General features: G+C 43.0%; 237 protein-coding genes and 2 pseudogenes (1 of these 239 cut by a window edge). 228 read left to right on the forward strand and 11 right to left on the reverse strand.

What is annotated here, in order from left to right; genetic code table 11:
* Positions 1-1,041: pseudogene (locus L6I86_RS10650) on the forward strand (hypothetical protein); the annotation flags it as partial.
* Between the two features lie 118 nt (positions 1,042-1,159).
* On the opposite strand, the gene L6I86_RS10655 reads toward L6I86_RS10650, so the two are convergent.
* Entirely contained in the window at positions 1,160-1,540 is a 381-nt protein-coding gene (locus tag L6I86_RS10655; protein WP_236286962.1) for a helix-turn-helix domain-containing protein, read from the reverse strand.
* A 156-nt stretch (positions 1,541-1,696) separates the two neighbouring features.
* Between L6I86_RS10655 and L6I86_RS10660 the strand changes: the two genes are divergently transcribed.
* The 15 genes from L6I86_RS10660 to L6I86_RS10730 all read left to right on the forward strand — a co-directional run bounded on the left by L6I86_RS10660 (position 1,697) and on the right by L6I86_RS10730 (position 12,641).
* On the forward strand, positions 1,697-1,963 hold the full coding sequence (locus L6I86_RS10660) for a hypothetical protein (protein WP_236286964.1): 267 nt from the start codon (positions 1,697-1,699) through the stop codon (positions 1,961-1,963).
* A gap of 13 nt (positions 1,964-1,976) precedes the next feature.
* Complete coding sequence (locus L6I86_RS10665; RefSeq protein ID WP_236286966.1) at positions 1,977-2,180, forward strand: helix-turn-helix domain-containing protein; 204 nt, start codon at positions 1,977-1,979, stop codon at positions 2,178-2,180.
* 142 nt (positions 2,181-2,322) lie between these two features.
* Positions 2,323-2,829 (forward strand): helix-turn-helix domain-containing protein, encoded by a 507-nt coding sequence (locus L6I86_RS10670; protein ID WP_236286968.1) that lies wholly within the window; start codon positions 2,323-2,325, stop codon positions 2,827-2,829.
* A gap of 355 nt (positions 2,830-3,184) precedes the next feature.
* Positions 3,185-3,433, forward strand: coding sequence for an AbrB/MazE/SpoVT family DNA-binding domain-containing protein (locus tag L6I86_RS10675; protein WP_276574837.1), 249 nt, complete (start codon positions 3,185-3,187; stop codon positions 3,431-3,433).
* Positions 3,434-3,452: 19 nt separating this feature from the next.
* Positions 3,453-3,800 (forward strand): hypothetical protein, encoded by a 348-nt coding sequence (locus tag L6I86_RS10680; protein WP_236286970.1) that lies wholly within the window; start codon positions 3,453-3,455, stop codon positions 3,798-3,800.
* A 1-nt stretch (position 3,801) separates the two neighbouring features.
* Entirely contained in the window at positions 3,802-4,803 is a 1,002-nt protein-coding gene (locus tag L6I86_RS10685) for a hypothetical protein (RefSeq protein WP_236286972.1), read from the forward strand.
* An 11-nt stretch (positions 4,804-4,814) separates the two neighbouring features.
* Positions 4,815-5,987: a metallophosphoesterase family protein gene (locus L6I86_RS10690; RefSeq protein ID WP_236286974.1), complete on the forward strand. Its 1,173-nt coding sequence runs from the start codon at positions 4,815-4,817 to the stop codon at positions 5,985-5,987.
* The gene (locus L6I86_RS10695) at positions 5,984-8,530 is read left to right on the forward strand and encodes an AAA family ATPase (protein WP_236286976.1); all 2,547 of its coding nucleotides are present in this window, start codon (positions 5,984-5,986) and stop codon (positions 8,528-8,530) included. Before L6I86_RS10690 ends, L6I86_RS10695 begins: the two co-directional genes overlap by 4 nt.
* Complete coding sequence (locus L6I86_RS10700) at positions 8,527-8,724, forward strand: hypothetical protein (RefSeq protein WP_236286978.1); 198 nt, start codon at positions 8,527-8,529, stop codon at positions 8,722-8,724. Before L6I86_RS10695 ends, L6I86_RS10700 begins: the two co-directional genes overlap by 4 nt.
* The gene (locus L6I86_RS10705) at positions 8,721-8,873 is read left to right on the forward strand and encodes a DUF6906 family protein (protein WP_236286980.1); all 153 of its coding nucleotides are present in this window, start codon (positions 8,721-8,723) and stop codon (positions 8,871-8,873) included. Before L6I86_RS10700 ends, L6I86_RS10705 begins: the two co-directional genes overlap by 4 nt.
* A 61-nt stretch (positions 8,874-8,934) precedes the next feature.
* Complete coding sequence (locus L6I86_RS10710; RefSeq protein WP_236286982.1) at positions 8,935-9,876, forward strand: helix-turn-helix domain-containing protein; 942 nt, start codon at positions 8,935-8,937, stop codon at positions 9,874-9,876.
* Positions 9,836-10,237, forward strand: a complete 402-nt coding sequence (locus tag L6I86_RS10715; RefSeq protein ID WP_236286984.1) for a replicative helicase loader/inhibitor — start codon at positions 9,836-9,838, stop codon at positions 10,235-10,237. The genes L6I86_RS10710 and L6I86_RS10715 overlap by 41 nt, the downstream gene beginning before the upstream one ends.
* A complete protein-coding gene (gene dnaB, locus L6I86_RS10720; RefSeq protein ID WP_236286986.1) occupies positions 10,215-11,612 on the forward strand; it encodes a replicative DNA helicase in 1,398 nt (465 codons plus the stop codon). The genes L6I86_RS10715 and dnaB overlap by 23 nt, the downstream gene beginning before the upstream one ends.
* An 18-nt stretch (positions 11,613-11,630) precedes the next feature.
* Positions 11,631-11,981 carry a hypothetical protein gene (locus tag L6I86_RS10725; RefSeq protein ID WP_236286988.1) on the forward strand — a complete coding sequence of 117 codons (351 nt, stop codon included), beginning with the start codon at positions 11,631-11,633 and terminating at the stop codon, positions 11,979-11,981.
* 93 nt (positions 11,982-12,074) lie between these two features.
* On the forward strand, positions 12,075-12,641 hold the full coding sequence (locus tag L6I86_RS10730; RefSeq protein WP_236286990.1) for a sigma-70 family RNA polymerase sigma factor: 567 nt from the start codon (positions 12,075-12,077) through the stop codon (positions 12,639-12,641).
* Between the two features lie 128 nt (positions 12,642-12,769).
* On the opposite strand, the gene L6I86_RS10735 is transcribed toward L6I86_RS10730, so the two are convergent.
* Positions 12,770-14,305: a collagen-like triple helix repeat-containing protein gene (locus L6I86_RS10735; protein WP_420851872.1), complete on the reverse strand. Its 1,536-nt coding sequence runs from the start codon at positions 14,303-14,305 to the stop codon at positions 12,770-12,772.
* A gap of 404 nt (positions 14,306-14,709) precedes the next feature.
* Between L6I86_RS10735 and L6I86_RS10740 the strand changes: the two genes are divergently transcribed.
* The 38 genes from L6I86_RS10740 (at position 14,710) to L6I86_RS10925 (ending at position 46,028) form a co-directional block, all read left to right on the forward strand.
* Positions 14,710-15,468 carry a hypothetical protein gene (locus L6I86_RS10740; protein WP_236286992.1) on the forward strand — a complete coding sequence of 253 codons (759 nt, stop codon included), beginning with the start codon at positions 14,710-14,712 and terminating at the stop codon, positions 15,466-15,468.
* A gap of 67 nt (positions 15,469-15,535) precedes the next feature.
* Positions 15,536-16,405, forward strand: a complete 870-nt coding sequence (locus L6I86_RS10745) for a PIN domain-containing protein (protein WP_236286994.1) — start codon at positions 15,536-15,538, stop codon at positions 16,403-16,405.
* Positions 16,406-16,556: 151 nt separating this feature from the next.
* On the forward strand, positions 16,557-17,855 hold the full coding sequence (locus tag L6I86_RS10750) for a DNA modification methylase (protein ID WP_236286996.1): 1,299 nt from the start codon (positions 16,557-16,559) through the stop codon (positions 17,853-17,855).
* Between the two features lie 748 nt (positions 17,856-18,603).
* Positions 18,604-18,834 (forward strand): hypothetical protein, encoded by a 231-nt coding sequence (locus L6I86_RS10755; RefSeq protein WP_236287419.1) that lies wholly within the window; start codon positions 18,604-18,606, stop codon positions 18,832-18,834.
* Between the two features lie 71 nt (positions 18,835-18,905).
* The gene (locus L6I86_RS10760; RefSeq protein ID WP_236286998.1) at positions 18,906-19,700 is read left to right on the forward strand and encodes a stalk domain-containing protein; all 795 of its coding nucleotides are present in this window, start codon (positions 18,906-18,908) and stop codon (positions 19,698-19,700) included.
* Positions 19,701-19,776: 76 nt separating this feature from the next.
* The gene (terS, locus tag L6I86_RS10765; protein ID WP_236287001.1) at positions 19,777-20,616 is read left to right on the forward strand and encodes a phage terminase small subunit; all 840 of its coding nucleotides are present in this window, start codon (positions 19,777-19,779) and stop codon (positions 20,614-20,616) included.
* Positions 20,609-21,850 carry a PBSX family phage terminase large subunit gene (locus L6I86_RS10770; protein WP_236287003.1) on the forward strand — a complete coding sequence of 414 codons (1,242 nt, stop codon included), beginning with the start codon at positions 20,609-20,611 and terminating at the stop codon, positions 21,848-21,850. Before terS ends, L6I86_RS10770 begins: the two co-directional genes overlap by 8 nt.
* A gap of 23 nt (positions 21,851-21,873) precedes the next feature.
* Positions 21,874-23,316 carry a phage portal protein gene (locus tag L6I86_RS10775; RefSeq protein WP_236287005.1) on the forward strand — a complete coding sequence of 481 codons (1,443 nt, stop codon included), beginning with the start codon at positions 21,874-21,876 and terminating at the stop codon, positions 23,314-23,316.
* Positions 23,313-24,998, forward strand: a complete 1,686-nt coding sequence (locus L6I86_RS10780) for a minor capsid protein (protein WP_236287007.1) — start codon at positions 23,313-23,315, stop codon at positions 24,996-24,998. Before L6I86_RS10775 ends, L6I86_RS10780 begins: the two co-directional genes overlap by 4 nt.
* Positions 24,952-25,101 (forward strand): hypothetical protein, encoded by a 150-nt coding sequence (locus tag L6I86_RS10785; protein WP_236287009.1) that lies wholly within the window; start codon positions 24,952-24,954, stop codon positions 25,099-25,101. Before L6I86_RS10780 ends, L6I86_RS10785 begins: the two co-directional genes overlap by 47 nt.
* A 209-nt stretch (positions 25,102-25,310) precedes the next feature.
* Positions 25,311-25,802 (forward strand): GNAT family N-acetyltransferase, encoded by a 492-nt coding sequence (locus L6I86_RS10790; RefSeq protein ID WP_236287011.1) that lies wholly within the window; start codon positions 25,311-25,313, stop codon positions 25,800-25,802.
* Positions 25,803-25,916: 114 nt separating this feature from the next.
* The gene (locus L6I86_RS10795; protein WP_236287013.1) at positions 25,917-26,555 is read left to right on the forward strand and encodes a phage scaffolding protein; all 639 of its coding nucleotides are present in this window, start codon (positions 25,917-25,919) and stop codon (positions 26,553-26,555) included.
* Positions 26,556-26,576: 21 nt separating this feature from the next.
* Positions 26,577-26,948 (forward strand): hypothetical protein, encoded by a 372-nt coding sequence (locus L6I86_RS10800; protein WP_236287015.1) that lies wholly within the window; start codon positions 26,577-26,579, stop codon positions 26,946-26,948.
* Positions 26,949-26,966: 18 nt separating this feature from the next.
* Entirely contained in the window at positions 26,967-28,010 is a 1,044-nt protein-coding gene (locus L6I86_RS10805; RefSeq protein WP_236287017.1) for a major capsid protein, read from the forward strand.
* A gap of 19 nt (positions 28,011-28,029) precedes the next feature.
* Positions 28,030-28,215, forward strand: coding sequence for a DUF7210 family protein (locus L6I86_RS10810; RefSeq protein ID WP_236287019.1), 186 nt, complete (start codon positions 28,030-28,032; stop codon positions 28,213-28,215).
* On the forward strand, positions 28,199-28,567 hold the full coding sequence (locus L6I86_RS10815; RefSeq protein ID WP_236287021.1) for a head-tail connector protein: 369 nt from the start codon (positions 28,199-28,201) through the stop codon (positions 28,565-28,567). Before L6I86_RS10810 ends, L6I86_RS10815 begins: the two co-directional genes overlap by 17 nt.
* Before the next feature lie 3 nt (positions 28,568-28,570).
* Positions 28,571-28,942 carry a hypothetical protein gene (locus tag L6I86_RS10820; protein ID WP_236287023.1) on the forward strand — a complete coding sequence of 124 codons (372 nt, stop codon included), beginning with the start codon at positions 28,571-28,573 and terminating at the stop codon, positions 28,940-28,942.
* On the forward strand, positions 28,939-29,343 hold the full coding sequence (locus tag L6I86_RS10825) for an HK97 gp10 family phage protein (RefSeq protein WP_236287025.1): 405 nt from the start codon (positions 28,939-28,941) through the stop codon (positions 29,341-29,343). The genes L6I86_RS10820 and L6I86_RS10825 overlap by 4 nt, the downstream gene beginning before the upstream one ends.
* A gap of 1 nt (position 29,344) precedes the next feature.
* Positions 29,345-29,767: a phage tail terminator family protein gene (locus L6I86_RS10830; RefSeq protein WP_236287027.1), complete on the forward strand. Its 423-nt coding sequence runs from the start codon at positions 29,345-29,347 to the stop codon at positions 29,765-29,767.
* Positions 29,764-29,940, forward strand: a complete 177-nt coding sequence (locus L6I86_RS10835; RefSeq protein WP_236287029.1) for a hypothetical protein — start codon at positions 29,764-29,766, stop codon at positions 29,938-29,940. Before L6I86_RS10830 ends, L6I86_RS10835 begins: the two co-directional genes overlap by 4 nt.
* Positions 29,940-31,253, forward strand: a complete 1,314-nt coding sequence (locus L6I86_RS10840; protein WP_236287031.1) for a phage tail sheath family protein — start codon at positions 29,940-29,942, stop codon at positions 31,251-31,253. Before L6I86_RS10835 ends, L6I86_RS10840 begins: the two co-directional genes overlap by 1 nt.
* 1 nt (position 31,254) lies before the next feature.
* Positions 31,255-31,719: a phage tail tube protein gene (locus L6I86_RS10845; protein WP_236287033.1), complete on the forward strand. Its 465-nt coding sequence runs from the start codon at positions 31,255-31,257 to the stop codon at positions 31,717-31,719.
* A 21-nt stretch (positions 31,720-31,740) separates the two neighbouring features.
* Entirely contained in the window at positions 31,741-32,163 is a 423-nt protein-coding gene (locus L6I86_RS10850; RefSeq protein ID WP_236287034.1) for a phage tail assembly chaperone, read from the forward strand.
* 358 nt (positions 32,164-32,521) lie between these two features.
* Entirely contained in the window at positions 32,522-34,558 is a 2,037-nt protein-coding gene (locus L6I86_RS10855) for a hypothetical protein (RefSeq protein WP_236287037.1), read from the forward strand.
* Complete coding sequence (locus tag L6I86_RS10860) at positions 34,555-35,301, forward strand: LysM peptidoglycan-binding domain-containing protein (protein WP_236287039.1); 747 nt, start codon at positions 34,555-34,557, stop codon at positions 35,299-35,301. Before L6I86_RS10855 ends, L6I86_RS10860 begins: the two co-directional genes overlap by 4 nt.
* Before the next feature lie 65 nt (positions 35,302-35,366).
* Positions 35,367-36,278, forward strand: coding sequence for an XkdQ/YqbQ family protein (locus L6I86_RS10865; RefSeq protein ID WP_236287041.1), 912 nt, complete (start codon positions 35,367-35,369; stop codon positions 36,276-36,278).
* Positions 36,275-36,586, forward strand: coding sequence for a DUF2577 domain-containing protein (locus L6I86_RS10870; protein WP_236287043.1), 312 nt, complete (start codon positions 36,275-36,277; stop codon positions 36,584-36,586). Before L6I86_RS10865 ends, L6I86_RS10870 begins: the two co-directional genes overlap by 4 nt.
* On the forward strand, positions 36,583-36,975 hold the full coding sequence (locus L6I86_RS10875) for a DUF2634 domain-containing protein (protein WP_236287045.1): 393 nt from the start codon (positions 36,583-36,585) through the stop codon (positions 36,973-36,975). The genes L6I86_RS10870 and L6I86_RS10875 overlap by 4 nt, the downstream gene beginning before the upstream one ends.
* Before the next feature lie 5 nt (positions 36,976-36,980).
* On the forward strand, positions 36,981-38,042 hold the full coding sequence (locus tag L6I86_RS10880) for a baseplate J/gp47 family protein (RefSeq protein WP_236287047.1): 1,062 nt from the start codon (positions 36,981-36,983) through the stop codon (positions 38,040-38,042).
* Positions 38,035-38,604 (forward strand): putative phage tail protein, encoded by a 570-nt coding sequence (locus L6I86_RS10885; RefSeq protein ID WP_236287049.1) that lies wholly within the window; start codon positions 38,035-38,037, stop codon positions 38,602-38,604. Before L6I86_RS10880 ends, L6I86_RS10885 begins: the two co-directional genes overlap by 8 nt.
* A 15-nt stretch (positions 38,605-38,619) precedes the next feature.
* A complete protein-coding gene (locus L6I86_RS10890; protein WP_236287051.1) occupies positions 38,620-39,822 on the forward strand; it encodes a hypothetical protein in 1,203 nt (400 codons plus the stop codon).
* Positions 39,822-40,787: a hypothetical protein gene (locus L6I86_RS10895; RefSeq protein ID WP_236287052.1), complete on the forward strand. Its 966-nt coding sequence runs from the start codon at positions 39,822-39,824 to the stop codon at positions 40,785-40,787. Before L6I86_RS10890 ends, L6I86_RS10895 begins: the two co-directional genes overlap by 1 nt.
* Entirely contained in the window at positions 40,787-41,338 is a 552-nt protein-coding gene (locus L6I86_RS10900; protein WP_236287054.1) for a DUF4376 domain-containing protein, read from the forward strand. Before L6I86_RS10895 ends, L6I86_RS10900 begins: the two co-directional genes overlap by 1 nt.
* Positions 41,339-41,918: 580 nt before the next feature.
* Positions 41,919-42,221 carry a hypothetical protein gene (locus L6I86_RS10905; protein WP_236287055.1) on the forward strand — a complete coding sequence of 101 codons (303 nt, stop codon included), beginning with the start codon at positions 41,919-41,921 and terminating at the stop codon, positions 42,219-42,221.
* 138 nt (positions 42,222-42,359) lie between these two features.
* Positions 42,360-42,818, forward strand: coding sequence for a phage holin family protein (locus L6I86_RS10910; protein ID WP_236287057.1), 459 nt, complete (start codon positions 42,360-42,362; stop codon positions 42,816-42,818).
* On the forward strand, positions 42,815-43,480 hold the full coding sequence (locus tag L6I86_RS10915; RefSeq protein ID WP_236287059.1) for a glucosaminidase domain-containing protein: 666 nt from the start codon (positions 42,815-42,817) through the stop codon (positions 43,478-43,480). Before L6I86_RS10910 ends, L6I86_RS10915 begins: the two co-directional genes overlap by 4 nt.
* A gap of 264 nt (positions 43,481-43,744) precedes the next feature.
* Entirely contained in the window at positions 43,745-45,499 is a 1,755-nt protein-coding gene (locus tag L6I86_RS10920; RefSeq protein ID WP_236287061.1) for a hypothetical protein, read from the forward strand.
* Between the two features lie 79 nt (positions 45,500-45,578).
* Positions 45,579-46,028: a DUF4362 domain-containing protein gene (locus L6I86_RS10925; protein WP_236287063.1), complete on the forward strand. Its 450-nt coding sequence runs from the start codon at positions 45,579-45,581 to the stop codon at positions 46,026-46,028.
* Positions 46,029-46,275: 247 nt separating this feature from the next.
* Here the strand turns inward: L6I86_RS10925 and sda are convergent, their stop codons facing one another.
* On the reverse strand, positions 46,276-46,422 hold the full coding sequence (gene sda, locus L6I86_RS35650; RefSeq protein WP_276574838.1) for a sporulation histidine kinase inhibitor Sda: 147 nt from the start codon (positions 46,420-46,422) through the stop codon (positions 46,276-46,278).
* Positions 46,423-46,694: 272 nt separating this feature from the next.
* Between sda and L6I86_RS10935 the strand changes: the two genes are divergently transcribed.
* The 4 genes and pseudogenes from L6I86_RS10935 to coaD all read left to right on the forward strand — a co-directional run bounded on the left by L6I86_RS10935 (position 46,695) and on the right by coaD (position 49,533).
* Positions 46,695-47,543, forward strand: coding sequence for an HNH endonuclease (locus L6I86_RS10935; RefSeq protein ID WP_236287065.1), 849 nt, complete (start codon positions 46,695-46,697; stop codon positions 47,541-47,543).
* Positions 47,544-47,942, forward strand: a complete 399-nt coding sequence (locus L6I86_RS10940) for a (deoxy)nucleoside triphosphate pyrophosphohydrolase (protein ID WP_236287067.1) — start codon at positions 47,544-47,546, stop codon at positions 47,940-47,942. It begins immediately after the preceding gene.
* Positions 47,943-48,433: 491 nt separating this feature from the next.
* A pseudogene (gene rsmD, locus L6I86_RS10945) lies at positions 48,434-49,015 on the forward strand (16S rRNA (guanine(966)-N(2))-methyltransferase RsmD); the annotation flags it as partial.
* Between the two features lie 5 nt (positions 49,016-49,020).
* Positions 49,021-49,533, forward strand: a complete 513-nt coding sequence (gene coaD, locus L6I86_RS10950) for a pantetheine-phosphate adenylyltransferase (protein WP_376769541.1) — start codon at positions 49,021-49,023, stop codon at positions 49,531-49,533.
* A gap of 36 nt (positions 49,534-49,569) precedes the next feature.
* Here coaD and L6I86_RS10955 read toward each other — a convergent pair whose 3' ends face one another.
* A complete protein-coding gene (locus L6I86_RS10955; RefSeq protein WP_236287069.1) occupies positions 49,570-50,841 on the reverse strand; it encodes a nucleoside recognition domain-containing protein in 1,272 nt (423 codons plus the stop codon).
* A 122-nt stretch (positions 50,842-50,963) separates the two neighbouring features.
* Between L6I86_RS10955 and L6I86_RS10960 the strand changes: the two genes are divergently transcribed.
* From L6I86_RS10960 to L6I86_RS11085, 26 genes are all read left to right on the forward strand, one after another.
* Positions 50,964-52,085: a SepM family pheromone-processing serine protease gene (locus L6I86_RS10960; RefSeq protein ID WP_236287071.1), complete on the forward strand. Its 1,122-nt coding sequence runs from the start codon at positions 50,964-50,966 to the stop codon at positions 52,083-52,085.
* Positions 52,086-52,172: 87 nt separating this feature from the next.
* Positions 52,173-52,682 carry a YceD family protein gene (locus L6I86_RS10965; RefSeq protein ID WP_236287073.1) on the forward strand — a complete coding sequence of 170 codons (510 nt, stop codon included), beginning with the start codon at positions 52,173-52,175 and terminating at the stop codon, positions 52,680-52,682.
* Between the two features lie 37 nt (positions 52,683-52,719).
* Positions 52,720-52,893 carry a 50S ribosomal protein L32 gene (rpmF, locus tag L6I86_RS10970; protein WP_056624823.1) on the forward strand — a complete coding sequence of 58 codons (174 nt, stop codon included), beginning with the start codon at positions 52,720-52,722 and terminating at the stop codon, positions 52,891-52,893.
* A gap of 118 nt (positions 52,894-53,011) precedes the next feature.
* Complete coding sequence (gene fapR, locus L6I86_RS10975; protein ID WP_164483581.1) at positions 53,012-53,626, forward strand: transcription factor FapR; 615 nt, start codon at positions 53,012-53,014, stop codon at positions 53,624-53,626.
* Positions 53,610-54,614, forward strand: a complete 1,005-nt coding sequence (plsX, locus tag L6I86_RS10980) for a phosphate acyltransferase PlsX (protein ID WP_236287075.1) — start codon at positions 53,610-53,612, stop codon at positions 54,612-54,614. The genes fapR and plsX overlap by 17 nt, the downstream gene beginning before the upstream one ends.
* Positions 54,611-55,597, forward strand: a complete 987-nt coding sequence (locus tag L6I86_RS10985; RefSeq protein ID WP_276574840.1) for a beta-ketoacyl-ACP synthase III — start codon at positions 54,611-54,613, stop codon at positions 55,595-55,597. The genes plsX and L6I86_RS10985 overlap by 4 nt, the downstream gene beginning before the upstream one ends.
* A 70-nt stretch (positions 55,598-55,667) precedes the next feature.
* Positions 55,668-56,618, forward strand: coding sequence for an ACP S-malonyltransferase (fabD, locus tag L6I86_RS10990; protein ID WP_236287077.1), 951 nt, complete (start codon positions 55,668-55,670; stop codon positions 56,616-56,618).
* A complete protein-coding gene (fabG, locus tag L6I86_RS10995; protein ID WP_056625525.1) occupies positions 56,605-57,345 on the forward strand; it encodes a 3-oxoacyl-[acyl-carrier-protein] reductase in 741 nt (246 codons plus the stop codon). The genes fabD and fabG overlap by 14 nt, the downstream gene beginning before the upstream one ends.
* An 85-nt stretch (positions 57,346-57,430) precedes the next feature.
* Positions 57,431-57,664 (forward strand): acyl carrier protein, encoded by a 234-nt coding sequence (acpP, locus tag L6I86_RS11000; protein ID WP_028558238.1) that lies wholly within the window; start codon positions 57,431-57,433, stop codon positions 57,662-57,664.
* 91 nt (positions 57,665-57,755) lie between these two features.
* Positions 57,756-58,991, forward strand: a complete 1,236-nt coding sequence (gene fabF / locus L6I86_RS11005; RefSeq protein ID WP_056624832.1) for a beta-ketoacyl-ACP synthase II — start codon at positions 57,756-57,758, stop codon at positions 58,989-58,991.
* Positions 58,992-59,051: 60 nt separating this feature from the next.
* Positions 59,052-59,753, forward strand: coding sequence for a ribonuclease III (gene rnc, locus L6I86_RS11010; RefSeq protein ID WP_276574841.1), 702 nt, complete (start codon positions 59,052-59,054; stop codon positions 59,751-59,753).
* Positions 59,754-59,847: 94 nt separating this feature from the next.
* Entirely contained in the window at positions 59,848-63,423 is a 3,576-nt protein-coding gene (smc, locus tag L6I86_RS11015; protein WP_236287079.1) for a chromosome segregation protein SMC, read from the forward strand.
* Between the two features lie 33 nt (positions 63,424-63,456).
* Positions 63,457-64,446, forward strand: coding sequence for a signal recognition particle-docking protein FtsY (gene ftsY, locus L6I86_RS11020; protein WP_057315728.1), 990 nt, complete (start codon positions 63,457-63,459; stop codon positions 64,444-64,446).
* Positions 64,447-64,527: 81 nt separating this feature from the next.
* Positions 64,528-64,878 carry a putative DNA-binding protein gene (locus L6I86_RS11025; protein WP_236287081.1) on the forward strand — a complete coding sequence of 117 codons (351 nt, stop codon included), beginning with the start codon at positions 64,528-64,530 and terminating at the stop codon, positions 64,876-64,878.
* A gap of 30 nt (positions 64,879-64,908) precedes the next feature.
* Positions 64,909-66,267 carry a signal recognition particle protein gene (gene ffh / locus L6I86_RS11030; protein ID WP_057315726.1) on the forward strand — a complete coding sequence of 453 codons (1,359 nt, stop codon included), beginning with the start codon at positions 64,909-64,911 and terminating at the stop codon, positions 66,265-66,267.
* A 37-nt stretch (positions 66,268-66,304) separates the two neighbouring features.
* Complete coding sequence (gene rpsP / locus L6I86_RS11035) at positions 66,305-66,577, forward strand: 30S ribosomal protein S16 (RefSeq protein WP_028558245.1); 273 nt, start codon at positions 66,305-66,307, stop codon at positions 66,575-66,577.
* 26 nt (positions 66,578-66,603) lie between these two features.
* Positions 66,604-66,834 (forward strand): KH domain-containing protein, encoded by a 231-nt coding sequence (locus L6I86_RS11040; protein WP_028558246.1) that lies wholly within the window; start codon positions 66,604-66,606, stop codon positions 66,832-66,834.
* A gap of 82 nt (positions 66,835-66,916) precedes the next feature.
* Positions 66,917-67,432, forward strand: coding sequence for a ribosome maturation factor RimM (gene rimM / locus L6I86_RS11045; protein ID WP_056625528.1), 516 nt, complete (start codon positions 66,917-66,919; stop codon positions 67,430-67,432).
* Positions 67,429-68,193 carry a tRNA (guanosine(37)-N1)-methyltransferase TrmD gene (gene trmD, locus L6I86_RS11050; RefSeq protein ID WP_236287083.1) on the forward strand — a complete coding sequence of 255 codons (765 nt, stop codon included), beginning with the start codon at positions 67,429-67,431 and terminating at the stop codon, positions 68,191-68,193. Before rimM ends, trmD begins: the two co-directional genes overlap by 4 nt.
* Before the next feature lie 162 nt (positions 68,194-68,355).
* Positions 68,356-68,697, forward strand: a complete 342-nt coding sequence (rplS, locus tag L6I86_RS11055; protein ID WP_028558249.1) for a 50S ribosomal protein L19 — start codon at positions 68,356-68,358, stop codon at positions 68,695-68,697.
* 101 nt (positions 68,698-68,798) lie between these two features.
* Positions 68,799-69,410: a signal peptidase I gene (lepB, locus tag L6I86_RS11060; protein ID WP_420851873.1), complete on the forward strand. Its 612-nt coding sequence runs from the start codon at positions 68,799-68,801 to the stop codon at positions 69,408-69,410.
* A gap of 11 nt (positions 69,411-69,421) precedes the next feature.
* Entirely contained in the window at positions 69,422-70,285 is an 864-nt protein-coding gene (gene ylqF, locus L6I86_RS11065) for a ribosome biogenesis GTPase YlqF (RefSeq protein WP_056624869.1), read from the forward strand.
* Between the two features lie 137 nt (positions 70,286-70,422).
* Positions 70,423-71,070, forward strand: coding sequence for a ribonuclease HII (locus L6I86_RS11070; RefSeq protein ID WP_236287085.1), 648 nt, complete (start codon positions 70,423-70,425; stop codon positions 71,068-71,070).
* Between the two features lie 74 nt (positions 71,071-71,144).
* Positions 71,145-72,992 carry a hypothetical protein gene (locus tag L6I86_RS11075; RefSeq protein ID WP_236287088.1) on the forward strand — a complete coding sequence of 616 codons (1,848 nt, stop codon included), beginning with the start codon at positions 71,145-71,147 and terminating at the stop codon, positions 72,990-72,992.
* A complete protein-coding gene (locus L6I86_RS11080; RefSeq protein ID WP_236287090.1) occupies positions 72,989-73,306 on the forward strand; it encodes an EscU/YscU/HrcU family type III secretion system export apparatus switch protein in 318 nt (105 codons plus the stop codon). Before L6I86_RS11075 ends, L6I86_RS11080 begins: the two co-directional genes overlap by 4 nt.
* On the forward strand, positions 73,306-73,683 hold the full coding sequence (locus L6I86_RS11085) for a YraN family protein (RefSeq protein ID WP_236287092.1): 378 nt from the start codon (positions 73,306-73,308) through the stop codon (positions 73,681-73,683). Before L6I86_RS11080 ends, L6I86_RS11085 begins: the two co-directional genes overlap by 1 nt.
* Before the next feature lie 65 nt (positions 73,684-73,748).
* Here the strand turns inward: L6I86_RS11085 and L6I86_RS11090 are convergent, their stop codons facing one another.
* Positions 73,749-75,320, reverse strand: a complete 1,572-nt coding sequence (locus L6I86_RS11090; RefSeq protein ID WP_236287094.1) for a YifB family Mg chelatase-like AAA ATPase — start codon at positions 75,318-75,320, stop codon at positions 73,749-73,751.
* A 194-nt stretch (positions 75,321-75,514) separates the two neighbouring features.
* On the opposite strand from L6I86_RS11090, the gene L6I86_RS11095 reads away from it, so the two are divergent.
* The 105 genes from L6I86_RS11095 to L6I86_RS11615 all read left to right on the forward strand — a co-directional run bounded on the left by L6I86_RS11095 (position 75,515) and on the right by L6I86_RS11615 (position 182,966).
* Positions 75,515-75,772, forward strand: a complete 258-nt coding sequence (locus tag L6I86_RS11095) for a hypothetical protein (RefSeq protein WP_056624884.1) — start codon at positions 75,515-75,517, stop codon at positions 75,770-75,772.
* A gap of 292 nt (positions 75,773-76,064) precedes the next feature.
* Entirely contained in the window at positions 76,065-77,225 is a 1,161-nt protein-coding gene (gene sucC / locus L6I86_RS11100) for an ADP-forming succinate--CoA ligase subunit beta (protein ID WP_056624886.1), read from the forward strand.
* 50 nt (positions 77,226-77,275) lie between these two features.
* The gene (gene sucD, locus L6I86_RS11105; RefSeq protein WP_056624890.1) at positions 77,276-78,208 is read left to right on the forward strand and encodes a succinate--CoA ligase subunit alpha; all 933 of its coding nucleotides are present in this window, start codon (positions 77,276-77,278) and stop codon (positions 78,206-78,208) included.
* Between the two features lie 115 nt (positions 78,209-78,323).
* Positions 78,324-79,415: a DNA-processing protein DprA gene (dprA, locus tag L6I86_RS11110; RefSeq protein ID WP_236287096.1), complete on the forward strand. Its 1,092-nt coding sequence runs from the start codon at positions 78,324-78,326 to the stop codon at positions 79,413-79,415.
* A 70-nt stretch (positions 79,416-79,485) separates the two neighbouring features.
* A complete protein-coding gene (topA, locus tag L6I86_RS11115) occupies positions 79,486-81,594 on the forward strand; it encodes a type I DNA topoisomerase (RefSeq protein WP_236287098.1) in 2,109 nt (702 codons plus the stop codon).
* Positions 81,595-81,606: 12 nt separating this feature from the next.
* Positions 81,607-82,923: an FADH(2)-oxidizing methylenetetrahydrofolate--tRNA-(uracil(54)-C(5))-methyltransferase TrmFO gene (gene trmFO, locus L6I86_RS11120; RefSeq protein ID WP_056624898.1), complete on the forward strand. Its 1,317-nt coding sequence runs from the start codon at positions 81,607-81,609 to the stop codon at positions 82,921-82,923.
* A gap of 196 nt (positions 82,924-83,119) precedes the next feature.
* Complete coding sequence (hslV, locus tag L6I86_RS11125) at positions 83,120-83,674, forward strand: ATP-dependent protease subunit HslV (RefSeq protein ID WP_056624901.1); 555 nt, start codon at positions 83,120-83,122, stop codon at positions 83,672-83,674.
* An 87-nt stretch (positions 83,675-83,761) separates the two neighbouring features.
* Positions 83,762-85,159, forward strand: coding sequence for an ATP-dependent protease ATPase subunit HslU (gene hslU, locus L6I86_RS11130; protein WP_056624904.1), 1,398 nt, complete (start codon positions 83,762-83,764; stop codon positions 85,157-85,159).
* A 36-nt stretch (positions 85,160-85,195) separates the two neighbouring features.
* Complete coding sequence (gene codY / locus L6I86_RS11135; protein ID WP_056624907.1) at positions 85,196-85,981, forward strand: GTP-sensing pleiotropic transcriptional regulator CodY; 786 nt, start codon at positions 85,196-85,198, stop codon at positions 85,979-85,981.
* Positions 85,982-86,206: 225 nt separating this feature from the next.
* Positions 86,207-86,614 carry a flagellar basal body rod protein FlgB gene (flgB, locus tag L6I86_RS11140; RefSeq protein ID WP_236287100.1) on the forward strand — a complete coding sequence of 136 codons (408 nt, stop codon included), beginning with the start codon at positions 86,207-86,209 and terminating at the stop codon, positions 86,612-86,614.
* Between the two features lie 6 nt (positions 86,615-86,620).
* Positions 86,621-87,070 carry a flagellar basal body rod protein FlgC gene (gene flgC / locus L6I86_RS11145; protein ID WP_236287102.1) on the forward strand — a complete coding sequence of 150 codons (450 nt, stop codon included), beginning with the start codon at positions 86,621-86,623 and terminating at the stop codon, positions 87,068-87,070.
* 11 nt (positions 87,071-87,081) lie between these two features.
* Positions 87,082-87,390 carry a flagellar hook-basal body complex protein FliE gene (gene fliE / locus L6I86_RS11150; RefSeq protein ID WP_236287104.1) on the forward strand — a complete coding sequence of 103 codons (309 nt, stop codon included), beginning with the start codon at positions 87,082-87,084 and terminating at the stop codon, positions 87,388-87,390.
* 41 nt (positions 87,391-87,431) lie between these two features.
* The gene (gene fliF / locus L6I86_RS11155) at positions 87,432-89,003 is read left to right on the forward strand and encodes a flagellar basal-body MS-ring/collar protein FliF (protein ID WP_276574842.1); all 1,572 of its coding nucleotides are present in this window, start codon (positions 87,432-87,434) and stop codon (positions 89,001-89,003) included.
* Positions 89,004-89,015: 12 nt separating this feature from the next.
* Positions 89,016-90,032: a flagellar motor switch protein FliG gene (fliG, locus tag L6I86_RS11160; protein WP_236287108.1), complete on the forward strand. Its 1,017-nt coding sequence runs from the start codon at positions 89,016-89,018 to the stop codon at positions 90,030-90,032.
* Positions 90,016-90,849: a FliH/SctL family protein gene (locus tag L6I86_RS11165; protein WP_236287110.1), complete on the forward strand. Its 834-nt coding sequence runs from the start codon at positions 90,016-90,018 to the stop codon at positions 90,847-90,849. The genes fliG and L6I86_RS11165 overlap by 17 nt, the downstream gene beginning before the upstream one ends.
* Positions 90,849-92,177: a flagellar protein export ATPase FliI gene (fliI, locus tag L6I86_RS11170; RefSeq protein WP_171635803.1), complete on the forward strand. Its 1,329-nt coding sequence runs from the start codon at positions 90,849-90,851 to the stop codon at positions 92,175-92,177. The genes L6I86_RS11165 and fliI overlap by 1 nt, the downstream gene beginning before the upstream one ends.
* Positions 92,178-92,186: 9 nt before the next feature.
* Positions 92,187-92,630, forward strand: a complete 444-nt coding sequence (gene fliJ / locus L6I86_RS11175) for a flagellar export protein FliJ (RefSeq protein ID WP_056624932.1) — start codon at positions 92,187-92,189, stop codon at positions 92,628-92,630.
* Positions 92,631-92,653: 23 nt separating this feature from the next.
* Entirely contained in the window at positions 92,654-93,571 is a 918-nt protein-coding gene (locus tag L6I86_RS11180; protein WP_236287111.1) for a MotE family protein, read from the forward strand.
* A gap of 33 nt (positions 93,572-93,604) precedes the next feature.
* Positions 93,605-95,038 (forward strand): flagellar hook-length control protein FliK, encoded by a 1,434-nt coding sequence (locus tag L6I86_RS11185; protein WP_236287113.1) that lies wholly within the window; start codon positions 93,605-93,607, stop codon positions 95,036-95,038.
* Between the two features lie 33 nt (positions 95,039-95,071).
* Complete coding sequence (locus L6I86_RS11190) at positions 95,072-95,515, forward strand: flagellar hook capping FlgD N-terminal domain-containing protein (RefSeq protein WP_236287115.1); 444 nt, start codon at positions 95,072-95,074, stop codon at positions 95,513-95,515.
* Entirely contained in the window at positions 95,512-95,904 is a 393-nt protein-coding gene (locus L6I86_RS11195) for a TIGR02530 family flagellar biosynthesis protein (protein ID WP_236287117.1), read from the forward strand. The genes L6I86_RS11190 and L6I86_RS11195 overlap by 4 nt, the downstream gene beginning before the upstream one ends.
* 98 nt (positions 95,905-96,002) lie before the next feature.
* Positions 96,003-96,824, forward strand: a complete 822-nt coding sequence (flgG, locus tag L6I86_RS11200; RefSeq protein ID WP_236287119.1) for a flagellar basal body rod protein FlgG — start codon at positions 96,003-96,005, stop codon at positions 96,822-96,824.
* A 63-nt stretch (positions 96,825-96,887) separates the two neighbouring features.
* Positions 96,888-97,109 carry a flagellar FlbD family protein gene (locus L6I86_RS11205; protein WP_236287121.1) on the forward strand — a complete coding sequence of 74 codons (222 nt, stop codon included), beginning with the start codon at positions 96,888-96,890 and terminating at the stop codon, positions 97,107-97,109.
* A complete protein-coding gene (locus L6I86_RS11210) occupies positions 97,110-97,595 on the forward strand; it encodes a flagellar basal body-associated FliL family protein (protein WP_056624955.1) in 486 nt (161 codons plus the stop codon).
* Positions 97,596-97,630: 35 nt separating this feature from the next.
* Positions 97,631-98,629 carry a flagellar motor switch protein FliM gene (gene fliM, locus L6I86_RS11215; protein ID WP_056624958.1) on the forward strand — a complete coding sequence of 333 codons (999 nt, stop codon included), beginning with the start codon at positions 97,631-97,633 and terminating at the stop codon, positions 98,627-98,629.
* The gene (gene fliY, locus L6I86_RS11220) at positions 98,622-99,890 is read left to right on the forward strand and encodes a flagellar motor switch phosphatase FliY (RefSeq protein WP_236287407.1); all 1,269 of its coding nucleotides are present in this window, start codon (positions 98,622-98,624) and stop codon (positions 99,888-99,890) included. Before fliM ends, fliY begins: the two co-directional genes overlap by 8 nt.
* 24 nt (positions 99,891-99,914) lie before the next feature.
* Positions 99,915-100,277 (forward strand): response regulator, encoded by a 363-nt coding sequence (locus L6I86_RS11225; RefSeq protein WP_028558282.1) that lies wholly within the window; start codon positions 99,915-99,917, stop codon positions 100,275-100,277.
* A gap of 48 nt (positions 100,278-100,325) precedes the next feature.
* The gene (locus L6I86_RS11230) at positions 100,326-100,958 is read left to right on the forward strand and encodes a flagellar biosynthetic protein FliO (protein WP_236287123.1); all 633 of its coding nucleotides are present in this window, start codon (positions 100,326-100,328) and stop codon (positions 100,956-100,958) included.
* On the forward strand, positions 100,955-101,728 hold the full coding sequence (fliP, locus tag L6I86_RS11235; protein ID WP_173108382.1) for a flagellar type III secretion system pore protein FliP: 774 nt from the start codon (positions 100,955-100,957) through the stop codon (positions 101,726-101,728). The genes L6I86_RS11230 and fliP overlap by 4 nt, the downstream gene beginning before the upstream one ends.
* A 25-nt stretch (positions 101,729-101,753) precedes the next feature.
* A complete protein-coding gene (gene fliQ / locus L6I86_RS11240) occupies positions 101,754-102,023 on the forward strand; it encodes a flagellar biosynthesis protein FliQ (protein WP_028558285.1) in 270 nt (89 codons plus the stop codon).
* 12 nt (positions 102,024-102,035) lie between these two features.
* On the forward strand, positions 102,036-102,836 hold the full coding sequence (fliR, locus tag L6I86_RS11245) for a flagellar biosynthetic protein FliR (RefSeq protein WP_236287126.1): 801 nt from the start codon (positions 102,036-102,038) through the stop codon (positions 102,834-102,836).
* A 10-nt stretch (positions 102,837-102,846) separates the two neighbouring features.
* Positions 102,847-103,941 (forward strand): flagellar biosynthesis protein FlhB, encoded by a 1,095-nt coding sequence (gene flhB / locus L6I86_RS11250; RefSeq protein ID WP_236287127.1) that lies wholly within the window; start codon positions 102,847-102,849, stop codon positions 103,939-103,941.
* A gap of 21 nt (positions 103,942-103,962) precedes the next feature.
* Positions 103,963-105,996 carry a flagellar biosynthesis protein FlhA gene (gene flhA, locus L6I86_RS11255; RefSeq protein WP_056624971.1) on the forward strand — a complete coding sequence of 678 codons (2,034 nt, stop codon included), beginning with the start codon at positions 103,963-103,965 and terminating at the stop codon, positions 105,994-105,996.
* Positions 105,993-107,297 (forward strand): flagellar biosynthesis GTPase FlhF, encoded by a 1,305-nt coding sequence (flhF, locus tag L6I86_RS11260; protein ID WP_236287129.1) that lies wholly within the window; start codon positions 105,993-105,995, stop codon positions 107,295-107,297. Before flhA ends, flhF begins: the two co-directional genes overlap by 4 nt.
* Positions 107,294-108,163 (forward strand): MinD/ParA family protein, encoded by an 870-nt coding sequence (locus tag L6I86_RS11265; RefSeq protein WP_236287131.1) that lies wholly within the window; start codon positions 107,294-107,296, stop codon positions 108,161-108,163. The genes flhF and L6I86_RS11265 overlap by 4 nt, the downstream gene beginning before the upstream one ends.
* Before the next feature lie 47 nt (positions 108,164-108,210).
* Positions 108,211-109,335, forward strand: a complete 1,125-nt coding sequence (locus tag L6I86_RS11270) for a protein-glutamate methylesterase/protein-glutamine glutaminase (protein ID WP_236287133.1) — start codon at positions 108,211-108,213, stop codon at positions 109,333-109,335.
* A gap of 44 nt (positions 109,336-109,379) precedes the next feature.
* A complete protein-coding gene (locus L6I86_RS11275) occupies positions 109,380-111,452 on the forward strand; it encodes a chemotaxis protein CheA (RefSeq protein ID WP_236287135.1) in 2,073 nt (690 codons plus the stop codon).
* Between the two features lie 69 nt (positions 111,453-111,521).
* Positions 111,522-111,983: a chemotaxis protein CheW gene (locus tag L6I86_RS11280; RefSeq protein WP_056624986.1), complete on the forward strand. Its 462-nt coding sequence runs from the start codon at positions 111,522-111,524 to the stop codon at positions 111,981-111,983.
* A 3-nt stretch (positions 111,984-111,986) separates the two neighbouring features.
* Positions 111,987-112,607 carry a chemotaxis protein CheC gene (locus L6I86_RS11285; RefSeq protein ID WP_056624989.1) on the forward strand — a complete coding sequence of 207 codons (621 nt, stop codon included), beginning with the start codon at positions 111,987-111,989 and terminating at the stop codon, positions 112,605-112,607.
* On the forward strand, positions 112,604-113,098 hold the full coding sequence (locus L6I86_RS11290) for a chemotaxis protein CheD (protein ID WP_171635822.1): 495 nt from the start codon (positions 112,604-112,606) through the stop codon (positions 113,096-113,098). Before L6I86_RS11285 ends, L6I86_RS11290 begins: the two co-directional genes overlap by 4 nt.
* A 2-nt stretch (positions 113,099-113,100) precedes the next feature.
* The gene (locus L6I86_RS11295) at positions 113,101-113,529 is read left to right on the forward strand and encodes a hypothetical protein (protein WP_236287137.1); all 429 of its coding nucleotides are present in this window, start codon (positions 113,101-113,103) and stop codon (positions 113,527-113,529) included.
* Between the two features lie 19 nt (positions 113,530-113,548).
* A complete protein-coding gene (locus tag L6I86_RS11300; protein WP_171635824.1) occupies positions 113,549-114,337 on the forward strand; it encodes a FliA/WhiG family RNA polymerase sigma factor in 789 nt (262 codons plus the stop codon).
* A 28-nt stretch (positions 114,338-114,365) separates the two neighbouring features.
* On the forward strand, positions 114,366-115,781 hold the full coding sequence (locus L6I86_RS11305) for a DUF342 domain-containing protein (protein ID WP_236287138.1): 1,416 nt from the start codon (positions 114,366-114,368) through the stop codon (positions 115,779-115,781).
* A 19-nt stretch (positions 115,782-115,800) separates the two neighbouring features.
* The gene (locus L6I86_RS11310) at positions 115,801-116,121 is read left to right on the forward strand and encodes a hypothetical protein (RefSeq protein WP_236287140.1); all 321 of its coding nucleotides are present in this window, start codon (positions 115,801-115,803) and stop codon (positions 116,119-116,121) included.
* A 31-nt stretch (positions 116,122-116,152) separates the two neighbouring features.
* A complete protein-coding gene (locus L6I86_RS11315; protein WP_236287142.1) occupies positions 116,153-116,728 on the forward strand; it encodes a hypothetical protein in 576 nt (191 codons plus the stop codon).
* Positions 116,721-117,236, forward strand: coding sequence for an endolytic transglycosylase MltG (locus L6I86_RS11320; RefSeq protein WP_236287144.1), 516 nt, complete (start codon positions 116,721-116,723; stop codon positions 117,234-117,236). Before L6I86_RS11315 ends, L6I86_RS11320 begins: the two co-directional genes overlap by 8 nt.
* 249 nt (positions 117,237-117,485) lie before the next feature.
* Positions 117,486-118,184, forward strand: coding sequence for a 30S ribosomal protein S2 (rpsB, locus tag L6I86_RS11325; protein WP_056625008.1), 699 nt, complete (start codon positions 117,486-117,488; stop codon positions 118,182-118,184).
* Positions 118,185-118,301: 117 nt separating this feature from the next.
* Entirely contained in the window at positions 118,302-118,952 is a 651-nt protein-coding gene (gene tsf / locus L6I86_RS11330; protein ID WP_057315674.1) for a translation elongation factor Ts, read from the forward strand.
* Positions 118,953-119,043: 91 nt separating this feature from the next.
* Positions 119,044-119,769, forward strand: coding sequence for a UMP kinase (gene pyrH / locus L6I86_RS11335; protein WP_056625013.1), 726 nt, complete (start codon positions 119,044-119,046; stop codon positions 119,767-119,769).
* A 3-nt stretch (positions 119,770-119,772) separates the two neighbouring features.
* Entirely contained in the window at positions 119,773-120,327 is a 555-nt protein-coding gene (gene frr / locus L6I86_RS11340; RefSeq protein ID WP_056625017.1) for a ribosome recycling factor, read from the forward strand.
* A gap of 68 nt (positions 120,328-120,395) precedes the next feature.
* The gene (locus tag L6I86_RS11345) at positions 120,396-121,169 is read left to right on the forward strand and encodes an isoprenyl transferase (protein ID WP_276574843.1); all 774 of its coding nucleotides are present in this window, start codon (positions 120,396-120,398) and stop codon (positions 121,167-121,169) included.
* Positions 121,170-121,244: 75 nt separating this feature from the next.
* The gene (locus tag L6I86_RS11350; RefSeq protein WP_236287147.1) at positions 121,245-122,039 is read left to right on the forward strand and encodes a phosphatidate cytidylyltransferase; all 795 of its coding nucleotides are present in this window, start codon (positions 121,245-121,247) and stop codon (positions 122,037-122,039) included.
* Positions 122,040-122,062: 23 nt separating this feature from the next.
* Entirely contained in the window at positions 122,063-123,208 is a 1,146-nt protein-coding gene (locus tag L6I86_RS11355; protein ID WP_236287149.1) for a 1-deoxy-D-xylulose-5-phosphate reductoisomerase, read from the forward strand.
* 273 nt (positions 123,209-123,481) lie between these two features.
* On the forward strand, positions 123,482-124,741 hold the full coding sequence (gene rseP / locus L6I86_RS11360) for an RIP metalloprotease RseP (RefSeq protein WP_236287151.1): 1,260 nt from the start codon (positions 123,482-123,484) through the stop codon (positions 124,739-124,741).
* Positions 124,742-124,762: 21 nt separating this feature from the next.
* A complete protein-coding gene (gene proS, locus L6I86_RS11365; protein ID WP_236287153.1) occupies positions 124,763-126,211 on the forward strand; it encodes a proline--tRNA ligase in 1,449 nt (482 codons plus the stop codon).
* 66 nt (positions 126,212-126,277) lie between these two features.
* Positions 126,278-130,588 (forward strand): PolC-type DNA polymerase III, encoded by a 4,311-nt coding sequence (locus L6I86_RS11370; RefSeq protein WP_236287155.1) that lies wholly within the window; start codon positions 126,278-126,280, stop codon positions 130,586-130,588.
* A gap of 194 nt (positions 130,589-130,782) precedes the next feature.
* Positions 130,783-131,247, forward strand: coding sequence for a ribosome maturation factor RimP (gene rimP, locus L6I86_RS11375; protein ID WP_268796259.1), 465 nt, complete (start codon positions 130,783-130,785; stop codon positions 131,245-131,247).
* 36 nt (positions 131,248-131,283) lie between these two features.
* Positions 131,284-132,381, forward strand: coding sequence for a transcription termination factor NusA (gene nusA / locus L6I86_RS11380; protein WP_028558311.1), 1,098 nt, complete (start codon positions 131,284-131,286; stop codon positions 132,379-132,381).
* Between the two features lie 29 nt (positions 132,382-132,410).
* Positions 132,411-132,728, forward strand: a complete 318-nt coding sequence (gene rnpM / locus L6I86_RS11385) for an RNase P modulator RnpM (protein WP_056625035.1) — start codon at positions 132,411-132,413, stop codon at positions 132,726-132,728.
* Positions 132,718-133,047, forward strand: a complete 330-nt coding sequence (locus L6I86_RS11390; RefSeq protein WP_235550652.1) for a L7Ae/L30e/S12e/Gadd45 family ribosomal protein — start codon at positions 132,718-132,720, stop codon at positions 133,045-133,047. The genes rnpM and L6I86_RS11390 overlap by 11 nt, the downstream gene beginning before the upstream one ends.
* A complete protein-coding gene (infB, locus tag L6I86_RS11395) occupies positions 133,037-135,961 on the forward strand; it encodes a translation initiation factor IF-2 (protein ID WP_236287158.1) in 2,925 nt (974 codons plus the stop codon). The genes L6I86_RS11390 and infB overlap by 11 nt, the downstream gene beginning before the upstream one ends.
* 6 nt (positions 135,962-135,967) lie before the next feature.
* Positions 135,968-136,327 carry a 30S ribosome-binding factor RbfA gene (gene rbfA, locus L6I86_RS11400; protein WP_236287160.1) on the forward strand — a complete coding sequence of 120 codons (360 nt, stop codon included), beginning with the start codon at positions 135,968-135,970 and terminating at the stop codon, positions 136,325-136,327.
* The gene (locus L6I86_RS11405) at positions 136,324-137,325 is read left to right on the forward strand and encodes a DHH family phosphoesterase (protein WP_236287162.1); all 1,002 of its coding nucleotides are present in this window, start codon (positions 136,324-136,326) and stop codon (positions 137,323-137,325) included. The genes rbfA and L6I86_RS11405 overlap by 4 nt, the downstream gene beginning before the upstream one ends.
* Positions 137,322-138,236, forward strand: a complete 915-nt coding sequence (gene truB / locus L6I86_RS11410) for a tRNA pseudouridine(55) synthase TruB (protein WP_236287163.1) — start codon at positions 137,322-137,324, stop codon at positions 138,234-138,236. The genes L6I86_RS11405 and truB overlap by 4 nt, the downstream gene beginning before the upstream one ends.
* 48 nt (positions 138,237-138,284) lie before the next feature.
* Positions 138,285-139,232: a bifunctional riboflavin kinase/FAD synthetase gene (locus L6I86_RS11415; RefSeq protein WP_236287165.1), complete on the forward strand. Its 948-nt coding sequence runs from the start codon at positions 138,285-138,287 to the stop codon at positions 139,230-139,232.
* Positions 139,233-139,386: 154 nt separating this feature from the next.
* Positions 139,387-139,656 (forward strand): 30S ribosomal protein S15, encoded by a 270-nt coding sequence (gene rpsO, locus L6I86_RS11420; protein ID WP_028558319.1) that lies wholly within the window; start codon positions 139,387-139,389, stop codon positions 139,654-139,656.
* A gap of 267 nt (positions 139,657-139,923) precedes the next feature.
* Entirely contained in the window at positions 139,924-142,026 is a 2,103-nt protein-coding gene (gene pnp / locus L6I86_RS11425; RefSeq protein ID WP_236287167.1) for a polyribonucleotide nucleotidyltransferase, read from the forward strand.
* A gap of 157 nt (positions 142,027-142,183) precedes the next feature.
* Positions 142,184-143,203, forward strand: coding sequence for a polysaccharide deacetylase family protein (locus tag L6I86_RS11430; protein WP_236287169.1), 1,020 nt, complete (start codon positions 142,184-142,186; stop codon positions 143,201-143,203).
* A 108-nt stretch (positions 143,204-143,311) separates the two neighbouring features.
* A complete protein-coding gene (locus L6I86_RS11435) occupies positions 143,312-144,568 on the forward strand; it encodes a M16 family metallopeptidase (protein ID WP_236287171.1) in 1,257 nt (418 codons plus the stop codon).
* Positions 144,569-144,581: 13 nt separating this feature from the next.
* Positions 144,582-145,010 (forward strand): dUTP diphosphatase, encoded by a 429-nt coding sequence (gene dut / locus L6I86_RS11440; protein WP_236287411.1) that lies wholly within the window; start codon positions 144,582-144,584, stop codon positions 145,008-145,010.
* A 153-nt stretch (positions 145,011-145,163) separates the two neighbouring features.
* Positions 145,164-146,063 carry a dipicolinate synthase subunit DpsA gene (gene dpsA / locus L6I86_RS11445; RefSeq protein ID WP_236287173.1) on the forward strand — a complete coding sequence of 300 codons (900 nt, stop codon included), beginning with the start codon at positions 145,164-145,166 and terminating at the stop codon, positions 146,061-146,063.
* Positions 146,060-146,653 (forward strand): dipicolinate synthase subunit B, encoded by a 594-nt coding sequence (locus tag L6I86_RS11450; RefSeq protein ID WP_056625070.1) that lies wholly within the window; start codon positions 146,060-146,062, stop codon positions 146,651-146,653. Before dpsA ends, L6I86_RS11450 begins: the two co-directional genes overlap by 4 nt.
* 36 nt (positions 146,654-146,689) lie before the next feature.
* On the forward strand, positions 146,690-147,730 hold the full coding sequence (locus L6I86_RS11455; RefSeq protein WP_236287175.1) for an aspartate-semialdehyde dehydrogenase: 1,041 nt from the start codon (positions 146,690-146,692) through the stop codon (positions 147,728-147,730).
* Positions 147,731-147,772: 42 nt separating this feature from the next.
* Entirely contained in the window at positions 147,773-148,990 is a 1,218-nt protein-coding gene (gene dapG, locus L6I86_RS11460) for an aspartate kinase (protein ID WP_236287177.1), read from the forward strand.
* A 26-nt stretch (positions 148,991-149,016) separates the two neighbouring features.
* Positions 149,017-149,880: a 4-hydroxy-tetrahydrodipicolinate synthase gene (dapA, locus tag L6I86_RS11465; protein ID WP_236287179.1), complete on the forward strand. Its 864-nt coding sequence runs from the start codon at positions 149,017-149,019 to the stop codon at positions 149,878-149,880.
* A gap of 171 nt (positions 149,881-150,051) precedes the next feature.
* Positions 150,052-151,728 carry a ribonuclease J gene (locus L6I86_RS11470; RefSeq protein WP_056625086.1) on the forward strand — a complete coding sequence of 559 codons (1,677 nt, stop codon included), beginning with the start codon at positions 150,052-150,054 and terminating at the stop codon, positions 151,726-151,728.
* Positions 151,729-151,901: 173 nt separating this feature from the next.
* A complete protein-coding gene (locus tag L6I86_RS11475; RefSeq protein ID WP_236287181.1) occupies positions 151,902-152,642 on the forward strand; it encodes a ClpP family protease in 741 nt (246 codons plus the stop codon).
* Complete coding sequence (locus tag L6I86_RS11480) at positions 152,639-152,878, forward strand: YlzJ-like family protein (RefSeq protein ID WP_236287183.1); 240 nt, start codon at positions 152,639-152,641, stop codon at positions 152,876-152,878. Before L6I86_RS11475 ends, L6I86_RS11480 begins: the two co-directional genes overlap by 4 nt.
* A gap of 63 nt (positions 152,879-152,941) precedes the next feature.
* Entirely contained in the window at positions 152,942-155,494 is a 2,553-nt protein-coding gene (locus tag L6I86_RS11485) for a DNA translocase FtsK (RefSeq protein ID WP_420851874.1), read from the forward strand.
* 116 nt (positions 155,495-155,610) lie between these two features.
* Complete coding sequence (sleB, locus tag L6I86_RS11490; RefSeq protein WP_236287188.1) at positions 155,611-156,396, forward strand: spore cortex-lytic enzyme; 786 nt, start codon at positions 155,611-155,613, stop codon at positions 156,394-156,396.
* A gap of 94 nt (positions 156,397-156,490) precedes the next feature.
* Entirely contained in the window at positions 156,491-157,771 is a 1,281-nt protein-coding gene (gene yfmF, locus L6I86_RS11495; protein ID WP_236287190.1) for an EF-P 5-aminopentanol modification-associated protein YfmF, read from the forward strand.
* A gap of 3 nt (positions 157,772-157,774) precedes the next feature.
* The gene (gene yfmH, locus L6I86_RS11500) at positions 157,775-159,064 is read left to right on the forward strand and encodes an EF-P 5-aminopentanol modification-associated protein YfmH (RefSeq protein WP_236287192.1); all 1,290 of its coding nucleotides are present in this window, start codon (positions 157,775-157,777) and stop codon (positions 159,062-159,064) included.
* Positions 159,061-159,816 (forward strand): elongation factor P 5-aminopentanone reductase, encoded by a 756-nt coding sequence (gene ymfI, locus L6I86_RS11505; protein WP_236287194.1) that lies wholly within the window; start codon positions 159,061-159,063, stop codon positions 159,814-159,816. Before yfmH ends, ymfI begins: the two co-directional genes overlap by 4 nt.
* A gap of 104 nt (positions 159,817-159,920) precedes the next feature.
* Positions 159,921-160,172: a DUF3243 domain-containing protein gene (locus tag L6I86_RS11510; protein WP_028558337.1), complete on the forward strand. Its 252-nt coding sequence runs from the start codon at positions 159,921-159,923 to the stop codon at positions 160,170-160,172.
* A gap of 60 nt (positions 160,173-160,232) precedes the next feature.
* Positions 160,233-161,117 carry a hypothetical protein gene (locus tag L6I86_RS11515; protein ID WP_236287196.1) on the forward strand — a complete coding sequence of 295 codons (885 nt, stop codon included), beginning with the start codon at positions 160,233-160,235 and terminating at the stop codon, positions 161,115-161,117.
* 90 nt (positions 161,118-161,207) lie between these two features.
* Positions 161,208-162,005, forward strand: a complete 798-nt coding sequence (locus L6I86_RS11520; RefSeq protein WP_420851876.1) for a DUF3388 domain-containing protein — start codon at positions 161,208-161,210, stop codon at positions 162,003-162,005.
* A gap of 51 nt (positions 162,006-162,056) precedes the next feature.
* Positions 162,057-162,932, forward strand: a complete 876-nt coding sequence (locus L6I86_RS11525; protein WP_236287198.1) for a helix-turn-helix domain-containing protein — start codon at positions 162,057-162,059, stop codon at positions 162,930-162,932.
* 145 nt (positions 162,933-163,077) lie between these two features.
* On the forward strand, positions 163,078-163,569 hold the full coding sequence (locus L6I86_RS11530; protein ID WP_056625112.1) for a YajQ family cyclic di-GMP-binding protein: 492 nt from the start codon (positions 163,078-163,080) through the stop codon (positions 163,567-163,569).
* Between the two features lie 128 nt (positions 163,570-163,697).
* Positions 163,698-165,026, forward strand: a complete 1,329-nt coding sequence (rimO, locus tag L6I86_RS11535; protein WP_056625115.1) for a 30S ribosomal protein S12 methylthiotransferase RimO — start codon at positions 163,698-163,700, stop codon at positions 165,024-165,026.
* The gene (gene pgsA, locus L6I86_RS11540) at positions 165,023-165,607 is read left to right on the forward strand and encodes a CDP-diacylglycerol--glycerol-3-phosphate 3-phosphatidyltransferase (protein WP_056625118.1); all 585 of its coding nucleotides are present in this window, start codon (positions 165,023-165,025) and stop codon (positions 165,605-165,607) included. The genes rimO and pgsA overlap by 4 nt, the downstream gene beginning before the upstream one ends.
* 84 nt (positions 165,608-165,691) lie before the next feature.
* Entirely contained in the window at positions 165,692-166,942 is a 1,251-nt protein-coding gene (locus tag L6I86_RS11545; protein ID WP_236287200.1) for a competence/damage-inducible protein A, read from the forward strand.
* Between the two features lie 170 nt (positions 166,943-167,112).
* On the forward strand, positions 167,113-168,153 hold the full coding sequence (gene recA / locus L6I86_RS11550; protein WP_236287202.1) for a recombinase RecA: 1,041 nt from the start codon (positions 167,113-167,115) through the stop codon (positions 168,151-168,153).
* 76 nt (positions 168,154-168,229) lie between these two features.
* The gene (locus L6I86_RS11555) at positions 168,230-168,922 is read left to right on the forward strand and encodes a regulatory protein RecX (protein ID WP_236287204.1); all 693 of its coding nucleotides are present in this window, start codon (positions 168,230-168,232) and stop codon (positions 168,920-168,922) included.
* Between the two features lie 380 nt (positions 168,923-169,302).
* Complete coding sequence (rny, locus tag L6I86_RS11560) at positions 169,303-170,844, forward strand: ribonuclease Y (RefSeq protein WP_056625130.1); 1,542 nt, start codon at positions 169,303-169,305, stop codon at positions 170,842-170,844.
* Positions 170,845-170,936: 92 nt separating this feature from the next.
* A complete protein-coding gene (locus L6I86_RS11565) occupies positions 170,937-171,731 on the forward strand; it encodes a TIGR00282 family metallophosphoesterase (RefSeq protein ID WP_236287206.1) in 795 nt (264 codons plus the stop codon).
* Positions 171,732-171,844: 113 nt separating this feature from the next.
* Complete coding sequence (locus L6I86_RS11570) at positions 171,845-172,105, forward strand: stage V sporulation protein S (RefSeq protein ID WP_028558349.1); 261 nt, start codon at positions 171,845-171,847, stop codon at positions 172,103-172,105.
* A gap of 142 nt (positions 172,106-172,247) precedes the next feature.
* A complete protein-coding gene (locus tag L6I86_RS11575; RefSeq protein WP_236287208.1) occupies positions 172,248-173,189 on the forward strand; it encodes a dipeptidase in 942 nt (313 codons plus the stop codon).
* A 209-nt stretch (positions 173,190-173,398) separates the two neighbouring features.
* On the forward strand, positions 173,399-175,147 hold the full coding sequence (locus tag L6I86_RS11580; protein ID WP_056625139.1) for a 2-oxoacid:acceptor oxidoreductase subunit alpha: 1,749 nt from the start codon (positions 173,399-173,401) through the stop codon (positions 175,145-175,147).
* Complete coding sequence (locus L6I86_RS11585; protein ID WP_056625142.1) at positions 175,135-176,001, forward strand: 2-oxoacid:ferredoxin oxidoreductase subunit beta; 867 nt, start codon at positions 175,135-175,137, stop codon at positions 175,999-176,001. The genes L6I86_RS11580 and L6I86_RS11585 overlap by 13 nt, the downstream gene beginning before the upstream one ends.
* Positions 176,002-176,098: 97 nt before the next feature.
* The gene (gene pduL, locus L6I86_RS11590) at positions 176,099-176,668 is read left to right on the forward strand and encodes a phosphate propanoyltransferase (protein ID WP_236287210.1); all 570 of its coding nucleotides are present in this window, start codon (positions 176,099-176,101) and stop codon (positions 176,666-176,668) included.
* A gap of 287 nt (positions 176,669-176,955) precedes the next feature.
* Positions 176,956-179,388 carry a bifunctional diguanylate cyclase/phosphodiesterase gene (locus L6I86_RS11595; protein WP_236287211.1) on the forward strand — a complete coding sequence of 811 codons (2,433 nt, stop codon included), beginning with the start codon at positions 176,956-176,958 and terminating at the stop codon, positions 179,386-179,388.
* 154 nt (positions 179,389-179,542) lie between these two features.
* Positions 179,543-181,129, forward strand: coding sequence for a tRNA (N6-isopentenyl adenosine(37)-C2)-methylthiotransferase MiaB (gene miaB / locus L6I86_RS11600; protein ID WP_236287213.1), 1,587 nt, complete (start codon positions 179,543-179,545; stop codon positions 181,127-181,129).
* Between the two features lie 35 nt (positions 181,130-181,164).
* Positions 181,165-181,629, forward strand: coding sequence for a YlbF/YmcA family competence regulator (locus L6I86_RS11605; RefSeq protein ID WP_056625149.1), 465 nt, complete (start codon positions 181,165-181,167; stop codon positions 181,627-181,629).
* Between the two features lie 117 nt (positions 181,630-181,746).
* Complete coding sequence (locus L6I86_RS11610; protein WP_236287215.1) at positions 181,747-182,481, forward strand: phosphonate ABC transporter ATP-binding protein; 735 nt, start codon at positions 181,747-181,749, stop codon at positions 182,479-182,481.
* On the forward strand, positions 182,478-182,966 hold the full coding sequence (locus L6I86_RS11615) for a low molecular weight protein-tyrosine-phosphatase (protein ID WP_236287217.1): 489 nt from the start codon (positions 182,478-182,480) through the stop codon (positions 182,964-182,966). The genes L6I86_RS11610 and L6I86_RS11615 overlap by 4 nt, the downstream gene beginning before the upstream one ends.
* 72 nt (positions 182,967-183,038) lie before the next feature.
* On the opposite strand, the gene L6I86_RS11620 is transcribed toward L6I86_RS11615, so the two are convergent.
* A complete protein-coding gene (locus L6I86_RS11620) occupies positions 183,039-184,286 on the reverse strand; it encodes a sensor histidine kinase (protein WP_236287219.1) in 1,248 nt (415 codons plus the stop codon).
* 213 nt (positions 184,287-184,499) lie between these two features.
* Between L6I86_RS11620 and L6I86_RS11625 the strand changes: the two genes are divergently transcribed.
* From L6I86_RS11625 to L6I86_RS11670, 10 genes are all read left to right on the forward strand, one after another.
* A complete protein-coding gene (locus L6I86_RS11625; RefSeq protein ID WP_236287221.1) occupies positions 184,500-184,667 on the forward strand; it encodes a hypothetical protein in 168 nt (55 codons plus the stop codon).
* 113 nt (positions 184,668-184,780) lie between these two features.
* On the forward strand, positions 184,781-185,791 hold the full coding sequence (locus tag L6I86_RS11630; RefSeq protein ID WP_056625160.1) for a 2-oxoacid:acceptor oxidoreductase family protein: 1,011 nt from the start codon (positions 184,781-184,783) through the stop codon (positions 185,789-185,791).
* A gap of 34 nt (positions 185,792-185,825) precedes the next feature.
* The gene (locus L6I86_RS11635; protein WP_236287223.1) at positions 185,826-188,129 is read left to right on the forward strand and encodes a thiamine pyrophosphate-dependent enzyme; all 2,304 of its coding nucleotides are present in this window, start codon (positions 185,826-185,828) and stop codon (positions 188,127-188,129) included.
* Between the two features lie 91 nt (positions 188,130-188,220).
* Positions 188,221-188,517: a hypothetical protein gene (locus tag L6I86_RS11640; RefSeq protein WP_236287225.1), complete on the forward strand. Its 297-nt coding sequence runs from the start codon at positions 188,221-188,223 to the stop codon at positions 188,515-188,517.
* Between the two features lie 140 nt (positions 188,518-188,657).
* Complete coding sequence (locus L6I86_RS11645) at positions 188,658-189,617, forward strand: C40 family peptidase (RefSeq protein WP_236287227.1); 960 nt, start codon at positions 188,658-188,660, stop codon at positions 189,615-189,617.
* 112 nt (positions 189,618-189,729) lie between these two features.
* A complete protein-coding gene (locus L6I86_RS11650) occupies positions 189,730-190,323 on the forward strand; it encodes a ribonuclease H-like YkuK family protein (protein WP_236287229.1) in 594 nt (197 codons plus the stop codon).
* 162 nt (positions 190,324-190,485) lie between these two features.
* A complete protein-coding gene (locus tag L6I86_RS11655) occupies positions 190,486-190,992 on the forward strand; it encodes a hypothetical protein (protein WP_056625174.1) in 507 nt (168 codons plus the stop codon).
* 24 nt (positions 190,993-191,016) lie between these two features.
* Positions 191,017-192,045 carry a phosphotransferase gene (locus L6I86_RS11660; protein WP_236287230.1) on the forward strand — a complete coding sequence of 343 codons (1,029 nt, stop codon included), beginning with the start codon at positions 191,017-191,019 and terminating at the stop codon, positions 192,043-192,045.
* A gap of 181 nt (positions 192,046-192,226) precedes the next feature.
* Complete coding sequence (mgrA, locus tag L6I86_RS11665; RefSeq protein WP_236287232.1) at positions 192,227-193,216, forward strand: L-glyceraldehyde 3-phosphate reductase; 990 nt, start codon at positions 192,227-192,229, stop codon at positions 193,214-193,216.
* A gap of 186 nt (positions 193,217-193,402) precedes the next feature.
* Positions 193,403-194,068 carry a YjgB family protein gene (locus L6I86_RS11670; protein ID WP_236287234.1) on the forward strand — a complete coding sequence of 222 codons (666 nt, stop codon included), beginning with the start codon at positions 193,403-193,405 and terminating at the stop codon, positions 194,066-194,068.
* Positions 194,069-194,110: 42 nt separating this feature from the next.
* Here L6I86_RS11670 and xerS read toward each other — a convergent pair whose 3' ends face one another.
* On the reverse strand, positions 194,111-195,193 hold the full coding sequence (xerS, locus tag L6I86_RS11675) for a tyrosine recombinase XerS (protein ID WP_056625189.1): 1,083 nt from the start codon (positions 195,191-195,193) through the stop codon (positions 194,111-194,113).
* Positions 195,194-195,348: 155 nt separating this feature from the next.
* Between xerS and L6I86_RS11680 the strand changes: the two genes are divergently transcribed.
* The 4 genes from L6I86_RS11680 to L6I86_RS11695 all read left to right on the forward strand — a co-directional run bounded on the left by L6I86_RS11680 (position 195,349) and on the right by L6I86_RS11695 (position 197,385).
* Entirely contained in the window at positions 195,349-195,858 is a 510-nt protein-coding gene (locus L6I86_RS11680) for an RNA polymerase sigma factor (RefSeq protein ID WP_236287236.1), read from the forward strand.
* A gap of 2 nt (positions 195,859-195,860) precedes the next feature.
* Positions 195,861-196,745, forward strand: a complete 885-nt coding sequence (rsiV, locus tag L6I86_RS11685; RefSeq protein WP_236287238.1) for an anti-sigma-V factor RsiV — start codon at positions 195,861-195,863, stop codon at positions 196,743-196,745.
* A gap of 59 nt (positions 196,746-196,804) precedes the next feature.
* Complete coding sequence (locus L6I86_RS11690) at positions 196,805-197,044, forward strand: hypothetical protein (RefSeq protein WP_056625198.1); 240 nt, start codon at positions 196,805-196,807, stop codon at positions 197,042-197,044.
* A 77-nt stretch (positions 197,045-197,121) separates the two neighbouring features.
* Complete coding sequence (locus L6I86_RS11695; RefSeq protein ID WP_235550656.1) at positions 197,122-197,385, forward strand: DUF3892 domain-containing protein; 264 nt, start codon at positions 197,122-197,124, stop codon at positions 197,383-197,385.
* A gap of 104 nt (positions 197,386-197,489) precedes the next feature.
* On the opposite strand, the gene L6I86_RS11700 is transcribed toward L6I86_RS11695, so the two are convergent.
* A complete protein-coding gene (locus L6I86_RS11700; RefSeq protein WP_236287239.1) occupies positions 197,490-197,774 on the reverse strand; it encodes a hypothetical protein in 285 nt (94 codons plus the stop codon).
* A gap of 92 nt (positions 197,775-197,866) precedes the next feature.
* Positions 197,867-198,718 carry an AraC family transcriptional regulator gene (locus tag L6I86_RS11705; protein ID WP_236287241.1) on the reverse strand — a complete coding sequence of 284 codons (852 nt, stop codon included), beginning with the start codon at positions 198,716-198,718 and terminating at the stop codon, positions 197,867-197,869.
* Positions 198,719-198,870: 152 nt separating this feature from the next.
* Here L6I86_RS11705 and L6I86_RS11710 point away from each other — a divergent pair, with 152 nt between their 5' ends.
* The 5 genes from L6I86_RS11710 (at position 198,871) to L6I86_RS11730 (ending at position 202,822) form a co-directional block, all read left to right on the forward strand.
* Positions 198,871-200,070, forward strand: a complete 1,200-nt coding sequence (locus L6I86_RS11710; RefSeq protein ID WP_236287243.1) for a hypothetical protein — start codon at positions 198,871-198,873, stop codon at positions 200,068-200,070.
* A gap of 159 nt (positions 200,071-200,229) precedes the next feature.
* The gene (locus L6I86_RS11715; RefSeq protein ID WP_056625563.1) at positions 200,230-200,433 is read left to right on the forward strand and encodes a YwbE family protein; all 204 of its coding nucleotides are present in this window, start codon (positions 200,230-200,232) and stop codon (positions 200,431-200,433) included.
* Between the two features lie 23 nt (positions 200,434-200,456).
* Positions 200,457-200,708 (forward strand): YolD-like family protein, encoded by a 252-nt coding sequence (locus L6I86_RS11720; RefSeq protein WP_056625207.1) that lies wholly within the window; start codon positions 200,457-200,459, stop codon positions 200,706-200,708.
* Between the two features lie 171 nt (positions 200,709-200,879).
* Entirely contained in the window at positions 200,880-201,803 is a 924-nt protein-coding gene (locus tag L6I86_RS11725; protein ID WP_236287245.1) for a tyrosine-type recombinase/integrase, read from the forward strand.
* Positions 201,804-201,898: 95 nt separating this feature from the next.
* Positions 201,899-202,822 (forward strand): S66 peptidase family protein, encoded by a 924-nt coding sequence (locus L6I86_RS11730; RefSeq protein WP_236287247.1) that lies wholly within the window; start codon positions 201,899-201,901, stop codon positions 202,820-202,822.
* A gap of 72 nt (positions 202,823-202,894) precedes the next feature.
* Here the strand turns inward: L6I86_RS11730 and L6I86_RS11735 are convergent, their stop codons facing one another.
* Entirely contained in the window at positions 202,895-203,521 is a 627-nt protein-coding gene (locus tag L6I86_RS11735) for a C40 family peptidase (protein WP_236287249.1), read from the reverse strand.
* 331 nt (positions 203,522-203,852) lie between these two features.
* On the opposite strand from L6I86_RS11735, the gene L6I86_RS11740 reads away from it, so the two are divergent.
* From L6I86_RS11740 to L6I86_RS11775, 8 genes are all read left to right on the forward strand, one after another.
* A complete protein-coding gene (locus L6I86_RS11740) occupies positions 203,853-204,656 on the forward strand; it encodes an ABC transporter ATP-binding protein (protein WP_236287251.1) in 804 nt (267 codons plus the stop codon).
* 164 nt (positions 204,657-204,820) lie between these two features.
* Positions 204,821-206,194, forward strand: coding sequence for an aspartate aminotransferase family protein (locus L6I86_RS11745; RefSeq protein ID WP_236287253.1), 1,374 nt, complete (start codon positions 204,821-204,823; stop codon positions 206,192-206,194).
* Between the two features lie 15 nt (positions 206,195-206,209).
* Complete coding sequence (locus tag L6I86_RS11750; RefSeq protein ID WP_236287413.1) at positions 206,210-207,472, forward strand: M20 family metallo-hydrolase; 1,263 nt, start codon at positions 206,210-206,212, stop codon at positions 207,470-207,472.
* A complete protein-coding gene (locus L6I86_RS11755; protein WP_236287255.1) occupies positions 207,469-208,350 on the forward strand; it encodes a nitrilase-related carbon-nitrogen hydrolase in 882 nt (293 codons plus the stop codon). Before L6I86_RS11750 ends, L6I86_RS11755 begins: the two co-directional genes overlap by 4 nt.
* Before the next feature lie 19 nt (positions 208,351-208,369).
* The gene (locus L6I86_RS11760) at positions 208,370-209,737 is read left to right on the forward strand and encodes an NAD(P)-dependent oxidoreductase (RefSeq protein WP_236287257.1); all 1,368 of its coding nucleotides are present in this window, start codon (positions 208,370-208,372) and stop codon (positions 209,735-209,737) included.
* A 33-nt stretch (positions 209,738-209,770) separates the two neighbouring features.
* On the forward strand, positions 209,771-211,066 hold the full coding sequence (gene preA / locus L6I86_RS11765) for an NAD-dependent dihydropyrimidine dehydrogenase subunit PreA (protein WP_236287258.1): 1,296 nt from the start codon (positions 209,771-209,773) through the stop codon (positions 211,064-211,066).
* Positions 211,067-211,068: 2 nt separating this feature from the next.
* Entirely contained in the window at positions 211,069-212,511 is a 1,443-nt protein-coding gene (gene hydA / locus L6I86_RS11770) for a dihydropyrimidinase (protein ID WP_236287260.1), read from the forward strand.
* On the forward strand, positions 212,504-212,719 hold the full coding sequence (locus tag L6I86_RS11775; protein ID WP_056625238.1) for a hypothetical protein: 216 nt from the start codon (positions 212,504-212,506) through the stop codon (positions 212,717-212,719). The genes hydA and L6I86_RS11775 overlap by 8 nt, the downstream gene beginning before the upstream one ends.
* On the opposite strand, the gene L6I86_RS11780 is transcribed toward L6I86_RS11775, so the two are convergent.
* Positions 212,716-214,341: a PucR family transcriptional regulator gene (locus tag L6I86_RS11780; RefSeq protein ID WP_236287262.1), complete on the reverse strand. Its 1,626-nt coding sequence runs from the start codon at positions 214,339-214,341 to the stop codon at positions 212,716-212,718. The two genes, L6I86_RS11775 and L6I86_RS11780, sit on opposite strands and share 4 nt — an antisense overlap.
* A 105-nt stretch (positions 214,342-214,446) precedes the next feature.
* On the opposite strand from L6I86_RS11780, the gene L6I86_RS11785 reads away from it, so the two are divergent.
* The 12 genes from L6I86_RS11785 to L6I86_RS11840 form a co-directional block, all read left to right on the forward strand.
* On the forward strand, positions 214,447-215,889 hold the full coding sequence (locus tag L6I86_RS11785) for a CoA-acylating methylmalonate-semialdehyde dehydrogenase (protein WP_236287264.1): 1,443 nt from the start codon (positions 214,447-214,449) through the stop codon (positions 215,887-215,889).
* Between the two features lie 164 nt (positions 215,890-216,053).
* Complete coding sequence (locus L6I86_RS11790; RefSeq protein ID WP_236287265.1) at positions 216,054-217,817, forward strand: ABC transporter ATP-binding protein; 1,764 nt, start codon at positions 216,054-216,056, stop codon at positions 217,815-217,817.
* Positions 217,814-219,613, forward strand: a complete 1,800-nt coding sequence (locus L6I86_RS11795; RefSeq protein ID WP_236287267.1) for an ABC transporter ATP-binding protein — start codon at positions 217,814-217,816, stop codon at positions 219,611-219,613. Before L6I86_RS11790 ends, L6I86_RS11795 begins: the two co-directional genes overlap by 4 nt.
* A gap of 347 nt (positions 219,614-219,960) precedes the next feature.
* Positions 219,961-220,755, forward strand: coding sequence for a lipid II flippase Amj family protein (locus L6I86_RS11800; RefSeq protein ID WP_056625255.1), 795 nt, complete (start codon positions 219,961-219,963; stop codon positions 220,753-220,755).
* Between the two features lie 86 nt (positions 220,756-220,841).
* Positions 220,842-221,720 (forward strand): radical SAM/SPASM domain-containing protein, encoded by an 879-nt coding sequence (locus L6I86_RS11805; protein ID WP_236287268.1) that lies wholly within the window; start codon positions 220,842-220,844, stop codon positions 221,718-221,720.
* Between the two features lie 156 nt (positions 221,721-221,876).
* Complete coding sequence (locus tag L6I86_RS11810; RefSeq protein WP_236287270.1) at positions 221,877-223,823, forward strand: ATP-dependent DNA helicase; 1,947 nt, start codon at positions 221,877-221,879, stop codon at positions 223,821-223,823.
* A 287-nt stretch (positions 223,824-224,110) separates the two neighbouring features.
* The gene (locus L6I86_RS11815) at positions 224,111-225,244 is read left to right on the forward strand and encodes an acyl-CoA dehydrogenase family protein (RefSeq protein WP_236287272.1); all 1,134 of its coding nucleotides are present in this window, start codon (positions 224,111-224,113) and stop codon (positions 225,242-225,244) included.
* 17 nt (positions 225,245-225,261) lie between these two features.
* Positions 225,262-226,413, forward strand: a complete 1,152-nt coding sequence (mmgD, locus tag L6I86_RS11820; RefSeq protein ID WP_236287274.1) for a citrate synthase — start codon at positions 225,262-225,264, stop codon at positions 226,411-226,413.
* Positions 226,410-227,858, forward strand: coding sequence for a bifunctional 2-methylcitrate dehydratase/aconitate hydratase (locus L6I86_RS11825; RefSeq protein WP_236287276.1), 1,449 nt, complete (start codon positions 226,410-226,412; stop codon positions 227,856-227,858). Before mmgD ends, L6I86_RS11825 begins: the two co-directional genes overlap by 4 nt.
* 38 nt (positions 227,859-227,896) lie before the next feature.
* Positions 227,897-228,805 carry a methylisocitrate lyase gene (gene prpB / locus L6I86_RS11830; protein ID WP_236287278.1) on the forward strand — a complete coding sequence of 303 codons (909 nt, stop codon included), beginning with the start codon at positions 227,897-227,899 and terminating at the stop codon, positions 228,803-228,805.
* Between the two features lie 30 nt (positions 228,806-228,835).
* Positions 228,836-229,975, forward strand: coding sequence for an acyl-CoA dehydrogenase family protein (locus tag L6I86_RS11835; RefSeq protein ID WP_236287280.1), 1,140 nt, complete (start codon positions 228,836-228,838; stop codon positions 229,973-229,975).
* A gap of 23 nt (positions 229,976-229,998) precedes the next feature.
* A protein-coding gene (locus L6I86_RS11840; protein WP_236287281.1) for an acetyl-CoA C-acetyltransferase crosses the window boundary here: on the forward strand, positions 229,999-230,686 show its 5' portion. The gene runs 479 nt beyond the window's last position; 688 of the gene's 1,167 nt are visible here — the first part of the coding sequence; it begins with the start codon at positions 229,999-230,001; the stop codon falls past the right edge of the window.

A 230,686-nucleotide genomic window follows, 5' to 3' on the forward strand; every position in this document is an offset into this window, starting at 1 on the left:
CTATTAAGTAATCAATACTCAAGTGAAATTGAAAAATATGATTTTTTAATAGAAGGTGCATCATCATTAAAACGATATAAATTTGAAATCTGTCCTTCATGTTTGAAAGAAATTTCTATTTCAATAAACCCGTCCGCTTGTGAGTTATGCGGTCATGATGATGAGGATTTAATGGAAGAAGAAATTAAACTATACAAAAGTGAGGCCAGAAAGTTAAAAATTAAACGAACAAAATTATATGAGTTTATAGAGATGCAAGAAGAGAAAAAAAATAGCATCGATATATCTTATTCAAACAAGTTTAATGTACTCCAAAAAGATGAGACGAAGTTAGATCATCTAAGGAAAGAATTTGTAAGTCCATTTGTGTTACAAATTGAGCAATTGAATTATGAAATAGGTGAATTAAATAATCAAATATCTGATATTGAAAAAAATATTCAAATTCATCAACAATACCTAAAAATAGTCGATGAGTTAACACGAGAAGAGGGGCATTTAGATAAAATAAAACAACGAATTAGTGAAATTGAGTCAAATAGTAATGATAAGTCCTCCGTAATTACAAATCTATCTACATGTTTTAATTGGATATTGGAAAACTTTAACTTTCCAAAACTGCAAGATGCATATATTAAACCTAAAGATTATCTTCCGTACATCCGGGGGAGAAAATATAATGAGCTTGGAAGTTTAGGCGCTGTTACAATGATCACTATGGCTTACTATTTATCAATACTAATCTGCGGAACAAAGGAAGATAATAATCATCCAGGTTTTTTAATTATTGATTCCCCCAGAAAGAATTTAGGAGCAGATTCTAAAATTGAAGATGAAGAATTCAAAGATGAGGCAATATTTAATTCTATAATTAAGTTTTTTTTATTACTTGATAAAGAGTATAAGAATGATTTCCAAATAATTGTGATTAACAATGGCTATCCAGATTTTGTGAGTAAGGATTTAATAATAAAGGAATTCGACGGAAAAGGGACTAAAGGTTTACCGTATGGATTAATTGATGATATTCATAACATATGATTTTCTAAATATTAATTCTTATAGTCACTTGAATATAAAAACTAGGAACTTTTATTAATCATCCATTAGACAAGTAGAAGAACAAATAAAAAGGACACCAAATTTTCTGGTGTCCTTTTTATTTGTTCTTATTTAACCCTTTCCGATATGCCTCTACAGCAGCTTGTGCTGCGGCGCGAGCTATTTCCAGTTCATCCTCTGTGTATTGATCGGCTCCTCCGAAGAAAGCGCGGCCAATGTTCGATTCTGTTGTTGCAATTTTGCCCCCTGAAGAGGCCGGGATGTAATTTAATTTTTCAAGTAAATCTGGGTAGGTTACATCTTTAAGGTGTTTAGCAAGTATTTGAAGAGTTTCAGGAGAAGCTTTATGGGCACCTGATTCAATTCTGTTTATTGTTGAGTGGCTTACTCCTGACTTGTCGGCTAACTCTCGTTGACTCCTGAACCCACTTTGCTCACGGATCGACGAGAAATAAATAGCAAATTCTTTTAAATCCATAGTATCAACTCCATAAATACATAATAACAGAAATCTGTTGCATAGTTGAAACATATAGCGTCTCAATCGTGAAATTTATTGTTGCAAGCTTGTTACAACAATGTTATATTAGTTTTGTAACAAGCGTGAGACATTAAAGGGGAGGAGCTGAAGTAGTTGAAAGTTATTCTGAAACCAGGAGTTCTTGAAAATCTACAAAAAGAATTGAACATGAATGATCAAGAATTTGCCGATCATATAGGCGTTTCAAGAAGTCATTTGTGGAGAGCTAAGATGCCAATAAGTGATAAGCGTTTTTCTTTAGGACAAGATTTTATTGCTAGAGTTTTAAATACTTTTTCTGGATTCACATTTGAGGAGATATTTTTTTTGAATCAGTTGTCTCAAGATTGTGACAGTTCGGATTCAAATAAAGCTATATAAAGGAGGTGATCATATGGAACAACAAGTCGAACGAAAAACCTTAACTGTTGACGAAATCGCATCATATCTAGGAGTGCATCGCGATTCTGTATATACAATGGTACGTAAAAAAGAAATCCCACACTTCAAAGTAGGAGCCCGCATCCTTTTTCGAATGGAGACAATCGAGACCTGGATGAAACAACAAGAAAGTCAAAACCATCGGTTAGCACAATAAAACAAAGCCCGCTGACGGAGAAAGTTGTCAGCGGCTGCGGGGAGGGGAGATGAAACGATCATCTGTAGCTCCATCTTAAATTGCTTCAATGTCACGAAGCTACATGGTTCTAGTGCTAATTTGTCACATTATTTGAAAGGTGGTGAAAAAAATCGCAATTGGAAAAGCCATTCAAGCGTTCCGAAGAGAAAAAAACTTAACTCAAGAAGAACTAGCAAATCGAATTCCAATTGATCGTTCTGTACTTGCCCGAATTGAAAGCGGAGAGCGTCCATTACCTAGCGGTTATGACACGGTGGTATCCGGACTCTCCTGGAAACTCGCTCTCGAAATAGCTGATGAAAGGACTGGAGGCTACATATCAAACATCCTAGAGGATGTTCCAAATCTGGATTTACATCCAGCAGCACTTAAAGATGTACTACTTAAACAACTTGCAGAAGCAGGGAAAGCATTGGAGAGGCTGTCTATGGCAAAACACATTTCCCCTGAGAAACGAAGAGAAAGCGCAGAGACAGTTTGGCATGAGATGAGGGTTGTCATTGAAACAGCAAATGTCATGCAAGGTGTTCTGGAGGAAGAGTTCTGTTTAGACAGAAAACGAATGATCCAGAAACATGAATTTGAAATTAAAAAATGTGATCGTTGAGAGGAGGTGAAAATATCTGCCGCTGATTCTTGTTAGCAAAGACGTTGGTACATATGCACATTTGAGTAAGTTGTATTCCTATTTAGAGGCTTTGCGGACTCACCCAGGCTACTTTCATAAGGAGGTGAGACCTGCAGCAGAGGATTGGCTTCGAGGGGCAATTACTACCTTGGAGAAAGAATTATATGGAGCAGAAAAAGAAGCAGCCACCGGCCAGGGTGACTACTTTAAGATTACGAATTTTGAAAATAACATCGCTTCCAGTATACCGACAGAACGACAGCAATTCAAGGACTCATTTTTTTTGCCTATAAATCTATGAATATATCAAATCAAAATAAGAGGAGAAGCAAACATGTTGAAAGCAACTGGAATCGTAAGAAAAATAGACGACCTAGGTCGTGTAGTTATACCAATTGAGCTGCGGAGAACTCTTGGGGTTGAAATTAAAGATTCCATTGAGATTTTTACGAACGGCGACAGCATTGTTTTAAAGAAGTATGCTCCGGGTTGTGTGCTTTGTACCAATATCGAAAACATAAAGCCAGGTCCCGGTGGGAAATTAATTTGTAAGAGCTGCATTAGCCAAATTCAATCTATTTAAAATTCGGGAGGTCGTTTAAATGAATAAACAAACAATTATCGCACGGTTAATGGAATTACCAGAACTTATCGCAAATGCTGAGATTGCCCTAATCAATGCACAAAACAATTTCAATATTGCTCGCTCTCAGCTAACTCATAGGGAGGATGGACTATATCTTGGGGTTTTTGAAGATGAAGGAATGGTCATCGACGGCAAAAACGCTGAAATTCGAAGTGCGCAGCTTCGTAAGTTTTCGGCAATTGAACGAAACGAGGTAGCTCGCACAGAACACCTTACTATGGAGTCTCGGTACAAACTGGACAAGTTGAAGACGGAACTTAAGGCGTTGCAGTCTATTGTGGATCTGCTTAAGGGGGCGGCGTAATTTGAACGAAGTCACTGTTATTCATCCTCAAGCTTCTAGCGGACAAGCTGGCTGCGGAACAATCATCGATTACGAATTCGGCAGTGCAACAGATTTACGTAAGAAGTTGGCCGATATGAAGCAAAAGCTAAATTTAACGAAGGAGTTTTTCCGCGAAGTTATGCAAGAGGGTGTTGACTACGGAATTATTCCAGGAACAGATAAACCCACTTTGCTAAAACCAGGCGCCGAAGGGCTGTGTGAATTTTACAATTTTGCTCCAACGATTGCAAGCAAGGTCGAAGATAAAAACTTCGAAACAGGTTATTACGGAGTGGATATCACAATTCGATTAATCCACCGCGGATCAGGCGCCATCATTGGTGAAGGCGTAGGGCATGCGAATACATTTGAAAGTCGGTACCGCTGGAGATGGGTATCAGATAAAGATCTTCCTAAAGGTGTTGAAAAAGAGGACCTCGTTAGTAAAGAACGTTCTGGTAAATATGGCAAGTATCAATCTTATCGTATGGAAAATGACGATATGCATTCCATTTGGAATACGGTTCTAAAGATGGCTAAGAAGCGTGCGCTTGTTGATGCTACCCTGGCTGCTACTAGGTCCAGTGGAATCTTCACACAAACTGAGCAGGAGTTAGAGGCTTATCTGGCTGGTGAGGATCCGGATGGAGAAGGAGAGAATCCGACGCAATCCAAAGCTCAACAGCAAAACACCCAGAACCGGCAGACTAGTAATCGCAGCACGGGTACAGGTAATTCTGGTCAATCAGGAAAGGTGGTTCAAAAGAATCGAGTTTTGGATCTCATGAAAAAAGCTGCTTTAGATTGGAATTCTCTCGCAAAAGAAGCCACGATTGCTTTGAATCGTGATATTAAAAAGGTCGTTTCAGATATTCAAACGGATGCAGATTGGAAGACAGTCGGAGATCATCTTGAATTCCTAATCGCAGCAAGCCAGTCCGATCAAAAAGAAATGAAATTCGATATCCCAGAAAACTTGTGAGGTGAACAACTTTGAAAATAGCTCATGTTGCAGATAGTCACTGGGGACTTGGTTACCCGGGGCCAAATCCATATTCGCGGTTTGAAGACATAACAAGAGCAATGGATTGGGTCGCTGATCGGATTATTGAAGAAGGATGCGAGGTTGTACTCTTTGCGGGGGACGCCTTCAAGGATGCCAGGGTATTCATTGATCGCGCCACTATTGAGATTGCGGCGTTTACGCAGTGGTTGCGGCGGTTAAGCGGTGCCGGGTGTAAGGTCGTTGTGATTAGTGGAACACCTTCACACGATGCCGTTTCCGCCTACGAGATCATCAAAGAAATGTCCATACCTAATGTCACGATCTTTACTTCCCCAGGCGGTCTCGTATTAGGTACACCGGATAATGAATTATCCATAAGCTGCCTCCCCGGTATGAATCGTAGTCAGTTTGCCACTCAAGAAGAGTTTAAAGATTTATCTCCTAATGAGTTTCATCAAAAGATGACGGCATGGATTTATGAAAAGTGTTCTGAACTGGTATTTCATGGCAAGGGGACCAACATACTCATGTCTCATCTAACGTTTGACCTGGCTGATACAGGCTTTGAAGACGTGCTTTTGATGAACGAACCGATTCTTACCGATGAGGCTGCACAGCTGTTCGATCTAGTCGCTCTTGGCCATATTCACCGGCCACAGCAAGCTGGGAGAAATGTCTTTTACAGTGGTGCTCCTGAACGTCATAACTTCGGAGATGAACGCACGAAACCGGGTTTTTGGATTCATAAATTAACAGCAAAGCAAACCTTTGCATCTTCCTTTATAGAAACGCCTGCTCGCCGATTTAAAACTATTGATTGGTGCGATATGGATATTGAAGCTTGGCTGGATGGGCAAGTGGATGAGTTTGCCGCTGTAAAGGACGCTATCGTCCGGGTCCGGTACACCTGCAGCGAAGATCTACAGAAGCGATTCGATCGTAGGACGTTGGAAAAGTCTTTATATGATGCTGGCGCATTCTATGTACATGAAATCAAAGCAGACTTTGAACGCTCGGATCGCGTTCGTGACGTTGAGGTTACTGAGAGCCTTGGTCCGCAAGTTGCACTAGCTAAATGGTGTGAGAACCAAGGCATTAAAACAGCGGAAATAAGCGAGCTGCAGGCACTCACCGCTGAACTAATGGAGGCGATCTCATGAATCCATTAACGTTAGAAATAGTTAACTTCCGCGCAATTCCTTTTGCACACATAGATCTAACAGACGTTACGATTGCTGCAATATGCGGAAGAAATGGTGCAGGGAAGAGCTCAGGTTTCACCATGGCACCAAGATTTGCATTATTCGGTGATGTAATCGAAGGCGTCAGTATGGATGATCTCGTAAGGCGGGGCACGCAAGACATGGCCGTTACTTTTACATTTGAACATCAGGGCAGTACCTACCGAACGATCAGGACACGCTCAATTAAAGGTAATGGTAAGAGCACTTTGGAGTTTCAGCAGCAAATTAATGACCGGTGGGAGAGTAAGTCAGCTGAGAAAATCAAAGACACGGAGGCAGTAATCCGCAGTCTCTTGAATCTTGATGATGAAACCTTCACAGCATCGAGCATGATTATGCAGGGGAAAGCAAATGAGTTTACGGCTAAGTCAGCCGGTAAGCGGAAAGAGATCCTGCAGCAGATTCTCGGGCTAAATGTTTATGATCGTCTCCAGGACGCGGCCAGGCAGAAGGCGGCGGTGCTCCATTTGGAGATTGAGAAAGCTAAAGATAAGTTAGCCGAGATTGATGAACGTCTGAAACTAAAACAATCCAAAGAGGAGTTATTGGAAAGTTTGAATCAAGATGCCGACGCCATGAAATCATTCATACATGTTAAAGACAATGAGCTGAGACAACTGGAAGAGAAGATTCACATGCTTCAGGCCAAGGTTGAGAAAGCATTTGAGCTAAGCAAACAATTAAATTTAATTTCCAAGGAAATCGCGCCGTTCGACATTGAGAAAGAAGGTCTTGTCGCAAAGTTAGGGAGAGCGGAGAAAATCTTATCTAAAGAAACAGAGATTCTTAAAAACACAGATGAATATTACCGTGTTAAAGACCAAATAACGGTGCTTGAGGCACGTAGGCCAGAGCAGGAACGATTAATTGCTGAGCTCGAGAGAATAGAAGTGTCTACTTCAAAAATCAATAATGATATTATTCCACTCGATCACAGAATTAGAAACCTGCAGCAGCTGCTACAGAGCCGGGAGTTATTTATGGCGAAGGCGGAAGAATATACGGCCGCAACTTTACAACTTAAGCATATGGAGGATCTTGCTGAACAATGGGATGCAACCGAGAAGGAAATGTTGGATGTTCGTGCTCAATTCAACTCGGAGCAGGCACGGGTCAATACGTTAAAGAGCTTATTAGAATCTGAAATTCGCATGCTTGATGCCAAGACATCAATGCTAGAAGATTCAAATTGCTTTGATGTCACCAAGGCAGCTTGCTTGTTTCTGTCAGATGCACAGAAAGCGAAACAAACGTTAACCCGAAAAAATGAGGAATTGAACAGCATCGACTTATCAAAATTAACGACATTAAATAAATCAATGAACAGTATGAGTGAGAAGCAACAAGAGATTGGTTATGATTTTGCAGCTCACCGGTCATTAAAAGTACGTATTGAGGAACTAAGACCACTGGCAGAAGAAGCAAGTCAGATTCAAGCGAAGGAAGAGCTACTTGATAGCTTGCAGGATCAAAATAAAGGGCTAATAAATCAATTGGATGAGCTTGCTCAGAAGCAGCTGAATGTTAATAGCGAGCTTAACTCATTGCGAGAAGCACTAGCGCCCTTACCTGCGCTTCGTAGCAGTTTGGATAACCTGCAAGCTTGGGCAAATTTGAAAGAACAAATTGGGGCTGCGTTTGAGGCCAAAAAGAATGCAGTAGCTCGTATCGCAGCCATTGATCTTGAGTTACAAACAAGGGCTTTACGAATTATTGCAATAGAGGAAGAGAGAGCGTTGCTTGTAGTAGAAGCTCAGTGTCTAGATGCTGCCTTAACTGAGTTTCCCATCATCAAACGTGAGCTGCAGCAATTGCGAGATCGAGAACATATTCTTACCGAACAGATAGGCGGCTTGAAGAACGAGCTAGCTGCTCTGGCTAAGGATGAGCTGCTTCGGCAGCAACTTGCTGATGAGTTGGAGCCAAAGTCGAGAAAGTGGAGTAGATATCAAACACTAATCCGAGCATTTGGCCGTGATGGTATCCCAGCTTTAATTATTGAGAATGCAGTTCCACAGCTCGAGCGTATCGCTAATGAGATTTTAAGCAAAATGTCCAAAGGAAAGCATTTCATCCGATTTGAGACACAACGAGAGCTGAAAAGCCGGGACGGTGTCCAAGAAACACTAGACATTATCATTGGAGATTGGACGTCTGAGCGGCCATATGAAACGTTCTCTGGTGGTGAGCAGCTTCGTATCGACTACGCTATACGGTTTGCCCTAGCGGAGTTACTGGCGCAGCGTGCTGGCAGTAAAGTGGAATGGCTGACGATTGATGAGGGACTAGGGTCCCAAGATGCTGAGCACCGCGGACTAGTTCTAGAATCCATTAAGGCAGTAGCAGATCGATTCAAGAAAGTACTTGTTATCACACATATTGAAGAGGCGCAGGCTGTGTTTGAACAACAGATATACTTTGAAAATACAGAAGCTGCGGTACGTGTAAATGTGGCATGAGCCAACTCGAGGGCGGAGCACCACTCACGAGGTCTGGTGTAGGGAAACGTATTTGGGATTTGTTTGAGACGGATCCTGGTCAATTTAAGAAAGAGGTTATCGCCTATTTTGCTACTGCTTATCCGGGATTTACGGTTGTGAGAGCAAAATACCCAGACATTTATTTGAGAGACGATCGGAGGCAGTCACTTTGAAAAACGGAAAAAAACCAACCCGGCAGCAGCAGGTTGCGATTATCGCAGCCAACTTGGATCCAAAGGATTGGCTCATTATGAAGAACTTATCCAGTGAACTACATATCCTGCACCGCGTTAAAAAGGACTCAAAAGTTATACCTGCTTAACGGTTACTGCATCGTAAAGCGTTAATTAACAGAGGAGCCCGCGGGAGGGGATGACACATGAATGCCTGAAAACCACATAATTCCTGTCTCCAGCGGGCTTTTTGAACATCGTGATCGCATTGGCTCGGCAATCTGGGAATTCCTCTGGTGCATTGATGCCACAACTGGTGAAGAAACAGATGGGGACGGAGCTCGATGGGGGCTTGTACATGGCGGCGTCCCGGTGAAGCATGAGAGGATAGCTCAAGAAATTGGTTCCAGTCAGGTCACGGTTCAAAGAAATTTGGCTAATTTGAAGAGTCGAGGTTACATAAATTCAGTCAGAACAGCACGAGGCGAAATCATAAAAGTTGCCAAAAATAAGAAGGAAATGGATCAAAAGAGATACATCAAATTTGATAGATCACTCGAAAGTGATACATCAAAAATGATAGATCACAGAGAAAGTGATCTATCAAAAATGATAGATCATAGCGAGAGATACATCAAAAATGATAGATCAGATGCGAGTGATCTATCAAAAATGATAGATCTAAAAGACTTTAAAGATCTTAATACTATTACTACTACTATTATTTATCCAGAATTCGAACCTGAAAAGAAAAGCCCGTTATTACAACTGCTGGATGCGTATTGCCAGCTTAACCAAAAGTTTGACATTCACGTTAAAGCAAAAGAGCGCGAAGCCATGGGTAAGATGGTCGCCGGAGGTATGCCTAACCCTTTTACCATCCGAACTATGGAGCTCCTCCTTGAGGACAAGCGCAAACGTGAAGGGAATAGCTTCAAGCTTCCAACCAGTTTTCTTTATTACGAGAACGGGATTTGGGAGGCTTGGAGAAATGAGAATGCCCAAACTATCCCTGTGTCGTCAGGTGAAGTCGCCCCGGGTAAGGCTCATAAAACCAAGCAAGAACAAGCTTTTAACATGCTTGATCAGATCGCAAGGGAGGAAAGGGAGCGTGAACAGAGCGGAAGTCACCCAGTTGCTCAAGAAAATTAAGGGGAAATACCCTGGCTTTCAAATCCCTAATGATTTGCCGTCGCTGCAAACCATGGTGGATGAATGGCTGGAAGATCTGGAGAGCACCCCTTTTGAGGTGGCAGCAGAAAACTTACGTCGGCATTCAGACAGCGCTGAACAATGGCCACCAAGTATTGGCAAGCTCAAGCAGCCCTTAAAGACCGAAGAAGAGCTGTATCACGAATCCATGAAGCGATCAGCTCAAGAATTCTTGTCAAAACGAGATGAATGGTTGAAGACTTCGGTCGGTCTTCCTGATCACATCAAATCCATAATGAGTTTGCCATACGAGCAGAGGCTGGAGGCGATCCGAACATATGCAGCAGCAAATGAACGATGACTTGAGCGCTGAGCAGGCTGTTCTTGGTGCCATTTTCATTGAAAATGAAACGATGACTGTCGTTTCTGAACGGCTGTTACCAGGTGACTTCTTTGAACCTAAGCACCGAATCATATACGAGTCCATGATTGAGCTCTACGATGCTGCAGAGACGGAAACACCTGTTGATCTTTTGACCGTCACGAAGCATCTGCAAAGGCGACAGCAACTTGAGCATGTCGGCGGTGTCGAGTACCTCGTGGATCTGACAAGTGCAGTACCTACAGTGGCTAACGTGGATTATTACGCCAAGATCGTACTAGAATCTTCACTTGAGCGAAAGACTCGCTCAGGAATGCAAAAGATTTACCAAAACAATGATCTAACGGCCGGGGAAATGGCAGCTCAAGCGCAGGCTATGGCTGAAGAAGTTGCGGAACGATCTGCTAACAAGAAGGCTGGATTCAAACGGATCGATCAAGTCAGTATGCAGGTGTTCGAGCAGATTGAAAAGAACAATGCGAATCCAAATCCCGGAGGCATCACTGGTATTTCATCTGGGTTTGTTGACCTGGATAAACAGACCTCAGGTTTTCAAAGGCAGGATTTAATCATCATCGGAGCAAGGCCGTCAGTCGGTAAGACAGCCTTAGCATTGAACGTAGCGCAGAGCGCTGGCACGACAAGCGGGGAGACAATTGCAGTTTTCAGCCTGGAGATGGGCGCTACGCAATTGGTTCAGCGAATGCTCTCCTCGGAAGGCCGGATTGATGCTAGTCGAATGCGCAGCGGAATCATGGAAGGCGATGATTGGGAAAAGCTGACCATGGCGATCGGAGAGTTATCCAGGTCTAATGTCTACATCGACGACAGTGCTTCGATCACGGTAAACGAGATTCGAACTCGTTGCAGACAGCTTAAGAAAGACACGGGATCCCTCGGACTCATACTCATTGATTACCTTCAGCTAATCAGCGGATCCGGTCGTAGTGAGAATCGGCAGCAGGAAATCTCCAAGATCTCACGTACGCTCAAGCAAATTGCAAGGGAACTGGACGTGCCGATCATTGCGCTTTCCCAGCTCAGTCGTGGCGTAGAGCAGCGCCAGGACAAGCGACCGATGATGTCAGACCTTCGGGAGTCAGGATCCATCGAGCAGGATGCCGATATCGTTGCCTTCTTATACAGGGATGATTATTACGACAAGGAATCCGAGAAGAAAAATATTATTGAAATCATCATAGCTAAGCAGCGAAATGGTCCGGTTGGTACGGTAGAGCTTGCTTTCCAGAAGAATTATAACAAGTTCGTTAATCTGGATCGTACCTTTGAGCCAACAATTGAAAAGCCAAAGAGGTACCCGACGCAGGGGAATGAAAAGCGTCGTTGGGCATAAACAAGGAGGGAATTGTATATGAAATGGAAGCAAGAGCTATTGTGGGTGAAGCGTAATGAACATGGTGTGGCTTTGAGAGTTGAGGAAGAGCGTCCTCCGGGTGTGCCGGCCGATCAGTTTGAGGATGAAGAAGAAGTTGGTCTGGTAAACACTTCAACTGAGAAATTTGCGATATTCGCTTCGCTGAATCGCTATTTCGAACTAATTCAAATTATTAGACCAACTTTGCAGCAAGCAGAAGAGGCGATCATATTGCTGTGCCAATTGTATGGTGCTTCAGATGAAGATGATTTGTTAGAACGTGGAGAGCCACAACTAATTGAAACTTACACGGAATTGAAATCTAAAATTTTACAAGTAGCTATATAGACATAAAAAGATCCCCCGGCTCCTAGCAAGACCACGGGGGTTCAAACGTATGTTCCCGTCACCTATATTAACACACTGCGGGGGTGTGAGGGAATGGGAAAGAACGATTTATCTGATGGATACAAGCAAACGGCGGCCATTTTGAGAAAGCTGGCTGACGGTAAAACAAGTAAGATAAAAGAAATCGAGCAGCAGGAAAATGATAAGTGTTTGGATAGTATTCTTGGTAAACATGATGAGCTCTCAGTACTGCAGGCGGATCGTCGGATCATTAATGAAATGATAGCAGACTGTGATTGGACGGTTGAATGGCTGGACAGTGGGCGCCGGCCCGGGAACAAGAGGGGGATTGAGCGGAGGGCAGCATATCAGCGAGAGAAGTTAATGGATCCGGTTCGTATGCAGGCTTATATTACACAGAGCTCGGCAGGGAGTCCAGCGAACCTTTCTGATTGGCAAAGGTTTCAGATTGAAGATGCGTTATCCAGACTTAGTGATCGAGAGCGAGAGTGTTATGTCATGGCACATGGTGAGTGTTTTTCGTTCAGCGAGATTGCTGAGATGCTTGGGATTAGCAAAGGAAGCGTTGAGGTTTACGTGACGCGGGCTCACAAGAAAATATCGGATGATTTGCAGAATAGCCTATTCCTTGTGGGATAGGTTTTTTTATTTTTTCATCTCCATGTCGAGCGCATTTTATGCATCATAAAAAAAAAGGGAGCAGGCCAGCAAGAAACGGTCCGATCCCTAGTAATTTTACCCGGTTTGATTAACTGTTAATGAAGAAGTTATGAAGGGAATCTAGCTGCTTCAAAGTGCGTTCCAGCAGAAGATGCTATAATAGTAGAATTGATTTGAGTATCTACGAAGACTTCGACATTATCTCCACTTTGTAATCGCAAAATTCCACTAACAGAAATAAATGGACTTACAACACCTGGGTTTACTATTTCAGTGTCGAGAATTAATTGTGTACCACCATTTACTCTTATTTGAATAACACCATATTGATCACTAATTGTACTATTCTGGAAACGCACAGCTGCCCAAAGAGCATATACACCGGATTGTTTTGGTGTAAAAGTTGATGTAACTGGATCGTATTCATTATTTAAGTCAAACTCTTCAAATCCATATAATACTTTTGTTTGACCACTAGTCGCCTGATCTACAGTAGGTGAAGCTCTAAATGCTGATTTTGGATCAGTGGCTCCTGTAGCTCCAGTTACTCCTCTCGCACCTGTAGCACCAGTAACACCTGTGGCACCTGTCGCACCTGTAGCACCTGTAGCACCTGTAGCACCTGTAGCACCTGTAGCACCTGTAATTCCAGTCGCACCTGTAACACCCGTAACTCCTGTTGCCCCGGATTCTCCTGTCGCACCTGTCGCACCTGTCGCACCTGTTGCACCTGTTGCACCTGTTGCTCCCGTTGCTCCCGTTTCACCTATTGCTCCGGTAGCCCCAGTTGCGCCTGTTTCACCAGTAACACCTGTCGCACCTGTTGCACCTGTTGCACCTGTTGATCCCGTTTCACCTATTGCTCCGGTAGCCCCAGTTGCGCCTGTTTCACCAGTAGCACCTGTGGCGCCGGTTGGTCCAATTAGACCCGTAATTCCTGTCGGCCCTGTAGCACCAGTCGCCCCAGTAGCTCCAGTAGCTCCAGTCGCACCAGAAGCACCAGTAACACCAGTCGCACCTGTTGTGCCTGTAGCTCCAGTTGCACCATCTGCTCCGGTGGCACCAGTGTTTCCTGTTGCACCAGTTGCCCCTGTGGATCCAGCTTCACCAGTCGGACCGGCAAGGCCTGTTGCGCCTTGTAGACCTGTCGCACCTGTTGCTCCAACAGCTCCTATAGAACCCGTAGCTCCGGTTTCACCAGTAGCCCCAGTAGCACCCGTAGCACCTGTTACTCCTGTAGCCCCAGCAGGTCCTATAGATCCAATTTCACCTGTCGCACCAGTTGCCCCAATAACACCAGTGGCTCCAGTAGCGCCAGTGACACCCGTAGAGCCTGTTGCTCCAGTCGGACCTGTCACTCCAGTAGCACCAGTAGCTCCTGTTGCTCCAGTCGGAGTTGGACCTTCAGGAAATTCGATTTCTATTTTCCCACCATTGTACAGTTCAATTTCAATTTCCTTAACCTGAATCCAATCAATGAGTGCTAAAAAATTCTCAAGTTCAGACATTCTTTGAATGGGCCCATCGCCTTTATCGAATTTCAATTTGTATTCAGTACCATTAAAATACTCGATTTCAATTTTTTTAATGTTCATAATTCCTATGATTCCAATTAAATCCATTAACTGAGCAAGTTTACTCAAAAGCCTCACACCTCCTTATTCCTTGTACAAGCGCTCTCTGTTTAATGGGAACTTTTTCTAGTTCCGTACATTATATGTGTACAAACTTTCATTGCATGGACGAATCAATAGACTTGGAGATTGTTTTTCTAACGAGGGGAATCAATAGTTAATAACCACCTTAAAATATAAGGTGGAGGGGAGTACTGTTCTTCTATGAGATAGTTGGAATGCTCGGGGTGAGTAAAGGGAGTGTAGAGGTTTACGTGACTCAGGCTCAGAAGAAAATATCGGATGATTTGCAGAGTAGCCTATTCCTTTTGGGATAGGTTTCTTTATGTAAATTTTATATTACCAACTTAATATTGTGGTATAATTTGATAGGTTCATTGCTGTGTATAGATTTTAAAAGCAGAAATATCCATGTGAAAGATATAGAAAATATAGGTGATTTTATGAGTGATATAGAACATGAAAAAAGTAAAAGTAATAATATTTTAAAATTACCAAATTATTTTGAAAGAGTTTCTAATTTGCTTAACTTTAAAAAGGTTGAAATGCCTAAAATACAAATTGACCCACAAAGATATTATTTAGCAGCCGAGAATTTAGGTAAAAGGGGATGGACAATTCCGTTTTCATTTACACCAAGACAAATCGCTTTTTTTGAAGAGCCAACATTAACAAGCGAAGAAATAGACAACTTTTTTCATGCTTACTATTCTGATGAAGACAACTTTAATAAGCTATTTCAAATGATATATAGTATATCTTCTTTAAAACAGTGGCATTTAGCGATTCGGCAATGCGAGATTGCACATAGAAAAGAACTATTTATACTTTCAATTAGTACACTATTGCCAGTTTTGGAGGGTATATTATCTAAATTTGAAAATGACAAGAATAATATTAGAATGATTAAGGTCTGTAAACAAATGCTGGATGATTCACTAACCAAAGAGTCCTGGGTTTTTTCCACTATTTGGAATTCCTGTTTTCATTTTATAACTACACTTTATGCTAAATCAAACTTTTCAGAGGAAGAACCTATATTGATAAATAGACACTGGATTCTTCATGGAAGAACAGAATTTAACAATTCTGAACTAGACTCAATTAAACTATTCAATGCATTGGAGACAATAGCCAACATTATTAAATTCAATTTCAGAAATAATTCTTAGAATTTTTGATATATATTTTCTAAGTTTCATTATTACAAAACAATAGAAGGAGATAGATGGATTTAAAATGAAAAAAATAATTTTAGACACAAATATAATTTTCAAGTTTCCTGAGGTACTGTCATTTGAAGAAAGAAATGTAGAGTTTATTATTCCAAACAATGTATTAATTGAGTTGAAGGCAAGCACGAAAAGAAGAAACAGTGATTTCCAAAGAATATCAGATCTCGTTGATGAAGCAATAGAAAGAAAATTTGTAAGAGTAGTAGATAGTTCTACGATTCCAATTGATCAGAGCATTTTAAAATTTATTAATAAGGGAATTGATTACAGTGATGCATTAACTCTTAATTTATTAAAGAGTTTTACTGAAAAAAGCCCGAAAAATGAAAAAGTAATATTATCAACCGAAGATAAAAAAATGGTAGAAGTAGCAGAATCACAAAATCTTCAAGCAGTAAATATTAATAATCTAAAAATAGAGTTAGAAGAGACCCAAAAAAATCAAGAATTAGAGAATAAAGCGACCAAAATTAGTAAGATCTCTAAAAAATTCTTCATCTTAAATGTTTTTATAGGTATCGTTATATCTTTTTCCGCTAGTATTGTAATAGACAATATTGATTTTTTTATTTCGAAAATGTACATCTGGGTGACTTTAACCTGTTTACTTATTTCTTCGGTGATTTTGTATTCTTTTAGAAGTAAACTCAGATTAGGATATGGAATTGCTGAATTCTTAGTTGGTTTTTACATTGGATCAAGAGTATTCTATCCGGATTTTGATCTTAGTAAACTAACTCAAGACTCTTATCTTCAAATTCTAGGAGCAGTATTTATAATGATAAGAGGACTCGACAGTATTAATGCAGGATTAGGAGAAAGTAGTTTTTTCAAAGGTTCGAAATTTGAAAAAATTTGGAGGTTTTTATTTTAACTTTTATCTTATTTTTTACTTCATGGCTCTTTATGCCTTACAGATGCCATTAATAAGTAGATTGACAAATTGAAAGATCAATCTCATTAAGCACCTTAACCGGTGCTTTTTCTTTTTCCCGAAATCCGACATAACTTAAGGGGGAACTAAATTGAGAATAGAAACTTTAAAAATACAACAAGTAAAACCCAACGGGTGGAACCCAAATGAAATGGATGATCACATCTATAGATCGTTGGTGGAGAGCATTCGGAAACATGGGGTGCTGCAGCCGATCCTGATCCGAAGCGATATGACAATCGTTAAGGGTGAGAAGCGTTGGAGAGCAGCAAAAGAGGCAGGGCTAACAGAACTTATTTGTGTAATTGTGGAGTCAACCGATGAGGAAGCCAAGCTTTTAACAATCAGCCTTAGCCATCTGAGGGGCCGCACCAACGAGGAACTGCTTGCATCGCTTCTGGAGGAGCTGTCAGCATTTTTTACGATCGAGGAGATATCGTTACAGACTGGTTTTCAAATGGACGAGCTAAATACATTAATACCTGGGTTAAACGCGGATACTGAGCTTATCACTCCGGTCCAGGAAGATGAGTTCGATGTCCAGCGTGCATTGGACGAGATCAAGGAGCCTGAGACTCGTTACGGCGATGTATGGCAGCTGGGTAGGCATGTCCTGGTGTGTGGTGATGCTACTAAGCTTGAAGACGTACAAAAGCTCATGGCGGGGGTTAAAGCAGCCCTTGTTGTAACAGACCCTCCTTATAATGTAGCTGTAGAGAGCGATTCAGTCCGGCTGGCCGCAGACGGTCGCGGGACAATAATGAACGACGATATGCCCGCAGAGGAGTTTGCGGGCTTTTTGAATTCTGTTTTTTCTTGTTATGCAGAAGTTATGGATCCGAAGGCAGCCATTTATGTGTTTCATCCTTCTTCGTATCAACGGGAGTTTGAGGATGCAATGAATGCTGCTAGCATCGTAGTTAGGTCACAATGTATTTGGTCAAAGAATGCTGCTTCCTTTGGTTGGTCCCAGTATCGATACAAGCATGAGCCAGTGTTCTATGCGCATTTGAAGGGTAAGTCGCCGGCATGGTATGGGGATCGGAAGCAGACAACGATTTGGAAGGCTGGCTTACCACTGGAGCAGCTGGAGCCCGAGACTATTTGGGAAGTTTCCCGAGGTGATGTTACTAAGTATGTTCATCCGACACAGAAGCCGCTGGATCTCCTGCAGATTCCGATTGGGAACAGCAGTCAGCGGGAGGATATCGTTTTGGACTTCTTTGGTGGTAGTGGTTCAACGATGATGACATGTGAGCAGATGGATAGGACTTGTAGGACATTGGAGTTGGATCCGGTGTTTTGTGATGTTATTAAGAAAAGGTTCTATGAGTGGACCGGGGTTGAACCGTTTCTAATTGACCAAACTGTATTAGGACGAACTACCTAAAACATATGGTAAAGATGTATTAGTATTATCATGGGGGTGGCATAGAAATGATAGGTATGGCGGTAGTTGGGTGTAGCATGACTGTTTGGGCTTTATTTAGGTTATACAATGAAGCTGTTACGTGGGAAAGGCGTGCTTTCGATGCTTATCCTAGACTGAGCGAAATTCAAAATGGAAATTCCGCCCCACCGAAACAACCGCCACCAACGGATCCAATAGGCCCAACGAACCCAATTACTCCTAAGAATCCAATGAGTCCAATGGGCCCATCAAATTCCATTTCTGTTCAAAATCCAATGAATCCAACGGGACCTTCAAATTCTATTTCTCCCCAGAATCGAATGAGTCCAACAGGCTCATCAATTTCAACTAAGAATCAAACGCGGCCATCAAATTCAAAAGGCGGGGTTACAGTTTATGAAAATGATAAATCGCCACGAGAAATCAGAATCAGGTTTTGATCTGAAATTTATGATACTTAAAGGATAAGGATTTTAGTTGAGCAAGAAGCGCTGAAATTGGGATACATATTAGATAAAACTTTAGTCCTAAATAAGATATTAAAATACATAATAAATTGAACCGCCTTAAAAAAAATGGCGGTTTTTTTATTGAAATAAAAAAGAAGGACGCGTTAACGTCCTCCTCAAGCACCGGACACTCCCGGTGAGATCATGTTTGCCGTGGCCACGGTTATACGAACACATGATCTCACAACTATTCTAACTGATGTTGGGAGTGTTCGCAATTGAAAGATGAAAATACGAACAAAGATAACGAAGAGCTGCTGTTGAAACACGAGCTTGCATTGATCGAAGGGATGCTAGAATCCAAGTCGAAATATCGTAAAATCATCCAAGCCGGCATTGCTCGATGGGTGAAGGACTTTCAAGATGGGCGTATCGAGATCAAGTCGGTTGAGGATCTGAAGAAGCTGATTGAGATTGATCTGGAGCTGCAGAAGGATGAATTAAAATGAACAAAAGAGGAGATCTGATATAGATGCAGAATTTGTCATAAGGAAATAATAACCATATAAGGGGAAATACAATGAAAACATTTTTGAAAAGTAAAAAAGCTATGTTTCTAGGAGCGTTAGCCATTTTTACACTCGGTAATGTATCAGGAGTGTCGGCAAGCACAACTCTTAAGGAAATTACGGCCTATTTAGACGGAGGCATTCGTCTTGTTGTAAATGGACTTCCATTCACTGCAAAAGATTCAGACGGCAAAGTACTCGCTCCAATTAATTACGAGGGTAACACATATTTGCCTTTAAGAAGTGTAGCTGAAGCAACAGGGATGAATGTTAAATGGGATGAAGCAACGAGAACTGCAACTTTAGGCCCGCTAAATCAAACGAATGGTGAGGATTTTGTCTTAAAAGCTATTGATAATAGTTTTCAAGTTACTTTTCCATCAACTTGGACTAGAAATGATACTCTTTTAAAAAGGATTAATCCATTATTCGAAGTGGGTGCGGTTAACAATTCAAAAAATCCAGCTCAATTTTTTGCTGTAACTAGTGAAGACAAAAGTGGATTTTCGGATGAGCTTCATGTAAATGGCTATGGTAAATTAATACTTGATCAAATGAAAGAAATTGCTATTGTGAAAAATGTAAAAATCATTTCTGAAAAAGATATAGAAATTAATGGACTACCTTCTAAACAATTTGAAGTTACTGGAATTGTAAATGATAGTTTAAATGCTGCATATTTAATAACATTTGTTGAATCAAAGTCATATTTTTATCAGTTAATGTTTTGGTCAGCAGCAAAAAATATTGAAGACCTAGAGTCCTTAACAAAAATAGCAAGTACATTCAAAGAACTTTCTAAATAAGTTTAAAGCACTGGGGGGGGGCTGCCTCAGTGCTTTTCTATTTCCAACGTAACGATCCGGAGGTGGGTGATATGTAATGCCAAGAGAACGCAGTCCCGACAGAGACAAAGCCAGACAAATTTGGCTAGGCAGCAACGGCAAACTGAAACTAAAGGACCTTGCTGCAGAGCTCGGCCTTGGTGAAACTCAGATACGAAAATGGAAGAGTCAAGATGAGTGGGAGGCTTCAATGAAAAGTAACGTTACTAATGAATTGAAAGGTAACGTTACTAAACGAATTGGTGCGCCGAAAGGTAATAAAAATGCTGTCGGTAATAAAGGCGGGGCTCCTAAAGGGAGTAAGAACGCTCTTGGCAATCGTGGTGGAACTGGTGGCCCAATCGGAAACAAGAAAGCAGTATCTACCGGAGAATTCGAATCTATCTGGATGGATACGCTCGAAGATGATGAGCAGGAGCTAGCCCGCCAGGTTGAAACGGATCCGATTCGGCAAGCAGATGAAGCAATTACTCTTCTATCAATAAGAGAAAGACGCATGCTTCAGCGCATCCAGAATCTACGAAACGCTCTCACTGAAAAGCAGCGAAAGGTCATTCAAGAGCGAATTGTAGTAAAAGATGTCCAGACCATTCACGATGAGAAGACAGGCATTTCTAAGAGTGTTGTTGTTCCTATGGAGAAGCTGGTAACCACGAAGATAGAGGAATCAGATATCAGAGTCATTGATGATCTGCTTCGCCTGGAGGAAGCATTGACAAGGGTACAGGATAAGAAGCTGAAAGCAATTGATTTGAAGAATAGATTTGTTGATGCTGAGCGTGACCTTCGCATTCAAAAGCTGCAGGCTGAGGTCAATACGCTAACTAACAATACCGTTGTGGATCCAGTCGTCTTTAAGGATGATTTGCATGAGTGAGGTTAGCCTGCAGCAGACCATTGGTAAAGGGTATGTGGACTTCTGGCGCTTCCGCGGTCGTTATCGTGTCGTGAAGGGTGGCCGTGGGTCCAAGAAGAGTGTGACAGCGGCGCTTTGGCACATCTATCACATGATGAAGATGCCTAAGGCGAACACGCTTGTTATCCGGAAGACGTTCAATGCGCATAAGGATTCAACGTTTGCTCAGCTGAAATGGGCCACTCATCGACTGGGTGTAGCTCATCTATGGCAATTTAAGAAAAGCCCACTCGAGGCTACATATAAACCAACCGGCCAGAAGATCATGTTTCGTGGACTAGATGACCCGATGTCCATTACCTCTATTACGGTGGATACGGGGTATTTGTGCTGGGCCTGGTTTGAAGAGGCCTATCAAGTATTAAACGAAGATGATTTCGATAAGATCGACATGTCCATCCGTGGTGAGTTGCCGGAGGGCTATTTTAAACAATTGACGCTGACTTTTAACCCGTGGAATGAACGCCATTGGTTGAAGCAGCGTTTTTTTGATGTATCCAATCCTAATATATTAGCGCTAACGACTACTTTTAAGAGTAACGAGTTCCTGGGAGACGACGACCGGGAATTGTTCGAATGGATGCGGAAGCATAAGCCCAAGCGTTACCGGGTGGAAGGCGAGGGTAACTGGGGGATTGCGGAAGGCGCTATCTTTGAGAACTGGTGTGAAGAGGAATTCGAATGGCGGGACATCGCCAAGCTGCCAGGCTACAAGGCCATTTTCGGTTTAGATTTCGGTTATACAAATGACCCGAGTGCTTTCATTGCAGCTCTTGTTAATAAGGACCTGAAGAAGATCTACATCTTCGATGAACACTACGAGGGGGCACTGACCAATGACAAAATTGCAGAGATCATTAAGAAGAAGAGCTATGCGAAGGAAAAGATTGTTGCAGATTCTTCGGAGCCTAAGTCCATCGATGAGATCCGGGGATATGGGATAAATCGGATACGTGCTGCTGAGAAGGGGCCGGACAGCGTGATAAACGGCATCCAGTATCTGCAGCAGTATGAAATCATCGTTCATAAGTTCCGTTGCCCAAACGTTAGCATGGAGCTCTCTAGCTACGTGTGGGACCAGGATAAGACAGGGCGGTTTCTTAATAGACCGATCGATGATTTCAACCATGCGATGGATGCGCTGCGTTACGCCATGGAGCAGATACGAAAAGGCTCTGGCGTTTCATTTGATTAATAAGGATTGGAGGTAAACCTACGGTGACACCAGAAATGCAAAACATTGCAGCTATTCTAAGGGCCGGAGCTGCTTCGGCTATGGGTATTGAAGAAATCATCCAACAGGAGATCAGTGATTGGAAGAGAGATCCACTCAGGAAGCTGATGCTAATTGGTGAGCAGTACTATGGATTAGACCATGATGTCTTAAAACATAAGCGTATGACTATTGGTGAAGGCGGTATCCCTATCGAAGCCATTCATTTGGCTAACAACAAGCTTCCACATGGATTTGTGCGTAAGCTAGTTGATCAGAAAGTTGGCTATCTGCTCAGTAAGCCACTGAGTATTCAAACGGAGAATATAAGCTATGAAGACTTACTGAAGGATTTTTTCAGCAAGTCTTTTTTACGCTTATTACAGTCCGTTGGCCGTGAAGCGATTAATAAAGGCAAAGCGTGGGTCCATGTTTATTACAACCCAGAAGGCGTACTATCACTGAAACGAATCCCATCTGAGGAGTGTATTCCATTGTGGCGAGATGCGGCTCACACTGAACTGGATGCACTTATTCGTGTATATGAGGTTGAAGTGTACGAAGGAAAAATGAAAAAGACGATCAAGAAGATCGAGTTTTGGGATACCACTGGGGTGTATCGGTATGTCCTTGATGGTGTGGGTATGAGCCCAGATATTGAAGCCGGTGATCGTGGTACTCATTTCACTTTTGTTGAAGGAGATAACGAGCTCCCGATGAACTGGCAGCGTGTTCCCTTCGTTTGCTTCAAATATCATGAAGATGAGCTTCCTCTTGTTAAATTCGTACAAGCGCTGGTGGATGATTACGATCGCAAGAAAAGTGATAACTCCAACAACCTAGATGACCTGCCCAATAGCATCTATGTAATCAAGAATTACGATGGACAGGACCTTGGGGAATTTCGGCGGAATCTCTCAGTGTTCCGTGCTGTGAAAGTCATGGATGATGGAGGCGTGGATACACTTTCCCTTGATATAGACACAGAAGCATATAAAACCCACCAAGATATGAATCGTAAAGATATTTACGAATTTGGGCGCGGCGTCGATACGCAGTCCGACAAGTTCGGAAACAGCCCGAGTGGTATTGCCTTAAAGTTTCTGTATCAAGACCTGGACTTAGACGCCAATGACATTGAGACAGAATTTCAGGCTAGTCTCGAGCAACTGCGCTGGTTCATTGATACGCACCTTGCCAACAGTGGGTTAGGGGATTATTCGGGGGAAACCGTCGACTTCATCTTAAACCGAGATATTCTTATAAATGAAATGGATACCATCACAAACGCCAAGAACAGTGTAGGAGTCATATCGGATGAGACGATCGTCGCTAACCATCCATGGGTGACAAATACACAAGATGAGATGAAAAGGCTCGAGTCCGATCGGAAGAAAGCATTCGAGGATGAGGCTTATATGAATCAACTTAATGGGACAACAGCATGAGATCTGCAGAATACTGGGCAGGACGGATGGAGCTACTGAATGAGGCGCAGCTCGCTAAGGGTGAGGCATATGTCCAGAATATGAACCGCGAATACGGTAAAGCGATGGCATCGATTCAAAAAGACTTGGATGTGTTTTATCAACGGTTTGCTAAAAATAATAGCGTGGATTTAGCTACAGCACGTCAGATGCTGAAAGCTGGAGAATTAAAAGAATTTAAATGGTCCGTTGAGGATTACATGAAGGCCGGCCGTGAGAATGCAATTGATCAACGATGGATGAAGGAATTAGAGAATGCGAGTATCCGCGTTCGAATGAGCCGGTTAGAGTCACTGCAGCTTCAAATGAAGCAGCATATCGAATTACTTGCAGCAAAGCGTCAAACAGGAGCTTCTGACTTGTTAAGTGGCGTATATAAGGATAATTACTATCAAAGCATATTTGAGCTGCAGAAGGGTGTAGGGCTGGGGGCAAGTTTCGCTAAACTGAACACACGCCAGCTAAATGACATGCTTGTGACACCTTGGGCACCGGATGGTAGCAACTTCAGTCAGCGGATTTGGGCCGATCGATCTAAGTTAGTCCATGAGCTTCAAACGACTTTAACTCAAGGGTTGATTCGAGGAGACTCTTCCGAGATTATGATTAGCAGGTTATCTGAGCGAATGGGCGTGTCACGTGCGCGTGCTGAAACCTTAGTCCTAACGGAATCAGCTTATTTCTCTGGGGCTTCTCGTAGGGCTTCGTATGGAGAGCTGAATGTTGAAAGGTATAAGAATGTAGCCACATTAGATAAGAAAACGTCAGATAAGTGTCGCACAATGGATGGCACTATTTTCTTGGTATCAGAAGCGCAGCCAGGGCTGAATTGCGCGCCGTTCCATGCTAGGTGCCGTACAGTTGATATCCCGCACTTTGAAGATAATGTTAAAGAGAGGGCAGCCCGCAACCCCGAAGGAAAGACTTACGATGTTCCTGGCGACATGACTTATAAAGACTGGGAGAAGCAGCATGTCGAGGCTACAGTAAGTCAGCCAAAAATGCCGCAGGTAGGAGAAGTAGAGGAACCACCTGGGACTTCTAATCGTCGTTTTAACCCAAAGGCGAGCTTTCAAATTGATCTTAAGAAGGTGCCGGAGGATACGTTGGAAAGATTGGCCGAGGTGAATCGCAGCATTGCTAGGGAAGGTCATCAGCAAGCAAAGGAGATTGCCGTACTTATTGATAATAGAACTGGAGCTCAGTTAGGTCGCACTGCAGGGACAATCAATCAGGCTAAGTTTAGTATGGAAATGGACCTTGTGCTGCACGAGGCGCCAAATGACTCCATTATCTTGACTCACAATCATCCTCAAGGGACGAGAATCAATATTAAGGATGCTCGCAATCTGGCACTTTACCCATCGCTAGCACATATTGTTGCTGTAGGTCATGATGGCGGTATCAGTAGCATTTCTACACAGGGAAAAACAGTTGATATACTGGTTTTTAATGAAGTCATGGCAACGATGGCAGTAAAGATAAACGGACAGTTAAAATCTTCATCTAAGTATGCTACAATGTCGGTATCAGAGCAAAAGGCATACTTTTCGCATGTGGTGATGTTAGCCGTTATTGAGGAATTGGGGTGGTTATATGGCGAAGACTTCGAAACATCAAGAGCAAGAGATTGGGGGATTTGACGAGACCTATATGGATGAGCTCAACCCCGGAGATCCGGATTTTGTTGAGAAGTTCATCGAGGCTGTTAAGCAACCGATCAAGAATGTAAAAGAAGATAACTAGAGGCACTCACGCATTTTGCGAGGGTGCTTTTTTGTTTAGGATTCTAAAACTTGATGATTTTAAACAGGCCCACACATTTCTGTGTAATGGATATGTAGTTTATTAAATAAAATAACTATATACAATTGGTTGGCTCAAACCAATTGAAGATACACTGGATGTGTGGTGTAATTTGGAATTTCTAAAAAGAAGATGGGGTGGTGGTTATAATGAGCTGGAGTATGCTGAAAGAAACAGGTGAATTACTGAAACAAAAAAACGATGAGAAAATACTTTGTAATCTCGTTCATCTGTTCTCTGAAATAACCGGTTCAGAAATAAGGATAAACAATGGGTATGGAATTAATTTGAATAATAAATGGTCACAGGTAAATTTCATGGGGAAGGGAATCCAACTAAATATATGGTTTGATAAGAAGTATCACTATGCAAATGAGTATTACATTGAGCAACGAGTAATTAAAATATGTTATTTTAGCGTTTATCCCCAAGGTGTAGGACTAGGCACTAAAATAATCCATACATTTTTACAAGAAATGAATAAAACGTCTTTCGAAAAAATAATACTAGACTCCAAAGAAAGCGCAGTGGAGTTTTGGAGAAAGATGGGATTTGATTTCATTCAGGATTCTCATTTTATGTCAATTTCCCTTCCATACATAAAAACAAATTTTAAATTAACTTTTAATAATAAAAAATAGAGTTTGACGAAGCATTTAGGATTCCTACACTTTTAGGAGTCCTTTTTATGTTGCCCTACCAAATGGCTTTAAACTGGGGATTTCATACACCGGTTACAACCGGAGAAAGTGAGAGTGATAAAAGTGGACTGGTTGAAAGAGTTATTGAAAGCTCAAGGGCTCTCGGATACACAAATTGCTGCAATTGTTGGAGGTGTTGAAACGAATTATAAGGGCTGGGTTCCTGAGCATCGATTCAAGGATGTTTCTGATGCGAAAAAGAAAGCAGAAGATGATTTAAAGGAACGAGATAAGCAACTTGAAACACTTAGTAAAGCAACAGGCGACAACAAGGTGCTGCAGGATCAGATCACTCAGCTGCAAACAGATAATAAGGCTGCTTCAGATAAGTATGAATCAGAGTTGAAAGAACTTCGATTAAATACTGCCCTTAAGCTGGCTTTATCGGGTAAAGTGCATGATCCTGAAATCGTAACGGGTTTACTGGACAAAAGTAAGGTAGAACTAGATGATACCGGAAATGTGAAAAGTGGACTTGATGATCAAGTGAAAGCTTTGCAAACGAGCAAGGCTTTTTTGTTTGTTCCAGATAAGTCTACGCAGCAACAGTTTAGGGGCATCACACCTGGGGATGGTAAGACACCAGGGGCCGGCGGAGTCGATGATCAGAACAATATGGGTAAACGTTTAGCCGAGCAAGCTGCTAAGCAATCTGAAGGGTTAGATAAAGCTAGGGAATCTTATTTTCAATAATGAAGAGGAGGTAACGATCGTATGAAATATACAGAAACCATCTATACGAACAATAGGAAGGAAATCTTAAAGTTTCCGGATCATTATGTGAACTTGGCGGTGACCGTTGATGACACAGGAATTGTTGCGAATGCTGAGGGTAAGAAGATAGTTCCAGCAGGGACGATCGTTGGTAACGGCATTTTAACCGACATCACGAAGAAAGCAAAAAAAGCAGTAACTACTGCAGGCGTCTCCAATGCCGAGGGTGTATTGTTCACTGATGTTGATGTAACTTACGGTCCTGCTGCAGGTGCAATGCTTGTTCATGGTTTTATTGATATCACTAAACTGCCTACTGTACCAACCCCAGAAGAAGTAGCTGCACTAAATCAAATAGCGTTTTTGAAATAAGAAGGAGGAATCAATTAAATGCCAACAATTTTCGATCTCGTTAATGCTAAGAACATTGCAACCTATTACGACACAAATACTTCAAATGCAATACCATACCTCGGGGCCACTTTATTCCCGGCAAAGAAACAACTAGGCCTGGATCTCAAGTGGATCAAAGGCTCCAAAGGACTACCGGTTGCTTTGCTACCATCGGCTTTCGATGCAAAGGCTACACTTCGTGATCGCATTGGCTTTAAAAAGGTAGAAACGGAAATGCCGTTCTTCCGAGAAGCGATGCGGATCGGTGAAAAAGATCGTCAAGAATTAAATCGTTTAGCTGCCAGCGATAATGAAAGTTATTTAATGCCGTTAATAAATAATATTTACGACGATGTATCAGCTCTTGTTGGTGGTGCTATGGTTAATCCCGAGCGGATGATTATGCAGCTGCTTTCAACAGGTAAGATCAGCATCGTAGCCAATCGTTTGAACTATGATTACGACTACATGATGCCTGCTACGCATAAGGTCACACTTACGGGTACGGACAAATGGAGCGATCCAACAGCGGACATTGTGGGTGATATCAAAACTTGGCAGGATACGGTTGAGGATGACACCGGTGTTCGACCGTTAAATGGGATTTGCACGCGGAAGACATGGAACTATATTCTCTCCAACACGGCTATTCGTTTAGATATGAATCCCCTTGGTGGCCAAAACATCATTATGACGGATGCGCTTATGAAGCAGTATCTACAAAATAAATTAGGGGTTTCAATTGCAGTTTATAACAAGAAATTCGCTCTTCAGGACGGCAGCAGCAACTTATTCTATCCAGATGATTACTTCACCCTTATTCCTGAGGGTTCACTTGGAAATACGTATTACGGTACCACTCCTGAAGAATCGGATCTGATGTCGGGTAGCACCGCTGCAGATGTTTCCATTGTGAATACTGGTGTCGCAATTACAACCATTAAAGAGCCGCACCCAGTCAATGTGGAGACGATCGTTTCCGCGATTACGCTGCCTTCCTTCGAGCGCATCGATCAGATTTATATTTCTAAAATTAATTAATTAGGAAGGGTGAACGTAGATGACAACAAAGGCACAAGAAGAAAAGACAAAGAATGTCAAAGTGAAGTTTATTCAAAACGTTAAATACCGCGGTAATTACTACCCTGCGGGGACTGAATTAGAAATTTCTGTTGATGATAAAGCCTCCCTTATTAAAGATGGTGTTATTGATTCAGGTGATAGCGACGATGACGACGACAAATGATTACTATAGCAAGCTTAAGGACCTGCTAGCTATTCCTGTTGAAGATAATAGCAAAGATGGCCGGCTTATCTTTACGGTTGAGACGGTCATCTTTGCTATATGCACTTGGTGTAACATTCCAATTGTTCCGGAAGAGCTGGATAATGTGGTTTTACAAATCGCTGAGGATCAGTATAGGACGAAGTATGCTTCAGAGTTTCCGGAAACTCAGCAGGCCATTCAGAGCGTTAAACGCGGGGATGTTACAACCACATTCGGTTCATCTAAGTCAATGGTTAAAGCTGGCCCAGGAGCGTCATTTTTGCAGAGATATGAAAGTCAGCTTATTGCTTATAGGAAGTTGAGGTGGTAGTCTTTGGGCTTCGGAAACGTAGCAGCCGAAAGGGCAGCTATAGAAATGACTTATGAAGGTCGTTGTACGGTCACTGAATTGCAGTTAGTAAAGGATCCGGTGACTAAGGTGACAGGCCAACAACGGGTAATCGCCCTACTGGACGAGCCATGCGCTGTTTCACAAACCGCACTTAGGGGAGTGACGAGTACGGATACTGATAACACGATTGATTATGATGCGAAGCTCTTTATCTCTCCAGATGTAAGCATCAGAGCGGGCAGCGAGATAAACGTCATTCAAGATGGAATGGATATTAGGTTTCAGCAAGTTGGAAAGCCGTTTCGGTATACAACACATCAAGAGATTATGTTGAATGAAGTTGGCCGTGCATGAGCCGCTTAGGTGACTTTAGTTTTTCAGATTTGCAGGATTTTAAGAAAGGTCTAGATCAGCTCCAAGAGCATGCTCATACTCTCCTGGAAGAGTGTATTAAAGAATTGGCTGCGCGGCTTTACGCAAAAACCGTTGCCCGCACTCCTGTGCTTTCTGGAGATTTGCGTCGAGGGTGGAGTATTGGAGCCATTCAACGAGTCGGATCTGACATTCAAATCGAGATAATAAATCCAGTAGAATACGCTATGTATGTTGAGCATGGTCATCGGACTCGAGATCATCGAGGGTGGGTGGAGGGACGTTTTATGTTGACTGTATCCATTTCGGAGCTTGAGCAGGAGCTGCCTGCTATATTGGAACAAAAGCTGCAGCAATTCATGAAGCGGCATTTGGGGTGGTAGTATGATTGATCAGGATATCCTTAACGGGATATTAGGTAAGCTGGATGAGCTGGATCCAAACCTTCCTATATATACGGAACAAGTAAAGCAGGGCTTTATGCAGCCTGCTTTTTTTGTCATGCAACTGAATAGCGGCCAGAATAGAGAAATGAATAATCGCTTCTTCCGTTCGCTACTCTTTAATGTACATTTCTTCCCTGATGCAGACAGTCTTACGAAAAAAGCAGATTGTAGGGGAATAGCTGAACGTCTTTATGAAGCGTTACAGTTTATCAATATCAGCGGTCCAGTAAGGGCAAACGATTTAAAGTACGAAATTATTGATGATGTGCTCCATTTCTTTCTAAGTTTTAGGGTGCATCTTCTGAAAGAAAAGCCTGCAGAAGCAAAAATGATGCAATCAGAACAGGAGGTTCATCTATGAGTACAAAAAAAGAGCAGGAGCCAACATACTCTAAAGAACAGTTCTTAGCTTCTAATCGATTTACCGGGGCTCAAAAGGACGTTTTAAATGCTCTGTTGGTCGATGGCGAGGGCTACACGAATTCAAAAGTTATTGAGATGATTAATGAGTTTCTTGAAATGGAGGTCAAGTAATGGCAGGTGGAACATTTACAACACAAAATAAAGTTCGACCAGGCGCGTACTTTAACTTCTCAAGTAGTGCATCACTTGGCACATTGGGTGATCGAGGCATTGCAACAATGGCCTTGAAACTTGGTTGGGGAGCAGCGAAACAGGTCCTAACGATTCATGCAGGTGATAATGTAAAGTCGTTACTTGGATACGATATCACTGATTCAAAGTTGTTACTCATTAAAGAAGCACTTAAACGAGCAGGTACGCTGCTTTTGTATCGCTTAAATGCGGGGACGAAGGCTACTGTAACAGTAGGGAGTTTGACGGCAACTGCAAAGTATGGCGGCATCAGGGGTAATGATTTAAAGGTTATCATTCAGGTAAATGTTGATGATGCAGCTAAATTCGATGTGAAGACGCTCCTTGGAACTGAGGAGATGGACAAGCAGACAGTACCGAACATCGCGGGCCTTGTTGCAAATGCCTGGATTGATTGGAGTGGTACCGGTGCACTTACAGCAAGTGCTGGCGCTTCACTTATTAATGGAGCGGACGGTACTACTACAAATAGTGACCACACGGATTACTTAGCTGCTATTGAAGTCTACGATTTTCAAACGGTTGCCCTTCCTTCAAATGACAGCACTCTGAAAGCAGTTTATGTTGCTTTTACTAAGCGTCTCAGAGACGATGAAGGTCGAAAAATTCAAACCGTACTTGAGAACTATCCGACTGCAAATTATGAAGGTGTTGTGAGTGTCAAAAACGGTGTCGTTCTTTCGGATGGTACGATCCTGGATGCTATTTCAGCAACAGCTTGGGTGGCAGGAGCGACGGCCGCAGCGCAGGTTAATGAGTCGCTTACGTATCAGGCGTACGACGATGCGATTGATGCAAATCCGCGGTATACCAATAGCCAAATCGAGACGGCTTTGAAAGCTGGAGAGTTCTTATTTACTCAGAATCAGGGTAGGGCAATCGTTGAACAGGATATTAATTCTCTCACAACGTTTAGTGTAACGAAGGGGAAAGTGTTTAGTAAAAATCGAGTTGTCCGTGTCTTGGACGCTGTGAATAACGATTTACGAAGAGCATTCGAGTCCTTCTATATTGGTAAATTAGACAATAACCCAGATGGACGGAATTTGTTAAAGAACGAGTATGTGAAGTACCTAGAAACTCTGCAATCTATAGGAGCTATTCAAAATTTTGATTCTCAAACGGACATTACGGTTATCCAAGGAGAGTCATCCGACAGTGTCTATACGGAAGTGTCCATTCAACCTGTGGATGCAGTTGAGAAAATCTATACCAAAGTGAAGGTGAGATAGAATGACCTTTCTACAAGCTAGAGATACGATTTCCGGACAATCCGCAAAAGCCTATGCCATCATAAATGGTCAAGTCGAGGAAATGTTCTATGCCAAGAAGTTTGAGGCTAAAGTAAAAAAGAATAAGAAAGAAATTAAGACCCTAGGCAAACTGGGTACACAAAATAAAGCTAATGGGTTCACCGGTACGGGAACAATGACGATTTATTATGTTACTTCTGCCTTTAGGGAATTGATGCTGAATTATACGAAGAACGGCATCGATTCTTACTTCGATGTCCAAGTGGTAAATAATGATCCTAGCTCATCGATTGGTGATCAGACGACAGTAGTCAAGAACGTTAATCTAGATGAGCTTACAATTGCTTCTTTTGATGTTGAGTCAGAAGCTCTAGAAGAAGAGGTAAGCTTCACTTTTGATGATTGGGATATGCCAACGCATTTCGTAAAACCGACATTAGGCTAGGGGCCGAGGAGGATAATTTTAATGAGTGATATTAGTGCATTTTTAGCTGGAAACGTAGCCACGGAGACAACGGAGGATTTTGTTGTATCTGAGAGATTTAAGGATAAAGAGGGGGCTGCGGTTGCTTGGCAGCTTCGTTCGCTTACAGAAGAAGAGAATGATGCACTGCGTAAAGCTTCAACTAAACGAACAAGAGGCAAGCATGGACAAATGCTATCTGAAATTGACCAGACTGAGTATTTATCCAAGATGGCTGTCGCAAGCGTTGCCTTTCCAAACTTGAAGGATGCAGAACTTCAAAAATCGTACGGGGTGCTTGGAGCAGAGGTGCTTATTCGTAAGATGCTTCTTGCTGGTGAATACTCAAATTTGCTACTGAAAGTACAGGAGATTAATGGTTTCGATAGAGACATGAACGATCTGGTGGAAGAAGCAAAAAACTAATTGACGGCGGTTGGGATATGAATGGACAGAACCAGGATCCAGATCCAACCGCTGTACTTCTTCATTATGCTCTACATCGACTGAGGAAGCTTCCACATGAAATACTGGAACTTCCATTAAGCGAGAGAGCATTTATTTATGCTTCCATTTCATTGTACTCAAAGAAAGAAGCTGATGCGGCAAAAACGAAATGACATAGAAACGAGGTTTTAAGATGGCTACCGTTGGAGCTAGTCTAAAACTGTTTGACCAATTTTCTAATACGCTGAATCGTGCACAGCAATCCATGAATTCAACAATAATTATCGCAGATCGGCTGAGACATTCTTTAAATGGAACAATCGAGCTGCGATTTGTCATGAATTCCAATATGATTTTAACCCAGGTGACTCAGTTACGATCTCGTTTAGAGAGAAGCTTGGGTGTAATTAGAGCGCGAATTCGTGTTGATCTACCTGTGCAACTCACATCTATGTTCCAAAACCTGCAAAGTTTGGTGATGCGGCTTATTGGTGCTGTTAGGCAACTTCGTATTGCAAGTGGTAGTAACGCTCAGCAACTTCAGGATGCCTTGCAGCGGATCGCACGTTTAGAACAACAGATTCTAGAGTTGCAGGGAGGATTAAATAACCGAATACGAGAAGGCACCAATAGCTCAGGAGGGTTATTAGGGAATCTTAAAGGAATCGCTTCAGCTTATCTTTCTATAGCCGCTGCTAAGAAACTTTGGGAGGCTACCGTAGGTGGCGCTATGGAGCAGCAAAAGATGCAGGATATGTTTAAAGCTAGAACAGGCGATGACCAAGTCGGAGCAGCTATGTTCCAGAAATTCAAGCAAGACGCTTTGAAAACAGGTGCTGAGGTAAAAGCATCATTGACTGGAGCTCTATCTTTCTTTTCGATGACAAGGGACACGAATCAAATTACTCAACTGAACAATATAGCACAGCGTTTAGCTGCGTTTGATACAACCGGCCAAGGTCTAGATGGTGGTGTGTTCTCGGTTAAAGAAGCTATGAGTGGTGATATCATTTCACTTGCTGAGCGTTTCAATATGAGTAAAGCACAGATTCGTTCAGTCAAACTAGATGAGCTTGGGAAGAGTGGAGATATTGAGGGTTTCATTAAGGCTTTTAATAAACTACTTGAGATGCAAAGCATGGGACAAGCTGCTTTCGATAAGATGTTGTCGAGCCCTGCTAAGCAATCGGAGATTTTAAGAAACAACTTGAAGTCAATGTTTGCTGACGCTGGTCAAAAGTCAGTTGAAGCTTTACTACCAGTAATCCTCTTGTTGAATCAAGCTTTTCAGGAGGGCAAATTCAATTCATTCTTTATTGGATTAAGTTCTGGGTTAGCATGGGTAGTGAATCAAGCAATTTATCTTTTCAATGTTGCTACAGATATATACGAATTCATTTCAGGCAATTGGGGGAACATCGAACCAATAATTTGGGGGATCGTAGCCGCGTTCGTAGCATGGAGGGCTATTACATTGGCGCTATCAATTGCTCAAGCTATTCAAGCTGCCACAACCGGCACGGGAACGTTAGCGATATTCATTCAGACCCTTGCAGTATCCGGACTGGCAGCAGCGTGGGGGACATTGAATGCGGTAATGAAAGCGAATGTGATTATTCTAATTATTTCAATCATAATCGGACTAATCGTATGGGTAATAAAATTATGGAAAACTAATGATGATTTCGCAGCTGGGCTCATTCGAGCATGGAACTCCATACTTAACTTTTTCGATAGAATACCAGTGTACTTTTGGCAGCTAGCCGAAGCGATGCTACAACCTTTTGTTTCTTGGGCGAAGTCCATTGGCGGTATCTATGATGAAACGATTAATGGAATTATTGGTGGTATCAATAAGGTACTTGGTCTCGTCAACAAACTTACGGGTTCACAGTTTGAAATCGGTACGAAGTTTAATATGGAGGATTTCGCAAACAAAGCACTAGATTTTGCATCTGGTAAAAAAGAACTTGCTTTTGCTGCTGCAGAAACAAATGCCTTTTCTCGTGAGCAGAAAGTATTGGATATGCTGAATAATCGATCTGCTATGAGAGCAGCCAATGATGCAATCGGTCCCATAACTCCAGGATCTGAAATTTTAGATAGATGGAATCAGAATGCAAATATTGACCGCGTTAATGAGGTTGGTAAGATAGATGATACCGTGGATATTTCTAATGAGGATTTGAAGGTTATGCGTGAGCTGGCAGAGATGAAGAGTATTCAAAATTTCATTACTTTAACACCTACGGTTCAACTTACCGGTGATATTCACAATCATGAAGCTAGTGATGTTGAGGACATGGTTGGGCAACTAGTGGAATCGTTAAGAACTCAAATGGCTGTTTCTGTTGATGGGGTGATTTCCCCGTGAGTTATGAAATCCATTTGAGTTATAACAACAATGCTGAAGGATTTCAGTTCCCTGTTAATCCGGAATCTATAGAAGTAACTGGAGGCGGAAATGGAAAGACTTATGACATTATCGGTGCTAGCGGTGGGACGGGGGAAACGCGTGCTGGTGAGATTAATGTTATAAAGAGCCCGAAGTTAAGAGAAGTATCATTTAGCGGGTTATTCCCAGGACAATTCTATCCTTTCTTGGCAACAGAGACATTGTTTGAGCCGATGTATTATATTCGATTGATTGAGAAGTGGATGGGGACCAAGAGGCCTGTGCGCTTTATTTATGCTGCGCATTACGAGCAACATCTGGCCGCGCAGCTATTTCGAGGCAAAGATATTAACATGCCTGTTTCGATAGAAAAGTTTGTTTGGAATGAATCCGCTGGTTCTTCTGGGGATATCGAATATAGCCTCTCATTGAAAGAGTATGTATTTTATTCAGCTCGCAGAGTTGTACTCAAAACGGATTCAAATGGTAATCAAGTCGCCATTCAGCAGTATTCAAGAAGACCTGATGATAGGATAAGGCCCGACACGTACACATTTAAAGATGGTGACAACTTAAGTAAAGTTGCAATGAAATTCTATACCGATGCAGCTGGGTTCCCGGATAGCACTAGGTTTAAAGACATTCAGCTAATTAATTCTTTATCGGATACTGATGTAAAAAAGTTATCGGTTGGCTCTGTCATCAAACTACCGGCATTGTGAGGTGAACATTTGTGTTAGTCCTGGAGATTGATAATCGTAACGGAGCCATATGGGAGCCTCCACTGGTGAATGTAACTCTAAAGACTAGTCGCGTAGGTAAAGCGGGTATCCTTGAGTTTACAATTTTAAAGGGTGGGATCTATGAAGACGTAACTTTTCAGTATAACTCTGGCGATGTGGTTCGAGTGAGATTGGATGAAAAGCCTGTATTCTACGGATACATCTTTACGATTAACGATGGACGTGATGAATCCGTTAAGATCATAGCCTACGATCAGCTTCGTTACTTAATGAGCAGTGATACTTATGTATTTAAAAACATAAGCGCATCCGAGATCATTCAGAAGATTGCGATCGACACTGGTTTAGAAGTTGGAAATTTGACAGATACAGTCTATAAAATACCAACCATGATCGAAGACGGAACTAAATTACTGGAGATTGTTAATAATGCTTTGACGAAAACGGTTCTCGTTACGGGCCGGACCTATGTGTTTCATGATGATTTTGGAAAACTTTCTTTGACTGACATAGCTGACTGGAAACTGGATCTTTCCCTGGGTGATGTCAGCTTGGCTTATGATTACAAGTTGTCTCGATCAATTGACACCGATACCTATAACCGAGTCAAAATTGTCCAGGATAACAAAGAGTCAGGAAAACGTGACGTGTACATCGCTCAGGATAGTTCCAATATTGCGAAATGGGGCAGGCTGCAGTTATATCAAAAAGCAGAAGACAAAATGAATCCAGCTCAAATTAATGAAACATTGAACAATTTGATTTCGCTAAAAAATCGTGAGACGAGAACCTTTAGTCTAGATGCAATTGGTGATATCCGGGTACGTGCTGGATGCTCGGTTTCTATTAATATAGCTGAGATAGGGATCAATCAATATTTCTTAGTTGAAGAATGCAGTCACAAGTTCGAAGGAGCTGATCATACCATGTCACTTGATTTGAAGGTTTACGCATGAGAAATATTACAGCTTTAGTTGAGCTTATGAAACAAGCTGGTTCTGGAGCTACAGAAGCAAGCAAGCCAGTTAATATACTTTTTGGAGAAGTAACAAATATAAATCCTCTTGAAGTGACCGTGGATCAGCGGTTTGCACTTGACGAGGATTTTTTGGTTATTCCGGAGCAGTTAACACCATATTCTGTCGAAATAAGCTCACAGACAATTGTCATTAGACGTGGTCTTGATGTTGGGGAGTCACTTATCCTTCTTCGAATCCAGGGAGGCCAACAGTACATTATCTTAGATCGAGTGGTGAACGAATGATTCCTCAAGGCGGTTCAATCAATCAGCAAATACATCCTCTTTCTCAGCCAAGTAGAACTTACAGGCTGGATCCAGTGAGTAACCGAATAATTGGGTATGTAGATGATTTGGAAGCAGTTCAACAGGCTGTTTATAAAATTATGCAAACAGAACGCTTCGAGCATTTCATCTATGGTACTGATTACGGAAGCGAGATAACCACATTGATTGGGAGGAGTAAATTATATATTCAATCTGAGGTAAGCAGAAGAATCCAGGAGGCGTTGCTTCAAGATGATCGCATCAGATCAGTAGGAGATTTCAGTGTAGAGGTGAGTGGTGATACAGCTTTAGTTAATTTCACTGTTGTCTCTACATTTGGGAGTTTTCAAACCCAGAAGGAGGTGTAGATCTATTGTATGAATCTCAAAGCTATTCAGTAATTTTGCAGCGGATGCTTGATCGTGTCCCAGATGATGTTGATAAGAGGCAAGGCAGCATTATTTATGATGCTTTGGCTCCAGCAGCTTCAGAAATTGCGGAGATGTATGTCGCGCTAGATTCTAGCTTAAGGGCAGTCTTTCCTAATACAGCAACAGATGTGTATCTTGATGCAATCACGGCTCCATTCGGTCAGGCGAGGCGTACGGGAACGTATGCTGTTCGTAAAGGAGTTTTTACTGGAGCTGGGGGTTCTCCTTTTGATGTCCCTATCGGAAGTAGATTCTCAATATCGGGAAACAATTTTGTAGTTCAGCTCAGAATTGCTGCAGGTGAATTCGAGTTAAAGTGTGAGACATTGGGCCAGGTTGGAAATCAAAATTTTGGTACCATGTTGCCATTAGATTATATTGCTGGGCTTGTATCTGCAAGTCTAAATGATGTGCTGATTCCTGGTGAAGATCAAGAATCGGATGCTCAGTATAGAGCGAGATTTCTTCAGCAAGTTAGATTGCCTTCAACTTCGGGGAATAAAGCGGATTACATGAAATGGGCACTAGAAGTTGAAGGAATCGGTGGTGTACAAATCATTCCACTATGGAATGGAGCTGGTACGGTAAAGGTAGTTATTATTGATACTGATAAGAAGCCTGCGAGCACACAACTTGTCCAAAACGTTCAAGCATATATCTCGCCTACTCCTGGCACTGGCGATGGTGCTGCGCCTGTTGGGGCTACGGTATCTGTCGTAGCAGCTACATTAGTTAGTATTAATGTGGCTGCTACCATTGTGAGGGACGGTTCTCGAACACTTGCACAAATCAAAGCAGATTTTGAGGCAGATCTTACTTCTCATCTGGCAGGAATTGCATTTGGAACAGATCCATCTGTCAAATACGCTAAGATCGGCGCTATCCTTTTGAGTGTCTCGGGAGTGCAAGATTACACAGCCCTGCAGCTTAACGGAACAAATGGCAATATCTCGATTGGACAAGGGGCCGTAGCGGTTAAGGGGACGGTGACCCTGAGTGGGTGATTTTGCTCTTACTAGTCCTGTAGGACAGAACTTGCTTGATGCGTTACCCGATTTGTACGAGGAAATTTACGAAACTCGCGTGCTATTTAATACAGAAGGTCAAGAGATTGATGAGCTCACAGCAAACATTGGAGATTCCTTTAATCAGGCTTTTGTTGATCTTGCTACATGGGGATTAGCTAATTGGGAAGAATTTCTCGGCATTCCGATAGATATTGCGAAGCCTTATGATCAGCGAAGATCAGTTATTAAAGCGAAAATGCGGGGTACAGGGACAGTAACTGTCAAGCTACTTCAAAGCGTTGTCTCTTCCTTCGAACATGGGACAATTGAAGTCACTGAACAACCAGCAATTTATCAAATCACGGTCAAGTTCATAGATACACTTGGACTTCCTCCAAACCTAGATGACATTAAATCTACAATAGATGAAACAAAGCCAGCGCATCTTGCGGTGGTTTATTCGTTTAGATATTTAGCTTTGAGCGAAGTAGAGTTGATGAAGCTCGAACAACTCGAAATACATCAAATGTCCGATTTTGCTCCATTTTTGGATGCTTAAGAAAGGAGAAAAAACATGCCGGCATTTACAACGATTTTGAATCTCCTTAAGAAGATCATGCCTGGGGATAAAAACGATACTTTCAACATTCAAACGATGCTCAATGACAATTGGGATAAAATCGATGCAGCTGTCGGATTGAAAAATGGAAATGCAGATGTGAGAGTTGCAACCACGGCGAACATCACGCTTTCTGGTTTGCAAACAATTGATGGCGTGTCAGTTGCAGTAAATGATCGAGTTTTAGTCAAGAACCAAACGACAGCAAGTCAGAATGGACCTTATGTTGTGCAAAGTACTGCCTGGATTCGTTCGGCTGATGCTGATACTAGCGCTAAGATAGCAAGTGGTATTTCTGTATTTGTAAAAGAAGGTACCGTGAACCAAAAGACAGAATGGCGCATGACAAATATAGGGGTAGTGACACTAGGGACAACTGCACTGACATTCCAAGTACCTAGTCAACCTGGTATGGCTCCACTAGCCTCTCCTGCACTCACGGGTGTACCAACTGCACCAACTGCAGCAATTGGCACAAATACAACACAAGTGTCGACCACAGCTTTCGTACAAGCCGCGCTTGCTGCGCTGGTAAACTCTTCACCAGCTGCACTAGACACTTTAAATGAACTTGCAGCGGCTTTGGGAAATGATGCGAACTTCGCAACGACAATGACAAATGCATTGGCATTAAAGGCGCCACTGGCTTCACCTACATTTACTGGGGTACCAGCTGTCCCAACTGCTACGGCCGGGACGAATACCACACAAGCTGCATCGACGGCATTTGTTGAAGCAGTGCGCGTTGCATTAGCTGCTGCTGATGCATTAAAAGCGCCGCTAGCTTCACCAGCACTTACAGGAATTCCAACTGTACCAACGGCGGCAGTCGGTACCAATACAGCTCAAGTGGCGTCGACATCTTTTGTTCAATCGGCCACTAAGAACATTGGAGCCAACAATACAGAAGTTGTGAAAAATAGAGCAGTATGGTTGGACAAAGATACGAGAACAACTACTACAACGTATTCAGCTGGGAAACTAACTAGGGTAGAAGAAAAGGATGCTTCTACTGTCGTTAAATCAACGGATTTAAATTATGACGGGAGTAGCCGGTTATCCACTGTAATTGAAACAGCAGGTGGGGAAACAGTAACCTATACAATTACATACGACGGCAGTGATAATATTTCAACGATAACTAAGGCGGTGACTTAATGACCATTGATCCGGCTACTCTTTCACAGGTAATAGATTTGAAAAATAAAATTGGTACTAATGCGGATGCAGCTGGTACAAGTACTTTATTTTCAAGACTGGCACAAATAGCAAACTATGTTGATCAGGTAGAAGGATATACAGACATATTGGAAACACTTCTCGGCTTGACGGGTGATACAGCCAGTGGAACGGGATCTGTAATGGCTAGGTTGGCACAACTTATTGCCTACACGGACACGATTGAAACCGTCTTGGCGACATTGGCCACGAGTTCGGCGCTATCAACTGTAAACACAACCGTAAACACGATCAATACAAACGTGGGAACAAAAATTGGCGCAGCAGCAGACGCGCCGGGCGTTGGTACGTTATTTGGTAAAATTGCCACGGTTGCCAGTTTCGTTGGCGCTAATACGGATAATTCATCCGCGCAAACGTTGTTTGGTAAAATTGCGGCAGTAGACGCGAAGGCAGCGGCAGCAGCGGCCCCGCAAAAGTCGTTATGTACTAATTATGTAGGTACCGAAGCGCACCAAGGAATGACATTAACAACATCTTTCCAAAACATACTCAGCATAACGGGAAAGGGCTATCTTGAATTTGCATATATGTTCATGAGTAACAACTTCAAGAATAATACCTATCAAATAATAATTGATGGTGTTACCGTCTTGGATGTAACTTTGGACACTCAATCACCTTATAATGTTATAGTTTTAGATAGGCATCTATGGAATATGACTGACGCAGGTTATTATCTTCCTTTTAATAATGGGTTTTCATTGTATCAAAACATAGGTGGTACTCTGCCTGTACCATACGTAAACGCCGCTGCTCGCAATCAAAGTGTAACTCAATACTGGCCTGATGCAATTTGGTTCAGGAGCAGCATCGTCATTAGGGCGAAAACAAACACGGGTACGGACTCCGTGTCTTATGGTTACGGGGGTGCGTACTACTAATGAGTATGCAATTTTATATCGATGGTCCAAACGTCTTTAAAACGGATGGAGTCTCTACTTTTGCAGTAGGAACTATTGAGAAGCTCGAAACGGTCAGATTAAACTACGAAACCGTTTGTGATATCTCTTACTCCTTCGACCTTGAACAAGGTGAGTACGTAGAAGAAATTAGGACAACCAGGACAGAACTTGATCCCAATGCCATCTCCCCAGTTGACGCTAAAATCGCAGAACTAAACAAAGCATGTAATGAAGCTATTCTCTCGGGGTTCACCTCAGACGCACTCGGCACTGATAACTCATATGATTTCGATTATGACGCTCAAATCAATCTAGGTGGCATGCTAAACGCGATTACTGCAGGAATGATATCTGGAAGCTTTCCTTGGAAGGCATCTGGCATTCCACAATTGCACACGATCAATCAATTTAAAGCCGTGTTTGCTGCTGGACTCACGCATAAAAATTCGAATATCGGTAAGTACTGGACGCTTAAGGAGCTAGCTATCACCGCTACCACTCCTGAGGAGATCGAGGTGATTATATGGTAAATCTCCAACCCTGCGACGTTATTTTCGTGAAACGTCGTCGAGATCCAACGTTTAAAGATCGAATCATAGGCAAGTTAGTCAAATGGGCTACGAGGAGTGAATACTCTCACGTAGCCTATTTTGTTGCAGAGACTACCACATTCGAAGCTAACGCCTTTAGATTTGCTGGTTATGGATCTTTAGATGAGTACTAGGACTTCATTGTAAAACGGCTTAGGTTCGCATCGGAAGTGCGTCTTAGAATTCTCAATCAGATTCGAAAAACAGAAGGATCTCGATATGGTTGGGGAGAGGTGATTGCTTTGTTTTTCCGAAAAAGGTTCGGTATTTTGATAACCCAGATGCAGTGGAATGTGCCGAGTTATTAGTAAAAGCCGTACATGAGGTGACAGGAGTTAGGATAACAGAACAAACAACCGGTGATATAAGTCCACAAGATTTATGGGTGTCACCTTGGTTGAAAGAATTTCTTCATTCAATTAAGTAATTGATATTGAGAATGTTTACCCTTGCTAGATTTCTATTTAATCTGGTAATATGTTCCTGTTGCATTTATTTTACAATTAGGGGGATTCGTATCATGAGTAATGATCAATTAAGAGTTCTTAGTGAATGGGTGAAAAAAAACGCTGACGACATTTTTACAGCAATTGAAGAGGGGAACGTTGTAATTCTCAGTTCTAGTAATGCTGAAAATCAAACGGCAGTATATAAGAAGGACGGTCTGTATAAATCTCGTCAAGCTTTTCCTCTGACAGGGAGAGGAACAACAATTGATTTGAGTGAACATCAATTGGTTGAATTTATTTATTCCCAAGTCAGTTCTGTATCAAAGTCAGGTGTCGCTATTTATCCTGATTTAGATCCTGAAACAATTCTATAGTTGTTACAAAGGCAGCCTGCAAGGGCTGCCTTTTAGTTAACTTGCGAAATTCGTATATATAGTATTGATAAGTTCTAGCTCCGATACGATCGGGGTTATTTTTTTATTTCTGGTTAATAGAAGAAAGGTTGTGTATAAATGCATTTAAAAGGATTGGGTTCATTGTTGTTCGCGTCAGCAATTGGAGAAAATCGAGTAGAGGTTTCAATCAGTACAGTTATTGGTTTTTTTGGGCTCATTGTATCCGATTTTCTTGGCGGTTGGGACATAGCTTTGAAAATACTGATTTACCTTATGGTGGCTGACTACATTACAGGTGTTTTAGGTGCTATTAAAAATAAAAACGTGAATTCAGAAACTATGTTCTGGGGTGGAATTCGCAAAGGAATTGTGCTGGCAGTGATCGTAATAGCAGTTCTGCTTGATCAACTTGTAGGGAATGGGTCACCGATTTTCCGGACAATAACAATATACTTTTATGCAAGCCGTGAAGGTCTGTCATTGATAGAAAACTTTGGTGTGTTAGGTGTGTCATGGCCACCAGCAATAAAAAACGTCTTAGAGCAATTGAAACAGAAAGGAGAGGGGGAGAAATGAACTTAGATTACTGGTGGGGAAAGGCAAAGGAGGCCAGCTCAATTATTGGCTGGTTTCCTACAGTGATTTTCGCGCAATGGCAGCATGAGACTGGTCACTTTACGAGTTCAAATTTTACGAAGAATAACAACATTGCCGGCCAAACATGGCAGAGTTATATGCCATTGTCCATGAAAGGGTCAGCACGGCCATCAGCTGAAGGTGGATATTACATCCGGTACGATGATCCAGTGACCGGTTATGTAGATTTCATACAAAAGAACGGCAGATATGCCAATGTGAAACAGCTGGGAACTGAAGAAGAACAGATTTGTGAAATTGCAGCGTGCGGCTGGGCAGCGGATAAGAATTATGCTCTAAAGCTTATTAATCGGTTAAATGAAAATAAACAGCAAGGGTATGTATTTGAGGAGGATGACGAGATGTTAAAAGAAGAAGTCGAGTTACTAAAGGGACAGATCCAAACACTATTAAACACAGCAGATGCACATATTGAGAAAATTAACGCGTTGGAAAGACAAAATAGTATGCCTGTTCCTGAATGGGCAAAAGGAGCTGTTGACGCTGCTGTTTCATGTGGTTTAATAGAGTCGCCTGAGGATCGTAGTTATGATTTCTATAGCTTAATCACGGTTTTACAACGTATAGGAATTATTCACTAGATATTTCAAGAAAAAGATCAAAATGGGATTAAAAGAGCTCGAATATTATGATTAAATTATACAAAAAAAGACATTGTTGTGATTTGTATGATCTGTAAAACCATTTTAGGTATGAAATTTCGGCTAATTTGTCGAACGTTGCAATTGTGACTAATGAACCATATAGTTCAATATATAGTAATATTTAACTATTAACATTTAATTGCATTAATTGTATGATATTGGAGAATTTTAATATAATTTACTTATTGGGAGGCTGTTTTTTTGAAAAAGAAAGTATTAATTTCTATGATTGCTTTGGGTTTAGCTATTCCGTTTAATGTAATGAATGCAGCATCTTATTCTGTATTTTACCTGAATGGTGATCCAGCTCCTCCAAATGAAGATGGGGATGCGGTCAATTTTGCTAGCGGAATGAATAGTCTTGGATATTCTTTGAATTCTTTTAATTCTACTCTTGGAAGTTATACTAGACCGACTGTTTCCAATATCTTAAATGCAAAAAATAGCACCTTTATGTATATATCCGGACATGGGATGCCAGATACGGAAATGTTCGTAGGACCGTTGACAAATCCAACTGATTCTTTTGCAGCCTCTTTTGATTTTAATAAGTCGTGGAATTATTGGAATACCACTAGAGATGATCTTTATAATTACGTTGGAAGCAGCGAAATTGGTAAAGATTATATTGATGGCACGGGAACAATGACAAATTCTAGATGGGATGGAGAAATGAAATGGCTATTCTTAGGCGCATGTAGCCAGCTTGATTATAAGGCATCTGATACTTCAGATTCCTATCCCAGCAAACCTGATGCAGTATATAATGGTTTGTACGCTGCGAGCATATGGGGAAGAACAATGTTAGGATATAAAAGTGTCTATGATTCATACTACGGTATATATAGAAACGTACCAAAAAGATTGCATGGAATTGCAGGATATTATGGAAGTGCACCTGCAGGTACAGCTGATAATACAGCGATAAGTTCTTTTTTCCAATACATGGATGCATCTATTATTCGTAACATTAGAACCGCGTGGCAAGATGCCAACTACAATTCTAATTGGGGAGTTTTAGTACATAGATCAAATGCCGATGATTTTGTGCCTGGCAGGCAAAGTGGTTTAACTGCCGACACAACAGGGACCCCGGTAATTGATTTGTATAGGAAAGATTCAAGTAATTATAACGTTCCGATGTTAAGTTCGTACGCCAGTACTGTGAACAGTTCTGATATTAAGGCTGAAGTTTTTGAAAGCCAGGGGGTAACATTTAAAATTGCAACAAATATCCCTTCAAGTCAGGAGAGTGTAATCAGTAATTTATATGCTGAACAGGTTATTCCGGATTTCGTAAAATTAGGAAACAAATTGGTTGGGTCGAAGAATCAAATCGTAGAAAATAAAGATGGGAAAGCAATTTTATCAGATAAAAAGATAGTGGCTCTCTCCCAAGAAGGTAAATTAGAATATCGTAATTTAGAAATTCCAGATAAAAATAAGCAACCAGACGATTTTAAGGAAGAACAGGCAATACAAAAAGCGAAGAAATTTTTAGAAGATCAAAATTTGCTACCGGAAGATACTTATGTTGATAACGTATACAAAACGGTCAGAGTTAATGATATATTAAATGAGACTCAGAATCCGTCTACAGATGTTCTTGAATATCATGTTAGCTTGAAACATAAATTTGACGGTAAAACATTAAACGGAGACGAAATTTGGGTTTCTATTAATACAAGTGGTGTAAGCGCGATGAAATATAAATGGCATAATGTTTCGGTGAAAGAGAAGAGTGGTAATACTAATAAATTAATTACTCCAAATGAAGCTCTAATCAAGTTTAAAGATGAGATTCATAAGCAGTGGAAAGTTTCACCAGAGTCGGATATTACTGAAATCGATCAACAATTTATCTTTGATGAAAAATTAGGTGAATTTAAACCAGCATGGAAAATTGTAGCGAATTATGATGCTCCTGTATTCATTGACGCAAGAAGAGGAAAATAATTTCAAATAAGAGTATCCTGCCAGTGTGAGTTGGCAGGATTTCTTGTTACAAACAGGATAACAAAGGAGGGAATAAATATTGAAAAAAACTATAATCGTTGTACTTGTCATTCTCAGCATTTTGTGTGTGATTTTTAATAAGAATATAGCGTTAGTTATTAAAAATTATGATAAAGAATTTTATTACATGTCCTCGAAAATGACAGAAAATATTTCTGTGAGTTTATACTATAAGAAAGAATCGAGTAATCCAGAAAGGTATAAAAAATTTATTGAGAATGTGAAGATAGGAAAGAGTGATTCACTTACTTTAATTTCTTTTGATGAAAAAAATGTTAATAAATTCACTTTTTTAATCTATGATGGGAAAACAATAAAATACTCCCAAAGTTTAAAATACAATGAAGAGACTTCAGGAGCACTGTATGTTTGTAAGGAATTAAAAGAAAAAAAGATGAGTGAGCAAACTGTATACTCCTTATCTGGGTGTGACGACAATAATGAATACGATGTTTTGTGGTCTAAATAAAAATGAGTTGTACTAATAAATCTAAAATTATTTAAATGCCGAATTATTCGGAACTCTTGCCCCAATTAACTTGTTTGCAATTTTTACTCATTTATATTTATGAAGTATATCAGCCTGAGGGAGCATCCCTTGGGCTTTTTTTATTTCTGCTATAACCCTGCTAGCGAAAAACTAGCAGGGCTTTTTCTGGTGAAGGGTTAGATCCCATTCGCCCATCATTTTAACTAGCTATTAGTCTTCGTTCTCTTCATTTGAATGGCCGTATAAAAACAATGCCTCTGTTAATCAACTCTTTTTCAAGTAATTCAATAAACTCTTCACTTAGATCCATTATAAGAGCATCTTTGTACGCCGAAAGTAAAGCGTCGTCACTCAGATTCCAGTTGTATCTCAATATTACATCTCCCTGTAGCGAATGGGATTCAAACCCTCACCTTAGGTATTATGGACTATTTGGAATATATTGGGTTACATTTTTCGACAAAAAGCATTAAATCATTTGAAATGAGTAAAAGTTAGAAGATTTGTGTTAGTGCTAGAATCCTGTGGGTAAAGGTTCTTTCGTTCATAGAAAAGAAATTTAACTAGTTTAGAGGATTAATGGAATAGATATAGAAATTTGTAGAATAGTGTAAAATCATGGGTAAACATAGAGGAGTGAATTGCTTGGCCTTTCAACATAATCTAAAACTAGGTGAATCTATAAACAATAATCAATTAACATCAATTTTTCTTTGCTCTCCTCAGGGGGGGATGAGGAGATCTCATAAGACGAATACTTTGGTGATTGTTTCAGATCATACCAATTTATTATACGAGGATCGTTGGGAAGGCAAAGTATTTCACTATACAGGTATGGGTCAAAACGGAGATCAGGATATTAATTATATGCAAAATAGAACTTTGGCCGAGAGTAGGACAAATGGAGTAGAAATACATTTATTCGAAGTTTTTCGGGAGTCCGAATATATTTACATGGGCGAAGTGTCACTTTCTGCAGCTCCTTATGAAGAACAACAGTTGGATAAAGGTGATAAGCTACGAAAAGTCGTTGTTTTTCCTGTTACATTAAAGTCTGCCAAAAATCCAATTGCTGTTCCGGAGAAGTTAGTGCAAGAGAAAAATGCTCTTAAGGAAAAAAATGCAGCGAAGTTAACAAATGAACAAGTTTTGAATAGAGCACTAAATGCAAGTAGGAAAGCAGCCACACGTAAAACAGTTGCTAAAACTTTCGATCGTGATCCGAACGTTATGGAATATGCTAAGAGATGGGCAAGTGGAATTTGCCAGCTATGCGAAAAGTCGGCACCATATTTTAATAAAAAGAATAAACCGCATCTACACACTCATCACATAAAATGGCTTTCAAAAGGTGGAGAGGATACAATTGAGAATACAGTTGCACTCTGCCCAAATTGTCACGATAAGATGCACATTTTGGACTTACAGGAAGACGTACATAAGTTGAAACAAAAAGTAAAAAATCATAACTTTAAGTTATTGATGGAGGTATAGATGAAAAAAGTGGCCGCGGCCTTATTAATGAAAGAAAATAAAATTCTAATTGCACAACGGAAGTCTACTGATAAGCTTGCGGGCAAGTGGGAGTTTCCAGGAGGGAAGCAAGAGGACGGGGAAACATTAGAAGAATGCTTGAAGCGTGAGATGAACGAAGAGTTTGGAATTGAAGTGAATGTTGGAGATTTCTTTGGAGAAAGTACCTTTCATTATATGGCAGGTACAATTGTTCTCTATGCTTACTGGTGCACATGGACTTCCGGTGAATTGGTTGCTGTAGATCATGACGATTATAGATGGGTATCTGTTGAAGAAATGAGTCAGTTTGATTTCGCTCCTGCGGATGTACCTTTCATCAACACTCTAGTGAGTTTGAGTTACGGGCACCAAAAATAAATCTTAAGTGGTTTGATGTGAGCTAGGGGGAATATCCTCAGACTTTTCTGCTTTATAATAGAAGCTAAAAAAGCCCGAAAGAGAGATCCACTCTTGGGCTTTTTTCGTTAATTTAATGTAGATTTAGATCGATTATATTTCATTTGGTACCCTACTGGTACCTTGATCATTAAAAACAGTAACTGTACTATAGGAAAATTAGTTGCTGTTACACATAGTAAACCCTTATAGAATAAGGATTTATGAAAACTGTTATATAAAATAATAACGACGGCCTTTTTCAAGGCCGTCTCATGGGAGAGGAGAAACCGGATGAAGAGCTTATGGGGAAACGTAAGCCTTCTCCGCGGTTGTCTACGACATTCTCTGATGTCGATAGTTCAAGGATGACCGCTTTACGGTAAATTTATACATCGCAGGGATAAATTTTTTGTGTCAGATTAGTGCTTGTGGTACGATAGCAAAAGAATGAACCAGCATGGAAGGGAAACGTACAGATGAGAGTGATTTCAGGCACGGCCAAAGGTAGGTCGTTAAAGGCTGTACCCGGTACGAGTACACGACCAACAACTGATAAAGTGAAAGAAGCGATTTTCAGTATGATCGGACCTTATTTCGATGGTGGGCAGGTGCTCGATCTGTTCGCCGGCACGGGTGGGCTAGGGATTGAGGCGCTGAGCCGTGGGATGGATAAGGCAGTATTTATTGATATCGAGAAGAAAAGCATCGACACCATCGGACACAATGTTGAAGTCGCCAAAGTGAAGGATCAAGTGGAGATTTATCGGACAGATGCAGCGAGAGCGTTGAAGGTGCTTGCGAAGCGGGCAGAGAAGTTCCAACTGGTATTTCTAGATCCACCCTACCGGATGAAAGGGATCGCGGAGCTGATGACGACGATGGAGGAACAAGCCATTGTGGAATCGGACGCCACGATCGTAGTCGAGCACGATGCGAAGGATGTACTGCTAGATACGATAGGCGGCTTCAAGCAGCTACGTAGAGCAGACTATGGAGATACGGCGGTTACCATATTTAAACGCGACAACGCGTCCATAGGATTCAGTAATTGAAGGAGATGAACAGCATGATGAGGCAAGAACACGGTATTACAGTAGCGGTATATCCAGGTAGCTTTGACCCAGTTACCTACGGTCATCTTGATATTATACATAGAGCAGCAAAAGTATTTGATAAACTAATTGTGGCGGTCCTGAACAATACATCCAAAAATGCGTTATTCACCCTGGAAGAGCGCATGGAACTGCTTCGCAAAGTAACCGCGGATCTTCCCAATGTGGAGATCGATGGTTTTCGGGATCTGATGGTCAATTATATGAAACAACGTAATGTCAGACTTATCGTTCGTGGACTTCGGGCCGTATCTGATTTTGAATATGAATTGCAAATGGCGTCGACCAATCACAAGCTGAACCCAGATGTGGAAACGTTCTTTATGACGTCAAAGCCACAGTTTTCGTACTTGAGCTCAAGCATTGTGAAAGAGATTGCTAAATTCCATGGACCTGTCGAGGATTTGGTGCCAGCAGAAGTGGAAGAGGAACTACGCAAAAAATTCCCTCAGACCTAGAAGCTAGATCGAAAGGAATTTCAAGTTGCGATTTGGTTAATTCACCAATTTCCGCTGAAACAAGCGTAGACCAATCGAAACGAGCAGCATAAGGGTGAAAATGAAAAGGAATTGCATCAGCATTGGTCCCCATAGGCCCCATGCCGTTTCGCCGTTCAAGGGGAACGGTACCGCGGCTGCTGAATTGCTCGCTAAGTCTAAGCGAAGAAAGCTGGGCTCTGTGTCTAACAAGAGCAACTGCAATGGTTTCCAGAGCAGGATTGTAGTGAAAAGAGCGAGTACAGCATGCAGCGCACGGGACTGTAAGAAAAACGCATATCTAGCGTCAGTTTTCTGATGGAAGCCAGCAACCTGTGCGTGGGCGGACAAACCTCCCCAACCGAGGAATGCACTGAGCAGCGCCATTTGCGGCAGAAGTGAGAGTTCATTTGATTGGCTAAAAGCATAGGCACCAAGGTGAATCTCCATTAATCCTTTGATCCATTGCGGTGTTGTGTCCGTGAAAATACCCATGAAGCTAAGAAGGAATTGCGTGACGGGGCGAAGAACATCGGCAAAATGAGTGATCGAGATGACGTTGATGAGCACGGAAAATATCATCATGTATCCGCCAATCAACATTAGCGTTTGTACGGCGGAGGTTACTGCATCTCCGAGAAGCTTACCGAAAGTACGCCCATCTTCCCAATAAGCTTGACGCATGGCTATAAGGGCAGATCTCCCGATAGAAATTGTTTCTTTCGGTTTCGTTACTAATGTTTTGGCTTCAAGTGGGGTGATGGCTTGCTTGCTATGCCGCATCAAGAATCCGGTTGCGAAAGCAGAAATATAATGAATAATCGCAAGTAGGATCCCTAGCTTGGCGTTATGAAGGAATCCAATCCCGATAACCATGATTAGGAATAACGGACTGCACAAATGTGAAAGGGCCGTTAACCGCTCTGTTTCTGTACGTGTAAGAAGTTTTTTTTCGCGCAGTGATGAAGTAATTCTAGCTCCCGCAGGAAATCCTACAACAAAGCCTGATGCCAATGCCCAGCCACTAACGCCGGGAAGGCGGAAAAAGACGCGCATTAGCGGTTCTAGGAGCACGCCTGTACCTTGAATGACACCGAAACCAATCAACAGCTCGGTCATAATAAGGAACGGCATCAAGGCAGGAAAGACGAGCTTCCACCAAATAGTCAGCCCTTCGAGAGAAGACTGAAAAGCTTTGTCGGGAAATAGAATGACAGATATAACGACCAGTCCAGCCAGAGCTCCCAACACCAAAGTGGTGAATTTGGCATGGAATCTTACATTAGGCATAGCATCACCTCGTCCATCGAACATGCTTCATTGTACGCAAGTAGATAGGCGATTAGACCAAGCTTTCATCGAGAATAGGTAGGTCAAACAACAAGTGAAAGCAACAGGAAAGGGGAACCTGTATGGATAAGGAAGAAGAAAGCACGATTCGTACGTGGTCGAATGATTCATATCGATATCCGAGAAGCTCGGCGACGAGACGTTACCTAGTTTCTGCGCTCGTAGGAATTATCATTGTATATTTGTTATTTTTTGTGCGGTTGCCTTTTTTTGTTTTTATGCCGGGGACTGCTGAAGACATCAAGCCGATGGTGTCGATATCCAAGAGCACTGGCCAAGAAAAAGGGAAGCTCATGCTGACTACGGTGCGTGTAGCTGACGCTAACGTGGTGAACTATTTGGTAGGACTCGTTCATCCGTATGAAGAAATCCAGCCCAAAACGGCTGTACTCAAGCAAGGAGAGTCCGAGCAAGAGTACTCACAGCGTCAGGAATACGTCATGTTAACCTCTCAGGCTAGTGCGATTCAAGCAGCTTATACGGAGGCCAAGGTCCCTTTTCATATTGATCATGAGGGTGTAATGGTTCTTCAAACAGTCCCAGGTTTATCGGGTGAGAAGGTACTGAAACCAGGTGATGTGCTTTTGAAGGCTGGGGACAAAGAGGTGAAAGTAGCGCAGGATCTACTAGACTCTCTTACGGGCAAAAAAGCAGGCGACACCATCTCCATTACGTATGCTAGGAAGAAAACTGAAATGCAGACGACGCTGACATTGGGTGCGCTGCCGCTTCAAGAGGGAGAAACGGCACCGCGGGCTGGGATTGGTGTCGTTCCAGCAGGGATGCAATCGGTAAAAGCCGATCTGGAAGATCAGCAGGTGACGATTAAGGCTGGTGATATTGGAGGACCGTCAGCTGGCCTCATGTTTTCATTAGAAATATTCAATCAGCTTGTACCTGAGGATATTACGAAGGGGTATCGTATTGCAGGAACAGGAACAATTGAAGCAGATGGCACCGTGGGACCGATTGGCGGAATTCAACATAAGATTATTGCTGCGGATCGGGAAAAGGCGGAAATTTTCTTTGCACCCAAAAATATGACCTACAAAGACGGGACCAAGGTCGAGAATTATGCCGATGCGGTCAAAAGAGCAAAGCAAATCAATACGAAGATGAAAATCGTCGAGATTGGCACGATGGAAGATGCCTTGAATTATCTAGCAGCTTTGCCTCCGAAATAAGTCATAACTAGCTTAAATAATATTATTTAAATTGACAAAAGGTATGCATAATGGATATAATAATCTTTGTTTGTTTGGGGTGATATCATGCAAATTCGTTTTAGAGAGCTATCTCTGCAAGGGCAATCGGTACCAATGAGCGAAGTTATGAATTTGACGGAGCCTTTCGAAGGTCGTCAAGACATACTTAACCATGGACCTGTTCATGCGAATCTTCATGCAAAGTATGAAGATGGAGTAGTTAAAGTTAACGGTTCGTTAACGCTAGACTTGGAGTTAAGCTGTTCCCGATGCTTAACGCACACTAACCAAACTATTAAGCTTCCATTCAAGGAAGTTTTCATGCAAAAGCCGGAAGAAGAAGATCCAGAGCTAGACGAGGATATTCATCTGGTGGTTGGGGATAAAGTAGATTTGGAGCCTTACGTTGTAGAGAATGTAGTGGTCGGTTTACCGTACATACCACTTTGTGACGAAGCGTGCAAAGGTCTGTGTCCCGTGTGCGGAGAAAATCGCAATGAACGTGATTGCGGCTGTAAGCAGGACAAGATTGATCCTAGACTTGCAGGTCTCGCGGACTTTTTTAACAAAGAATAAGGCAAGGCCGAAATTCGTATAAGGAGGTGTTTTGAAGATGGCAGTACCTCAAAGAAGAACGTCCAAAACTCGTCGCGACAAGCGCCGTACTCACTTTAAATTGGAAGTTCCAGGCATGGTGAAATGTGAACAATGTGCAGAACTGAAGCTAGCACACCACGTGTGCAAGTCTTGCGGAACGTACAAAAGCAGAGAGATCGTAAAAGCATAAGATTGGACATAGTACTTCATCCTAGGTGAGGTGCTATTTTTTTTGCTTTCTTTTTGGTTGTAAATTTAATATACTACAGTTTAGTATCTGGTAATAAGATGAGATCTCACGAGATAAGGTGGTGCTTACCATCGAACGCCTTCCTAAACGACAAAGGCAGCAGCAACTGTTGCAGGCCATTGAAGCGAACCCATTTATGACGGATGAGGAATTGATGCGAACGTTTGGGGTTAGTATCCAAACTGTCCGCTTGGATCGATTAGAGCTCGGTATTCCTGAATTACGGGAACGTATGAAACATATGGCCGTCAAGACGTATGATCCTGTACGTTCACTTCCAATTGATGAAGTTATTGGAGAAGTCATTGACTTACAGTTGGATCAGAGCGGTATTTCGATTTTTGAAATTAAAGAAGACCATATTTTTTCCAGAACCAAAATTGCCAGAGGACATCACATTTTCTCACAAGCCAACTCATTGGCTGTTGCTGTCATCGACGATCCGATTGCCTTAACAGCTTCGGCTGATATTCGATTTGTTCGGTCAGTAAAGCTGGGAGAGAAGTGTGTCGCCAAAGCCTATGTGCGATCTGTTTCCAAAGGAAAAGCACGTGTGGAGGTGTTCACTTATGTGGGCGAAGAGACGGTGTTTCGAGGCAACTTTGTCATCTTTCATTCGAAGAAAGAGCAACATCTAGATAGGGAGGACAAGCTCCATGCGGATCGCGATTGATGCAATGGGCGGAGATCATGCGCCTAAGATCGTAGTTGAGGGTGCTCTCGCAGCGGCGAAAGAGTGGAAGGATGTACATATCATTCTAGTCGGTAACAGCGCAGCGATAGAAGCTCACCTCACAGAGAGGCCGGATAACCTAACGATTCGTCACGCGGAAGAAGTTATTGAAGCCGAAGATGAGCCGGTTAAAGCCGTTCGTCGGAAGAAAGACGCTTCCATGGTTGTGGCAGGAAGACTAGTTCGAGAGAAAGAAGCAGAAGCTATGATTTCTGCTGGCAATACTGGTGCATTAATGACAACTGGATTGCTTGTTGTAGGAAGAATTCCTGGTATTGAACGACCAGCATTAGCACCAATGATTCCGACGATGGACGGTCATGGCGTGCTTGCCTTGGATTTAGGAGCGAATATGGATGCAACCCCAGAACAATTGATCCAATATGCGATTATGGGCAGCATTTATCGTTCCAAAGTGCATGGTGTTGACAAACCACGCGTAGGATTGTTGAATGTAGGGACGGAATCGACCAAAGGGAATGAATTAACCAAATCAGCATATCCTTTATTGGAACAAGCTCCGATTTATTTTGTAGGTAATGTCGAGTCTTCGCAGGTACTGCGCGCGCAATGTGACGTCATTGTTTGCGATGGATTTGCTGGAAATATTATGTTGAAAACATTGGAGGGCGCTGCGTCCACCATTTTCTCAGCTTTAAAGCAGGAATTTACGAAATCCATCTTCACCAAGCTTGCAGCAGCCGTGTTGAAGCCCGGGTTGACGCAATTCCGTAAGAAATTGGATTATAATGAGCATGGAGCTGCACCTTTTCTAGGTATTGATGGACTAGTCCTCAAAAGTCATGGTTCATCCGATGCAAATGCCATTAAGAATGCCGTACGTCAAGCAAGAATCGCGTTACAAAATGATTTGGTTGGCACCATATCTGCCGAAATTAGCCGCGGGAAGCGAGATATAACAACATGAACTTAATACCAGTTGGGGTACTCGGAACGGGTAAATATGTACCAGAACGTATTTTAACAAATCAAGAGCTAGAGACCATGGTGGAAACGAATGATGAGTGGATTGTATCCAGAACAGGTATCCGTGAAAGAAGAATCGCAGCAGAAGGACAAGCTACGTCTGATCTCTGCTTTGAAGCTTCCCAAGTAGCGCTGTCAAATGCAGGGATCACTGCAGATCAACTCGATTTGATCATTGTAGCAACGATTACACCAGATATGTCTTTCCCTTCAACAGCATGTATTCTTCAAGAGAAACTGGGAGCGAAGAAAGCAGCGGCGTTCGACTTATCTGCAGCTTGTTCAGGTTTCGTCTATGGACTAGCGAATGCTGCTAATTTCATTGCTACAGGTACATATAAATACGCGCTTGTCATTGGCGCAGATTGTTTGTCCAAAATTACCGATTACACGGACCGCAATACCTGCATTTTATTTGGAGATGGAGCGGGCGCAGTTGTCATTGGCGAAGTGCCGGAAGAAAGAGGCTTCAAATCCTTCGAATTAGGCGCTGACGGTACTGGAGGTCCTCTTCTGAAAATTGAGGGCGGCGGTTCCCGTAATCCTGCTTCACAGAACTCTCTTGACCAACGTTTGCATTACATCTATATGGCGGGCGCTGAGGTATTCAAGTTTGCTGTTCGCATTATGGGAAATGCTGCGGATGAAGCTCTTCGCAAAGCGGGCTGGGAAAAAACCGATATTGATCTGCTTGTACCTCACCAAGCCAATATGAGAATTATTCAATCCTCACTGAATCGCTTGGAATTGTCCGAAGACAAATGTATGATTAACTTGGATAAGTACGGTAATATGTCAGCTGCTTCCATTCCAGTTGCATTGGCAGAAGCTTCCGAACAAGGCAGATTAAACGAAGGTGATCGACTTATCTTAGTTGGATTTGGCGGCGGACTCACTTGGGGTGCGACAGCTTTAGTATGGTAAGAAGCTAGATGAACTTATTTTAATGTGAAAAAATGACTGAATATATCGTGGAAGGGGATCCTTTTCTCGTATGGGTAAAATAGCATTTGTATTTCCGGGCCAAGGCTCACAATCCGTTGGTATGGGAGCTGACCTATATGGCGCGTTGCCAGCTGCCAAGGACTATTTCGACCGCGCGAATGAAGCGCTAGATTTTTCTTTGTCTGATCTGATCTTCCAAGGTCCAGAGGACCAGCTGAAGATCACGTACCACACGCAGCCAGCGCTGCTCACGACAAGCATAGCTTGTCTGGAGGCGTTCAAGGCTGCTGGCATCACCCCCGACTATGTCGCAGGACATAGTCTGGGTGAGTACAGTGCGCTCGTCGCAGCCGGCGTGCTCGCGTTCGAAGACGCGGTCCGCACGGTGCGGGCCCGCGGTGAGTTCATGGAGCAGGCCGTCCCAGGCGGCCTGGGCGCCATGGCAGCCGTGCTGGGAGCCGAGCGCGGCGCGCTGACGGAGCTTTGCACGGCAATCACAAGCGGCGGCTCCGTCGTGGAGCTCGCCAATGTGAACTGCCCGGGACAGATTGTCGTCTCGGGCAGTAAGGAAGGCGTTGCAGCGGTTGTTGAGCGCTGCAAGGAAGCTGGCGCGAAGCGTGCCATCCCGCTTGAAGTGAGCGGGCCGTTTCACTCGTCCCTCATGAAGCCAGCCTCGGAGCGCCTCGCAGAGGTGCTCGCGTCCATTGAGATGAAGGATGCAGCCGTGCCCGTTGTGGCCAACGTAACGGCTCGTCCTGTGACCCAGCCGAACGATATTCGCGGCTTGCTGGTGGAGCAGGTGTATTCCCCTGTACTCTGGGAAGACACGATCACGTACTTGATCAGCCAAGGTGTAGATACGTTCATCGAGCTAGGGTCGGGAACGGTGCTTGCTGGCTTAATCAAGAAAGTCGACAAAACGGTGAAAACCGTGTCAATCGGCAGCCTGGAAGCGCTGGACAAGTACAAGCAGGAGGTGCACAATCATGTTAACGGGTAAAGTGGCGCTAGTCACAGGAGCTTCACGTGGCATTGGGCGGGCAATTGCTTTGCATTTGGCCGAGCATGGGGCTGATGTCGTGGTCAACTACGCAGGTAGTGAAGCCGCTGCTGGTGAGGTTGTAGCTGCGATTGAAGCAATGGGCCGCAAAGCAATTAAATTGCGCGCAGACGTGAGCAGCTATCAAGAATCTGACGATCTTGTGAAGCAAACGTTAGAAGTTTTTGGTAAAATTGATATTCTCGTGAATAATGCGGGTATAACAAGAGACAATTTAATCATGCGAATGAAAGAAGAAGAATTCGATCAAGTGATCGCTACTAATCTCAAAGGCGTATTCAACTGTGTCAAAGCTGTTACACGTCCGATGATGAAGCAGCGTTTCGGTCGAATTATCAATATATCTTCTGTAGTTGGTGTGCTCGGTAACCCCGGTCAAGCCAACTATGTAGCAGCAAAAGCAGGTGTAATCGGACTAACGAAAGCTACAGCGAGAGAGCTATCCTCGCGTGGCATTACCGTGAACGCCGTTGCGCCAGGCTTTATTGAAACCGATATGACAGACAAATTGTCTGCTGAGATGCGTGAACACATGCTGAAGCAAATTCCGCTGGAACGCCTAGGGCAACCTGAGGAAATTGCGAAGGTAGTTCGCTTCTTAGCTTCTGACGATGCCTCTTACATGACAGGGCAAACGCTCCATGTAGATGGCGGAATGTACATGTAAGTTTCTGTAAAATGAGAATCTCAAAATTGTCTACTGGCAATCTGTCAAAGATTCTCGTATAATACCAAATGAGGAGGTGAACCGGATGTCCGACGTATTGGATCGTGTTAAACGAATTGTAGTCGATCGTCTAGGGGTTGATGAAGCTGAAGTCACCCTCGAAGCATCTTTCAAAGAAGACCTAGGTGCTGATTCTCTCGATGTAGTTGAATTAGTAATGGAATTAGAAGATGAGTTCGATTTAGAAATTTCAGATGAAGATGCTGAGAAGATTACGACAGTAGGAGAAGTTACGAATTACATAAAATCTCATACGTAATAGTCTACAGAGTCCCGTTTCTAATAAAGACGGGACTTCTCTCCATTCTCACTAATAAAAAATATGAATGACTACATAGAAGGTGGTACAAATGAACAGAGTTGTAATTACAGGTATGGGCGTAGTTACTGCCCTTGGTCAAGATCTAGAAACATTCTGGGGAAACCTTTCCTCAGGTAAATCTGGAGTAGGTTTGATTGAGAATTTTGATGTAAGCGAATACCCAACACAGATAGCCGCTGAGATCAAAGATTTCAATATTGAGAACTATGTGGATCGCAAGGAATCTCGCCGGATGGACCGTTTCGTTCAATTCGCAGTTGCAGGCGCATTAAATGCACTCAAGGATGCGAATTTGAATGTGAAGGAAGATACGGATCCGGAGCGCGTAGGTGTTTCAGTTGGATCAGGCATTGGCGGTTTGAATACATGGGAAGAGCAACATCGTATTTTGTTAGAAAAGGGTCCTAAACGTGTTTCTCCTTTCTTTATCCCGATGATGATTGCAAACATGGCATCTGGTCATGTATCGATGGTCACGGGTGCGAAAGGACCGAATTCCACAGCTGTAACGGCTTGTGCAACCGGCACGCACTCCATTGGTGACTCTTTCAAAATGATACAACGTGGCGATGCAGACGTGATGATTTGTGGTGGTGCTGAAGCGACGATTACTCCGATTGGTGTAGCAGGTTTCTGCGCACTGCGTGCAATGTCAACGCGCAATGAAGAGCCGCATTTGGCAAGTCGTCCTTTCGATACAGGTCGCGATGGCTTTGTTATGGGTGAAGGCGCTGGTGTACTCATTCTGGAGTCACTCGAGCATGCTCAGAAGCGTGGCGCACGCATCTATGCAGAAGTTATCGGCTATGGCATGAGCGGCGATGCTTATCATATGACAGATCCAGATCCAGATGGCGCTGCACGTTGTATGGTGAAAGCAATTAAGGACGCAGGGATTACACCTGATGCGATTTCTTACATCAACGCACACGGTACTTCAACACCTGTAGGAGATAAGTCAGAGACGATTGCCATCAAGAAAGCACTAGGCGAGCATGCCTACAAGGTTGCAGTTAGCTCGACGAAGTCCATGACAGGTCATTTACTTGGCGCTGCTGGTGGTGTGGAAGCTGTTATTTGTGGATTAACAATTGCGAATAGTCTTATTGCTCCAACAATCAACTTAGACAATCAAGATCCAGAATGTGATCTGGATTATGTGCCTAATAAAGCGCGTGAAGCGGACGTAGCTATTGCGATGTCGAACTCCTTCGGTTTCGGTGGTCATAATGCAACGATCATCATGAAAAAATTTCAAGCATAATTACCATGCCTGCGACGAAAGATAACGGAATATCATTCTCTCCGGGTGGTGAAGTACGACGTGAACCGTGAAATTAAAGATTTACAGAAGCAGTTAGGTGTTTCTTTTCGCAAAATGGAGCTGTTGAAGCAAGCTTTCACACACTCTTCCTATGTGAATGAGCACCGGATTGCTGGACATAAAGATAACGAACGGCTTGAGTTTCTTGGAGATGCCGTACTAGAATTAACAGTTTCGGAATTTTTATATGAATCTTATCCTGGGCGTTCAGAAGGTGAATTAACGAAGCTGAGGGCATCCATAGTCTGCGAGCCATCGCTCGTGACATTTGCCGAAGATTTGGATTTTGGATCTTTTGTCTTACTAGGCAAAGGGGAAGAGTTGACGGGAGGACGCTCTCGGCCAGCCTTGTTGGCAGATGTGTTTGAATCCTTTGTTGGCGCTTTATATCTAGACCAAGGATTGGATACGGTTAAGGCGTTTCTACAGAAGCATGTTTTCGCCAAAATCTCAAGTGAGGGCAAGCTGCTTGTGATTGACTACAAGACACAATTGCAAGAGCATACCCAACATCATAATATGGGTTCCTTGGAATACCGGATTGTGAATGAACGTGGGCCTGCACATGAGCGAGAGTTCGTTGCAGAAGTGCACATGGATGGCGAGCTTCTGGGAACCGGTGCAGGTCGTTCTAAGAAAGAGGCGGAACAGCAGGCTGCTGCTGGTGCACTGTCCAAATTAAACGTAACCGTACTACGATAGTGGAATATCCAGAAGAGGCGGCAGCTGCTGCCTTTTTTGTTTTTTTCTCTTATTTTGATAGGCGATATGTTACAATACTTTTTGAGGTGAGACCATGTTTTTGAAACGGATCGAATTATCCGGATTTAAATCATTCGCGGATCGGACGGAACTCGAATTTGTACGAGGCATAACCGCGGTTGTAGGTCCTAACGGGAGTGGGAAGAGTAATATCTCGGACGGGATCCGTTGGGTGTTAGGAGAACAGAGCGCGAAATCTTTGCGTGGCGGTAAAATGGAAGATGTCATTTTCGCTGGCAGTGATGCACGTCGTGCAGTGAATTATGGGGAAGTCTCGCTCACACTGGATAATTCTTCGCAATCGCTTCCGCTCGACTTTAACGAAGTGACAGTGACGCGTAGAGTACATCGCAATGGTGATAGTGAATATTTGATCAATAAACAACCTTGTCGCTTGAAGGATATCACGGAGTTGTTCATGGACACCGGTATCGGGAAAGAAGCGTATTCCATTATTGGACAAGGGCGAATTGAAGAAATTTTGAGTACGAAATCCGAAGATCGTCGAGGCATCTTTGAAGAAGCTTCGGGGATTGTTAAATATAAATCACGTAAGCGCGAAGCGGAGAAGAAATTAAACGATACCGAGCAGAATTTGCTGCGGATTCATGATTTAGTTTCAGAGCTCGAGGATCAAGTTGAGCCACTTCGTGATCAGGCTGAGAAAGCGATTCGTTTTAAAGAATTGAAGGAAACGCTCAAGAGCAGTGAGATCTCGATGTATGTCCATCAGATCGATCAGATCTATGTGGCTTGGAATGATGCTACGCAGCTGCTGGAGAAGTTAACGAAAGAGCAAACAGAGCTGTCTACAATTGTGAACCAACATGATGCGCATTTGGAAAAGCATCGTTGGGAAACGCGCAGACTGGAAGAGGAATTAGAAACACTGCAAGAGAGTCTGTTAGGTTTAAGTGAAGAATTCGAGAAGTGTGAGGGTCATGGTGAGGTTCTCAAAGAACGGAAGAAGAACTATGTGACGAATCATCAGCAACTAAGCACCACAATCGCTATGCAAGAGCAACGTAAATTAGATAAAGAAGCAGATTTGAGCGAACAACGTGATAAAATCATCCAAATCGGTGCGCAACTTTTCGAATTCCAAGCCAAACTAACCGCGGAGGAACAGCGCTTACAAGGGGTAAGCGGAGGCATCAGTTCATCGCCTGAAGATCAGTTGAAGGGTGAATTGTTGGAAACGCTCAACCGTATGGCACAGTCTCGCAATGAAATTCGCTACGCCGAGCAGCAAATCGAAAGCATCGGACGCCGTTTGGATAGACTTGATGAGGAACGTCAGAAGTGGGCGGACCAGCGTGAGAGTATATCGCGTCGCAAGCAGGAGCTTTCAGCTAAACTGCAAGAAACAGTAGGGGACATAGAAAAAGCTAGGCAAGATTATGTCCAATTTACCCAAGCCTTGAAGAGTAAGCAAGGGTTGCTCGACGAAGCCCAGACAATGGTGCGGAAATGGGAGCAAAAGATGGATAGCTTAATTTCCCGCCGCGACACCATGAAAGAAATGGCCAATGATTACGATGGGTTCCAACAAGGTGTTAAGGAAGTACTTAAGGCGAAAACGCGTAAAGATCTGCGCGGCATTCGCGGTGCGGTGGCTGAGCTTGTCAAAGTGCCTGCTAATGTGGAAATTGCGATTGAAACAGCACTAGGTGGTGCCCTTCAAAATATTATCGTAGAGACAGAAGCAGATGGTCGCGAGGCTATTGCCTTCTTGAAGCGTCGTCAAATGGGACGAGCTACATTTTTGCCGATGAATGTCATTCGTGGACGCTCGATATCCGATCATGAGAGTCAGACGTTGAAAGCCTCAAAGGGCTTTGTTGGGATAGCGGTTGACCTCGTTTCTTTCGATTCGACGTATACGAATATATTCTCTAGTTTATTAGGGAATGTCGTCGTAGCTGAGAGTCTAGAAGATGCCAACCATATCGCTGCCAAAGCGCAATATCGTTACCGTGTCGTGACGCTCGAAGGAGATGTTGTTAATCCAGGTGGTTCCATGACGGGCGGAAGCTTGCAAAAGAAATCGACGAATTTGTTGGGGCGTCAACGTCAAATCGAAGAACTGGATGCAGAGATCGCAACATCGGAGGGGCAGCTTAGTGGGCTGCGAAGTCAATCCAGCTCATTAAAGCGAGAAATTACCGATGAAATGCTGAAGGTTGAACAGCTTCGACAATTGGGTGAACAGCAGCGCATTACGGAGCAGCAAATTCGCGCGGAATTGAATCCGCTGGAATCTGAAAGCCGCACAGTCGAGGAGCAGCTGACGCTGGATAGCCAAGACAGAAACGCGCTAATGGGTGAACGAACTGATTTCGGCCGTAAAAAAGTCGAAAGCGAAGCGACCCTCGCACAGCTGCAAGAAGAGGAAGCTTCTCTTCAACAAGCGATTCGTGATGCCGAGAGCTCACGTAAAGCAAGCGAATCAGAAAAAGAAGAGCTGCAAAGCCAATTAACGGATTTGAAAGTGAAAGTGGCATCAACTTCACAAGAGAAGCAATCCCTTCAAGATCAACAAAGGCGCTTACAACAGGATCTAAGTGATGTGGAGCGTGAGATTGAAGTCAATCGCGGTCTGTTAACTCAGTTAGAAAGCGATATGGCAACACTTGAACAAGAAACCGTTCTACAAATTGAGCTCTTAAATGATTTGAAGCTTAAGAAGCAGCAATGTTCTGAAAGTATCGAGTTCAAGCGTGCAGAGCGTATGGATTGGTTACAGAAGCTTGAGCATGGGGAAAATGAGACGCGTACACAGCGTGTCCAGTTGAAGCAAGTGGAAGAAAATCTCCATCAAACCGAAGTTCGCGTAACGCGTCTTGATGTGGAGCTTGAGAACTTGCTCAAAAAGCTTGCTGAAGAATACGAACTTAGCTACGAGCTGGCGAAAATGCGTTACCCCGTACCTGAGGATATTCAGGGGACACAGAGTAAAGTGCGCGAGTTGAAACGCGAAATAGCTTCACTAGGTGATGTGAACCTCGGTGCGATAGAAGAATATGCACGTGTATCTGAACGCTTCGAGTTCTTGAGTTCTCAGAAGGATGACTTGATCGAAGCGAAAACAACCTTGTACCAAGTCATTCGTGAAATGGATCTAGAGATGTCTAAACGCTTTAAAACGACGTTCGATGCGATTCGCTCCCATTTTGGAGTCGTATTTGCAAAACTATTCGGCGGTGGTCGCGCAGATTTGATTCTGTCGGAGCCTGAGAACATGCTTGACACGGGCATTGAGATTGTGGCTCAGCCACCAGGCAAAAAGCTGCAAAACCTGCAATTGCTATCCGGTGGCGAGCGTGCATTGACTGCGATTGCGCTCTTGTTCTCCATTATTCGTGTAAAACCAGTGCCATTCTGCGTACTGGATGAGGTAGAAGCCGCGTTAGACGAGGCGAACGTATCTCGTTTTGCCGAGTATTTACGAGAGTTTTCGGAAATGACGCAATTTATCGTTGTTACACACCGTAAAGGAACGATGGAAGAAGCAGATGTGTTATATGGCGTCACCATGCAAGAAGGCGGCGTCTCTAAGCTTGTATCGGTTCGACTAGAAGACGAGGAAGCTACGATGACGGCATCATAAGAATAGAAATAGGGGATATATTTAGGAGGAACTATGAGTTTTTTTAAACGATTGAAAGAAAGTATTTCGGGTAAGGCTGAGGCGGTAACCAATAAATTTAAGGAAGGTTTAACGAAAACGCGTGATGCGTTCGTGAACCGTGTCGATGATTTATTTAGCCGACGTAAGAAGATTGATGAAGATTTCTATGAAGAACTGGAAGAAATTCTAATTGGCGCAGACGTTGGCGTGAATACGGTTCTGAAGTTGATTGATGAGCTTCGTGCTGAGGTGAAAAAACGTAAAATTGAAGATCCAGCGGAACTTCAACCGATCCTTTCGGAAAAACTGATTGAGTTGCTAAAAGGGGATGCGGATGCTGGACTGAACATTAATCCCAATGGCTTAACAGTAATCTTGTTCGTTGGCGTTAATGGTGTAGGTAAGACGACGACGATTGGCAAAATGGCTCACATGTTCAAATCCCAAGGGAAGAAAGTGTTGATGGCCGCCGGTGATACGTTCCGTGCTGGTGCCATTGAGCAGCTTGAAACTTGGGGAGAGCGCGTAGGTGTTGATGTGATTAAGCAACAATCTGGTGCAGATCCTGCAGCGGTTATGTACGATGCTGTACAAGCAGCCAAAACACGCGGTGTAGACATTCTTTTATGCGATACGGCGGGACGTTTGCAGAACAAAGTGAATTTGATGGAGGAGCTTAACAAGATTTATCGTGTAATCCAGCGTGAAGTGCCGGATGCCCCCCACGAAGTTATTCTTGTTCTGGACGCTACGACTGGTCAAAATGCACTTAGCCAAGCTAAGCTGTTCGGTGATAAAACAGGTCTGACGGGCTTGGTTTTGTCCAAATTAGATGGAACGGCGAAGGGTGGAATCGTCGTGGCGATCCGTCAAGAACTCTCTCTGCCGGTTAAATTTGTGGGGCTTGGTGAGAAAATGGATGACCTCCAAGCGTTCGATTCCGAGCAGTTTGTGCATGCGCTTTTTGGTAAATGGATAGGTGAAAATACTGACAAGGTATAATGCTTGACAATCATCTTGGAATTCAGTATGATAGGTTCTGTTGTGCTGGTGTCAAGTGTGCAACCTTTACGGAGGTAGATTATGACTGTCGATCCTATGTTAGAGAAAACGAATCGCATTAACCTGCTGTTTGATTTCTATGAAGCATTGTTGACCGATAAACAGCGAACGTTTCTTGAACTGTACTTCCATGATGATTACTCCCTCGGGGAGATTGCTGAGAACTTTACGATCAGCCGCCAAGCGGTCTATGAGCATATCAAACGTGCGGAATTGACACTCCAGGAATATGAGAGTAAGTTAAAGCTGTTACATAAACACGAACAACGCATGAAGCTGCGTCAAGATTTAGATGTTGGATTGAGTAATTGTGATCCGGAGCTAAAGAGGAAAGTGACAGAGCTTTTTGATACAATAGTAGGGATGGATTGAAACCTTAGTTAGAAGCAGGAGGTGAAGCGCATGGCATTTGAAGGATTAGCAAACCGATTGCAGAATGTGTTCGGCAAGCTGAGAAGCAAAGGTAAGCTGACGGAAGAAGATGTAGGCGAAGCGCTTCGCGAGGTACGATTGGCACTGCTTGAAGCGGACGTTAATTTTAAAGTTGTGAAAGACTTTATTGCGAAGGTGAAAGAGCAAGCGATCGGACAAGAAGTTCTGAAATCTTTCACGCCGGGCATGGTGGTTATCGATATCGTGAACAAAGAGCTTACAGCCCTTATGGGTGGTACACAAAGTAAGCTAGCGCGTTCGAATCGACCGCCGACGGTTATTATGATGGCTGGTTTGCAAGGGGCTGGTAAAACAACGACCTCAGGTAAATTGGCTAAAATGTTGATGAAACAGAATCACAGACCGCTTCTTGTTGCGTGTGACATTTATCGTCCCGCGGCGATTAAGCAGTTGGAAGTACTGGGTGAACAACTGAAGGTTCCGGTTTTCTCACTAGGTGATAAAGTAAACCCTGTCGAGATTGCCAAAGCGGGTCTTCAACATGCGAAGGATAACGGTAATGACTACGTAATTATCGATACAGCTGGTCGCTTGCACATTGATGAAAACCTCATGGACGAGCTCAAGAATGTACGTGAAGCTACGAGCCCAGATGAGATTTTGTTAGTTGTCGATGCGATGACAGGGCAAGATGCAGTTAATGTTGCAGAAAGCTTCCATCAACAGCTTGAATTATCCGGTGTTGTGTTAACCAAACTAGATGGAGATACGCGCGGTGGTGCTGCGTTATCCGTCAAGGCAGTAACTGGTTGTCCGATCAAGTTCGTTGCTAGCGGCGAGAAAATGGATGCATTAGAGCCATTTTATCCTGACCGTATGGCATCAAGAATTCTCGGAATGGGCGATATGCTCTCCTTAATTGAGAAGGCGCAAGCTGGTATCGATATGGATAAGGCGAAAGAGATGGAGCGCAAAATGCGCAACGCCGAATTCACCTTTGAGGACTTCATTGAGCAGATGGAGCAAGTGAAGAAGATGGGGCCACTTGACCAAATTCTTGATATGCTGCCTGGTGCGAACAAGATTAAAGGCATGAAAGATATGAAGGTTGACGAGAAACAAATGGCTCGTGTTGAAGCTATTGTAAAGTCAATGACAACCGAAGAGAAGCGTAAGCCTGAGCTGTTGAATGCAAATCGTCGCAAGCGGATTGCAGCAGGGAGCGGGAATACGGTGCAGGAAGTCAATCGTTTCATCAAGCAATTCGATGATATGCGTAAGATGATGAAGCAATTCTCGGGAATGATGGGGCCGAAAGGTGCCAAAGGCATGAAGAAGTTAGGCAAGGGATTTAAATTCCCCTTTTAAATAATGGTGTTTATTCTAAGTAGGAGGTGATTTTTCAATGGCAGTACGTATTCGTCTTAAACGTGTAGGCGCTCATAAAGCTCCTTTCTACCGTGTCGTGGTTTCGGATTCCCGTTCCCCGCGTGATGGTCGTTTTATCGAAGAAATCGGTACTTATAATCCAATTGCTGAACCAGCAGCTGTGGTTCTTGATGAGGAAAAAGCGCTTAAATGGCTTCAAACTGGCGCTCAACCGTCCGATACAGTTCGCAGCCTGTTCTCAAAAGCAGGTTTGATGACTAAGTTTCACGAGCTGAAATTACAGAAGTAATCTGTTATCTTTCGGAGGGTGGGTTCATGAAGGATCTTATCACCGTTATTGCTAAGGCTCTTGTCGATCATCCGGAAGAAGTACGTGTCGCTGTGGTGGAGAAAGAGGACAAGATCGAGTACAGGCTTTCTGTTCATCCCGACGATGTCGGTAAAGTGATTGGCAAGCAAGGCAAGATTGCGAAATCGCTCCGTACAGTTGTCACGTCGGCAGCTGTGAAAGAAACGAAGCGGGTAGCCGTAGAAATCGTTTCATAAGAAATGAGGTTAGGATTTAATTCCTAGCCTTTTTTCGCATATGAAAAGAAGGTAATTTAATGTGGAGGTTGGGCAAGCACATATGACGGAAAAATTAGTGACGGTTGGTAAAGTCGTAAATAGCCATGGGATACGTGGAGAGCTAAAAATCGTACCTGAAACAGATTTTCCAGAACGGTTCGATGTGGGAAATTCATTAATCATTGTAGACTCTCAAAATAAGCAAACGCCGGTGACGGTGAAAACGTCCCGCTTACATAAAAACGTATTTATTGTCCTGTTCAGTCAATTCTCGAATATTAATGATGTTGAGAAATTTAAAGGCTCCTTGCTTAAGATTGAGGCTAAGGATCAAAAGCCGCTGGAAGAGGGAGAGTATTATTATCACGAAATCATCGGCTGTAAAGTCGTTACAGAAGATGAGCAAGAGCTGGGACTGATCTCTGAAATACTAACACCAGGAGCAAATGATGTCTGGGTGGTTTCTTTACCTAAGGGTAAGCAGCTATTACTTCCCGTGATAGATGATGTCATTCTAAAAGTTGATATTCCGAACAAAACAATTCGGATCCATCTGATGGAAGGGTTATTGGAATGAGAGTTGATGTCTTAACTTTATTCCCAGAAATGTTTGAAGGCGTGTTCGCTTCCAGTATTTTAGGGAAAGCGCGTGATAAAGGAATCGTTTCGCTCAGCACGGTTAATTTTCGGGATTATTCAACGAACAAGCATAATACAGTTGACGATTACCCTTATGGCGGTGGTGGGGGCATGGTGCTGAAGCCAGAACCAATTTTTGGTGCTGTCGAAGATTTGCCAACGCATCAAACAGCTGAAGGAGTAGCTATAAAGCCGCGGGTCATCCTGTTATGTCCGCAAGGGGAGACTTTCACCCAGAAGAAAGCGGAAGAGCTAGCTGGTGAAGAACATCTTGTGTTTATTTGTGGTCACTATGAGGGCTATGATGAGCGGATTAGGCAGTACCTAGTGACGGACGAGCTGTCTGTTGGTGATTATGTACTAACCGGTGGTGAAATACCCGCTATGGTCATTATAGACAGCGTAGTGAGGCTTCTACCTGGGGTACTAGGGAATGAGATGTCTGCTGTGACGGATTCTTTCTCAACGGGACTTCTGGAGTATCCTCATTATACACGCCCTGCCAAATTCAGAGATTGGGAAGTTCCCGAAATGCTTTTATCTGGACACCATGCCAATGTGAAAAAATGGCGAAACAAAGAGTCACTCATCCGCACCTTAGAGCGCCGGCCTGATTTGCTTGAGGGCAGAGTGTTGTCCAAAGAGGAGAAACTATGGTTGGCGGAGTGGAAAAAGCAAAAGCAAGAACAAAATATATAGTCCTCGGAATCTTCTCTATTGAATTAATCTTGGGACTATGATATTATATATTCTGTTGTGATTTTTTCAACAGTTCGAGTCTGGTGGTCCTCTACGCATAACAACTTAGATATTACTAACTATTAGCGGAATGAACACCTGTGTGGAAGGAGGGAGTCAACTATGAATCTTATTCAAGAGATTACGAAAGAGCAACTCCGTACGGATATTCCTAATTTCCGTCCAGGAGACACACTTAAAGTACACGTAAAAGTTATCGAGGGTACACGTGAGCGTATTCAGCTGTTCGAAGGTGTTGTTATTAAACGCCACGGCGGTGGAATCAGCGAAACGTTTACAGTTCGTAAAATTTCTTACGGTGTGGGTGTGGAAAGAACTTTCCCATTCCATTCTCCGAAGATTGACAAGATTGAAGTGGCTCGCCGTGGTAAAGTTCGTCGTGCGAAACTTTATTATCTGCGTGGTCTTCGTGGTAAAGCAGCAAGAATTAAAGAAATTCGATAGTAAAATGGGGGGCTTGTTCAGTCAAGTCTCCTTTTCATTTTTTCTGTACATAATAGGATATAATAGAGATCATACCAAAACTGGAAGAGAGGCCGTCAGTGATGGAACATAACGATCAAATGCAACCCAATCAGCCGATCAGTGCTACTCCAGCAAAGACCGTGCAAACAAAAAGTGAAACGTGGGAATGGATTAAAGCGTTAGTAATCGCAGGTGTGCTTGTTATTATTATTCGTTGGTTCCTCTTCTCCCCATTTATTGTTGATGGAGATTCCATGCATCCGAATTTCTTCACGGGAGAGCGATTGATCGTCAATAAAATTGTGTACGATATTCGTGATCCAAAGCGAGGCGAAGTCATCGTTTTCCACGCACCTGAAGGCAAAGATTATATTAAGCGTGTCATCGCCCTACCTGGAGAAACTGTGAAGGTAGTTGGGGACAAGGTGTACATTAACGGTGAAGAACTGGCCCAACCTTTTATTCAATCTGCCATTGATCAAGCGGTTAAAGAAGGCCATCCTTACAATACATTACTGGATTTCCCGGAAACGAAAGTGCCGGAAGGCGAGATTTTTGCCATGGGGGATAATCGGCCGAATTCCAAAGATAGTCGTACGAAAAGTGTTGGCTTTGTGCCTTACAATAAAATCGTAGGCCGTGCAGAAGTGATTTTCTGGCCGGTGAAGAAAATTAGTTTCATACATTTTTGAGGTGAAGAGAAATGACCATTCAATGGTTTCCCGGTCACATGACCAAGGCTCGCAGACAGATCGAGGAAAAGCTTAAACTAATTGACGTCGTGATTGAGCTCTTGGATGCCCGAATCCCGCTTTCCAGCCGGAACCCGATGGTTGATGAGATTTTGAAAGGCAAGCCACGTCTCGTATTGCTCAATAAGAACGATCTGGCTGACCCACAAGTGACGGCAGAATGGGTGAAATATTTTGCTGATCAAGGCTTACCCGCCTTGCCAATTGACGCTGCGAACGGAACGCATGTCAAGGAGATTTTGCCTCGCGTCAAACAGCTATGGGCTCATAAAATTGAGACGATGCTGCGTAAAGGGATTAATCCCCGTGCGATTAGAGCGCTCATTGTTGGGATTCCGAATGTCGGTAAGTCCACACTGATTAATCAGTTAGCAGGAAAGAAAATTGCTGCTACCGGCGATAAGCCAGGTGTGACCAAAGGTCAGCAATGGATCAAGGTAGGCACCGAGATGGATCTATTGGATACACCGGGGATTTTGTGGCCTAAATTTGAAGACCAGATGGTTGGCATGCGTTTGGCTGCAACTGGGGCCATCAAGGAAGAGCTTCTGCATTTAGATGACGTAGCTTTGTTTACCATTAAATATATGGTTCAGCATTATGGCGCTGGTATCCAGGAACGCTTTGGTGTTCAGGAACTACCGGAAGATATGGATAACATTCAAGAAATGGTGAAGGTCATGGAAGCGATTGGGCGTAAGCGCGGCGCTATTGTGAGCGGGGGGAAAGTCGATTTGGACAAAGCTTCCCTCATTATTATTCGTGATCTGAGGGCTGGGAAAATGGGCCGTATTTCATTGGAACGACCATTTTAATAATGATGAATCAGGAAGAACCTGGGGCTGAGCCTTGGGTTTTTCTTTTTTTTGTGGATACAAAGTTGAAAAAAATGGGTGTGGCTTGACGAAGTGACGATCCTATATAATGAAGGCATAGGAAAGGGGCATAATACGTGCTAGAACATGAAAAAGACATATGGCAACAAGGTTTCACGGCGATAGCAGGTATTGATGAGGTTGGTCGCGGGTGCTTATTTGGGGATGTTGTGGCTGCTGCGGTTATTCTTCCGATGGGACATGTGCTTGAAGGTGTAAATGATTCCAAGAAGCTGTCAGAAAAGAAGCGCGAACTGCTTTTTGATCAGATAATGAATGAGGCTATATCGGTTGGTATTGGCATTGTCAGCGTGGATGACATAGAAGTATTGAATATCAAACAAGCATCAAGACTAGCGATGAAGCAAGCGGTAGAGAAACTGGATCAATTACCGGATTATTTACTCGTTGATGCCGAAAATGTGGACATAGAGCTACCTCAATCGGCCATCATTCATGGCGATGCGTTAAGTCAATCTATTGCTGCTGCTTCTATCATCGCCAAAGTGACGAGAGATCGTATGTGTGCAGAATGGGAGGAGCAATATCCAGAATACGGAATAGCCGTACATAAAGGTTATGCGACAAAACACCATCGAGAGATGCTCTTGAGATACGGGCCTACGCCGCTACATAGGAAATTATTTATTCGTAAAATTATGGCTCAGCTTGAAGCGCTTGAAAATGAACCGCAAACGGAACAGCTCTTATTCGATTTCATTTAAATATTAAGATGTAACGAAAACGGCAACTGACGCCGATAATATACATACGTGTAATCAGATTTGAGGTGAGCTGTATGAATATAAGTGGATTAATTCGTAACTTAATCGGGGATTTAACGGCAGCTGATCCGAAGACGCTCGAATTAAAGGTAGGACAAATTGTCAAAGGTGTAGTGCTTCAGCTCCTAAGTGATCAAGAAGCACTAGTGAATATAGGTGGCACGCAAGTTCGTGCAAAGCTAGAAACCCCTCTTAAGCAGGGGGATGTTACCATGCTGCAAGTGCAGCCAGAATCTAAGGGCGGTCAGATTATTTTAAAGCCGCTTGTTGCTTCCGATGTGCAGATCGCGGATGACTCGCTCGGGGAACTTTTGAAGGCTTTTGAGATAAAAGATACGGCAAGCAATCGTCAAATGGTTCAGCAGATACAGCAAGAAGGCATTCCCGTGTCCAAGGAAAATGTTAAGGCATTTGAGTCTGTGTTGCGTGAGATGCCGCAGGGGGTGGGTAAGGAAGAGTGGCTGCAAGCGGCTGTATTAGCCTCGAAAAGGGGGCTGCCGCTTACACCTGCGACAGTAGATGCCATAAGGCAAGTGACGACCGGCCCTCCGGCGGGCCAGGTGTTAGAGAAGCTCGAGCAGCAGGCGAACGCGCTGCTTGAGCAAGACCCGACACACCCTGCGGCGGAAACCGCCAAGCAGGTTGTGTCGCTGCTCAAGGAGCTGCGCGCTACCGCCGCAGCTGTGCGTCCTGCGGAGCCGGCTGCGCCAGCCTCCGCCGCGGAAGTGCCTGCGGCTGTGCCGCCGCAGGCGGGCAGTGCACCACCAGCTGCTACGCAGGCTGGTGGCACTACCGCGGCTGCGCCGCGTGGCAGCGAGCCTACAGCCGCTGCTGGTGCAGCCCCGCCCGCCGCATCAGCAGCGGGCGAAGAAGCCCCTCCAGCGCCGCAAGCTGCTGGCGCGGCGACATTGGCCGCCTCGGCGAAGCCGGCGGCCGACGTGCACGTGGCTCAGGCGCGCAGCGCTGAGCCTGTACGGCAAGGCGAACCGCTGCAAGCGGGTTCGCCAGCGCCAGTCCAAGCCCCGCCTGCGAAGCAGGAGGGCGGGCTTGCCCCTAGAGAGGCGCAAGTTAGTGCGCCTCAAGAGACGCCCAAGGCTGATCAAGAGACCAACTGGATCAGCAAGATGCTCAAAGCCGTTGGCGTTGAGCATGAATCACATGTTGCCGCCAAGCTTGACGAGCGCGGCAATCCTGTCCCAGTGCGCCAACAAGCGACGGATGACTCCTTTTCGCTAATTAGCACCCACTCTTCTAACGATCAACAAGGTGATAGCGCGAAGCCAGCCACCGAAACGTTGAAAAGCCTTTTACTTCAACTCACAGCATCAGACGATACACCAGCGCCGCTGAAAGAAGCGGCACAACAAGCGGTTAGTCAAATAACGGGGCAGCAACTTATGCTGACGAATGACAAGAATGCCATGTTTACGCAAATGACAATGTTCGTGCCCTTCCTGGACAACACGGGTCAACAAACAGCAGCTATTCATATTCAATCCCGCAAAGGAAGTCGTGGCGAGGTAGATGCGAGTAACTGTCGTCTTTTGTTTGATCTTCAGATGAAGGTAATGGGTAACACATTACTCGATGTTCAAGTAGTGAACAAAATTGTTTCTTTAACTATTCACAATGATCATCCGGCTCTAGCTGGTTTGATGGAGTCATCCAAAGATGAGATTGCTACTGCCATGAATCGTGTGGGTTATCAGTTTATTTCGTTAAAATGTTCGCCATACCCTAAGCCTCCTGACATTCAAGAAGGTAAGGAAGAGGGAACTAAAATAGGATCTTTGGATGGTCGCGTGGATTTAAGTGAGCTTTACCGCCCGAGAACGTATAAAGGGGTTGATGTTCGCGCATGAGTCCCCCCAATAAAACGCCCGAGGAATCACAGCTTACCCCGATCAAGAAGGCAGTAGCGCTGCGCTATTCACCAGAGGCACAGAAAGCCCCAACCCTCATTGCCAAAGGGAAAGGGCATATGGCTGAAGCTATTTTGCAAAAGGCGAAGGAAAGCGGTATTCCGATTCAAGAGGATAAATCGTTAGTTGAAGTGCTATCCAAACTTGATTTGGATCAAGAAATACCTCCAGAGCTTTATCAATTAGTAGCTGAAGTGCTAAGTTTTATTTATCGATCTGATCAGCGTATGAAACCATCGCGAGACCTAGATTGATGAACAAATTTTATAAAGATGATCGCAAAATGTTGGGAAAACAAGGTGAGGAACTGGCGTTCAATTATCTCCTAGAGCAGGAGTATCAGATTGTTGAGAGGAATTGGCGCTGTCGTTCTGGCGAGATCGATATCATTGCAGAGAAGTCGAATAAGCTCATTTTTATTGAGGTGAGAACAAGACGTCCGTCTAATAGATTCGGTACGGCCAAAGAATCGGTGGACTACCGCAAGCAGGCGAAGGTTCGTGAAATTGCACAATTTTATATGCATCGCTTTCATAAATATGAGCAATCGATCCAATTCGATGTTATCGCAGTTGAAATGTCGGAAAGTAACACGGATTCGAAAATCATACATATACAACAAGCCTTTTGACAGTCAGTTAGCTATTGACGAGTCAAAGGGCTTTTAGTATTCAACGTCCTGTATAAAAATTTTTCTTAGATCACAATTTCATCAATGCGGTGGTTTTTATCTAAATTCCGATATTGAATAGCTTCTGCAAGATGAGCGGGAAGAATGCGATCACAACTGTCAAGATCCGAAATCGTGAGCGCAAGCCGTAAAATTCGATCATGCGCGCGTGCACTTAAGCCCAATGCGTCAAATGAAGTACGCAGTAGCTGATCGCATTCAGGTGTTAATTGACAAATTTCCCGCATTAGTCTTCCACTCAATTCATTATTATGCTGAATCTCTGTTCCAGCATAACGCTGCAGCTGTCGCATATGGGCCTGCATGACTCTAGCTCGCATTTCACTTGACGACAAATTAGAAACGTTGTCTTTCAGTTGGACATAGCTGGGTTTTGGAACTTCAACATGGAGATCAATGCGATCGAGAAGCGGACCAGAAATTTTGGAGCGATAGTGAACGATTTTAGCGGGACTGCAAATGCAAGCATTAGCTTCTGTTTCGGCACCATAATAGCCACACGGGCAAGGGTTCATTGCTGCGGCTAATATAAAATGGGAAGGAAATGTGTACACAGCTCTTGCTCTGGCAATCATGACGTAGCGATCTTCAAGGGGCTGCCTGAGTACCTCAAGTGCATTTCGTGTAAATTCCGGAAGCTCGTCTAAGAAGAGAATACCTCGATGAGATAAACTCACCTCACCAGGTTTAGGGATAGTTCCACCACCGACGAGTCCTGCAGCTGAGATGGAGTGGTGTGGGGCGCGGAACGATCTTGCACGCATCAATGTGCTACGGTCTATCAGCTTGCCAGAAGCGCTATAAATCTTCGTAACTTCGAGTGCTTCCCGGTCTGTTAAAGGCGGCAGTATGGAAGGCAGACGTTTGATAAGCATCGTTTTTCCAGTACCTGGAGGTCCAAGGAGAAGTAAATTGTGCATGCCAGCGGCAGCGATCATCATGGCGCGCTTTACCTGGTGTTGTCCATTAACGTCAGCATAATCTTCAACATATCCAGGGGGACTTGTAGCTAATTTAGAAAGCTCAATTGATTCATGCTCAGGGGCTTGATAAATAAATTCGAAGCGAGAACGTTTGTTCCAATTTTTGAAATCAGATAGATTCGTAATGATACAAACCTCAACGCCTTCGATTAAAGCAGCTTCTTGCGCGTTCGCTGTTGATAGACAAACTCGCTTAATCCCCATCTGCTTGGCTGCATGGACCATAGATAGAACACCGGGAATAGGACGAAGTGAACCGTCTAGCGCTAGTTCACCTAGAAATAAGGTGGAAGCGGAGTCTTCAACATGCACTTGGACTGTCGTAATGAGAATACCAACAGCAATCGCAAGATCGAAAGACGATCCTTCCTTGCGTAAGTCAGCTGGAGCGAGATTTACCGTAATTCGGTCCATAGGGAAAGTGAAACCACAATTTTTAATCGATGAACGTACGCGTTCCACGGACTCACGAATCGCTGAATCAGGAAGTCCAACTAGGTTGATCTGAGGTAATCCGCTCGAAATATCGACTTCTACTTCGATCGTACGCCCTTCAATTCCTTGTAAACAAGCACTCATAACTTTGCCATACATAAAAAACACCTTCTTCTCCATGAAATTCACAGTCGCAAGAACTGAGTTTCGAATTGGACAAAAGGTGCTTCCTCATTGATCCGATTAATTTCTTTTATTATAATCGCAATTGGTAAAATTAAGCAAATGTTGTCGATCGATGATCACGTTTTAAAAATGTGCGACATGCACATACTGGAAGATGAGGTGATGATATGCAGGAAAAACCATATTTTTGTCCCAATTGCCGTTCAAATCGCATTAAATTTAATGTAATCACGAGCTATTCGCAGTCTTTTCTAAAGGATGCACTTTCTGGGAATATTACTGAATTCCATGATCCTGGCGTTATTCCAGAGCCTGAGCCAACGATTCAGTGCTTAATCTGTAACTTTTCAGCGAATGAGATGCGTTTTATTAAGCAAGCAGAGCGTGAACCACGGGTAAATACAACACCAACATCGTTCTATTAATCAAGTTGAAGCAAGACGTATTTTTCAGTACATGAGAAATACGTTTTTTTATTTGTAATTATTTGTGACGTGATAGTTAAATTTTTTCAGTGTGAAAGGAAAATTTGAAGGGATTCACGAAAAAAATAAAGAAACTGTCGAAAATAATGTGATACAATGGTTAGGGCTTGCGAAGAAGTGTGATACTAATTCCGGTAGCAAGATAGTTTCTCGTGCACAACGTCAATTGGAAATTACACTTTTCCCTGTATAGCACGTATAGAAAGTCCATACTGATAGGAGGATTTAGGAAATGAATATCCATGAGTATCAAGGCAAAGAAGTCCTGAGACAGTACGGAGTCAGCGTTCCTAACGGAAAGGTTGCATTTACTGTTGATGAGGCAGTTGAAGCAGCAAAAGAACTTGGAACATCCGTTGTCGTTGTAAAGGCACAAATTCATGCCGGTGGTCGCGGTAAAGCAGGCGGCGTAAAGGTAGCCAAAAGCCTCGATGAAGTTCGTACATATGCTAGCGAAATTCTAGGTAAAGTACTTGTCACTCACCAAACAGGTCCAGAAGGTAAAGAAGTTAAACGCCTTTTGATCGAAGAGGGCTGTGACATTAAGAAAGAATATTACGTAGGTGTTGTTGTTGACCGTGCAACGGGCAGCGTCGTTTTGATGGCTTCCGAAGAAGGCGGTACAGAAATTGAAGAAGTAGCTGAGCACTCTCCTGAGAAAATTTTCAAAGAAGTGGTTGACCCAGCAATAGGTCTTCAATCTTTCCAAGCACGTAGACTTGCTTATGCAATCAACATCCCGAATGAACTTGTAAACAAAGCAGTTAAGTTCATGCTTGCTCTTTACAAAGCATTCGTTGAGAAAGACGCTTCCATTGCTGAAATCAACCCATTGGTTGTAACTGGCTCTGGCGACGTTATGGCACTTGATGCGAAATTAAACTTTGATTCTAACGCTCTTTTCCGTCACAAAGACATCGTTGAACTTCGTGACCTTGAAGAAGAAGATGCGAAAGAAATCCAAGCTTCCAAATATGACCTAAGCTACATCGCTCTTGATGGAAACATCGGTTGTATGGTTAACGGCGCAGGACTTGCTATGGCCACTATGGACATTATCAAGCACTACGGCGGAGACCCTGCTAACTTCCTAGACGTAGGGGGCGGTGCTACGAAAGAGAAAGTTACTGAAGCTTTCAAAATCATTCTTTCCGATGAACAAGTTAAAGGGATTTTCGTTAACATTTTCGGTGGTATCATGCGTTGTGACGTTATCGCTGAAGGTGTTGTAGCTGCTGCAAGAGAGCTAGGACTTTCGCGTCCACTCGTAGTTCGTCTTGAAGGAACTAACGTGGAGCTTGGTAAAAAGCTTCTTAACGAATCCGGCTTGAACATTGTTGCTGCTGATTCCATGGCGGATGGCGCGCAAAAAATCGTTGCACTTGTTAAATAAATCAAACCTGAGCGGTTTGGAAAATATATAAGGGATGTGAACAATCGATCATGAGTATTTTGGTCAATAAAGATACTAAAGTCATTACTCAAGGGATTACCGGCGCTACGGGTTTGTTTCATACCAAAGGCGGTCTGGACTACGGCACGCAAATGGTGGGTGGCGTAACTCCTGGTAAAGGCGGCACAACAGTAGATATTACTTTGGAAAATGGTGAGCTTGTTAAGCTGCCAGTTTTCAACTCCGTTGTAGAAGCTAAAAACGCAACAGGTGCAACTGCATCCGTTATTTATGTACCACCAGCATTCGCAGCAGAATCCATCATCGAAGCGATTGAAGCTGAGCTTGAATTGGTTATCTGTATCACAGAAGGTATTCCTGTACTTGACATGGTACGCGTTAAGCGTTACCTAGAAGGTAAAAATACCGTTCTTATCGGACCAAACTGCCCAGGTGTTATTACACCAGGCGAGTGCAAAATTGGTATTATGCCAGGATACATTCATACACCAGGTCACGTAGGTGTTGTTTCGCGTTCCGGAACATTGACTTACGAGGCTGTTCACCAATTGACAACTCGTGGAATTGGACAATCCTCCGCAGTTGGTATCGGTGGAGATCCAGTTAAAGGATCCGAGTTTATCGACATCCTTAAACGTTTTAACGAAGATCCAGATACGTACGCTGTTATCATGATCGGTGAAATCGGCGGAACGGCTGAAGAAGAAGCAGCGGAGTGGGTTGCGGCAAACATGACAAAACCTGTCGTTGGTTTCATCGGCGGTAAAACAGCTCCTCCAGGAAAACGTATGGGCCATGCTGGTGCCATCATTTCTGGTGGTAAAGGTACGGCGGCAGAGAAAGTTGCAACTATGGAAAGATGCGGTATTCGCGTAGCGGCTACACCATCCGAAATGGGTTCAACACTTGTTAGCGTACTTGAAGAAAAAGGTATGCTTGATAAAGTTATCACAAAAAAATAAGCTTCGTTTCACGAAGGTAAGCAACCTTCCATTTCCCTTATTTGGGATTTGGGAGGTTTTTTTATTTTCAGCAAGATGCATAGATTTGTCATTCATGGAAGGAGTGTATATACTAATGGATAATCGAAACTGTTTAATTGGCTTGCACGAGCTTGAGGGGATAGGGTGGAAAACGATTCACCAACTCTTAAGCCGTTTCCCTGAACTAAGTGTATTAACCGGGCTGACAGCAGGTGAGATCGCCTCATGTGGAATCCGGAGGACGATAGCAGAATCCATTGCGACACGATTAACACCTGCGTTTGTTGAACAAAAGATACACCAATATAAAAGTCAAGCCATTCGAATCATGACTCGTTTCGATGAGGATTATCCGTCAATCCTGCAAGAAATTGCACAACCACCATGGATCTTATATGTGAAAGGCGATCCCTCGATCTTACATGGTCGTTTGCTTGGTATTGTGGGTACCCGAACACCTACGCTGTATGGGAAGAAAATTGCTGAAGAGTGGGCAGCTTCACTTTCGAGAGCAGGATTTGGGATTGTAAGCGGGTTAGCAAGAGGAATAGACAGTAAGGCGCATATTGGTGCGCTGCAAGGGAAATCGAAGACGGTGGCCGTGCTTGGATGTGCGATCAATGCGATCTATCCACGAGAGAATGCTTTGTTATTTCGCCACATTGAGCAGCAAGGTGTGATTATTTCAGAATATCCAATTGGTACAGGGATGAGGCCAGGCATGTTTCCGCAGAGGAATCGAATTATCGCTGGATTATCATTGGGTGTTACGGTTGTAGAGGCAGCAGAAGACAGTGGGTCATTAATCACAGTTGAATGTGCATTAGATGCTTCACGGGATGTTTTCGCGGTCCCGGGTCCAATTAACTCACGACAAAGCAGCGGAGTTCACAAGCTTTTGAAGGATGGCGCGAAATTAGTCACCTGTGTGGAAGAGATTGTCGAAGAGTATAAACACATTATAAATGTAGATGAAATAAATGTTGCTTTACAGCAAAAAGCGACTTTCATTTTCACTGAAGATGAGGTCGAAATTGTACGAAAGCTGTCAGATGATCCAGTCTCAATTGACACTCTATTAGAAGAGACGCAATTTACGTTTGGACATTTGCATGGAGTTCTGTTATCTTTGGTATTGAAAAAGGCGATTAAACAGCTTCCGGGTTCAACATACATTCGAGCATAGGCTAATCACGAAGTTTTGCTTCTCGCCAAGTAAACTTACCTTGAAACCAAGAGGGGAGGAAGGACGAACCATGGCAGATTCGTTAGTCATTGTAGAGTCACCAGCAAAAGCCAAAACCATCGGCAAATATTTAGGCAGTAAGTTCATCGTGAAAGCATCGATGGGTCATATTCGCGACCTTCCGAAAAGCCAAATTGGCGTAGAAGTCGATCGTAACTTTGAGCCTAAATACATAACGATTCGTGGAAAGGGTTCTATCCTTAAAGAACTCAAAGACGCAAGCAAAAAAGTGAAAAAAATATATCTAGCGGCGGATCCGGATCGCGAAGGTGAAGCGATTGCTTGGCATTTAGCTCATTATCTCGACGTGGGTCCAGATGAACTTTGTCGTGTTGTATTTAATGAGATTACGAAAGAAGCCGTTAAGGATGCCTTTAAAACGCCTAGACGTATTAATCAAGATTTAGTAAATGCCCAGCAAGCACGTCGAATTTTGGATCGACTTGTTGGCTACAAAATCAGTCCTTTACTTTGGAAAAAAGTGAAGAAAGGACTTTCAGCAGGCCGTGTGCAATCGGTAGCGGTTAAGTTAATTCAAGACCGAGAGAATGAAATTAAAGCATTTGAGCCAGAAGAGTACTGGTCGATTACAGCAGTTCTTGATGCAGGTAAAACGGTATTTGAGGCTAAGTATCATAGTCATAATGGTGAGAAAAAAGAACTGCACTCACAAGAAGATGTCGATTTGATTCTTGCTGCTATGGGTAATGAAGCGTTTATTGTGAAAGAAGTGAAAGAGAAAGAACGCCAACGTAACCCTTCCCCGCCTTTTATAACAAGCTCGATGCAACAGGAAGCGGCGCGTAAACTGAATTTCCGTGCTTCCAAGACGATGTCTGTGGCGCAGCAATTATATGAAGGTATCGATTTAGGCAAAGAAGGTACCGTCGGTTTAATTACCTATATGCGTACGGATTCTACGCGGATTTCTCCGATTGCCCAAGAAGAAGCCAAAGACTTTATTATGACGAAATACGGTCCAACTTTTTACCCTGAAACGCCTCGTCAGTATTTGAAAAAAAATGCGAATGCACAGGATGCGCATGAAGGGATTCGACCAACTTCTGTACTGCGTGAACCTGAGCAAATGAAAACGTTCTTGAGTAAAGATCAGTACCGTTTGTACAAGCTCGTGTGGGATCGCTTTGTTGCAAGCCAAATGGCGTCCGCAATCTTGGATACAATGACGATTGATTTAAACGCAGGAGAGACCGTATTTAGAGCGAACGGATCCAAAATGAAATTCGCTGGGTTCATGAAAGTATACGTAGAAAGCAATGATGACGGAACGACAGAAGAAGATAAATTGCTGCCTCCTCTGTCAAAAGGCGATTCATTGCCGAAGCAAAGTGTAGAACCGAAGCAGCACTTTACGCAACCACCTCCAAGGTATACAGAGGCACGTTTAGTACGCGCTCTTGAAGAAATGGGGATAGGGAGACCAAGTACTTACGCACCTACACTAGAAACGATACAGAAGCGCGGCTATGTGGCAATCGAAGAGAAGAAATTCGTGCCGACGGAGCTAGGCGAGCTCGTGATCCAATTAATGCAAGAGTTTTTCCCGGAAATTCTAGATATTGAGTTCACTGCTCATATGGAAGAAGAGTTGGACTTTGTCGAGGAAGGGAAAGAGGATTGGGTTCGAGTACTTGATACTTTCTATACTTCCTTTGAAAAGCGTTTAGAGTTTGCAGAAGAAGAAATGAAAGAAATTGAGATTCAAGATGAAGTTTCGGATGAAATATGTGAGAAATGCGGAAAGCATCTTGTTTATAAAATGGGACGCTTCGGTAAATTCCTAGCATGTTCAGGTTTTCCTGACTGCCGGAATACGAAGCCGATCATTAAGGATATCGGCGTTACTTGCCCAACTTGTCACACAGGTAAAATAGTTGAGCGCAGAAGCAAGAAAGGTCGCGTATTCTACGGCTGTGATCAATATCCAACCTGTGATTTCGTTTCCTGGGATAAACCAGTTAATCGACCATGCCCAGCGTGCAGCTCAATGATGATTGAGAAGAGAAGCAAGAACGGGATTATGATTCAATGTACACAATGTGATCATAAGGAAGAAGCATTTGACGAATCCGATCACACAGATGATATGAAAGATTAGAGGTGTCTGATTTTGCCAGAAAATCAAAGAGTAACAGTCATCGGCGCAGGATTGGCAGGCAGTGAAGCCGCATGGCAAATTGCCCGTCAAGGCGTGCCTGTTACTTTATATGAAATGCGTAATGTAAGGAAAACTCCTGCTCATATAACGGATCAGTTCGCTGAACTTGTATGCAGCAACTCTCTACGCTCCAATGGTCTAACGAATGCAGTAGGTGTTCTAAAAGAAGAGATGAGACGTATGGACTCTCTCATTCTTGCTTGTGCTGACGAGCATGCAGTACCTGCTGGAGGCGCTTTAGCGGTTGACCGCGATGGATTCTCTCAAGCAGTAACTAACACATTACGTAATCACCCATTGATTGAGGTTCGTAATGAAGAACTTCAAACACTCCCTGAGGGAATCACAGTAGTTGCCACGGGGCCACTGACATCTCCAGATTTAGCTGCAGAACTCAAAGCATTAATGGGTGAAGAGTATTTATACTTTTATGATGCTGCAGCACCAATTGTTGAGAAAGATTCAATCGATATGAATAAGGTGTACTTGGCTTCTCGTTATGATAAAGGGGAAGCGGCATACTTGAACTGTCCGATGACGGAAGAAGAGTTCAATGTGTTCTACGAGGCTCTAATTACAGCTGAAGTAGCAGAATTAAAGGAATTTGAGAAAGAAATTTATTTTGAAGGCTGTATGCCTTTAGAAGTAATGGCGAAACGCGGTAAACAAACTGTGTTGTTCGGACCTATGAAGCCTGTTGGGCTAATCAATCCGCACACGGGTAAAATGCCACATGCAGTTGTGCAGCTTCGTCAAGATAATGCAGCGGGTACCTTATACAACCTGGTAGGTTTCCAAACGCATTTGAAATGGGGGGAGCAGAAACGTGTCCTTCAGCTTATCCCTGGTCTAGAGCAAGCAGAGTTCGTCCGTTATGGCGTTATGCATCGCAATACGTTCATTAACTCACCGAAGCTGCTAGAACCTACTTATCAATACAAACGTCGTGAGAATCTATTCTTTGCAGGTCAAATGACAGGTGTGGAGGGGTATGTGGAATCGGCTGCTTCTGGCTTGATTGCTGGACTGAATGCAGGTCGAATGGCGAAAGGACAAGACTGTGTTGTCTTGCCAGCTGAAACGACATTAGGAAGCATGGCACAGTATATTACAACTGCAGACTTCAAACATTTCCAGCCGATGAATGCTAATTTTGGTTTACTTCCTGCACTGCCAGAGCGTATTCGGAACAAAAAAGAAAAATACGAAAAGCTGGCAAACCGCGCACTAGAGAGTATTCAGAATTTTGAGAAAACAATCGCTGAATAAGTTGTCATGTGATGATCCACTGTGTTACTATAAATTAATGTTTTATTGCATTTTTCATTCGTTTGATCATACATTTACCTCTAGATGCGGTCTACTCAACCTTTAGACCTCGCTAGAGGTTTCTCTCATTTTTGCGACCCATAGACAATGGAGAGGTCTCTTAACGGAATTGATTCTTATAGAGGGGTGAATCGAAATGGAACCCAATCAAGCAACGTTTCATGCGACAACGATATTTGCAATTCGTCATCAAGGTAAGGGAGCTATTGCCGGTGACGGGCAAGTGACATTCGGCAATAGTATGATCATGAAGAGCACAGCCAAAAAAGTACGGCGTTTACATAGAGGGAAAGTCATTGCTGGTTTCGCCGGTTCCGTTGCTGATGCGATAACGCTTTTTGAGAAGTTTGAAGGCAAGCTGGAAGAACACCATGGTAATCTTCAACGTGCTGCAGTTGAGCTAACGAAGGATTGGCGTCAAGATCGTGTGCTGCGGAGACTGGAAGCTATGATGATCGTCATGGATGCTTCAGGACTTTTACTGCTGTCCGGTAATGGAGAAGTCATTGAACCCGATGATGGCATTTTGGCTATTGGTTCTGGCGGGAGCTTTGCACTCGCGGCAGGTAGAGCGCTGCATCGACATGCACCTCAGCTTAGTGCGAAGGAAATTGCCCACGCGGCGTTGACGACAGCAGCTGAAATTTGTGTGTTTACCAACCATAATATTATTGTTGAAGAGATTGAATAGACTAGAACGTATGTTTCTTAAGCGGAATTAGCACACGCTCTCAATTGATCAATTAACTTTAGCCTACATTTAAGGAGGGTATCACATATGGCAAACAGCTCTCTTACCCCTAAACAAATTGTCCAGGAACTGGATCGGTACATTGTGGGGCAGAAAAAAGCGAAGAAATCCGTTGCGATCGCACTGCGAAATCGATATCGGAGAAATTTGGTTGACGAAAGCATGAGAGATGAAATTGTACCGAAAAACATCCTCATGATTGGACCTACTGGTGTTGGGAAAACAGAAATTGCGCGGAGACTTGCGAAGCTGGTTGGCGCACCTTTTATTAAAGTTGAAGCGACGAAATTTACTGAAGTGGGTTACGTGGGCCGTGATGTAGAATCGATGGTACGTGACTTGGTTGAGACATCAGTACGTATGGTCAAAGCTGAACGTATGGAAAAGGTCAAGGATCGTGCTGAGAAGCTCGCTAATGAGCGATTAGTTACTTTGCTTGCTCCGAGTCCTACCCGTGCCAAAACGCAGCGCAACCCGCTTGAGATGTTGTTTGGTGGGCAAAATAAAGATGAGCAAGATGAGACGCCGCCTGATTCAAATCTGGCTTCTAAAAGAGCTCAAGTCGCCGAACAATTATCCAATGGTAAATTAGAAAACGATCATGTAGAAATTGAAGTGGAAGACGCAACGCCTTCCATGCTTGATATGCTTGGTGGTCAAGGTAATGAACAAGCAGGGATGAATATGCAAGAAATGTTCGGGAGTTTGCTGCCCAAAAAGATGAAAAAACGGAAATTGCTTGTGAAAGAAGCTAGAAAAGTTCTAACACAAGAAGAAGCACAGAAATTAATTGATATGGACGATGTGATCCAGGAATCGATCAACCGTGCAGAGCAAAGTGGAATTATTTTTATAGATGAAATTGATAAAATAGCAAGCAGCAGCCGCGGTGGAAGTGGACCGGATATTTCGCGTGAGGGTGTTCAAAGAGATATCTTACCTATTGTAGAGGGTTCTACCGTTGTAACTAAGTACGGTTCTGTTAAAACAGATTATGTGTTATTTATTGGGGCAGGAGCTTTTCATATTGCCAAGCCATCTGATCTCATTCCAGAACTGCAAGGCCGTTTCCCAATTCGAGTTGAACTAAGCGATTTAACATTAGAAGACTTCGTTTCAATTTTAACGGAGCCTAAGAATGCTTTGACTAAACAATATACAGCTTTGTTGCAAACGGAAGGTATAACGATTGAATTTGCAGAGGAAGCTATTCATGAAATTGCTCGTATTGCCGTTGAAGTAAATCAACAAACAGAAAATATTGGAGCTCGTCGTTTACATACAATTTTAGAAAAATTGTTGGAAGATTTATCTTTTGAAGCACCCGAAATCACATTAGAGTCACTGGTGATCAATCCAGCTTATGTACGCGAGAAACTAAGCAGTATTGTTCAAAATAGAGATTTAAGTCAGTATATCTTATAAGAAATAAGCAGGTTGCAGTTAGTAGGAGGCAGTTACATGAGTTTATTAAATAAAACAAGAAGGCTGAATCGTTTGCTCCAAAAAGAAGCGGGCAATGCGGTTAGCTTTATGGATATGGCAGAAGTACTAAGAGATGTCGTCATCGCGAATATTTATGTGGTTAGCCGTAAAGGGAAGATTTTAGGCTACGCGGTTACGAATGATCCTGTGTCTCCTGAAATGAATCAAACGATTCTAATCGAACGAAGGTTCCCGATTGAATCTAACAATTTATTGTTAAAAATCGAAGAGACCTCATCTACATCGGAGCCAGACAGTCCGTATTTTTATTATACAGATCAGATGAAGGATATGTTTCCAGCGACGCATACAACTTTAGTGCCAATTATTGGTGGTGGCGATCGTTTGGGCACCTTGATTTTAAGTCGAAGCGAAGGTCACTTTATTGATGATGATTTGGTTCTTGCCGAATATGGTTCAACGGTTATCGCGATGGAAATATTGCGAGAGCGCGCGGAAGAGATTGAAGAGGAAGCCCGGAGCAAAGCGGTTGTTCAAGTTGCAATTGGCTCATTGTCTTTCAGTGAAATGGAAGCTGTTGAACATATTTTTGAGGAGCTGGACGGCAAGGAAGGATTGTTGGTGGCGAGTAAAATTGCAGATCGTGTGGGTATAACTCGTTCTGTGATTGTAAATGCGCTGCGTAAACTGGAAAGTGCTGGCGTGATTGAAACGCGATCACTAGGAATGAAAGGCACTTATATCCGTATCTTAAATGAACAACTGATGCAGAGCATTGAACAGATGAAGTCTAAATTATAATAATAAATGGTAAAGCCCTATCTGGTAAAAAGATAGGGCTTTTTTCTTATTGTAACTTATCGTAATATCTTAGATGATAAAGAGTATAAGTCAAAGGTTTACAAAATTCTACATATAGAACTATTTTGTATCGGAAATCGAGAATAATGTCGAAATAAGAAGGAATCATTTCTGCCGATGTTGAAATAGTAACTGAATATTATTGAGAGTGAAGGGGAATCGTTTATGTCTTTATTAGACAAGCCTAGTTGGAATATGATGGAGCGTTCGCTGGATGCATCGACGCTAAGGCAAAAAGTGGTAGCGAATAACATTGCCAATGTGGATACCCCTAACTTTAAACGGGCCGATGTTGTGTTTGAAGAGCTATTGCAGAACCAGATGAATGCGGGAACCCCTGCTATTGAAGGATATCGCACAGACCCCAGACATTTCGTTATAGGTAATTCATCAAAGCTACCGTATTCCGAGGTGAAAACAGACAAATCGACAGCAATCAACACGAACTTGAATAATGTCGATATGGACTATGAAATGTCATTAATGGCTAAAAACCAGCTTAAATACAATGCAATGATTCAACAGTTGAACAGCGACTTCAAAAAAATGCACACAGTCTTAGGGGGTAAGTGATAAGGAATGAGACTTACTAACGGATTTGATATAAGTTCATCAGCATTAACTGCACAACGACTACGTATGGACGTAATATCCTCCAATATAGCCAATGCCGATACTACCAGAGCGAAATTTGTAGATGGTAAATGGGTGCCTTATACGAGAAAGTTAGTTTCATTTGAAACAAAGTCCCAACCTAGCTTCGCACAATCACTTAACACAGCTATGGCGGATGGAACGGGCGAGGGTGTCAGAGTAAACAAAATATTTGAAGATAACTCTCCATTAAAGCAGGTTTATAATCCTTCACATCCTGATGCAGATACGAATGGGTTTTTGTATATGCCTAACGTAGATATTGCAAAAGAAATGGTCGACATGATCTCGGCAACGCGATCTTATGAAGCCAATGTAACCGCATTAAATGCAAGTAAATCAATGATTACTAAAGCATTGGAAATTGGTAGATAGGAGGTTACAGGATGATTGACAAAATTAGTTATAGCCCGATAAATATAATGAGTTCCATTCAACCCAAGGATAATACGGGTGAGGGAGCAGATGATCTTGGCAAGAAATTTGGTTCATTTCTGAATGATGCCATAACTAATTTGAATACACAACAAAAGCAAGTCGATCAGTTGAACGAAAGCTTCATTAAAGGGGAACTTTCAGATGTACATCAATTGACAATTGCCTCGGAGAAAGCTTCATTAGGACTCGAACTGACTGTTCAAGTCAGAAATAAAGTGCTCGAGGCGTACCAAGAAATCATGAGAATGCAGCTTTAAGTATAGAGATGCTGCTAAATTTGGGTCAATGAGGTGACAGAGTGAACGAGAACCTGCTCCAGTACTGGGAAAAGGTGAAGCAATACTGGAATCGATATAATCGAACAACGAAAATTATTTTTATAGCAACTGTATTCTTATTGGTTTTAACAGCTGCCATTATAAGTGTTAATTTATCGAAGACAGAGTATTCATTGGCATATACAGAATTGCAACCTAGTGATGCTGCAAATATTAAATCATATCTGGATACAGCGAAAATACCTTATCATCTGAGTGCAGATGGAAAAAGCATAGAAGTACCGACAAGTGAAGTAGCCAATGTCAAACTAGCAGTTGAGTCGCAAGGATTGAATAAAAACGGCTCCTTGGGCTTTGAAGTTTTTAGCGGTAGCAGTTCATTCGGAATCACGGATAATGAATTTAAAGTGAAGTACTTAAGTGCGATTCAAGGAGAGCTTCAACAACTTATTAATGCGAACCAAGCCATCTCAAGCTCTAAGGTTAATATTTCACTTCCAGAGGAAGGTCCTTTTTTACAACAACAAGCAGAGAAAGCGACTGCATCAGTTGTCCTGCAAATAAAGCAGGGATATTCATTGGATCAACCTAAAGTAGATACGATTTATAATTTGGTCTCACACAGTATTAAGAATCTTCCTATTGAGAACATTTCCATTTCAGATCAAAATTTACTCTCCTATAAGTTTAGCGGAGAATCTAATAATGCTCAGTTGGGAAATACAGATATTAATACGCAGTTTCGAAATGATTTGCAGAAGAATATTAACTCCATGCTTGGCACAATGTTTGGTCGAGATAAAGTCAGTGTAAGCGTGTTTACAACTATGAATTTTGATCAGAAGAAGACGAAGGAACAACTTGTTCGAGCTCCTAATCAAGTTGATCAAAAAGGAATAGAAATCTCTCTGCAAGAAGCGAATGAGTCTTATCAAAATAAAGGTGCGGATACTGGCGGTGTACCTGGTACAGGTGAAACGGACGTTCCTGGCTATCCGGGAGCATCTAACACAGGAAATTCCAATTCGGAGAAAAATAGTAAAACCGTCAATTATGAAGTGGATCGCATCACAAATGACATTATTTCAACTCCTTACGTAGTGAAGGATGTAAGTATTAATGTCGGTATCGAGCCTCCAGTAAGAGATGATCCGAACTCGTTAACAACAGAAACGAAAACAGCCATTCAGAATGCACTTGTGAATATCGTTAGAACTGCACTTGCTGATAATAAGACTACTTATACAGACGATGAATTACAGAAAAAAGTTACGGTTTTTGCACATTCTTTTGCAAGAACTTCGGATACAAGTGCGACTAAGACATCTTCGTACTTGACCTATGGGGCTTTAGCACTAGCAGCGTTAGCTATAGGAGCATTTATTGGGTTAGCAATTAGAAAACGTAAAAAAGCGGCACAACAACTAATTGAGCAAGAATTAAACGTTGCCTCCCAAAAGGCAGAGCTTCCAACTATCGATATTGAAAATGTAACGAATGACAATCAAGTGCGTAAGCAGCTCGAAACACTTGCGAGAAAACGGCCAGAAGAATTTGTTAATCTGCTGCGCACTTGGTTAGTAGATGAATAGAGGTGCACTTGTATGGCCAGAGCCGCTTTACAAGGGTTGACCGGACGACAAAAGGCAGCTATTCTTTTGATCAGTTTAGGCCCTGAGGTATCTGCACAAATTTTCAAACATTTGCGTGAAGAAGAAATAGAACATTTAACCCTTGAGATCGCGAACGTGCGGAAAGTAGACACGCTAGAGAAAGATGCGATTTTAGCGGAGTTTCATCAAATTTGTTTGGCGCAAGAATTTATTTCTCAAGGTGGTATTGCCTATGCCAAAGACATTTTGGAGAAGGCACTAGGTTCACAAAAAGCACTTGATATTATCAATCGCTTGACAGCTACACTTCAAGTAAGACCTTTTGATTTTGCACGAAAAGCAGATCCGGCGCAAATTCTCAACTTCATTCAAAATGAGAATTCACAGACGATTGCACTCGTTTTGTCCTATCTGCAAGCTGAACAAGCATCTATCATTTTGTCTTCACTCCCACAGGAGAAACAAGCTGATGTTGCTAAACGGATTGCACTCATGGATAGTACATCACCAGAAGTGATTTCACAGGTTGAACGCGTGTTAGAACAGAAGCTGTCCTCGACTGTTACACAGGATTATACAAATGCTGGTGGTATCGCATCTATCGTTCAAATATTGAATGGTGTTGATCGAGGAACGGAACGTACGATTCTCGACTCTTTAGAAATTCAAGATCCAGATCTTGCTGAAGAAATCAAAAAACGGATGTTCGTATTCGAGGATATCGTCAATATCGACAATCGTTCAATTCAACGTATTATCCGCGATATTGAAAATGCTGATTTGCAACTTGCTCTTAAAGTTGCGAGTGAAGAGGTTCGTGATGTGTTATTCAAAAACATGTCCAAGCGTATGGCGGAGACTTTCAAAGAAGAAATGGAATTTATGGGGCCTGTTCGATTACGTGATGTGGAAGAAGCACAAACCCGTATCGTGGCAACGATTCGTCGTTTAGAAGAGTCGGGTGAAATCATCATCGCACGTGGCGGAGGGGATGATATTATTGTCTAATGTCATTAAATCATTCGCATATTATCCGATGGAAAATAAAAAGATTTTTGAATCGCATATTACTCAAAAAAAAGTTGTTCCAGAATCTTCGATTGATGAAAATAGTATGTCAGAGGAAATGCAAATTGAGATTAACGATGCAACCTCATTGAAAAAACAAATTTTGGATGATGCTGAAGCTTTCGCCAGTGATCAAATTGAACAAGCTAAGCGAGAATGTGCACTAATCCGCGAAGAAACTGAAACCGACATTGCGAGTTGGTGGGAAAGTAAGCGAGCTGAAGATGTAGAGCTAGCGAACGCATCGAAGCAAGTAGGATTTGATGAAGGGTATCGACAAGGTGTAGCTCAAGCGGAGAGTGCTCTTCGAAAAGATTATGATGACATGTTGGCTGAAGCTCGATCCATTCTTGAATTATCGTACAAGCTGAAGCAACAAATTATCCAAGAGTCAGAACCTTTTCTAATCGAGTTAAGCACTTCCATCGCAGAAAAAATTATTGTTCGTCAACTTTCGCTCGAGCCTGGTTGGGTAATTGAGTTCATTCAGAAAATACTCTCTCGTCGACGTGAAAAGGGAATTATTACGCTATGTGTGGCTCCTTCACAGTTCGCTTATATCCAGGATGCAAGAGAAGAATTGATCACATCCATTGATTCGCAAGCCGAACTCGAAATCATACCGGACTCTTCTGTGCAAGATCAGGGTTGCGTAATTCGCTCATCGTATGGAAGCATAGACGCGAGAATTGATACTCAGCTGAAAGAGATTAAGTCAACGCTCCAGCAACTGGCCTTACAAAGTGAGGAATCATAATGACACAGACATCGATCCCGAAGGTGGATAAATACAAAGAAGTTTTACAAACGATTGATCCAATTAGGGTAAACGGTAAAGTGACGCAAGTTATTGGACTTACGGTGGAATCTGAAGGTCCTGATGTCAGTATTGGCGATCTTTGTTATATCTATCCGCATAAATCCAATAAACCATTAAAAGCGGAAGTGGTCGGTTTTCGAAGCAATAAAGTTATTCTAATGCCGCTTGGTGATCTCGATGCCATTGGACCTGGTTGCGATGTTGTTGGCACAGGTAAACCATTAACAGTTCAGGTTGGACATGAGCTTTTGGGAAAAGTTTTAGACGGTCTAGGTCAACCCTTGGATGGTTCCTATCTGCCTTCAAGGATGGCGCAGTATTCGACAAATAATTTACCTAGTAATCCTCTAACGCGCCCACGTGTGCTCAATCCAATATCTGTTGGTGTTCGTTGTATCGATGGGTTATTAACAATTGGCAAAGGGCAACGTGTTGGTATTTTTGCAGGGTCTGGCGTTGGGAAAAGTACTTTAATGGGCATGATAGCCCGCAATACGTCAGCCGATGTCAATGTTATTGCTCTCATCGGAGAGCGTGGCAGAGAAGTGTTGGACTTTATTGAGCGTGATCTTGGTCCAGAAGGTTTGGCAAGATCGGTTGTCATTGTGGCGACATCCGACCAACCCGCATTAATACGGATTAAAGGCGCGATGATTGCAACAAGTATTGCTGAGTATTTTAGAGATCGCGGATTAAATGTCATGATGATGATGGATTCCGTAACACGATTTGCTATGGCGCAACGTGAGGTGGGACTGGCCGTTGGTGAACCTCCAGCCACGCGTGGATACACACCATCCGTATTCGCTATGCTGCCTAGGCTTTTAGAACGGTCAGGTACAGGTGCGAAGGGCTCCATTACAGCATTTTACACAGTGCTTGTCGATGGTGATGATATGAACGAGCCTATCGCAGATGCGGTCCGAGGAATCTTGGATGGTCATATCGTCCTGAATCGAAGTATTGCGAACAAGGGCCATTATCCGGCGATCGATGTCTTATCAAGTGTAAGTCGAGTAATGAAAGAAATTGTGCCGTCAGAACACATGGAAGCTGCCGATCAACTTAAGCGTCTTCTCTCTATATATAAAGATTCGGAAGATCTAATCAATATCGGGGCGTACCAGAAAGGTTCTAATCCAAATATTGATATAGCGATGGATAACATTGAAGCCATTTGGAATTTCACGAAACAACGAACAAGTGAAAAGTTAACATACGAAGAAGCTCAAGAACGTTTAATCCAAGAATTTTATAAGGGATGAGGGTCCTAGATGAGTTTTCGCTACTCTTTCCAGCAAATTGTCGATTTGAAGAATAATGAACGAACGCAAGCAGAATGGATTTTATCTGAGGCAATGGGGCAGTTAAGGAATGAAGAAACGAGCTTAAACGGATTGTTCGAGCAAAAGGAAAACTTACACAATGAAATGATTCAAGCAACTAGCCATTCCGTGTCGATATCGAACATGCTTCTCATGCAAAGCTATATGAATCATGTGGACAAACAAATTGCTCGCAAGCATCAGGATGTTAAACAAGCTAAACATATCGTAACTGAGAAGCAAGAACATTTGTCTGTGAAAATGATTGATGAAAAAGTATGGACCAAAGCAAGAGAAAAAGCACATAATCAATTCCAATTCATGGTCGCTAAAAAAGAGCAGGATGCTCTTGATGAAATGGCTACGAATCGTTTTAGGCGTTTATCGTATTAAGCTAGAAAAGGAGGGACGAAGAGATGGCCGATACAAGCGTAGAGGGTGCATCTTATAGTGCACTGGAGCGATTTTTGATATGGTTTGTCATCCCCTTTGTGTTTACGGCGGTTTTACTCTTCGTGCTGCTTTCCATTTTTGATTATGATATCAAAAGTAGTATTCAAAAAGCATTGCACAACACGCCTGTCGTTGGATTAATAGTCCCAGCACCCAAAGATACTGCACCCGTGACAGCTGAAGGTAAAGCGGTATCATCTGAGCAAAGTGTAAAACTTAAGGAAGATGAGATAGCGAAGCTGAATGCCCGTGTTAATGAATTGACAGCAGCATTGCAAAAAGCAGATTCAACGACTGAGAATAAAGACGTATCCCTAAAAGCAGCAGTTGCGAAGGTTGCCGAACTTGAGGAAAAGTTAAAAGATAAAACGCAATCTGAAGAAGAATACACGAATCAAATCACACAGCTTGCCAATATGTACGCCAAAATGACGCCGAGCAAAGTTGCACCTATCATTGAGGCACTGACCCCAAGTGAAATGGTACTGGTGTTCTCTATGATGAAAGCAGATAACCGAGGAGCGATTCTTGAGAAAATGGATGCTGCAAAAGCAGCCGCTGCTTCCATCGGTTTGAAAGATATCGTGCCAGTTCGTGACAAAGAAATAGCTGCTTTACAAGAAAGACTAGCCACGAATAACACGAAGGATGCCAAGGCAGCGACTAGCACGGTGAGTACTTCGGATCTTGGACAAACTTTTGCCAATATGACACCAAAAAGCGCTTCGAACGTTCTGCTCGAGATGAATAAATCAAATCCAGCAAAAGTTTTATCCATTTTAAGTGGAATGGATAATTCATCACGTTCTAAGGTTATGTCTGCCCTCTCAGATGCGAATAAGGAAATTGCAGCATCGATTGCTGCAAAGCTTGTTCCCTAACTTGCAGGTAAATTTAGAAGGGAGGTGAAAAAAATGGACGTACAAATGACTTCAGCACCGGTCGCTCAACCAGGAGCAACAACAGCAACGACTGCGGGAAAAGCGAGTTCAAAAGGAAGTGGAACGACAGATAGCTTTTCAGCGCTTCTTTCTGACCAAACCGCACAAGAGAATGTACCAACGGTTGAAGGCCAATCAACAGAGACTGAGCTTTCAATGAGTATGATGTTGCAAATGCTACACGGATTGGTAATGCCGATTCAAACTGAAGTGGCTCAAGAAGCAAATTTGACTTCGTCGGATGGCACATTGCCAGAATTGCTTATAGAAGCAATGAATAGCAATCCTGAACTTGCTGATAAATTATTGCAAGATCCTAAGGTGAAAAAGTGGTTTGATGATGCAGAAGATTTGCTAGCTGCGCTTAGTAACACGACAAACCCACTCGCATCTGGAAATCTTGCAATGTTGCAACAGCCAACGACACATTCAATGAGTCTGAAAGCGCAGAATACATTGTTAACACTGTCAGCTTTATCCAAGCAGCAGCCAGACAATCCGATTCTAAACTTCTTAAATTCAGAACTCGCGAGTACTATTCAACCGTTGCTTCCAGAGATTTTAGCAGGAGTTGGAAGTACCCAGAAGATAACCGGCAATGATGTATCCTCTAGTTTAATTGAGTCTAATCTGCCTGTCACTGGAGTTAAGGACACTTCATCGAATGGTAGAATTGCTTCCAACAAGTACATAAACAAAACGCTAGATAACAGTCTTTCCGAAAATCTTCAATCGCTTCAGCCAAAACAAGAGAAATTTGCAATTAAGCATATTCCATTCGTTGTAGCTGAACAGTCAAAAGATATATCGGAATCGACAATTCTACCACTCGTTGATCTGCCACTTGAGACATCTACGGGAACAAATTCAATCGTTACGATTGGTGATTTACAGAAATCTCAGCAAGTGACGATTGTAGCTGATAAAACGCCAGTACCAGTGTTAACAGCCGCAAATTTCACAGATGAGATGACTACACATGTATTGAAAAACATGAAAATTACAATGTCCGAAGGATTCTCTGAGGCTAAACTATCTTTGTTTCCTAAAAATTTAGGACATGTAGATGTGAAAATTTCCATGCATGATGGACAACTATTTGCCCAGTTTGCAGCTGATACCTTAGCAGGGAAACAAATGCTAGAAAGCCAGTTGCCTCAATTACGTCAAGCGCTACTTACGCAGGGCTTACAAGTTGAGAAATTAGAAGTTACGCAAAGTCAAAACATGTCTTCTAACATGTTCCAAGAACAACGTCAACCGCAAACCTTTAATCAATCACAACGACAACCCAAAAATCGCTCGGGTGAAATTGAAGTAGATGCCATTGAGTTTAAAGAAGATATGGAGCAAATCGCACAGCTTCGCAATAATGCAAACGGTAATTCCTTCGATGTCATTGCCTAAACTGAAGTAGAATGAATTGTTGGAGGTGAACGTATGGCTACAAATCCAATCGTTGGTAATGTTACAGACCTGATTAATAAAGGGACTAACGCGAAAACCAAAGATAAGGATAGTACAACCCTAGGTAAGGATGATTTCCTGAAAATTTTAATTACACAACTTCAGAATCAGGATCCTACGCAGCCTTTACAGGACAAAGAATTTATCGCTCAAATGGCTCAATTTACTTCTGTTGAGCAATTAACGAATATGGCTAGTGAAATGAAACTGATGAGACAATCATTAGGCTTCGTGTCCGGATTAATTGGTAAGTCAATTTCATGGACTGGAACAGATGCATCAGGTGTTACAACTGAGATGTCTGGCGTAGTAGATTCGATAACTTTTAAAGATGGGAATCAATTTGCCACTGTGAATGGTGTGGAAGTTTCCCTTGATAAGTTAAAGAAAATTGAAAACGCTGGAGAAACAGAATGACAGAGCGAATATCCATAGGTCAACTTTATCCTAGCGCGGTTTCTCCTACTTCAACGAGAAGAACACCATCGCAGCAAACAATACCTAATGGGAATAACGGAAATCCTGCTTTTCAGAAAATTTTCCAAGATCAATTTGTAAGGTTTAGTCATCATGCTGAGGTCAGGTTAAAAGAACGCGGCATTCAGCTAAAACCAGATCAAATTGAGAAAATGAACAATGCGATTGATAAAGCTGCATCCAAAGGTGCCAAAGACGCACTACTGATCTTAGCAGGGAATGGTTATATCGTAAATGTACCCAATCGAACTGTTGTGACTGCGCTAGATGGCCAAGCTATGAATGATCATGTGTTTACACAGATCGATAGCGCCATGATAATTTCATAGGTTTACAGGGCTCGACCGTTTAGGAAGCCTGGGGTTGTGGATCGAAAGAAGCAACTCAAATTTTTATATACTTACATCCGATTTAGGAGGCCTATTTCATGTTAAGATCTTTGTACTCAGGCGTTTCAGGTATGCGTGGCTTTCAAACAAAGCTAGACGTTATTGGTAATAATATCGCTAACGTAAATACCATCGGATTTAAAGGCAGCCGTGTTATGTTTAAAGATATTCTTAGCCAAACGGTTTCAGGCGTAAGTGCACCTGATGAAAACCGAGGTGGGGTGAATGCACAGCAAGTTGGTTTAGGTGTTAGTTTGGCTGCTATTGATACTGTGCATACAGCTGGTAGCGCAATGACAACAAATGTTGTAACAGATTTGCGTGTGAATGGCGATGGCTTTTTCGCAGTTGGAACTATTGATCAAGCAGATGCACCTTTTTTGACAAGAGCTGGTAACTTTACAGTGGATCCGAATAGGAACCTTGTCAATGCTGAGGGGCTTCATGTTATGGGTGCTGAGAATGCAGGTCCCATTGTCATTCCAGATGAAATCGTATCATTCTCGATTGCTCAAAATGGTGATATTATTGGCGTAAATCAAGATGGTGAAACGGTCAATACGGGGCAAAGAGTTGGCGTCGTGAAAGTAACCAATCCATCTGGTCTTGAAAAAATCGGTGGTAACTTGTATCAAATGACTGCTAACGCAAATCCAGAGCCTGAGATTGTAGTTGGTTCTCCTGGTAATCCAGAAACGGGAACGGGTACGCTCGTCTCTGGGCAACTTGAAATGTCTAATGTTGATTTAACTGGTGAATTCACGGAGATGATTATTGCTCAGCGTGGTTTCCAAGCGAATTCTAGAATTATTACAACATCCGATGAAGTGCTTCAAGAAGTTGTTAATCTGAAGCGTTAATCACTAGTTGAATGAATAGATGGGGGAGCTAAGCTCCCCTTACCCTGATTCAGGAGGAGAACGATGATTTCTCTCACTCGTTTAAATGGCAGGACACTTATCTTGAATGCAATTCTAATTGAGCTTATCGAAGAAACTCCGGATACGATGATTACGTTGACGACAGGCAAGAAAATCACAGTTCTCGAAAAGGCAGAGGTTGTGGTAAGCTTAGTGCGGACCTACATGCAAGAAATTGGTTCCGTCCGAGCGACAATACAGTCCAGGGATACGGAGGGTTCATAAGTGTTTAAGAACAAAATATTTATACTCATTGTTTCCATCCTTATCGCTATCACACTAATTCTTACTGCAGCGTTCGTGTTGTGGAACTTTATGGAGAAGAATAATGAGTCCACAGATCCTGCTGTGAAGGCTCAGGATGCTGTTGCGAGTGTGAAACCAACGAAAGCACCATCAGCGGAGACCGTTAAGGCGAATACTTCAATCATTAAGGATATTTTAACGAACTTATCAGGCAGTCAGAATTTCATTAAAATAAGCTTTGCGTTTGAAATGGAAAATTCAAAGGCTAAAGCTGAATTCGATAGTTTGCTCGACTCTGCTGTTAAGGGAACGATTGTCCAGATTCTTGGCGATATGACGAAAGAGCAAATTGAAGGAAGCAAAGGTTCTGATAGTTTAACTTCTACAATAATGAACAAACTAAACCCATTATTGCATGAAGGTAAAATCAAACAAATTTGGATAACTGATAAAGTGCTGCAGTAACTCATAAATGATTTTGCTTAAAGGAGGTGACTCGAATGGTTGATGTTTTATCGCAAAATGAGATCGATGCCTTACTGGCTGCGTTGTCCTCTGGGGAAATGGATGCCGATGAACTTAAGAAGGAGGATACTCAGAAGAAGGTAAGGGCTTATGATTTTAAGAGAGCAGTGCGCTTCTCTAAAGACCATATTCGTAGCTTAACTCGGATTCATGAAAATTTCGCGCGTTTTTTAACGACATACTTTTCAGCGCAGCTGCGTACTTTCGTGCAAATCAGTGTAGTTCAGGTTGAACAATTGCCCTATGATGAATTTATTCGTTCGATCCCGAAAATGACCATTTTGAACATCTTTGAAGCAGAGCCTTTAGAGGGTCGAATGGTACTTGAGGTACACCCCAATGTTGCCTTTGCTATGTTGGATCGATTACTAGGTGGAGCAGGTACGACGCCAACCAAAATTAATGCATTAACTGAGATTGAAACGATCGTTATGGAGCGCATTTTCAGTCGAGCATTTGATAGCTTGCAAGAAGCATGGAAGACCGTTATTGATATTCAACCTCGTTTAGAGGCACTAGAAACGAATCCGCAGTTTATGCAAATTGTTTCTCCTAATGAAACGATTGCATTAATATCGCTGAGCACCAAAATCGGGGACACAACAGGTATGATCAACTTATGTATTCCTCATGTTGTTATTGAACCTATCATGCCTCGGCTTTCTGTACATCACTGGTTTGTTTCCCAGAAGAAAACGAGAGCACCTGAAGAAGTGGAAGCACTTCAATCACGCTTGGAGAAAACCAAGCTACCTCTCATTGCAGAATTGGGATCGTCTGAGATTTCTATCCAAGATTTTTTAGGTTTAACAATAGGCGATGTAATCCCTCTGCATAAATCCGTCGAAGATTCGCTTCAAGTCAAAGTGGGCGAGAAGCTGAAATATCTCGGAAGCCCTGGTACCGTAAAAGGGAAGATGGCTGTACAAATTACAGAAATCGTGAATGAAGGAGAAGAAGAATATGATGAATAACAGAGATTATTTGTCGCAGGAAGAGATCGACGCTTTATTGAGACAATCATCTGAAGAAAGTTCAGTCTCTTCATTTCATGGGCCTCCGCAAGTAGAAGATTTTTTATCCCCGCTCGAACAGGATGCGCTTGGGGAAATTGGTAACATTACGTTCGGCAGCGCGGCGACAGCGTTATCGACGTTACTGGGCAAAAAAGTAGATATTACGACACCTAAGGTGTCTGTTATCGGTAAAGAAGAATTGGAAGAGCAGTTTCCAAGACCTCATGTAGCCGTACATGTGAACTATGTTGATGGTTTCGATGGAATTAACTTACTTGTTATTCAAACCAAAGATGCACAAGTTATCGCCGATCTTATGATGGGTGGAGACGGCACAGGCGGTGATGAAAACCTAAGTGAAATTCATATCAGCGCAGTGCAAGAAGCCATGAATCAGATGATGGGTTCATCAGCTACATCCATGTCTACGATCTTTAATCGATTTGTCAATATCTCTCCACCAGGAATCGACATATTAAATTTGTCGAAAGGAGAAGGAAAACTGCCTGACGAGGACGTATTTATAAAGATATCGTTCCGACTTGCCATTGGCGATCTTATTGATTCCAATATTATGCAGTTATTGCCTGTTCCTTTTGCCAAAGAAATGGTATCGATCTTAATGGGTGGTGGTGATACTGAATCAGCAATGGAAGCTGCACCGGCGGCGCAAGCACCACCAGTAGTAGCTCCACCTGTACAAGAAGCTCCTATATCGCAACCGGCACCAGTGTATGAGCAACCTGTTTACCAACAACCGATGTATGAGCAGCCGATGTATCAGCAGCCTCCTATGGGTCAGCCGATGTATGCACCACAACAACCGATGTATCCACCGCAGCAGCCAATGTATCAACAACAGCCGCCAGCTGCGTTTGGTGGTATGCCTAATCGTAATGTGAATGTTCAGCCTGTCCAGTTTGGTAATTTGCAATCAGGCTCTTACACGCAAGCGGATGATACAAACCTGAATTTACTACTCGATATACCACTTAAGGTAACCGTAGAGTTGGGCAGAACGAATAAGGTGATTAAAGACATCTTAGAACTGTCTCAAGGGTCAATCATTGAATTGGACAAGCTTGCTGGTGAACCGGTAGACATTTTGGTGAATAATAAGTTGATTGCCAAAGGTGAAGTTGTAGTTATCGATGAGAATTTTGGGGTTCGTGTAACTGACATTGTCAATCAATGGGAACGAATTCAAAAATTACAATAATTTAATTTTAGGGGGATATTTTCAATGGCTAACCGTATTCTAATTGTGGATGATGCAGCTTTTATGAGAATGATGATTCGTGATATTTTATCTAAAAATGGGTATGAAGTATGTGGCGAAGCGAATGATGGTGCACAAGCTATCGAAAAATATAAAGAATTGAAACCAGATCTAATTACAATGGATATCACGATGCCTGAAATGGATGGTATTCAAGCTTTGAAAGAAATTAAGAAAATTGAACCAAACGCAAAAGTAATTATGTGTTCTGCGATGGGTCAACAAGCCATGGTTATTGATGCCATTCAAGCCGGCGCGAAAGATTTCATTGTTAAACCATTCCAAGCTGACCGTGTAATCGAAGCTATCAAAAAGACTCTAGGTTAAACCGTCCGGATTCGGTTGAGTCTTACATAAACCGAAAGGGTTGTTCTTATGAAAAGACTTCAATCGAATAAAGCATACTTAACGATTCTCAGTTTTATGGCCATGCTCTACACAAGTAAAGTCGTACATGCTGAAACTGAACCGAATAAAGTTGATCCAATTACTGACTATCCAGGTTCATTGGGCTCAGGGGACTCACTTTTAATGGTTGTTAAGGTGATTCTAGTACTTGCATTTATTATTATTCTTTTTTATGTACTGATGAGATATGTGGCAAAGAAAAACAAAGGTACAATGTTTGGGAACTCGATTCGCTCTTTAGGTGGAGTTCCCCTTGGCCAAAACAAATCCATACAAATTGTAGAGATCGGGCATTCCCTCTTCGTTGTTGGCGTCGGTGAGAACATTCAATTATTGGATAAAATCATGGACGCCGATGAAGTGGCTTATATCTCAGAGCTCTTACAATCCTCACAGGATGATCGAATGGGCTTTAGTACAATAAGCAAGTGGATCAACAAGATACCACGAAAGAAGAACGATATAGAAGAGGAAGTAGAGATTACTTCTTCGTTTCAACAAGTATTTCATGATAAACTAAAGCGTGTTACAGATCGAAATAAACATGTAGAAGAATGGTTGTCTGATCAAAAACAAACAGATCGGTTGAATGAAGAATGAAAAGAAATAAATTAATTGGCTTATTACTGCTTACTGTGATATCCATGTTCCTACTGTCATTAACTGCTTCTGCTGCCGAAACTGATCTTACGAATCCGATTCCGGGATTAAACGTTAATATCGGGACGAGCACGGCAACGGGGGGCTCTTCGAATACGGTTACACTCCTTTTGTTGCTAACGGTATTAAGTCTAGCTCCTTCAATTCTTATTTTAATGACGAGTTTTACACGCATTGTTATTGTATTGGGTTTTGTTCGAACGTCATTAGGAACTCAACAAATGCCACCTAATCAGGTTTTAATCGGACTCGCTCTGTTTTTAACCTTTTTTATTATGTCTCCAACTTTAGGGGAAGTTAATCAAACAGCACTTCAACCGTACTTAAAAGGAGAAATCAATCAAACGCAGGCTTTTCAGACGGCATCATTGCCCATGAAGAAGTTTATGTTTAAGCATACGCGTCAGAAAGATTTGAAGCTGTTTCTCGACTATTCCAAAGCTAAAGCGCCGACTGGTGTTGAAGACATACCTCTCACTTCACTAGTACCTGCCTATGCCATCAGTGAATTAAAATCTGCATTCCAAATGGGATTCATGATATTTATTCCTTTTTTGGTTATAGATATGGTTGTATCCAGTACATTAATGGCGATGGGGATGATGATGCTCCCGCCCGTGATGATTTCACTTCCATTCAAAATCCTTCTTTTTATTCTTGTAGATGGTTGGTATCTTGTGGTGAGATCGTTACTCTTAAGCTACGGTTAATACCAAGATATCGGAGGTAATCTAGATGGGTTCGGAATTTGTAATACGAATTGCTGGCGAGGCTGTATATACCGTTCTTAAGGCTAGTGCGCCAATGCTGCTTATTGGATTAATCGTTGGTTTGGCTATTAGTATTTTTCAAGCAACGACACAGATTCAAGAGCAAACACTTGCCTTTGTTCCGAAAATTGTTGCTGTATTGCTTTCCATCCTTATTTTTGGATCATGGATTATGAATACATTAGTTGATTTTACATTTAATCTACTCAACAATCTTTACAAATTCGTTGGTTAGGTTGTGAGTGAAATGCCAACAATTATTCAAGCTATCCCTATTTTTCTGCTTATTTTTTGTCGAATTACATCATTTTTTGTCGTGGTACCAATTCTTTCTTCCAGAAATATTCCAATGATGTTCAAAGTAGGACTCTCTGTATTTATATCCTTGATTATTTTTGCGACATTGGGGATGGAGAAGTCCATGCCGATTGATGGTGTATACGTACTGCTGATTATTCGTGAGATGCTCATAGGTATCATTTTAGGTTTTCTCGCCTATCTGTTTTTCACTGTTGTCCAAACGGCGGGTTCATTTATGGATATGCAAATTGGATTCAGTATGGCAAGCGTTATCGATCCTTTATCAGGTGCGTCAACACCGATGCTAGGTAATTTGAAATATATGATTGCGGTCCTGTTGTTTCTATCTTTTGACGGTCATCATTACTTGATCAGAGCGATCATTGACAGTTACAAATGGGTGCCAATTGATAACGCATTATTTAGCCGCATATACGACGGACAAATCTCTGACTTTTTATTTAAATCGCTCTCCAAGATGTTTTACCTGTCATTCCAACTCGCTGCTCCCATAGTAGCAGCATTATTTCTAACAGATTTAGGTTTAGGTCTTTTGACAAGGGTTGCACCGCAATTCAATATTTTTGTAATCGGGGCGCCTCTTAAAATGATTCTTGGGTTTTTCTTGCTTGTTATTGTATTCCCAGAGTTAATTTCACAATTTCAGCAATTGTTTGGAACTATGTTTGACTATATGGAACAAATGCTACATATTATGGGCGGTTCGCCGCAGACAACACCTAAGTAGGAGGAGAACCGTGTCCCAACAACTACGTTTAAAGCTTGATTTACAATGGTTTGCTGGGGAAAAAACGGAGCCTGCTACTGCGAAGAAAAGACAGGATGCCAGAAAAAAGGGTCAAGTTGCTAAAAGTATGGACTTGCCCGCGGCTTCCATTTTACTGTTTTCATTCGTGGCTTTTCTAATGTTTGGTTCTTTTATGAAAGGTAGGATTATTCATATCTTTCGAGATGTATATGAGAATCAATTAGGCATGGATTTAACTGTAGGAAACGTAAAAGTGTTATTCACGGATTTAACGGTGCAAGGCTTGGTCATTGTAGCTCCAATCTTTCTACTGGTAGTTCTGATCGCTTTTATAGCGAACTACGCGCAAATTGGTTTTATGTTTATCGGTGAGCCCTTGATGATGAAGTTTGACAAGATTAATCCGATCAGTGGTTTTAAACGGATTTTTTCGATGCGAACAGTGGTGGACTTTCTAAAATCGACTTTGAAAATGTTGATCATCGGTTATGCGGTTTATACTACGTTGATGGGGCAAAAAGCAAGGTTGTTGGGTCTAGGCCACACACCATTGGAGAGTACATTTTCATTTATTGCTTCGGTTACGCTAAGTTTGGGAATAAAAATCGGTGCTATTCTGATTGTACTTGCTATTTTTGATTTTATTTATCAGAAATACGAACATGAGAAAAGTCTTAAAATGTCTAAACAGGATATTAAGGATGAGTATAAGAAAAGTGAAGGCGATCCTCTCATCAAAGGGAAGATCCGTGCCAAACAACGTCAAATGGCCATGCAGCGCATGATGCAGGAAGTTCCTAAAGCCGATGTTATTATTACCAACCCAACTCACTTCGCAGTTGCCCTGAAATATGATGCCAAAAATATGCAGGCTCCTACAGTAATTGCAAAAGGGGCAGATTATGTTGCATTAAAAATTAAGGAAGTCGCCAAACAGAATGGCGTCATGACGATGGAAAATAAGCCGCTTGCTCGAGCGATTTTTGCACAGGTGGAAATTGGTGATGCCATTCCAGCAGATCTATTCCAAGCTGTAGCAGAAGTACTAGCGTATGTATATAAGATGAAGGGTAAGACGAATTAACGTAGAGGGAGGTGCAATCTGATGAAAATCAAGGATTTATTAGTTTTAGTCGGTATTATTGGCATCGTGTTGATGATGATTGTACCTGTTCCTATCCCTTTGCTGGACTTTTTACTTATTATTAATATTTCCATAGCACTTATGATTATCTTGGTTGCTATGAATACACAAGAAGCGCTCCAGTTTTCGATTTTCCCTTCTTTGCTATTGATTACAACACTCTTTCGATTAGCGTTAAACGTATCAACAACTCGTAACATTTTAGCGCATGCTGAAGCAGGCGACGTGGTCAGAACTTTTGGTTCATTTGTTGCACAGGGCAATATTGTTGTGGGATTCGTTGTGTTTCTCATCCTTGTATTAGTGCAATTCATTGTTATTACCAAAGGTTCTGAGCGCGTGGCCGAGGTAGCGGCAAGGTTTACCTTAGACGCAATGCCCGGCAAGCAAATGAGTATTGATGCCGATTTGAATGCTGGACTAATCAATGAGGTTCAAGCAAGAGAAAGACGACAAAAGATTGAGCGTGAGGCAGATTTCTATGGAGCCATGGATGGTGCCAGTAAATTTGTCAAAGGTGATGCAATTGCTGGGATTATTATCCTTGTGATCAATCTAATTGGTGGATTTATCATTGGGATGACCATGAAGGGGATGGATTTTCAAGAGGCACTGCAAACTTTCTCGATCCTAACAATTGGTGACGGATTGGTCAGCCAAATCCCAGCATTATTAATTTCAACTGCTGCAGGTATCATTGTTACTCGGGCATCATCTGAGGGTAATTTAGGTCATGATATAACCAAACAATTAACGGCTCAACCTAAATTGTTGTATATCGTTGCTGGTACACTAGTTGTATTAGGTACTTTTACTCCGATCCATTGGTTTACCACATATCCGATAGCTGGCTTATTGGTGTATGCCGCATTTAAAATGCAAAAGAATTTGGAACGTGAAGCAATTAAAGAAGAACAATTGGTTGAAGAGCAGCAGATTGAGGAAGTACGAAGTCCAGAAAGTGTTATTTCGTTACTACAAGTTGATCCGATCGAGTTTGAGTTTGGCTATGGACTAATCCCACTTGCAGATACGCAGCAGGGTGGTGATTTATTAGATCGAATTATTCTCATACGTCGTCAATGTGCATTGGAGCTAGGAGTCGTAGTTCCTGTCATTCGTATTCGCGATAATATCCAACTAAGACCCAATGAGTATATCATCAAAATTAAAGGCAATACGGTTGCACGCGGCGAACTACTTTTAAATCACTATCTGGCCATGAGTCCAGGTTTTGATGATGATTCGATATCAGGTATTGAAACTACGGAACCTGCATTCGGTTTACCAGCAATTTGGATAGATGAAGTAAACAAAGAGCGAGCAGAGCTATCCGGCTATACAGTCGTAGATCCGCCTTCTGTTGTAGCAACGCATCTAACTGAAATTATTAAGAAACATATTCATGAGCTACTAGGTCGTCAGGAAACGAAGGCGCTTATCGAAAATGTAAGAGAATCGTATCCTGCGCTTGTTGATGATTTAATCCCTTCCGTACTAGCTGTTGGAGATATTCAGAAAGTTCTATCCAAACTATTACGTGAGAAAATATCTGTTCGTGACTTGGTTACAATTTTAGAAACACTTGCGGATTATGGTACGTACACCAAAGATCCTGAGATTTTAACTGAATATGTGAGGCAGTCACTATCACGACAAATCACACAGCAGTTTACTTCACACGGAGATTCACTCAAAGTAATTACGGTAGGCCCTTCGGTGGAGAAGAAAATCGCAGATTCTGTGCAACAATCAGATCAAGGCAGCTATTTGGCCTTAGATCCTTCATCATCACAAATTATTTATCATCGTGTAACGGAGCAAGTTACGAAATTAATCCAATCAGGACAGCAACCTGTCATTTTAACTTCACCAACGATTCGGATGTATGTAAGACAACTTTTAGAACGAACACTGCAAGATATACCGGTACTTTCGTATAGCGAATTAGAGCCTAGCGTTGAAATCCAAAGCATGGGGGTAGTCAATTTATGAGAGTAAAAAGATATGTTGTTGATTCCATGCCAGATGCTTTGCAAAAAATTCGCACGGATCTTGGCAAGGATGCGGTGATTCTGAATACGAAAGAAATTCGGACTGGCGGTTTTCTTGGTATGTTTGGGAAGAAGAAAATAGAAGTTATTGCTGCAATTGACGCTGCTAATGCGAAACCTGTGCCTACTCCCCAACGAGTAGCACCTCAAATGACACCGCAATCAAAGGTGAATAGTCAGGTAGCTCCTATTAAAACTAATTTTCAGTCTGATTTTCCGGATGTACCTGATGTATTAGCACCTGTGGCAATGAAGAGCGAGCCAGTAGCTGTAAGTGCCGTTCCTCAAACAGAGAGAGTAATGAATCCTGCCGGGCATCAAGCTTATTCACCTTCTTCTGTTCATTCAGCAGCGAAGGCATCGATTAAAGATGATCAAGTAATGGATGAACTTAAACAAATGAAAGAAATGATGAAGAAGCTTACACAAGTGACAGATGGGGATAAACTACCTGAGCCGTTGCAAAAACTTGAGCAAAGACTCTATGACCATGAAGTGAATCCAACGCTTGTGCGACAGATCATGGATGAGGTTATGGCAGATTTTCAACTTGCAGATGAACCAGTTACTGAAGAAACAGCTCATCAACTTGTTCGCTCGAAATTAGGTGGGATTTTACAAACGGATCACAGTAAGCATATATCTACACAAACTCGTGTAGTTCATTTCGTTGGCCCCACTGGTGTTGGTAAAACGACTACGATAGCGAAATTAGCCGCGGAGCAAGTATTGAAATACCATCGTAAAGTTGGGTTCATTACTTCAGACACGTATCGAATTGCTGCGATTGAGCAGCTGAAAACATATGCAACCATTTTAAATGTGCCACTTGAAGTTGTATTTTCACCGCAGGATTTGACGAAAGCATTTCAAAATCTAGCAGAATGCGACATTATTTTCATGGATACGGCTGGACGTAACTTCCGTAACGAAATGTATGTTTCAGAATTGAATTCATTACTGAAGACGCAAGGGAATAGTGAAACGATACTCGTATTAAGCTTAACGACCAAATATCGTGATCTACGTGCGATTACGAATAATTTCAGTAAATTCAAATTGGACAAAGTACTCTTTACCAAAATGGATGAAACGGATTCCTATGGCGCCATTTTGAATGTTGTTCATGAGTTTTCTCTCAAGCTTTCGTATGTGACAACTGGTCAAAGTGTACCCGATGATATTGCGGAAATGAACGAGTGGCAAATCATTGATTTGTTATTGGAGGAGCCTAGAACATGAAGGATCAAGCAGAAGGGTTGCGGAATCTGGTTCAAACACAAGGTGATAAAGGCACAAGAACAACCAGGATTATTACCGTAACCAGTGGAAAAGGTGGTGTTGGTAAATCCAATTTTACGCTAAACTTCGCTTTATCACTGCAGTCTTTGGGTTACAAGGTGCTTGTATTCGATGCAGATATAGGACTCGCAAACATTGATGTATTAATGGGTGTATCTTCAACTTATAGTCTATATCACCTTTTAAAAAAGGATAAGACGATTTGGGAAATCATCCAAAAAGGATCGAATGATTTGGAGTTCATCGCTGGTGGATCCGGTTTTAATGACCTACTGCGATTAACGGAAGAAGAATTAGATTATTTTGCGGAACAAGTTATGCAACTGAACGGATATGTAGATTTTATTATTTTCGATACAGGTGCAGGCTTATCCAAAGAAACATTAAAATTCATTCTTGCGGCCGAAGAAGCCATCGTGGTTACGACTCCTGAGCCAACATCCATTACAGATGCCTATGCCATCATTAAAATGGTGAATTCAATGGGCCACGACGTTTCATTTAAACTAGTTATTAATCGTGTTACAGATGCGCGAGAAGGCAAGCAGACAGCTGACAAAATTTCTTTAGTAGCTAAACAATTTCTGAATATTCATATTCCAACCTTAGGGTTTGTTGATGATGATCCAGTTGTTTCTAAAGCAGTGAAAAGGCAAATTCCTTTCTCAATCGCATTTCCATATTCAACGGCAACTAAGAGCATCAAAACGCTTACCGACAATTATATTAAGGGATATCGTGTTATTGAAACGCCTTCAACGGGTGTCAAGAGCTTTTTAAATAAAATGTTGAAACTTTTGAAATAGGAATTTTGAAAAACGTGTCGAATAAGCAGATAGAGGGGGGAAGCAGCTTGGCATTATATAACATTCTTGTCGTAGATGACTCCGTCTTTATGCGAAAAATAGTAAGTGATTTAATTTCAGAGAATCCGCAATTTAAAGTCATTGGTACTGCTAAGAATGGTCAAGAAGCAATTGAACAAGTTAAGCTGCTTCGACCGGATGCTGTTACAATGGATATCGAAATGCCTGTTATGAATGGATTGGATGCGCTTAAACACATCATGGAAGAGCAGCCAACTCCCGTTATCATGCTGAGCTCCTTAACGCAAGAGGGTGCTTCTGAGACGATTCGAGCATTGGAGTTGGGGGCAGTAGATTTTATTCGAAAGCCATCCGGTTCCATCTCTCTGGATTTGTATAAAGTTAAGCTGTTGCTGCATGAGAAACTACTCATGGCAGTACGTTCGAAAATGAGTGTCAATCAACCAGCAAGCGTACAATCACATGTAGTAAAGGTTAATCCCTTGTCTTTGAGATCCAAGATGATGAAAGACAATTTGAAACAATCGGATTCAGTTGCTCAGACTATTCCAACTACAACACATTTTAGTCATGTAGTAGCCATAGGGACTTCAACCGGTGGTCCGAGAGCATTACATCAAGTTATCTCCAATATTCCTGCAGGATTTCCAGCACCAATTTTAATTGTTCAACATATGCCGCCTAACTTCACCAAATCATTAGCTCAACGATTGAATGATATTTCTCAAATTAGGGTTGTTGAAGCTGCTGATGGAGAAGTCCTTCAAACGGCGACTGCATATGTGGCCCCTGGTGGATGGCATATGGTTATTCACAAAGATCCAAACCGAACGTACAAAATTCGATTAACCAAAGATGAACCTGTTTCAGGTCATCGCCCCTCAGTAGATGTGATGTTTGAATCCTTACTAAGCATGAATGAGTTAAAACGACATGTCGTTTTGATGACAGGAATGGGAAGTGATGGAGCCAAAGGAATGCTTTCCTTGAAACAATCGGGGGCAACCACAACGATTGCTGAAGCGGAAGAAACTTGTGTCGTATATGGGATGCCAAGAGCCGCTGTAGAAAATCAAGCTGCAATGTATGTATTACCTCAGCAGGAAATTGCGGTTCGTTTATCTAGGTGTGTACAGAGTGAAATGAATTGAAGCAAACATGGGGTACTGGATGATTCTATTGGAGGTGTGTGGTAGTGGAACTTAGTCAATATTTATCGATGTTTATCGATGAATCAAAAGAGCATTTGCAATCATTGAACGAAAATCTTCTTAATTTAGAAAGTAATCCGAAAGATATAAGTATTGTACATAACATTTTTCGTTCAGCTCATACGTTAAAAGGGATGTCTGCAACGATGGGGTTTGAGGACATCGCAGCACTTACCCATGACATGGAGAATGTGCTTGACCTTGTCCGTAATAGTAAACTTGATATGGACCCTTACATATTTGATTGTATTTTTAAAAGTTTGGATTCCTTGGAATCTATGGTTGAAGATATCATTCAAGGTGGGACAGGTAAAGCCGATGTAAGTCCAATCGTTACCTCTCTAAGATCCATCGTGACAGGCGACTACAAAAAGGGCCTAGCTATTACAACTACAGTTGCAGTCAAAGAACCAGCCAAAGGCATAGAAGTAGATGAGTTTCAATACTCAATTCTGCAACAGTCGATCGATTCAGGCTTTCTAGTTTTCTATATCGAAGTTAGTGTCAATGAAAACTGTGTGTTAAAAGCTGCACGTGCTTACATGGTATTCGATGCTATGGAGAGAATGGGCGAAATTATCAAGTCGACGCCTTCCGTTCAAGAAATTGAGCAAGAGAAGTTTGATCGCTCGTTCTCCTTGTACTTTATCTCCAAAGTTGATCAAGCAACGCTTGAGAAAGAAATTCTAAATGTTTCTGAAATTGCTTCTGCTGTTATTATAACCGTCGATACAGAATCTCTTGCAGAATTATCCCGACCGATTGCAGAGATTGAAACAGCTCGTCAAGAAATCGCTGCTGCAGTTGTAACTGCGGTACCTACACTTGAAGTAGCTGCACCCAAAGCTTCAGAACCAGCCGTGAATACAGGTGCTGCTAAACCAGCCGCAGGCGGAGCTCCAGTTGCAAGCCGCACGATTCGTGTAGATATTGAGCGTTTAGATACATTGATGAATTTATTCAGTGAGCTGTTGATCGATCGTGTTCGACTCGAACAATTAGCTAGTGAAGTGAAACGGAATGATTTGACTGAGACAGTAGAACATATGTCCCGTGTCAGCAGTGATTTGCAAAATATCGTTCTGAAGCTTCGCATGGTTCCTGTAGATTCGGTATTCAATAGATTCCCTCGTATGATCAGAGATCTTGCCAAATCCTTAGACAAAAAAGTAGATCTAGTGATTACTGGTGCTGATACTGAATTAGATCGAACTGTTATTGATGAAATTGGTGATCCGTTAGTCCATTTATTGCGAAATGCAGTTGATCATGGTATTGAATCGATCAGTGAGCGTGTAGCTGTTGGTAAACCTGAGCAAGGTACAATTCAACTTCGTGCATTCCACAGCGGGAATCACGTATTTATTGAAATCGAAGAAGATGGTAAAGGGATTTACCGAGATAAAGTTTTGAAAACTGCTTTGAAAAATGGTCTCGTTACAGCAGAACAAGCTGCTAAACTAACAGATCATGAAGTGTATAACTTGCTCTTCGCATCAGGGTTCAGTACGGCGGAGAAAATTTCAGATATATCTGGTCGTGGTGTAGGCTTAGATGTCGTGAAGACTAAGATTCAGATGCTTGGCGGACATGTTCAAGTAGATTCTAAACCAGGCTTTGGAAGTAAATTTTCCGTTCAGCTGCCACTGACACTTTCCATTATCTCGGCGATGTTAGTACGTTTGGGTAGTGAGAAGTATGCGATTCCTTTATCCTCAATTGTGGAAACGTCAGCCATTCAGAAGTCGCAAATTCGGAACATCCAAGGTACTAAAATGATCGATTATCGCAAAACGGTTATCCCATTATTGTCCCTGAGCACACTATTTCAAGTTCCTGATTTTAACGAGGATTTGGAAGAAGAAACAGAAATCGTTGTTGTTCGCAAAGGCGATAAGCAAGTAGCACTTATGGTGGACGAATTTATTGGTCAACAAGAAATCGTGTTGAAAACACTAGGTAAATATTTAACCGGAATTTTTGCAATTTCAGGAGCAACCATCCTGGGGGATGGACAAGTTGCTTTGATCATTGATCCTAATGCATTGATTAAATAAACCATATTCGATTAAAGCTGATGCTTACGAAGTCAGTTTTCTAACGAAAACTTTGAGGAGGATTTGACAATGGGAGAAGAAAAGAAAGTAATTGTCTTCGCACTTGGATCGGAAGAGTACGGTGTAGAAGTAGAAAAGGTTAGAACGATCGAAAGAATGCAACCCATGACACGCGTACCTAAAGCACCTGAATTTATTAAAGGTGTTATTAATTTGCGTGGTGTCGTAATTCCAATTATTGATCTCCGCGCTAGATTTGGGCTTGAAGAGGTTGCAAGTACGGATGCAACTCGTATTATTATCGTTTCTGCGGCTGAATTTGAAGTAGGTTTGATTGTTGACTCGGCTAATGATGTCATTGATGTGGATACAGATAATATAAATACACCGCCAGAAGTAGTAGGTGGCATTAAAGCGAAATACTTAGATGGAATCGCTCGTGTAGGCGAGAGTCGATTATTAGTTCTTCTAAACCTAGAGCAAGTATTGAATCGCAGTGAAATTCAGCAGCTAGAAAGATTTGAGGAATAGCTTGTGGACGTTTTTAGCCAATTAGAGGATTTTCAATTAGATGTGCTTAAGGAAGTAGGTAATATTGGCGCAGGGCATGCAGCGACTGCGCTTTCTACCTTACTGGATAAGCCGATCGATATGTTGGTACCAAAAGTAAGAATGTTGCCTTTCGAAGAAATTTGCGAAAGCGTCGGCGGGGCTGAGACAGTCGTACTAGCCATCTTCTTACGTGTAGAAGGGGATGCGCCGGGAAATATGTTTTTCATTCTTGACTTGGATGCTGCCAAAAACATGCTTCATGATTTGGTTGGTTTATCCATAACGGATCAAGAAGAATATTCAGAGTTAGAATTATCAGCACTGAATGAAATTGGAAACATCCTTGCCGGTTCTTATTTATCCTCGCTTGCTGATTTTACGAATTTAAATATGCAGCCGACGGTTCCAGCGCTGGCGATCGACATGGCTGGTGCAATTTTAAGCTATGGTTTATTGCAATTTGGTCAAATGGGAGACCAGGCTCTTCTCATTGATACTAAATTCTTGGAAGGGGAGAATGAAGTGCAAGGGCACTTTTTCTTAATCCCTGATCCGGAATCGTTTGGTAAAATCTTTTCGGCATTAGGGGTAGTCTCTCCATGACGCTAGAAAACTTAATTAAAGTAGGTATGGCTGACTTGAATGTTGCTCATCAAATTGGCGTTTTGAAGACAACAGGATTGGGTTCATGTGTAGGTGTTACCCTATACGACAGCCGATCAAAAGTAGCAGGAATGGCTCACGTCATGCTGCCTTCATCTGAAATAGCGCGAGAAGGTTCATTGAACATAGCGAAGTATGCAGATACAGCTATTCCAGAGCTAATTTCGAGAATGGAAAAGCTAGGAGCCAATATAAGTAAGCTTGAAGCCAAGCTAGCTGGTGGTGCTCAAATGTTTGCATTTGCCGGAAATAATGATACGATGAGAATTGGACCGAGGAATGTAGAATCTTGTAAAGAAATGTTGAATCGTTACAAGATTCCTATTCTGGCAGAGGATACAGGAGCTAATTATGGTCGTACGATTGAGTTCTTTAGTGCGACAGGGATCCTCCAGATTCGTAGTGTTCAATTAGGAGTAAAGGAAATTTAATGATGATTGGTACTATTCGAATTAATCTCATCGTAGCTTTGTTAGCTGGAATTTTTACGTTTGCCTTATCGATAGGCAATAATCTATTTTTATCATCTTGTATTAAAGCAGGATACAGCTTTCTCATTTTATTCGTTGTCACATTTGGATTTAGATGGGTATTAGGGTTATTAATTGGACCTGTTTCTTCACTGGAGGATTCATTACTCGAGAACTCCTCATCCGCGGTTGGTCAGAACTTAGATCTAAGCACACCCGATGAGGATGAAGAAACACGTCAATTAATGAAGTCGAACCACACGAATCAGACAAAAGATGCACAATCTAATGATATGCAATTTTCACCATTGAATCCACCTAAGCTAGTCACCAAGAATAATTTGGACCCTGAACAACTGGCGGGTGCCTTGAGGCGAATGTCTGAAGATTAAGGATGGTGTATCATTAATCATGATTGATCAAAAGCAAGTTCAACTTGCAAATATTGATTTATGGAAACAGTGGAAAGAACAAGGTGTTATTGCGGCTAGACAAGCTCTAATAGAGAACTACTTACCCTTAGTGGAGTATGTCTCAGGCAGGTTAGCCATTGGTCTTCCCAAAAGTGTATCCAAAGATGACTTATCTAGCTTTGGAGTTATGGGATTAATTGATGCTATTGAGAAGTTTGATTATGCAAGAGGCTTACAGTTTGAAACCTATGCTTCATGGAGAATTCGCGGGTCAATCATTGATGGCTTACGTCAAGGGGATTGGGTTCCAAGGTCAGTTAGAGAAAAAGCTAAAAAAGTAGAAGACGCTTATCAAAAGCTCGAACAACAATATCTACGATCAGTTACAGATTCGGAGATAAGCACTTTTTTGCAAATTAGTGAACAAGATTTCCAACAAATGTTACAGGATATTTCTGTTACTACGATTTGTTCGATTGATGATCCCATACGCGAAGAAGAGTCAGAGACTAGATTATCCCTTATCGTAGATGAGAAAGCCAAGAACCCAGAGTCTCAAGTAAACGAGTTTTATTTGAAAGAATCATTGGCGAAAGCAATAGATCGTTTGACAGAAAAAGAAAGAACCGTTGTATCACTATTTTACTTCGAAGAGTTATCATTAAGTGAAATTGCTGAGGTCATGTGTTTATCACCATCTCGCATTTCTCAATTGCATTCTAAAGCGATCTTAAGACTTAAAGGTGTACTCGGAAGATTTAAAAATCAACTTTTTCAAGATAATTAAACTTATTCTGAAAGTATGGAAAGGTGGTATGTCCGTGAGTGAAGGGAACATGCCTTTGGATTTCTTCATAAGTATTACTGTGTCAGATGACAAGTTATCTGCTCATTTACTTATCAGTAATACTGAAGATACGTTTAAAGTCTCAATTGGGCAATTATTAGACCTGGTTCAAAAAAATCGTATTATTCATGGAGTAAATCAAGTAGTGCTTGCAGAAATTGCAGCTAATCCTAAATCATTTTCTCTTAAAAAGACACTAATTGCCACGGGAACTAAACAGGTAGATGGTCAAAATGGATATATTAAATTATCTTTTGACTTCGATGACAACGAAAAAAAACCTTTGGAGCTGGAAGACGGCCGGGTCAATTATAAAGAAGTTGTATCCATTCATAATGTTAGAAAAGGGCAATTGATTGGTCAACGCTTTTTAGCTACAGCCGGTACACCTGGTCGTGCAGTTACTGGCGAAACGCTCTTTTCAAAGTCAGGTAAAGAAGCTAGATTCAAAGTAGGTAAAAATGTTGTAACTGATGCGGAGCAGATGGGGCTATACGCAACGATTGATGGCATGGTAGTCCGAACGGATCGGGATAAAATAAACGTATTCCCTGTGTACGAGATTAATGGGGATGTCGATTATAATATTGGTAACATTGACTTCATCGGTACAGTTGTTGTTAGAGGGAATGTTCTACCTGGGTTCAAGATTCGAGCAGCTGGAGACATTCGTGTGACCGGTGGTGTTGAAGCCGCGGAGCTTGAAGCAGAAGGATCGATTGAAATCTCGGCAGGTATTGTAGGGCAAAATAAAGCTTTGATCAAAGCTGGAAAGAATGTGAAGAGTTCTTTCATCCAAGATGCCACGATTGAAGTTTCTGGTGATCTAAACGTTTCCCAAAGTATCATGCATTCGACGGTGAGAGCGGGCAGAAGTGTCAACTGTGTGGGTGCAAAAGGTTTAATCGTAGGCGGGACAATTCAAGCTGGAGAACGCGTTGCGGCTCGAACAATTGGGAATTCAATGTCTACTGCAACTGTTATTGAAGTAGGTGTTTTGCCAGAATTGCGTAATGAAATGATTCAACTTCGTAATCAACTGAGAACACTAAGTGAGAATATGGAGAAGACTAGTAAAGCGCTTACTTTGTTGGATCAATTAGCTGCAGCGGGCCAGCTCAGTCCTGATAAACTTGCCATGCGTATCAAACTTAATAATACGAAGAAGCAGTCGGTGGATGAACAAGTATCGATCAAAGAACGGATTTTGGAAATTGAGAAATCTCTAGAGGATTCTGAGAATGCAAAGGTTCAAGTTATTTCGACGATTTATGGTGGTACCAAAATTGTTATTGGTCGTTACACGAAATTTATTAAAGATCCAACGAACCGAATGACTTTCCGACTAAGTGAAGGCGATATTGTCATGAGTGCAAATGTGTAAGTGTGGGAGGGAGTAGACGATGAGTTTCAAAGCCATCGATTTACAATTCGCTGTACACAAGAACGATGAGGCTGGTATAAAGCAGAATCAATTGATGCAGAAGCCGCGGCAAGATGGAACAATTCTAGAAAATCAAGCTATACAATCAACGGAACGTGATCGAGGGCGGTCAAGCAAACTTGAAGAGAGTGGACGCGCTGATATCTTAGATCGTCGTGAACAGAAAAAAACGCAAATAGGTAAAGGTAAGACAAGAGGGCAATTAAATAATCTTTCTACGGATCCGGAACACCAACCGGACCATCCCTATAAAGGTCATCATATTGACTTCTCCCTCTAACTTGCTATAGGAAAAGGTGAACTATATGGTTATGCAGCCGGTGCTCTATGTCATCCTTCTCGGTCTTGTGATGATTGTTTATGCGAGATTTATACCGAAGGAACAAACGACGGCTTCATCCGCAAATGCTACGGTTGTGCAGGAAATCGAAGATACGATAGAACATTTCGCCGCTGAGATGGATGAACAGAATCAAGCGATGCTTGATCTATTTTCAAAGACAAAACAAGATTATGAAGTGGAGCTTGCTAAGTTAGCTGGCCGATTGGAAACCTTGGAGCGTCAAAAGCACGAGTTGTCCAAAGAGCTAACGACTCTTCATGTGAATCAACCGCCAGTTCTTTCTCCTACGGAGATGCTTAGTGCTCTGAATACACCCAAGCATGGTATTCCTGCTTCTGTAAATGTAATCGAAATTGCTCCTGATCTTCTTCCTGATGAGCCAGTCTATGTGGGTTTAAGTATGAAGAGCAGATATTCTGAATTGTTTACTTTACATGATCAAGGGAAAAGCGTGGAGGCTATTGCCAAAAAGCTTAGTATGAATAAAGGCGAGGTCAGTTTGATCCTTCAACTTTCAAGACAGGAGGAAAGGACCCGTGTTTAAAAATAGAGCCTTAGTTACTGGTATTGGGGTAGGTATACTTGTTGGCGCTATTCTTCTTCAAGTGATGCTGATTCGTCCAAGTAACCCGAGCAAGTCAGGTATATCGTTGGAGGAGATGGATCCTCAGAAGCTCAAGGAAGAGGCCTCTAAATACTATTTAGTACTTGAGAAAAATGTGAAAATGTATACCCAAGCCGAATTAGATTCAGCCGTCCAGAAGAAGCTAAAAGAAGAAACGGATAAATTATCAGCAAGTAAACCACAAGATCAGCCTAAAGCATCCCCGCCTGCAGTTTCTTCTAAGATTGTCGTTTATGTTCAGCAAAACTTAGATGCTTCGACAGTAGCTGATTTATTATTTAGAGCAGGTGTAATTTCGGATCGTAAGGCATTCATTACTGAGCTTGATAAACAAGGTGGCAACACCAAAATTCAAGTTGGATACCATGAGTTTGAAGGTAAAATGGATATGCCAACACTTGTAACGAGTCTTATTACAGTTCAATAATCATTGTAGCAAAAGGATCTTTATATAGAGATCTTTTTTTTGTTTGCTTATACATAAACTATCCAATTCAAGGGAAGAATGACATTCAGGATAAAAGGTTGCACCTTGTTTTCAGTTGTGGTATATTTATTCACGGTGTTAAAAACTCACGCCCGTCAATTTGCATAATGGTGCTTACTTCGGTAGGTTTTATGCAAAGATGCGAGGGGCGGCGGATACCAAATAAACCATTTAGAGGAGGGATTGGGGATGGCAGTTATCTCCATGAAACAGCTTTTAGAAGCTGGCGTACATTTCGGTCACCAAACACGTCGTTGGAACCCGAAAATGGACAAGTATATCTTTACTGAAAGAAACGGTATTTACATCATCGATCTTCAAAAAACGGTTAAAAAAGTTGAGGAAGCTTACAACTTTGTTAAATCCGTATCCGAAGATAATGGTACAATCCTTTTCGTAGGAACTAAGAAACAAGCCCAAGATTCCGTTGCTGAAGAAGCAGAACGTTGTGGCATGTACTTCATCAACCAACGTTGGTTGGGTGGTACATTGACTAACTTCCAAACAATTCAAAAACGTATCGATCGCTTGAAAACTCTTGAAAGATGGGAAGAGGATGGCACTTTCGAAGTTCTTCCTAAGAAAGAAGTTATCATTCTTCGCAAAGAGAAAGAGCGTCTTGAAAAATTCCTAGGCGGAATCAAGAACATGAAAGGTTTGCCAAGTGCACTTTTCATTATCGATCCTCGCAAAGAGCGTATTGCTGTAGCAGAAGCTCGTAAATTGGGTATCCCAATCGTTGGTATCGTTGATACAAACTGCGATCCAGACGAGATTGATTACGTGATTCCAGGTAACGATGATGCGATTCGCGCAGTTAAATTGTTAACAGCGAAAATTGCTGATGCAGTTATCGAAGCACACCAAGGCGAGCAAACAACAGCTTAAATTATAGCAATGTGAAAAGGGTGGTTGGAAGGTGTAACAGCCTGTCACCACCCTTTTTTTAAAGAATAAACTAGTGTTACATATAAACAATAAACATTTAACAGGAGGTTTCTTCTAATGGCAGTTACAGCAGCACAAGTAAAAGAGTTACGTGAAAAAACAGGTGCAGGTATGTTAGATTGCAAGAAAGCACTTGAAGAAGCAAACGGTGATATCACTAAAGCAGGAGAACTTCTTCGTGAGAAAGGTCTTTCTGCAGCAGCTAACAAAGCTGGACGTATTGCTACAGAAGGCGCTGTAGAATCTTACATCCACGCTGGTGGTAAAGTTGGCGTTCTTGTTGAGATCAACTGTGAAACTGACTTCGTTGGTAAAACAGAGCAATTCAGAACGTTCTGCAGAGACATTGCTATGCACATCGCTGCAGCAAACCCATCGTATGTTCGTCGTGAAGAAGTTCCAACAGAAGCTTTGGAAAAAGAAAAAGAAATTCTTCGTAACCAAGCTTTAAACGAAGGTAAACCAGAGAAAATCATCGACAAAATGGTTGAAGGCCGTATTGGTAAATATTATGAAGAGTTCTGCTTAATGGAGCAAGCATTCATTAAAGATCCAGACAAAACTATCGACCAATTGTTGAACGAGAAAATTGCTGCAATCGGTGAGAACATCTCCATTCGTCGTTTCGTTCGTTTCGGACTTGGTGAAGGTCTTGAGAAAAAACAAGAAAACTTTGCGGAAGAAGTTATGTCCCAAGTTAAACTATAATAGGCATTCAAAAAAGATGGAACACTTGGTGTTCCTTCTTTTTTAGCCCTTAAAGACATGGAGTTACGCATGGAAACGGAGGTCATACAAGTTGGGTCAACCTTTTTATAAAAGAATAGTGCTTAAATTGAGCGGCGAAGCTTTAGCCGGACAGCAGGGATATGGCATTGATTCAGAAGTGATTACTTCCATTGCTCAACAAGTGAAAGATGTCGTAGAGTTAAATGTTGAAGTTGCTATCGTTGTTGGCGGCGGGAATATCTGGCGCGGAATCGCGGGTAGTGAGAAAGGAATGGATCGTGCAACAGCGGATTACATGGGGATGCTGGCTACTGTCATGAATTCACTTGCTTTGCAGGATGCATTGGAAAACCTAGAGGTGCCAACAAGAGTCCAGTCCTCCATTACTATGCAACAAGTTGCAGAACCTTACATACGTAGGAGAGCTATGCGCCATCTTGAAAAGGGTAGAGTAGTTATTTTCGCCGCGGGAACAGGTAATCCTTATTTTTCGACGGATACGACGGCTGCCTTGAGAGCTGCAGAGATTGAAGCAGAAGTTATTCTTATGGCCAAAAATAAAGTGGATGGCGTCTATTCAGCTGATCCATTCAAAGATCCAACAGCGAAGAAATTCGAAACGTTGACCTATATGGAAGTTATAAGCAACAACCTTGGTGTCATGGACTCCACTGCATCTTCCCTTTGTATGGATAACAACATTCCGTTGGTTGTATTTAATATCACGGAAAAAGGGAATATCAAACGAGTGGTCCTTGGCGATAAAATTGGGACTACAGTTAAAGGGAGCGTATAAACCATGCCTCAATCAGTGAAGAAGAACGCAGAAGATCGGATGGACAAAGCAATTGGAGCACTAAGAAGAGATTTGACTTCACTTCGTGCGGGACGTGCAACACCATCATTATTAGATCGTATTCAAGTGGAATACTATGGCGCAATGACGCCTGTTAATCAATTAGCTAATTTGACAACACCAGATTCACGTACTCTTCTCATTCAACCATGGGATAAGAGCTCTATGTCTTCTATTGAGAAGGCAATTATGAAGTCCGATTTAGGTTTAACACCATCGAATGATGGAATCGTTATTCGTATTGTTATTCCTGCATTAACTGAAGAGCGTCGTAGTGACTTGGTGAAAATGACGAAGAAATTTGGCGAAGAAGCCAAAATTGCAATTCGTAATATTCGCCGTGATGCGAATGACGAAATTAAAAAGCTTGAGAAAGCAGGTATTTCTGAGGATGAGTCCCGTAAACATCAAGAGGACATTCAGAAATTTACTGATAAATTCGTAGCTGAAGTTGAGAAAGTTTTGGCTGCTAAAGAAAAAGAAATCATGGAAGTATAAGATAGATATGCCCCCGGGTATTCATTTGCTGGGGGTTTTTCATCTTTCCCTAGTTGGGAGGAACAACTGTGCTCAAGTTATTTAAGAAATGGTTAAATCCAACACGTAGGCCAGCGAATGCAACAGCAGGGGATATAGAGCTGGACAAAGTACCTGCGCACGTTGCGATAATAATGGATGGAAATGGTCGATGGGCCAAACAAAGAGGCTTGCCTCGCGTAGCAGGTCATCATTCGGGCATGAAAAATGTAAAGAAGATTACAATGGCAGCCAATGATATTGGTGTCAAAGTACTAACCATGTATGCTTTTTCAACTGAAAATTGGAAACGCCCCAAAGAAGAAGTCGAGTTTCTAATGAAGCTTCCTCAGGAGTTTTTCCCTTTAGAAATTGAAGAATTAATTCAGAACAATGTGCGTATTCGAATGACTGGTTGGAAAGATGGTCTACCTGACTATACGCTGAAAGCTATAGAAGGTGCGATCGAGCGTACGAAAGATAACACGGGTCTTATTTTGAATTTTGCTTTAAATTACGGCGGACGTAAGGAAATCATTGCAGGTGTCCAAGATATGATGAAGGATCTGCAAAACGGAAACTTGAACCCGGATGAGTTGAATGAATCACTCTTTTCATCCTATATGTTAACGTCAGATTTACCTGACCCCGATTTGTTGATTCGTACAAGTGGAGAATTGCGATTGAGCAACTTTTTACTATGGCAATTAGCTTATTCGGAATTATGGTTCACAGATGCCTATTGGCCAGAATTCACAGAGGACTTATTTATGCAAGCCATTGCTGAATATCAGCGCCGCGCAAGAAGATACGGTGGTATTTAACATCTGATTGTGTAATCGTTTTTCACTAAAAAGGAAGTCTTAGAGATAAACGTTGTTCATCTAGGGGGATTCAACTTGAAACAAAGAATCATAACAGGCGTTATAGCGGGTCTTGCATTTATTACTCTTCTAGTTCTTGGTGATTTGTGGTATGCAGGCTTGATTGTTCTCGTTTCGATTATTGGATATCGCGAGTACTTACAAATGAATGGGTATATGCCATTTAAACTCACAGCTGTTGCTGGGCTTTTAGCACTTTTATGTTTAACGATCCCATGGGGGTTACTAGGTATTACATGGACATTTTCGTTTACAGCCGTTATTTGGTTTGCCATGTTTTTGCTGCTTTTCATAACAGTTGCTTCCAAGAACAAAATAACGATTGATCAAGTATCTGTGATATTACTAGGTGTCGTTTACATTGGATTTGGCTTTAACTATATGATCGAGGCTCGCTTGGCGGATAATGGATTGTTTTGGACGATCATGGTGTTTGTTTGTATCTGGGCATCGGATGCAGGCGCATATTTTGTCGGTTCGAAGTTAGGTAAACATCCTTTATGGCCACAAATAAGTCCTAAGAAGTCGATTGAAGGAGCACTTGGCGGAGTAGTTATTGCGATGATATTGGCCTTATGCTTTGCATTGTACGCACCGGATCTCTTAAGTGTAGGGAAATCACTCTTATTAGGATTTGTTATTGCAGTAGTAGGACAAATTGGTGATTTAATTCAATCCGCTTATAAGCGTGTTAAAGGAATTAAAGACACGGGAACTTTGCTGCCAGGTCATGGTGGAGTACTCGATCGGATGGATAGTTGGTTAATTGTTTTCCCCTTTATCTATCTGCTCAATTTGATTCCTAACTAATTCTCATGAGCGGGGTTGAGCATATGAAAAAAATTGCCATCTTGGGTTCGACAGGATCCATTGGAACTCAAACCTTGGATCTTGTACAGCATTCGCCAGAAAAGTTTCAGGTTGAGGCGATATCAGCGGGGTACAACAGTGATCTTGTCATTGAGCAGGTTAATCTATTTCGACCTAAGCTCGTTTCTGTTGCTACGAAGGAATTAGCTGAAACTGTTGCTAGGCAAATACCATCAAGTATTAAAGTTCTTTATGGTGAAGCTGGATTGTTGGAGGTCGCAGCTGCCACTGATGCAGATTTGCTTGTAAGCGCATTGGTTGGGAGTCAAGGATTAAGACCAACTTTAGCCGCCATTGAAGCAGGAAAAGATATTGGACTAGCCAACAAGGAGACCTTAGTCAGTGCGGGTCACATTGTAACTGAAGCCGTTTCTCGTAAAGGTGTTGCCTTATTACCTATTGATAGCGAACATTCAGCAATCTTTCAATGTTTAAATGGTGAGAAGCGTTCTCAAATTGCCAAAATCACGATTACGGCTTCAGGTGGCTCATTCCGAGATCGTACGCGTGAACAACTAGTCGGTGTTACCGTGGAGGATGCACTAAAGCATCCGAATTGGTCGATGGGCGCCAAAATTACGATTGATTCTGCGACAATGGTGAATAAAGGTCTTGAAGTAATGGAAGCACACTGGCTTTTCGGATTAGCTTATGAGGATATCAAAGTGTTGCTTCATCCGGAAAGTGTCATCCACTCTTACGTTGAATTTGTAGATCATAGTGTCATCGCTCAGTTAGGTAATCCGGATATGAGGGTTCCTATTCAGTATGCGTTAACGTATCCAGATCGCTATGCAACACCAACAACAAGATTAGACTTAGCTGCAATTGGTAAACTTCATTTCCGTGAGATGGATTATACACGATTCCCTTGCTTGCGAATGGCCTTTGAAAGTGGTAAGCAAGGTGGAATAACGCCCACTGTGTATAATGCTGCTAATGAAATTGCGGTGGCGCGTTTCCTTAAGGGTGACATTTCATTTCTACAAATTGAGGATATTATCGAAGCTTCTTTGCAAAAACATGAATCATATGCAAATCCTACAATTGAAGTTATTCACGAACAAGATCAATGGGCTAGATCGTTTGCAGCGTCTATCCGTTTTTAAATGTCAGGAAGAGATGAGGTCAGCTTGCATGGCTCAGCTCTTCTTTTCAATTTCCGACACCGAGGTTGTTAAGCAAAGTCTATATATTTCACTTAGTTCGTATAATGACCTGTACGGGCATAGCTTGTATTCAGCCGTTCAATAGTGGTAATCTAAGAACAAGAACAGCTGATCTGAAGTAGATGCTTAGAAGGTAGACTCATTTACCGAAAGCGTCGGGTCATTGTTACATAAGGTAGTTTTCTGAAGAAAACCCGAAGGAGGAAATACGACTTGTCGGCTATTGAAGTTGGGTTAAAGGTTATTCTGCTGTTTTTCGTTCTTGTTACGATTCATGAATGGGGTCATTTTTACTTTGCAAAACGTGCAGGTATTTTAGTTCGTGAATTTGCGATTGGCTTCGGTCCCAAAATATTTTCATATAAAAAAGGGGAGACCCGGTATACGTTACGGATTTTACCGATTGGTGGATTCGTTCGCATGGCAGGAGAAGACCCGGAAATCGTTCAAGTTAATCCTGGACAAACGGTTGCAATTAAATTAAACAAACAGAATGAGGTTGCATTTTTGTATCTAGATCAATTAGATCGTCGTTCTAACGTCATCATCGGTGTCGTAGAACAAATTGATTTAGAGCGAGCACTACGCTTATCCCTGGATGTCGACGGCGAGAAAGTGACGTATCCGATTGATCCGCAAGCCATGATGGTGACGAAGGGAACAGAAACCCAAATAGCTCCATATGATCGTCAATTCGGCTCGAAATCCGTAGGGAAACGTGCCATTGCTATCGTTATGGGACCCGTTATGAATTTTATTCTGGCGATTGTTTTGTTCTTCATTGTGGTGATTATGTCTGGTGTGTTCACGAATGTGAAGCTGGATTCTGTTCTTGCAGGTAAAGCAGGTGAGAAGTCAGGCCTTCAGAAAGGCGACATCATCATGTCCATTGATAAGCAGCCTATTGGGGATGATCGGGAGAAACTAGTTACCTCGATACAATCTTCTGCTGGGAAGCCAATGACATGGGTGATCGATCGCGCAGGGAATCCAATTACACTTCAAGTAACACCAGAAATGGAAGCAGGAGCTGGGAAGCTTGGTGTTGTCATTAGCGGTGACCGGAGAAGTGCAACATTGGGTGAAGTATTTACAGGAACCTATGATCAGGTAGTGGGTACTACCATTGGAATCGTGACTGGTTTGCAAAAACTAGTTATGCTTCAATTCAAATTAGATGATCTTGGTGGACCAGTGAGAACTGCTCAAGTATCTGCTGAGTTTGCAAAAATGGGACTGACATACTTAATTTCTTGGGCTGCCACATTAAGTTTATATCTAGGTATTTTTAATTTATTGCCTATCCCTGCTCTAGACGGTAGTCGTCTGCTTTTCATGGGTTTAGAAGCATTGAGAGGTAAACCGATAGACCCGAACCGAGAGAGTATGGTTCATTTTGTTGGATTTGCACTCCTGATGCTATTGATGGTAGCTGTTACATACAATGATATTTTACGATTGATTAAGGGGTAGTCCTAATCTGTGGGAGGGTTTATGTCAAACGATAAGCAATTTGTTAAAGAAATTACACCGCAAGGAGAAGATTTCTCCCGATGGTATATAGATGTTATTAAGAAAGCAGATTTAATGAGCTACTCCCCGGTTCGTGGGTGTATCGTGTTTAAACCGGATGGTTATGAAATTTGGGAAAATATTCAACGTGAGTTGGATAGTAAGTTTAAAGAAACTGGTCATCGCAACGCGTACTTCCCGTTGTTTATCCCAGAAAGCTTTTTCCAGAAGGAAAAAGAACATGTTGAGGGCTTTAATCCAGAACTTCCTTGGGTCACTGAGGCAGGTGGGGAGAAGCTAGAAGAGCGTTTGGCTATCCGTCCTACATCTGAAACGATGATTGGGCATATGTACGCCGAATGGATTAACTCCTACCGTGATCTACCATTGTTAATCAACCAATGGGCAAACGTAGTTCGTTGGGAGAAACGCACGTTGCCATTCCTCCGTACAACTGAGTTTTTGTGGCAGGAGGGTCATACTGCGCATGAAGATGAGCAAGATGCTCGCCGCGAAACGATGCAAATGCTTGATGTCTATCGTCAATTTGCGGAGGATTTCCTGGCGATCCCAGTAATTGTAGGTCAAAAAACGCCTTCAGAGAAGTTTGCTGGTGCCATTGATACTTTTTCCATTGAAGCCATGATGAAGGATGGCAAAGCTGTTCAAGCAGGCACTTCTCATTACCTTGGAACGAATTTCGCTGTTGCCTTTGATATCAAATTCCTAGATCGTGAGAATCAACACCAATTTGCACATACAACTTCATGGGGAGTTAGTACACGTTTAATTGGCGCACTTATTATGGTTCACGGGGATGATCGCGGATTAGTGTTACCACCAAAGGTTGCACCTACGCAAGTTATCATGATTCCAATTGGACCTCCAAAAACGCGTGAACAAGTAATTGGGCGGGTTGACGAGTTGTTCGCGGATCTGAAAAAAGCTGGCGTTCGCGTTAAAGTGGATGATCGTGCTGATCAAAGCCCAGGTTGGAAATTTAACGAGTACGAAATGCGCGGCGTACCAATTCGCGTAGAGTTAGGTCCTCGCGACATGGAAAATGGCGTAGTTGTTCTTGTTTCTCGCGTTAGTGGAGAGAAGAAAATTGTTCAACAGTCTGACTTTGTGCAAGAAGTTCAAAATTTACTTGCTGAGATTCATCAGCAGATGTATGATAAAGCGAAGCAATTCCGTGACGAGCACTATATTGCGGTAGATACGATCGATGAGTTTAAGACATTTTTGGAGACGAAACGCGGATTTGCCTTGGCTGGCTGGTGTGGATCTAACGCTTGTGAATCGCAAGTGAAGGAAGAAACAGGAGCAACAAGTCGTAATATCCCGTTCACACCATCTGAAACCAAATCTACTTGTCTTGTGTGCGGCGATCCTGCCAAGCATACAGTTGTCTTTGGTCGAAGCTATTAATTACAATCAAGGGCATATGGAGGTCTAACTCCATTGCCCTTGGTATGTTTTATGGGGAGGCTGTTCATGAGTAATTTGGCTGATAAACGGAATCGCTTTGAGCTTTTGATGCAGCAAGCCGAGATTCCAGCCGATGTTGTACGGTCATATTTTAAAGAGGGCTACATTGATCAAGTAGAGATTAGTCGAAAAAATCGCGACTGGACGTTCTATTTGGTGAAAAATGACCTTGTGCCTCTGAATATTTATCGTTCATTCTGTAAAATGATTCAAGAGAAGTTCGCGCAGATTGCAAAAATTAGGTTTATTTGGAAATATGAACAAGCAGAACCTGCTGCTCTTGTTGAGGAGTATTGGGGATTATTTATGGAATGGTTACAGCGGGAAGTTCCCTCTGTCAATGGTTGGATGTCAAAAGCTAGGTTCGAAGTACAAGGAAATGCCCTATCGTTGATTATGTTAGATGCTATAGGCCTAGAATTAGCGAAGAAAAAGAATATCGATATGTTTATTCGGAATTTTTTCCATAATTTTTTTCAAACCGAACTATCTGTCAAGTATGCAATAAGTGACACTACGGAAATCGTTGCAGAATATGAGAAGTTTGCAAAGCAACGAGAACAAGGTGAAAAATCATATACACAAGAAATCATGATGTCCATCGATATGGAGGAAGAAGAATCATCTTTACCAGAAGGTGATCTGAAGCTAGTCATGGGCATTGATATAAAAGAAGTTCCTACGCCACTTAAAGACATCCAAGAAGAAGAGAAGAAAATTACAGTACAAGGTACCGTATTTGGCTTGGATGTCAAAGAATTAAGAAATGGTAATACGTTATTTACTTTCAATATTACGGATTTCAGTGATTCATTAGCTATGAAGGTTTTTGCGAAGACCAAAGACGATGTGAAGATCATGAGTCTACTTGCCAATGGTACGTGGATTCGGGCCAGAGGAAAAGTAGAGTATGACCGGTTCATGCAAATCCCTGAGCTTGTTATGATTCCAAATGATCTATACGAAGTGATGGCACCAAGGGATCGTATGGATGATGCTGCTGAGAAGCGAGTAGAGTTTCATTTGCACACAACCATGAGCACAATGGATGCATTGACACCGATAGATCAATATGTGAAAATGGCGGCCAAATGGGGACATAAAGCAATCGCTGTTACCGATCATAGTAATATTCAATGTTTTCCTGACGCTGGGAAAGCTGCCAAAAAGCATGGCATCAAAGTCATATACGGTGTTGAAGCGAATGTCGTGAATGATTCTGTCCCCATTGTTATGAATGGTCGAGATCTCGATTTAAAGCAAGCGACTTATGTTATTTTCGACGTGGAGACGACAGGACTTTCTGTTATTAATAATCGAATTATTGAGCTTGCAGGCGTGAAAATGCAAGATGGCAAAGAGATTGATCGTTTTGCCACATTCATTAATCCGCACGAGAAAATTCCTTATAACATCCAGCAGTTAACGAATATTAATGATGACATGGTGAAGGATGCTCCAGATATTGAGGACGAGCTTCCTAAGTTTATAGAGTTTATTGGGGATTGCGTGCTAGTAGCACATAACGCGCGTTTCGATATGGGCTTTCTTCAAGCGAATTTAAAACGCATGAACCTACCTGAGGTTACGAATGCGGTACTTGATACATTAGAGCTTGCGAGATTTCTCTTCCCATCTATGAAAAATCATCGATTAAATACGTTGTCTGATAAATTTAAAGTAGGTCTCGATAATCATCACCGAGCGATTGATGACTCGATCGCGCTGGGATATGTGCTTTATCATTTAATTAACGAGGCTAATGATCGTCAGATTACGAGCCTAGCGAAATTGAATGACTACGTTGGTAAAGATTTATCCAATCAACGTCCATTTCATTGCTGTATATACGCATTAAACCCAGTTGGTAAGAAAAATCTATTTAAACTGATTTCGCTATCTCATACCACTTATTTGCAGCGAGCTGCGACGATTCCCAAGAGTGTGTTAGTTGAGCACAGAGAGGGACTTTTGGTCACCTCTGGTTGTGAAAAAGGTGAATTTTTCGAAGCTGTATTGAACAAATCAATTGAAGAAGCTGAGCAAGTTTCAGAGTTTTATGACATTCTCGAAATTCAACCCGTTAGCTATAATATGCATCTCGTCGAAAAAGGCTTGGTTGGGTCTAAAGAAGATCTAGAGGATGCTGTTCGGCGCGTATGTGAAATCGGTTATAAAACGGGTAAGCCGGTCATCGCGACAGGTAACGTTCATTATCTGAATCCACGTGAGAAGGTATGTCGGGATATTACAATCAATGGGATTACAGGCTTTAGTCCGCTGAAAGCGATAAAGAAGCCTGACGCACATTTCCGTACAACGAAAGAGATGCTCGAAGAGTTTAAGTTTTTGGGTGAAGAGAAAGCAATTGAAGTTGTCATTCGCAGTACGAATGATCTTGCAGATCGGTTTGAATCTATTGAACTTTTCCCAGACAAGCTATTCACACCTATTATAGAAGGTGCAGACGAAGAAATTCGTACGACTTGTTATGAAACGGCGAAAAGTATGTATGGGGAAGAGCTGCCCGAAGTCATTATTGCTCGGTTAGAGAAAGAGCTAGTTCCGATCATTAAATTCGGATTCTCTGCCAACTATTTGATTTCGGAACGTCTCGTAAAAAAATCGAATGCAGATGGCTACCTGGTAGGTTCTCGGGGATCCGTTGGTTCATCTGTCGTTGCCATGATGTTGGGAATTTCAGAGGTTAACCCATTGCCACCTCACTATATATGTCTTTCCTGCAGGCACAGCGAATGGTTCCTTGACGGTAGTGTACCGAGTGGTTTTGATTTGCCGAACAAAGTATGTCCTTCCTGCGGCGGGGATTTAAAAGGGGATGGGCATGACATTCCGTTTGAAACATTCTTAGGATTTAAAGGGGACAAAGTTCCCGATATCGATTTGAACTTCTCAGGGGTTTATCAGCCGGTTGCGCATAACTTCACGAAGGAGATCTTTGGACCTAAGAATGTATTCCGGGCAGGGACAATCGGTACTGTTGCAGAGAAAACGGCTTTCGGATTCGTCAAGAAATATGAAGAAGAACAAGGCCAGAAATGGCGCGGGGCTGAAATTGCTCGATTAGCTTCAGGCTGTACTGGGGTAAAAAGAAGTACAGGGCAGCATCCAGGCGGTATTGTCGTTGTGCCAGATTATATTGAGGTCGATGATATCACACCGGTTCAATTCCCTGCCGATGATAAAAACTCGGAATGGATGACGACTCATTTTGACTACCATGCCTTCGATGCGAACTTGCTTAAACTAGATATTCTAGGACACGACGACCCGACGATGATGAGGATGCTACAGGACTTGACGGGCGTAGATCCAACAACGATTCCAATGAATGATGCGAAAGCGATGAGTATTTTCAATTCAACGGAAGCGCTAGGCGTTAGACCAGATCAGATTCGTTCGCCTGTTGCAACGTATGGGGTTCCCGAAATGGGGACGAAATTCGTTCGTCAAATGCTTCAAGAAACACAACCATCATCTTTCGCCGATTTACTTCAAATTTCGGGGTTGTCACACGGAACGGGTGTTTGGTTAGGTAATGCACAGGAACTGATCAAAAAAGGGATTTGTAACATTAAGACGGTTATTGGTTGTCGGGATGATATCATGCTCTATTTGATCTATAAAGCGGGGATGGATGCAGGTCTTGCTTTTAAAATTACGGAGAGTGTGCGTAAAGGGAAGGGCCTTACCGATGAATGGAAAGATGAGATGAAGCGCTGTAATGTGCCAGCTTGGTATATTGAATCCTGCGAACGGATTGAGTATATGTTTCCAAAAGCGCATGCTGCAGCTTACGTTATCTCCGCCGTTCGTACGGCTTACTTCAAGGTGTATCACCCGATCGCTTACTATGCGACATACTTTAGTGTGCGTGCAGCGGATTTTGATCTTGAATTGCTTTGCCAAGGCTATGATGCGATTCTCAAAGTATTAATTGAGATTGAAGCGAAAGGTTTCCAAGCTCTGCCGAAAGAGAAAGCCATGGTTTCAATTCTTGAAATGTCACTGGAAATGACGTCACGCGGCTTTAGTTTTAAGCCGATTGATATCTACCGTTCCGATGCAACGAAGTTTATCATCGATGGCAATTCTTTAATTCCACCGTTTGCAGCGATGTCAGGAATTGGTGAAAATGCTGCTAAGAATATTGCAGCTGCCAAAGAAGAAGGCGATTTCCTATCAATTGAGGATTTCCAGAATAAATCTAAGGCTTCTAAAACCGTCATAGAGCTGCTGACTTCTATGGGGTGCTTCCGTGGTATGCCTGAATCCAATCAGCTTTCCTTGTTCTAAAAATCAGCTGTCAAGTGAAAATGATTAACAAGTTTGCTATTGTAATGCAAAGAATGGTTATGGTATAATTTTTATTGGCAATAATGAGGATATCATCTTGTGATTAAAGAGTGGGGAAACCCACTCTTTACATTTTGATATAGGACTTTTCGGGATACGACAAGGAGAAGTCAATTTAGGAGGTACACATATCTGTGGCTACACAAGAACAAATCAAATCCATCATTGAGGACATGCTGAAGGATTTTGTTGAACAAAATGGATTTGAAATCGTGGATATTGAATACGTCAAAGAAGGCAGCAATTGGTTCCTTCGCGTCTATGCTGACAAAGAAGGCGGAATTGATATAGATGATTGCGGCCGCATCAGTGAATATTTAAGTGTTCAATTGGATGAGAAAGATCCGATTACTGATGCTTATTTCTTGGAAGTTTCTTCTCCTGGAGCAGAACGTCCGCTTAAGAAGACTCAAGATTTTTATAAAGCCGTGAATAGTCACGTATTTGTTACTTCGTATGAACCGATCGACGGTTCTAAGGAATTTGAAGGGTTGTTGCAGTCTTATGACGAGGAAGTACTCGTGATTGAGATTGGTAAAAAGAAAATCAGCATTCCGGTTGCCAAAGTAGCTAGTGCACGTCTTGCTATCGTATTTTAGTAATCGTTACTTATTGAAGGGGGGGACTCAGTTCAAATGAACACGGATTTTATCGAAGCGCTGTCGGAAATTGAACGAGAGAAGGGTATCTCCAAGGAGCTACTCATTGATGCTATTGAAGCGGCGATGATTTCAAGTTATAAACGTAATTTCAACACGGCACAGAACGTACGTGTAGATATCAATCGACATACGGGTCTTATTAAGGTTTATGCACGGAAGACCGTAACAGAGGAAGTATTGGATCCAAGATTGGAAATTTCTGTTCATGCATCGCGTGAAATTAATCCGAACTACCAATTGGAAGATATTGTTGAAATTGAAGTGACGCCTCGTGATTTTGGACGTATTGCAGCACAAACCGCTAAACAGGTTGTAACGCAAAGAATCCGCGAAGCCGAGCGTGGCTTAATTTATAATGCGTTTATCGATAAAGAAGAAGATATCGTAACCGGTATCCTGCAACGACAAGACCAACGTAATATTTATGTTGACCTTGGTAAAGTAGAAGCTGTTCTTCCACTTACGGAGCTTATGCCTACGGATAAGTTCAAACAGGGAGACCGTATCAAAGCTTATATTACGAAAGTCGAGAACACGACAAAGGGGCCTCAAATTATTTTATCGAGAACACATCCAGGGTTGTTGAAGCGTCTATTTGAGCTTGAAGTACCTGAAATTTTCGATGGCGTAGTAGAGATCCGTTCCGTTGCACGTGAAGCAGGCTTCCGTTCGAAGATTGCTGTTCATTCTCGTAACCCAGAGGTTGATCCAGTCGGATCATGCGTAGGTCCTAAAGGGCTTCGCGTACAAACGATTGTAACCGAGCTGCGCGGAGAGAAAATTGATATCGTTCGCTGGATGGAGAGTGTAGAAGAGTACGTAGCGAATGCGCTAAGCCCTTCTAAAGTGCTTGAAGTTCAAATTCATGAAAATGAAAAAATGGCACGAGTCATTGTACCTGATTATCAGCTTTCTCTGGCAATTGGGATTAAAGGACAGAACGCCCGTTTAGCTGCTAAGTTAACTGGCTGGAAAATCGATATCAAGAGCGAAACACAAGCAGAACAAGAATATGGCAGAGTGAAAACTTACTCGGAAGAGATGCACCAAGATTCGATTAGCATCGATTAAGTTTTTGTTTGGAACAAGGGGTGATCGGAATGAAGCAGAGAAAAATCCCTCTGAGAAAATGCGTTGCCTGTCAGGAAATGATGCCGAAGAGGGAATTGATCCGCGTCGTCAAAACGCCTGAGGATGACATTCTCATTGATCTTAAGGGAAAGAAGTCTGGGCGCGGTGCCTACCTGTGCGGTAAAGTTTCTTGTTTTAAATTGGCAAAGAAAAGCAAAGCCCTGGATAGAGCTCTGAAGCATGCTGTAGGCGCAGACATTTATGACCAACTGGAACAAGATTTCATTCGTGTAGAAGATGAATTCCTTTCTTCGAAAGAGGAGGAGGAATCAGAAGATGAATCCTAAATTTTTAAATCAATTAGGATTAGCGATGAGAGCCGGGAAACTCGTAACGGGTGACGAAGGTGTATTCAAAGCCATTCGCTCGGGTGAGGCCAAGCTAGTTATTATGGCGGAAGACGCTTCTGCTAATACACGCAAAAAATTTCAAGATAAATGCCTATTTTATGGGGTTAAGCTCATGGAAGTTGGTACGAAGTATGAATTGGGCCGCAGCATTGGGAAAGAAATGCGTGTCACCATAGGTGTATTGGACGGAGGCTTCGCGCAGATGCTGCAGAAGAGTCAAGAAAATCCTGCGGAGGTGAAACATATTGACCAATAAACAAGATAATAAAGACAAGACACGCGTGTATGAATACGCGAAACAGCTCAATATGAGCAGCAAAGAAATTATTACCATTCTCAAACGATTAAATATACCTGTTAACAACCATATGAGTGTAATGGAGAATGACGCAGTTAGCAGTGTGGAAAAGTTTTTTAGAGATATCAAAGCTAATGCAGCTGCCAAACGAGCAGCTACGGACGGAGGAAATGTGAGTTCATCTACGACGAATCAGAATCCTGCATCGCAGGCTCCAGCACAAGAGAATAAAGGTGCAGTAACTCCGGCAGCTAAGCCAGTTACTACTGAACAGCAATCAACTAGTCAACCGACTACATCAACTGGAGCTACCCCTCCACAACAAGGTCAGTCTACACAAAACACGTCAAGTCGCCCACCACAATCACGTCCAAGTGGTCAAAGCAGCAACTACCAAGGAAATCGCCCTAGCAATAGTCAAGGCGGTCAGCGTACTGGCTATCAAGGATCTAATCCAAACGGTGGACGCCCTAGTGGTCAAGGTTCCAGCCAAGGTGGACAACGTACAGGTTATCAAGGTTCCAATCCTGGTGGACAACGTCCTGCAGGTCAAGGCTCCAGCCAAGGCGGACAGCGTACTGGTGGTTACCAAGGTTCCAATCCTGGTGGACAACGTCCTGCAGGTGGAAGCAGCGGTGGATACAACAGCAGTCGTCCAGCTAGTCAAGGATACAGCCAAGGCGGTCAAGGACAAGGCGGAGCACCTCGCACGAATAGTAACTATGCAGGCTCACGTCCGAATCAAGGCGCTGGCGGCGCTGGTGCAAGCAGTGGTCAAAGCGCAAACAGTGGACGTCCACAATCTAGTCCGAATCGCAGTGCTGGCCCTAATCGTCAGTCCAAGCCTTTCGAGAACCGCAACAATAACCAAAGTGGAAGACCGGTTGTTCAAGAAGCGAAACCTCAATTCCATGTTGGCGCAACAGCAGCTGAGTTGGATGATGCAGCAGCAAAAGCTGGCGTGATCACAACGAAGAAATCTAAACCAACACCTAAACGTTTTGACGATAATCGATCTGGTGGTAACCGTGGTCCTGGTGGCAACAACAGAGGCAACCAACGCGGAAACAACAGAGGTCGTTACCAACAAGACATGGTTAAGAAAGAAAAAGTGGATAACACACCTAAGAAAATCATTGTTCGTGGTAATATGACTGTTGGTGAGACAGCGAAATTGCTTCACAAAGATGCTTCTGAAGTTATTAAGAAACTTCTATTCCTTGGCACAATGGCTACGATCAACCAAGAGCTAGATTTGGAAACTATCCAATTGATTGCGACCGAATTTGGTGTTGAAGTTGAAATCAAAATTAAAGTCGAAGAAGATAACTTCGAAACATTCGAAGAAATCGATGACGAGGCTGATTTGCTTGAGCGTCCACCTGTTGTTACTATCATGGGTCACGTCGATCACGGTAAAACAACATTGCTTGATGCCATTCGTAAAACGAGTGTTACGGAAGGCGAAGCAGGCGGAATCACGCAGCACATCGGTGCTTATCAAGTCGAAGTTAATCATAAGAAAATTACTTTCTTGGATACGCCTGGCCACGAAGCGTTTACTACAATGCGTGCCCGCGGTGCTCAAGTTACGGATATTACAATTATCGTTGTTGCAGCAGATGACGGTGTCATGCCACAAACCGTAGAAGCGATTAGTCATGCTAAAGCGGCTGGCGTACCGATCATTGTAGCTGTGAACAAGATTGATAAAGAAGGCGCTAATCCTGATCAAATTAAGCAAGCTCTAACGGCTTATGAGTTAGTTCCGGAAGAGTGGGGCGGCGATACGATTTTCTGCGAAATTTCCGCAAAACAACGTATTGGTCTTGAAAACTTGCTTGAAATGATTTTGCTAGTAGCTGAAGTGCAAGAGTACAAGGCTAACCCGAACAAGCGTGCTAGAGCGACTGTTATTGAGGCTGAATTGGATAAAGGAAGAGGCCCAGTAGCTAGAATCCTAGTTCAACACGGTACGTTAAAAGTTGGAGATAGCTTCGTTGCCGGTGTATGCTTCGGTCGTGTTCGTGCGATCGTAAATGATAAAGGTAAACGTTTGAAAGAAGCGGGTCCTTCAACTCCGGTTGAAATCACGGGTCTGACAGAAGTCCCACAAGCTGGGGATCCGTTCTTGGCTTATGAAGATGAGCGTAAAGCAAGAGACATTGCAGATCGTCGTGCAATTGCACTTCGTCAGTCCGAGATGACAGCTAATTCACGTGTTACTTTAGAAGACCTCTTTAAGCATATTAAAGATGGTGAAGTGAAAGATCTGAATGTGATCATCAAAGGTGATGTTCAAGGTTCTGTAGAAGCACTGAAAAGCTCTCTTGAGAAGATTGAAGTTGAAGGTGTTCGCGTTAAGATTCTTCACAATGGTGTTGGCGCAGTAACAGAATCAGATATTATTCTGGCGTCTGCTTCCAATGCGATTATTATTGGATTTAACGTTCGTCCTGAGCCTGCTGCGAAAGCAACGGCTGATCAAGAGAAAGTTGATATCCGTCTGCATAACATCATTTACAACGTAATCGAAGAAATCGAGCAAGCGATGAAAGGCATGCTGGATCCAATCTTCAAAGAAGTTGTACTTGGTCAAGCTGAAGTACGTAATGTATTCAAAATTACAGGTTCAGGAACAATTGCAGGTTGTTATGTAACTTCAGGTAAAATTGCTCGTAATGCACAAACACGCTTAGTTCGTAGCGGAATTGTTGTTCATGAAGGCAAAATCGATTCCTTGAAACGATTCAAGGATGATCAAAAAGAAGTTGCACAAGGCTATGAGTGTGGTATATCTCTTGAGCGTTATCATGATATTAAAGAGGGCGACATCATCGAAGCCTTTATCATGGAGTCCGTTGAGAGGTGATTATAAATGGCTAGAGTTCGTGTAGGTCGAGTTGGCGAACAAATTAAGAAAGAGCTAAGTCAAATCATTCAAGTTGAGCTGAAAGATCCTCGTATTGGTTTCATGACCGTTACAGGGGTTGAAGTGACGAATGATTTGTCCCTCGCTCGTGTTTATTTAAGCGTAATGGGAACTGAAGAAGAGAAAGCTGCCACCCTTAAGGCACTTTCTGTTGCTTCAGGGTATATTCGCTCTGAGTTAGGCAAGCGAATTCGTTTGCGTAAGATTCCAGAGCTTCAGTTTAAATTTGATGCTTCTATTGACTATGGTAGTCACATTGACCAATTGTTGTATAAGCTCAATCAGGAAGGAAATACAAACGTATGAATATCGGAATGAACCATGCCACCGAATACTGTCAGCAGCTGGCAGCAGCGGCTGCATTTATCGAGCAGCATGATGATTTCTTGGTTGTATCTCACATCCAGCCGGATGGAGATGCAGCCAGTTCAACGTATGCAACAGGTTGGATTTTAAGTCAGCTTGGGAAGTCATTCACAATGATCAATGAGGGCGCTATGCCCTCTAAATTTTCCTACTTAGCAGGTAGTAAACATACATTTGATTATAGTGAACAGGCACCGAATCGACTTTATCAAACCATCATAAGTGTTGATTGTGCTGATTTCTCCAGAATGGGTAGGATCAGCACTCTTTTTGATGAGCAGGTAAACCTGCTCAATATTGACCATCATCCAACGAATGATCAATTTGGTTCCTGTCATTTAATCAAGCATGATGCCGCGGCAACCGTTCAAATTTTGTATGATTTGGCGTTACATATGAAACTGCAACCTGATATTTCTTTCGGTGAATGCATTTATACGGGCTTGCTTACAGATACAGGTGGATTCCGTTACTCAAATACCTCTTCAGAGGTTATGAAAATTGGAGCCTCTATGTTGGAGTTAGGGGTCAAGGGTGCTGAAATCGCTGAACTTGTACTTGAACGAATGACATATGCACAGATTGTACTTCTCCAAAAAGCGCTATCCACACTATCCTTCGGCTATGATCGAAAGTTAGCTTGGCTTGCTGTGTCGCTCGCAGATTTAGAGTTAACAGGTGCGTCGAGCGATGATTTGGACGGTTTAGTTAATTATCCTCGCAATGTTGAGGGTGTTGAAGTGGGTATGTTGATTAAAGAGAAGGCACCTGGTGTCATTAAAGTAAGTCTGCGCTCCTCTGGACTAGTCGATGTTGCTGCAGTAGCACAATCACTTGGCGGTGGAGGACATGTTCGAGCGTCGGGATGTACAATCCATGGTACGCTAGATGAAGCAATTGCTAGAATGGTTGAGGAAGTAGGGGACAAGCTGAAATGACGCTAGAAGGCATACTGCCTGTTTGGAAACCAGCGGGCTTTACATCACATGATGTTGTCGCCAAAGTTAGAAGGATTCTAAGTATTAAAAGAATTGGTCATACGGGTACGCTTGACCCACAAGTGACAGGGGTACTGCCACTTTGCATAGGTCGTGCTACACGGATGGTTGAATATATTCAAGAGTTGCCGAAGGAATATGAAGCTGTTTTACGTATTGGCTTGTCTACAGATACCGAAGATATAACGGGGACTGTCTTGGAAGAAGTGCCACTTGTGTCACTTGACGAAAGTCAAGTACGTAAAGTGCTGGAATCTTTCGTTGGAGACATCGAGCAAATCCCTCCTATGTTCTCTGCTGTAAAAGTAGATGGCAAACGACTCTACGAATTGGCGAGAGAAGGTAAGGAAGTTGAACGAAAAGCTAGGAAAGCGACAATCCATGAACTTGAGATTCTCGAGCTTAACTTGGATCAGAAGCACCCTGAAATTCGTTTTCGTGCCGTGTGCTCCAAAGGTACCTACATCAGAACATTGTGTGTAGATATTGGCAAAGTACTCGGATACCCTGCCGTTATGGAAAGTTTGATACGTACGTCAACAGGAAACATCCGCAAAGAGCAGTGTTTAACATTTGAGCAAATTGTTCAAATGAAAGAAGAAGGCTCATTGCAGCAACATATGATTCCTATGGATATCGCCATCTCACATATTCCATCTATTGCTCTCACTGATCAAGAAACAGTTCATTCATTACAAGGAAAGAAAATAGCTCTAGCTGCGAATCGAGTGGCTCATGCAGATGCATCTCAAACCATATTTCGGGCCTATTCACCAGATGAACGATTTCTGGGTCTGTTTGAATGGAAAAGCACTAGCCACGTCTTGGTCCCGGCCAAAGTTTTTCTTTAATCATAATCGTCGCGGGACGGGTTGAAATGGGTAGGTGAACGAACTTATATGCAAATAATACCAATATCATATCCGATGGATTCGGATCGGTTGGCCCAGATTGTTGGCAAACAAGTGGTGGCTATAGGTGACTTTGATGGTGTACATTTAGGACATCAAGAGGTAATAGGACGGGCTATGCTTACGGCTAAGACCCTTGGACTTAACTCGGCCATCATGACCTTCTATCCTCATCCTAGAGCGGTAATGGGGCAAGATAAATATGTGGAGTCGTTGACTCCCACGAAGAAGAAGATGGAGATCTTTGAAAGCATGGGCATCAATCACGCTTACATTGTAACGTTTGATGCATCGCTCATGCGCTTATCTCCAGAACAATTCGTGGATCAAGTCCTAGACCGGCTTGGTGTGGATAGCGTCATTTGTGGTTTTGATTTTACCTTTGGTTTCCAAGGTAAAGGTACTCCGGATTCACTCTGCGAGTTGAGTCACGGTAAATTCTCTGTTGAAGTGGTGAGACCTTTTCATATGAATGGTGAAAAAGTAAGCAGTACACGTATTCGTGAAGCTTTGCAGCAAGGTGAAATGGACACCGTAACAAGGCTACTTGGACGCCCTTATAGCATAAGCGGTAAGGTCGTTGATGGCGCGAAGAGAGGGAGAACGCTAGGTTTCCCTACAGCTAACCTCCAATTGGAAGAACCGTATGTGAGTCCAACGAACGGTGTTTACGCAATAAGAGCAACCGTCCGCGGGGAAGTTTATCAAGGTGTCATGAATATTGGTGTGAAACCAACATTTGAGACTGGAGAACTAAAACCATCATTTGAAGCGCATTTATTCGAATTTTCCGAGCAAATATATGGAGAAACCGTCATGGTTGAGCTAATTGCTTTTCTTAGACCAGAACGTAAATTCACTTCACTAGAAGATTTAGTTGCTCAAATAAAACTTGATGCAGCAGAAGCAAGAGAGAAATTGACGTTAGAGACGTAATCATACATTTACTTCTACTAGTCAATTGTGATATACTGAGTAACGTTGTCAAATGGACTTGTTCGTTTGGCATGAACCTTAGCTTGGATTGACGTTTTCATCGGCGCTTTCTAGGCTAGCGGGGATACTAATAGAATTTAGGAGATGAACGATTATGGCAATTACGCAAGAGCGCAAAACACAACTGATTCAAACTCACAAGGTACACGATACCGACACAGGTTCACCTGAGGTACAAGTAGCAATCCTTACAGAAAACATTGTTAACCTTACAGACCACCTTCGTACGCACAAGAAAGATCACCACTCCCGTCGTGGTTTGCTTAAAATGGTTGGACAACGTCGTAAGTTGCTAGCATATGTTAAAAACAAAGATGTAAGCCGCTATAGTGCTTTGATTGCAAAGCTTGGTTTGCGTCGATAAAACCGACAATGAGAAGCAACCTGTTGCTCCTTTGCTAAGCTTGATAAAGCTCTGGCAGAGAGCAGCAAAAGGTTGCTTTTTCTTGTATTTTTAAAACGGGAAAAGAAGGAAATACTAGACATAACGCAGAAATAGAGGATAACTCCATAGCTTGTCTATTTTGCATACATACGGAGTAGATTCGGATTGGTCTCTGGATCTCATGATTTCTGTACATGTTTATCAAACACATATTTTGAAATTCAAACCAAGCCTTAGGAGGATTTTATGGAGACAAGGGTACAAATGGAACTTGGCGGTAAGCCGTTCATACTTGAAACAGGCCGACTAGCCAAACAAGCCAATGCAGCAGTAACTGTTCGTTATGGCGATACGGTTGTGCTTAGCACAGTAACGGCTTCCAGCGGACCGAAAGATTTAGATTTCTTTCCGTTAACAGTGAACTATGAAGAAAGATTATACGCTGTAGGTAAAATTCCTGGTGGTTTTATTAAGCGTGAAGGGCGTCCTAGTGAGAAAGCGATTCTTGCGAGCCGTTTGACGGATCGTCCTATTCGTCCGCTTTTCCCAGAAGGCTTCCGTAATGATGTTCAAATCGTGTCGATCGTCATGAGTGTGGATCAAGAGTGCCCGCCTGAAATGGCTGCAATGATCGGTACTTCCGCTGCACTTGCGATCTCTGATGTTCCTTTTAACGGACCTGTTGGTGGCGTGATTGTTGGTCGTGTTGATGGACAATTCGTTATCAACCCTACAGGTGATGTAGCAGAGAAGAGTGATCTTCACTTAACTGTTGCTGGTACCAAAGATGCGATTATGATGGTTGAAGCTGGAGCAAAAGAAGTTTCAGAGGAAGTTGTCCTTGAAGCGATCATGTTCGGTCATGATGAAATTCGCAAGATTGTTGCGATCATCGAGGAATTGGTTGAACAAGTAGGTAAGCCGAAAATGGAAGTTAAACTCCATGCTGTCGATGCTGAAGTGAATAGCGCGGTGCGTGAATTCGCTCAAGCGAGATTAGTGGATGCGATTAAAATTCCTGAGAAACATGCTCGTCAAGAAGCAATCGATGTTGTCAATGCAGATGCTGTTGAGCATTTCACAGCTTTATATGTAGAAACACCTGGTCTTCTAGGTGATGTGAAAGAAACACTTTATGATATCGTGAAAGAGGAAGTACGCCGCTTAATCACGCATGATAAAGTAAGACCCGATGGACGTAAACCAGAAGAAATACGTCCAATCGAGTGCGATGTCAACTTGTTGCCGCGCACGCACGGTTCTGGCTTATTCACACGTGGACAAACACAAGCTCTTAGCATTTGTACATTAGGTGCGCTTGGCGATGTTCAAATCTTGGATGGTTTAGATCTGACAGAAACGAAACGTTTCATGCATCATTATAACTTCCCGCCATTCAGCGTTGGGGAAGCAAGACCTTTGCGTCCTCCAGGCCGTCGTGAAATTGGACATGGTGCGTTAGGTGAGCGAGCTATTGAGCCGATCATCCCGAACGAAGTGGAGTTCCCTTACACAATTCGTCTCGTATCTGAAGTATTGGAATCGAATGGTTCAACTTCCCAAGCGAGTATTTGTGCAAGTGTACTTGCCCTTATGGATGCTGGTGTGCCAATTAAAGCTCCAGTTGCAGGTATTGCGATGGGTCTTATCAAAGACGGCGATCATTTCTCCATTCTGTCTGATATTCAAGGTATGGAAGATCATCTGGGAGATATGGACTTTAAAGTTGCTGGTACTGCTGAAGGTATCACAGCACTTCAAATGGATATCAAAATTGATGGCATCGACCGCAACATTTTACAACAATCATTGCAACAAGCAAAAGAAGGCCGTTTGCACATTTTGGGCAAAATGGTATCTCGTATTTCTACACCAAACAAAAATCTTTCTCAATATGCTCCTAAAATTCTTACAATGAACATCAATCCCGACAAAATTCGTGATGTTATTGGTGCTGGTGGTAAAATCATCAATAAAATCATTGAGGAAACTGGCGTGAAGATCGATATCGAGCAAGACGGCCGCGTATTCATTGCATCGTCCAATCAAGAAATGAACGAGAAAGCTCGTTCCATTATTGAAGGTATCGTTCGTGAAGTCATCGTTGGTGAAACTTACCTTGGTACAGTAAAACGCGTAGAGAAATTCGGCGCATTCGTTGAAATTCTGCCTGGTAAAGAAGGTCTTGTACACATTTCACAAATTTCTACTGAGCGAGTAGCAAAAGTAGAAGACGTTGTGAACATTGGAGATCAGATTACGGTTAAAGTTACTGAGATCGATCAACAAGGAAGAGTAAATCTTTCACGCAAAGCAACGTTAACTTCACAGGTCTCTGCACAAAGCTAGAGAATCGTAATTCGTGAGTGCGTTTCATTCATAGTTCAGGATAAAGAGTCAGATCTATCTGTCTCTTTTTTGCTTTTCATTCATGCGAGGACATGCACAGGTTCTACTCTTGTCCTAACCTTCATACAATCAGGAGATGAAGAAAGGGGACCTGTGTATGCTCCACAAAAAATGGATTTTGCTTGGGAGTTTTTTAGCTATGGTTCTATTTAGTGTAAATGCGATCCCAAGTGTTGAAACCTACATTCAAAGTGTAAAAAATAATCAACGTGGTGATGATCGTGAGCATGTTGAAACGAGGGTAGAAATACGTCCAGTTTTTGCTACTGCCAACAAATCTACTTTATTAGAAATGATAACCAAAGAAGCAGAGAACCGTAAGGTAGCTCCGATTAATGCAAAAGTAGATTCTGTATGGAAAGCTATCCCTGGTTATAATGGTCTTGAAGTGGATATTGAGGAGACTCTGAAGTTAGCGGAGCATCATTTAACACCAAATCAAATTAATTATGTGATGAAGGAAATAGAGCCCAAAATTCAGTTAGACGACCTTGCTCCCAATCCAGTATATAAAGGTAATTCGAAAAAGCCAATGGTTTCATTTATGATCAATGTCGCATGGGGCAATGAATTTTTGCCTAGTATGTTAGAAACGTTACGTAAGGAAAATGTTCACGCGACATTCTTTTTTGATGGTTCTTGGTTAAAGAAAAATACAGAAATGGCCAAACAGATTCTAAGCGAAGGACATGAGGTATCGAACCACGCCTATTCACATAAAGATATGCGTACGATTTCGCGGAGTAAAGCAGTAGAAGAAATTTCGAAAACAGAAGATTTGCTAAAACAACTGGGTGTTAAAAACTCATTATTTGCTCCTCCATCAGGATACTTTAATCAAGAAACGATTCAAGTTGCCTCCGAATTTAAGTTGCAAACGGTATTGTGGACCTTTGATACGATAGATTGGAAAAATCCTGGAGCAGGTCGCATTCTTGAACGGTTATCCACCAATGTTGAACCTGGCACACTTATTCTGATGCACCCAACCGTTTCGTCACGTGATGCATTGCCAGGAATGATCAGTTTGATTAAGAAAAAAGGGTTGGTATTAGGGACTGTTTCAGATCTGCTATCCTCCAAAAGGATCACCGGACAGGGACAAATTATGAAATAGTCATGATTAGCTGCTGCTAATTTGAGTCCTAGGCACATTTTTGTTAGACTGAGGAAGTATAATAGGAGAATTGGACTTTTAGGTGTACCATTTCGAGGAGGAACCTTGGTGATCAAATATCGCTTACATAATGGCTTGAGAGTTGTTATGGAACAAATCCCTACATTTCGATCAGTAACATTCGGGATCTGGGTAAAAACAGGCTCACGTAATGAGTCGCAAACGAACAATGGTATTTCACATTTTATCGAGCACATGTTGTTCAAAGGTACGGAACGTCATTCGGCGAAAGATATCGCAGAAATCTTTGATGGCATCGGCGGGAATGTGAATGCCTTCACTTCCAAAGAATATACGTGCTATTATGCCAAAGTACTCGATGAACATTTACCTTTAGCGATGGATGTACTTTCGGATATGTTCTTCCATTCAACCTTTGATGAAGGTGAGCTTGAAAAAGAGAAGAACGTTATTTACGAAGAAATCTCCATGTATGAAGATACACCGGATGATCTCGTTCATGATTTGTTAGCGAAGGCTTCATATGGTACGCATGCTTTGGGTTATACGATCCTAGGCACGCAAGACAATTTGTCCAAAATGAAGTCAGATGATCTTCGTTCTTATCTCAAACAGAATTACAATACAGAGAATACCGTGCTGAGTATTGCTGGGAATATTGATGATAGTGTAAAAGAATTAATTGAAAAGCATTTCGGTGACTTCTCACAATCAGGTGTTGAAACAAGCTATGATGCACCAGATTTCCTTAGCGAGTTGATTTTCCATGCGAAGAAAACAGAACAAAATCATATTTGTCTGTCATTACCTGGATTGTCGTTACAAGAAGAGAATTTATATCCGATGGTTTTATTGAATAATGCCATTGGTGGAGGTATGAGCTCAAGACTGTTCCAAGAAATTCGTGAGAAACGTGGCTTAGCTTATTCCGTATATTCCTATCACTCTTCTCATATTGATAGCGGGATGTTTACAATTTATACAGGAACGGCACCTAAACAAACGGAAGAAGTATTGAAAGTTACGATGGAGCTGCTTCATGATATTGCCGTAAACGGAATGACAGATAATGAACTTAAGAAGGGTAAAGAGCAGCTGAAAGGCAGCCTTATTCTGAGTTTAGAAAGCACTAGCAGCAGGATGAACCGTTTTGGTAAAAATGAATTGATGACTGGTAAGCATTATAGTTTGGATGAAATGATTGAACGTATTGAAAGTGTGAACATGGATCATATTCGTCAACTGACGAAAAATTTATTTGCAACCCCCTTTGCTCTGTCCATGGTCGGAAATGCGAGTGATGTCATTAGTGGATTCAGGAGGGATCAGCTTGTCTCTCTTTGATTTTGAAGTACAGATGAAAAGAATCGAAGGTCAAGAAGATATTCTCTTACCTCAGAAAATGTCTGAAGCAGCTAGCGGCTATGATTTGCATGCTGCTGTTAAAGAGCCAATTGTACTCGCACCTGGTGAGCGTCAATTGATTCCAACTGGTTTCGCGCTAAGTATGCCACCTCAGCTAGAAGCACAGATTCGCCCAAGAAGCGGTCTTGCTTATAAACACGGTATTACAACGCTTAATTCACCGGGAACCATTGATGCGGATTACCGCGGTGAGGTTAAAGTATTGCTGATTAATCATGGCCAGGAGCCATTCGTTATTCAGCGGAATGAACGCATCGCTCAGATGGTATTCCAACGTGTACCACAAATTCAATTGACCGTTGTAAATGAGTTATCAGAAACGGTACGTGGTTCAGGTGGCTTCGGCCATACTGGGCGCTAATACGGCCGGTTACATCATTCGAACAAGAAAGAACCTCTTCTTAGGAAGGGGTTCTTTCTTGTTTCAGAGGATGCAAAGTCAGAAGTCACCCATCTATAGGCGAACGCATACTATAACGTATCGAAACGGACCGAGGAAGGGGTGTAAGCAAGAATGCTTACTGGGATTTCGGTTGCTATTATGGGGGGAGACGCCCGGCAACTTGAAGTAATTCAGAAATTTACTGAGCTAGACGCTACCGTTATATTACTCGGATTTGACAATCTCGGGAGGCAATTTCACGGTGTCACGAATGTGAAGTTAGATCCAGAATTGTTTGGGCATGTGGATGCACTTATATTGCCAGTTGTAGGTACGGATGAGACAGGACAAGTGGAATCTATTTTCTCGAGTGAAGAGATGATTTTGACAGATGAGCATATATCTTCATTGCCGAAACATGCGAAGGTATATACAGGTATGGCGAAGAGCTATTTGAAGAAGCTCGTCTCGACACATGACATTGAGCTTGTAGAGTTATTAGATCGTGATGACATAGCCATTTATAACTCGATTCCAACTGCAGAGGGTGCGCTTATGATGGCCATCCAGAACACCGATATTACAATTCATGGATCCGTTTGTATGGTTTTGGGTTTTGGTCGAACAGGGTTCACAATGGCCAAAACTTTGCAAGGATTAGGGGCAACCGTCAAGGTTGGCGTCAGGAAACCGGAGCATTATGCAAGGGCGTGGGAGATGGGTTTTCAGCCTTTTTATACGAAGGATCTGTACCCGGAAGTGGGGAATATTGACTTGCTTTTTAACACAATTCCGACTATGATAGTCACAGCGCAAGTTATTACCAATATCCCACATCGCGCGCTTATTATCGATTTAGCTTCAAGACCCGGTGGAACGGACTTTCGATTTGCCGAGAAGAGAGGTATTAAAGCGATGCTAGCGCCCGGTTTACCTGGAATCGTCGCCCCCAAAACAGCTGGCCGTATTATGGCTAACACCTTAAGTCAGCTGATCGAGGAAGACTTCAAAGACAGGAGCGATGTGGAATGAATTGGCAAGGGAAAACAGTCGGTTATGCATTAACCGGTTCTCACTGTACACTTGAAGAGGTCATGCCTCAAATTAAGAGATTTGTAGATGCGGGTGCTCGTGTCATTCCAATTGTATCGAATACAATTATGACGACTGACACACGTTTTGGTAAGTCCGCTGACTGGCAGCAAATGCTGAAAGATATTACGGGTAATGAAATTATTTCGACCATTGTTGATGCAGAACCACTAGGTCCATCCAAGTTATTGGATGTGATGGTAATTGCTCCTTGTACGGGTAATACAACTAGTAAACTAGCAAATGCGATGACAGAAAGCCCCGTTCTTATGGCAGCTAAAGCACAAATGAGAAACTTGAGACCGCTTGTATTAGCGATTTCAACGAATGATGGTTTGGGTTTAAATGCAATGAATATTGCAAAGCTTTTGATTACCAAGAATATTTATTTCGTGCCTTACGGTCAAGATGCACCAGGAGCCAAACCAAATTCGTTGGTGGCCCGAATGGACTTGATTATGGAAGCTTGTGAAGCTGCGCTGGAAGGTAAACAATTGCAGCCCATGATTATTGAGAGATTTCAATACTAACGGATAGATGTCAACTTGAGGGGGAGAAACCAGCATATGTCCAACCAGAAGCTTTTCAATGTTGCAGTTGTAGGCGCTACAGGCGCTGTCGGCGAGCAAATCATCCGTCTACTAGAAGCACGGAATTTCCCCATCAAGGAATTGAAATTACTCTCTTCTGCTCGTTCTGCAGGTGTAAAGATTGCATTTAAAGGCCAAGAAGTAGTTGTGCAAGAAGCAACTCCAGATAGCTTTCAAGGTGTTGATCTTGCGCTTTTTAGTGCAGGAGGCGATGTCACGAAAGCATTAGCTCCATATGCAGTAGAAGCGGGTGCGATTTGTATTGACAACACAAGTGCGTACCGTATGGATCCAGACACACCACTTGTTGTTCCTGAAGTGAATGTTGAGAAAATCAATGATCATAAAGGGATTATTGCAAACCCGAATTGTTCTACGATCCAAATGGTTGCAGCGCTTAAGCCGCTATATGACCGTTATGGAATTTCACGTATTATTGTTTCCACATACCAAGCTGTTTCAGGTGCAGGTGCTAAAGCCATTAATGAAATGCTTAGACAGTCCAAAGAAGTACTAGCAGGTAATGAGGCAAAACCAGATATTTTACCAGTTGGCTCCTTACCAGTAAAGCATCAGATTGCTTTCAATGCTATTCCTCAAATTGATAAATTTCTAGATAATGGATTTACAAATGAAGAAATGAAAATGATTCTTGAAACGAAGAAAATTATGGGCGATGAGTCCATTGAAGTCACAGCTACATGTGTGCGTATTCCAGTAGTTTACGGGCATTCTGAATCCGTGTATGTAGAATTGAAAGAAGATTTCAACATGGAAGACGTGAGAACACTACTTGCAAATGCTCCTGGTATTGTACTCGTTGACAATCCGGCAGAACAACAATATCCACTTGCAACTGATGCTGCAGGTAAACTTGAAACTTTCGTAGGGCGTGTGCGCCGCGATTTAAGTAACCCTAAAGCGCTTAACATGTGGATTGTTTCAGATAATTTGTTAAAAGGTGCTGCTTGGAATGCAGTACAAATTGCTGAATATATTGCTATAGAGCAACAATAATTAGCAAACTGCTTATTTGAGCAGTGAAAATGGGGGAAACTCATGCGAATTCTTGTCCAGAAATTCGGAGGTACTTCACTTTCTACCGCACAAGCTAGAGATCACGTTATTGGACATATTCAAGACGCACTAATTCAACATTATAAACTAGTTGTTGTTGTTTCTGCGATGGGAAGAAAAGGGGAACCCTATGCGACCGACACGCTCCTAGACCTCGTTCGAAAGAATGGGGAGGGGCTGCCCGCACGGGAACTCGATATGTTAATGGGATGCGGAGAATTAATATCTGCCGTACTATTGTGTAGTTTATTGAACAAAACAGGAATTCGATCCACAGTTTTGACGGGTGGGCAAGCTGGTCTGATCACGAATGAGAATCATGGTAATGCTCAGATCATAGCGATGAAGCCTAATCGGATTCTTGAATTGTTAGAGCAAGACCAGGTTGTCATTGTCACTGGGTTTCAAGGGAAAACAAGCAATGATGAGTTGACTACATTAGGACGCGGGGGCAGTGACACATCAGCTACAGCACTTGGTGCCGCACTCAAAGCAGAAATTGTGGATATCTTCACAGATGTTAATGGTATTTTGACAGCGGATCCAAGAATCGTTGAAGATGCTAAACCGTTACAACGCGTGAGCTTCAGTGAGATTTGTAATATGGCACACAATGGTGCCAAAGTGATTCATCCACGAGCTGTAGAAGTTGCTATGCAAGCGAATATACCTATTCGTGTGAGATCAACCTTCACCAAGGAAGAAGGAACGCTAGTCACAGCTTCTGACAACACCTCGACAGATATTAACAATGTTAAAGATCGCTTTGTTACGGGAATTGCACATTTCACGAATATTACACAGATCCAGGTCGCTGCCGTTGATGGCGAATTTGATCTTCAACTTCGTGTATTCAAAACGATGGCTCAGCATCAGATTAGTGTTGATTTTATTAATGTGAACCCTTCAGGCGTTGTATATACGGTCTTTGATCATGAAGCTGAACGTGCAGTTCAATTACTTAAGGCACAGGGTTACGAGCCCAAGTTTACAAGTGGCTGCGCGAAGGTGTCCGTGATTGGTGGCGGAATGAATGGTGTACCTGGTATTATGGCTCATATTGTTGAAGCATTAACCGTGGAAGATATCCGAATTTTGCAATCAGCTGATTCGAACACGACCATTTGGGTGCTTGTCCAAGGTGTTGACATGATCAAGTCTGTGCGTGCACTTCATCGAAAATTCAATTTATTTAAATAAATCAAGAAGGTCAGGAGGCGTACCAAGTGAGTTTTGGAAGAGTAGTCACAGCAATGGTTACTCCATTTGATGATCAGTTGCAAGTGAACTGGGATCAAGTAGAGCCATTAATTAATTATTTAATTGAAGAACAACATTCGGATAGCCTTGTGATTTGTGGGACGACAGGGGAGTCGCCAACGTTATCAGAAGATGAAAAGTTGCGACTTATTGAACTTTCCGTTCGTGTATCAGATGGGCGTTGCAAAATCATCGCAGGTACTGGAAGCAACGACACTAATCATACAATTGCTTTTTCGCGTAAAGTAGAGAAGATTGGCGTGGATGCTTTACTTCTAGTTGCGCCTTATTACAACCGTCCTTCACAGGAAGGGTTGTATCAACATTTCAAAGCAATAGCAGAGGCTGTTAACACACCTGTCGTGCTTTATAATGTGCCTGGCCGTACAGGTGTGAACCTGGATGCGGATACAACGATTCGTCTTTCCCAAATACCGAATATCGTGGCGACCAAAGATTGCTCGAATACGGATCAAATGACACGTATACTTACACATGCTGCCCCTAATTTCCTCGTATATAGTGGAGATGATAGTAATACTTTGCCTTCTTTAGCTATTGGCTGTGAAGGGATTATCAGTGTAGCGAGTCATGTGATTGGAAAAGAAATGCAAACTATGATAAAGTATTATCTAGAAGGCAACATTCAGCAAGCTGCTGAGCTTCATCGTAAGCTTCATCCTGTATTCACTGGCATCTTTTGTGCACCGAGCCCTGCGCCAATTAAGCATGCTTTGGCACTTAAGGGGATTGAAACAGGCGGCGTTCGACTTCCGTTAGTTCGTGTATCCGAGCAAGAAGGTCAATTCATTCAATCACTTTTTGTATGATCATGCCTAATGAATCGGTGCTTCCGGCATCGGTTTTCTTTTTTTGGGAAATCTAAACGTATTCAGTATTAACTTGTATTTGCTGTTTTTTTTCATGTATAATGGTTGCAAGTGACTAGTTCGGTTTTTTCATTTAAAATTCGTCGTCCAATCTATGAAGGAGGTATATTCTTGTCCAAAAAAAATATTGATAAACTTTTGATCTTCGCTCTTGGCGGCGTGGGCGAAATCGGAAAAAATATGTATTGCGTTCAGTATGCGAACGATATTATTGTCATTGACAGTGGTTTGAAATTTCCTGAGGAGGACATGCTCGGAATTGACATTGTCATCCCAGATATCGGGTACTTAACAGAGAATCGGGATAAAGTACGCGGCATCATCATCACTCACGGCCATGAAGATCACATTGGTGGCTTACCTTACGTGCTTAAACATCTTAATGTTCCCCTCTATGCTACGAAGTTAACGATGGGACTCATTGAAGCTAAGCTGAAGGAAGCGAACTTGCTCGGAACGACGAATCGAATTCTAATCAATTCGGAATCTGTTCTTCCCCTAGGCGTTCTTACGGCAACTTTCTTCAAAACCAATCATAGTATTCCGGATTCTGTGGGTGTCGCACTTGATACGCCGGAAGGTGTCGTTGTTCATACGGGAGATTTTAAGTTTGATCAGACTCCAGTTAATGAGCAATATGCAGATTTGCATCGTATGGCTGAGATCGGAAAGAAAGGCGTTCTTGCCTTGCTTTCAGACAGTACGAATGCAGAACGTCCTGGCTACACGGGCTCTGAGCGCGGAGTAGGGATTGAGATTGAAGAAGTGTTTCGTAAAGCGAAGCAAAGAGTTGTCATTGCGACATTTGCATCGAATATTCACCGTGTTCAACAGGTGTTTGATGCAGCTGCAGCAACGAATCGCAAAGTGACAGTAATTGGTCGCAGTATGGTTAACGTGGTTTCGATCGCTAGCGAATTAGGCTACTTGCATATTCCAGATGGCATGTTGATTGAGCCAGAGGAAGTTAATAAGCTTGCAGCTGATCGTGTAGTTATCCTTTCTACGGGTAGCCAAGGTGAACCGATGTCTGCTCTGACAAGAATGGCACGTTCAACCCATCGTAAAATTGATATTTTACCAGGGGATACGGTTATTATTGCGGCAACTCCGATTCCAGGAAATGAGCGTTACGTTGGCAGAACGGTTGATGAGCTTATGCGCATCGGTGCCCACGTGATTTATGGACCAGGTTCAGTAACTGGTGTTCACGTTTCAGGTCACGGTAGTCAGGAAGAATTAAAGCTAATGCTTAACCTGATGAAGCCTAAATACTTTATTCCAATTCATGGCGAATATCGCATGCTGCGTCAACACGCTATCCTTGCCGAAACTGTCGGCATTCCTAAAGAAGACATTTTCATGTGCGATATTGGTGATACGGTAGAAATTCAAAATGGTGCTGCTCGCAAAGGATCGAAAGTTCAAAGCGGCAACATCCTAATTGATGGACTAGGTGTAGGGGATGTAGGCAATATCGTGTTGCGTGACCGTAAATTACTGTCGCAAGACGGAATTCTTGTAGTCGTGGTTACACTTAGTAAGCAAGATGGCAAAATTTTGTCTGGCCCAGATATTATTTCACGTGGATTTGTTTATGTTCGTGAATCCGAAGGACTTCTTGAAGAAGCCAATCGAATCGTAACAAATACGTTAACTAAACTTATGAATGAAAATGTAAATGAATGGGCATCTTTAAAAACAAATGTGAAAGATGTTCTCGGACGCTTTTTATATGAACAAACCAGAAGAAGACCAATGATTCTTCCTATCATTATGGAAGTTTAGGTACTCGAACAAGTCACTTGAGCCTATGCAAATAGTAAAGCTCTCTCCAATTGGAGGGAGCTTTTTCTTGTTGCTGCAAAGTGAAGTATGCATGAAAGTATACAAGTTTATTCATACTATGGGAGATCTTGCACAACTTGTATGTGTAACATAATTTGAAAGGGGATTATGAAGTGGCATCAGCACCAGGCTCGAAAGAACAGGAACAAGAACCGGGAACAGAGGAAGTCAAGAAAAATGCCGTTCTCGAAAATATCCAACAATTAGGACAAACGAACACGGTTTCTGGTGAATCCAATATTTTTTGTCTAACGATAATAGGACAGATAGAGGGACATATTGTGCTCCCACCTCAGAATAAAACGACCAAGTATGAACACCTGATTCCTCAACTTGTAGCTGCCGAGCAGAATTCCAAGATTGAAGGTGTCATGATCATATTAAACACTGTTGGGGGCGATGTGGAGGCTGGTTTAGCTATTGCTGAAATGGTCGCGACGTTATCGAAACCAACGATTGCATTAGTCTTAGGTGGCGGACATAGTATAGGCGTTCCAATCGCCGTATCTGCAGACTATTCGATCATTGCAGAAACAGCGACCATGACGATTCATCCGATTCGAATGAACGGCTTGGTGATCGGAGTACCGCAGACCTTTGAATATTTAGATAAAATGCAAGAGCGTGTTGTAAGGTTCGTAACGAAACATTCCAATGTAACAGAAGAGAAGTTTAAAGAGTTGATGTTTAAGACGGGTGAACTCACGAGAGATATCGGCACAACGGTAATCGGGATTGATGCCGTGAAATATGGATTAATCAATCAAGTAGGTGGCATCGGCGATGCCATTCGTGAGCTGAACAGCCGGATCGAAGCGAAGAAAGTGGCGAACTCTGGGGGGCTTGTTCAGTGATCCATTATTCCGTGATTCCGATGGAGGTTATATTTGAAGGATTCGATGCATTTAGCCCACAATACTTAGATATAGAAGTAGACGGTTTCATGATGCAAATTGAGCCGTTAAGTGGCTATCAAGCACGTATTGTAAGGTTGTATAGCTGTAATCCACAAGATTATTTGAATGAACACTATACGCCTGGCAGCATCATTTCCTACCAACCTCAGTTGACGGTCAATTCAGCTCGTTAGGTCTTGTTCCCGTATCATCCCTCGAGTCAAATATGGTATAATGTGGACTTGGGGGTGACAATGTTGGCGAAACGAAGGAAAAAGACGAAGGCTGTAAAAACCAGCTTATTATTCGAGCTGTATGGAATCCTCATCTTGATTTTCTCGGTCATTGCCCTTGCACATCAAGGTCATGTCGGAAATTCTTTGATTTATTTGTTTCGTTTTTTTGTGGGGACTTGGTATTCACTTATACCACTTATTTTCATTTACGTGGCCTTATACGCAATGATCAAACGAGCTTGGCCACAAATGGTTACTCCCAAGAAAGCGGGAATTTTGTTGTTCATTCTTGGTTTATTAATCAAGAATCATATTGATTTATTTGCTCAGCTGTATCCTAACAACGATTTTACATCGGGGAAAGTCATTTCTTCGACATGGTCTGCCATGCTTGAGGGATTGCACCCTACAGAAGCTGGAAGAGCAGCCTTAGAACATGGTATTGGTGGAGGAATGGTAGGCGCTTTTTTATACAGCATCCTCTATTTCTTATTTGATTACCTTGGAGCCAGATTAATCCAATATATGCTTTTTGTTATGGGTTTTATTCTAGCGACAGGTGTTTCTTATGTGGATCTAGGTAATATCGTGAAGGGTCGTTTCAGTAATGTAGGACAAAATTTTAAAGACCGGATGAAGGAATGGCTGCAAGACCGAGAAGGACGTCAACCTCAGGCACAAGCAGCGTCAGCGGGAAGTGCGCCTACTAAGGTGAAGAAGCCAGCCTATGTACCTGTTGATGATGAATTTGATGAGGAAGTCTTTCAACCAGTCAAGCGGGCGAAGAAAACGCCATTATTCATGGAACTCCTTCGACCAATTAAGGAGAACCGGAAGAAATCTGCAGCAAGAGAAAGTGATAACATCGAGGATAATTTGTCAGATGGCGAAGCTGATGCGGTCGGGGAGGAAGTTGTATACTCGAACCCTGTACATCCAACAGATGAACCGATACATATTACAGATGAACCTACTGGAGCACCGATTATTCGTGATTTTCAAGAGCAGGTTATTCAAGAAGCACAACAAGTTGTTAGACCTGCAACTCCTTCAGTATCCACTAGTACGACAACAGTTCCGCCAAGTGTGGATGGAGATGAGAATGAGCCAGTAACAATTGAGTTTCAAGATGCTCCAGTTATCGTGACTCGTCCATATGAGATACCTTCGCTTGATTTATTAGCAAGGCCGGCTCTTGGCAAAGGAAGCGAAATGGCGGATTACAAGGCCAATGCAAGAAAGCTTGAGGCCACATTAGAGAGCTTCGGAGTTCGAGCTAAGGTTCTGGAGGTAGTAAGAGGTCCTGCGGTAACGCGATATGAAATCCAACCTGATGTGGGTGTGAAGGTTAGCAGAATTGTTTCTTTAACCGATGATATTGCACTAGCACTTGCAGCAAAGGATATTCGGATGGAAGCACCTATACCAGGCAAATCTGCGATAGGTATCGAAGTACCAAACTTAGAAGTCTCCATTGTTACGATGCGAGAAGTCATGGAAACGACTGCTTTTCAGGAGTCTAGCTCACGACTATCTGTAGTTCTTGGACGAGATATTTCGGGTCAACCGATTGTTGGTAATCTGGCAAGGATGCCTCATTTACTAGTTGCTGGTGCTACCGGATCTGGTAAATCGGTTTGTATCAATGGGATAATCACTAGCATTTTGTATAAAGCAAAGCCAAATGAAGTGAAGTTCTTAATGATCGATCCGAAGATGGTTGAATTGAATGTGTATAATGGCATTCCGCATTTATTAGCGCCTGTAGTTACGGATCCGCGGCGAGCATCGCTAGCGCTCAAGAAAATCGTTGTCGAGATGGAGAAACGCTATGAGCTATTCTCTAAAAGTGGGACACGAAATATTGAAGGCTATAACGCAATGTTGACAGAGAGTGGCACTGCAGCACCGCTGCCTTACTATGTGATTATCGTGGATGAGTTAGCAGATCTTATGATGGTAGCAGCTAATGATGTCGAGGATTCCATCTGTCGTCTTGCTCAAATGGCGCGTGCTGCGGGAATTCACTTAATTATTGCAACTCAACGTCCTTCCGTTGACGTTATTACTGGTGTTATCAAAGCCAATATTCCTTCTCGTATCGCTTTTGGTGTTTCTTCGCAAGTGGATTCGCGAACAATTTTGGATATGGTAGGAGCGGAGAAATTACTAGGTCGTGGAGATATGCTTTACTTGCCAGTAGGTGCATCCAAGCCTGTACGTATCCAAGGGGCATTCCTCTCTGATGGCGAAGTAGAGCAAGTTGTTGGGTTCGTACGAACGCAGGAACAAGCCAATTATCGGGAGGAACTCGTACCACAGGTTGAAGAAATGCCAGAGCAGCAGAATGAATTTGAGGACGAGCTGTACGATCAAGCCGTTCAAATTGTTTTGGAAGCGAAGCAAGCATCCGTATCCTTACTTCAACGTCGAATGAGAGTCGGTTACACACGTGCTGCTAGGCTTGTCGATGCCATGGAAGCTAAAGGGGTTGTTGGCCCATATGAAGGCAGTAAACCGCGTGAAGTACTGATCTCACTTGAACAATATCATCATAACCGGATTAGTTCTTAATCTGTATCGAACAAACACTCTCCTCTGGGGAGTGTTTTATTTGTATAATCATGGACTCACTTTCTCATAATAAGCAAGAAAAGGTTGTAATTTGAAAAGTGAGGTTGAGAAGGGGAATGAATAAACGACTAATTGTCATTACATTTTGTATTGTATTTGTTTTGGTAGTTTCTTTTCAATTGAAGGGCAAATTCAATCCGCCGACGGAAGAAACATTTAGTAAGAATGAAGTACGCTATGGCGCCACAGGATCTGATGTTTATGAACTTCAAGGAAGATTGAAGTTCATTGGGTTTTATAATGGTGGTGTTGACGGCGACTATGGGTACAAGACATTAACTGCAGTAAAGCGATTCCAAGGTGAGTTTGGCATGAAGGTAGACGGTATCGTTGGACCGAAGACCAAACTGAAGCTCTGGGAAGCAACGAAAAGCTGGAAACCTTCAGCAGGAGAAACTGCGAATAGTAATCAGGGTGCCAGTAATTCAGGTACTGGAACGGGAACGGATACTCCGGCTAATTTAACTCCCTCCAATAATCTTGGTTACTCGGAACAAGATATTAACTTAATGGCCAATGCTGTCAATGGTGAAGCGCGTGGTGAACCATTCATAGGTCAAGTTGCCGTAGCGGCCGTTATTTTAAATCGAGTGAAATCGGCAAGTTTTCCAAATACAGTTTCTGGTGTTATATTTCAACCAGGTGCTTTCACAGCTGTTGCTGATGGTCAAATATGGTTAACACCGAACGAATCATCCAAAAAAGCTGTGAGGGATGCTTTGAATGGACTGGATCCAACAGGAGGTTGTATCTATTACTTCAACCCAGAAACGGCTACGTCCAAATGGATTTGGACAAGAAAACAAATTAAAAAAATTGGTAAACACATTTTCTGTGTATAATTGGACAAGGAGAAGGAACCACATGTGGTTGCTTCTCCTCTTCGTATAGGAATATAATGGATTTATTACACGGACATAGAAGGGAGACTGACCTTTGAAGCCTATTCAATTTGAGCGCAGCAGCTGGAAGCATATCCGAATACACGTTCTACCGACAGATCGTTTCAAAACATTTGCCATTTCCGTATACATAGGACGTCAATTAGAAGATGAGACGGTCACAAGTACCGCAATAACACCTTTTATCCTTCGCAGAGGTACAGAGCTTCGTCCTGAAACGAAGCAATTTCGGGAGTATTTAGATGATTTGTACGGTGCAGGGTTTGGCTTTGATATTTATAAGCGAGGCGATTACCAAATCGTTCAGTTACGCATGGATATTATCAATGATCGATTCGTGAAATCAGCGGATTCTTTACTGAAACAAGGACTTGATTTTGTGGGTGAAACGTTAACTCGTCCAGCATTAGAGGATCAACATTTTCGCGCGAAATATGTAGACGCAGAAAAGCAGACACTTCGTAAACGAATCGAATCGGTCATAAATGATAAAATTCGATATGCTGCCGAACGTTGTATGGAAGAAATGTGCAGTGATGAACCGTATCGACTTCATCCATTAGGTAAAATAGAAGATATCGACGGTATGAATGCGAAGCAGCTTTACGAACAATATAAAGAATGGCTCCAAACTTCACCGATGGACATTTATGTTGTTGGCAACACAACGCTAAGTGAAGTTGAAGAAATTGTGAAGCAATCGTTTGCGATTGAGCGGAATGCTGATGCTAGCTATGTCACATCTGCGCCGCGTGCCGTAACAGGTGAAGTGAAAACGATCGTAGAACGATTGGATGTTAACCAAGGTAAGCTGAATATGGGTCTTCGTACAAACATTTCATACAGCGACGATCAGTACCCGGCTGCACTTATGTATAATGGGGTTCTAGGCGGATATCCGCATTCCAAATTATTTACAAATGTTCGCGAGAAAGCGAGTTTAGCCTATTATGCTTCTTCTCGTTTTGATGGACATAAAGGCATTTTGACAATTCAGTCCGGTATTGAGATGGCTAACTATGAGAAGGCCGTAGATATCATACGTAAACAACTGAAAGCTTTGGAACAAGGAGAAATCACCGACATTGAATGGAGTCAAACAAGAGCTATGATTTCCAATCAATTGCGTGAAATACAAGATTCAGCGTTTGAGCTGATCTCGTTTGATTTTAATGCCATTTTGTCAGGGAAAGAGCGTACGGTAGAGGGTTTAATTTCTGCAGTCGAGCAAGTGGATATACCGGCTATAGCAGAGGTTGCGAAACGAGTTCAGTTGGACACGATATACTTTTTACGGGATCAGAAGGGGGAGTAAACCATGCAGAGTATACCATATCCACATCTTGATGAAACCATTTATCATGAAAAGCTTGATAATGGGCTGCATGTGTTCGTGTTACCCAAACCAGGTTTCCAAAAAACGTATGCAACTTTTACAACCCAATATGGATCTATTGATAATCATTTTCAAGTTCAAGGTAAAGATGTCGTGCGAGTACCAGACGGTATTGCGCACTTCTTAGAGCACAAAATGTTCGAGGAACCGGAAGGAGACATTTTTGCAACGTTTGCTACGAACGGTGCATCGGCCAATGCTTTTACAAGCTTTGACCGGACTGCCTATTTATTTTCATCAACAGATCGCTATTTAGAAAATTTAACGACATTAATTAATTTCGTGCAAAACCCTTATTTTACGGATGAGAATGTTGAAAAGGAAAAAGGGATTATCGGGCAAGAGATTAAGATGTACGAGGATAATGCGGACTGGAGAAGTTATTACGGTTTAATTGAATCCTTGTATGCGAAGCATCCGATTCATATTGATATTGCCGGAACTGTTGCATCAATTGCAGAAATTACCAAAGAGACCTTATATGAGTGCTATAACACGTTCTATCACCCAAGCAACATGAGTTTATTCGTTGTAGGAGGGGTAGATCCACAAGAGGTTATTACGTTAGTGAAAGATAATCAAGCTGCTAAAACTTTTCCGCCACAAGGTGAAATCCAAAGGTTCTTTCCTGGAGAGCCAGTAGAGGTCAAGGAATCCCGCAGACATATCATACTTCCAGTCTCGTTGCCGAAATGTTTAATGGGCTTCAAGGAAGCCGCACCAGCGGTCACAGGCAAGCCTTTGTTGGTAAGAGAATTAACGACCAAATTAATGTTGGATATCTTATTTAGCTCCAGCTCTGATATTTATCAGACACTCTATGATGATCAGTTAATTTCTGATAATTTTGGTCATGAGTATAACTGTAGTGATGGGTATGCATTCTCCATTGTTGGGGGGGATACCAAGGATCCGGAACAGCTTATTACAAGGATTCGTGACGAGGTTGAAAAAAGGAAAGAAGCTGGACTCGATAGTGTCACTTTCGAACGCAGTCGTAAGAAGAAGATTGGCAGTTTCCTCCGAATGATGAACTCACCTGAATCAATTGCGAATGAATATACCAAATATCGATTCAAAGGGATCGATCTCTTCGATATCTTGCCGGTATACGAACAGCTAACACTTGAAGATGTGAATCGTCGCTTCCGTGAGCATTTTGATTGGAGTAAGCTCGCTGTTTCCATTGTACAGAGTCGTGAGCCATCGTGAGTGTTGGTAAACCGTTTAGTGAACAGACCGTGCTGATTACGGGAGCTAGCAGGGGGATTGGTGCTGCAATAGCCCAACGTTTCGCCGCGGTAGGCATGCAGATTGTTATTCATTATCGGGATTCACATGAAGCAGCCAATGAAATTGCCCGTTCTTGTATGAAGCAAGGGGCAACGGTATTAACAGTATCCGCGGATATTCAATCACATGAGCAGATTCTCAAAATGAGAGATAAGCTTGAACAGATGAACATGGTACCAGACATCATCGTTAATAATGCAGGTATTTCTCACTATGGGATGCTAGCTGATGTGACGGAAGAAGATTGGGATCGTGTTATGAATGTCAATCTCAAGGGTTCCTTCCTTTGTACTCAAGCTTTTATGTCCGCCATGGTTAAACAAAAGTATGGTCGAATCATTAACGTATCCTCGATATGGGGCATCTCTGGTGCTTCGTGCGAGGTACTCTATTCAACGGCCAAGGGTGGCCTTAATGCGTTTACGAAAGCGCTAGCCAAAGAACTTGCTCCATCAGGTGTTACGGTGAATGCCGTAGCACCTGGGGCTGTTCAGACGGATATGATGGCCGGCTTTCAAGCTGACGAAATCGATGCCATTACCAACGAAATTCCTGCTGGACGGCTCGCATCTCCACATGAGGTAGCATCGCTTGTCTATTTCTTAGCCTTACCTGAATCCGGTTATATTACAGGTCAAATCATCTCACCCAACGGGGGCTGGCTTACTTAGTCACATGAATCCATTGTAGAGAAGTCCACGCATAATTCTGTTTTGAGAAGCGCATATTACGTATGTAATGACCATTTCTCATAACTCAAAGGAGGCTTCTTACAATGGCTACTGTACTTAAGGTGTTCGACAAATGGAAAGAGTTTTTGGCTGAACGCGTGAGTCAGGCTGGACATGCAGGGATGAGTGATGAAACCATCTCCAAGCTGGCTTTTCAAATTGGGGAGTTTTTGGCAGACAAGGTGGATCCTCAAAATGAGCAAGAACGAGTTCTCAAAGAGTTGTGGGATGCTGGGGATGAACAGGAAAAGCATACTCTTGCTCGCCTCATGGTAAAATTAGTAGACAAAGGTTAATAACCGTTTTACAATTCAATAGGGTATGATGTGAAAGCCTCCTCTTTCGGAGGCTTTTGCATGCTTTATAAGCTGGAAAGGAATTATCAATGTATGCATAAGACGCGATTATTACTTATTTTAACTTTATTAATTTCACTACTTGCTGGGTGCGGGAATCGTGGAATTCCAGTTATTAAGCAAGAACTACTCGATCAGAAAATGTCTGTTTTAATGCTCTCAAGTAGCGGGTTATCGGCATCGGCAAAAGACGTGCTAGGTCAAACGCTAAAGAATTGGCGAGACGGAAATTCGATTGCTTATGAGTGGGTTAAAGATTTAAATGCGCTGGATGATAATGTGGATTCGAAACTAAAATCGAAAACATATGATTACATATACGTTGTTGGAAATGAGCTATTCCCTTCAGCCAATGAGAAGATGGCATTAGGTCTTACTACAAGTAAATGGACTTTTTTACAAAGTCAGCCATTTGCAGAGGGCAGCGCAATTACCGTGAATGAGCAGGCATCTTTGCTCCAATTGGACTTGCAACAGATAGAAACCATGAAGAATAAGGCGATTCAAGATCTTCTGTTTCAAAATGTGGTTATCGAATGGGTGACGCAAAGCGAGCGTCCAATTCCATCCGCATGGGCACCTTCCGAGGAAGCCGATCACATTGTTTTGCTAAACAACAACAACCAATGGTTTCAGCAGTTGACTTTTCAAGTACATCAACATCACGCAGCATGGGTTATTTTTTACAGCCCGGTGAGTGAAGATCAGTTGCAGAAAGCAAAATCTTTGGGGGTATCAGTTATGGACTTTGCCGGGGCATTAACAGCCGATCTCAATTGGACACAAATTTTTGATAACCGACTCGCCATGATGAAAACTCATGCTTGGCAAAAAGGAATCCAAAACTACAATCCGCAAGAGCTAAAGGAACTAAAAATGAAATAATATCAGGGTAATTTGGTTTTTAAGAAGGATTTTGGCGGAATTTGTAGAAATTAATTAAATGGCCATGAACAGTCTGGTTCATTAACAGATATGAGTGACAGAGATGATGATGAGGTGGAAGAATTGGACGTTAAAGAATGGTATATGGAATACAAAATTCACAAGAACCGTCCTGGTTTATTAGGTGATATAGCTTCATTAATGGGGATGCTGGATATTAACATCGTGACGATTAATGGGGTTGAAGATCGTACACGTGGAATGCTTTTACAAACAAATGATGAAGAAAAAATTGATTTAATGGGTAAAATGTTGAGAAAAGTAGATAATATTACTATTACTGCTTTGCGACCACCTAAATTAGTGGATATTTTGGCTGTTCGCCACGGTAGGTATATAGAGCGCGACTCCGACGATCGCAAAACATTTCGCTTTACGCGAGACGAGCTAGGCTTGTTAGTTGATTTCCTAGGTGAAATATTCAAACGTGAAGGCAATCAAGTTGTTGGACTTCGTGGCATGCCGCGAGTTGGTAAAACGGAATCTATTATTGCTGGCAGTGTTTGTGCGAACAAACGGTGGACATTTGTTTCTTCCACCTTATTAAGGCAAACCGTTCGCAGTCAGCTTTCTGAGGATGAGATGGCCCCAAATAATGTCTATATCATTGATGGTATTGTTTCTACAATTCGTTCCAATGAGAAGCACTACAGTCTTTTGCAAGATATTATGGGTCTCCCTTCAACAAAGGTTATCGAGCATCCAGACATTTTTATTCGCGAATCGGAATACACCTATAATCACTTCGATTATATCATTGAGCTCCGGAACAGCCCGGATGAAGAAATTAACTACGATTCGTTTACGTATACGTCCGAACCTTTTTAGTGTTTCAAACGTCAATAACAGGATGAATAATTCCTTCGGGGAGGTGACCATATGTCTGACTTAGGCTACATTTTGCGCAAAACTCGACTGGAAAAAAAGATTTCACTGGATGATCTCCAGGAAGTTACTAAGATCCGCAAGCGCTATCTAGAAGCCATTGAAGAAGGAAACTACAAGGTGCTGCCAGGAAGTTTCTATGTGAGGGCTTTTATTAAAAGTTATGCGGAAGCATTAGGGCTTGATCCGAACGAAGTTCTGAATATGTATCAATCAACGCTTCCTGCCCCAACGATTGAGAAGCCTGTTGTGGAAGCGATTCGCAAGAATAGATCAAGTGTTCGCAATACAGAAAAGATGAGCCGCTGGGCTTCGAGCCTGATGTTTGTCTGTTTTATTTTGCTCATATTCGGGATCGTATACTATTATACATATAAGAATTATAAGGGAACGCCAGCGGATGAGAAGCCAACGCAAACGCAATCGCCGCGTATTACAGACTCGACGAACCCTTCTCCGAGCACGTCTGTTAATGCTACGGGGGATGGTAAAGCAACGGGGCTTTCAACGCCAACCCCAACACCAGCTCCGACCCCTACACCGCCTGCAGTACAGGTTAAATTTAGCGCTACTGAAAAGGGTGTAGATAATTACATCATTACAGGTACTGCAAATTTGAATATTCAATTCAAAATTACTGGTTCTTGCTGGATCGCTGTTAATGCACTTACCCCTGAGGGTGAGAAGGGAGCATTGCTAAGACAGAAACTGTATAATACCGGTGAAACGGATACATTTGATTTAGCAAGTTCAGCTTTTTTGAATGTTGGAGCAGCTAGTGCATTGCAGCTCATGGTCAATGGCACTCTCGTACCTGTTGGCGATACGCCGAATCCGAAGCGGGTTCAACTGAATTTGCAGAAAAGCTAGCAATTTGCCAGTTCCTGCGCTTTCCCGGGTAATGAAAATAGTTTTATGGGAAATATTCGAAGCCATTGGCGGTAGGATATTTCCTTTTTTGCATGTTCTTGCTATAATGCTAATGTAATTTGATGGAAGGGATGTTGGGATGTAGATGAGTTCAGAGAGTTCGTTTGATATTGTATCCAAAGTGGATATGCAAGAACTAAATAATGCGATTCAACAAGCGGAGAAAGAGATGTTGACCCGTTTTGATTTTAAAGGAAGTAAAAGTAGCATTAAATTAGATAAAGATCAGCTTGTTGTCACTTCGGATGATGAGTTTAAGCTTCAGAACGTCCTTGATATTATGCATGCCAAAATGACCAAACGTGGAATCTCGATTAAAAATCTCGAATATTCCAAGGTAGAACCAGCCGCTGGTTCCACAGTTAGACAGAAAATCAGCATGAAACAAGGTGTCGATCAAGACAATTCCAAGAAAATTAATATACTGATTCGTGATTCAAAATTGAAAGTGAAAACTCAAATTCAAGGGGATCAAATCCGTGTAACCGGGAAGAGCCGTGACGATTTACAGGCTGTTATCGCTTTGCTTCGGAAAGCAGATATTCCATTGGATTTGCAGTTTGTTAATATGAAATAATCAGGAATTTATGGTTGCTTGAAGGAAAACCCCCTGGATGCAGGGGGTTTTTACATTTTGACACCCCTATTGGCTTGTATTATACTGGTAGGGAGTGTTTTTTAGGACTATTGGAGGTTGTTTCTTTCATGACAGAAAAGGTTAAAGTAGTTACTCTCGGATGCGAGAAGAATTTAGTTGATTCCGAGATTATGTCAGGTTTAATTCATGGCCGTGGTTTCCAACTTGTAGACAACAAGGAAGATGCTACAGTCATTATCGTGAACACTTGCGGGTTCATTGATGCAGCTAAAGAAGAATCCGTAAATACAATTTTGGATATGGCAGAACTGAAGCAAACAGCGAATCTCAAGGCGCTAATCGTTTCAGGCTGTTTAACACAACGATACAAAAAGCAGTTAATGGAAGAGATGCCTGAGATCGATGGCATTGTAGGTACGGGTGATTTTGATAAAATTAATCACATTGTGGACGAAGCGCTTAGAGGGAAGAAACCGGTTCTAGTAGGGAATCCGGTATTTAACTATGACGCTGACCTGCCTAGACTGATGACGACTCCTCGTTACACCGCCTATGTGAAAATTGCAGAAGGTTGCGATAACGCTTGTACATTCTGTTCCATTCCAATTATGCGCGGTGCTTTTAAGAGCAGAAGCATGGAATCAATCGTTGCAGAAGTTGCTAACCTTGCGGCTCAAGGCGTTAAAGAAATTAGCTTAATTGCTCAAGATTCCACAAACTATGGAACAGATATCTATGATAGCTTCATGCTTCCTACCTTGCTGAATAAAGTAAGTGAAGTTGAAGGAATCGAATGGGTACGTCTGCACTATGCATACCCGGGCTTCTTCAGTGATGAACTGATTGAAGTGATGGCAACGAATCCTAAAGTATGCAAGTACATTGATATGCCTTTACAGCATAGTGAAGATTCTATCCTTAAGCGTATGCGTAGACCAGGCCGCCAAAAGGATACACGTGAACTCGTTCGTAAAATTCGCGAATCTATTCCTGATGTTGCCTTGCGTACGTCGCTTATTGTTGGTTTCCCAGGTGAGACTGAACAAGATTTTGAGAACTTGAAACAATTCGTGCGGGATGTTCAGTTCGATCGTCTTGGTGTGTTTGCCTACTCCAAAGAAGATGATACGCCAGCAGCAAGACTGCCGGATCAAGTGCCTGATGATGTAAAAGAATACCGGGCTAACGCTATTATGGAAATCCAACGTGAAATTTCGAATATTCGCGGTGGTCGACGTATTGGGCAAGAAATCGACGTGCTTATTGAAAGATACGATGGCAGAAGCGACGTTTATATTGGGCGCTCACAGTTCGATGCACCTGAAATTGATGGTGAAGTATTCGTTTCGAATGCGAAATTGAACATTGGAGAACTTGCGAAAGTTCGTGTTACCCACTCCTATGAGTTTGACTTATCCGGGGAGGTAATTGCATGAACTTAGCTAACCGCATCACCGTAGCGAGAATTTTATTAGTACCCATCATCATGTTCTTTTTGTTGATTAAGGTAAAATTTCCTCAAATACGGATAGAGGAGTTTAGCATAACGTATAATCAAATTATTGCTGCTTTAATTTTTATTATTGCTGCGAGTACAGATAGCTTAGATGGTTACATTGCTAGGAAACGTAATCTTGTTACGAATCTGGGCAAGCTATTGGATCCATTGGCAGACAAGCTGCTTGTTACCGCTGTACTTGTTTCACTAGTAGAAATGGATAAAGTTGATGCTTGGATCGTTATTGTCATTATTAGCAGAGAATGGGCTGTGACTGGACTTCGCCAAATTGCCCTCTTAGAGGGTACGGTCATGGCGGCCAGCAAATGGGGTAAAGCGAAGACCGCGGCTCAAATTACAGCCATCATTGCACTGCTGATTAATAATTTTCCATTTACGTTTCTAGATTTTCCCTTTGATGTTATAGCTAGTTGGGCTGCAGCAATTATTACCGTTTATTCAGGTGTGGAATATTTCGTTAAAAATAAACACGTCATAGACTTTTCGGAAAAGTCATAGTTCCATTAAACTTACCTCTAAACGCGGTCGATCAATAACGAGCGATTGCGTTAGAGGTTTTCTCAATTTAAGGAGGTTTCGTACATGAAAGCAGAAATCATTGCGATAGGAACAGAATTGTTGCTTGGTCAAATCGTGAATACCAATGCGCAGTTTATTTCTAGAGAATGTGCAGCACTAGGGATTGATATATACTTTCAAACGGTTGTTGGGGATAATGAACAGCGCTTGTTAGATAGTCTTCGTTTAGCTGCATCCCGAGCTGATGTCGTGATTTGTACAGGAGGATTAGGGCCAACACAGGATGATCTGACTAAGGATGTATTAGCTACACTGACGGGACGTAATCTGGTGCTTCACGAGCCTTCTATGGAGGCCATTTCTGAGATGTTTGCTTCTAGAGGGATTCATATGGTAGAAAGCAATCGTCGTCAAGCCCTTATGCTTGAAGGAAGCGATCCCTTACATAACGAGACTGGTTTGGCTGTGGGAAATGCTCTCACATTCGAAGGGACACATTTCGTGCTTTTACCGGGACCTCCTAAAGAAATGAAACCGATGTTTACCAAATATGCGATGCCGTGGCTTCAATTACGAATGACAAGTGAAGTTCCGCTATATTCGAAAATGTTGAAGTTTGCAGGCATAGGTGAGTCCAATTTGGAGCATCTGTTGTTAGATTTGATTCAGTCACAGACCGACCCGACTATTGCCCCTTACGCCAAAGAAGGTGAAGTAACAATACGATTGACAACGCGTGCCCATGCGGAAGCAGAAGGCGAGTTGAAGCTGCAAGCTACGGAAGCTGAAATTAAGAAGCGGCTTGGTGAGTATCTTTATGCGGATCAGGACGTCCCTATTGAAACGATTGTCTTGCAATTGCTGGTGGCCAGCAAGAAGACCCTATCAGTCGCTGAGAGCTGCACAGGAGGTTTACTTAGTGATTTAATAACGACAGTGCCAGGTAGCTCAGAATCTTTCTTAGGTGGTATTATCGTTTACTCAAACAAGTTAAAAAATAAGCTGCTGGGTGTGCCAATGAATATTTTGGAGGGGGAAGGTGCTCCTGGTGCTGTTAGCAGCGAAACAGCTGTCATTTTAGCCGAACAGTTGCTAGTTAGGACTGGTAGTGACTTTGGCATCTCCGTAACCGGTGTGGCGGGTCCAAGCCCGTCTGAAGGGAAGCCTGTAGGGCTTGTCTATGTGGGATTAGCACAAAAGAATGAGAAGACGGAAGTATTTACTCTCCAACTATCAGGTAACAGGGAGTCAATTAAATTAAGGGCTGCTAAGCGTGCACTCTATCAATTGTGGAAACAGTTGAAAGAAAACTAGAAATCCTCTATAATCAGAGTTAGTTAACGGAAGAACCGTAGCAAAGCGATAACTTTGTTACGGTTTTTTGTTTGTTCGCAAAAAAAACGAATGTATGTTCGAAAAAATGCTTGGCAAACATGCCAAAACAAGTTATCATATACCTATAATGATAGAAGGAAGTGGTCGTTTTGTCAGATCGTCGTGCCGCGCTAGATAATGCATTACGTCAAATTGAGAAACAGTTCGGAAAAGGCTCCATTATGAAACTTGGAGAATCTACACATATGCAAGTTGAAACGATTTCTTCGGGCGCACTTGCTCTGGATATCGCACTTGGAATAGGTGGATTCCCACGCGGAAGAATTATTGAAGTTTACGGACCAGAGTCATCAGGTAAAACAACTGTAGCTTTACATGCGATTGCTGAAGTTCAAAGAGTGGGTGGACAAGCTGCCTTTATTGATGCGGAGCATGCTTTAGATCCTTCCTATGCAAGCAAGCTTGGTATTAATATAGATGAGCTATTGCTTTCCCAACCAGATACAGGTGAGCAAGCACTTGAGATCGCGGAAGCACTTGTTCGTAGTGGTGCGGTAGATATTATTGTTATCGACTCCGTTGCAGCACTAGTACCGAAAGCAGAAATTGAAGGCGATATGGGAGATTCTCACGTAGGTCTTCAAGCGCGATTGATGTCACAAGCGCTTCGTAAGCTGTCTGGTGCAATCAATAAATCTAAAGTTATCGCTATCTTTATCAACCAATTGCGTGAAAAGGTTGGCGTTATGTTCGGAAATCCAGAGACAACTCCGGGTGGACGTGCACTGAAGTTCTACTCTTCCGTTCGATTGGATGTTCGTCGTATTGAAACGATCAAGCAAGGCAATGACATGGTTGGTAACCGTACGAGAATTAAGGTCGTTAAGAATAAAGTAGCACCTCCATTTAAACAAGCTGAAGTCGATATTATGTACGGTGAAGGTATCTCACGCGAAGGTAGCATTATTGATATCGGAACTGAGCTGGATATCGTGAATAAAAGCGGTGCGTGGTATTCGTATGAAGGTGAGCGTCTTGGCCAAGGACGTGAGAATGCGAAGCAATTCTTGAAAGATAATAAAGCGATCTCAGAAACGATTGAGCTAAGAATTAGAGAGAATAGTAACTTGATTAAAGTTGTTGGTCCAAACATGGATGAAGAAGACGAGTTGGAAACAGCTTTTGAATAGGTTTGAGAAATAGGATGGATGAAGCACCTTAACCTTGTGTTGGGGTGTTTTTTTCTTCATTTGGGGGATTATTGAGATGAATCACGAAGAAGAAGAATTACAAGTAATAACCAAAGTGGAAAAACAAAAACAAGGAAGGCATCGCTATAACATTTATCTTAATGAGGAATACGCTTTTTCTGTGCATGAAGATATTCTGATCAAGCACCGTTTGAACAAAGGAGAATCCCTTTATCAGCAAGCGATTGAAGCTATCATTTTAGATGAAGAGCGAAATATGGCCTATGTAAAGGCGCTCCATATGGTAGGAAGACGTCCGCATTCGCTCTCAGAGGTGAAGCGTAAATTGAAAGAAAAAGGTTTTGAAGCACTTATTATTGATTGGGCGAGTGACAAACTTATTGAAAATAAATACATCAATGATGAAGAATTCGCTAAAATGTGGACGGACAACCGGGTGATTTCTCAACGCAAGGGACGTAATCTGATTCGACAAGAACTTCAACAAAAAGGGATTCATCAAGATGTGGTTAAAAGTACCATGGAGTCAATTAATCCAGAGGATGAGTACGTCGGGGCACTGAAAATAGCGAGAACGAAATGGAAGCAAACCTCAGGAAAACTAATGGATAGAAAGCGTAAAACTGCGGCGTTTCTAATGCGAAGAGGTTACACGGGGGCTATTGTTACCAAGGTATTGGGGCTCATAAGCAATGAAACGGATGAGGAAGAATTGGAATTTATGGAGGATGGATTCGAAGATAATTAACTACATTAATTAATTGCAATAAACTTAATGGCATTAACTATTTACATTTGAGTTTTGGGTCTAAATAATCAACTCTTGGACATTCGCTTGACAAGCTTCTTCGACAAAAGATAAAATAACAGTGTATATTTTCATAATGTATTCAAAATCATACTAATTTCATTGATTTTGAGAAGACAGATGTAAAAACCGCCAATTTTTACACTGTTGATTATGGATTATTAGCACTATAGTGCCCTAACGCACTGTGCGCATTCATTTAAAAGCCATACTCTTACATTTTAAGGGTATGTATGACTAGTCAAACAATTGAATCGGATTAAAAAACCGAAGGTACCCCAGGCTAACACCTTGGAGAAACCAACGAGGAGGTGAACAAGATGATGACTGCCATCTGGATCGCGATCATTCTCGTTGTTGGAGCTGCATGCTTAGGGATTGGTTATTTTATCCGTAAATCTCTTGCAGAAGCGAAAATTTCCAGTGCTGAAACAGCCGCTGAGCAGATAAAAGAATCTGCCAAAAAGGAAGCAGAAGCACTGAAAAAAGAAACGGTTCTGGAAGCAAAGGACGAAGTCCACAAACTACGGTCCGAAGCTGAAAAAGACATTCGTGAACGTCGGAATGAAATTCAACGACAAGAAAGACGACTGTTGCAAAAAGAGGAATCGCTGGATAAAAAATTAGAGTCTCTCGAGCGTAAAGAAGAGCTAGTTGCCAACAAAGAGAAGCGAATCGAGGATACACAAACACAAATTGATCAGCTCTATAAAAGCCAAGTTTCTGAATTGGAACGAATTTCTGGTCTTACAATGGAAGAAGCTAAGAGCATCATTCTTACTAATGTAGAGCAAGAAGTTCGCCATGAAACTGCTCAGCTAATCAAAGAGATTGAACAACAAGCCAAAGAAGAAGGCGATAAGAAAGCACGTGAGATCATCACACTTGCTATTCAGCGTTGTGCGGCAGATCACGTAGCGGAAACCACGGTATCCGTTGTCTCGTTGCCTAATGAAGAAATGAAGGGTCGCATTATCGGTCGTGAAGGTAGAAATATCCGAGCTTTGGAAACTTTGACCGGAATTGACCTTATTATTGATGATACGCCTGAAGCAGTAATCTTATCTGGTTTTGACCCAATCCGTCGTGAAATTGCTCGCACATCACTTGAGAAACTTGTCGCGGATGGACGTATTCATCCCGCACGTATCGAAGAGATGGTTGAGAAGTCTCGCAAAGAAGTGGACGAACGTATCCGCGAATATGGGGAGCAAGCGACGTTTGAAGTTGGGGTACATGGTTTGCATCCTGACTTGATCAAAATTTTGGGGCGCCTAAAGTTCAGAACAAGTTACGGACAAAACGTGTTGAAACATTCCATGGAAGTAGCGTATCTGGCTGGTTTAATGGCCGGAGAGCTCGGGGTAGACGTAACTTTGGCGAAACGTGCCGGGCTGCTTCATGACATTGGTAAAGCGCTAGACCATGAAGTGGAAGGGTCTCACGTCGAAATCGGTGTTGAGATAGGCAAGAAATACAAAGAGCATCCAATTGTAATTAATAGTATTGCCTCACATCACGGTGATGTGGAAGCAACTTCAGTAATTGCCATGTTAGTCGGTGCTGCGGACGCATTGTCAGCGGCGAGACCAGGTGCTCGAAGAGAAACGCTAGAAACGTATATTAAACGTCTTGAGAAGCTGGAAGAGATTTCAGAGTCATTTGAAGGTGTTGAGAAATCTTACGCCATTCAAGCGGGTCGTGAAGTACGTGTTATGGTGCAGCCAGAGAAAGTGGATGACACTGAAGCGTTCCGTTTAGCCCGTGATATTACGAAGAAAATCGAGGGTGAACTCGATTATCCAGGACATATTAAGGTTACGGTCATTCGTGAAACTAGAGCAGTTGAATACGCTAAATAAGAATCAAATGCGAAAAGTGGCTATTATAGCCACTTTTCCTTATTTTCAAGGCCGAATGGAATTGGGTCATATAAAGGAGCTCGTTTTACGTTATGAAAATTGTATTTATTGGTGACATCGTTGGTTCTGTAGGAAGAAAAGCATTGAAAAATATCATGCCAAGACTTAAACAATTGCATCCACATGCAGTCTTCATTGCCAACGGAGAGAATGCGGCCGCGGGTAAAGGAATTACGCAAGCAATTGCCAAAGAAATATATGAAATGGGTATTCAAGCCATTACGATGGGAAACCACACGTGGGATCAGAAAGAAATCTTCGATTTTATTGATCGTGACGATAAAATGGTACGTCCTGCGAACTTCCCGCCAGGTACACCTGGTAAAGGTCATTCAGTCATCAAAGTAAAGGACCAAGAACTTCTTATTATTAATCTACAAGGACGAACATTCTTGCCCCCAATTGATTGTCCATTCCGTAAAGTGGATGAAATATTGGAAGCCGATAGGAAAAAGCACAAATTTGTTTTTGTCGATTTCCACGCGGAAGCGACTTCGGAGAAAATTGCAATGGGTTGGCATTTGGACGGTAAGGTGTCTGCGGTCGTAGGAACCCATACACACGTTCAAACAAATGATAATCGAGTATTGCCTCAAGGTACCGCATATGTGACGGATGTAGGGATGGTAGGGCCTCGTGATGGCATTCTAGGGGTAGAACGTAATGCTGTGCTTCAGAAGTTTAAGACGCAGCTTCCCGTTCGTTTCATTACAGATGAAGGTAAATGGCATTTCCATGCCGTTGTTATTGAATTAAACGATCAAACAGGTTTATCTAAAGGGATTAACTTGATTAGGTATGATGAAGATCAAGTATTTATGGATTAGTAGTAAAAATATTAGTGGTAACCGTATAAATGGGATGAGGTAGCATGTTTCGTGTTCCTCGTGAATATGATGGGTATTGGAAGCTATCCATCATTTCCGAGGAGGTACTATTCATGGATGTGTTAAAAGTTTCAGCAAAATCCAATCCAAACTCCGTAGCAGGTGCATTGGCAGGCGTATTGCGTGAGCGTGGAGCCGCTGAGCTTCAAGCGATAGGTGCAGGCGCATTGAACCAAGCCATCAAAGCAGTAGCTATCGCAAGAGGGTTTGTGGCGCCTAGTGGAGTCGACTTAATATGTGTACCAGCCTTCACGGATATCGTTATTGATGGGGAGGACCGGACAGCTATTAAATTGATTGTCGAGCCTCGGTAGACGGTAAGGCAACTGCATAAGTGTTGACTTTCATGACTGACAGCCAGTTAAATCGAAATGTTATCACAGTACCTATGAAACCTCTGTATAGAGGTTTTTGTGCTGTTTGGGCATAAAGTGCGATGTCAGGAGGCTGGTTATAATGAAAATTGTAGATGGACATTGTGACGCATTAACAAAGCTATATCAGAACGGTAAACTGGAATTTAACCAAGATGTATTAGAATTGGATGTAAGCATTCCAAAGCTGCAGCAGGCAGGCGTTAAAGTACAATGTTTTGCGATCTATCTTCCGGAATCCATCCCTAACCCTAGCTTTGAGCATGTTTTGCAAATGGTAGATATTTTTCATCGAAAGATTATTAGCCATCCGCAAATGAAATTTATTCGTACTGTTTCGGATTGGTTAGACATGGAGCAAAAACAGGAGATTGGTGCTATTTTGACATTAGAAGGTATGGATGCGCTTGCTGGTAATCTAACCAACTTGCGAATTCTCGATTACTTAGGTGTTCGTTGTGCAGGACTCACGTGGAATTACGCAAATTGGGCGGCGGATGGCGTTATGGAACAGAGAAAAGGCGGTTTTACAAAAAAAGGGAAGCTCATGTTAAAAGAAATAGAAACTATGGGTATAATAGTCGATGTGTCCCATCTTTCCGTTGCGGGCTTCTGGGAGCTTGTGGAGGTTTACCAAAAACCGTTTATCGCCTCGCACTCAAACGCTTATCAGTTATGTCCTCATCCAAGAAATTTATCAGACGACCAAATTAAAGCTATCATACAATGTAAAGGTATAATGGGGATTACCTTTGTTCCTTACTTTCTGGAGAACTTAAAAGTGCAAGTAGAGATTTCAGCGATTCTGAAACATATTGATCATATCTGTGCGTTAGGCGGAGAGTCCCATATAGGTTTTGGTTCGGATTTTGATGGGATTGAACAATGGGTAAAAGATTTAAGACATGTTGGTCATTACGGAAATATTATAGAAGCTTTGTGTAAAAACTATACGGAGTCGCAAGTGGAGGCGTTTTTGTACGGGAACTGGCGAAATTTCATGTTGCGGAACCTTCCGCAATGAATAAGTGGAAATCAATCTAATATTGATATGGATACAATCTAAAAACTCTATCTGTTAGAAACGGTGAAACCTCTTGCAATTTACTCTGTAAAGGCATAGAATTTGGATGACAAGTGAAAGAAATTTTTTATTGCACCATCTTAAATTACTAAACAATCAGCTTATCAAATTTTCTTCACGCAGCTACAATCAAAAGGAGTGGACGTACGGTGATTAGTCAGTTATCTTGGAAAATCGGAGGTCAGCAGGGTGAAGGGGTCGAAAGTACAGACCGCATTTTCTCTACTGCATTGAACCGTCTCGGTTACTATTTGTATGGGTACCGTCATTTCTCTTCACGGATTAAGGGGGGACATACAAATAACAAGATTCGCATCAGCACCAAACCGATTCGCGCAATTTCAGACGATTTGGATATTCTTGTTGCTTTCGACCAAGAAAGTATCGATTTCAACGCACACGAACTTCGTGACAATGGGGTAATCGTTGCGGACGCTAAATTTAACCCTGTTTTACCTGAAGGAATTAAAGCTAGATTGTTCCCAGTACCGATTACTGCAATTGCAGAGGAATTAGGAACTTCCCTATTTAAGAACATGGCCGCGTCAGGCGCTTCATGGGCTCTACTTGGCTTGCCGATTGACGTGTTTAATAAAGCTGTTGAAGAAGAATTTGGCCGTAAAGGTGCGGCTGTCGTTGAGAAGAATATTGAAGCTGTTCGTAAAGGTGCAGAATCTGTACTTGAACTAGCTGGCGGACCTATCGCTGACTTCCAACTTGAGCCTGCTGATGGACAACAAAAATTGTTCATGATCGGTAATGATGCAATCGCTCTTGGAGCTGTTGCTGCAGGTTGCCGCTTCATGCCGGCTTATCCAATTACGCCAGCATCCGAAGTTATGGAGTATTTGCAAAAAGTACTTCCTAAATTGGGTGGGACTGTTATTCAAACGGAAGATGAAATTGCAGCATGTACAATGGCTATCGGCGCAAACTACGCAGGTGCTCGTGCACTTACAGCTTCTGCAGGTCCTGGTTTGTCCCTAATGATGGAAGCAATTGGTCTTGCAGGTATGACAGAGACTCCAGTAGTAATCGTTGATACGCAACGTGGTGGTCCAAGTACAGGACTTCCTACTAAACAAGAGCAATCTGATTTAAACGCAATGGTTTACGGAACGCATGGTGAAATTCCAAAAATCGTTCTTTCTCCAAGTACGATTGAAGAGTGCTTCTACGATACAATTGAAGCTTTCAACCTTGCTGAGCAGTATCAAGTGCCTGTTATTCTTATGACGGATCTTCAACTTTCCTTAGGTAAACAATCCGCAGAAATGCTTGATTACAACCGCATCGTTATTGACCGCGGCGCACTAGTAACTGAAGCACCTGAACAAGAGCCTAATCAGTTGTTCAAACGTTATGAGTTCACGGAGAAAGGTGTTTCTCCTCGTGTTATCCCTGGCGTGAAGCATGGTATTCACCATGTTACAGGAGTAGAGCATGACCAAACAGGTCGTCCTTCCGAAAGCACAGAAAATCGTCAACGTATGATGGATAAGCGTCTTGAGAAGTTGAAACATATTCAAGTGACAGATGCTATCAAATTTGATGCTCCTCACGAGAATCCAGACCTTCTTATTATCGGAATGGGTTCCACAGGCGGAACAATTGATGAAGCAAGAAGTCGTGTTGAATTGGAAGGTATCAAAACTAACCACGCAACCGTACGTTTGATTCATCCGTTCCCAGCTGACCAACTTCGCCCGCTTGTTGAAAAAGCGAAACAAGTTATCGTTGTTGAAAACAACGCTACAGGTCAATTAGCTGATCAAATTAAATTGCATGTTGGCCATGCAGATAAAATCAAAAACGTACTTAAATACAACGGTAACCCGTTCTTGCCAGCAGAAATCGAACAAAAATGTAAGGAGTTGACTTTAGCATGGCAACATTAAAAGACTTTCGTAACAATGTAAAGCCTAACTGGTGTCCTGGATGCGGAGATTTCTCCGTACAAGCGGCTATTCAGCGTGCTTCAGCTAACGTTGGTTTGGAGCCGGAAAACTTAGCAATCGTTTCAGGTATCGGATGTTCCGGACGTATTTCGGGTTACATCAATGCATACGGATTCCACGGTATTCACGGAAGATCCCTGCCTATCGCACAAGGTGTGAAAATGGCTAACCGTGATTTGACAGTTATTGCTTCTGGTGGAGACGGAGACGGCTTTGCGATTGGTATGGGGCACACTGTTCATGCTATTCGTCGTAACATTGATGTTACTTACATCGTAATGGACAACCAAATCTACGGTTTGACGAAAGGTCAAGCATCACCACGTAGTGCGGAAGGTTTCAAAACGAAAAGTGTACCATCCGGTACAATTGAGTCCGCAATTTCACCACTTGAAATTGCAATGGCTGCAGGTGCTTCTTTCGTAGCACAATCATTCTCCAGTAACTTGAAACAGTTAACAGCTGTTATTGAAGCTGGTTTGAATCACAAAGGTTTCTCCTTGATCAACGTATTCAGCCCTTGTGTTACTTTCAATAAAGTAAACACATATGACTGGTTCAAAGAGAATATCGTTGATTTGGATGAGATCCCAGACTATGATTACACAAACCGTGTGATGGCGATGACCAAAATCATGGAAACAAACTCCATGTTGACAGGTATCATCTACCAAAACAAAGATAAAAAGAGCTATGAAGATTCCATTCCAAGCTTTGCTAAAGAAGGTCTAGCTAAACAAGATCTTAAGCTTTCCGAAGCTGACTTCAGCAAATTGCTTACAGAGTTTAAATAACAATTTCCTAAGAAGGCATACGGTGATATTCCGTATGCCTTTTTTGCTGAGCGGTAATACTGACAATTATGATCTAAAGAGAGGATGAGTACCTACCATGCCCATGATTCCAATTGGTGTTTCAGCAAGACATATACATCTTTCACAAACCGATTTAGTTGCACTTTTCGGAGAGGGATATGAGTTGTCGAGTTTCAAGGATTTATCGCAGCCAGGCCAATTCGCGGCACAAGAAACGGTTGCTATAATAGGGCCTAAAGGACAATTCGACAAGGTCCGAATTCTCGGTCCGATTCGACCACAAACGCAAATCGAGGTATCACGTACAGATGCTTTCACACTTGGCATCCATCCGCCAGTACGCGAATCAGGACATATTGAAGGAACACCTGGAGTGCGTGTCATAGGCCCTAAAGGAGAAGTTACATTGGAGCAGGGAGTCATTGTAGCAGCAAGACATATTCACTTCCATGCTTCTGATGCTACTCAATGGGGAATTCAAGATAAACAACTTCTACGCGTTCATTTGCGGGGAGAAAGGCCATTAATATTTGAAGATGTGATTGCCCGAGTGTCGGACCAATTCGCGTTGGATATGCATATCGATACAGACGAAGGAAATGCAGCAGGTGTGAAAACAGGTGACAAAGCGGAGCTCTTATTATAAGTTTGATTAATAGCATTAATTATTAATGAGGTTGATATACGCAAAAGGCATCCTTTCTAAGACGTGTAAAGGATGCTTTTTGCGCTTTTTTTGCATGAAAATTACGTTGAGATGTAAGTTTTGCATTTTTCGAGTATTTTCGACGTAAACGTATAGAGGCACTAAGTAAATCATGGTAAAATGGTTTTCAATAGATTTATAATACATATATTTGCTTAGCCTTATCGATCTGATTCAATGGCTCCTGTAGATATCATTATCATTGCCTTAAGTTAGGAGACATCAATTTGGAAACTATCTCAAGTACGTATTACATCCCTTTTGTCATTTTTTCAATTCTCATTGCGATCATTGCATCATTTGCTGCATTGGACCTGGGAATTCGAATTCATAAGGCCAAAAGTTCAGCGAGGCAAGCCTGGTTGGCAGGCGGTGCTTTTGCAATGGGAATGGGTATTTGGTCGATGCATTTCGTCGCGATGCTTGCTTTTCATTTATCTATATCTGTCACATACCAATTATCTACCGTGATTTATTCAATCGTTCCAGCGTTGCTTGCATCATGGTTAGCCTTATATATCATCAGTAGACCCGTGATGCGCAAACCACATGTGTTTATTGGAGCTACTTTTATTGCGACAGGAGTCGTATCCATGCACTACATCGGCATGGAAGCAATGGTAATGGGGGCAACGATTGAATATAATCCCTTTCTATGGGCTCTTTCTGCTATCATTGCATATGTTGTTTCATTAGTAGCACTTCTGCTGTTATTCTCGGTAAAACAAAAGGCGAGCTCACCACGTATTATGTTGCGAAAGTTAGTTAGTTCGTTGGTCATGGGCATAGCCATTAGTGGTATGCATTATACAGGAATGGCAGCAGCAACTTTCAAACATGATCATTCACAAATTGCTTCAGACCTTACGTTCGATACGAAATTGCTGGCTTATTTAATAGGTTTTGGCATTTTATTCATACTTGGACTAGCGTTCATCAGTACATTCATCGATAGACGATTTGAATCACAGATGGTGATGTCGGAGAAAAGATTCCGTTCCGTTGTAGAATCAGCCCATGATGCGATTATTTTGGCTGATCATAATCGGACAATTATCTCTTGGAATAAGGGTGCACAGCTCATTTTTGGCTATGAAGAACAAGAGCTTATTGGAGAAAGGTTACATCGTATTTTCCCAGAACGGTTCTTTGCATCGCATAAAGAGCGATTGGAGAGTTTCCTTGCGACTGCCACTGGTGAAGTGGATGAGCTTGGATTGACTTACGAATTAATAGGGTTACGAAAAGATCAAACCGAGTTTCCAATTGAACTTTCACTTGCAGTGTGGAAAGAAGAAGGCAATACATACTTTAGCTGCATAATTCGAGATATCTCTGAAAGAAAAAGAACAGAAGAAAAGATTAATCAGATGGTGTATCGTGATCCTTTAACGGGACTGCCGAATCGGCTTTTATTAAATGATCGTCTCGATCTAGCTTTAGACCAAGCATATGAAAATCAACAAAGCATGGGGATCATGTTTATTGATTTGGATCGATTTAAATTTATTAATGACACGCTTGGCCATGCAATGGGAGATAAATTATTGATTGAGGTTGCGAAGCGATTCGAAGCTTGCATCGGTAAAGGAGATACGGTTTCTCGGCAAGGTGGCGATGAATTTATTATTCTTTGGGCACATACGACTGCTGATGAGATGATCAAAAATGCGAATAAAATTGTTCGTATTTTCTCACAATCCTTTACCATCCTTGAACACGAGTTATTCGTTACACCTTCCATTGGTATTAGTCTCTATCCATCTGATGGAGGGGATATTGAGACATTAATTAAAAATGCAGATACCGCGATGTACCGTGTGAAAGAACAAGGTAAAAATAATTTTCAATTTTATACACCAGAGATGAATGAAGCGGTCACCAAAAAAATGCAAATGGAAATTGGGCTGCGCAAAGCCTTAGAGCGAAATGAATTTAAAGTTTTTTATCAACCGCAGATTGATGTGAATACGGGGAAGATTACTGGTGCAGAGGCATTGATTCGTTGGCTGCACCCGGATTGGGGGCCGATATCACCAGCGGATTTTATACCACTAGCAGAAGAAACCGGATTAATCATTCCAATTGGCGAATGGGTGCTAAATGAGGCTTGCCGCCAAAATAAAGAATGGCAGATGCTAGGCTATGCACCATTTCGTATAGCTGTAAATATATCTTCCAGGCAATTTAAACAAAGTAATCTAATCGATATGGTAAGTAAAGCATTAGATGAGTCCGGACTAGATCACCAGTATCTAGAACTGGAGCTAACGGAAAGTATTATCCAAGATTCCAAGTACGCCATTGAGACTATGCATAAATTAAAGGCTATGGGTATCTTTTTATCGATTGATGATTTTGGAACGGGATATTCATCTTTGAATTATTTAAAGTTGTTCCCGATTGACAGTTTGAAGATTGACCAATCGTTTACTCGAAATATGTTTGAGGATGCGAAAGATGCTGCACTCGTACATACGATCATTTCAATGGCACATAATTTGGATCTGAAGGTAATCGCAGAAGGGGTAGAAACCAAGGAACAGCTTCAATTTTTACTACTAAAAGAATGCAATGAAGCGCAAGGGTACTTATTTAGCCGCCCATTACCTGCGCAGGAGATGACTGGTATCATTAAGCAGCAATATACATTTGGTTAAATGTGATTTAAGTGCCTTCTCTTTGGAGAAGGTTTTTCTCATGAATCTGAAACGGAAGCCAATATGGATATACAGGTATCTTTTGTGCTATAATTTGATATTGGGTTAATACAAGTTAGAGCTATATTTATAGATAAAGGGAAGTGAATTCACCATGTCAAAGGAGAACCAAAATACATCGGACTTAAAATCCGACAAGGTTAAGGACTACTCCAAATACTTTGACTTCTCGGATGCGAAAGTGTTAAGCCAAGAAGAGGGCAAAACGACGTATCGAATTAAAGGTAGAAACATCCAAATTAATTCTGCGCCGAACTACAAGGATGAGAAGCAACGTGGTAAAGAGGACATTCAGGTTCACTATGATTTTGCGATTCCAGAAGATATGCAGGAGTTTGGTAAGGACAAATATTATTTAATCACGACCTATGGATGTCAGATGAATGAACATGATACCGAAGTCATGAGAGGTCTTTTCGAGCAGATGGGTTATACAGCTACGGATGACAAGCAGATCGCAGATGTGATTCTCTTAAATACGTGTGCGATTCGTGAGAATGCTGAAGACAAAGTGTTCGGTGAACTTGGTCATTTAAAGACGTTGAAAGCGCAGAAGCCAGGACTTATTCTTGGTGTATGTGGTTGTATGTCGCAAGAGGAGTCCGTGGTTCATCGCATTATGCAGAAACATGCCTTTGTCGATATGATTTTCGGAACACATAATATTCATCGCTTGCCTAGCCTTCTGAAAGATGCCTTTTTCAACAAAGAAATGGTTGTGGAGGTGTGGTCAAAGGAAGGCGATATCGTAGAAAATCTCCCCAAAAAACGGGAAGGTATCCGTGCTTGGGTTAATATTATGTACGGCTGTGATAAGTTCTGTACCTACTGTATTGTTCCTTTTACACGTGGTAAGGAACGAAGCCGTAGACCGCAGGACGTCCTGGCAGAAGTCAGAGATTTGGCTCGTCAAGGCTTTCAGGAAATTACGCTACTTGGACAGAATGTCAATGCTTATGGCAAAGACTTTGAAGATATAACGTACACTTTCGCTGATCTGATGGACGATATTCGTAAGATTGATGTTCCACGTATTCGTTTTACAACCTCACATCCACGAGATTTCGACGATCGTTTGATTGAGGTATTAGGGAAGCGTGGCAATCTCGTCGAGCACATCCATTTACCCGTGCAAGCTGGTAACACAGATGTCTTAAAACGAATGAGCCGGAAGTACTCGAGGGATCATTATCTGCAACTTGCGGGTAAAATCAAGGCTACCATGCCTGATGTCGTATTAACGACAGACATTATCGTTGGTTTTCCCGGTGAGACCGATGAGCAATTCGAGGATACGATGACGCTATACGAGGAAGTAGGCTTCGATTTTGCATTTACGTTCATCTATTCACCGAGAGTAGGTACGCCTGCGGCTGAGATGGAAGATAATGTTCCGATGGAAGTGAAGAAACAGCGGTTATATAGGCTGAATGAGCTTGTGAATAAGTTGAGTAAAGACAGCAATGAACGTTTGCTAGATCAAACTGTCGAAGTCTTAGTCGAAGGCGAGAGCAAGAACAATACAGATGTGCTCGCTGGCCGCACTCGGACGAATAAACTAATCCACTTCACAGGAAACCCATCCTTGATCGGTCAAATGGTTCATGTCAAAGTTACTCATGCACAAACTTGGATTTTGAAGGGCGAAATTGTACATAAGCCTCTTCAGATGTCTGTATAAAATTACGAACAGAATAAATAGGAGCGTGTTAAGAAATGTCCCAATGTGATCATGCACATGATGATAACCAGCCTCATGCATTTCAAGTAGAGGAATTTACGAATACAGAAATGATCGTCCGCGAAGATATTCTGGCGAAAGCGAAGGAACTAGCTGCGTTGCTTACAACTTCCAATGAAGTTCAGTTCTATCAAAAAGCTGAAAAGCAAATTGCAACGAATCCTGATATTCAAGGTTTGATTAGTGCGATTAAGAAGAAGCAAAAAGAGATTGTTGCTTTTGAAACGTTCCAAAATAAGAAAATGGTGGAAAAAATCGAGAATGAAATCGAAGTTCTGCAAGATGAATTAGATGGTATTCCTATCGTTAATGAGTTCAAGCAAACACAAGAAGATATCAACTATTTGCTTCAACTTGTTATGTCCGTCGTTAGAGACACGATTTCGGATAAAATTAATGTTGAAGCAGGCGCGGCAGAAGCACCGACTTCATGCGATTAATTTTGACATGTAAATGAGAAAGGAATCGCCCTCAACGAGCAGTTCAATGGCCCTAGTTGAGCGGCGATTTACTATTTCTTATCAATGACTACTAGGCTTACGTGAAGGAGAGTTGTCATGCTGACAGTTCGAAATTTGAGTAAAGTATTCCCTCCAGACAATCAAGTCCTATCGCAAATTAGCTTTCAAGTAGATGCAGGAGAGTTTATTGCGGTAATCGGCAGCAGTGGTAGTGGGAAAACAACGCTGCTTCGTTGTATAAGTCATCAAGAGAAGTGGACTAGCGGTCAGCTCATATATAACTCGATTGATATAACGAAGCCAGGTCCGTGGGATCGATTCAAATTGGGTAAGGATTTCGCTTACCTGGAGGAGAAGCCTTTTCTAAATCGGAATAAAAGCGCTGTCAAAAATGTGTTGATGGGCAGGGTATATCAGGCTCCACTTCGGATGGTTACAGGCTTATCGTCGAGAAATGAGAAAATCGATAGCATGGACTTCTTGGAGAAAGTTGGTCTGCTGGATAAAGGAGAAAAGAAAGTTGGTCAGCTTAGCGGTGGAGAGCAGCAACGTGTCGCCATTGCGAAAGCCTTGATTCTTGGGCCTAAAGTTCTAGTAGCCGATGAACCTGTATCTGGTCTTGATCCTAAATCAACGGAATACATCCTACAGGATTTGAAATCGTTATGCAAAGAACGGCACATGAGCGTGATCGCGACGCTTCATAAGGTCGAACTCGCCGAGCGGTTTGCCACACGTATTTGGGGAGTATCGGAAGGTCGGATCGTTTTGGACATCCCAGCTAGACCACTCACGTTGAATGAAAAAATGCTTGTTTTTGGTCAAATATGATTAAGGTCTTATTCGTTTGTTTGGGCAATATTTGCCGATCACCTATGGCGGAAGCGGTGTTTCGTCACCAAGTGAAGCAAGCTGGCCTTGAGGATGCCATTTCAATTGATTCAGCAGGTACTGGGGATTGGCATATCGGTCATCCTCCCCATCAGGGAACACGTGATATTCTCGACCAATATCAGATTGCTTATGAGGGCTTAAAAGCTAGGCAGGTCCGCCCAGATGATTTCTATCAATTTACGTATATTATCGCCATGGATGACAGTAATGTCGTGAACTTAGCTGCATTTGCTCCAGAATATACGGGGAATGAGAAGCGCGCCTCCATTCATAAATTATTGGACTTCGCAAGTAATCAAACAATTACTGAAGTGCCTGATCCCTACTATACGGGGAATTTTCAAGAAGTATACGAAATGGTTGAGGAAAGTTGTAGTCGGTTGCTTGCACATATCGCGGCTCAACATGGACTGATTAAGTAAGTGCCATACAACACTATAAAAAGCAAGCTAGATAAGAGTGAGTCTCTTGTCTAGCTTGCTTTTTGGTTTTGTTCAGTATTGTTGAAAAATAATAGAACAATGTGTTCCGCAATTGAGGCTGCTAGTGAATGAAATTTTGCCATTCATTTTCTTGATTAGACTCATGACTACGACAAGCCCAAGTCCAGTGCCGTGTTGTTTGGTCGTGTAGAAAGGCTTGCCCAAGGAGTTCAACTGCTTGCTGGACATACCAACACCTGTGTCTGTGATCGAGATCTGAACGGCACTAGGATGTTTGCAAGTACGTAACGACAGCTTTCCGCCATTTGGCATGGATTCTATGGCATTCTTAATAAGATTAAGTAAACATTGGCGAAGCTTTTGAGACTCTCCAAGAATATAAAGAGGTGTTTCACATTCATGTAAAATATCAATTGTAATTTGAAAATCAAGCGCATAGGGAGTAATAAATCGTATGGTATGTTCCAGTTCTTCTTTAATATCAAGCTGTTCTTTCATGTCAACGGAGGGCTTCGCATAGTTAAGGAAATCTGTCAATAAAGTGATGGCTTGGTCTACTCCTGATAAAGCATGGTCAACATATCGCCTACGATCCAGAGGAGTAATATCCGATCGTGCCAATAATTGCAGAAATCCACGCGTTGATGTTAGAGGATTTCTGATTTCATGTGAAACTGTAGCCGATAACTCGGCAAGCATGCGATTTTTTTCAAGATGAGTGATATGCCTTCTCTGTATTTCATATTTGTTAATATAAAAAAGTAATGAAATCATAATCCATAGTGAGATAAAAGCAAGCGCTAAAACAAAGCCAGTGTATAAGGAAAATGGAGCTAAGACATAAGGAGCAAGTGGTGCATATAGTAGTTCATATATGATGAGGATTCCGGTTGCATACATGAGTTTCACTACCAAATCGGTGTTTGCTACGCGATTTCGGACTAAAATTCCAAGCATCAGTAAGAATGTACTGCTTAGTAGCGCTGGCTCCCAATAATAGTTTAAGACGAACATACAACCGATATTGAATATGATCCATGTCATAATTGAAGGCGCAATGCCAACGCCTAATGTCACAAAAAGCAAGCAGACAGGAACTAATTGTAAGGAGTAGATTAAGGGGTCAATATCCGCAAAGTTCCAATAAAGAAGGATGAAGCTTCCTAGAATTAAAGAGAATAAGAGATTCAAATGCTTTTCTTTATGTATGAAAAGAGGAGCGAGAATAAGGTGGAGCAGAGCAGCGCTCATGATGTAGAAAAGGTTTTGTAATTCATTGGTAATAATGAAATGAAGCAATCCTATGCATCCTTTCCATATTTCGACAATCTGGGAATTATTTTTACATTATCTCATAAATGCGGTTTGAATCAAGAGAAATGCTCTATTTGGAATGCTAAAGATTTCATAAAGACTTATAGTCAATGCTGTATAAACCGCTGTATAATAAAAGAAAACATAGTTTGCAAACGTTTACAATATTGGGGGATTTGAAGCCGAGGAGAGATGTGAATGCGGTTGTGCTCACAGGTGTGCGGTGTTGTGTTTAATCCGATTGAAGACGATTATGTAGACGTTTGTGAAGATTGTGAGGCAAGGCAGAATGACGTGGAAGTGGAACGGGAATCGTTTAGTTTTTATTTGGGGAAATGCGGTTTAATCATTGATTATTTGCTTTAAATGGCTGATTTAAAAAAAGGTTGATTACCAGCCATTTCTTGTTACAATAATAGTAGATTTATTATTCACACTATTCACTCTATATGCAGTTCATTTTTGAAAGGAGACCAAGCATGGTAACTTTACCTAAATTGAACGATCTCGGATTTTTCGAGATAAGACTGGAATCCATCGGCGGTCTAGGAGCGAATCTGGCAGGTAAAATGCTGGCTGAAGCAGGAGTCGTTGGCGTTGGTTTGAACGGTGTCAGTTTCTCATCCTATGGGTCTGAGAAGAAAGGATCAGCAGTAAAAGCACATATTCGATTTTGTGACATGGATACGAAGATTCGGGATACATCGCCCGTTGAACGACCGCATGTTGTAGGTGTTTTTCATGAGTCACTTTCCAAAACTGTAAACGTTATCAGTGGCATTTATGAGGATAGTACCGTATTAGTAAATTCAACGAAAACGCCTGATGAATTAAAAGAGAAGATGAAGCTCAGGGGGGGCACGATTGCTGTCATTGACGCAATTGGTATCTCACTCGAGGAAAAGAATCGTGTAAATATGGCTATGTTGGGTGCCATGTTCCGATTGTGTGATTTTCTGGATCCAGATGTCATGCGAGGTGTTATTAGAAAGTCATTAGAAAAGAAATACCCACTTGCAGTTGCACCAGCATTACGGACATTCGATCGTGGATACAACGAGGTCGTTTTCCAAACGTATGCGCTTCCAGAAGGGGAATCTATGCCAGATTTTGTACGGTATGATACACCAGTTCTGGGCTTTGCTACACAGCCTATCGGGGGAGTCGTTACGAACCCAGGTAATAGTATACTCAAAGATTTAAGTATTTCCCGTGCTGGGATGATGCCGCATTTTCATGAAGATTCCTGTATTCACTGCGCTTCATGCGATAATGTGTGTCCTGACTTTTGTTTTGTGTGGGATGAGCTCCCTGACAAAAAAGGCCGTCCCCAAATGTTCCTGCAAGGCATAGACTATCAATATTGTAAAGGTTGCCTTAAATGTGTACAAGCTTGTCCAACCGATGCGCTCTCTAGTGAGCGTGAAGAAGATGGTTATGCTGATCTAAATCGCATGCCGCATCGATTCAATCTAGCTATAAACTCTTAGAGAGTATTTATGGGAGAAGGGTGGAACTACACGCATGGCCATTGATATCAAGCAGGAAATTGGGGTAGCCAAAGTCGAACAGCGCATCGTGTATGAATCAGGGAATGAGATGGCTGCCTATGCCGCACATCAAATTAATTATCATGTCATGGGATACTTTCCGATTTCACCATCCACGGAAGTAGCTCAGTTTCTAGATCTCATGAAGTCCAATGGACAGCATGACATTGTGTTAATTCCTGCAGACGGTGAACATGGTTCAGCAGGTATATGTTATGGCGCATCAACTGCTGGCGGCCGCGTATTTAACGCGACAAGCGCCAACGGTTATTTGTACATGTTGGAACAAATGCCGGTACAATCCGGAACCCGGTTTCCGATGGTTATGAACTTGGTTTGCCGATCTGTTTCGGGACCACTGAATATTCATGGGGATCATTCTGATCTTTACTATGCTTTGAATACGGGTTGGCCGATTGTCATGTGTCGAGATCCGCAAGCCGTGTATGATATGAATATTATGGCGCTGAAATTAGCAGAGGATCCTGAGGTGCGCTTGCCGGTTATGGTCGCGTCCGATGGTTATTTCACCTCTCACCAAAAGCGCAGAGTGCAAACCTTCGCACATCGGGCTGATGTGCAGGCATTCGTAGGTGAGAAGCCACAGGGCTTCCCAGATACCTTGGATCGTAATAATCCGATCACTGTCGGACCTTATATGAATGAGCCGGATTACATTAATAACTGTTATCAACAGTCGATGGCGATGTATAACGCCGAAGGAGTATATGACCGTATTCGGCAGGAGTATGCCGAATTAACGGGTCGTGACTATCCGATTTTAGAGCTATATCGGATGGAGGATGCGGAAGTCGCGGTATTCCTGATGAATTCGGCTTCCGAAATCATCAAGGATGTCGTAGACCAGCTCCGCGAGAAGGGCATTAAAGCAGGTTCGATCGCTCCGAACCTGATCCGACCTTTCCCAGCGAAGCAGATCGCCGAGGCGCTTGCGAATGTGAAAGCGATCACCGTAGGCGATCGCGCGGATTCCTATGGCGGACATGGCGGCAACATGGTCAATGAAATTAAGGCGGCGCTGTTCACCAACGGGAACAGAGACACGCTTGTCATAAGCCGAATCTATGGCTTAGGTGGCAAAGACTTTTATGCCGAGGATGGGCATAATCTGTTCCAATTCGCCATTGATGCGATGGAAAGCGGCAAGGTAGATGTGCCTTTCGATTACTACGGCCATACGCCGGGGGATCCTTCGAAAGCACCAAAACGAGTATTGACGCCAATGAAGTATGAAGATCTGAAGACGGGTCTCATCACCGTTTCTCCAGATGAGAATACCGGGAAATTGAATGTACGCATTCCGCCTCTTCGTTCCTTGACCAAAAAGCCAAAGCGGATTGCACCAGGTCATGGTGCTTGTCCAGGCTGCGGTATTTTCTCAGGACTCGAACTGTTTTTCAAAGGAATAGAAGGCGATATTGTCTCCATTTTCCATACAGGCTGTGCAATGGTTGTAACCACCGGTTATCCGTACTCGGCGCATAAAGCTACTTATATCCATAATCTGTTCCAGAATGGCGCAGCAACGCTGTCAGGTGTTGTAGAGATGTTCTGGGAGCGGAAGCGTCGCGGAGAGCTTGATCATCTAGGGTTAAAGGACGATTTCACGTTCGTCATGATTACGGGCGATGGCGGTATGGATATCGGAATGGGGCCTGCCATTGGGGCTGCCTTGCGGAATCATAAAATGATTATTCTTGAGTACGATAATGAAGGATACATGAACACAGGTGCACAGCTATCGTATTCAACGCCGATGGGTCATCGGACTTCGACTTCCAATGTCGGAAAGCATCAAGGTGGTAAGGTTTTCCATCACAAGGATACGGCGCAAATTATGGCTGCAACTCATATTCCGTATGTATTTACCGGTTCCGAAGCGTATCCGCAAGATCTGGTCAAGAAAGCGGCGAAGGCTCAATGGTATGCGCAGCATGAGGGGTTAGTGTATGGCAAAATTCTCATTGCTTGCCCATTAAACTGGCTGTCTGATGACCAAGAGGGCTCCAATATCGTTGGTGCTGCTGTGGATTCCTGTTTCTTCCCACTTTATGAAGTGGAGCATGGAGTAACTTCGATCACTTACAATCCGGAGGATAAGAGTAAGAAGATTCCGTTATCCGATTGGTTGAAAACGATGGGTAAAACGAAACATCTTACGAAACCCGAATATGAAGGTTCTCTGAAATCGTTCGAGACGGAAGTGGAACGCCGTTGGAATATGCTGAAAGCGAAGCATGAGAATGCGTATTTGTAAGTTGGCGTAACTGTTATCTGATAAGCTCGCCTATAAACGGAGGCCCATTCCCCTCGTGGTGAATGGGCCTTTTTACCAGGAGGAATGGAAGATGCCTTATGTGCTGCAGCAGAAAGAGTCTGAGCAAATTTATACGACAACGCTGGTTAACCATTATGGACTCGCCTACTATGGTGTGAAATTCTGGCATGAGCGAGAGGATGCGAACGAGCACGCTTTAGCCTTTTTAGAATCGCAAGCCGTTCCAGATCCAAGCAGTTGGCAAGTGATTGAATTGGAAGAAAACGAGATGAAAATAGGGAATGTAAAACTCAAAAACTCCCCGCAATGGCGCCTTTTTTGGTCTTCTTTAACACGTAAAGCTGAAGCGCGGAAATTGGAAAATTAAACCTGGCCGTCAATAGGCTAATCGCCACGCATACGATGGCAATAATCGCTACCATTCACCTATATTCGCCTAATACCCCCTCAAACTATAATAAGGATACGATTGAAAATTTTAACATCAAGAGGGTGGAGGGTAAGACGATGAATAAGTTGACAATGGTTATCGCGGTATTGATGGTATCCTTCATGGCTCTACTTCCCAAAGTTACACAAGCCGAAGAAGGTGTCGTGACGAAGGCTCAGATCGTAGCAGGTGTAAGTTTTCGAGATCAACCAAGTACGTCGAGTAATGTCATACGTATGTTGAAGGCCAACGAAGTGGTCACGGTGAAAGACTATACGACAGTGAATTGGTTTCAAATTAAGGATGCGCAAGGTGTAAGTGGATTCGTATCGACCAACAGTAAATACATAACGATTGTGAGCAATGCACAGATCATTTATGGCGTTAATTTCCGTACGTTACCGTCATCAGACGCAAGTTCAGGTTCGAAGGTGATTCGAATGCTGAGCAAAGGGGAAGAAGTTCTTATCACTGATAAAGTGAATGATAGCTGGTATAAAGTCAAAGATTCTGACGGTGTCAGTGGCTATGTAAGCTCTAGTTCCAAATACATAACAGCGGATTTCTCCGTTATCAAACCTAATATGCCAGTAGCGGATGAGATTGAAGCCGTGATTAATGCAGGCGAAGTCTACTTAGGGACTCCTTATGAATTTGGTTCCGAACGGAATGATCCCTCTACATTCGACTGCTCTGACTTTGTGCAAACGATGTATTGGGATGCGCTCCGATTGTCCTTGCCAAGTGACTCTGCTGCGCAAGGTAGCTATGTGAGATCCCTGGGACCCATTGTGAAGGATTGGACGAAGTTAAAACGCGGGGATCTTCTCTTTTTTAGCAGCTATAAAGGCTCCAAAGCTTCAGATTACGATGGCATTAATGTATTGACTGAGCCGATTACACATGTTGGTTTATACTTGGGCAACGGCCAAATGCTGCACACTTATTCCGTTGAATCCGGCGGCGTTCGAGTGGATACAATTGATGGCAAGCAGTGGGAAAATCGATTTTTGTACGGTGGCCCTGTTTTAAAATAAGTTGATGGTTCGAACAGGCAAGGTTTGCCATATACTATAGAAGAGAGGCGGGTGCTGCCTTCAGCATCCGCCTTTTTTCTCATAGTCTATGGAGAAAGGGAGAGCCTTATCTTTGAAACCTTCGGCGACGAACCAACCACTGGAATTTAGGAACAGGGCGGAAAGAGGACTTAACCTGGATACCGTGCACGAGCGTATTCTTCATTTCATGCGTCTTGACCCCGTGGCAACCTATAAATTCATTATAGGGACGGATTGTCAGGTACACACAGGTCATACGAAATTCATTACCGGCGTAGTGATCCAGCGGCTAGGGAAAGGAGCGTGGGCATGTTATCGTCAAGTCATCGTACCAAGAGCGCTTCACTCTATCAAAGAAAAGCTTTCGATGGAAACGACGTTAAGTGAAGAGATTGCGATGTTTTTTGACGAAAACAAGCGATTAGATATGGAAAGTATTATTCTTCCTCATCTGTATCAAGGTGCCACTTTCGATATGTTTATTCATATTGATGCGGGGGATGACGAGAATAGAAATCGGACGGCAAAATTCGTCCAAGAGATGGTGAGACGGGTGGAATCTGTTGGTATGGTGCCAGTCATTAAACCCGATTGTTATGTTGCATCCGCCTATGCGAATCGCTTCTCCAAGAAACCATATCGCCCCCTTTATGAAGACAATGAGGTGTTCGATGGCAGTTTATAAGCTGGGTTATGAACCGTTAGCTCGAATGGTCCAAGCGATCTTGGGTGCTAACGGTTTCGTTTTTAAGGCAAGGGTATGATGTGTTTCTACTTGAAAAAAGGGTTTCCGCGTATTCTTAGCGAAGTATTGCTGAATAATGATTGTAGCATTAGGGGGGACTCCATGAGCAAAACGTTTATTATCGAAGCGGTGATGTTAGCCGTGCATGGCCAGCTCATGCTGCCATCAAAGCCTGTGACTTATTTGATTCCTTATACGACCATTCAAGAGTTATATGAGCTGCATAGCAGCCCTGAACCTATTATGTTAGAGCAAGAAGATGATGGCTTCGTCAAACAAATGATCGGTGAGCTCATTGCATTTTTTGAGGAATCTTTTAATAAGAAAAAAATAGAAAAAGCTTTATCCATACCATGGGGAAAAAGTCCTCCATTACCTATAAATGAGCATGTCACATTGAAAATTGTGTATGCGATAGATAATGAAGCTTATGGCGATCAATTTGATCCCATCGAAACGGAATTGATATTGACTTCGATAAAAGAACAAGCTGTACTATTAACGGATCAATTTGATTTTATTGAACGATTAGTGGAATTTGCCATACCGGTTGAGGCTTTCGATGTAGAGGATTTTGAATTCGCGGTGGAAGGCGACAACCAAGTATAAGAAGAGGAGCTGAGTCAGGGTATTATGCGAGTCATTGAAAAAGAGGAACAGTTAGCATTACTCCCTGCTAATTGGTTCGGGGCCCAAACATGGACGCTTCGTGTTGGTACAGGCGGGATGAATAATACAACACGATTCGTTGAGGTGGAGGGTCGTACATATGTTCTACGGCTGTACGAGACACATCGTGACCGGAACAAAATTATGTTTGAGCATAGTGTTTTGCTTCGTTTAGCTGAAATGAAGGAGGAGCTTCCTTTCGAAATTCCGATACCACTAGAGCTGCCAACTGGGGGAACCGTGGTGACGTTAGGGGATGATGATGAGGGGAAGCTTGCTGCCTTGTTTACTTTTACAGATGGTCATAATCCAATCGAATTAGATTTAAGTCAACTGCAAGAGATGGGGAAAGCAGCAGGACAACTATCTGCTTCCTTAGCCAAGATTTCAATTACAGATAAACCGGAGTACGCTCCTTACTATGAAATAGAACATATTCATCCTAGCTGCAAGCCAGATGCGATTCGAGTGTTCGCGCTGCAACCGCCAGAGCCTTTCATCGCACAGCAGGACGAACTTGCTTATATATTTAATCGTTACATGGCCTTGTACAGCGCAATACCAACGATTCGTCAGCTTCCCCATCAACTCGTTCATGGCGATATTAATGGTTCCAACATGCTGGTGGATGACAAGGGACGTTTTGCAGCCATTCTTGATTTTGAATTTGTAACCATCGATGTGAGGGTTATGGAACTTGCCGTTTGTTTATCCGATCTAATTGATCCGATGCTTCCCGAGGATAGACTCAGAAGGAATAGCAAAGCATTCTATGACGGTTACCGTCAATTTGTCCAATTATCACAAGAAGAAATCAGGATATTACCTTTGTTAATCGAACTTCGTAGACTAGATGTTTTCATTCATTTCCTAGGAAGATACTTGGATGGGGTAGATCCACAAGGTGTGTTGGTCGATATTATTGGCAATACCTATGAGAAATCGAAATGGCTCCAAGAGCATAATACCTTACTTCGTTTTGATCTGAATTAATCTATAAAGCGTGCCATACTAACCTTAAGGTTAGTAAGACACGTTTTTTTCAGTTCTTTTTTTGTTGATAGGCTTGAACTATACTGGTACATAGGAAGCAGGATATTTGTGAAAACTTTAGGGAATACATAGGTTTCTTGCCAAATAACAAAGTTACTTAGAATTATGAAGGAGGACAATCATGGTCTATCAAGCAAGTTCAACACGCTATGCAGAAATGAAATATAATCGTACTGGGAAATCGGGGCTTAAGCTTCCTGCTATATCCCTCGGCATGTGGCATAACTTCGGGGGTTTAGATTTACATGAGAACGGAAGAGCTATGCTACTTCGTTCATTTGATTTGGGGATTACACACTTTGACTTAGCGAACAACTATGGGCCGCCACCAGGATCAGCAGAGGAGTTAATGGGGCGTGTGCTTAAAAGCGATCTCGCGGCTTACCGTGATGAGATCATCATCTCGACAAAATCGGGTTACCACATGTGGGAAGGTCCTTATGGTGAGTGGGGATCCAAGAAAAACATGGTGTCCAGTTTAGATCAAAGCTTGAAAAGAATGGGCCTAGATTATGTAGATATTTTCTACTCTCACCGTCCAGATCCGAACACACCTTTCGAAGAAACAATGGCGACGTTGGATTTAATTGTACGTCAAGGTAAAGCGCTCTATGTTGGACTTTCCAATTATACGGCTGAGCAAACCAAAGAAGCTGCTTCGATTCTTAAAGGTTTAGGTACGCCACTTCTTATTCACCAACCTGCTTATAGTATGATGAATCGGTGGATCGAGGAGGGCTTACAAGATGTGCTGGATGATTTCGGTGTTGGAAGTATCGCATTCTGCCCACTTGCTCAAGGCTTGTTGACGAATAAATACGTGAACGGGATTCCTGCGGATTCAAGAGCCGGCGGAAAGAGCCAATTCCTGAAGGAAAAAGACATCACAGAAGAAAAGCTTAACCAAATCATTCAATTGAACGAATTGGCAAGTTCTCGTGGTCAAAGCCTCGCACAGATGTCGCTGGCTTGGGTACTTCGCGGCGAACGTGTTACATCAGCATTGATTGGTGCAAGCCGCGTGTCACAAATTGAGGAGAATGTGGCTGCACTTAAAAATCTGGAGTTTGCTCCAGAAGAATTGGCAGCAATTGAGAAAATCTTGAAGTAATCTTTCAGAATCAAGGGATGATCAGAGAAGATTTGAAACATACTACATAGTAAAATTGGAATTGCATGGAACAACGCAAACCATAGGGGATTATTCCCATATGGTTTGTTTTATTTCGTTATTAGCAACCTTTCATGTGGTTTCTTCGTTAGTAAACTGTAACTAAATCGATTAGAGGAGATTACTATGAAAATATACAAAAGAAAAACAACGATATATACTTTGATTTTGTCGACAATGCTCTTAGCAACAGCATGTTCCTCAACACAAGAACCGGCGTCCAATACGACTCCGAGTCCTAGTTCGTCACCATCACCAACCGCTACACCTGCAACAACTTCAGTAGCAAGTCCAACAGCAAGTCCTTCTGCGGCTCCTACTGCTTCACCGGTGCCTTCGTCATCTACTAGTGCTAGTACGGTAACTAAGCAAGTTAAAGATATGTTTGAGCTTGCCAAATCAGGCAAAGTTAGCGGCATTCCGTTTGCAGCGAATACTGGACTTATCGACGATGTCGAGAAATCGTGGGGAAAGGCAGATAAGACCGAATCAGCGGGTAGTGGCATTTACGCGACCTACGCCAAGAAGAATGCTGTTATTGGTTATAATAAGGGAAGTCAAATCATAGATATTCGCTCTAATGATTCAAAGTTGCACACGTTGACGTTAAGTCAGATTGAACAAGCTTTAGGCAACCCGACTGACACCAAAGTCAATGGTGATGATACCATTTATATTTATAAAGCCTCACATGAATTTCAGCTTAAATTTATTATTCCTAAATCCACTGGCAAAGTAGATCATATTTCTGTATTTGATACCGTTCACTCTATCAACAACATGGCTGGCTGATTAATGCAATAGCAGTGCGCGCGTGGAGTAATTTGAAAGGTCTTAAGACTCCGCGCGCTTATCAATCGCTTCAGACATAGTACGATCGGTGAGATGCGCATAGATTTGCGTGGTCTCAGGGGAAGCATGGCCGAGCTGCTCTTGCGTTTTGTACAAGTCGTTCTGTAGGTAATAGTCGGTAGCGAATGAATGTCGCAATTTATGTACAGATAAATATGGCTTTCCAAACCTTTTGGCGTATTTGATCACAAGCTCTTGAATTGCTCGTTTCGTCATACGTTCGCCTTCTTTTTTGCCATTCGCCATGGCAACGAAGAGGGCTTTTTCTTTTTTTGCTGGCTTGTACCGGGAGGTGCGGATACTCAAGTAGTCTGTGATGGCTTGAATGGCATCGAGCCGGAAGTAGACCGGCGTTTTGAACGTATCGTCATTTTTACCTTTGCGATATACATGGACGAGTTTCAATTTCATGTCGATATCATCGACGTTTAAGTTGAACACTTCAGATACACGAAGTCCCGAATTTAGGATTAGCGTGACGATACAAGCATCTCTGACTTTATTTAACTCATAGGCGTACAGTGCTTGTTTATTCGTAGCTACATCGTGCTCATAGCCTTCCTTCACATAAGCAATGAACTCGGCAATTTCTTCTTCTTGCAGCAACTTGCCTTCGAGCTTCGCCGCGCTGTCTTTGGCCTTGTGCGCACGCTTGATCTCCACCTTCGCCATTACATTTCGTTTCAGGAGCGGGTAGAAGTTATCATCTTCGGCAATTTGACTCAAATAATGAAATAAGGAACGCAGCGCAGATAATTTGCGGTTAATCGTAGTTTTACCATTAGCTTGTGCTTTACGAGTTGCAAGGAACATGCGAAAATTATTAACGCTGTCCATATGTAGTCGCTCTAAGTCCTCCAGGGGAACTTGATTCATTACAGTCGCTGTGCTTAATCCTTCGGCAAGAAGCCAGGATAAGAAAATTTCATAATCGCGTACATATTCAAGAAGCGATGAAGGTGAAAGATCAGGGAGCTTATAATTAATAAATTTCTCGATATACCAAGGCATCGAAGGGACTCGTCGATCTAACTCATGGCGGTCTTTGACTTTAATAATATTCATACAGTTCACCTCATAAGCGTCTTGCTGTTAGTATACCAGTGGATTCCCTAAATTGGTAGGCATCGAGATCAAACTATTTGGCCTCCATAAACGTCTTAGCTACAACATGATTCAATTCTGATTAACCGCGCGGTAAAAGGAGCGTCATCAACGATATGACTAAGAATAGGAAGCTAGAAACTGAACTCATTACCTGTATAACGGAGCATAAGGAGCATGTATATCGTCTTGCCTATAGCTATGTGAAAAATCAAGAGGATGCACTTGATATCGTGCAAGAGGCGATTCAGAAGGCTTTTGCTGCCGCAGATTCATTGAAAAGCCATGTGGCAATTAAAAGCTGGTTTTACCGAATTGTCGTCAATACCTCATTAGACTTCTTGCGTAAACATAAGAAACTTACTGTTATGGATGATGTGACGATGGAAGCGATAACGCCTGGCAGTGAAGATGCCTATACGAATATTGATTTGGAGAGAGCGTTAGAAGATTTACCTACCATGTATCGCAGTGTGATTACGCTTCGCTATTTTGAAGATTTGAAGATCGATGAAATTGCGGATGTGTTAAAAGAAAACACAAGTACGATCAAGACTCGGCTCTACCAAGCACTTAAACTTTTACGGATAAAAATGAACGATGATACGCTTGTGGAGGTAAACTAACCATGGACGAGAAGTTAGAACAAATGAAACAAACCTATATGGACATACCTATTCCTGCAGAACTCGATTTCATTGTCAATCAAGCGATAAATCAACATAGAAAAAAGCCTAGGACTAATCTGAAATGGATGACCGCAATCGCGGCGGCAGCTATCGTATTTGTTGCGGGTCTTAACACGAGCCCAGCTTTCGCTCATTCGTTAGCAGATATGCCCGTCGTTGGCAAACTGATCAAAGTGCTGACCTTCCGCGAATACTTGTATGATGATGGTACACATCAAGCAAAAGTAGAAGTCCCTATCATCACGAATTTGGAAAACAAAGTGTTAGAGGAATCCCTAAATACCAAATATTTGGAAGAAAGCAGGAAGCTCTACACGGATTTCATGATCGACATTGAGAAGATGAAAGCAAGTGGATTAGAGGGACACCTTGGGGTAGATAGTGGGTATATTGTTAAAACGGACAATGACCAGATCTTCGCGGTAGGCAGATATGTTGTTAACACAGCGGCTTCTTCGTCCACAACCTTCCAATATGACACGATTGATAAAAAAAATCAGTTGCTAATCACCTTACCGAGCTTATTTAAGGATGAAGGATATGTTCAAGTGATTAGTGATTATATTAAGGCGCAAATGAAACAACGGATGAAAGAGGACCCAACTAAAATATATTGGGTAGAGGGTGTTCCGAATGCTGTGAAATTTTATTTTAGTTCCATAAAAAAAAACCAAAGCTTCTATATCAATAAGGATGGCAAGCTTGTCATCGTGTTTCAAAAATATGAGGTTACACCAGGTTACATGGGGACACCAGAGTTCATCATACCGACCAATCTTTTAGTTGATCAATTAAGTACACATGCTTATCTTTTGCCCGAATAAAAAAGGACTAGGTTGCCTACATTAATTGGGTATGCAAAACATCAGCTGGGGGTATTACCATGCCGCAACAAAAGGAACTTGGTTTAGCACAAATCAAAGATGTTGCTCAAAAAGCAGAGCAAGCAGCAGAGCAAACGCTGCAAGTTGCACAGCAAATCTATTCGCAAGCTACGGCTGCCGCTCTCACTGAGGCTGAGCAGCAATTAGAGGATCTTCAAACTCAAATTAAGCAAGCGCAGCAGAAGACGGAAGATCTGAAGCAGGAAATTAAATCCCAGAGTGAGTCTACACAGTCATAGTATCTGAATGAAGCTATAATGCGACCCCACCTTTCGTGGGGTTGTACAACTTGCAGGAAGATAGAGGAGGAGATATTATGCCGCGACGTCGTAATAGTGGTCCGCATACGATTGATCCGAATAAAGCTATGATCCAATCCGTACATTATGAAAATGGAAGTATTGGGGCTGTTCAATTTCAAAATGGCCAAGTAGTCGATGTCCAGACTGCAATTGAGATGACGGAAGCCGATTTAATCGAAGATGCGAATACGGGGGTAAATCGGAAAGGCGAGAAAACCTTGCGTTCCTATCCAGATGGAGATCCAAGCAATAATTTATCAAATTTACCGCGATTTTAAAGGATTTGAAAAGCTGTTTACCATTCATTTGGTGAACAGTTTTTTTGCATTTTGCATTAAAAAAGCTGCTGAGCGTCTCAGCAGCTTTGAATGCGATTGCAAAATTATTTTTTAAAATAGCCTCCAACATAATTGTAGAGGACGCCAAGTACACCGATATAATAGGCGATTTTGATAATGAAATCGGTATGATCTAGCGGCATCATGTTGGAAAGTAAGAATAAAGGGAACACAAAGTACAAAAGGTCTCTCAAGTAATTTGTAATCGTAGAACTGGAGAACGTGCTTGATGAGAACGATTTAAACAAATCTACTACAAAGCTAAGACCCATGACTCCCAAGACAAGCCACATTGCATAAAGCATTAAACCCGATAGTGTAAGTGCCATGTCTGATTCACCCCCACATACGAAGATTTGCTTTCAATCTATCATATGCGGCAATGTGACAAGTCGTGCTAAGTAGTCGGAAATTTTTGTGATTATGTGTGCATCGTATTTCGGAAGATATGAGGGGAGACGCCTACATACTTTTTGAAAATACGCGAGAAGTAGAAGACATCTTTATAACCCAGCGAGTCGGCAATTTCCTTTACGGAATTCGTCGTATTCAACAAAATATTTTTGGCTTCAGCCATTTTCATTCTATGCATATAAGTGTTTAGCGGATAACCGGAATAATCACTAACGATTCTGCGAAGGGTAGAAAGTGAAATGTGATGTCGTTTCGCAATGCTATGTGCATCAAAGGGTTGATATAACGAATCACTGAGCTCATTGATAAGATTGATGAACTGCCCCGACTTCGTTGTTTCCGTTGTGGCTTCTGCCCGCTGAATGAATTCAAACAGTAACGACTCAATAAGTAAAGCTGCTCGATCAATATTAGCAGGAATGCCACTTTCCATCGCAATGAATATTCGCTCAATCCGATTATGCTGGGCAGCATCTTCATAACCAACCTGTTTCACTTGATCTAAGTCTGTCAACCAACTGTTCTGCCATTCCTTTACTCGGCTGCCTTCGAGCGTAAAATAATACTCATCCCAGAAGCCTCCGGGATCAGGGCCATATTGATAAACTTGATTCGGCCGGAAGAAAAATAGACTGCCGCTCTCCACTTTTTGAACCGGTCCGTCATTGACTCGGTAAGTTCCCTTGCCTCCTGCGATATATACAATGGCAAAGCTCTCGAATTTGGCATGTCCGCGAAACATAATCCGCCCAGGCAGATGTCCGACATGTCGAATGAGGAGGGATTGCAGCTTCAATTTACTAGCATCGATAGGTAAAGTAATGATTCTAAGTGGATAAGGACTTATTGTATCGTCCATGAACCTGGGCATAACATACATTCCTTCCGAACTGACTCCGTGATATGATGATGAAAGTTAAACCGCATAAACTTTCGTATATGTTCATTATAAGGGAGAATCTATGCCTACGTAACTAGTTTATAAAAATTCGTTCAGAAAGAGTGGACAACATGACGACCGCATTAAAACGACTATTATGGATGAGTATAAGTTCTGGCATTATTTTTAACTATATGGGCATATTTATTAATCTTTTTATTTGGGAAAAAGGAAATCAAATCTTCGACGTTGCGTGGTTTAATCTCGTTATGTTTCTTGCTTGGGGAGTGGCTTTTATGTACGGAGCCAATCTGCTATCCAAGTTTACGATTGGCTCCGTTATGCGAGTTGCTGCCATAGGGGCAGGCGTCACATTTGTACTTCTATCTTGGGTGCATTTTGAACCGAAAATCCTTTATATTTCTTTGATTGCAATTCCCGTGGGGCTTACGAACGGTTTGTATGGATCTGCGAATAATATGGGCATCTCGCTTTTCGGCAAAGGGAAGGAGTTTACCGTATTTTTTTCCGCAGTCAATGTGATTGGTCAGTTGATTTCTTTCCTTAATCCATTACTATTTGCAGTGATTATTAAGTGGATGGGATTCACTGCGTCCTTCTTCATTATGTTCATCTTCATCGCACTTATGATTTTCACATCGTATTTCGTTCCAGCTATTTCTTTAAAAAAAGCGAATGAACCTGTTTTTCGTAAGTTCCGCTTGGGCCATGTATTTGCAACACCACAATTGAAATGGATGATTCCTTCGCTTGTTGCTGGCGGTTTTTTCATTCAGTTTCAGGGGATATTCTCACTGATCTTTACCTTTTCAGTCACACAAGATAAGCTCAACATTGCATTGCTCCAAATCATGTACACATCGTTCACGATTGCTTGTGTGTTCATTTATCGTCGTTTTAGTCGTACACGTGATATTAGTGACAACAAATGGTTAAGCTTTGGCATGGCAGCAGCGGCAGCAGGGTTCTTGTTAGCGTTATTCCCGACTCCTTTGATTCTGATTCTTTCCAACATCTTAACGACGATTGGTTTGTTCTTCTTCTCTACAATTTGGAGTTCCCGACAATTTCTTGTGACCTATCAATTAGAACCGATTCATCAAACGAGAGTAATGGTATGGCGGGAACTCATCCTTGTTATTTCACGAATGTTTCTACTGGCGTTGATCCTCGGGATTCAGGACTTTGATGGATACGTATTTAAGGCTGTGATGATCTTTAGTTTCTCAAGTGCCTTGTTAATCCCCTATTTTTCGAGAAAAAGTGATGAATCTGCTGTGAAGACAGTTATAAAAGGCGTGGAATCTTAGGATTCACGCTTTTTTTGTGTCTTATTTTAATTTAATGTGATGAATTATTAATGTCATTAAATAAAAATAATAGATAAATCCTTCATCGAGATGGGGTAGATGGGGAAACTATGGTATAATGAATCACATTATGGCATGAAAGCAGGCGACTTACGCAGCATGAATGGACAAAATCGGAAAGATGTAGTACCTGGCAGAGAAGTGAACATTGTGTTAAAGCAAGACCAACGAAGCGGGAAACTTACACGCGGGATCGTGAAGGATTTATTAACGAACTCACCTACACATCCTCATGGTATAAAAGTAAGACTCACAGATGGCCAAGTCGGCCGCGTGAAAGAAATTATTACGCCGTCCAATTGACGGAACATGGAGGAGAATAGGGGATGGCAAAAGCGAAGGTAGCGAAACGGCCAACACGCGATGAATTCGTATTAGAAGAAATCGGGAACCAATTGTCGGAAGCGAAGATGGAGAATTCCGAGATTGTTTTAACGGTTTGGGGGCGCGAGGAAACGGTGCGAGGCACGATCTCGACGATGGATTCACGTACGGGAAGAGTACATATGGATTGTAAAGGCGAGCTGGATAAGGTGCCGTTCATGGATATTATGAAAGTTGAGTATCCGCGGGATTAATAGAAACGACAGCTTGAAATTTAACTCATACGCTTATTTTTTACTTTTGTATGCAGCGTTGTTACGCGTCTGGCTATGAATAGTAAAGAATAAGCGATTTTTTCACCCCAAAAAATTGCACTAAATCTATATTTAACGCAATTTAGTTTGTAACGGACGGAGTTTACTAGAATGGACACTAGATTCACATATGATGACGACTTTTTGGAGCTTTTTGACACTTGGATGAAAGATCAGGGGTTCACGAAACGAACACAACAAGCGTACCTGGGAGATGTGCGTTTATTTCTGACGAGCCTTGGAGAGAAAGAGTTGTCTACGATTGAAGCAATTGATATCATGCGTTTCTTGACGAAGATGCGTCAAGGTGGAGCGGGAGATGCCGCGAGGAATCGCTATCTCTCATCGATCCGAACATTTTTCTCAGCACTCATTGAATTGCAGCTGGTGAAGAACAATCCTTCTATCGCAGTCAAGAAATCGAAGGTAGAAAAGAATTCGGTTCCGACCTTTCTGAGTGAGAAGCTGCTTTCCGTCTTTCTACAATCCATCGAAGGGAAATACCAGATTCGCAATGTAGCGATGTTCCTCTTGATGAGCTACGCTGGCTTGCGGGTCAGTGAGCTTCATCGGTTAAATATCTCCGATTTTAATCGCGGCACGAATTCATTAATGGTTCTAGGGAAAGGTCGCAAGTGGCGTGTCATCCCGCTCCCTAGTGAAATCGTACATGTGCTTGAGCGCGCGCTTGTTGAGCGACTGGAGGCGAGAAGTGGGAGCGAGCAGCCGTTCTTTGTATCCCAATTCGGTCGGCGTATTAGCATACGAATGATTCAATCGATTGCAGAGAAGCAGTTCGAGCAATTGAAAGGGCAATATATGGAGCTGCAGGGGAAATCATTCTCAAGCCATAAGCTGAGGCATACATTTGCAACGATGCAAGTGTTAGCGGGAACGGATATCCGAACGCTGCAAGAGTTGCTTGGACATGCCAGTATTCAAACGACCCAAATATACACACATGTAGGGGATAAACAAAAGCAGGAAGCCATGAATCGTGTATCCGCATTTATTCCAGTCGGAATGGGGATCTAAGGGTTAAGTTGTCATAATTGGCTAATTCGGAGCATAAAAGGGATTGAGGGAGAAGTTCCTTTTTTCACACAATGTCATTGGTAGGAGGTATAGCGATGGCAATACGCCCACCCATCTTACAAAGTGGAGATACCATTGGCATTGTTACATTAGGAAGCCCACTTGATGCGAGCACGATTGATGCTAGAATAGGGACACTCGGGGACATGGGTTTTAATGTTGTCGTAGGCAAATACGCATACGCATATGGAGGGATCGTAGCAGCGACGGCAGCACAGCGAGCGGAAGACCTGATGAGTATGTTTGTCAATCCGAATGTAAGTATGATTCTCCCAACACGAGGTGGTACAGGGGTTAAGGATATATTGCCACTTCTCGATTATCCCCTCATTAATAGTCATCCGAAAATCGTTACGGGATACAGTGATATTACGATTTTATTAAATATTTTATTTCAATTTGCGAATCTCATTACATTTCAAAGTCTGTTGCTGATTGATTTTAACCCGAATACACCAGCCTATAATTTCGATCAATTTTATGCAGCGACCTCCACGCTTGTTAGCCCGAGAGTCATTCAAAATCCACCTAGTATGCCGTTGAATGGGCTTGTGAAGGGTACGGTGAGAGGGCAAATTGTTGGTGGTAATCTCACCTCATTCGTTGGGACACTGGGGACACCTTTTGAAGTAAATACAGTGGGTAAAATAATCGTCATCGAAGAGACGCATGAACCGACGAATGCGATATATCGCTATTTGACGCAATTGATTATGGCGGGGAAATTTCGAGATTGTGTGGGGATCGTGATGGGACAATGTACGAACTGTACCACGTCCTATGCGACGTCTTATAATGACTTAATATCGGGGATCATCGTGCCTTTAGGGAAACCACTTTTGACTAACTTTAGTACGGCCCATGGCTTATACAAAGCGGCTATTCCCATCGGGGCAATGGCTGAACTTGATACATATGCGAACAAACTGACCATTTTAGAACCAACCGTCACAGGATAGCTCAACTTAACTGTTGGAAAATATAAAAGGAAAAGGCCGGTAGATACCGGCTTTTTTGTCCTTCACAGGTCATTAGTTAATCAAACGGCGTGCTCCCCAATAATGCGCATCATAATAAGGAGTACCAAATAAAGTGCTGACTTTTACTTCCCTTGTTCCCATTGTTCCTGCTTGAAGAATTTGATTATTGCCTAGATAGATAGCGACATGGGAAACACCAGTTGTATAGGTTCCTTGTAGAAAAACTAAATCTCCTTTACGAAGGTTGCTCTTCTCTACAGGCGTCCCTAATTGACTTTGTAAAGCTGCAGAATGAAGCAAATTAAATCCTTGTTGATTAAACGCATATTGAACAAAACCCGAACAATCAAAGGCTACATAAGGTGTGCTGCCGCCAAAAACATAAGGTACACCAAGCTGCTTCATCCCAATTGCAATAATCGCATCGGCTTTGACTTCCCAGCTAGCTTTTGGAGTCGTCTTCGAAGGAATAGAAATGATAACGCCTTCATAAATATTATCCGCATTCACTTTTGGATTGTTTGCGATAAGATCCGATAGGGGCACATTAAGCTTCTGTGAAATAGACCAGAAGGTGTCCGAATCCGTGGCTATGTACGTATTGGAAGGCGCGGCATTCGCAATTCCACCGAACATGAGACTAGTAGCAACAACTGTTGTAAGAATGATCTTTTTCATCGTCTTCCTCCTAGATGTCGAATGTGGTTACTTACACATTCTATCAAATTGAAGAAATAGAGAATATGAACAATATATGGATATGACAGATATGTCGACAATTTGTTTACATAATATTAGTTATGTCTCTAAAAGAAATCCAAAAGTACTAATCCGCCAATCCATAGTGCAGAAATAGATACATGAGTTTACACTATGTCAAATTGCGGCTCTAATTTAGGAACAGAATGTATAATGAAAATGTTGAAATTCGAGATATAATATAACATATAGGGTTACAAATACTCACAGAAAGATAACGCGTTCTTCAGTGGATAGAAGGAGGAGCCCGGTGAATTCAGACTTTTCCCGTCAGAAAGTGGAAATTTCGTTGGATGGCGTCGGTATGGTGTTCGGCAAAAAAGGGAGGCAGGTAACCGTCCTTCAGAACATTAGCTTCGATGTGGGGCAGAATGAATTCGTCACGTTATTAGGACCTTCAGGTTGCGGCAAATCAACGTTGCTTCGACTTATGGCTGATCTTTTACAGCCTTCCAGTGGACAGATTACGATTCAGAAGGAACACCCCAAGGAAGTGCGGCTGCGCCGTAAATTTGGCATTATTTTTCGAACGCCGAACCTATTTGAATGGCGGACTGTACGCGAGAATATCGAGCTGCCGCTTGAAGTTCACGAACAGTCTCGACATACGTACCAAGATCGGGTAGACCACTTACTCGAAACAGTCGGTTTAACTAAATTTAAGGATTATTACCCCTGGCAGCTCAGTACTGGTATGCAAATTAGAGTCGCTATAGCCCGTGCATTATCCCTCGATCCTCCCATACTCTTTATGGATGAACCCTTCTCAACCTTAGACGAATTTACAAAGGATAAATTACAACTAGATCTACTGGAAATGAAGAAGAAAATGAACAAAACCATCGTTTTTGTCACCCGTAGTACAACTGAGGCCGTGCTCCTCTCAAATCGGATCATCGTCTTATCCGCCAATCCAGGTCGTGTGCATGCGATTCACCAGGTTCCGTTAGGTCATGATCGCACTTTGCAAACGCGGGAATCCCCACTTTTTCAAGAATTAACCGCTGCAATTCGAAAGTCTGTTTACGAGGGAAGTGAATCCTCCGAAGCGTAACTTTTAAACAATGCGAAGGTTATCTTTCGTTTACCCCCAACTTACTACACTGTCAAAACCAAATCTACTAATTTAAAAATAACAACAATAGCTAGGGATGACATCCTCTTTTTGAACATAGGAATAGTGTAAGAACGAATGGACAAGAGATGGAGGGACTGCTTATGCGTGCTCAGGATGACGTTGATCCATTGGTGAAAGAGGAATTGCTAGAGAAGGATCGCAAATATGTTTGGCATCATATGTCTGCCCATAATGAGAATCCCATGATCATCGCTTCCGGCGAAGGCAGTTGGGTGACAGATATTGATGGCAATCGTTATTTAGACGGTATGTCAGGGTTATGGTGCGTGAATGTCGGTCATGGAAGGCGAGAAATTGCTGAAGCAGCCGCTGACCAAATGATGAAAATTGCTTATGCGACATTGGTTCAATCCCATATCCCAGCTATTGAGTTAGCGGCGAAATTAAATGAATGGCTTGAAGGGGAGTACCGTATTTTTTTCTCCAATTCAGGATCAGATGCGAATGAAGTCGCGTTCAAAATCGCTCGTCAATATCACCATCAGAATGGAAAACCGAGTAAACATAAGTTTATCTCGCGACATCGCGCGTATCATGGGAATTCCATGGGTGCATTGGGAGCCACGGGGCAAGCACAACGCAAGCTGAAATATGAACCACTTGGAGTAGGCTTCCAGCATGTGCCTCCGCCTTATTGTTATCGTTGTCCTTTTGGGCAGACGAAAGAGACTTGCTCCTTACAATGTGCCCAAGCGATCGAAAATGCCATCGTGTGGGAGGGAGCAGATTCCGTTGCTGGTGTGATCCTGGAACCTGTTATTACTGGCGGGGGAATGCTTGTTCCTCATGAGGGTTATTTACCGGCGGTTAGAAGTATTTGTGATAAATATGATGTTTTGCTGATCGTAGATGAAGTCATTTGCGGTTTTGGGAGATCGGGCAAGCCCTTCGGTCATCAGAATTATGGGGTAAGACCCGACATCGTCACGATGGCCAAAGGATTAACAAGCGCCTATTCGCCTCTATCTGCCACCGCTGTATCGGCCGAATTATACGACTCTTTCAAAGAGAAAGAAGCGACTAGCCATTTTAGACATGTCAATACGTTTGGTGGAAATCCAGTTTCCTGTAAGGTGGCCTTAGCGAATCTCGACATTATTGAGCGTGAGGGGCTTGTTGAGCGTTCGGCTGAGATTGGGCAAGCATTCAGGGCTAGATTAGAGCCGTTGAATGCGCACCCTCATGTGGGGGAAATTCGTATTTTCGGATCGGCGATGGGCATTGAGCTGGTAGAGGATCAGATATCGAAGATTCCCGCTTCGGTAGAACGGGTAACTCATCTTATTCTAGCCTGCAAAAGCAAAGGGCTGCTCGTAGGTAAGAATGGGGATACCGTTCCAGGCTATGCCAATATTCTTACGCTCAGTCCACCATTATCTTCTACGGAAGACGATGTGAATTTCATAATCGAAACCTTACTCAGTGTGTTTAGTAACGAGCAAGAGAAAGGATGATTGGACTTGTCGACAATGCCACCTATCCAAATCAACGCAGAACGTCTTGGACAGCATATTCATGATCTGGCGCAAATTGGTAAAATCGGCGAAACAGGCGTTTGCAGACTTGCATTATCGAAGGAAGATCGTGCGGGTGTGGAGCTTGTGAAATCCTGGATGGAAGAAGCCGGGATGGAGGCTTATATCGACCCCTTCGCTAACTTGGTCGGTGTATGGCGCGGGAGCGATCCGGGGGCACCTGTATTAATGCTCGGCTCACACGTGGATTCGCAGCCCTATGGGGGGCGATTTGATGGGGCAATCGGTGTACTTGGCGCGATAGAAGCGGTGCAAACGATGGTGGAACAAGGAGTGATACCCGCTTGTAATGTCGAAGTTGTTGCTTTCTGTGATGAGGAAGGCAGTCGCTTCAATAAAGGGCTGTTCGGCGTTAGAGGCATGACCGGTAAACTCGAAGCGGATGAGTTGGAACGTACGGACAAAAACGGCGTTACCCGCCGAGAAGCACTGTTGGAATTCGGCTGCGATCCAGCGGATTTCGAAGGTTATACGTTCCAGGAGGGCCGAGTTGGCGCTTTTCTGGAGCTGCATATTGAACAAGGCCCTGTCTTGGAATCTCTCGATGAGCCGATTGGTATCGTGAGCGGAATCTCCGGTCCATTATGGCTCACGGTTGAAATGACGGGCTTCGCCGGTCATGCCGGCTCCGTGCCGATGTCAATGCGTCATGATGCCTTGCTAGGCAGTGCCAAGATTATCGTTGCACTTAACGAGCTTGTTCGTCGTGAACCAGGCGTCCCAACGGTTGGAACCGTCGGTTCACTCACGGTATTTCCAGATTCTCGTAACATTATCCCAGAGAAGGTCAGCTTTACGATTGATTTACGAGACATCGATATCTGTCGTCGAAACGCACTTGAGGCGGAACTCCTTAGTGTCATCGAGAACGTAGCCTGCGAACATGGGCTCACCTATACGATTCGGGAAGATACGAACAGCGATCCTCGCTATTGTGCGAATTGGATCAAAGCTGCGCTGCACAAGGAAGCGGGTCTTATGGGGATGAAGCCGCCTGAGCTCATGAGCGGTCCCTTCCATGATTCGTTAACCATGTCCTACGTGTGCGATTATGGCATGATTTTCGTGCGCTGCTTGGAGGGCATTAGTCACAATCCGAAGGAATATGCTAGCCCAGAGGATATAACATTAGGGACGGAACTTCTATACCGAACTGCCCGCCAGATCGTGGTGGAGAAAGGGGGCTTCCGAACATGAGTATCGTTACCATCGGTCTCATCCAAGCCTCACACGAAGTCCATGGTGATGAACCGGTTGCAACACATAAGGAGTTCGCTATTCAGAAGCATCTTGGTTTGGTACGCAAGGCTGCTGCGCAGGGAGCGCAAATCGTATGCTTACAGGAGATTTTCTATTGTCCCTACTTTTGCGCAGAGCAAACAACGAAATGGTACGATGCGGCCGAGGAAATCCCGAATGGACCGACAACGAAGCTTTTTCAAGATGTAGCCAAAGAGCTAGGCGTTGTGATCATTCTCCCGATCTATGAGCGCGAAGGAATTGCTTCTTATTACAATACAGCGGCTGTTATTGATGCAGATGGTGCTTATTTAGGGAAATACCGGAAGCATCACATTCCTCATGTGGGGGCAGGCGGCGGATCTTGCGGATTCTGGGAGAAGTATTATTTCAAGCCAGGAAATCTCGGTTATCCGGTATTTGAGACCGCTTATGCCAAAGTTGGCGTATACATTTGTTATGATCGTCATTTTCCAGAAGGAGCAAGGGCGCTTGGACTTGGCGGTGCGGAAATTGTGTTTAACCCATCTGCTACCGTTGCAGGCACATCTGAATATCTGTGGAAGCTCGAACAGCCCGCGCACGCGGTAGCCAACGGGTATTACGTCGCTGCAATTAATCGTGTTGGAACGGAAGCGCCGTGGAACATGGGTGAATTTTATGGCCAGTCGTACTTAGTAGATCCGAGGGGGTCCATCGTTACGATAGGCAGTCGGGATCAAGATGAAGTGATTATCGGGGAGATGGACAAAACGTTGATTCGCGAGGTCCGTAACGTGTGGCAGTTTTACCGAGACCGCAGGCCAGAAACCTATGATCAAATCACGCATCTTTGAATGAGGGAGGAGGAGCAAGATGGGTACGACATTTATTTCGCTAACGGAGTTGAAGCGTAATTTTGCGGAAGTGAAGGCGGGCATGAAGCCCAAAGAGGCGATCGAAGAATCCAACCGCTGTTTGTTCTGTTATGACGCTCCTTGCACGCGCGCTTGTCCAACAGGCATTGATATTCCTTCCTTTATTAAAAAGATTGCCTCAGGTAATCTAAAAGGCTCCGCCAGAACAATTATGGATGCCAATCCAGTTGGCGCATCCTGTTCGCGAGTATGTCCCACAGAGGAATTATGCGAAGGGGCTTGCGTCCTTAATCATTCGTCCAAGCCTATCTTAATTGGTCAATTGCAGCGGTACGCAACGGACTGGGCGATCAAAAATGAGCAGATTTTATTTAAAGCAGGGGCAAGTAATGGTAAAACAGTTGCGATCGTGGGCAGTGGACCTGCGGGACTTGCAGCAGCTCGTGAGCTAGCCCGCTTCGGTTTTAAAGTAACTGTCTTCGAGGCGAAGGAGCAAGCTGGCGGATTGGATACGTATGGTATCGTATCATTCCGGCTGCCGCAGGAAATCTCGCTTTGGGAAGTCGAGCAAGTCAGGCAGCTTGGTGTAGAGTTTCGCATGAACACGCGTGTCGGAGTTGAAGTCAGTGCTGCTGAATTGTTAAGTGATTTCGATGCGGTGGTGCTCGCCGTTGGGATGTCTAAAGTGCCTATGCTAGGCATCGATGGAGAAGAATTGACTGGTGTCTATGACGCCATTGATTTCGTAGAGTCGACGAAAAATGCCCGAGATCTCGATGAGTCTTTCATTGGGAAGCGGATTGCTGTGATTGGCGCTGGGAATACCGCCATAGATGCAGCTACGTGCTCTGTCCGGCTTGGGGCAGACAACGTGCAAATCGTGTACAGACGAACACAAGAAGAAATGACAGCGTATGATTTTGAATATGAGTTTGCAAAGCTCGATGGCGTTGCCTTTCAGTGGTTAACGGCACCGAAACGGATCCTAGGTGATGAACAGGGGAACGTGATTGGGATCGAATGTGTGCGGATGGAGCTACTCTATGCAGATGGGGGGCGTAAACGCCCAGTACCCATTGCAGGTTCTGAATTTGTCATCGACGTGGACGCGGTGATCAAGGCGATCGGCCAGACGAAACATATATCGCTGATTGAGCAGTTCGGACTTGCGCATTCAAGGGGCACAGTGACGTTGGTAGATGCGGCTGCAGGTATGACATCGAATCCGAAGGTGTTCGCAGCTGGTGATGTTATTTTCGGAGATGGCCAGGGTGAAGCCATGGTCGTATCGGCAGCGCAACAAGGCAAATTGGCGGCTTACGCGATTTACAATCAGTTGGTGAAGGGGCAAGAGGCATCAGCTTAGGTAGGGTTATTTCAGACTCAGGAGGGATTCAGCATGGCTGATTTACGGACGAATCTAGCTGGAATTGTATCACCCAACCCTTTCTGGTTGGCATCGGCTCCACCTACGAACACGGGGTATCAGGTTCAGCGGGCTTTTGAAGCGGGATGGGGTGGAGCTGTGTGGAAAACGCTTGGCGATCCCATTATCAATACATCCTCGCGCTTCGCAGCTGTGCATTTCAATGGACAACGAGTTGCGGGCTTTAACAATATCGAATTGATCACCGACCGTCCGCTTGAGATTAATCTCAAGGAAATCTATGAAACCAAGAAGCGATTTCCGAATCATGCGCTTGTGGTTTCTCTGATGGTTGAGCCTAAGCGAGAGAAGTGGCACGAGATCGTCAAAAAGGTCGAAGCCGTTGGCGTAGACGGACTTGAACTGAATTTCGGATGTCCGCACGGTATGGCGGAGCGTGGCATGGGAGCGGCATCAGGACAGCAGCCTGATCTCGTGGAGGCACAGACGATGTGGGCGAAGGAAGCAGCCCAGACACCTGTGATCGTGAAACTTACACCGAACATCACGGATATCACGAGCACCGCATTAGCGGCGGTTCGTGGCGGGGCAGATGCAATCTCGCTCATCAACACGATTAACTCACTGGCTGGTGTTGACATTGACTCGTGGAACACGATTCCACATGTCGGCGGTAAAGGTTCACACGGCGGTTATTGCGGTCCTGCTGTGAAGCCAATTGCCCTTCATATGGTCGCGGATTGCGCACGAAATCCAGGGGTGAATATTCCGATTTCCGGCATTGGCGGCATTTCCAATTGGCGCGATGCGGTTGAATTTATGCTCATGGGGGCAACAGGTGTTCAAGTGTGCACAGCCGCCATGCATCATGGCTTCCGGATCGTGGAGGATATGATCGATGGGCTGAACAACTATTTGGATGAAAAAGGGTTAGCCAGCGTCTCCGAATTAATCGGGAAATCCGTCCCGCGCTATGCAGATTGGGGAAATTTGGATTTGAACTACGCCGTCGTTGCCAAGATCGACACGGAAACGTGTATTAACTGCAATAAGTGCCATATTGCCTGCGAGGATACCTCGCATCAATGCATTGAGCGACACACAGATGAGCAAGGGAAGTCCTTTTTGCAGGTGAGGGAAGAGGACTGTGTAGGCTGTAACTTGTGTGCGATTGTGTGTCCCGTAGATGGTGCGATCTCGATGGTTGAGGTGAAGGGGACAGAGGAGCCAATGACGTGGAACGAGCGTCAAGCGGCTGTTGCCAAACTGACCGAGGGTAAAGATGAAGATAAGAAGGAGGCTGTGTAGTCATGGCCAAACTGATTAAGAATGGAACCATTGTCACTGCAACGGATCACTATCAGGGGGATATTCTCATCGAAGATGGGATTATTACCGGGATCGGTTTGAACCTTACACACGAAGGCGCAGAGATTGTAGATGCCACAGGAAAATATGTTTTTCCCGGCGGTATTGATCCGCATACCCATCTGGATATGCCATTTGGCGGGACGGTCACCGCTGATGATTTCGAGACTGGCACGATTGCTGCTGCATTTGGCGGAACGACGACTGTGATTGATTTTTGTTTGACGAATAAAGGGAAACCGCTTAGTCAGTCTGTTCAGACGTGGCACCAGAAAGCGGCTGGCAAAGCCGTCATTGACTATAGCTTCCATCTGATGATTGCGGAAATCAATGATGAGGTGCTGGCCGAGCTGCCAAGCATGATTCATGACGAAGGGATCACATCTCTAAAGGTTTTCATGGCGTATAAGAATGTCTTTCAAGCGGATGACGGCACACTGTATAGGACTTTGCTTGAGGCGAAAAAGCATGGCGCACTCGTGATGGTACATGCAGAGAATGGCGATGTGATTGAGTATTTAATCAAAGAAGCGCTCGAAGCGGGGCAGACTGATCCAATTTATCACGCGCTGACTCGGCCATCCTTGATTGAAGGTGAAGCGACAGGGCGCGCTGCCAAGCTCACAGCATTAGCAAATTCGCAGCTCTATGTGGTCCATGTGACGTGTGAAGAAGCTGTGCAGCAAATTACGGAGGCACGCAATCGCGGTGTCGATATTTGGGGAGAAACGTGTCCACAGTATCTGATGCTCGATCAAACCTATTTGGAAAAGCCAGATTTCGAAGGGGCGAAATATGTGTGGTCCCCGCCACTCCGGCCGAAGTATCACCAAGACGTGCTGTGGGATGCGTTGAAAACGGGCCAGCTGCAGACGCTGGGCTCAGATCAGTGTTCGTTCAATTTTAACGGTCAAAAAGATTTAGGGCTCGGGGACTTCAGTAAAATTCCCAACGGCGGGCCATGTATCGAGGATCGTTTCTCTATACTGTTCTCTGAAGGGGTAGGGAAAGGCCGAATTACGTTAAATCAGTTCGTGGATATCGTGTCGACGCGAAGCGCAAAGTTGTTTGGCTTGTTTCCGAAAAAGGGGACGATTGCGGTTGGCGGGGACGCGGATATTGTGATTTTTGATCCGAATGCGAAGCGCACGATTTCTGCCGAAACCCACCATATGAATGTGGATTATAATCCGTTCGAAGGTATTGAAATTACAGGTGAACCCGTGACGGTGTTGTCTCGCGGAGCCTATGTCATTCTAGAAAAACAATTCGTAGGTGAAGCCGGAAATGGTCAATTCATCAAGAGGGGAACGTATGTTTCGTCAACCTCGCAGGTGAGTCCGCCGAAGAAGGAAACGGTCCAAGGAGGTGCTCCTCATGTCTGAATTTGAGCTTTTTCAATCGGAAAAGCAAAAACTTGACGGCTATGTCGCGCAGAAATTCAAAATAGTCGGCGTGCTCGAGGATCTAGAAGGGGCATGGCTGGATCTCGAGCACCCCGGCGGTGAAACGGCGAGACTTCATTTGACGACGGCCAACGCCAGAAAATACTACGTCAATGTGCTATTGTCGCAGGGCAAATCCAAGGCTTAGTGGATGGGCCCGTTCAGATACTCATAACCTTGCAAGGCGAGCTCCAATGCGATTCGCTTCTGCGGCTGCATGAAATCGTCTCCGAGGATCGCAGCAATTTTGTCTAACCGATGGTATAACGTTTGCCGAACAATGAACAGCTCCTTTGCTGTTTCCTGTTTGGAGCCGGATAGCGCTAGATAAATGCGGAGAGTTTTCAATAGCTGGCCATTTTTCTCATGATCATACGAGATAATACCACTGAGATACCCGTCAATGAAAGAATTGAGTTGACCCGTTTGTTTCATAAGCAGGATCACTTTGTAGACGTGAAGTTCGTGATAGAAAGGCTTCGGGAGAACGCCGATATCCTTCTGGATCTCTAACGTTTCTAAGGCGGATTCATAGCTGACCTGAATGTGAAGCGGATCGGTTATTGTTCGGCCAATACCTATTAGCGTTGGAAATAACTGCGTTTCTTGCGTTTTTTGTAAGCGATGGATGGTTCGTAAGATTCGTTCATGACTAGCACCAGAGGGCATTTGATCTAAAAGAATGAAGACGATCCGGTGCTCATACACCGTAGGAAGTAAATAAAAGCCTTCCCTCTCAAACAGGGAGCGAGCGATCATTTGTTTCTGAATAAGGAGTGTTTCTTGCTCTCTGGAACCATTGCTTCCTGCGGCTTTATCGAAAACACATAGGATGATTGGACCTAGTTTCATGGGAGGCTTGACGGACATGAGATAGTCACGAATATCCTGAAGCGAGTGTTTGCCGCCTAACCAATCGGTTACCCATAGATCCTGTTTGTAGCGGGTTTTCTCTTCGATATAAGTGGTGCGCATCATTTCTTGGGCTATTGCGGTCGCACATCGATCCAATGCAAGGATTTGGAACTCGCTCAGTTCTTGTTCGGCACATAAAAGCAAGTCTGCGAACAAATGTTCTAGCGCGAGGATGGGACGATGGGCAAGCTTGTTTTTGACATCGGAAAGGAGAAACATTTCGCCGTAAATCCATTTCTCATAGAAAGCTGCACCATCAGCTTTGGGAAGTGAAGGAACGAAAACAGCCTCATCCGTGTCGAAAGGGAAAAAGGCGATCTGCGCTTGCGTCGTCTCGTGCAACAGCTTGAGAAGTGGTTGCAAGCCTTTGCCTGACAAAAGTAGCTGATTGAGCTTGGTGGAGAGGGATTCTAGATCAGATACCATTTTGTGATGCTGGTGAATGAAATGCGTATGTAAATCCTGTGTAATGTCAATGTAACGGACTTCCTCATGGAAAAAAATAAGCGGAAAATTCGCTTGAAGAGCAAGCGACTTCATGCTCTCAAGCGGCTGCTTCGTATAGGTGCCTAGCTCAATACACAGTCCGGAAGCACCGCTGTCGATCAATTGCTGCAGGAATGAAAGGCTCGTTTCTTCGTTGTCCTGCCAACCGATCCCCGTGCTAAGAATAAGTTCGTTTCCATTCAAAAGGTGGCCCACTTGCGTAACTTCCATGATGTGAACCCAGCGAACTTTACGAGCCAGTGCTTCTTCAGTAGCAATCGCTTCGGCCTTATGAAAGAGCGGGCGCTGCAAAATATCGTGCACGGTTACTTGCAATAGGGTCTGTACCAAGCGAATCACCACTTTCATGTAAGGAAAGTTGACGTAATTGCGAAAAGTAAGGGAATGAACCCTATTATACAATGTGTCCATTGACTTGTGGAGAAAATTTATTACCCCAGGAGATGAACGACGATGACGGACCTGCAAAATTTTATAAATGGCGTTTGGGTAGACGCAAGAAGTGGTGAAATGAGTGATGTCATTAATCCGGCAACAGGAGGAGTGATTGCACGTGTACCGCTTTCAAGTGCTAGGGATGTAGAACAAGCTGTGAGTGCTGCCCAAGATGCGTTTGAATCATGGAGTAGAACACCTGTTCCTAAGCGAGCGCGAGTCTTATTTCATTACTGGCAGCTGTTGCAGGCCCATGAGCATGAACTGGCTGAATTGATTACCCGTGAGAACGGGAAAAGCTACAAAGAGGCACTAGGTGAAGTGCTGCGCGGCATTGAGTGTGTAGAATTTGCAGCAGGTGCACCGTCCCACATGATGGGGACTACACTTGCTAATATTTCTGCGGAAATGGATTCCGAGTTATTTCGGGTACCGTTAGGTGTAGTTGGAGGAATCACACCTTTTAACTTTCCGATGATGGTGCCATGCTGGATGTTCCCGCTCGCGATTGCTCTTGGGAATACCTTTGTCTTGAAACCTTCCGAACGCACACCGTTGACTGCCATGAAATTAGCCGCATTGTTGCAAGAAGCTGGACTTCCTGATGGTGTGCTGAATGTCGTGCATGGTGCCCATGACGTGGTCAATGCGCTGACATCGTCACCTGCCGTCAAAGCCGTATCCTTTGTAGGCTCGCAGCCTGTGGCTAAGTATGTGTATGAACGTGCATCCGCTGCTGGTAAAAGGGTGCAAGCCCTGGCAGGCGCCAAAAACTATCACATCGTCATGCCCGATGCGCATCTGGAGAAAACAATCGAAAATATTGTTATGTCCTCGTTCGGTTCAGCGGGGGAACGCTGTATGGCTTGTTCCGCTGTCATTGTTGTAGGTGATGGAGAAGCTTTTGTTGGCGGGTTGAAGGAAGCTGCTGCTCAATTGGTGCTTGGCAGTGGGATGGAGGAACAGGTTACACTGACTCCGATTATCCGTGATGAGCAGCGTACAAGGATAGCGAGCTACATCGAAAAAGGAATCGCGGAAGGTGCTGATCTGCTGATCGATGGAAGAACGGTGGATGCGTGTGCGGGGGAGGGCTTTTTCCTTGGAGCGACGATCTTCGATCATGTCAAGCCTGAGATGACGATTGCGAAAGAGGAGATATTCGGGCCAGTCTTGTCATTATTCCGCGCTGCGGATTTGACCAGCGCTTTGGAATTAGTGAATCAATCCCGCTTCGGGAACTCAGCGGTTATTTACACGGAGAACGCGAAGGCAGTCCGCCAATTCCGCGAGGAAGTCGAAGCGGGGATGCTTGGCGTCAATGTTGGGGTGCCGGCGCCGATGGCCTTCTTCCCCTTCTCGGGCTGGAAGGATTCATTCTATGGCGATTTGCATGCCAATGGGAAAGACGGCGTTGAATTTTATACGAAGAAGAAGATGATTACATCGCGGTATTTCTAAATTCGCATTTGAAGTAATACGAAAATCAACTAATCAATGCCCGAATAGCCAACACCGCCGTCACGGCGGTTTTTTTCATTTTAGCCAAACAGTCCGTTGTCGAGAAGGAGTCAATTTAGTATGATGGAGTGTACGTCGAGAGGAATACGGAGGACTCCATTACAATGAAGAAAAATCGAAAAAACAGCAACTCCATGGGACAATACCGCGAGCTGCTGGGCCGTTACTTGTTCCCTCAGAAGGGGACGCTGATCGGACTAACAATCCTGTTATTCGCATCCATCGGGCTGCAGTTAATTAATCCGCAAATTATCCGCTATTTTATTGATACCGCTCAGGCGCAGGGGGCGATGCAGCCTCTATTTACGGCGGCGCTTCTGTTTATTGGATTTGCATTAGTGCAGCAGCTTGTATCGGTGATTGCGACTTATTTTAGTGAGAATGTCGGTTGGAAAACGACTAATAAGCTGCGTGTAGATTTAGCCTCCCATTGCCTGTCACTGGATATGTCGTTTCATAAAAGTCATACTTCTGGCTCGCTGATTGAACGTGTGGATGGGGATGTGAATGCGCTTGCGAATTTCTTTTCGAGCATGATCATTCATTTGTTTGGGAATGTGCTGCTCATGGCGGGTATTCTCGTCCTTTTATTCCGGGAAAATTGGTTAATTGGTGTGGGAATGGCTGTTTTCGTCGTTTGCGCGATTTACATGATTGGGTGGATTCGTCAGTTTGCTGTACCTGTGTGGGCGGGGTGGCGGCAAGCAAATGCGGAGTTTTATGGTTTTATCGGGGAACATTTGGAGGGGACGGAAGATATTCGCGCTAACGGTGCGGTTCGCTTCGTGATGAATCGCTTCTATACAATGCTCCGCAAAATGCTGCCCCTACGCGTCAAAGCTTTCCTCGGTTTCTGTGCAATGTGGAACATGTCAATTTTCGTGTTCGCGTTAGGAAATGCCATGGCGTTCGGGATCAGCGCCTATTTATGGCACGGCAATCATATTTCCTTGGGTACTGTGTATTTAATTTTCTTCTACACGGAATTACTTGCTAAGCCAATCGAGAAGATTCGTACGCAAATGGAAGACTTGCAAAAAGCAGACGCAAGTATTTCCCGAATTCGCGAGCTATTCGCGATTAAATCGAAGATTCAAGATGGTCCTGGGGCTGGGCTTCCAGATGGACCGCTCGGGGTTGAATTCAAGGATGTCGTCTTCAGTTATGATGACGATCAGCCGACGATTGATCACCTGACGATGACATTGAAGCCAGGCGAAGTGCTTGGTTTGCTTGGTCGAACAGGGAGCGGGAAGTCTACGATTGCGAGGTTATTATTACGATTTTATGATCCGCAAAGTGGTGTGATTGCACTCAGTGGTACCGACATTCGTGCTTGTAAACTAGCTGAGCTACGGAAGCGTGTTGCGCTAGTGACACAAAATATTGAAATCATCCAAGGGACAATTCGTGATAATTTAACCTTTTATGATGCGTCGATTCGGGATGAACAAATTATTGCGGTACTTCATGAACTTGGCTTAGGTGCTTGGTATGAAGCGATGCCAGAAGGCTTGGATACGGGGCTTGCATCGGGGGGAAGCAGCTTATCTGCGGGAGAGGCGCAATTATTGGCTTTTGCACGCGTATTTCTGACGAATCCGGGACTGGTAATTATGGATGAAGCTTCATCGCGTCTGGATCCTTTGACTGAACAACGTATGGAGAAAGCCGTTTCCAAATTGTTAACGGAGCGCTCCTGTATTATGATTGCCCATCGACTTGCCACCGTGCAGCGTGCAGATCACATCGTAATTTTGGATGGAGGGCGTGTGCTGGAATCTGGACGTAGGGAAGTTCTGGCTGCAGACCCGAATTCCCGCTTCAGCCAATTACTCGCGACAGGGTTAGAGGAGGTGTTGGCATGACAACGTTTCAGTATTTAAAAGGTCTTATCATGTATAAACCTTTCCGATACTTTATTAATGCACTCGCATGGACCATCATTTATTTGGCTCCAATTGCGCCTGGTCTTATTACAAAAGCTTTTTTCGATACGTTGACAGGGAATGCCACATTAAAGTTTGGCGTGTGGGGCTTGATCGCACTGTTGATCGGGGCAGCATTGGGACGAATCCTATTGATTATTATTGGATTCATTACGGATGTGCATTTCCGCTTTCGCATGGGGATGCTGCTTCGCCGCAATTTGCTAGAGCATGTTCTCAAGCAACCAGGTGCACAAGCGATTCCTGTATCTCCAGGGGAAGCGATCAGTCATTTCCGAGACGACGTAGATCAATCCGAGGAAGCGGCGAGCTGGTCGGTTGATGTGTTTGGGATGACGTGTTTTGCTCTCGTGTCAGGCTACATATTGATTCGTATTGATGCGCAAATGACACTTCTCGTGTTCATGCCAATCGTGATTGTCATTACTGCGGCCCAACTTGCAACTGTTCGTTTGCAGAAATATCGCGCAGCTAGCAGAGAATCTACCTCGAAAGTAACGGGGGAGATTAGTGAAATGTTTGGCAATGTGCAGGCCATTCAAGTGGCTGGTGCCGAGAAGAGAGTCATGGAGCGGTTCAGCAGCTTCGGTGATCAGCGTCGCAAAGCGATGCTGAAAGATCGCCTGATGAGTGAATTGCTTGATTCCGTTTTCTCGAATTCCGTCAATCTGGGAACAGGACTATTGCTTCTCTTAGCGGGGACGAAAATGAGAGCAGGGACGTTCACCGTCGGAGACCTCGCATTGTTCGTTTACTATTTGACCTTCGTGACGCAGTTTATTACGAATGTCGGGAAGTTTATCACGTACTTTAAGCAAATGAGTGTTTCACTGGAGCGATTGACCTTCTTGTTGCAAGGAGCGTCGGCGAAGGTATTGACGATGGTGAAGCCGTTGTATTTGAAGAAGGAGCGGGTAGCTAAGATTGATTCTTCCATTGTGAAGGTAGAGCAAGAGCAAGAGAATGACAGCGTCGTTGCGCCTCCGCTGCAGCGCTTGGAAGTGAATGGGCTCAGTTACACCTACCCGGATACGGGGAGAGGTATCACTGACATTCACTTCGCCATGCAAAGAGGATCGTTCACCGTCATCACGGGAACGATCGGATCTGGTAAAACCACGCTGGTTCGTTCCCTGCTTGGGCTGCTGCCCAAGGAGAAAGGAACGATTGCGTGGAATGGTGTGCCCGTCGAGGATCCGGGCACCTTCTTTACACCGCCGCAGAGCGCATACACCGCGCAGGTGCCGCGGTTATACAGCGATACGCTGCGCAATAATATTTTGCTCGGGCAAGCGGAGCAAGGCGACAGCTTGCAGCAGGCTTTGAACGCGGCGGTGCTCGAGTTCGACGTCGCGCAGCTGCCTGGCGGGCTGGACACGGTCATCGGCCCGCGTGGGGTGAAGCTCTCCGGCGGCCAAGCGCAGCGGACGGCCGCAGCCCGGATGCTCGTGCGGGACGCCGAGCTGTACGTCTTCGACGACCTGTCGAGCGCGCTCGACGTCGAGACGGAGCAGAAGCTCTGGGAGCGAATGTTCCAGCGCCGCAGCGATGCAACGTGTCTGGTCGTCTCGCACCGCAAAACCGCGTTGACACGTGCCGATCACATCATCGTGATGAAAGATGGCCGTATCGAAGCAGAAGGCACGTCGGAGGAACTGCTACGACACAGCTCCACGTTCCGTGAGCTGTGGTACGGGGACGACCGTAAGGCGTAGTCGTAGTTCCTGCGCCCTTCGTGAATACCAAAAAAGGGAATCCGAGCTGCGCCACGAATAGTAAAATAAAGGGAATTTTTTAATTTCAATGGAATTCGCTTGAAACGTTGAAAGCAGTGAAATTAACTACATGTTTTCCCTCTAATTCCGAATGCCTCTCCGATCAGAGGGTCAAACCCATCATCTCCCTTACCACAACCACCAAGAAACCCACCCGATGCTATCAACAGGAGGTGGGTTTTCGTTTTTGTATGGTTTCCGTTTTGGTTTCCGTTTTGGTTTCCGTTTTGCTTTTGGTTTTCGCTCGCTCACGCACCTATCACTCAAGTAAAGGATGAACCCTTCGCATGATCAACACACTCATTTTGGTTTTTGTACTGACGATGATCATTCACACAGCCGAGACACTGTCTTACTCGATTCGTTATGCGGGTGTGCGGGTGAACAAACTCGCGGTAGCACTTTCACTTGTCGGTATCGTCGTACTTGTATCGCGAACAGCGAACCTGATTCAAGCGCCTATGACAGCGAATTTTGTGGATTTTGCCAAGCATGAGCCCACATTCGATTTGGTGCGATATTTACGCATTTCTCTGTTGGCTTCGTCTATCGGGACGATTATCGCGATCGCGTTATTTCCTACTTTTATCAACTTAAGCGCCAGAGTCATTGCTCGTCTCGAACTAGCAGGCTCACTGCCGAAAATGCTCACGAATGTGACTATTTCACAGCTGAAGAACACGACCAAATATATCAAAAAGCCAAAAGTAAAGCTAAGTCAGTTCCGTTATCTCGGTATTTCCAAACGATTTCTATTCATCAATATTGTCGTGACAGCTTTCTACTCCGTTGGTGTTTTAGCCTCTTTATATGCGGCTCATTTATGGCCAGATTATGCGACGACAGCCTCACAAGCGTCGGGTCTGATCAACGGAATTGCGACTATTTTGCTCACCATCTTCATCGATCCTCAGTTGGGTCTCATTACCGATAAGGCCTTGCATGACGAAGAACAACGTAAACAGTTAGGCAAAATCTACGCGTTACTCATGACAACACGCTTCTTAGGAACGCTGTTAGCGCAAATTTTCCTCGTTCCATCAGCGTACTTTATTGGTTGGATGGTCCAGTTGTTTTTCTAAAAAAGTGTGAAATCCTTTCAATCAGCCGCCTCGCTTGGTATAATAGCCTCTATCATAGTAGCGTAAACAAGAAACGGAGTCCGACCATGAAGAAGTTCAAGAAATTTTACATTGAAATTACGAGCGTATGCAATTTGGCTTGTACGTTTTGTCCGCAGACGAAGCGTCAAGCGAATTTCATCAAAATAGATACATTTACGAATATCCTAGATCAAATTAAGCCTCATACGGATCATATTTATTTGCATGTGAAGGGTGAGCCGCTGCTCCATCCGAAAATCGACGAATTACTCGACCTGAGCCACGAGAAGGGCTTCAAAGTAAATATCACAACGAACGGGACGCTCATTAACAAAAATAGGCACAAGCTGCTCGATAAACCGGCCCTTCGCCAAATGAATTTTTCCCTGCATAGCTTTGACGGTCATGAAGGCTCCGAGGATAAGGAAGGCTATGTGACGAGTATCTTGCGTTTTGCCAAGGAGATTGTAGCGAAATCCAACGTCATTATTTCCTTCCGTTTATGGAATTTGGATACAGATAATCAGACCAATTTGGAACGGAATCGGAATCGTGAAGTGCTGGAATTGCTAGAGAAAGAGTTCGAGCTCGATTACAAAATCGATGAGAAATTCGTCCGCGGGACTGGTGTAAAGCTTGCTGATCGCGTCTATCTGAATCAGGATCACGAGTTCCAGTGGCCAGATTTAAAAGCGGAGGAGATCTCAGGTCCTGGTTTCTGCCATGCCCTGCGTAATCAAGCTGGTATTCTCGTTGACGGAACCGTCATCCCATGTTGTCTCGATGGGGAAGGGGTTATTAATTTGGGGAATATCAACCACACGCCTTTCTCTGATATCGTCGAGGGAGAGCGGGCCAATCGCTTGTTTGAAGGCTTTTCTAGACGCGAAGTGGTTGAGGAACTTTGCCGCAAGTGCGGATATCGCGAACGTTTTAGTATGTAAAAGGAAATCTCATTCCGGAGAGAAGCTTGCTCTGGTGTGAGCTTTTTTGTTTGCAATCACGTTTGATTGCTTGCACAAGAAATCGTAGTTTTGCTTTTACTAGATTTTCATGAGATAATACAAGTTTGATTCAAACTATGGGTTGGGGGCATTAACGTGGGACGTTATCCATTTGCATATGATCATGCACAGCCATTTATGCAGCAGGTATCTGACTGGATTGCGGATATCTTTTATGACATATTGCCTGAAGCAGGCTTTGAAGTACGTGATGAACAAATTTACATGGCGTTTCAGTTAGAACGGGCTTATGCGGAGAAACAGACGATTTTTGCGGAAGCTGGCGTTGGTACAGGGAAAACGTTGGTCTATTTATTATATGCGATCTGCTATTCGCGTTTTATGAACAAGCCAGCGATCATCGCATGCGCGGATGAATCTTTAATTGAGCAGCTCGTTAAACCCGGTGGAGATATTGATAAAATCGCTCGCCATTTGAATTTGCAAATTGATGCAAGACTGGCAAAATCGCCGGATCAATATGCTTGTTTGGTGAAGCTGGATGAGGCCAGATTTGGACATGAGGATACAGGACTGTATCGCGAGGTATACGAGTCACTACCTGATTTTGTCCATACGCGAGAAGCACTGCAAACGTTCTATGCATACGGTGATCGTAAGAATTACCCGCATCTTAACGATGAACAGTGGAATCGGATGAACTGGGATGTTTTCCAAGATTGCTTTGTTTGTGATAGACGTCATCGTTGTGGACAAACGTTATCTCGGGAGTCCTACCGGAAGTCTACCGATTTGATTATATGTTCGCATGACTTTTACATGGAGCATGTTTGGACCTATGACGGAAGAAAACGTGAAGGTCAGCTGCCATTGCTGCCGGATCACTGCACGGTTGTTTTTGATGAAGGACATTTGATGGAATCCGCCGCACAAAAAGCTTTGACCTATAAGCTGAAGCATATGGTGTTCGAGGAATTGGTCATTCGACTGCTAAAAGGGGAAGTTCGTGAAACATTAGCTGTCTGCATTGATCGGGCCATTGAGCAAAGCGAACGCATGTTTGAAGTGTTGGAAAGCAGTTGTCGTCCGATTGCAGGCTCTGATCGTAAGCAGATCGTCATGAGTGATCTCTTGAAACGAGAGATTCATACGCTCTGTGATATTTTGTCCGAGATCGAAGAGGAGTTAGTCTTTGAGGGGGAAATGTTTACACTCAATGACTATCAGCTGAAAATTGTTGAGGAACATTTGGAAATGATGCAAAAGGCATTCGCGTTATTCCGCAACGAGGATTCCTTTATTTGTTGGGCGACAGAAAGTATTACTGGGCTTACGCTTGTTGTAATGCCAAGAACGGTGAAGGAAGTGCTCAAGGAGTATGTCTTTTCCACCAAAATGCCTATCGTATTCTCGTCAGCAACACTATCCGTAGAGGGTAAGTTCGATTATGTGGCGAACAGCTTAGGTCTTGAGAAATATTTATCATTCTCGGTAGACTCACCATATGACTACGCGGAACGGATGGAAGTAGTGGCTCCTCGATTCTCAGAGGGCGGAACATTCCAAGAGAAAATGGCGTCTGCCATTGAATTACTCCATAGGACACAAGGTAGAGCGCTTATTCTGTTTCCAACGCATCAAGAGTTACAACGGTTTAAAGCAGAGATGTCATCTCGTTCCGATTGTAAAGATCTAACTTTCTTCTATGAAGGAGATCAAGAAATCTCGCACGTCATTGCTTCGTTCCAAGAGGACGAGCATAGCGTGTTAGCGGCTGTCAGCCTTTGGGAAGGTCTTGATATTCCTGGCCCATCGCTTTCAAATGTTATCGTATGGGCGCTGCCATTTCCTCCGCAGGATCCGGTCTTTAACGCGAAGCGTGAAGCAGCGGCTTCTCCGTATGAAGAAGTCGATATTCCTTACATGTTACTTCGTCTGCGGCAAGGTATGGGTAGGTTGATCCGAACACGTGAGGACAGCGGGATTATTGCTATTTTCAGTGAGGAGTTATATACGAATACTTCACTGCGTGAGCATATCGAACGGGTATTGCCAGCTGGTGTTGTGATGAAGTCGGAGTAAAGATTGAAAAAGTTAGCGGAAGAGGAGCAGATAACTGCTCCTCTTTTTCTAATGTCTTATATTTAGTTTATTGGCGTTAAGTGAAAATGAAGGTCATGCAGGTTAAAAGGGATTGGACAGCTTGAAGAGATCATTTTTTCCCGCGGTACAGTCTAATGCCTAACAAAAGCGTGTATATATAACATATATTGAAAGCGTTTACAACTTGTCCAAAGAAGTACGATCGACCCAAGCAACCTCGGCCAAACTAGTGTTAGCAGCATGAATACGTCGAAGGAGGTCGTCGCATGCAATTCTCTTATACCCAAGATCAGCAAGATATCAGGGCCAAAGTCCGTGAGTTTGCACTCACGAAGATGGAGCCGACTTCAGAGGAAAGGGATGAATTTGAACGGTTTGATCGAGATATTTTCGACAGCATCGGTGAGTTGGGATGGTCTGGAATTCCCTGGTCACAACGTTTTGGCGGAGGTGGCTCAGATTTCTTAACCTATGCGATGGTGATTGAGGAGCTGTCGCGTGTGTGTGCGTCAACAGGCGTGATGCTCTCCGTGCATACGTCGCTGGCCAGTTGGGCGATTCATACGTACGGGACAGATGCGCAGAAACAAACATATCTATTCCCCATGGCACAAGGGAAAAAGCTCGGCGCCTACTGTCTGACGGAAAGCGAATCCGGCTCAGATGCCGGCGCTATGCGCACAACAGCAACGAAGGAAGGAGATGCCTACGTGCTCAATGGCTCCAAGCTATTCGTAACGAATGGCGGGGAGGCGGAGGTGTATATTGTTTTCGCTGTGTCAGATGCGCAGAACAAACAGAAAGGCACCACGGCTTTCATCGTGGAAAAAGGCATGGAAGGGCTTATTTTCGGAACAAAAGAAAATAAGCTCGGGATCCGCTCATCCACCACGATGGAGCTGAGGTTTGAAGACTGCAGGGTGCCAGCGGATAACCGGCTGGGCCCGGAAGGGGAGGGCTTCCGTATCGCGATGCGAAGCTTAGACGGCGGGCGGATTGGCATTGCCGCGCAAGCAACGGGGATAGGGCAAGGGGCCCTAGACGCTCTCGTTGCTTATCAGGAGCAATACGGCGTGCGCCGCAGCGAGCTGTTTGATGCTTCTTTTTCGGAGATGGCCTCGCACATCGAAGGCGCAAGACTGCTGACCTATCAAGCCGCTTGGCGCAAGAGCAAGGGGCTCTCATACGGGAAGCAGGCTGCCATAGCGAAGCTTTTTGCCAGCGATATGGCTGTTAAGGTATGTTTGCGTGCTGTCCAGCTCTGTGGCGTTTGGGGTTGCTTGAAGGAGTCAAAGGTAGAGCGATATCTGCGAGATGCCAAAGTGACGCAAATTTATGAAGGGACGAATGAGATTCAGCGTATTGTGATTTCGCGTTTGCTGCTTTCTGAAACCACGTAGGAAGGGAGAGCGAAAACATGAGTGATCACTATTTGCCTGGACTTGAGCATGTGATAGCCAGTGAGACCAGCATTTCATATCTCGATGTGGAGAAGGAAGAAATTGTGATTCGAGGGTATGATCTGATGGAGCTTGCTGAGCAAATGACCTATTTGGATGTAGTTGGACTGCTGTTAGAGGGTGAATTGCCGAATGAGACGAGGCGCCAAGCAATTGAATCACAGATTCAATCGGTCTATGGATTACCGCCAAATGTGCGTGCGATGCTCCATTTGATGCCGGATCGGGCCGATATGATGGATGTGCTGCGAACGAGCATATCCGCGTTAGCGAGCTTTGATGATGAACTTGATGATCGATCACCAGAAGCAAATGGACGAAAAGCGATACGTTTATTGGCCAAAGTGCCACAAATTGTCGCGTATGGCTATCGGGCTATCACGAAGCAGCCTCTTATTGAACCAGATCCAAAATTGTCGTATTCAGCTAATTTTCTGTACATGATTACAGGAACGATTCCGTCTCCGATGGAGGTGGCGATCTATGATCAATCGCTGATTGTGTACAGTGAGCATGAATTGCCGAATTCAACTTTTGCGGCGCGCGTCATCGCCTCCACGCAGTCTGATATTTATGGTGCGCTTGTTGGCGCGGTTGCTTCGCTGAAAGGTACACTCCACGGGGGAGCGAATGAGGCGGTCATGCACATGCTGCTTGAAGCGGGTTCAGAAGATGATTTGGAAGCGTTGATTCGTTCTAAGCTTGCACGAAAGGAGCGCATTATGGGCTTCGGACACCGCGTTTATATGCGAAAACCGGATCCACGTGCGCTGTTGATGAAGGAGGCACTGGCGAAGCTCGCACCCGCTTGTAACCAACAGGAGTTATATGACATGTGCGTACGTGGGGAAAATGTGATGCGAACTGAGAAAGGGCTGCATCCTAATTTGGATTACTATGCCGCGCCAGTTTATTACTTGCTTGGCATTCCAATTGAGCTGTTTACACCTGTTTTCCTTGCAGCGCGCACGGTTGGCATTAGTGCACATGTGATGGAGCAGCATGCGAATAATCGCCTCTTCCGACCACGTGTTCGGTATACGGGCGCGCGAGATTTACATCCGCTTCAGGTAGAGAGGCTTTCAGAAAGTGAGGACGAGATCGTATGAGTACGTCTAAAGAACCTGCTCAGAGGGAGATGATTTTTGATCCACTCATTGTAGAGATTGCAGAATACGCTTTGCATGCCGAGATTGAGAGTGAGGAAGCCTATCAGATTGCTCATCATGTCCTCATGGACTCAATGGGAACAGGCTTGCTTGCGCTGCGTTTTCCCGCTTGTACGAAACTTCTGGGTCCGATTGTTCCAGGTGCAGATGTGATTGGCGGTGCTCGTGTACCTGGTACTCGATACGAATTGGATCCTGTTCAAGCGGCTTTCAATATTGGTTGTATGATTCGGTGGCTCGATTATAACGATACGTGGCTAGCGGCAGAATGGGGGCATCCATCCGATAATTTAGGCAGTATCCTTGCTATTGCCGATTATGTGAGTCGGAAACGTATGGCCGAGGGGCAAGCACCTTTTATGATGAAAGACATCTTAACAATGGCGATCAAAGCGCATGAAATACAAGGTGTGCTCGCACTGGAAAATAGTTTGAACGCAGTTGGCTTGGATCACGTACATCTGGTGAAAATCGCCTCCACCGCAGTGGCTGCAGTTATGCTGGGAGGGTCGAAAGAGGAGGTATGCAACGCCATCTCCAACGCATGGATTGATGGAGCGAGCTTACGGACATATCGGCACGCGCCGAATACAGGTTCTAGGAAATCTTGGGCTGCGGGAGATGCCACGAGCCGGGCTGTTCGTTTGGCTTTGATGGCAGTTGGAGGTGAGATGGGCTATGCTTCTGCACTGACTGCACCGAACTGGGGATTTCAGGATGTGCTTTTCGAAGGAAAGACGCTTACTTTGGCTAGACCCTTGAGCAGCTATGTGATGGAGCATATTTTGTTCAAAATTTCATTTCCAGCCGAGTTTCACGCGCAAACCGCTGTTGAATGTGCGCTTACTCTACATGATCTTGTTAAAGACCGATTAAGTGACATAACTAAAGTTATGTTAACAACTCATAAATCAGCGCTGCGCATTATTGATAAAAAAGGCCCTTTACACAATCCAGCGGATCGTGATCATTGCTTACAGTATATGGTTGCTATCGGACTTCTATATGGTACGTTAACTGCGGAGCATTATGAAGATGATATCGCTGCTGATCCGCGTATTGATGCACTTCGGGAACGTATGGTTGTTGTCGAGAACGAGCAGTACAGCAAGGATTATCTGGATCCAGATAAGCGTTCTATCGCGAATAGCATTCAAATTTATTTTAAGGACGGAACGTCGACGGGAAAAATTGTTTGTGAGTACCCTATCGGACACCGCAAGCGGCGGGCGGAAGGTCTGCCGAAAGTGATCGATAAGTTCAAAGCGAATGTGCAAACGCGGTTTCCAAGGAAGCAAACAGAAGAGATCATGAAGCTGTCACTCGATTACGAGAAGCTAATTCAGACACCTGTGCCTGCGTATATGTCGCTTTTCGTCATTTAAATGGTTAACAGATCGACTGAATGAGGCAGGAGGTTACTATGTCATGGTTGATTGAGGAGGAGCCGAGTCAAGAACAGTTAGCTGCGGGGTGGCGTCGTTTCGTTGAAGCGGGTCCTATTGTCCAAATCGTTGGCACTCACGATGGCATGGCAGCTAGAATCGCCAAGCAAGCAGGGTTTCAGGCTCTTTATTTATCAGGTGCCGCTTATACGGCCAGTCGAGGATTGCCTGATTTGGGACTTATTTATTCCAACGAAGTTGCAGAGCGAGCCAGGGAGCTCGTTCGTGCATCGGGACTTCCGTTATTGGTCGATATCGATACGGGATATGGCGGCATCCTGAATGTCGCGCGGACCGCAAAGGAAATGGTGGAGGCGAAAGTTGCCGCTGTACAAATTGAAGATCAAGAGATGCCGAAGAAATGTGGACACCTGAGCGGTAAAAAACTCATTTCCACTGAGGAAATGTGTCAAAAAATCCGCACACTCAAAGCCGTCAGCCCGACGCTTTATATTGTTGCACGGACAGACGCGAAAGGAGTAGAAGGCATGGCGGAAGCCATCAACCGTGCGAAGCACTATCTCGACGCTGGAGCGGATGCTATTTTTCCAGAAGCACTTGAGAGTGAGGAGGACTTTCAGTATTTTCGAAAGGAAGTAGATGGACCTCTTTTGGCCAATATGACCGAATTTGGACGTACGCCATACTTTACGGCAGCACAATTTGAAAGTTGGGGCTTCCGTATGGTTCTCTATCCGGTTACGTCGTTACGTGTTGCTGCTAAAGCGTATGAGCGGGTATTTGAGGAGATTCGTCAGCAAGGGACACAGATGGGCTTGCTAGCTAACATGCAAACACGCAGCGAGTTATATAAAGCGATTCGCTATGAAGATTATGAGGCCTTGGATGGTTCTATTGCACGATCAACATGGGAGGAAAAGAGCTAGAAGTGCAAGCGGCTTGAGGGAGGGCTCCACATGGATTATAGCCTTTCAGAGGAATTGAAAATGATTCGCACGATGGTGCGCGATTTTGCATCAGAGGAGGTTGCGCCGACTGCGGCGCTTCGAGATGAAGAAGAACGGTTTGATCGTCAACTATTCGAAACGATGGGGGAGCTTGGTTTAACTGGGATTCTCGTACCTGAGTTATATGGCGGACTTGGCTCTAATGCTTTGACGAATTGCTTGGTTTTGGAGGAGTTAGCTCGTGCTTGCGCATCGACAGGGTATACGCTTTTCGTGCATAGCGGGTTGGCGTGTGCGGCAATCTCAATGTTTGGCTCAGTGGAACAGAAGAAGTTGTTTCTGGGTCCGATGGGAAATGGGCAAAAGCTAGGGGCTTATGCTTGGTCTGAACATGCGCAAACAGCGGGGGCATCTGGCGTTGTTCTGCACACAAAAGCGTTGCGTGATGGGGACGACTACGTGCTGCAGGGCACGAAGTTCTTCGTTTCAAATGCAGGGGAAGCGGATGTCTATGTGGTTTTTGCATTGACGGGAAATGATTCTACGTCACACGAGAGTAGTGCATTTATCATTGAGAAAGGCACACCGGGGTTCATTTTAAGTAAAAAGGAAAGAAAACTCGGACTACGTGGCTCACCTAGCCTATCTATTGAACTGGTTGATTGCCGAATTCCATTGGCGAATCGGCTTGGCGAGGAAGGGGACGGCCATCGGATTGCGTTGCAGTCGCTGGAATCTGCACGCAGCGGCATCGCTGCACTGGCGGTAGGGCTCGCGCAAGCAGCGATGGATGTGTCAATTGCCTATGCGAAGACGCGTAAGCAATTCGGTAAGCCGATTGCGCAGCAGCAAGCTATCGCATTCAAGCTAGCGAATATGGCTACGCAAATTGAAGCTACGAGACTGCTCACGTATCAAGCCGCATGGCGTGAGAGCCAGTGTGGGGTTGGAGCTGGGTATGCCAATCTATTTGCTGGGGATACGGCGATGACCGTTGCGATTGAAGCTGTTCAAATCCACGGTGGCTATGGATATACGAAAGCTTTCCCCGTTGAACGGTATATGCGCGATGCGAAAATGCTCCAAATGGTTGAAGCAACAATGGATGAGCAGCGGAGAGCGATTGCACGTTTAGTTAAGAGGACGTGAGCGTGGACTGGAGGGCGAGGTGTATGCGAGAAAGCGTCATTGTTGGCGGTGCGAGAACCCCGTTTGGTAAGTTTGGCGGTGCGTTGAAGGATGTCCCAGCTGTCGAGCTGGGGGGAATCGTCATCAAGGAAGCCATACGACGCGCGTCTCTGGATCCTTCATTGATCGAAGAAGTCATGATGGGCATGGTACTGCAAGGGGGGGCAGGACAAATTCCTTCGCGTCAAGCGGCTCGCAGGGCGGGACTGGCGTGGAGTGTGACGTCAGAGACAATCAACAAAGTGTGTGCTTCAGGGCTGCGCAGTGTGACCATGGCCGACCAAATCATCCGCGCAGGAGATGCATCGGCACTTGTGGCAGGCGGCATGGAAAGCATGAGCAACGCGCCATATTTGGCGACGCATGCGCGTTGGGGCGCACGGATGGGCGAACAGCGACTGATCGATCTGATGATTCATGATGGTCTGACATGTCCATTCGAACGCGTGCATATGGTGCTTCATGGCAGTCGCATTGCTGCTGAATACAAGATTGGACGTCAGGAGCAGGACGAGTGGGCTTTACGCAGTCATCAATTAGCTTTGCAGGCGATGTCCAATGGTTTCTGTGCAGAGGAAATCGTACCTGTCCAAGTTGGAGCAAATGTTGTGAATCGAGATGAAGGACCGCGTGCGGATACGAGTTTAGCTAAGCTAGCCGGATTGGTCCCTG

Source organism: Paenibacillus allorhizoplanae (assembly GCF_927798215.1).
GTDB classification, from domain to species: Bacteria; Bacillota; Bacilli; order Paenibacillales; family NBRC-103111; genus Paenibacillus_E; species Paenibacillus_E allorhizoplanae.

Excerpts from the sequence above, each read along its gene's own strand:
- L6I86_RS11615 (WP_236287217.1), top strand. The coding sequence starts at position 182,478 with ATGATTAAGGTCTTATTCGTTTGTTTGGGCAATATTTGCCGATCACCT.
- fliG (WP_236287108.1), top strand. The coding sequence starts at position 89,016 with ATGGCCAGAGCCGCTTTACAAGGGTTGACCGGACGACAAAAGGCAGCT.
- L6I86_RS10870 (WP_236287043.1), top strand. The coding sequence starts at position 36,275 with ATGAGAAATATTACAGCTTTAGTTGAGCTTATGAAACAAGCTGGTTCT.
- L6I86_RS11310 (WP_236287140.1), top strand. The coding sequence starts at position 115,801 with ATGAGTTTCAAAGCCATCGATTTACAATTCGCTGTACACAAGAACGAT.
- trmD (WP_236287083.1), top strand. The coding sequence starts at position 67,429 with ATGAGAGTTGATGTCTTAACTTTATTCCCAGAAATGTTTGAAGGCGTG.
- L6I86_RS11545 (WP_236287200.1), top strand. The coding sequence starts at position 165,692 with ATGAAAGCAGAAATCATTGCGATAGGAACAGAATTGTTGCTTGGTCAA.
- frr (WP_056625017.1), top strand. The coding sequence starts at position 119,773 with ATGCCTCAATCAGTGAAGAAGAACGCAGAAGATCGGATGGACAAAGCA.
- dnaB (WP_236286986.1), top strand. The coding sequence starts at position 10,215 with ATGCAGCAGCAAATGAACGATGACTTGAGCGCTGAGCAGGCTGTTCTT.
- L6I86_RS11180 (WP_236287111.1), top strand. The coding sequence starts at position 92,654 with ATGGCCGATACAAGCGTAGAGGGTGCATCTTATAGTGCACTGGAGCGA.
- L6I86_RS11715 (WP_056625563.1), top strand. The coding sequence starts at position 200,230 with ATGAATGGACAAAATCGGAAAGATGTAGTACCTGGCAGAGAAGTGAAC.
- L6I86_RS11295 (WP_236287137.1), top strand. The coding sequence starts at position 113,101 with ATGATTGGTACTATTCGAATTAATCTCATCGTAGCTTTGTTAGCTGGA.
- rny (WP_056625130.1), top strand. The coding sequence starts at position 169,303 with ATGATGACTGCCATCTGGATCGCGATCATTCTCGTTGTTGGAGCTGCA.
- L6I86_RS11430 (WP_236287169.1), top strand. The coding sequence starts at position 142,184 with ATGCTCCACAAAAAATGGATTTTGCTTGGGAGTTTTTTAGCTATGGTT.
- rpsP (WP_028558245.1), top strand. The coding sequence starts at position 66,305 with ATGGCAGTACGTATTCGTCTTAAACGTGTAGGCGCTCATAAAGCTCCT.
- sleB (WP_236287188.1), top strand. The coding sequence starts at position 155,611 with ATGAATAAACGACTAATTGTCATTACATTTTGTATTGTATTTGTTTTG.
- miaB (WP_236287213.1), top strand. The coding sequence starts at position 179,543 with ATGTCAAAGGAGAACCAAAATACATCGGACTTAAAATCCGACAAGGTT.
- L6I86_RS10910 (WP_236287057.1), top strand. The coding sequence starts at position 42,360 with ATGCATTTAAAAGGATTGGGTTCATTGTTGTTCGCGTCAGCAATTGGA.
- L6I86_RS10965 (WP_236287073.1), top strand. The coding sequence starts at position 52,173 with ATGCAAATTCGTTTTAGAGAGCTATCTCTGCAAGGGCAATCGGTACCA.
- codY (WP_056624907.1), top strand. The coding sequence starts at position 85,196 with ATGAGTTTATTAAATAAAACAAGAAGGCTGAATCGTTTGCTCCAAAAA.
- fabG (WP_056625525.1), top strand. The coding sequence starts at position 56,605 with ATGTTAACGGGTAAAGTGGCGCTAGTCACAGGAGCTTCACGTGGCATT.
- proS (WP_236287153.1), top strand. The coding sequence starts at position 124,763 with ATGTCAAACGATAAGCAATTTGTTAAAGAAATTACACCGCAAGGAGAA.
- L6I86_RS10850 (WP_236287034.1), top strand. The coding sequence starts at position 31,741 with ATGAGTGATATTAGTGCATTTTTAGCTGGAAACGTAGCCACGGAGACA.
- flgG (WP_236287119.1), top strand. The coding sequence starts at position 96,003 with ATGTTAAGATCTTTGTACTCAGGCGTTTCAGGTATGCGTGGCTTTCAA.
- rimM (WP_056625528.1), top strand. The coding sequence starts at position 66,917 with ATGACGGAAAAATTAGTGACGGTTGGTAAAGTCGTAAATAGCCATGGG.
- L6I86_RS11405 (WP_236287162.1), top strand. The coding sequence starts at position 136,324 with ATGAATATCGGAATGAACCATGCCACCGAATACTGTCAGCAGCTGGCA.
- L6I86_RS11290 (WP_171635822.1), top strand. The coding sequence starts at position 112,604 with ATGACGCTAGAAAACTTAATTAAAGTAGGTATGGCTGACTTGAATGTT.
- L6I86_RS11090 (WP_236287094.1), bottom strand. The coding sequence starts at position 75,320 with ATGTATGGCAAAGTTATGAGTGCTTGTTTACAAGGAATTGAAGGGCGT.
- L6I86_RS11710 (WP_236287243.1), top strand. The coding sequence starts at position 198,871 with ATGACGACCGCATTAAAACGACTATTATGGATGAGTATAAGTTCTGGC.
- fliQ (WP_028558285.1), top strand. The coding sequence starts at position 101,754 with ATGGGTTCGGAATTTGTAATACGAATTGCTGGCGAGGCTGTATATACC.
- L6I86_RS11800 (WP_056625255.1), top strand. The coding sequence starts at position 219,961 with ATGATCAACACACTCATTTTGGTTTTTGTACTGACGATGATCATTCAC.
- L6I86_RS10810 (WP_236287019.1), top strand. The coding sequence starts at position 28,030 with ATGACAACAAAGGCACAAGAAGAAAAGACAAAGAATGTCAAAGTGAAG.
- dapG (WP_236287177.1), top strand. The coding sequence starts at position 147,773 with ATGCGAATTCTTGTCCAGAAATTCGGAGGTACTTCACTTTCTACCGCA.
- L6I86_RS11530 (WP_056625112.1), top strand. The coding sequence starts at position 163,078 with ATGAGTTCAGAGAGTTCGTTTGATATTGTATCCAAAGTGGATATGCAA.
- L6I86_RS11040 (WP_028558246.1), top strand. The coding sequence starts at position 66,604 with ATGAAGGATCTTATCACCGTTATTGCTAAGGCTCTTGTCGATCATCCG.
- L6I86_RS11700 (WP_236287239.1), bottom strand. The coding sequence starts at position 197,774 with ATGGCACTTACACTATCGGGTTTAATGCTTTATGCAATGTGGCTTGTC.
- L6I86_RS11305 (WP_236287138.1), top strand. The coding sequence starts at position 114,366 with ATGTCCGTGAGTGAAGGGAACATGCCTTTGGATTTCTTCATAAGTATT.
- fliY (WP_236287407.1), top strand. The coding sequence starts at position 98,622 with ATGAATAACAGAGATTATTTGTCGCAGGAAGAGATCGACGCTTTATTG.
- L6I86_RS11815 (WP_236287272.1), top strand. The coding sequence starts at position 224,111 with ATGCAATTCTCTTATACCCAAGATCAGCAAGATATCAGGGCCAAAGTC.
- sucC (WP_056624886.1), top strand. The coding sequence starts at position 76,065 with ATGAATATCCATGAGTATCAAGGCAAAGAAGTCCTGAGACAGTACGGA.
- L6I86_RS11565 (WP_236287206.1), top strand. The coding sequence starts at position 170,937 with ATGAAAATTGTATTTATTGGTGACATCGTTGGTTCTGTAGGAAGAAAA.
- L6I86_RS11695 (WP_235550656.1), top strand. The coding sequence starts at position 197,122 with ATGCCGCGACGTCGTAATAGTGGTCCGCATACGATTGATCCGAATAAA.
- flgC (WP_236287102.1), top strand. The coding sequence starts at position 86,621 with ATGAGACTTACTAACGGATTTGATATAAGTTCATCAGCATTAACTGCA.
- fliM (WP_056624958.1), top strand. The coding sequence starts at position 97,631 with ATGGTTGATGTTTTATCGCAAAATGAGATCGATGCCTTACTGGCTGCG.
- L6I86_RS11705 (WP_236287241.1), bottom strand. The coding sequence starts at position 198,718 with ATGGACGATACAATAAGTCCTTATCCACTTAGAATCATTACTTTACCT.
- L6I86_RS11095 (WP_056624884.1), top strand. The coding sequence starts at position 75,515 with ATGCAGGAAAAACCATATTTTTGTCCCAATTGCCGTTCAAATCGCATT.
- dut (WP_236287411.1), top strand. The coding sequence starts at position 144,582 with ATGAAAAGAATCGAAGGTCAAGAAGATATTCTCTTACCTCAGAAAATG.
- L6I86_RS10725 (WP_236286988.1), top strand. The coding sequence starts at position 11,631 with ATGAAATGGAAGCAAGAGCTATTGTGGGTGAAGCGTAATGAACATGGT.
- L6I86_RS11370 (WP_236287155.1), top strand. The coding sequence starts at position 126,278 with ATGAGTAATTTGGCTGATAAACGGAATCGCTTTGAGCTTTTGATGCAG.
- L6I86_RS11570 (WP_028558349.1), top strand. The coding sequence starts at position 171,845 with ATGGATGTGTTAAAAGTTTCAGCAAAATCCAATCCAAACTCCGTAGCA.
- L6I86_RS11165 (WP_236287110.1), top strand. The coding sequence starts at position 90,016 with ATGATATTATTGTCTAATGTCATTAAATCATTCGCATATTATCCGATG.
- L6I86_RS10875 (WP_236287045.1), top strand. The coding sequence starts at position 36,583 with ATGATTCCTCAAGGCGGTTCAATCAATCAGCAAATACATCCTCTTTCT.
- L6I86_RS10855 (WP_236287037.1), top strand. The coding sequence starts at position 32,522 with ATGAATTCCAATATGATTTTAACCCAGGTGACTCAGTTACGATCTCGT.
- L6I86_RS11835 (WP_236287280.1), top strand. The coding sequence starts at position 228,836 with ATGGATTATAGCCTTTCAGAGGAATTGAAAATGATTCGCACGATGGTG.
- rimO (WP_056625115.1), top strand. The coding sequence starts at position 163,698 with ATGACAGAAAAGGTTAAAGTAGTTACTCTCGGATGCGAGAAGAATTTA.
- L6I86_RS11300 (WP_171635824.1), top strand. The coding sequence starts at position 113,549 with ATGATTGATCAAAAGCAAGTTCAACTTGCAAATATTGATTTATGGAAA.
- L6I86_RS10940 (WP_236287067.1), top strand. The coding sequence starts at position 47,544 with ATGAAAAAAGTGGCCGCGGCCTTATTAATGAAAGAAAATAAAATTCTA.
- mgrA (WP_236287232.1), top strand. The coding sequence starts at position 192,227 with ATGGTCTATCAAGCAAGTTCAACACGCTATGCAGAAATGAAATATAAT.
- L6I86_RS11670 (WP_236287234.1), top strand. The coding sequence starts at position 193,403 with ATGAAAATATACAAAAGAAAAACAACGATATATACTTTGATTTTGTCG.
- hydA (WP_236287260.1), top strand. The coding sequence starts at position 211,069 with ATGGCCAAACTGATTAAGAATGGAACCATTGTCACTGCAACGGATCAC.
- L6I86_RS10790 (WP_236287011.1), top strand. The coding sequence starts at position 25,311 with ATGAGCTGGAGTATGCTGAAAGAAACAGGTGAATTACTGAAACAAAAA.
- nusA (WP_028558311.1), top strand. The coding sequence starts at position 131,284 with ATGAACACGGATTTTATCGAAGCGCTGTCGGAAATTGAACGAGAGAAG.
- hslV (WP_056624901.1), top strand. The coding sequence starts at position 83,120 with ATGGAACCCAATCAAGCAACGTTTCATGCGACAACGATATTTGCAATT.
- L6I86_RS10815 (WP_236287021.1), top strand. The coding sequence starts at position 28,199 with ATGACGACGACAAATGATTACTATAGCAAGCTTAAGGACCTGCTAGCT.
- L6I86_RS11190 (WP_236287115.1), top strand. The coding sequence starts at position 95,072 with ATGGCTACAAATCCAATCGTTGGTAATGTTACAGACCTGATTAATAAA.
- L6I86_RS10835 (WP_236287029.1), top strand. The coding sequence starts at position 29,764 with ATGAGTACAAAAAAAGAGCAGGAGCCAACATACTCTAAAGAACAGTTC.
- L6I86_RS11280 (WP_056624986.1), top strand. The coding sequence starts at position 111,522 with ATGGGAGAAGAAAAGAAAGTAATTGTCTTCGCACTTGGATCGGAAGAG.
- sucD (WP_056624890.1), top strand. The coding sequence starts at position 77,276 with ATGAGTATTTTGGTCAATAAAGATACTAAAGTCATTACTCAAGGGATT.
- fliE (WP_236287104.1), top strand. The coding sequence starts at position 87,082 with ATGATTGACAAAATTAGTTATAGCCCGATAAATATAATGAGTTCCATT.
- L6I86_RS10665 (WP_236286966.1), top strand. The coding sequence starts at position 1,977 with ATGGAACAACAAGTCGAACGAAAAACCTTAACTGTTGACGAAATCGCA.
- rnpM (WP_056625035.1), top strand. The coding sequence starts at position 132,411 with ATGAAGCAGAGAAAAATCCCTCTGAGAAAATGCGTTGCCTGTCAGGAA.
- L6I86_RS11585 (WP_056625142.1), top strand. The coding sequence starts at position 175,135 with ATGGCAACATTAAAAGACTTTCGTAACAATGTAAAGCCTAACTGGTGT.
- L6I86_RS10745 (WP_236286994.1), top strand. The coding sequence starts at position 15,536 with ATGAAAAAAATAATTTTAGACACAAATATAATTTTCAAGTTTCCTGAG.
- L6I86_RS10710 (WP_236286982.1), top strand. The coding sequence starts at position 8,935 with ATGCCTGAAAACCACATAATTCCTGTCTCCAGCGGGCTTTTTGAACAT.
- L6I86_RS11205 (WP_236287121.1), top strand. The coding sequence starts at position 96,888 with ATGATTTCTCTCACTCGTTTAAATGGCAGGACACTTATCTTGAATGCA.
- L6I86_RS11195 (WP_236287117.1), top strand. The coding sequence starts at position 95,512 with ATGACAGAGCGAATATCCATAGGTCAACTTTATCCTAGCGCGGTTTCT.
- rplS (WP_028558249.1), top strand. The coding sequence starts at position 68,356 with ATGAATCTTATTCAAGAGATTACGAAAGAGCAACTCCGTACGGATATT.
- flhF (WP_236287129.1), top strand. The coding sequence starts at position 105,993 with ATGAGAGTAAAAAGATATGTTGTTGATTCCATGCCAGATGCTTTGCAA.
- ylqF (WP_056624869.1), top strand. The coding sequence starts at position 69,422 with ATGACCATTCAATGGTTTCCCGGTCACATGACCAAGGCTCGCAGACAG.
- L6I86_RS11730 (WP_236287247.1), top strand. The coding sequence starts at position 201,899 with ATGGCAATACGCCCACCCATCTTACAAAGTGGAGATACCATTGGCATT.
- acpP (WP_028558238.1), top strand. The coding sequence starts at position 57,431 with ATGTCCGACGTATTGGATCGTGTTAAACGAATTGTAGTCGATCGTCTA.
- L6I86_RS10900 (WP_236287054.1), top strand. The coding sequence starts at position 40,787 with ATGAGTATGCAATTTTATATCGATGGTCCAAACGTCTTTAAAACGGAT.
- L6I86_RS11230 (WP_236287123.1), top strand. The coding sequence starts at position 100,326 with ATGAAAAGACTTCAATCGAATAAAGCATACTTAACGATTCTCAGTTTT.
- L6I86_RS11735 (WP_236287249.1), bottom strand. The coding sequence starts at position 203,521 with ATGAAAAAGATCATTCTTACAACAGTTGTTGCTACTAGTCTCATGTTC.
- L6I86_RS11690 (WP_056625198.1), top strand. The coding sequence starts at position 196,805 with ATGCCGCAACAAAAGGAACTTGGTTTAGCACAAATCAAAGATGTTGCT.
- L6I86_RS11575 (WP_236287208.1), top strand. The coding sequence starts at position 172,248 with ATGAAAATTGTAGATGGACATTGTGACGCATTAACAAAGCTATATCAG.
- L6I86_RS11605 (WP_056625149.1), top strand. The coding sequence starts at position 181,165 with ATGTCCCAATGTGATCATGCACATGATGATAACCAGCCTCATGCATTT.
- fliR (WP_236287126.1), top strand. The coding sequence starts at position 102,036 with ATGCCAACAATTATTCAAGCTATCCCTATTTTTCTGCTTATTTTTTGT.
- L6I86_RS11755 (WP_236287255.1), top strand. The coding sequence starts at position 207,469 with ATGAGTATCGTTACCATCGGTCTCATCCAAGCCTCACACGAAGTCCAT.
- L6I86_RS10895 (WP_236287052.1), top strand. The coding sequence starts at position 39,822 with ATGACCATTGATCCGGCTACTCTTTCACAGGTAATAGATTTGAAAAAT.
- L6I86_RS10955 (WP_236287069.1), bottom strand. The coding sequence starts at position 50,841 with ATGCCTAATGTAAGATTCCATGCCAAATTCACCACTTTGGTGTTGGGA.
- L6I86_RS10890 (WP_236287051.1), top strand. The coding sequence starts at position 38,620 with ATGCCGGCATTTACAACGATTTTGAATCTCCTTAAGAAGATCATGCCT.
- fliI (WP_171635803.1), top strand. The coding sequence starts at position 90,849 with ATGACACAGACATCGATCCCGAAGGTGGATAAATACAAAGAAGTTTTA.
- L6I86_RS11025 (WP_236287081.1), top strand. The coding sequence starts at position 64,528 with ATGACTGTCGATCCTATGTTAGAGAAAACGAATCGCATTAACCTGCTG.
- L6I86_RS11415 (WP_236287165.1), top strand. The coding sequence starts at position 138,285 with ATGCAAATAATACCAATATCATATCCGATGGATTCGGATCGGTTGGCC.
- fabD (WP_236287077.1), top strand. The coding sequence starts at position 55,668 with ATGGGTAAAATAGCATTTGTATTTCCGGGCCAAGGCTCACAATCCGTT.
- L6I86_RS10770 (WP_236287003.1), top strand. The coding sequence starts at position 20,609 with ATGAGTGAGGTTAGCCTGCAGCAGACCATTGGTAAAGGGTATGTGGAC.
- L6I86_RS11795 (WP_236287267.1), top strand. The coding sequence starts at position 217,814 with ATGACAACGTTTCAGTATTTAAAAGGTCTTATCATGTATAAACCTTTC.
- L6I86_RS11660 (WP_236287230.1), top strand. The coding sequence starts at position 191,017 with ATGCGAGTCATTGAAAAAGAGGAACAGTTAGCATTACTCCCTGCTAAT.
- L6I86_RS11610 (WP_236287215.1), top strand. The coding sequence starts at position 181,747 with ATGCTGACAGTTCGAAATTTGAGTAAAGTATTCCCTCCAGACAATCAA.
- xerS (WP_056625189.1), bottom strand. The coding sequence starts at position 195,193 with ATGAATATTATTAAAGTCAAAGACCGCCATGAGTTAGATCGACGAGTC.
- L6I86_RS10800 (WP_236287015.1), top strand. The coding sequence starts at position 26,577 with ATGAAATATACAGAAACCATCTATACGAACAATAGGAAGGAAATCTTA.
- pnp (WP_236287167.1), top strand. The coding sequence starts at position 139,924 with ATGGAGACAAGGGTACAAATGGAACTTGGCGGTAAGCCGTTCATACTT.
- tsf (WP_057315674.1), top strand. The coding sequence starts at position 118,302 with ATGGCAGTTACAGCAGCACAAGTAAAAGAGTTACGTGAAAAAACAGGT.
- L6I86_RS11630 (WP_056625160.1), top strand. The coding sequence starts at position 184,781 with ATGGTAACTTTACCTAAATTGAACGATCTCGGATTTTTCGAGATAAGA.
- fliP (WP_173108382.1), top strand. The coding sequence starts at position 100,955 with ATGAAAAGAAATAAATTAATTGGCTTATTACTGCTTACTGTGATATCC.
- L6I86_RS11645 (WP_236287227.1), top strand. The coding sequence starts at position 188,658 with ATGAATAAGTTGACAATGGTTATCGCGGTATTGATGGTATCCTTCATG.
- L6I86_RS11725 (WP_236287245.1), top strand. The coding sequence starts at position 200,880 with ATGGACACTAGATTCACATATGATGACGACTTTTTGGAGCTTTTTGAC.
- lepB (WP_420851873.1), top strand. The coding sequence starts at position 68,799 with ATGGAACATAACGATCAAATGCAACCCAATCAGCCGATCAGTGCTACT.
- ffh (WP_057315726.1), top strand. The coding sequence starts at position 64,909 with ATGGCATTTGAAGGATTAGCAAACCGATTGCAGAATGTGTTCGGCAAG.
- truB (WP_236287163.1), top strand. The coding sequence starts at position 137,322 with ATGACGCTAGAAGGCATACTGCCTGTTTGGAAACCAGCGGGCTTTACA.
- pduL (WP_236287210.1), top strand. The coding sequence starts at position 176,099 with ATGCCCATGATTCCAATTGGTGTTTCAGCAAGACATATACATCTTTCA.
- rpsB (WP_056625008.1), top strand. The coding sequence starts at position 117,486 with ATGGCAGTTATCTCCATGAAACAGCTTTTAGAAGCTGGCGTACATTTC.
- L6I86_RS10785 (WP_236287009.1), top strand. The coding sequence starts at position 24,952 with ATGGCGAAGACTTCGAAACATCAAGAGCAAGAGATTGGGGGATTTGAC.
- L6I86_RS10675 (WP_276574837.1), top strand. The coding sequence starts at position 3,185 with ATGTTGAAAGCAACTGGAATCGTAAGAAAAATAGACGACCTAGGTCGT.
- hslU (WP_056624904.1), top strand. The coding sequence starts at position 83,762 with ATGGCAAACAGCTCTCTTACCCCTAAACAAATTGTCCAGGAACTGGAT.
- L6I86_RS10960 (WP_236287071.1), top strand. The coding sequence starts at position 50,964 with ATGGATAAGGAAGAAGAAAGCACGATTCGTACGTGGTCGAATGATTCA.
- flhA (WP_056624971.1), top strand. The coding sequence starts at position 103,963 with ATGAAAATCAAGGATTTATTAGTTTTAGTCGGTATTATTGGCATCGTG.
- mmgD (WP_236287274.1), top strand. The coding sequence starts at position 225,262 with ATGAGTGATCACTATTTGCCTGGACTTGAGCATGTGATAGCCAGTGAG.
- terS (WP_236287001.1), top strand. The coding sequence starts at position 19,777 with ATGCCAAGAGAACGCAGTCCCGACAGAGACAAAGCCAGACAAATTTGG.
- L6I86_RS11680 (WP_236287236.1), top strand. The coding sequence starts at position 195,349 with ATGACTAAGAATAGGAAGCTAGAAACTGAACTCATTACCTGTATAACG.
- L6I86_RS11315 (WP_236287142.1), top strand. The coding sequence starts at position 116,153 with ATGCAGCCGGTGCTCTATGTCATCCTTCTCGGTCTTGTGATGATTGTT.
- L6I86_RS10730 (WP_236286990.1), top strand. The coding sequence starts at position 12,075 with ATGGGAAAGAACGATTTATCTGATGGATACAAGCAAACGGCGGCCATT.
- L6I86_RS11510 (WP_028558337.1), top strand. The coding sequence starts at position 159,921 with ATGGCTACTGTACTTAAGGTGTTCGACAAATGGAAAGAGTTTTTGGCT.
- L6I86_RS10695 (WP_236286976.1), top strand. The coding sequence starts at position 5,984 with ATGAATCCATTAACGTTAGAAATAGTTAACTTCCGCGCAATTCCTTTT.
- dpsA (WP_236287173.1), top strand. The coding sequence starts at position 145,164 with ATGCTTACTGGGATTTCGGTTGCTATTATGGGGGGAGACGCCCGGCAA.
- L6I86_RS11780 (WP_236287262.1), bottom strand. The coding sequence starts at position 214,341 with ATGAAAGTGGTGATTCGCTTGGTACAGACCCTATTGCAAGTAACCGTG.
- L6I86_RS10985 (WP_276574840.1), top strand. The coding sequence starts at position 54,611 with ATGAACTTAATACCAGTTGGGGTACTCGGAACGGGTAAATATGTACCA.
- smc (WP_236287079.1), top strand. The coding sequence starts at position 59,848 with ATGTTTTTGAAACGGATCGAATTATCCGGATTTAAATCATTCGCGGAT.
- flgB (WP_236287100.1), top strand. The coding sequence starts at position 86,207 with ATGTCTTTATTAGACAAGCCTAGTTGGAATATGATGGAGCGTTCGCTG.
- L6I86_RS11555 (WP_236287204.1), top strand. The coding sequence starts at position 168,230 with ATGAATCACGAAGAAGAAGAATTACAAGTAATAACCAAAGTGGAAAAA.
- L6I86_RS11635 (WP_236287223.1), top strand. The coding sequence starts at position 185,826 with ATGGCCATTGATATCAAGCAGGAAATTGGGGTAGCCAAAGTCGAACAG.
- fliJ (WP_056624932.1), top strand. The coding sequence starts at position 92,187 with ATGAGTTTTCGCTACTCTTTCCAGCAAATTGTCGATTTGAAGAATAAT.
- L6I86_RS10905 (WP_236287055.1), top strand. The coding sequence starts at position 41,919 with ATGAGTAATGATCAATTAAGAGTTCTTAGTGAATGGGTGAAAAAAAAC.
- L6I86_RS11760 (WP_236287257.1), top strand. The coding sequence starts at position 208,370 with ATGGGTACGACATTTATTTCGCTAACGGAGTTGAAGCGTAATTTTGCG.
- pgsA (WP_056625118.1), top strand. The coding sequence starts at position 165,023 with ATGAACTTAGCTAACCGCATCACCGTAGCGAGAATTTTATTAGTACCC.
- L6I86_RS11520 (WP_420851876.1), top strand. The coding sequence starts at position 161,208 with ATGAGTGACAGAGATGATGATGAGGTGGAAGAATTGGACGTTAAAGAA.
- L6I86_RS11085 (WP_236287092.1), top strand. The coding sequence starts at position 73,306 with ATGAACAAATTTTATAAAGATGATCGCAAAATGTTGGGAAAACAAGGT.
- rpmF (WP_056624823.1), top strand. The coding sequence starts at position 52,720 with ATGGCAGTACCTCAAAGAAGAACGTCCAAAACTCGTCGCGACAAGCGC.
- L6I86_RS11075 (WP_236287088.1), top strand. The coding sequence starts at position 71,145 with ATGAATATAAGTGGATTAATTCGTAACTTAATCGGGGATTTAACGGCA.
- L6I86_RS11805 (WP_236287268.1), top strand. The coding sequence starts at position 220,842 with ATGAAGAAGTTCAAGAAATTTTACATTGAAATTACGAGCGTATGCAAT.
- L6I86_RS10915 (WP_236287059.1), top strand. The coding sequence starts at position 42,815 with ATGAACTTAGATTACTGGTGGGGAAAGGCAAAGGAGGCCAGCTCAATT.
- L6I86_RS10825 (WP_236287025.1), top strand. The coding sequence starts at position 28,939 with ATGAGCCGCTTAGGTGACTTTAGTTTTTCAGATTTGCAGGATTTTAAG.
- L6I86_RS11790 (WP_236287265.1), top strand. The coding sequence starts at position 216,054 with ATGAAGAAAAATCGAAAAAACAGCAACTCCATGGGACAATACCGCGAG.
- fabF (WP_056624832.1), top strand. The coding sequence starts at position 57,756 with ATGAACAGAGTTGTAATTACAGGTATGGGCGTAGTTACTGCCCTTGGT.
- L6I86_RS11525 (WP_236287198.1), top strand. The coding sequence starts at position 162,057 with ATGTCTGACTTAGGCTACATTTTGCGCAAAACTCGACTGGAAAAAAAG.
- L6I86_RS11655 (WP_056625174.1), top strand. The coding sequence starts at position 190,486 with ATGAGCAAAACGTTTATTATCGAAGCGGTGATGTTAGCCGTGCATGGC.
- topA (WP_236287098.1), top strand. The coding sequence starts at position 79,486 with ATGGCAGATTCGTTAGTCATTGTAGAGTCACCAGCAAAAGCCAAAACC.
- L6I86_RS10680 (WP_236286970.1), top strand. The coding sequence starts at position 3,453 with ATGAATAAACAAACAATTATCGCACGGTTAATGGAATTACCAGAACTT.
- L6I86_RS10655 (WP_236286962.1), bottom strand. The coding sequence starts at position 1,540 with ATGGATTTAAAAGAATTTGCTATTTATTTCTCGTCGATCCGTGAGCAA.
- ftsY (WP_057315728.1), top strand. The coding sequence starts at position 63,457 with ATGAGTTTTTTTAAACGATTGAAAGAAAGTATTTCGGGTAAGGCTGAG.
- L6I86_RS11355 (WP_236287149.1), top strand. The coding sequence starts at position 122,063 with ATGAAAAAAATTGCCATCTTGGGTTCGACAGGATCCATTGGAACTCAA.
- L6I86_RS11775 (WP_056625238.1), top strand. The coding sequence starts at position 212,504 with ATGTCTGAATTTGAGCTTTTTCAATCGGAAAAGCAAAAACTTGACGGC.
- L6I86_RS11185 (WP_236287113.1), top strand. The coding sequence starts at position 93,605 with ATGGACGTACAAATGACTTCAGCACCGGTCGCTCAACCAGGAGCAACA.
- plsX (WP_236287075.1), top strand. The coding sequence starts at position 53,610 with ATGCGGATCGCGATTGATGCAATGGGCGGAGATCATGCGCCTAAGATC.
- L6I86_RS11450 (WP_056625070.1), top strand. The coding sequence starts at position 146,060 with ATGAATTGGCAAGGGAAAACAGTCGGTTATGCATTAACCGGTTCTCAC.
- rbfA (WP_236287160.1), top strand. The coding sequence starts at position 135,968 with ATGGCTAGAGTTCGTGTAGGTCGAGTTGGCGAACAAATTAAGAAAGAG.
- L6I86_RS11390 (WP_235550652.1), top strand. The coding sequence starts at position 132,718 with ATGAATCCTAAATTTTTAAATCAATTAGGATTAGCGATGAGAGCCGGG.
- L6I86_RS10700 (WP_236286978.1), top strand. The coding sequence starts at position 8,527 with ATGAGCCAACTCGAGGGCGGAGCACCACTCACGAGGTCTGGTGTAGGG.
- L6I86_RS11225 (WP_028558282.1), top strand. The coding sequence starts at position 99,915 with ATGGCTAACCGTATTCTAATTGTGGATGATGCAGCTTTTATGAGAATG.
- dprA (WP_236287096.1), top strand. The coding sequence starts at position 78,324 with ATGGATAATCGAAACTGTTTAATTGGCTTGCACGAGCTTGAGGGGATA.
- L6I86_RS11455 (WP_236287175.1), top strand. The coding sequence starts at position 146,690 with ATGTCCAACCAGAAGCTTTTCAATGTTGCAGTTGTAGGCGCTACAGGC.
- L6I86_RS11825 (WP_236287276.1), top strand. The coding sequence starts at position 226,410 with ATGAGTACGTCTAAAGAACCTGCTCAGAGGGAGATGATTTTTGATCCA.
- L6I86_RS11785 (WP_236287264.1), top strand. The coding sequence starts at position 214,447 with ATGACGGACCTGCAAAATTTTATAAATGGCGTTTGGGTAGACGCAAGA.
- L6I86_RS10830 (WP_236287027.1), top strand. The coding sequence starts at position 29,345 with ATGATTGATCAGGATATCCTTAACGGGATATTAGGTAAGCTGGATGAG.
- rsiV (WP_236287238.1), top strand. The coding sequence starts at position 195,861 with ATGGACGAGAAGTTAGAACAAATGAAACAAACCTATATGGACATACCT.
- L6I86_RS11515 (WP_236287196.1), top strand. The coding sequence starts at position 160,233 with ATGCTTTATAAGCTGGAAAGGAATTATCAATGTATGCATAAGACGCGA.
- coaD (WP_376769541.1), top strand. The coding sequence starts at position 49,021 with ATGAACAGCATGATGAGGCAAGAACACGGTATTACAGTAGCGGTATAT.
- L6I86_RS11080 (WP_236287090.1), top strand. The coding sequence starts at position 72,989 with ATGAGTCCCCCCAATAAAACGCCCGAGGAATCACAGCTTACCCCGATC.
- L6I86_RS11625 (WP_236287221.1), top strand. The coding sequence starts at position 184,500 with ATGCGGTTGTGCTCACAGGTGTGCGGTGTTGTGTTTAATCCGATTGAA.
- preA (WP_236287258.1), top strand. The coding sequence starts at position 209,771 with ATGGCTGATTTACGGACGAATCTAGCTGGAATTGTATCACCCAACCCT.
- L6I86_RS11750 (WP_236287413.1), top strand. The coding sequence starts at position 206,210 with ATGCCACCTATCCAAATCAACGCAGAACGTCTTGGACAGCATATTCAT.
- L6I86_RS11265 (WP_236287131.1), top strand. The coding sequence starts at position 107,294 with ATGAAGGATCAAGCAGAAGGGTTGCGGAATCTGGTTCAAACACAAGGT.
- L6I86_RS10845 (WP_236287033.1), top strand. The coding sequence starts at position 31,255 with ATGACCTTTCTACAAGCTAGAGATACGATTTCCGGACAATCCGCAAAA.
- L6I86_RS10840 (WP_236287031.1), top strand. The coding sequence starts at position 29,940 with ATGGCAGGTGGAACATTTACAACACAAAATAAAGTTCGACCAGGCGCG.
- prpB (WP_236287278.1), top strand. The coding sequence starts at position 227,897 with ATGTCATGGTTGATTGAGGAGGAGCCGAGTCAAGAACAGTTAGCTGCG.
- L6I86_RS11720 (WP_056625207.1), top strand. The coding sequence starts at position 200,457 with ATGGCAAAAGCGAAGGTAGCGAAACGGCCAACACGCGATGAATTCGTA.
- rpsO (WP_028558319.1), top strand. The coding sequence starts at position 139,387 with ATGGCAATTACGCAAGAGCGCAAAACACAACTGATTCAAACTCACAAG.
- L6I86_RS11745 (WP_236287253.1), top strand. The coding sequence starts at position 204,821 with ATGCGTGCTCAGGATGACGTTGATCCATTGGTGAAAGAGGAATTGCTA.
- yfmH (WP_236287192.1), top strand. The coding sequence starts at position 157,775 with ATGCAGAGTATACCATATCCACATCTTGATGAAACCATTTATCATGAA.
- L6I86_RS10780 (WP_236287007.1), top strand. The coding sequence starts at position 23,313 with ATGAGATCTGCAGAATACTGGGCAGGACGGATGGAGCTACTGAATGAG.
- L6I86_RS10805 (WP_236287017.1), top strand. The coding sequence starts at position 26,967 with ATGCCAACAATTTTCGATCTCGTTAATGCTAAGAACATTGCAACCTAT.
- L6I86_RS11640 (WP_236287225.1), top strand. The coding sequence starts at position 188,221 with ATGCCTTATGTGCTGCAGCAGAAAGAGTCTGAGCAAATTTATACGACA.
- L6I86_RS10760 (WP_236286998.1), top strand. The coding sequence starts at position 18,906 with ATGAAAACATTTTTGAAAAGTAAAAAAGCTATGTTTCTAGGAGCGTTA.